The organism is Hyphomicrobiaceae bacterium, from assembly GCA_041397645.1.
Taxonomy (GTDB): domain Bacteria; phylum Pseudomonadota; class Alphaproteobacteria; order Rhizobiales; family Hyphomicrobiaceae; genus Hyphomicrobium_B.
Map to the genome: position 1 here is coordinate 57,306 of JAWKWE010000005.1, position 230,686 is coordinate 287,991.

The 230,686-nt window shown below is 59.3% G+C and carries 201 protein-coding genes, 2 tRNA genes, 1 pseudogene and 1 riboswitch (2 of these 205 only partly in view); of the genes and pseudogenes, 111 read left to right on the forward strand and 93 right to left on the reverse strand.

All coding sequences use genetic code 11. From position 1 onward, the window contains the following. A protein-coding gene (locus tag R3D51_14115) for a magnesium transporter CorA family protein (protein MEZ5900615.1) crosses the window boundary here: on the reverse strand, positions 1 to 569 show its 5' portion. It extends 403 nt beyond the left edge of the window; 569 of the gene's 972 nt are visible here — the first part of the coding sequence; its start codon is at positions 567 to 569; its stop codon lies beyond the left edge, outside the window. Between the two features lie 184 nt (positions 570 to 753). Here R3D51_14115 and R3D51_14120 point away from each other — a divergent pair, with 184 nt between their 5' ends. Further along, positions 754 to 1,071 carry a hypothetical protein gene (locus R3D51_14120; GenBank protein MEZ5900616.1) on the forward strand — a complete coding sequence of 106 codons (318 nt, stop codon included), beginning with the start codon at positions 754 to 756 and terminating at the stop codon, positions 1,069 to 1,071. Positions 1,072 to 1,138: 67 nt separating this feature from the next. On the opposite strand, the gene R3D51_14125 is transcribed toward R3D51_14120, so the two are convergent. Together R3D51_14125 and R3D51_14130 are read right to left on the reverse strand one after the other, a co-directional pair. After that, entirely contained in the window at positions 1,139 to 1,660 is a 522-nt protein-coding gene (locus R3D51_14125; GenBank protein ID MEZ5900617.1) for a polymer-forming cytoskeletal protein, read from the reverse strand. Between the two features lie 199 nt (positions 1,661 to 1,859). Beyond that, entirely contained in the window at positions 1,860 to 2,180 is a 321-nt protein-coding gene (locus R3D51_14130; GenBank protein ID MEZ5900618.1) for a hypothetical protein, read from the reverse strand. A gap of 385 nt (positions 2,181 to 2,565) precedes the next feature. Between R3D51_14130 and R3D51_14135 the strand changes: the two genes are divergently transcribed. The 5 genes from R3D51_14135 (at position 2,566) to R3D51_14155 (ending at position 7,731) form a co-directional block, all read left to right on the forward strand. After that, the gene (locus R3D51_14135; protein ID MEZ5900619.1) at positions 2,566 to 3,828 is read left to right on the forward strand and encodes a PQQ-dependent sugar dehydrogenase; all 1,263 of its coding nucleotides are present in this window, start codon (positions 2,566 to 2,568) and stop codon (positions 3,826 to 3,828) included. Between the two features lie 83 nt (positions 3,829 to 3,911). Next, entirely contained in the window at positions 3,912 to 4,256 is a 345-nt protein-coding gene (locus R3D51_14140) for a cytochrome c (protein ID MEZ5900620.1), read from the forward strand. Positions 4,257 to 4,470: 214 nt separating this feature from the next. Next, complete coding sequence (locus tag R3D51_14145; protein ID MEZ5900621.1) at positions 4,471 to 5,754, forward strand: polysaccharide deacetylase family protein; 1,284 nt, start codon at positions 4,471 to 4,473, stop codon at positions 5,752 to 5,754. Positions 5,755 to 6,490: 736 nt separating this feature from the next. Continuing rightward, positions 6,491 to 7,036, forward strand: a complete 546-nt coding sequence (locus R3D51_14150; GenBank protein MEZ5900622.1) for a hypothetical protein — start codon at positions 6,491 to 6,493, stop codon at positions 7,034 to 7,036. A gap of 473 nt (positions 7,037 to 7,509) precedes the next feature. Further along, positions 7,510 to 7,731 carry a hypothetical protein gene (locus R3D51_14155; protein ID MEZ5900623.1) on the forward strand — a complete coding sequence of 74 codons (222 nt, stop codon included), beginning with the start codon at positions 7,510 to 7,512 and terminating at the stop codon, positions 7,729 to 7,731. 54 nt (positions 7,732 to 7,785) lie between these two features. On the opposite strand, the gene thiC is transcribed toward R3D51_14155, so the two are convergent. From thiC to R3D51_14180, 5 genes are all read right to left on the reverse strand, one after another. Then, on the reverse strand, positions 7,786 to 9,762 hold the full coding sequence (gene thiC / locus R3D51_14160; protein MEZ5900624.1) for a phosphomethylpyrimidine synthase ThiC: 1,977 nt from the start codon (positions 9,760 to 9,762) through the stop codon (positions 7,786 to 7,788). Between the two features lie 48 nt (positions 9,763 to 9,810). Further along, on the reverse strand, positions 9,811 to 10,200 hold the full coding sequence (locus tag R3D51_14165) for a hypothetical protein (GenBank protein ID MEZ5900625.1): 390 nt from the start codon (positions 10,198 to 10,200) through the stop codon (positions 9,811 to 9,813). A 70-nt stretch (positions 10,201 to 10,270) separates the two neighbouring features. Further along, positions 10,271 to 10,382, reverse strand: a riboswitch (TPP riboswitch). Between the two features lie 193 nt (positions 10,383 to 10,575). Further along, complete coding sequence (locus R3D51_14170; protein ID MEZ5900626.1) at positions 10,576 to 10,779, reverse strand: DUF3565 domain-containing protein; 204 nt, start codon at positions 10,777 to 10,779, stop codon at positions 10,576 to 10,578. 420 nt (positions 10,780 to 11,199) lie between these two features. Then, a complete protein-coding gene (locus R3D51_14175; protein MEZ5900627.1) occupies positions 11,200 to 12,021 on the reverse strand; it encodes an aldo/keto reductase in 822 nt (273 codons plus the stop codon). 193 nt (positions 12,022 to 12,214) lie between these two features. Continuing rightward, positions 12,215 to 13,687: a heavy metal sensor histidine kinase gene (locus R3D51_14180; GenBank protein MEZ5900628.1), complete on the reverse strand. Its 1,473-nt coding sequence runs from the start codon at positions 13,685 to 13,687 to the stop codon at positions 12,215 to 12,217. 599 nt (positions 13,688 to 14,286) lie between these two features. Here R3D51_14180 and hemN point away from each other — a divergent pair. Next, the gene (gene hemN / locus R3D51_14185; GenBank protein MEZ5900629.1) at positions 14,287 to 15,624 is read left to right on the forward strand and encodes an oxygen-independent coproporphyrinogen III oxidase; all 1,338 of its coding nucleotides are present in this window, start codon (positions 14,287 to 14,289) and stop codon (positions 15,622 to 15,624) included. A 265-nt stretch (positions 15,625 to 15,889) separates the two neighbouring features. Beyond that, positions 15,890 to 16,354, forward strand: a complete 465-nt coding sequence (locus R3D51_14190; protein ID MEZ5900630.1) for a hypothetical protein — start codon at positions 15,890 to 15,892, stop codon at positions 16,352 to 16,354. Between the two features lie 93 nt (positions 16,355 to 16,447). Here the strand turns inward: R3D51_14190 and R3D51_14195 are convergent, their stop codons facing one another. From R3D51_14195 to R3D51_14220, 6 genes are all read right to left on the reverse strand, one after another. Then, entirely contained in the window at positions 16,448 to 17,167 is a 720-nt protein-coding gene (locus tag R3D51_14195; GenBank protein ID MEZ5900631.1) for an ABC transporter ATP-binding protein, read from the reverse strand. 96 nt (positions 17,168 to 17,263) lie between these two features. Beyond that, entirely contained in the window at positions 17,264 to 18,472 is a 1,209-nt protein-coding gene (locus tag R3D51_14200; protein ID MEZ5900632.1) for an ABC transporter permease, read from the reverse strand. A 227-nt stretch (positions 18,473 to 18,699) separates the two neighbouring features. Continuing rightward, positions 18,700 to 19,467, reverse strand: a complete 768-nt coding sequence (locus R3D51_14205) for a hypothetical protein (GenBank protein ID MEZ5900633.1) — start codon at positions 19,465 to 19,467, stop codon at positions 18,700 to 18,702. Positions 19,468 to 19,620: 153 nt separating this feature from the next. Continuing rightward, positions 19,621 to 20,478, reverse strand: coding sequence for an alpha/beta fold hydrolase (locus R3D51_14210; GenBank protein MEZ5900634.1), 858 nt, complete (start codon positions 20,476 to 20,478; stop codon positions 19,621 to 19,623). A 90-nt stretch (positions 20,479 to 20,568) separates the two neighbouring features. Then, positions 20,569 to 20,988, reverse strand: coding sequence for a hypothetical protein (locus R3D51_14215; protein ID MEZ5900635.1), 420 nt, complete (start codon positions 20,986 to 20,988; stop codon positions 20,569 to 20,571). 31 nt (positions 20,989 to 21,019) lie between these two features. Next, a complete protein-coding gene (locus R3D51_14220) occupies positions 21,020 to 21,292 on the reverse strand; it encodes a hypothetical protein (GenBank protein ID MEZ5900636.1) in 273 nt (90 codons plus the stop codon). A gap of 574 nt (positions 21,293 to 21,866) precedes the next feature. On the opposite strand from R3D51_14220, the gene R3D51_14225 reads away from it, so the two are divergent. The 3 genes from R3D51_14225 (at position 21,867) to R3D51_14235 (ending at position 24,237) form a co-directional block, all read left to right on the forward strand. Then, positions 21,867 to 23,066 (forward strand): CBS domain-containing protein, encoded by a 1,200-nt coding sequence (locus R3D51_14225; protein ID MEZ5900637.1) that lies wholly within the window; start codon positions 21,867 to 21,869, stop codon positions 23,064 to 23,066. Positions 23,067 to 23,206: 140 nt separating this feature from the next. Then, positions 23,207 to 23,515, forward strand: coding sequence for an ETC complex I subunit (locus R3D51_14230; GenBank protein MEZ5900638.1), 309 nt, complete (start codon positions 23,207 to 23,209; stop codon positions 23,513 to 23,515). Positions 23,516 to 23,580: 65 nt separating this feature from the next. Next, the gene (locus tag R3D51_14235; protein ID MEZ5900639.1) at positions 23,581 to 24,237 is read left to right on the forward strand and encodes an ATP-dependent Clp protease proteolytic subunit; all 657 of its coding nucleotides are present in this window, start codon (positions 23,581 to 23,583) and stop codon (positions 24,235 to 24,237) included. Positions 24,238 to 24,316: 79 nt separating this feature from the next. On the opposite strand, the gene R3D51_14240 is transcribed toward R3D51_14235, so the two are convergent. Beyond that, positions 24,317 to 25,966, reverse strand: coding sequence for an OFA family MFS transporter (locus tag R3D51_14240; protein ID MEZ5900640.1), 1,650 nt, complete (start codon positions 25,964 to 25,966; stop codon positions 24,317 to 24,319). A gap of 387 nt (positions 25,967 to 26,353) precedes the next feature. On the opposite strand from R3D51_14240, the gene R3D51_14245 reads away from it, so the two are divergent. Beyond that, positions 26,354 to 27,043 (forward strand): protein-L-isoaspartate(D-aspartate) O-methyltransferase, encoded by a 690-nt coding sequence (locus tag R3D51_14245; protein MEZ5900641.1) that lies wholly within the window; start codon positions 26,354 to 26,356, stop codon positions 27,041 to 27,043. A 146-nt stretch (positions 27,044 to 27,189) separates the two neighbouring features. Next, positions 27,190 to 27,266 (forward strand) — tRNA-Arg (locus R3D51_14250). 362 nt (positions 27,267 to 27,628) lie between these two features. On the opposite strand, the gene R3D51_14255 is transcribed toward R3D51_14250, so the two are convergent. Continuing rightward, on the reverse strand, positions 27,629 to 27,955 hold the full coding sequence (locus R3D51_14255; protein MEZ5900642.1) for a hypothetical protein: 327 nt from the start codon (positions 27,953 to 27,955) through the stop codon (positions 27,629 to 27,631). A 227-nt stretch (positions 27,956 to 28,182) separates the two neighbouring features. After that, the gene (locus R3D51_14260; GenBank protein MEZ5900643.1) at positions 28,183 to 29,181 is read right to left on the reverse strand and encodes a zinc-dependent alcohol dehydrogenase family protein; all 999 of its coding nucleotides are present in this window, start codon (positions 29,179 to 29,181) and stop codon (positions 28,183 to 28,185) included. Positions 29,182 to 29,374: 193 nt separating this feature from the next. On the opposite strand from R3D51_14260, the gene R3D51_14265 reads away from it, so the two are divergent. Both R3D51_14265 and R3D51_14270 read left to right on the forward strand, forming a co-directional pair. Continuing rightward, positions 29,375 to 30,256 (forward strand): alpha/beta hydrolase, encoded by an 882-nt coding sequence (locus R3D51_14265; protein ID MEZ5900644.1) that lies wholly within the window; start codon positions 29,375 to 29,377, stop codon positions 30,254 to 30,256. Positions 30,257 to 30,315: 59 nt separating this feature from the next. Further along, on the forward strand, positions 30,316 to 30,855 hold the full coding sequence (locus R3D51_14270) for a hypothetical protein (GenBank protein MEZ5900645.1): 540 nt from the start codon (positions 30,316 to 30,318) through the stop codon (positions 30,853 to 30,855). A gap of 58 nt (positions 30,856 to 30,913) precedes the next feature. On the opposite strand, the gene R3D51_14275 is transcribed toward R3D51_14270, so the two are convergent. The 7 genes from R3D51_14275 to R3D51_14305 all read right to left on the reverse strand — a co-directional run bounded on the left by R3D51_14275 (position 30,914) and on the right by R3D51_14305 (position 37,291). Beyond that, positions 30,914 to 31,393: a DUF992 domain-containing protein gene (locus tag R3D51_14275; protein ID MEZ5900646.1), complete on the reverse strand. Its 480-nt coding sequence runs from the start codon at positions 31,391 to 31,393 to the stop codon at positions 30,914 to 30,916. 224 nt (positions 31,394 to 31,617) lie between these two features. Continuing rightward, positions 31,618 to 32,088: a CYTH domain-containing protein gene (locus tag R3D51_14280; protein ID MEZ5900647.1), complete on the reverse strand. Its 471-nt coding sequence runs from the start codon at positions 32,086 to 32,088 to the stop codon at positions 31,618 to 31,620. Between the two features lie 145 nt (positions 32,089 to 32,233). After that, positions 32,234 to 33,688, reverse strand: a complete 1,455-nt coding sequence (locus R3D51_14285) for a glycosyltransferase family 39 protein (protein ID MEZ5900648.1) — start codon at positions 33,686 to 33,688, stop codon at positions 32,234 to 32,236. Between the two features lie 74 nt (positions 33,689 to 33,762). Beyond that, positions 33,763 to 34,926, reverse strand: a complete 1,164-nt coding sequence (locus R3D51_14290) for a glycosyltransferase family 2 protein (GenBank protein ID MEZ5900649.1) — start codon at positions 34,924 to 34,926, stop codon at positions 33,763 to 33,765. Continuing rightward, positions 34,923 to 35,738 carry a phosphatase PAP2 family protein gene (locus R3D51_14295; GenBank protein MEZ5900650.1) on the reverse strand — a complete coding sequence of 272 codons (816 nt, stop codon included), beginning with the start codon at positions 35,736 to 35,738 and terminating at the stop codon, positions 34,923 to 34,925. The genes R3D51_14290 and R3D51_14295 overlap by 4 nt, the downstream gene beginning before the upstream one ends. Before the next feature lie 101 nt (positions 35,739 to 35,839). Further along, positions 35,840 to 36,844 (reverse strand): NADP-dependent oxidoreductase, encoded by a 1,005-nt coding sequence (locus tag R3D51_14300; GenBank protein MEZ5900651.1) that lies wholly within the window; start codon positions 36,842 to 36,844, stop codon positions 35,840 to 35,842. Between the two features lie 51 nt (positions 36,845 to 36,895). Continuing rightward, positions 36,896 to 37,291 (reverse strand): DUF930 domain-containing protein, encoded by a 396-nt coding sequence (locus R3D51_14305; protein MEZ5900652.1) that lies wholly within the window; start codon positions 37,289 to 37,291, stop codon positions 36,896 to 36,898. Positions 37,292 to 37,796: 505 nt separating this feature from the next. On the opposite strand from R3D51_14305, the gene R3D51_14310 reads away from it, so the two are divergent. Next, positions 37,797 to 38,945: a L,D-transpeptidase family protein gene (locus R3D51_14310; protein MEZ5900653.1), complete on the forward strand. Its 1,149-nt coding sequence runs from the start codon at positions 37,797 to 37,799 to the stop codon at positions 38,943 to 38,945. A 29-nt stretch (positions 38,946 to 38,974) separates the two neighbouring features. Here the strand turns inward: R3D51_14310 and R3D51_14315 are convergent, their stop codons facing one another. After that, on the reverse strand, positions 38,975 to 40,000 hold the full coding sequence (locus R3D51_14315) for an FAD:protein FMN transferase (protein ID MEZ5900654.1): 1,026 nt from the start codon (positions 39,998 to 40,000) through the stop codon (positions 38,975 to 38,977). After that, positions 39,997 to 42,216, reverse strand: coding sequence for a 4Fe-4S binding protein (locus R3D51_14320; protein ID MEZ5900655.1), 2,220 nt, complete (start codon positions 42,214 to 42,216; stop codon positions 39,997 to 39,999). The genes R3D51_14315 and R3D51_14320 overlap by 4 nt, the downstream gene beginning before the upstream one ends. Positions 42,217 to 42,430: 214 nt before the next feature. Between R3D51_14320 and R3D51_14325 the strand changes: the two genes are divergently transcribed. Continuing rightward, the gene (locus R3D51_14325; protein MEZ5900656.1) at positions 42,431 to 42,865 is read left to right on the forward strand and encodes an NUDIX hydrolase; all 435 of its coding nucleotides are present in this window, start codon (positions 42,431 to 42,433) and stop codon (positions 42,863 to 42,865) included. Between the two features lie 274 nt (positions 42,866 to 43,139). Beyond that, positions 43,140 to 45,320, forward strand: a complete 2,181-nt coding sequence (locus R3D51_14330) for a S8 family serine peptidase (protein MEZ5900657.1) — start codon at positions 43,140 to 43,142, stop codon at positions 45,318 to 45,320. Positions 45,321 to 45,763: 443 nt separating this feature from the next. Here the strand turns inward: R3D51_14330 and R3D51_14335 are convergent, their stop codons facing one another. The 3 genes from R3D51_14335 to metC form a co-directional block, all read right to left on the reverse strand. Next, entirely contained in the window at positions 45,764 to 46,663 is a 900-nt protein-coding gene (locus tag R3D51_14335; GenBank protein ID MEZ5900658.1) for a hypothetical protein, read from the reverse strand. Continuing rightward, positions 46,647 to 47,165, reverse strand: coding sequence for an RNA polymerase sigma factor (locus R3D51_14340; protein MEZ5900659.1), 519 nt, complete (start codon positions 47,163 to 47,165; stop codon positions 46,647 to 46,649). Before R3D51_14340 ends, R3D51_14335 begins: the two co-directional genes overlap by 17 nt. 190 nt (positions 47,166 to 47,355) lie before the next feature. Next, positions 47,356 to 48,543, reverse strand: a complete 1,188-nt coding sequence (metC, locus tag R3D51_14345; protein ID MEZ5900660.1) for a cystathionine beta-lyase — start codon at positions 48,541 to 48,543, stop codon at positions 47,356 to 47,358. Positions 48,544 to 48,755: 212 nt separating this feature from the next. On the opposite strand from metC, the gene R3D51_14350 reads away from it, so the two are divergent. After that, the gene (locus tag R3D51_14350) at positions 48,756 to 49,802 is read left to right on the forward strand and encodes an amino acid ABC transporter substrate-binding protein (protein ID MEZ5900661.1); all 1,047 of its coding nucleotides are present in this window, start codon (positions 48,756 to 48,758) and stop codon (positions 49,800 to 49,802) included. Between the two features lie 70 nt (positions 49,803 to 49,872). Next, positions 49,873 to 50,490 (forward strand): hypothetical protein, encoded by a 618-nt coding sequence (locus R3D51_14355; GenBank protein MEZ5900662.1) that lies wholly within the window; start codon positions 49,873 to 49,875, stop codon positions 50,488 to 50,490. Here R3D51_14355 and R3D51_14360 read toward each other — a convergent pair. Then, a complete protein-coding gene (locus R3D51_14360) occupies positions 50,477 to 51,637 on the reverse strand; it encodes a hypothetical protein (GenBank protein ID MEZ5900663.1) in 1,161 nt (386 codons plus the stop codon). The genes R3D51_14355 and R3D51_14360 overlap by 14 nt on opposite strands. Next, complete coding sequence (locus R3D51_14365; protein MEZ5900664.1) at positions 51,637 to 53,634, reverse strand: VWA domain-containing protein; 1,998 nt, start codon at positions 53,632 to 53,634, stop codon at positions 51,637 to 51,639. The genes R3D51_14360 and R3D51_14365 overlap by 1 nt, the downstream gene beginning before the upstream one ends. 90 nt (positions 53,635 to 53,724) lie before the next feature. On the opposite strand from R3D51_14365, the gene R3D51_14370 reads away from it, so the two are divergent. Both R3D51_14370 and R3D51_14375 read left to right on the forward strand, forming a co-directional pair. Further along, positions 53,725 to 54,300, forward strand: a complete 576-nt coding sequence (locus tag R3D51_14370; protein ID MEZ5900665.1) for a nitroreductase — start codon at positions 53,725 to 53,727, stop codon at positions 54,298 to 54,300. 124 nt (positions 54,301 to 54,424) lie between these two features. Further along, positions 54,425 to 55,108 (forward strand): hypothetical protein, encoded by a 684-nt coding sequence (locus tag R3D51_14375; protein MEZ5900666.1) that lies wholly within the window; start codon positions 54,425 to 54,427, stop codon positions 55,106 to 55,108. A gap of 20 nt (positions 55,109 to 55,128) precedes the next feature. On the opposite strand, the gene R3D51_14380 is transcribed toward R3D51_14375, so the two are convergent. Further along, positions 55,129 to 55,911 carry an NAD kinase gene (locus R3D51_14380; protein MEZ5900667.1) on the reverse strand — a complete coding sequence of 261 codons (783 nt, stop codon included), beginning with the start codon at positions 55,909 to 55,911 and terminating at the stop codon, positions 55,129 to 55,131. A gap of 80 nt (positions 55,912 to 55,991) precedes the next feature. Between R3D51_14380 and cutA the strand changes: the two genes are divergently transcribed. After that, on the forward strand, positions 55,992 to 56,372 hold the full coding sequence (cutA, locus tag R3D51_14385; GenBank protein ID MEZ5900668.1) for a divalent-cation tolerance protein CutA: 381 nt from the start codon (positions 55,992 to 55,994) through the stop codon (positions 56,370 to 56,372). Between the two features lie 85 nt (positions 56,373 to 56,457). Here cutA and R3D51_14390 read toward each other — a convergent pair whose 3' ends face one another. Next, a complete protein-coding gene (locus tag R3D51_14390) occupies positions 56,458 to 57,711 on the reverse strand; it encodes a hypothetical protein (protein MEZ5900669.1) in 1,254 nt (417 codons plus the stop codon). A gap of 836 nt (positions 57,712 to 58,547) precedes the next feature. Between R3D51_14390 and R3D51_14395 the strand changes: the two genes are divergently transcribed. Then, a complete protein-coding gene (locus tag R3D51_14395) occupies positions 58,548 to 59,867 on the forward strand; it encodes a hypothetical protein (protein MEZ5900670.1) in 1,320 nt (439 codons plus the stop codon). 90 nt (positions 59,868 to 59,957) lie between these two features. Here R3D51_14395 and R3D51_14400 read toward each other — a convergent pair whose 3' ends face one another. The 4 genes from R3D51_14400 to R3D51_14415 all read right to left on the reverse strand — a co-directional run bounded on the left by R3D51_14400 (position 59,958) and on the right by R3D51_14415 (position 67,570). Next, positions 59,958 to 61,532 carry a VWA domain-containing protein gene (locus R3D51_14400; protein ID MEZ5900671.1) on the reverse strand — a complete coding sequence of 525 codons (1,575 nt, stop codon included), beginning with the start codon at positions 61,530 to 61,532 and terminating at the stop codon, positions 59,958 to 59,960. A gap of 217 nt (positions 61,533 to 61,749) precedes the next feature. Further along, positions 61,750 to 63,456, reverse strand: coding sequence for a pilus assembly protein (locus R3D51_14405; protein MEZ5900672.1), 1,707 nt, complete (start codon positions 63,454 to 63,456; stop codon positions 61,750 to 61,752). A 287-nt stretch (positions 63,457 to 63,743) separates the two neighbouring features. Continuing rightward, complete coding sequence (locus R3D51_14410) at positions 63,744 to 65,072, reverse strand: TadE/TadG family type IV pilus assembly protein (GenBank protein ID MEZ5900673.1); 1,329 nt, start codon at positions 65,070 to 65,072, stop codon at positions 63,744 to 63,746. A 386-nt stretch (positions 65,073 to 65,458) separates the two neighbouring features. Next, entirely contained in the window at positions 65,459 to 67,570 is a 2,112-nt protein-coding gene (locus R3D51_14415) for a S9 family peptidase (GenBank protein ID MEZ5900674.1), read from the reverse strand. Positions 67,571 to 67,915: 345 nt separating this feature from the next. Here R3D51_14415 and R3D51_14420 point away from each other — a divergent pair, with 345 nt between their 5' ends. Then, on the forward strand, positions 67,916 to 68,329 hold the full coding sequence (locus tag R3D51_14420; GenBank protein ID MEZ5900675.1) for a MucR family transcriptional regulator: 414 nt from the start codon (positions 67,916 to 67,918) through the stop codon (positions 68,327 to 68,329). A gap of 72 nt (positions 68,330 to 68,401) precedes the next feature. On the opposite strand, the gene R3D51_14425 is transcribed toward R3D51_14420, so the two are convergent. After that, on the reverse strand, positions 68,402 to 68,653 hold the full coding sequence (locus tag R3D51_14425; protein ID MEZ5900676.1) for a hypothetical protein: 252 nt from the start codon (positions 68,651 to 68,653) through the stop codon (positions 68,402 to 68,404). Between the two features lie 269 nt (positions 68,654 to 68,922). Between R3D51_14425 and R3D51_14430 the strand changes: the two genes are divergently transcribed. After that, complete coding sequence (locus R3D51_14430) at positions 68,923 to 69,363, forward strand: helix-turn-helix domain-containing protein (GenBank protein MEZ5900677.1); 441 nt, start codon at positions 68,923 to 68,925, stop codon at positions 69,361 to 69,363. Positions 69,364 to 69,367: 4 nt separating this feature from the next. Continuing rightward, a complete protein-coding gene (locus R3D51_14435) occupies positions 69,368 to 69,946 on the forward strand; it encodes a DUF6456 domain-containing protein (GenBank protein MEZ5900678.1) in 579 nt (192 codons plus the stop codon). Between the two features lie 34 nt (positions 69,947 to 69,980). Here R3D51_14435 and R3D51_14440 read toward each other — a convergent pair whose 3' ends face one another. Both R3D51_14440 and R3D51_14445 read right to left on the reverse strand, forming a co-directional pair. Continuing rightward, positions 69,981 to 70,406: a SufE family protein gene (locus R3D51_14440; protein ID MEZ5900679.1), complete on the reverse strand. Its 426-nt coding sequence runs from the start codon at positions 70,404 to 70,406 to the stop codon at positions 69,981 to 69,983. A gap of 147 nt (positions 70,407 to 70,553) precedes the next feature. Then, entirely contained in the window at positions 70,554 to 70,979 is a 426-nt protein-coding gene (locus tag R3D51_14445) for a DUF5330 domain-containing protein (protein ID MEZ5900680.1), read from the reverse strand. 291 nt (positions 70,980 to 71,270) lie between these two features. Here R3D51_14445 and R3D51_14450 point away from each other — a divergent pair, with 291 nt between their 5' ends. The 3 genes from R3D51_14450 (at position 71,271) to R3D51_14460 (ending at position 72,811) form a co-directional block, all read left to right on the forward strand. Beyond that, positions 71,271 to 72,026: a peptidoglycan-binding domain-containing protein gene (locus R3D51_14450; protein ID MEZ5900681.1), complete on the forward strand. Its 756-nt coding sequence runs from the start codon at positions 71,271 to 71,273 to the stop codon at positions 72,024 to 72,026. Positions 72,027 to 72,059: 33 nt separating this feature from the next. Next, a complete protein-coding gene (locus tag R3D51_14455; GenBank protein MEZ5900682.1) occupies positions 72,060 to 72,413 on the forward strand; it encodes a DUF1491 family protein in 354 nt (117 codons plus the stop codon). 206 nt (positions 72,414 to 72,619) lie between these two features. Then, positions 72,620 to 72,811: a hypothetical protein gene (locus tag R3D51_14460; GenBank protein MEZ5900683.1), complete on the forward strand. Its 192-nt coding sequence runs from the start codon at positions 72,620 to 72,622 to the stop codon at positions 72,809 to 72,811. A gap of 114 nt (positions 72,812 to 72,925) precedes the next feature. Here R3D51_14460 and R3D51_14465 read toward each other — a convergent pair whose 3' ends face one another. The 4 genes from R3D51_14465 to R3D51_14480 all read right to left on the reverse strand — a co-directional run bounded on the left by R3D51_14465 (position 72,926) and on the right by R3D51_14480 (position 77,869). After that, positions 72,926 to 74,149, reverse strand: a complete 1,224-nt coding sequence (locus R3D51_14465) for a glycosyltransferase (protein MEZ5900684.1) — start codon at positions 74,147 to 74,149, stop codon at positions 72,926 to 72,928. Positions 74,150 to 74,275: 126 nt separating this feature from the next. Continuing rightward, positions 74,276 to 74,863 (reverse strand): hypothetical protein, encoded by a 588-nt coding sequence (locus R3D51_14470; GenBank protein MEZ5900685.1) that lies wholly within the window; start codon positions 74,861 to 74,863, stop codon positions 74,276 to 74,278. Further along, positions 74,860 to 75,606 (reverse strand): DUF1214 domain-containing protein, encoded by a 747-nt coding sequence (locus R3D51_14475; protein MEZ5900686.1) that lies wholly within the window; start codon positions 75,604 to 75,606, stop codon positions 74,860 to 74,862. The genes R3D51_14470 and R3D51_14475 overlap by 4 nt, the downstream gene beginning before the upstream one ends. Continuing rightward, positions 75,563 to 77,869: a PBP1A family penicillin-binding protein gene (locus R3D51_14480; protein ID MEZ5900687.1), complete on the reverse strand. Its 2,307-nt coding sequence runs from the start codon at positions 77,867 to 77,869 to the stop codon at positions 75,563 to 75,565. The genes R3D51_14475 and R3D51_14480 overlap by 44 nt, the downstream gene beginning before the upstream one ends. Positions 77,870 to 78,129: 260 nt before the next feature. Between R3D51_14480 and R3D51_14485 the strand changes: the two genes are divergently transcribed. From R3D51_14485 to R3D51_14610, 26 genes are all read left to right on the forward strand, one after another. After that, positions 78,130 to 78,585 carry a YcgN family cysteine cluster protein gene (locus tag R3D51_14485; GenBank protein MEZ5900688.1) on the forward strand — a complete coding sequence of 152 codons (456 nt, stop codon included), beginning with the start codon at positions 78,130 to 78,132 and terminating at the stop codon, positions 78,583 to 78,585. A gap of 306 nt (positions 78,586 to 78,891) precedes the next feature. Beyond that, positions 78,892 to 79,284, forward strand: a complete 393-nt coding sequence (locus tag R3D51_14490; protein MEZ5900689.1) for a hypothetical protein — start codon at positions 78,892 to 78,894, stop codon at positions 79,282 to 79,284. Then, entirely contained in the window at positions 79,211 to 80,575 is a 1,365-nt protein-coding gene (locus R3D51_14495; protein ID MEZ5900690.1) for a terminase family protein, read from the forward strand. Before R3D51_14490 ends, R3D51_14495 begins: the two co-directional genes overlap by 74 nt. Positions 80,576 to 80,642: 67 nt before the next feature. Next, positions 80,643 to 81,950, forward strand: coding sequence for a phage portal protein (locus tag R3D51_14500; GenBank protein MEZ5900691.1), 1,308 nt, complete (start codon positions 80,643 to 80,645; stop codon positions 81,948 to 81,950). A 76-nt stretch (positions 81,951 to 82,026) separates the two neighbouring features. Continuing rightward, positions 82,027 to 82,704 (forward strand): HK97 family phage prohead protease, encoded by a 678-nt coding sequence (locus R3D51_14505; protein ID MEZ5900692.1) that lies wholly within the window; start codon positions 82,027 to 82,029, stop codon positions 82,702 to 82,704. A gap of 24 nt (positions 82,705 to 82,728) precedes the next feature. After that, on the forward strand, positions 82,729 to 83,946 hold the full coding sequence (locus R3D51_14510; GenBank protein ID MEZ5900693.1) for a phage major capsid protein: 1,218 nt from the start codon (positions 82,729 to 82,731) through the stop codon (positions 83,944 to 83,946). A gap of 185 nt (positions 83,947 to 84,131) precedes the next feature. Then, on the forward strand, positions 84,132 to 84,707 hold the full coding sequence (locus R3D51_14515) for a head-tail connector protein (GenBank protein MEZ5900694.1): 576 nt from the start codon (positions 84,132 to 84,134) through the stop codon (positions 84,705 to 84,707). Next, positions 84,704 to 85,036: a phage head closure protein gene (locus tag R3D51_14520; GenBank protein MEZ5900695.1), complete on the forward strand. Its 333-nt coding sequence runs from the start codon at positions 84,704 to 84,706 to the stop codon at positions 85,034 to 85,036. The genes R3D51_14515 and R3D51_14520 overlap by 4 nt, the downstream gene beginning before the upstream one ends. A 35-nt stretch (positions 85,037 to 85,071) precedes the next feature. Then, on the forward strand, positions 85,072 to 85,479 hold the full coding sequence (locus tag R3D51_14525) for a DUF3168 domain-containing protein (GenBank protein MEZ5900696.1): 408 nt from the start codon (positions 85,072 to 85,074) through the stop codon (positions 85,477 to 85,479). 94 nt (positions 85,480 to 85,573) lie between these two features. Continuing rightward, the gene (locus tag R3D51_14530) at positions 85,574 to 85,987 is read left to right on the forward strand and encodes a phage major tail protein, TP901-1 family (protein ID MEZ5900697.1); all 414 of its coding nucleotides are present in this window, start codon (positions 85,574 to 85,576) and stop codon (positions 85,985 to 85,987) included. Between the two features lie 39 nt (positions 85,988 to 86,026). Continuing rightward, a complete protein-coding gene (locus R3D51_14535; protein MEZ5900698.1) occupies positions 86,027 to 86,416 on the forward strand; it encodes a gene transfer agent family protein in 390 nt (129 codons plus the stop codon). Next, entirely contained in the window at positions 86,416 to 86,589 is a 174-nt protein-coding gene (locus R3D51_14540; protein MEZ5900699.1) for a phage tail assembly chaperone, read from the forward strand. Before R3D51_14535 ends, R3D51_14540 begins: the two co-directional genes overlap by 1 nt. Before the next feature lie 4 nt (positions 86,590 to 86,593). Then, a complete protein-coding gene (locus tag R3D51_14545; protein MEZ5900700.1) occupies positions 86,594 to 87,217 on the forward strand; it encodes a phage tail tape measure protein in 624 nt (207 codons plus the stop codon). Positions 87,218 to 87,294: 77 nt separating this feature from the next. Beyond that, positions 87,295 to 87,933 carry a DUF2460 domain-containing protein gene (locus R3D51_14550; protein MEZ5900701.1) on the forward strand — a complete coding sequence of 213 codons (639 nt, stop codon included), beginning with the start codon at positions 87,295 to 87,297 and terminating at the stop codon, positions 87,931 to 87,933. After that, complete coding sequence (locus R3D51_14555) at positions 87,930 to 88,799, forward strand: DUF2163 domain-containing protein (protein ID MEZ5900702.1); 870 nt, start codon at positions 87,930 to 87,932, stop codon at positions 88,797 to 88,799. The genes R3D51_14550 and R3D51_14555 overlap by 4 nt, the downstream gene beginning before the upstream one ends. After that, positions 88,796 to 89,233, forward strand: coding sequence for an NlpC/P60 family protein (locus R3D51_14560; GenBank protein MEZ5900703.1), 438 nt, complete (start codon positions 88,796 to 88,798; stop codon positions 89,231 to 89,233). Before R3D51_14555 ends, R3D51_14560 begins: the two co-directional genes overlap by 4 nt. A 3-nt stretch (positions 89,234 to 89,236) precedes the next feature. Then, positions 89,237 to 93,193, forward strand: coding sequence for a glycoside hydrolase/phage tail family protein (locus R3D51_14565; protein MEZ5900704.1), 3,957 nt, complete (start codon positions 89,237 to 89,239; stop codon positions 93,191 to 93,193). A gap of 34 nt (positions 93,194 to 93,227) precedes the next feature. Beyond that, the gene (locus R3D51_14570) at positions 93,228 to 94,652 is read left to right on the forward strand and encodes a TIGR02594 family protein (protein ID MEZ5900705.1); all 1,425 of its coding nucleotides are present in this window, start codon (positions 93,228 to 93,230) and stop codon (positions 94,650 to 94,652) included. Between the two features lie 17 nt (positions 94,653 to 94,669). Further along, entirely contained in the window at positions 94,670 to 95,038 is a 369-nt protein-coding gene (locus R3D51_14575) for a hypothetical protein (protein ID MEZ5900706.1), read from the forward strand. A 99-nt stretch (positions 95,039 to 95,137) separates the two neighbouring features. Beyond that, entirely contained in the window at positions 95,138 to 95,809 is a 672-nt protein-coding gene (locus R3D51_14580) for a response regulator transcription factor (GenBank protein MEZ5900707.1), read from the forward strand. Further along, positions 95,799 to 97,184: a sensor histidine kinase gene (locus R3D51_14585; GenBank protein ID MEZ5900708.1), complete on the forward strand. Its 1,386-nt coding sequence runs from the start codon at positions 95,799 to 95,801 to the stop codon at positions 97,182 to 97,184. The genes R3D51_14580 and R3D51_14585 overlap by 11 nt, the downstream gene beginning before the upstream one ends. Positions 97,185 to 97,381: 197 nt before the next feature. Beyond that, positions 97,382 to 97,852, forward strand: a complete 471-nt coding sequence (locus R3D51_14590; protein MEZ5900709.1) for an RT0821/Lpp0805 family surface protein — start codon at positions 97,382 to 97,384, stop codon at positions 97,850 to 97,852. Between the two features lie 144 nt (positions 97,853 to 97,996). Then, positions 97,997 to 99,175 (forward strand): c-type cytochrome biogenesis protein CcmI, encoded by a 1,179-nt coding sequence (gene ccmI, locus R3D51_14595; protein ID MEZ5900710.1) that lies wholly within the window; start codon positions 97,997 to 97,999, stop codon positions 99,173 to 99,175. 84 nt (positions 99,176 to 99,259) lie between these two features. Continuing rightward, positions 99,260 to 99,721 (forward strand): cytochrome c maturation protein CcmE, encoded by a 462-nt coding sequence (gene ccmE, locus R3D51_14600; protein ID MEZ5900711.1) that lies wholly within the window; start codon positions 99,260 to 99,262, stop codon positions 99,719 to 99,721. A 34-nt stretch (positions 99,722 to 99,755) separates the two neighbouring features. After that, positions 99,756 to 101,738: a heme lyase CcmF/NrfE family subunit gene (locus R3D51_14605; GenBank protein MEZ5900712.1), complete on the forward strand. Its 1,983-nt coding sequence runs from the start codon at positions 99,756 to 99,758 to the stop codon at positions 101,736 to 101,738. Between the two features lie 50 nt (positions 101,739 to 101,788). Next, the gene (locus tag R3D51_14610; GenBank protein ID MEZ5900713.1) at positions 101,789 to 102,259 is read left to right on the forward strand and encodes a cytochrome c-type biogenesis protein; all 471 of its coding nucleotides are present in this window, start codon (positions 101,789 to 101,791) and stop codon (positions 102,257 to 102,259) included. On the opposite strand, the gene R3D51_14615 is transcribed toward R3D51_14610, so the two are convergent. Then, positions 102,256 to 103,260 carry a trypsin-like serine protease gene (locus R3D51_14615; GenBank protein MEZ5900714.1) on the reverse strand — a complete coding sequence of 335 codons (1,005 nt, stop codon included), beginning with the start codon at positions 103,258 to 103,260 and terminating at the stop codon, positions 102,256 to 102,258. The two genes, R3D51_14610 and R3D51_14615, sit on opposite strands and share 4 nt — an antisense overlap. Positions 103,261 to 103,418: 158 nt before the next feature. On the opposite strand from R3D51_14615, the gene R3D51_14620 reads away from it, so the two are divergent. The 7 genes from R3D51_14620 to R3D51_14650 all read left to right on the forward strand — a co-directional run bounded on the left by R3D51_14620 (position 103,419) and on the right by R3D51_14650 (position 112,010). After that, positions 103,419 to 104,987 carry a Do family serine endopeptidase gene (locus tag R3D51_14620; protein ID MEZ5900715.1) on the forward strand — a complete coding sequence of 523 codons (1,569 nt, stop codon included), beginning with the start codon at positions 103,419 to 103,421 and terminating at the stop codon, positions 104,985 to 104,987. Positions 104,988 to 105,142: 155 nt separating this feature from the next. Next, complete coding sequence (locus R3D51_14625; protein ID MEZ5900716.1) at positions 105,143 to 105,823, forward strand: response regulator transcription factor; 681 nt, start codon at positions 105,143 to 105,145, stop codon at positions 105,821 to 105,823. Continuing rightward, positions 105,807 to 107,300, forward strand: a complete 1,494-nt coding sequence (locus R3D51_14630) for a HAMP domain-containing sensor histidine kinase (GenBank protein MEZ5900717.1) — start codon at positions 105,807 to 105,809, stop codon at positions 107,298 to 107,300. Before R3D51_14625 ends, R3D51_14630 begins: the two co-directional genes overlap by 17 nt. After that, the gene (locus R3D51_14635) at positions 107,260 to 110,214 is read left to right on the forward strand and encodes a bifunctional [glutamine synthetase] adenylyltransferase/[glutamine synthetase]-adenylyl-L-tyrosine phosphorylase (protein MEZ5900718.1); all 2,955 of its coding nucleotides are present in this window, start codon (positions 107,260 to 107,262) and stop codon (positions 110,212 to 110,214) included. Before R3D51_14630 ends, R3D51_14635 begins: the two co-directional genes overlap by 41 nt. Positions 110,215 to 110,331: 117 nt before the next feature. Next, positions 110,332 to 110,955, forward strand: a complete 624-nt coding sequence (locus tag R3D51_14640; protein MEZ5900719.1) for a sigma-70 family RNA polymerase sigma factor — start codon at positions 110,332 to 110,334, stop codon at positions 110,953 to 110,955. A gap of 39 nt (positions 110,956 to 110,994) precedes the next feature. Then, positions 110,995 to 111,492: a hypothetical protein gene (locus R3D51_14645; protein ID MEZ5900720.1), complete on the forward strand. Its 498-nt coding sequence runs from the start codon at positions 110,995 to 110,997 to the stop codon at positions 111,490 to 111,492. Then, positions 111,489 to 112,010 (forward strand): periplasmic heavy metal sensor, encoded by a 522-nt coding sequence (locus tag R3D51_14650; protein ID MEZ5900721.1) that lies wholly within the window; start codon positions 111,489 to 111,491, stop codon positions 112,008 to 112,010. The genes R3D51_14645 and R3D51_14650 overlap by 4 nt, the downstream gene beginning before the upstream one ends. 53 nt (positions 112,011 to 112,063) lie before the next feature. On the opposite strand, the gene R3D51_14655 is transcribed toward R3D51_14650, so the two are convergent. The 7 genes from R3D51_14655 to R3D51_14685 all read right to left on the reverse strand — a co-directional run bounded on the left by R3D51_14655 (position 112,064) and on the right by R3D51_14685 (position 120,645). Further along, a complete protein-coding gene (locus R3D51_14655) occupies positions 112,064 to 113,086 on the reverse strand; it encodes a HAMP domain-containing sensor histidine kinase (GenBank protein MEZ5900722.1) in 1,023 nt (340 codons plus the stop codon). Between the two features lie 220 nt (positions 113,087 to 113,306). Continuing rightward, the gene (pepN, locus tag R3D51_14660; protein ID MEZ5900723.1) at positions 113,307 to 115,952 is read right to left on the reverse strand and encodes an aminopeptidase N; all 2,646 of its coding nucleotides are present in this window, start codon (positions 115,950 to 115,952) and stop codon (positions 113,307 to 113,309) included. Positions 115,953 to 116,078: 126 nt separating this feature from the next. Beyond that, entirely contained in the window at positions 116,079 to 117,218 is a 1,140-nt protein-coding gene (gene nspC / locus R3D51_14665; protein ID MEZ5900724.1) for a carboxynorspermidine decarboxylase, read from the reverse strand. Positions 117,219 to 117,333: 115 nt separating this feature from the next. Continuing rightward, on the reverse strand, positions 117,334 to 117,858 hold the full coding sequence (locus R3D51_14670; GenBank protein MEZ5900725.1) for a hypothetical protein: 525 nt from the start codon (positions 117,856 to 117,858) through the stop codon (positions 117,334 to 117,336). Then, a complete protein-coding gene (locus R3D51_14675; protein ID MEZ5900726.1) occupies positions 117,855 to 118,274 on the reverse strand; it encodes a hypothetical protein in 420 nt (139 codons plus the stop codon). The genes R3D51_14670 and R3D51_14675 overlap by 4 nt, the downstream gene beginning before the upstream one ends. Before the next feature lie 11 nt (positions 118,275 to 118,285). Further along, entirely contained in the window at positions 118,286 to 119,380 is a 1,095-nt protein-coding gene (locus R3D51_14680) for an ionic transporter y4hA (protein MEZ5900727.1), read from the reverse strand. A gap of 50 nt (positions 119,381 to 119,430) precedes the next feature. Beyond that, complete coding sequence (locus R3D51_14685) at positions 119,431 to 120,645, reverse strand: saccharopine dehydrogenase family protein (protein ID MEZ5900728.1); 1,215 nt, start codon at positions 120,643 to 120,645, stop codon at positions 119,431 to 119,433. A gap of 261 nt (positions 120,646 to 120,906) precedes the next feature. On the opposite strand from R3D51_14685, the gene R3D51_14690 reads away from it, so the two are divergent. From R3D51_14690 to R3D51_14700, 3 genes are all read left to right on the forward strand, one after another. Continuing rightward, entirely contained in the window at positions 120,907 to 122,295 is a 1,389-nt protein-coding gene (locus R3D51_14690) for an aspartate aminotransferase family protein (GenBank protein ID MEZ5900729.1), read from the forward strand. A gap of 21 nt (positions 122,296 to 122,316) precedes the next feature. Next, positions 122,317 to 123,699 (forward strand): glutamine synthetase family protein, encoded by a 1,383-nt coding sequence (locus tag R3D51_14695; GenBank protein ID MEZ5900730.1) that lies wholly within the window; start codon positions 122,317 to 122,319, stop codon positions 123,697 to 123,699. Between the two features lie 223 nt (positions 123,700 to 123,922). Continuing rightward, on the forward strand, positions 123,923 to 125,863 hold the full coding sequence (locus R3D51_14700) for a malonate decarboxylase subunit alpha (protein ID MEZ5900731.1): 1,941 nt from the start codon (positions 123,923 to 123,925) through the stop codon (positions 125,861 to 125,863). A gap of 121 nt (positions 125,864 to 125,984) precedes the next feature. On the opposite strand, the gene R3D51_14705 is transcribed toward R3D51_14700, so the two are convergent. The 5 genes from R3D51_14705 to R3D51_14725 all read right to left on the reverse strand — a co-directional run bounded on the left by R3D51_14705 (position 125,985) and on the right by R3D51_14725 (position 135,304). Continuing rightward, a complete protein-coding gene (locus R3D51_14705; GenBank protein ID MEZ5900732.1) occupies positions 125,985 to 129,338 on the reverse strand; it encodes a CHRD domain-containing protein in 3,354 nt (1,117 codons plus the stop codon). 377 nt (positions 129,339 to 129,715) lie between these two features. Further along, entirely contained in the window at positions 129,716 to 130,357 is a 642-nt protein-coding gene (locus R3D51_14710; protein MEZ5900733.1) for a DUF1109 domain-containing protein, read from the reverse strand. Continuing rightward, positions 130,354 to 130,902: a sigma-70 family RNA polymerase sigma factor gene (locus tag R3D51_14715; GenBank protein ID MEZ5900734.1), complete on the reverse strand. Its 549-nt coding sequence runs from the start codon at positions 130,900 to 130,902 to the stop codon at positions 130,354 to 130,356. Before R3D51_14715 ends, R3D51_14710 begins: the two co-directional genes overlap by 4 nt. A 221-nt stretch (positions 130,903 to 131,123) precedes the next feature. Further along, on the reverse strand, positions 131,124 to 131,510 hold the full coding sequence (locus R3D51_14720; GenBank protein ID MEZ5900735.1) for a DUF3307 domain-containing protein: 387 nt from the start codon (positions 131,508 to 131,510) through the stop codon (positions 131,124 to 131,126). 278 nt (positions 131,511 to 131,788) lie between these two features. Then, positions 131,789 to 135,304, reverse strand: a complete 3,516-nt coding sequence (locus R3D51_14725) for a hypothetical protein (GenBank protein MEZ5900736.1) — start codon at positions 135,302 to 135,304, stop codon at positions 131,789 to 131,791. A 292-nt stretch (positions 135,305 to 135,596) separates the two neighbouring features. Here R3D51_14725 and R3D51_14730 point away from each other — a divergent pair, with 292 nt between their 5' ends. From R3D51_14730 to R3D51_14740, 3 genes are read left to right on the forward strand one after another with little or no spacing between them, the layout of a single operon-like run. Then, entirely contained in the window at positions 135,597 to 136,172 is a 576-nt protein-coding gene (locus R3D51_14730; GenBank protein MEZ5900737.1) for a sigma-70 family RNA polymerase sigma factor, read from the forward strand. 2 nt (positions 136,173 to 136,174) lie between these two features. After that, positions 136,175 to 136,858 (forward strand): hypothetical protein, encoded by a 684-nt coding sequence (locus R3D51_14735; protein ID MEZ5900738.1) that lies wholly within the window; start codon positions 136,175 to 136,177, stop codon positions 136,856 to 136,858. Positions 136,859 to 136,884: 26 nt separating this feature from the next. Further along, positions 136,885 to 138,492, forward strand: coding sequence for a S8 family serine peptidase (locus tag R3D51_14740; GenBank protein MEZ5900739.1), 1,608 nt, complete (start codon positions 136,885 to 136,887; stop codon positions 138,490 to 138,492). 6 nt (positions 138,493 to 138,498) lie between these two features. Here R3D51_14740 and R3D51_14745 read toward each other — a convergent pair whose 3' ends face one another. The 3 genes from R3D51_14745 to epmA all read right to left on the reverse strand — a co-directional run bounded on the left by R3D51_14745 (position 138,499) and on the right by epmA (position 141,163). Then, the gene (locus tag R3D51_14745) at positions 138,499 to 139,560 is read right to left on the reverse strand and encodes a lysine-2,3-aminomutase-like protein (protein ID MEZ5900740.1); all 1,062 of its coding nucleotides are present in this window, start codon (positions 139,558 to 139,560) and stop codon (positions 138,499 to 138,501) included. After that, a complete protein-coding gene (locus R3D51_14750) occupies positions 139,557 to 140,033 on the reverse strand; it encodes a GFA family protein (protein ID MEZ5900741.1) in 477 nt (158 codons plus the stop codon). Before R3D51_14750 ends, R3D51_14745 begins: the two co-directional genes overlap by 4 nt. Before the next feature lie 68 nt (positions 140,034 to 140,101). Beyond that, positions 140,102 to 141,163 (reverse strand): EF-P lysine aminoacylase EpmA, encoded by a 1,062-nt coding sequence (gene epmA, locus R3D51_14755; GenBank protein ID MEZ5900742.1) that lies wholly within the window; start codon positions 141,161 to 141,163, stop codon positions 140,102 to 140,104. A 158-nt stretch (positions 141,164 to 141,321) separates the two neighbouring features. Between epmA and efp the strand changes: the two genes are divergently transcribed. Continuing rightward, positions 141,322 to 141,891 (forward strand): elongation factor P, encoded by a 570-nt coding sequence (efp, locus tag R3D51_14760; protein MEZ5900743.1) that lies wholly within the window; start codon positions 141,322 to 141,324, stop codon positions 141,889 to 141,891. 207 nt (positions 141,892 to 142,098) lie between these two features. Continuing rightward, entirely contained in the window at positions 142,099 to 143,850 is a 1,752-nt protein-coding gene (locus tag R3D51_14765; protein MEZ5900744.1) for a carbamoyltransferase C-terminal domain-containing protein, read from the forward strand. Positions 143,851 to 143,948: 98 nt separating this feature from the next. On the opposite strand, the gene R3D51_14770 is transcribed toward R3D51_14765, so the two are convergent. The 3 genes from R3D51_14770 to R3D51_14780 all read right to left on the reverse strand — a co-directional run bounded on the left by R3D51_14770 (position 143,949) and on the right by R3D51_14780 (position 147,900). Beyond that, the gene (locus R3D51_14770; GenBank protein ID MEZ5900745.1) at positions 143,949 to 144,221 is read right to left on the reverse strand and encodes a hypothetical protein; all 273 of its coding nucleotides are present in this window, start codon (positions 144,219 to 144,221) and stop codon (positions 143,949 to 143,951) included. A 187-nt stretch (positions 144,222 to 144,408) separates the two neighbouring features. After that, positions 144,409 to 147,243, reverse strand: coding sequence for a DUF2339 domain-containing protein (locus R3D51_14775; protein ID MEZ5900746.1), 2,835 nt, complete (start codon positions 147,241 to 147,243; stop codon positions 144,409 to 144,411). Positions 147,244 to 147,291: 48 nt separating this feature from the next. Beyond that, on the reverse strand, positions 147,292 to 147,900 hold the full coding sequence (locus R3D51_14780) for a hypothetical protein (GenBank protein ID MEZ5900747.1): 609 nt from the start codon (positions 147,898 to 147,900) through the stop codon (positions 147,292 to 147,294). Here R3D51_14780 and R3D51_14785 point away from each other — a divergent pair, their 5' ends adjacent. The 3 genes from R3D51_14785 (at position 147,901) to R3D51_14795 (ending at position 150,814) form a co-directional block, all read left to right on the forward strand. Next, positions 147,901 to 149,340, forward strand: coding sequence for a malonyl-CoA decarboxylase (locus tag R3D51_14785; GenBank protein MEZ5900748.1), 1,440 nt, complete (start codon positions 147,901 to 147,903; stop codon positions 149,338 to 149,340). Positions 149,341 to 149,469: 129 nt separating this feature from the next. Next, a complete protein-coding gene (locus R3D51_14790; GenBank protein ID MEZ5900749.1) occupies positions 149,470 to 150,447 on the forward strand; it encodes a neutral zinc metallopeptidase in 978 nt (325 codons plus the stop codon). A 151-nt stretch (positions 150,448 to 150,598) separates the two neighbouring features. Further along, a complete protein-coding gene (locus tag R3D51_14795; protein ID MEZ5900750.1) occupies positions 150,599 to 150,814 on the forward strand; it encodes a DUF2892 domain-containing protein in 216 nt (71 codons plus the stop codon). A gap of 81 nt (positions 150,815 to 150,895) precedes the next feature. Here the strand turns inward: R3D51_14795 and R3D51_14800 are convergent, their stop codons facing one another. Next, entirely contained in the window at positions 150,896 to 152,023 is a 1,128-nt protein-coding gene (locus tag R3D51_14800; GenBank protein MEZ5900751.1) for a hypothetical protein, read from the reverse strand. A 369-nt stretch (positions 152,024 to 152,392) separates the two neighbouring features. On the opposite strand from R3D51_14800, the gene glmU reads away from it, so the two are divergent. From glmU to R3D51_14820, 4 genes are all read left to right on the forward strand, one after another. Continuing rightward, on the forward strand, positions 152,393 to 153,748 hold the full coding sequence (gene glmU / locus R3D51_14805) for a bifunctional UDP-N-acetylglucosamine diphosphorylase/glucosamine-1-phosphate N-acetyltransferase GlmU (GenBank protein ID MEZ5900752.1): 1,356 nt from the start codon (positions 152,393 to 152,395) through the stop codon (positions 153,746 to 153,748). 180 nt (positions 153,749 to 153,928) lie between these two features. Further along, entirely contained in the window at positions 153,929 to 155,749 is a 1,821-nt protein-coding gene (gene glmS / locus R3D51_14810) for a glutamine--fructose-6-phosphate transaminase (isomerizing) (protein MEZ5900753.1), read from the forward strand. A gap of 129 nt (positions 155,750 to 155,878) precedes the next feature. Beyond that, positions 155,879 to 157,135 carry an SPOR domain-containing protein gene (locus R3D51_14815; protein ID MEZ5900754.1) on the forward strand — a complete coding sequence of 419 codons (1,257 nt, stop codon included), beginning with the start codon at positions 155,879 to 155,881 and terminating at the stop codon, positions 157,133 to 157,135. 40 nt (positions 157,136 to 157,175) lie between these two features. Further along, the gene (locus R3D51_14820) at positions 157,176 to 158,006 is read left to right on the forward strand and encodes a DUF502 domain-containing protein (protein ID MEZ5900755.1); all 831 of its coding nucleotides are present in this window, start codon (positions 157,176 to 157,178) and stop codon (positions 158,004 to 158,006) included. Positions 158,007 to 158,020: 14 nt separating this feature from the next. Here the strand turns inward: R3D51_14820 and R3D51_14825 are convergent, their stop codons facing one another. Beyond that, positions 158,021 to 158,701 carry an HAD family hydrolase gene (locus R3D51_14825; GenBank protein MEZ5900756.1) on the reverse strand — a complete coding sequence of 227 codons (681 nt, stop codon included), beginning with the start codon at positions 158,699 to 158,701 and terminating at the stop codon, positions 158,021 to 158,023. A 167-nt stretch (positions 158,702 to 158,868) separates the two neighbouring features. On the opposite strand from R3D51_14825, the gene R3D51_14830 reads away from it, so the two are divergent. The 9 genes from R3D51_14830 (at position 158,869) to gltX (ending at position 169,312) form a co-directional block, all read left to right on the forward strand. Then, positions 158,869 to 160,314, forward strand: a complete 1,446-nt coding sequence (locus tag R3D51_14830) for an NAD-dependent succinate-semialdehyde dehydrogenase (GenBank protein MEZ5900757.1) — start codon at positions 158,869 to 158,871, stop codon at positions 160,312 to 160,314. A 75-nt stretch (positions 160,315 to 160,389) separates the two neighbouring features. Then, positions 160,390 to 161,115: a ribose-5-phosphate isomerase RpiA gene (gene rpiA, locus R3D51_14835; GenBank protein MEZ5900758.1), complete on the forward strand. Its 726-nt coding sequence runs from the start codon at positions 160,390 to 160,392 to the stop codon at positions 161,113 to 161,115. Positions 161,116 to 161,117: 2 nt separating this feature from the next. Further along, positions 161,118 to 161,633 (forward strand): DUF2059 domain-containing protein, encoded by a 516-nt coding sequence (locus R3D51_14840; protein MEZ5900759.1) that lies wholly within the window; start codon positions 161,118 to 161,120, stop codon positions 161,631 to 161,633. A gap of 39 nt (positions 161,634 to 161,672) precedes the next feature. Then, positions 161,673 to 163,055, forward strand: a complete 1,383-nt coding sequence (gene gor, locus R3D51_14845; GenBank protein ID MEZ5900760.1) for a glutathione-disulfide reductase — start codon at positions 161,673 to 161,675, stop codon at positions 163,053 to 163,055. An 86-nt stretch (positions 163,056 to 163,141) separates the two neighbouring features. Then, entirely contained in the window at positions 163,142 to 163,897 is a 756-nt protein-coding gene (locus tag R3D51_14850) for a glucose 1-dehydrogenase (protein ID MEZ5900761.1), read from the forward strand. Between the two features lie 175 nt (positions 163,898 to 164,072). After that, positions 164,073 to 165,476 carry a 3-deoxy-7-phosphoheptulonate synthase class II gene (locus tag R3D51_14855; protein MEZ5900762.1) on the forward strand — a complete coding sequence of 468 codons (1,404 nt, stop codon included), beginning with the start codon at positions 164,073 to 164,075 and terminating at the stop codon, positions 165,474 to 165,476. A 114-nt stretch (positions 165,477 to 165,590) separates the two neighbouring features. After that, the gene (locus tag R3D51_14860) at positions 165,591 to 166,004 is read left to right on the forward strand and encodes a universal stress protein (protein ID MEZ5900763.1); all 414 of its coding nucleotides are present in this window, start codon (positions 165,591 to 165,593) and stop codon (positions 166,002 to 166,004) included. Between the two features lie 103 nt (positions 166,005 to 166,107). Further along, the gene (locus R3D51_14865) at positions 166,108 to 167,859 is read left to right on the forward strand and encodes an NAD+ synthase (GenBank protein ID MEZ5900764.1); all 1,752 of its coding nucleotides are present in this window, start codon (positions 166,108 to 166,110) and stop codon (positions 167,857 to 167,859) included. Positions 167,860 to 167,941: 82 nt separating this feature from the next. Continuing rightward, the gene (gene gltX / locus R3D51_14870) at positions 167,942 to 169,312 is read left to right on the forward strand and encodes a glutamate--tRNA ligase (protein MEZ5900765.1); all 1,371 of its coding nucleotides are present in this window, start codon (positions 167,942 to 167,944) and stop codon (positions 169,310 to 169,312) included. Positions 169,313 to 169,420: 108 nt separating this feature from the next. Here gltX and R3D51_14875 read toward each other — a convergent pair whose 3' ends face one another. The 7 genes from R3D51_14875 to R3D51_14905 form a co-directional block, all read right to left on the reverse strand. Further along, entirely contained in the window at positions 169,421 to 170,476 is a 1,056-nt protein-coding gene (locus R3D51_14875) for a CoA ester lyase (GenBank protein ID MEZ5900766.1), read from the reverse strand. 229 nt (positions 170,477 to 170,705) lie between these two features. Then, a complete protein-coding gene (locus R3D51_14880) occupies positions 170,706 to 174,131 on the reverse strand; it encodes a DUF1929 domain-containing protein (GenBank protein ID MEZ5900767.1) in 3,426 nt (1,141 codons plus the stop codon). A 253-nt stretch (positions 174,132 to 174,384) separates the two neighbouring features. After that, positions 174,385 to 175,398 carry a polyphosphate kinase 2 gene (gene ppk2 / locus R3D51_14885; protein MEZ5900768.1) on the reverse strand — a complete coding sequence of 338 codons (1,014 nt, stop codon included), beginning with the start codon at positions 175,396 to 175,398 and terminating at the stop codon, positions 174,385 to 174,387. A gap of 119 nt (positions 175,399 to 175,517) precedes the next feature. After that, on the reverse strand, positions 175,518 to 176,000 hold the full coding sequence (locus R3D51_14890; GenBank protein ID MEZ5900769.1) for a hypothetical protein: 483 nt from the start codon (positions 175,998 to 176,000) through the stop codon (positions 175,518 to 175,520). A gap of 190 nt (positions 176,001 to 176,190) precedes the next feature. Then, positions 176,191 to 177,099 (reverse strand): carbon-nitrogen hydrolase family protein, encoded by a 909-nt coding sequence (locus R3D51_14895; protein MEZ5900770.1) that lies wholly within the window; start codon positions 177,097 to 177,099, stop codon positions 176,191 to 176,193. A gap of 61 nt (positions 177,100 to 177,160) precedes the next feature. After that, the gene (locus R3D51_14900) at positions 177,161 to 177,772 is read right to left on the reverse strand and encodes a GNAT family N-acetyltransferase (GenBank protein ID MEZ5900771.1); all 612 of its coding nucleotides are present in this window, start codon (positions 177,770 to 177,772) and stop codon (positions 177,161 to 177,163) included. Continuing rightward, positions 177,772 to 178,221: a ketosteroid isomerase-related protein gene (locus R3D51_14905; GenBank protein MEZ5900772.1), complete on the reverse strand. Its 450-nt coding sequence runs from the start codon at positions 178,219 to 178,221 to the stop codon at positions 177,772 to 177,774. Before R3D51_14905 ends, R3D51_14900 begins: the two co-directional genes overlap by 1 nt. A gap of 764 nt (positions 178,222 to 178,985) precedes the next feature. Here R3D51_14905 and R3D51_14910 point away from each other — a divergent pair. Beyond that, positions 178,986 to 179,438, forward strand: coding sequence for a host attachment family protein (locus R3D51_14910; protein ID MEZ5900773.1), 453 nt, complete (start codon positions 178,986 to 178,988; stop codon positions 179,436 to 179,438). Positions 179,439 to 179,472: 34 nt separating this feature from the next. Here the strand turns inward: R3D51_14910 and R3D51_14915 are convergent, their stop codons facing one another. Then, complete coding sequence (locus R3D51_14915) at positions 179,473 to 179,892, reverse strand: secondary thiamine-phosphate synthase enzyme YjbQ (protein MEZ5900774.1); 420 nt, start codon at positions 179,890 to 179,892, stop codon at positions 179,473 to 179,475. A gap of 79 nt (positions 179,893 to 179,971) precedes the next feature. On the opposite strand from R3D51_14915, the gene greA reads away from it, so the two are divergent. After that, positions 179,972 to 180,442: a transcription elongation factor GreA gene (gene greA / locus R3D51_14920; protein ID MEZ5900775.1), complete on the forward strand. Its 471-nt coding sequence runs from the start codon at positions 179,972 to 179,974 to the stop codon at positions 180,440 to 180,442. Positions 180,443 to 180,479: 37 nt separating this feature from the next. Here greA and R3D51_14925 read toward each other — a convergent pair whose 3' ends face one another. The 6 genes from R3D51_14925 to R3D51_14950 form a co-directional block, all read right to left on the reverse strand. Beyond that, entirely contained in the window at positions 180,480 to 181,274 is a 795-nt protein-coding gene (locus R3D51_14925; protein ID MEZ5900776.1) for an SDR family oxidoreductase, read from the reverse strand. A gap of 156 nt (positions 181,275 to 181,430) precedes the next feature. Further along, positions 181,431 to 181,670, reverse strand: coding sequence for a hypothetical protein (locus R3D51_14930; protein MEZ5900777.1), 240 nt, complete (start codon positions 181,668 to 181,670; stop codon positions 181,431 to 181,433). Next, on the reverse strand, positions 181,670 to 181,876 hold the full coding sequence (locus R3D51_14935) for a hypothetical protein (GenBank protein MEZ5900778.1): 207 nt from the start codon (positions 181,874 to 181,876) through the stop codon (positions 181,670 to 181,672). The genes R3D51_14930 and R3D51_14935 overlap by 1 nt, the downstream gene beginning before the upstream one ends. Continuing rightward, complete coding sequence (locus R3D51_14940) at positions 181,873 to 182,220, reverse strand: DUF3240 family protein (GenBank protein MEZ5900779.1); 348 nt, start codon at positions 182,218 to 182,220, stop codon at positions 181,873 to 181,875. The genes R3D51_14935 and R3D51_14940 overlap by 4 nt, the downstream gene beginning before the upstream one ends. Next, positions 182,151 to 185,309 carry a CusA/CzcA family heavy metal efflux RND transporter gene (locus R3D51_14945; GenBank protein MEZ5900780.1) on the reverse strand — a complete coding sequence of 1,053 codons (3,159 nt, stop codon included), beginning with the start codon at positions 185,307 to 185,309 and terminating at the stop codon, positions 182,151 to 182,153. Before R3D51_14945 ends, R3D51_14940 begins: the two co-directional genes overlap by 70 nt. A gap of 3 nt (positions 185,310 to 185,312) precedes the next feature. Beyond that, positions 185,313 to 186,389 carry an efflux RND transporter periplasmic adaptor subunit gene (locus tag R3D51_14950; protein ID MEZ5900781.1) on the reverse strand — a complete coding sequence of 359 codons (1,077 nt, stop codon included), beginning with the start codon at positions 186,387 to 186,389 and terminating at the stop codon, positions 185,313 to 185,315. A 253-nt stretch (positions 186,390 to 186,642) separates the two neighbouring features. Here R3D51_14950 and R3D51_14955 point away from each other — a divergent pair, with 253 nt between their 5' ends. Genes R3D51_14955 through R3D51_14965 form a run of 3 tightly spaced genes read left to right on the forward strand, consistent with a single transcriptional unit; the run spans position 186,643 to position 189,357 of the window. Continuing rightward, a complete protein-coding gene (locus R3D51_14955) occupies positions 186,643 to 187,296 on the forward strand; it encodes a response regulator transcription factor (GenBank protein ID MEZ5900782.1) in 654 nt (217 codons plus the stop codon). A 4-nt stretch (positions 187,297 to 187,300) separates the two neighbouring features. Continuing rightward, positions 187,301 to 188,668 carry a HAMP domain-containing sensor histidine kinase gene (locus tag R3D51_14960; protein MEZ5900783.1) on the forward strand — a complete coding sequence of 456 codons (1,368 nt, stop codon included), beginning with the start codon at positions 187,301 to 187,303 and terminating at the stop codon, positions 188,666 to 188,668. Positions 188,669 to 188,694: 26 nt separating this feature from the next. Then, complete coding sequence (locus R3D51_14965) at positions 188,695 to 189,357, forward strand: heavy metal response regulator transcription factor (GenBank protein ID MEZ5900784.1); 663 nt, start codon at positions 188,695 to 188,697, stop codon at positions 189,355 to 189,357. A 15-nt stretch (positions 189,358 to 189,372) separates the two neighbouring features. Here the strand turns inward: R3D51_14965 and R3D51_14970 are convergent, their stop codons facing one another. Together R3D51_14970 and R3D51_14975 are read right to left on the reverse strand one after the other, a co-directional pair. Beyond that, a complete protein-coding gene (locus tag R3D51_14970; GenBank protein ID MEZ5900785.1) occupies positions 189,373 to 191,259 on the reverse strand; it encodes a trehalose-6-phosphate synthase in 1,887 nt (628 codons plus the stop codon). A gap of 538 nt (positions 191,260 to 191,797) precedes the next feature. Next, positions 191,798 to 192,889, reverse strand: coding sequence for a carbohydrate kinase family protein (locus R3D51_14975; GenBank protein MEZ5900786.1), 1,092 nt, complete (start codon positions 192,887 to 192,889; stop codon positions 191,798 to 191,800). Between the two features lie 138 nt (positions 192,890 to 193,027). Between R3D51_14975 and otsB the strand changes: the two genes are divergently transcribed. The 4 genes from otsB to R3D51_14995 all read left to right on the forward strand — a co-directional run bounded on the left by otsB (position 193,028) and on the right by R3D51_14995 (position 198,337). Continuing rightward, entirely contained in the window at positions 193,028 to 193,804 is a 777-nt protein-coding gene (gene otsB, locus R3D51_14980) for a trehalose-phosphatase (GenBank protein ID MEZ5900787.1), read from the forward strand. Next, positions 193,801 to 195,585, forward strand: coding sequence for a glycoside hydrolase family 15 protein (locus R3D51_14985; protein MEZ5900788.1), 1,785 nt, complete (start codon positions 193,801 to 193,803; stop codon positions 195,583 to 195,585). Before otsB ends, R3D51_14985 begins: the two co-directional genes overlap by 4 nt. Continuing rightward, positions 195,582 to 196,505 carry an ROK family protein gene (locus R3D51_14990; protein MEZ5900789.1) on the forward strand — a complete coding sequence of 308 codons (924 nt, stop codon included), beginning with the start codon at positions 195,582 to 195,584 and terminating at the stop codon, positions 196,503 to 196,505. Before R3D51_14985 ends, R3D51_14990 begins: the two co-directional genes overlap by 4 nt. 335 nt (positions 196,506 to 196,840) lie before the next feature. Continuing rightward, complete coding sequence (locus tag R3D51_14995) at positions 196,841 to 198,337, forward strand: L,D-transpeptidase (protein ID MEZ5900790.1); 1,497 nt, start codon at positions 196,841 to 196,843, stop codon at positions 198,335 to 198,337. A gap of 25 nt (positions 198,338 to 198,362) precedes the next feature. Here the strand turns inward: R3D51_14995 and R3D51_15000 are convergent. The 4 genes and pseudogenes from R3D51_15000 to R3D51_15015 form a co-directional block, all read right to left on the reverse strand. After that, a pseudogene (locus R3D51_15000) lies at positions 198,363 to 198,949 on the reverse strand (transposase). A 282-nt stretch (positions 198,950 to 199,231) separates the two neighbouring features. Next, positions 199,232 to 199,921, reverse strand: a complete 690-nt coding sequence (locus R3D51_15005; protein ID MEZ5900791.1) for a 2'-5' RNA ligase family protein — start codon at positions 199,919 to 199,921, stop codon at positions 199,232 to 199,234. A gap of 741 nt (positions 199,922 to 200,662) precedes the next feature. Beyond that, positions 200,663 to 200,737: transfer RNA gene (locus tag R3D51_15010), tRNA-Val, on the reverse strand. Positions 200,738 to 200,912: 175 nt separating this feature from the next. Then, a complete protein-coding gene (locus R3D51_15015) occupies positions 200,913 to 201,137 on the reverse strand; it encodes a sulfurtransferase TusA family protein (GenBank protein MEZ5900792.1) in 225 nt (74 codons plus the stop codon). Between the two features lie 405 nt (positions 201,138 to 201,542). On the opposite strand from R3D51_15015, the gene R3D51_15020 reads away from it, so the two are divergent. Continuing rightward, positions 201,543 to 203,909 carry an MMPL family transporter gene (locus R3D51_15020; GenBank protein MEZ5900793.1) on the forward strand — a complete coding sequence of 789 codons (2,367 nt, stop codon included), beginning with the start codon at positions 201,543 to 201,545 and terminating at the stop codon, positions 203,907 to 203,909. A 119-nt stretch (positions 203,910 to 204,028) separates the two neighbouring features. After that, a complete protein-coding gene (locus R3D51_15025) occupies positions 204,029 to 204,406 on the forward strand; it encodes a DsrE/DsrF/DrsH-like family protein (protein ID MEZ5900794.1) in 378 nt (125 codons plus the stop codon). A 31-nt stretch (positions 204,407 to 204,437) separates the two neighbouring features. On the opposite strand, the gene recG is transcribed toward R3D51_15025, so the two are convergent. Next, the gene (gene recG, locus R3D51_15030) at positions 204,438 to 206,552 is read right to left on the reverse strand and encodes an ATP-dependent DNA helicase RecG (protein MEZ5900795.1); all 2,115 of its coding nucleotides are present in this window, start codon (positions 206,550 to 206,552) and stop codon (positions 204,438 to 204,440) included. Between the two features lie 217 nt (positions 206,553 to 206,769). On the opposite strand from recG, the gene R3D51_15035 reads away from it, so the two are divergent. Next, positions 206,770 to 207,057, forward strand: a complete 288-nt coding sequence (locus R3D51_15035; protein ID MEZ5900796.1) for a succinate dehydrogenase assembly factor 2 — start codon at positions 206,770 to 206,772, stop codon at positions 207,055 to 207,057. Positions 207,058 to 207,076: 19 nt separating this feature from the next. Then, a complete protein-coding gene (mfd, locus tag R3D51_15040; GenBank protein ID MEZ5900797.1) occupies positions 207,077 to 210,562 on the forward strand; it encodes a transcription-repair coupling factor in 3,486 nt (1,161 codons plus the stop codon). 38 nt (positions 210,563 to 210,600) lie between these two features. On the opposite strand, the gene R3D51_15045 is transcribed toward mfd, so the two are convergent. The 3 genes from R3D51_15045 to R3D51_15055 form a co-directional block, all read right to left on the reverse strand. Then, on the reverse strand, positions 210,601 to 211,227 hold the full coding sequence (locus R3D51_15045; protein MEZ5900798.1) for a polymer-forming cytoskeletal protein: 627 nt from the start codon (positions 211,225 to 211,227) through the stop codon (positions 210,601 to 210,603). 111 nt (positions 211,228 to 211,338) lie between these two features. Continuing rightward, a complete protein-coding gene (locus tag R3D51_15050) occupies positions 211,339 to 212,883 on the reverse strand; it encodes a class I adenylate-forming enzyme family protein (protein ID MEZ5900799.1) in 1,545 nt (514 codons plus the stop codon). Beyond that, complete coding sequence (locus R3D51_15055; protein ID MEZ5900800.1) at positions 212,880 to 214,586, reverse strand: extracellular solute-binding protein; 1,707 nt, start codon at positions 214,584 to 214,586, stop codon at positions 212,880 to 212,882. The genes R3D51_15050 and R3D51_15055 overlap by 4 nt, the downstream gene beginning before the upstream one ends. Before the next feature lie 417 nt (positions 214,587 to 215,003). On the opposite strand from R3D51_15055, the gene R3D51_15060 reads away from it, so the two are divergent. After that, on the forward strand, positions 215,004 to 215,921 hold the full coding sequence (locus R3D51_15060; GenBank protein MEZ5900801.1) for an invasion associated locus B family protein: 918 nt from the start codon (positions 215,004 to 215,006) through the stop codon (positions 215,919 to 215,921). Between the two features lie 158 nt (positions 215,922 to 216,079). Here the strand turns inward: R3D51_15060 and hspQ are convergent, their stop codons facing one another. Together hspQ and R3D51_15070 are read right to left on the reverse strand one after the other, a co-directional pair. After that, positions 216,080 to 216,409 (reverse strand): heat shock protein HspQ, encoded by a 330-nt coding sequence (gene hspQ / locus R3D51_15065; GenBank protein ID MEZ5900802.1) that lies wholly within the window; start codon positions 216,407 to 216,409, stop codon positions 216,080 to 216,082. A gap of 248 nt (positions 216,410 to 216,657) precedes the next feature. After that, a complete protein-coding gene (locus R3D51_15070) occupies positions 216,658 to 217,839 on the reverse strand; it encodes a DUF2865 domain-containing protein (GenBank protein MEZ5900803.1) in 1,182 nt (393 codons plus the stop codon). A gap of 260 nt (positions 217,840 to 218,099) precedes the next feature. Between R3D51_15070 and cysS the strand changes: the two genes are divergently transcribed. From cysS to R3D51_15095, 5 genes are all read left to right on the forward strand, one after another. Beyond that, complete coding sequence (cysS, locus tag R3D51_15075; GenBank protein ID MEZ5900804.1) at positions 218,100 to 219,482, forward strand: cysteine--tRNA ligase; 1,383 nt, start codon at positions 218,100 to 218,102, stop codon at positions 219,480 to 219,482. A gap of 160 nt (positions 219,483 to 219,642) precedes the next feature. After that, positions 219,643 to 219,915, forward strand: a complete 273-nt coding sequence (locus tag R3D51_15080; protein ID MEZ5900805.1) for a hypothetical protein — start codon at positions 219,643 to 219,645, stop codon at positions 219,913 to 219,915. Beyond that, entirely contained in the window at positions 219,912 to 220,415 is a 504-nt protein-coding gene (locus R3D51_15085) for a GNAT family N-acetyltransferase (GenBank protein ID MEZ5900806.1), read from the forward strand. The genes R3D51_15080 and R3D51_15085 overlap by 4 nt, the downstream gene beginning before the upstream one ends. A gap of 199 nt (positions 220,416 to 220,614) precedes the next feature. Continuing rightward, positions 220,615 to 222,237 carry a citramalate synthase gene (cimA, locus tag R3D51_15090; GenBank protein MEZ5900807.1) on the forward strand — a complete coding sequence of 541 codons (1,623 nt, stop codon included), beginning with the start codon at positions 220,615 to 220,617 and terminating at the stop codon, positions 222,235 to 222,237. A gap of 106 nt (positions 222,238 to 222,343) precedes the next feature. Then, a complete protein-coding gene (locus R3D51_15095) occupies positions 222,344 to 222,889 on the forward strand; it encodes a heme-binding protein (protein ID MEZ5900808.1) in 546 nt (181 codons plus the stop codon). Between the two features lie 64 nt (positions 222,890 to 222,953). On the opposite strand, the gene soxZ is transcribed toward R3D51_15095, so the two are convergent. Both soxZ and soxY read right to left on the reverse strand, forming a co-directional pair. Continuing rightward, complete coding sequence (gene soxZ / locus R3D51_15100) at positions 222,954 to 223,283, reverse strand: thiosulfate oxidation carrier complex protein SoxZ (protein ID MEZ5900809.1); 330 nt, start codon at positions 223,281 to 223,283, stop codon at positions 222,954 to 222,956. Positions 223,284 to 223,298: 15 nt separating this feature from the next. After that, positions 223,299 to 223,799: a thiosulfate oxidation carrier protein SoxY gene (gene soxY, locus R3D51_15105; GenBank protein ID MEZ5900810.1), complete on the reverse strand. Its 501-nt coding sequence runs from the start codon at positions 223,797 to 223,799 to the stop codon at positions 223,299 to 223,301. 189 nt (positions 223,800 to 223,988) lie between these two features. Between soxY and R3D51_15110 the strand changes: the two genes are divergently transcribed. The 5 genes from R3D51_15110 to R3D51_15130 all read left to right on the forward strand — a co-directional run. Next, the gene (locus R3D51_15110) at positions 223,989 to 225,296 is read left to right on the forward strand and encodes an NAD(P)/FAD-dependent oxidoreductase (GenBank protein ID MEZ5900811.1); all 1,308 of its coding nucleotides are present in this window, start codon (positions 223,989 to 223,991) and stop codon (positions 225,294 to 225,296) included. 47 nt (positions 225,297 to 225,343) lie between these two features. Then, positions 225,344 to 226,330: a DnaJ C-terminal domain-containing protein gene (locus tag R3D51_15115; protein MEZ5900812.1), complete on the forward strand. Its 987-nt coding sequence runs from the start codon at positions 225,344 to 225,346 to the stop codon at positions 226,328 to 226,330. After that, positions 226,327 to 226,668, forward strand: a complete 342-nt coding sequence (locus R3D51_15120) for a chaperone modulator CbpM (protein MEZ5900813.1) — start codon at positions 226,327 to 226,329, stop codon at positions 226,666 to 226,668. Before R3D51_15115 ends, R3D51_15120 begins: the two co-directional genes overlap by 4 nt. Positions 226,669 to 226,949: 281 nt before the next feature. Further along, positions 226,950 to 229,454, forward strand: a complete 2,505-nt coding sequence (locus R3D51_15125) for an acyl-CoA dehydrogenase (protein MEZ5900814.1) — start codon at positions 226,950 to 226,952, stop codon at positions 229,452 to 229,454. A gap of 44 nt (positions 229,455 to 229,498) precedes the next feature. Next, positions 229,499 to 230,686 carry the 5' portion of a 3-hydroxyacyl-CoA dehydrogenase NAD-binding domain-containing protein gene (locus tag R3D51_15130; protein ID MEZ5900815.1) on the forward strand. 813 nt of this gene lie beyond the right edge of the window, so 1,188 of the gene's 2,001 nt are visible here — the first part of the coding sequence; its start codon is at positions 229,499 to 229,501; its stop codon lies beyond the right edge, outside the window.

Sequence of the window (230,686 nt, forward strand, 5' to 3'; positions counted from 1 at the left end):
GAACTCATGTGTCCCGATTTGCCGACGGTACGCAGCATCACGTCGAGGCGCCGTCCGCGCGTCTTGCCATCAATCTTCTGCAGGAAGATGTTGGAAGCCAACCCCTCCACTTCGTCCTGAATGCGCTCGATATGGTCGGCCTGACGCTGGACAAGCAGCTCGATCAATCCCATCAGGACCTGAGCGCCTGTCTGGCACGAAGGGTCTCCCCGGCAAGCCTTGTCGGCGAAGATATCGAATGAACGTGGCGTGCTGTAGCGAACGGTGATGAGGCGTTTTCCCGCCAATATGAAGGTGACGTTGGTCAGGACGGGCGCGTCCTGTGCAACCGCCTGCATCAAGAGCGCGGTCATGAAGTGTGCGCTACCCTCGGTATAGAAGCGGTTGGACACTTCGATTTCGCGCATTTCCTCGCGCGTGGGAACGTCGATGAGCAACGCCTTCTCGATCTCAAACTCCTCCTCGACGGTGGGATTAAGCAGGTCGATCCAGATGGTGCTATCGCCGATCGAACCGAGACTGTCGTCTCGTACCAGGCACTTGCCCGCAACATTGAAGACCGTGATCATCGCCCACCTTCCGGATCGAAGTCAGAAGACCGGGTTCTATAACCTTGCTTCCGCATCAACGCGAGACCTGAGAAAAGGTCGCTCGGACCATGGGTCTATTGTAGAGTAGGACGACGGTATGATGCCAACCCTCGCCCGTGCCGTCGGGCAAGCCCGCCGCTGGAACCGCCAAGGAGAAATGCTCATGACATCGTCGCACAAACATTTGGCTGGAGCGGCTACCCTTGCAGGACTAGTTCTCCTCCCGGCGGTCCCTTCGCAAGCGCGGATCGTTTGCAAAGACGGCTTCCAGAACGTGGCCGGAAGCATGATCGCAACGCCTTATTGCCAGGACGATCTGCTTGCCAAAGTTGCTCGAGAGTACGGAATGAAGGCCAGCGCCGCGCGGATCCGGGAGAATCCCAATTACAAGCGAGAGGTGTGTCGTCTCGTTGGGGCCGACATCCGCGTGTCTGAGCACTGCATGAATGACAGCGAGCGCTCTCGCGGCCGAGCATTCTAAGTCCTGCAAAAAATGCCGGGGTAGACCCGGCATTTTATTCTCGAACCGAATTTTGAAAGGTCGTCGCTTAGGAAAGGTCGGGGGTGACTTCACTCGCGTCCCGTGCGCGGCGAACGCTGCCATCGAATTGCGCGCCTTCGGCAATGGCTAGCGTCTGTTTGACGATGTCGCCGTCGACGCGAGATGTGGCGTGCAGGAAGACGGATGCGCCTTTGAGTGCGCCGCGAACCTCACCTTGAACGGCAATGGTGCGGGCGGTGATCGTTCCAGTCACTGCACCGCTTTCGCCTACGGTGACGCTTTCACCGTGTACGTCGCCCTGGATCTGTCCCGCAATGAGCAAGGATCCCTTGGTCTTGAGCACGAGCTGCTGGCCGATGATGGTGATGTCAGGGCCCAGAACCGACGTAGGTGCATCCGGCGCCCGCATGGTGACCTGACCGGGCATGGAGCTGACGGGCGAAGGACTTTGGGACAGCCCCTGCGCGAACGGCGGCGGCGAAGGCTTTACAGACTGAGAAGAGAGCGTGCCGTTGGAACGAGCTAACTCGCCAGCGCGCGGATCTGGCGTCGAGACGCGATTGAACATGTGTAACCCCCAAAAACGCTTGACTTAAAATGTGGCCCGCATCCGGATTTACCAGTAAGAGCACATTATGTCGAAATGTCGAACCCTGTTTATGCAACTAGGTCGGCAAAATGCAGATCGGCCGCGACTGATCTCAGTCGCGGCCGGAACAGACCGGGATAACCCGGCGTGATCGTGCGGTATTGTTGGCGCTAAGACGTCAGCGCGGGATCCACAGATTTACAAACGGTGCGCGGACATAGCGGCCATGACGGTCAACGTGAACGAACGCGAACGGCGCATCGACTACCACCCGGCGACCGGTTTCGACGTGTGTGAAGGGCGCGTCGACATGGCGTTCGTAGTCGCGATCGTGACGATGCTTGTAGCGGCGCGAATGAACCTTGACGACTGCCGACGGGGCGGAAACCCCTTTAGCAGCGGTCGAGAGTGTTGACGCATTGCTGGCCGCGGGAAGTGCCACGACGGTGGCAGCCGCGAACGCCGCTGCGGCAAAACCTCGATAAATCAAACAGATCATTACACTTAGCTCCAATCCTAATTGAACTAGAAGACCGCCATTTACGATGTTTGTGCGGTGCAATGCAAGCGCCCGGATGTCCCGGCTGGATCGCTGACGGATCGGGTTTGGCGTTTCTTACGCAATTCTGGGCCATTAGCTAAGGTGTAAGCTGTGGTTAGAAAAACTGACCGAAACCTCAAAAATTATACTTTGGTGGTATCAGGGTAATACATGTTCGGCACGGTGGGGGGCTAAGAGGGTCTTACGACCTTTGGGTAGGTCCGCCAGGCCCTTCGAGGGGCAAAGCCGGGATACTGCCGGCGCTCAGAGATCTCCCAAGGCAGTCGCGTATCAACTCGACACCAAAACAAAACACAACGAGCTCTAGGGAGATGAAAATCAGATGCTAAAACGCCTCATGATCAGCGTTGCGGCTGCGGCAGTTCTTGCGAGCCCCGCATTGTCGCAATCGACGAACCCTCCGGGGAATCTGGAAAAGCTCGGCGAGTTCAAGAGCACCGGCACCTCAATGGACATTCCGACCATTGAGCAGAAGGGCGACAACGCCAAAGCCATCAACAACATCCTGAAGAAGATCAAGCTTCCTCAGGGCTTCAAGATCTCGCTCTACGCGATCGTTCCGGATGCGCGCGAGATGGCGGTAGGGCCTCAAGGCGTGGTGACGTTCGTCGGCACGCGCAAGAACAAGGTCTACGCGGTGACCGACCGCAATCGCGACCGGGTAGCGGACGAGGTCAAGGAATTTGCCCCGTCAATCAACTTCACAATTCCCAATGGCGTATGCTTCTCGAAAGATGGGTTCCTCTACATCGCCGAGCAGAACCGCGTGCTGCTGTTCCCGGCAGCAGAGTTCTTCTATGAGGGGCCGGACGTCGCTGCATTCAATGTCGTGAAGCAGGGCGAACTCATTCCGCCGGAGGAAGAGAGCTACAACCACACCGCTCGCGTCTGCCGCATTGGGCCCGACAACAAGCTGTACATTACGCTCGGTCAGCCCTTCAACGTTCCGGCAAAGGAAAAGCTGGACCTTTATAATAAGTGGGGCATCGGCGGTATCGTCCGCATGGATCGCGATGGCAAGAACCGCGAGGTCTACGCCACTGGAATCCGCAACAGTGTAGGCATGGACTTCAATCCGAAAGACGGCACGCTTTGGTTCAACGACAATCAGGTCGACGGAATGGGTGATGAAATTCCGCCAGGTGAGCTGAACCACGCGACCGCGGCCGGTCAGAACTTCGGCTTCCCGTGGTATGGCGGCGGCAAGGTCCGCACCAACGAGTACAAAGACAGCGAGCCGCCGGCGGATGCCGTATTCCCGGCTCACGAGTACGACGCTCATGCTGCCGACCTTGGCCTGACGTTCTACACGGGTAAGATGTTCCCCAAGAAGTATCGCGGCGGCATCTTCTCCGCTCAGCACGGCTCGTGGAACCGTACCAACCCTGTCGGCGCCCGCGTCATGTTCACGCCGATCAACGAGGATGGCACCAACGGCGAAACCGAAGTGTTTGCTGAAGGCTGGCTGCTGGACACTGGTGAGTATGCCGGCCGTCCTGTCAGCGTGACGCAGATGGCTGATGGATCGTTGCTTGTTTCCGACGACCTCGTCGGTGCGATCTATCGCATTTCATACGGCAACTAAGCGTAGATCAGTTCGCCGGGCCCCTCGGCAAAGCGATGCGGGCCCGGCGAACACCCCGAAACCGGAACGTTATGGACACATCGATGAAACGCAGAAGCTTTCGCAACCAGATTGTTCTTGCGGCGTCCTTTGTTGCACTGGCCTTTGTTGCTCCCGCTCAAGCGGCGGGTGATCCAGCTGCCGGCAAGAAGAAGGCGTTGATGTGCACGGCATGTCACGGAGCCAACGGCATAGCGACGCTTCCCGAAGCGCCGAATCTCGCGGGGCAGAATGCCACGTACATGATCAAGGCTCTTCATGATTTTAAGACCGGCGAGCGCAAGAACGCGCAGATGTCGGTAGTCGTAGGAACTCTGTCCGATCAGGATATCGCTGATCTCGCAGCCTATTTTGCTTCCTTCAAGATCGTGGTGGAAACGCCCAAGTAGAGCCGAAGCGGCCACAAAGAACGGCGTTCGATCTACCCTCCAAGATTACAGTAATCTTACAAATCCCCTGCGGGACGATCGGATGCACGATTGGCTCGCACTCTTATAAATCAGCGTTTTGATCTGCAGACGGGGTTGCCTTTCCGGTCTGCAGGCACGACAACATGCGACTTACGATTTCGGGGAATCACTACATTTCTGGGAGGACGGGGTTATGAGCGCGCACTCGACGGCGTTCGCCGTTGTTTTGACGGCCGCTTTCTACTCATCGGCTGCGGCGATTGCTGAGACCGCGCCGCCGTGCACCAATCCGAACGCTCTTGGAGTTTCGCGTACCGTTCAGATCGACACCACCGGTGGTCCGGGCTTCGGCTTTGAGCATTATAAGGCCAATGATTTTCTGCAGCCGAAGGAAGTCGTGCTGACCTTCGATGACGGGCCGCAGAAGTATTCGACCGAGGCTGTGCTCGCGGCGCTGGGCGAGGAATGTGTAAAGGCGACATTCTTCTCAGTCGGCAAAATGGCGCTGGGCTATCCCGAAATCATTCGCGAGGTGGCGCACGCCGGTCATACCGTCGGTACGCACACCTGGAGCCACAAGGCGCTGCGCAAACTCAAGACATTCGAAGAAGGTAAGGACGAGATCGAGCGCGGAATATCGGCCGTGCATCGCGCGGTAGGTGGAGACGTTGCGCCGTTCTTCCGCTACCCGACGCTGGTCGATACCAAGGAGTCTCTGGAGTATCTCGGCAAGCGCAACATTGCGATGTTCTCAACCGACATCGACAGTCTCGATTATAAAATCCAAAGTCCTCAGAACATCGTAAAAACGGTGATGACTAAGCTGGAGAAGACCGGCAAGGGCATCATCTTGATGCACGACATCCATCAGAAGACCGCCAAAGCCGTTCCTCTTCTGATCGCGGAACTGAAGAAGGGTGGCTACAAGATCGTTCACATCACGCCGAAGGCTGAGGTGACGACGCTGCCCGAATATGATGCTGCTATCGAGAAAGACGCCAAGGGCTTGCCCCAGGTCGGGCAGGAACGTCCCATCAGCTCCATTGTGAAGACCATCGACGGCGAGGTGCCCGAGGCTGAAAAGGCTGCGCGCGAAGCAGCCTCGCAGGCAAAGGCTGCCACCGCCGAAGCCCCGTCCGCGCCTGCGCCGCCACCCTCCGAGCCGGCTGAAGCTGCGCAACATGAGAATGGTTCCGCGGCCGCCGTGGAGCCTGCATCGGATAATGCCGAGCCTGAAGGGATCGCGACCGAAAACAGCGATGCTGCTGAGGCGGAACCTGCTGAGCCGGCTACGCAGCATGTCGCTCAAGACGCTCCCATGCGGCATCAGACCGGATCGATTGAGGAAACACGAACGGCCGCTGCGCCTGCGGGAGAAGCGTCGTCTGCAGTCGAAGCGCAAGGCGCTGCGCCTCAGCCGGCCAAGACTTGGAGCGCACGAGCTGTGGAAATCTGGCAAATGTGGTTTGGCAAGTAGTCGTCCACAGCCGCTAGCAACTGAGTTTCAACAAGACGCCGGGTCGAAATGCCCGGCGTCTTATCTTTTGGCGGATGACTGTGGATCGCAGAAAGCCTTGCGCGAAGCGCGCATCATCTGGATGCGGTTATGACTAGCAACCGTCCTAAAAGAGAAACGGGTGGCATTGAGCCACCCGTTCCGCTTGAAAGACCGCAGGGTCTTCCGGGTCCGCCGCAAACCTCTAGCGTTGTCAAAATGCATCGCTGCACATCGACCGAAAACTCTAGGTTCATCTCTTCTCGGAATAACATTCCGACGCGAGTAACTGGCGGTTTTATGTGAGAATTCTTACCCCCAGCTGATCCCCCGATCAGCCGTCCCACAAGAAAAAGATTAGAACGGACGATTGTTGACATCCACAACAAAATGCAAATCGCGATTCGATTCGGTTGAGTTGTGGCAATTATGTAGCATGCGCATCTTAGGCGCTTTCTGAATGGGCCGTATTTACTGCGCTCATGGGGTGTTCAGGTGCGAGGCGATACCTTTCCAACGTCGCGGCGCTCAATTTTTCCGAGCGGAGCATCGGCGGGTGGAGGACGGCAAACCTCTCGGTTGACGATGCTATATGGCAACGCTCACACCGTGAACTGATCTGATGCGGTATCCGTCTCCACCCAAGTGTCGTAAAAAACGCGCCGGGGCGGGCACTCATCCCGCAGGTGATAAGGTGGTTTGTTGCGGAGGCGCTTTCATGTCCATTCAGAAGTTTTTGGCGCGCGGGTTCAGCGCCGTTATTCTCGCTCTTGCGGGCATCATGACGTTCACGGCTATTGCAGACGCACACCCTCATAAGCGGTATCGGCGTCACTCGTATAATTCTGCGCGCGACGTTGAAGTTCAGGTGAACATCCATCGTCTTGTTGCACTCGATAAGGGGGATGCTTTCAGCTCAGAGGATTTCTATGCGCGTGTGACGATCGGCGGGCAGGTTTTCAAATCGCAGCCCATTCGTCAGAGCGACGGCATCATTCCGAACTGGCGCTTTGCTGCGATCGTGCCGGCGGGGCGTACAGACGTTAAGATCGAGGTGTTCGACAAAGACATTGCCGAGGACGATCAAATCGACATCAACCGCATCGACCCCAAGCGTGATCTCGATATCGTCGTCAACTCGCGCACGTGCCGAATTGAAGGCATGGCTTCGGCTTATCGCTGCCGCACCGACGTGACGCGGGCTGGCAATGAGCGCAAGCGCGCCGAGATGACGTTCAGCGTGGATGTGAACTATAATCCCTGATCGACTAGGGGATAGGGCCGATATTGGGCCTAATGCCGAGATCTAGCAATCAAACGGCGGGTTCGCGTGTGGCGACCTGCCGTTTTTTGCGTGGACGGTACGCGCGTGTGCGCCTAAGTCCGCTCGAAGAGCAAAGAGGAAGACTAGGTCTCAGAAAGACTGAGACTCAGAAGGGCCGCTCTTGCGAGCGGCCCCCGTGAGACAAAGCATGCCATGCATGAAGCGGATGATGTTGTCCGCCCGCAGGGCTGAATTCGTTAGCCAGTCACCAGAAGGCAAACCGGCGATGAATTCAGCGACCGCGACATCGCAGCCTTGAAAATCCCACTCGACATCGGATCACCTCCTTTCAGTTGTTGACGACAAGGGTATGTTGTCAGAGTTCGTGGCGTTTTCAAGTCCGCACCCGCAAAGATTTCAGACCATTGCACTGAAAGTTTCTGGGGCAAATGACGTCGGACGGAGAACTGGCGATGCGAAGGGCATTGGCCGCTGTGGCCGGACTGTTTGCGGGTTACCTGCTCGGCGCGGGGGCGGGCGCCTTGCTCGTTGATGCGCTTTCCTCCAACACGCATGACAAATCGGTCGAGACCGTCATGACAGCGGCGTTCGTCACGGGGCCGCTCGGCGCTGCTCTGGGAATTGCTGTCGCGCTCTGGATGAGCCGCAGGCCAAGAAACGGCGGCAGAAGCTAACGCTCCGCCGCCGCATGGTACCAATCGTCGATAGAGGCCGTTCTCAGCGTAGGGCTAACCCAACGCCTTGTTGCTTGCATTGACGGCCGCGCGCATCTTTTCATCGGCAGTCAGCGGCTTCGATTCTTGGGCATCCGCCGTCTCAGCCTCGATGTAGAGTTCGCCGCCCATTTTCTTGAACCGGGCGGACATCTCGTCCATGCCAGCCTGCGGATCAATGCTGCCCACTTCTTCTTGCAGCTCCGCGACAGCTTCCCCAACGCGCGCGTTCTGACGGGCCGCGTAGTCGCGCACGTCCTGCGTGATCTTCATGGAGCAGAACTTCGGGCCGCACATCGAGCAGAAGTGTGCAACCTTGTGAGCTTCTTTGGGGAGCGTTTCATCGTGGAACTGGCGCGCAGTGTCCGGGTCCAGCGACAAGTTGAACTGATCCTCCCAGCGGAACTCGAAGCGCGCGCGCGAAACTGCATCATCGCGAAGTTGGGCGGCCGGGTGTCCCTTGGCGAGGTCGGCAGCATGGGCGGCAAGCCGGTAGGTGATCACACCCGCCTTGACGTCGTCGCGATTGGGAAGCCCCAAGTGCTCCTTGGGCGTGACGTAGCAGAGCATTGCGCAGCCGAACCAGCCAATCATTGCCGCACCGATGCCGGACGTGATGTGATCGTAACCCGGCGCAATGTCGGTTGTTAGCGGTCCAAGCGTATAGAAGGGGGCCTCACCGCACTCCTTCAACTGCTTGTCCATATTGATCTTGACCTTGTGCATCGGAACGTGTCCCGGGCCCTCGATCATAACCTGGCAGCCCTTCTTCCATGCGATCTGGGTGAGTTCGCCGAGCGTCTCCAGTTCCGCGAACTGCGCGCGGTCGTTGGCGTCCGCGATGGAGCCGGGGCGCAGACCGTCGCCGAGCGAGAACGACACGTCATACTTGCGCATGATGTCGCAAATCTCTTCGAAGTTCTCGTAGAGGAAGCTTTCCTTGTGGTGAGCGAGGCACCACTTGGCCATGATGGATCCACCACGAGAGACAATGCCCGTCACGCGGTTCGCAGTCAGTGGCACATAGGGCAAGCGCACGCCGGCATGGATGGTGAAGTAATCGACGCCTTGTTCGCACTGTTCGATCAGCGTGTCGCGATAAAGCTCCCACGTCATTTTGACGGGATCGCCTCCGCATTTTTCCAGCGCCTGATAAATCGGAACCGTGCCGATCGGTACGGGGCTATTGCGTAAGATCCACTCGCGGGTGGTGTGGATGTTGCGTCCAGTGGACAGATCCATCACGGTATCGGCGCCCCATCGGATCGCCCACACCATCTTTTCGACTTCCTCCTCCACCGACGAGGTGACGGCCGAGTTGCCGATGTTGGCGTTGATCTTCACAAGGAAGTTGCGGCCGATGATCATCGGCTCAAGTTCTGCATGGTTGATGTTGGCGGGAATGATAGCGCGCCCTCGGGCAATCTCGTCGCGCACGAATTCCGGCGTAATGTGCTCAGGGATCGCCGCGCCGAAGCTTTCACCGTCTGCAATCGCAGCTTTCGCCCGCTCAAGAACGGCCGCGCGGCCCAGGTTTTCGCGATGGGCAACGTAGACCATTTCTTTGGTGATAATTCCGGCCTTCGCAAATTCGTATTGTGTAATCGGCGCGGAGCCGACGCCACGCATGGGCTGCGGTTTGTTGGGGAAGTCACGGGCAGCGTGGGCTCCGGAGACGTTGCCATTGTCTTCAGGCTTGATATCGCGGCCCTTATAGCTCTCAACGCCACCGCGCGCGCTCACCCAGGCTTCGCGCACGCGCGGCAAGCCTTTTTCAACATCGATCTGGATCGCGCTGTCCGTATACGCGCCGGACGGATCATAAACGCGAAACGGCGGCTCGCCGCTTTCTGCAGATAACGCGATCTCGCGGAAGGGAACCCGCACGTCGGCAAAGCCCTCCGGCGCGGAGTACATTTTGCGCGAAGCGGGCAAGGAACCTGTGGTGACCTTAGGAACCATCAGGTCTGTTTTGCGGGTGATCTTGTTCATGGTGCGAAACCTTTGCCGGAAGGAGATTTGTGTGTTTGGGGCGGGGCCTTAGCCGAGCCCATAGCCTTTGATGGTAAAGAAGATGCCGAGCGCCAGCATCGCGAGCGCCGCGCCGGTAACGGCGGCGCGGTTTTCGATAAACTTGCGAGCCAGAATTGCCGATTGATCGGGGATCATCATGCGGACCAGGCCGCCGAGAATGGCGAGCCAGCCGAACGCGGTGACGAAGGAGGGCCAGCCGTTGCCCCAGTCGGGATGCACGCGCACAATCGCAAGACCTGAGATGAACAGCAGCAGGCCAGCAATGAATACAACCGCGTAGTTGTCGGCGATCTGGCCGATCATTGCTTCGAGCGCGGCGCGGTTGGTGAGAATGGCAATAGCGATGGCGATGAGAGCCGGGCCGATGAGGCCGGCTATGAATTCCGAATGGGTCATACGAAGCCTCCAAGGTCGTTCACGGCGCACGCGCGGCGTTTCCAGTAACCGGGCGTGATTTTGGTGCGTGACATCCTAGAAGCTCCGTCCCTATCGCCGGCATGACCCGGATCAGGTTCTAAGGGTGTTCCGGCTCAACTGCCGCGATCTCAGCCGGACGACCGGCTCCCCTCGGAAAATCCTATTTTGGCCTACCCCGGACCTGCCTTCAAGTCATACTGCCGGGGGAGGCGGAAAATGCGTTACCTGCGCCTTGCCGAGGGCTTAAGCCTCAGAACGACGGCGAGCCAACCTCAGATGGGGTGTGGGTGGGGTCACGGCAAGCGGCTCGTTAGCCGTGCCGATATGGCTGAGAGGACAGCACGCGATACCTAACTATTTTGCCGAAGCATTTTCGGCTTCGCAAAGCGGACAGTGGATCGGCTGACCGATCATCGCCTCGCGGCTTGTTTCGTCTATTATCCATCGTCGCTCGATAAAGGGCGGCTTGTGACGCATGTGTTGGCGATGGCCGCATTGCAACAGCGCGACCCAGTATCCATCCTCGTCTTGTTTGAAGCCCGTGATAGTGCTTTGCATGGGTGCATCATGCCACCGAGGACAGCCAAGACAAGGGCGTGTCCTCGACGAACAACCGCCCGTCTCGTAATCGCGAGACGGGCGGCAGCTTCTTCTCCCTAGACTAGGCTTTCTGCCTTTGAACTCAAACTGACGAATTCAAGCTGAGACTCTGTGTGGAACAGGAAGGCGTAATTCATCCTTCAGGCTCAGCTCACAACTTGGATCTTCCAGCCGGGCAACGCGGTAAATGGCCGACGGAGATTTGGCGCAGAGGTCCTGGCTGCGCGCGTTGGCGCTATACTCGAACGCTTTAGATGTTTTGCTATCTGCTTCGAGGCGCATGAACGGTCTCTCCCTTGCCGAGACGGTTGTCCTCCCCTCCACGTAGAACGCGATAGGGGACCATTCATTCCCTCAAAATGAAAAATTGCTTGTGCCTCAGCCGACTGCCGAGGCAATGCGTTCGCGCAGAGCTGCATCCGGCATGGAACCCATCGCCGCTTTGACGTTGTCGGCCATATGTGAGGGCTTCGAGGTGCCGGGGATTGCGCACGTGACGGCGGGATGCGCAAGGATGAACTTGAGCAGAAGCTGGGCCCAACTCGTTGCCCCGATCTGGGCGGCAAAATCTGGAAGCGGCTTTCCCTTTAGTCGCCGGAGTGCGCCACCACCGCCAAAGGGGCGATTGACGAGTACGGCGATGCCCTTGTCGGTTGCCAGCGGGAGGAGAACTTTCTCGGCGGCACGGTCGTCAACCGCATAGTTGAGTTGGACGAAGTCGAGCTTTTCAGAACGCAGGACGGCAGCTAGATCGTCGAACGCGCTGGGCGTGTAGTGAGTGACGCCGATGTAGCGCACCCTCCCGTCTGCCTTCCAGCCGCGCAGAGTATCGAGGTGGGTCTTGTAGTCGACGAGATTGTGGACCTGCATGAGGTCGATGGTCTTGCCGGTCTTCATCAACTGCATCGACCGTTCCATCTGGGCGATACCGTCGGCGCGTCCGCGTGTCCACACCTTGGTTGCGATGAACGTCTTGTCCCGCGCGTTGGCCGCAGCGATGAGATCGCCGGCGACGCCTTCCGCACGTCCGTACATGGGGGATGAGTCAACGACGGAGCCGCCTGCGTTCCAGAGTGTCTCAAGGACTTCGCTAAGGGGTGCGCGCGATGCTTTGTCGGTGCCGACGTCAAAAACCTGCCAAGTCCCAAGACCAATGGCCGGAAGTTGTTCTCCGCTGGACGGGATCGTGCGTTTCAACATTTTGTCCTCGGTATTTGCAAGTGCGGAAACGGATCCCAATCGACAAGCGAGAATGCCTAGGGTCATGCGCACGAAGGCAGCGCGAGTCAGGCCATTTGGATCGTTTCGCGTTGGCTTGGAGGCATGATTGGAGTTTTCAAGACGGGGGCGCATTGCGTTAAAGTCCTCGGCTTGCGCGTCCAGATGCGACGTTTCAATCCGATAAGATAGTGTCGCGGGTTGGAAACGCCAAGGTCATGCGCGTTCCGAGTCGGGGCGTGCTGTCCACTCTAATCTGCCCGCCATGCAGCTTCATAATACTTTTAGTGATTGCCAATCCCAGTCCGAGACGGCTCTCTTGCTCCATCACCTCATCGCCACGGTAGAATCGATCGAAGATCCGGTCCTTCGTTTCAGGTGTGATGCCGCTGCCCGTATCGGCGATGTGAATGAGAACTTCGTCATGTGTCCCTTCGCAGGAAATGGTGACGGTGCCGTCGGGCGGCGTATGCCGGATCGCATTGGAAACGAGATTGGCAAGGGCCTGTTTGAACAACTCGCGATCTGCTCGCACGTTGCAACAACCAGGAGAAACTTTGATCCCGAGATTGACGCCAGCAGCGCGAGCGTCATCTTCATAAAACGCGGCGACCACTGCAACTTGATCTGAAATGCTCAGCCGCTCCGGGCTGATGCGGGCTTGAAGATTGTCGGCACGTGCAAGGAACAGAAGTCCGTTGAGGAGACTTGTCAGGCGCTCGCATTCGGCCCCGTTGGCGAGAACGACCTCGCGCAGTTCATCCTCGGTTTCCGCGCGTGCGAGCGCAATCTCGTTGTTGAGGCGCAGACGATTGATCGGGGTGCGCATCTCATGAGCGATTGTGTCTGCGTAATGTTTTAAATCTTCCCAGGCGGCTTCCAGACGGTCCAGCATCAGATTGAATTGCTGCGCCAGGTGATGAAGCTCGAGTGGGAGATTTTCGAGCGACATGCGTTTGCCGATTGTTTCGACATCGATCGCCTTCGCAGCAGATGTAATGCGTTCGAGTGGCCGGAGTTCTCGTTTGACGACAAACCAGGACAACGCGGCGACAAGCGGAAAGGCGCCGCCGATCACGCTAAACAGGATGCGTTGGAAAACCGCGAGCACGTGTTCGTCGAGCGTGGTGTCAGTCGCAACCTGCAACGTCGCGAACGTCTTGCTGGTCTCCCCACCGATGCGCACGCGACTGCTTACAACGCGAAACGTTTCGCCGCTCTTCGTAATGACGGTGTTACGGAGCGGTACGTGCAGCGGCGTTGTCTCTTCTGTCGTTGGAAATTTGTCGGCAGGAAGCCGGCTTGCCATGCCTGTCGTTTCCTGAGCTGCGGCCTCAATAGGGGCGATAACCCGAATGAAGATTTGCCGTGGACCTTGGTTATCCTCGTTGATCTCGTGGGCGAGATTGCCGTCATTGAGGACGGGCGCTTCAAGGATGTCGGTGATATCAGCCGAGCGTTTGTCGATTACCTGATCATCTGCGCTGTCGAGAGCCGATACAGTCGCCGCGTAGAGAATGGCGCTCGCGGCGATAACCAACAGAAACGCGGTGGAAAAGAACGCGCCCACGAGGCGGGTCGATAGAGCGGCTTGAGGTGGAGGTGGCGGCTCCGGAGCCGAGACATTCTTCACTTTAAGAGCCGACATGATTAGCTTTCGCCGAGGAGGAAGTTTCCGCCCGTTGGAATTGCCGGTGGAAGCTCACCACGCGGTCATCGCTGAGGCCATCAGGGCGATCAGCGGGACCAAGACTAGCCCACTGCTGAATTCCCGCAATGAGAGCCGCGATGAGAGGAAAGGGCAGGGTGGTCGTTTTTTGCCAAAGTGGTGAACGGAACGCCTAAAGCGACCGGCTGCATCGGATGAGATGCCGCCGCTTCGTCAGCCGAGTAGACGGACGGCGCTGTTCAGATCGGCCGTCGCGCCCAGGGGTGCGAGTTCGCATGTCGTGGCCTAGGCTTCAGGCCGTAGGCTGCTCGGCCGGAGCCAGAAAGCGATCGTCGCGGCGTGACGCTCGCCCAAAACGCGCAGTACTCTCACTACAGCGTGCGCTTCCGGTTCCGGGGAGGCGCCAACTCCTAAGCCTCTAAAAATGAATATTTTTATTGATGACGGACGTCGCTCAGTGACAATTCGTCATGACGTTGAGGCGGTCAATCTTTGATCAATATCAAACTACGGGGACCCCGGTTGGGGCATGTCTGGTCTATATGAACCAACAAGCCATCAAGGCGAGGAATTCCGGCATGCTTCCCGACCTGATCAAGCGCTATTCAGCGCCTGTCCCGCGCTACACGAGCTATCCTACCGCGCCGCATTTTTCCCCTGCGGTCGGAGCCCAGATCTACGAATCTTGGCTGCGCGCGCTCCCTTCCGGGTCCAAGCTTTCGCTCTATCTCCATTTTCCGTTCTGCCATCAGCTGTGCTGGTACTGTGGCTGCAACACGAAGGCGATCCGCCGCTACGAGCCGGTCGAAACCTACGTCGCGGCCCTGCTGAAGGAGATCGCCCGGATCAGCAGCCTGCTCGGCGCACAGCATCGGGTTACTCACATCCATTGGGGCGGTGGCTCGCCCAACATCCTCTCACCGGAAGACATCGCCCAAGTCGGCACCGCGTTACGCACCGCTTTCGACATTGCGCCTGATGCCGAATATGCCGTGGAAATCGACCCGCGCTCTCTAAGCGATGAACAGGTCGCCGCATTCGCCGCTATCGGCGTCAACCGTGTTTCGCTTGGTGTGCAAGATTTCGAAGATCAAGTTCAGGCCGCGATCAACCGCATCCAAAGTTTCGAGGACACCAAACAAGCCGTAGATATGTTCCGCGCTCATGGCGTGCGGTCGGTTAATCTCGATCTGGTCTACGGTCTACCGCATCAGACCCGGCAGAGCGTGCAAAAGACCATTCTCAAGGCATTGTCACTCGAGCCGGATCGCATCGCGATCTTCGGATACGCTCATCTGCCTGCGCGGCTGAAGCATCAGCGGCTTATCGATGAAAAAGCTCTGCCCGGCATCATGGAACGGTTCGGACAATCGCGTCGGCTCCAGCGTATTCTGCTTGCTGCCGGTTACAAGGCTGTCGGTCTCGACCATTATGCCAAGCCGACCGACAAGTTGGCCGATGAGGACATCCGACGTAATTTCCAAGGATACACAACTGACGCCAGCGATGCGCTGATTGGCCTAGGCGCGTCGGCGATTGGGCACTTGTCGCAGGGCTACGTTCAAAACGCAACTGCAGCCGGTGCCTATCAGTCTCTCATCAATGAAGGGGGATTGGCGGCGGTGAAGGGTGTGCAGCTGAGCCACGATGACCGGGCACGCGCTGCTGTCATCGAGCGGCTGATGTGCGGCTTCAATTTGTCGAAGACAGAATTGCGCGCGCAGTTTGGCGCTGCCGCCGAGCCGGTGATTGCGGACGCGGAACTGTTGATCGAAGCCGATCAGGACGGGCTCGTGAAAGCAACTGACGACGGCTTCGAAGTGACGGAGCTTGGCAAACCGTTCGTTCGCACGATCTGCGCCGCGTTCGATGCCTATCTTGGGCAGAGCAAGGCGCAACACGCGCTCGCTGTCTGATTTTTGGCTTCGAATTTTCATGACGGCTTCGCGCGAGCACGGATTTGAATCCGTGTGCCGATTGTGGTTGGTGATGAAGTTTGCATCGTCGATCCTGATACTTATGAGATCGTCGACATCATCGTCCTCGCCTAAAGCGTCTACGAGTCGTTAGCAGCGAAACCGGCAGTGCATTTCCGCGCTGCCGGTTTTATGCGCTCCTACAAGGTGGAACCCCAACTTAGAATTCGCGTTTTCCAAGCGTAGCTTTTGCGTAAGGAATTTTATGCGCACTTTACTAAACATGAATGCCGACACGGAATTAGCACTTGGCGCGCGAAGGGCAGCCTGCGCATTCGGCGCGGCCGGTATGATTGCTTTTGGAATTATTGCGCCGCAGTCAGCGAGCGGGGGAACGGTACCCGATCCGCCGTCGCCGACCATCCCGCGTCCGCCGCAAAATCCCATTCCGCCACCTTCTCCTCCGGTACCAAATCCTCCGCGCGTGATGCCGTTGGCGGGGGGTGTTCTTGCACAATCCGAAACACCCAAAGCGCCCGAACCTCGCGGCAACCCAACGAGCGAAGATAAAAGCTTGAGCGAGAAGCTCAACGAGAACGAGGGGGTGCTCAAACCTCCGCGCATTGGCGATAGCGAGATCGTCGAGCCGCTTCCGGACGCCAATGCCAAAATCAAAATTATTCCGCCTCCAGGTGAGCCGGGAGGCGATCCTAGTGTCCAGCCGAAGTGATGTGAGTGCATCACCGCTTGGCTATCATAGCGAGGGGCCGGCAATGCGTTTGCATAGCCAGCCCCGGAGAAGCCGTTTGAAGATCTGCGTGCCTCAATGAGCGTCGGGATTGTGCACCGTGGAGGCGCCGTCAGTCTTGGGTCGCTCCGAGCTAGAAATCCGGCCGTCGTCGATGCGTATGATCCGGTCGGCGTATTTCAAAGTACGGTGGTCGTGGGTCACGGCAAGCACCGCGCGATTGGTGTCCTGGGCGACCTGAGCGAGCAATTCCATAACGGCCTCGCCGTTCTTGGCATCGAGTGCGGCGGTCGGCTCGTCTGCGAGGATCACCGACGGCGCGCCGGCCAGAGAACGTGCGATCGCAACGCGCTGCTTTTCGCCGCCCGACATCTTGGAAGGGGCTGCGTCGATACGATGGCCGAGCCCAACCTGATGCAGGGCCTCCTCTGCGAGGTCGTAGGCTTCGGGCCCGCGAATGTCACGCAGATCGAGCGCCAGCATCACGTTTTCAACCGCGGTCAACGTCGGGACCAGATTGTAGCCCTGAAACACGAAGCCAACGTGGCGGCGGCGCAGGTCCGCCAGATCTTCCTTGCTCATGCCGGTGGTGGAGTGGCCAGCGATCGTCAGATCTCCGTCGGTGGGCGAGAGGATGCAGCCAAGGATCGACAGCAGCGTTGTCTTGCCAGATCCCGACGGTCCCATCATCAAGGTCAGCTCGCCGGCCTGAAGATCGAGATCGACGCCCTTGAGCACCTTGACTTGGTTGGGGGCTTCGCCGAGCACTTTCACGATACCGCGGGCTTCGACCATGATCGGGATGTCTTCGGCTTTGGCGTTCATGATGCTGCTCTGCTTGCTGGTGTAAATTGAATTTTCTGATGCGAACATTTCGAAATCTTCCCTTGCTTATCGGCTGAAGACGACGGCCGGGTCAATCCGGACGACCTTGATGATGGCGGAGATGGCCGCGATCACACACATTCCAACGGTCACGATGCACAGTCCGGCGGCGAGCTCAGGGGTCATGATGACATTGAGCTTGGTGTCCTGGGCGGCTTGGATCACGCCCAATGCCAGGCCGATACCGAGCAGGTAGCCGATGATGCCGGAGAGGACAGCCTGCATCAGGATGACTTTGACGATGTAGCTTGCGCCTGCACCCAGAGCACGCAGCGTGGCGAACTCGTTGATGTGATCCTTGGTGGAGGCGTAAAGCGTCTGTGCCACGATCACGATGCCGACGATGAGGCCTAGCATTGCGCCGGCGATGAGGGCAGCGCCAGCACCTGTCTGGAACAGCCAGTAGGCTTGGCTGCGCTTCTTGAACTCATCCTGGGTCAGAACCTCGGCATCGGGCAGGCGAGCCTCGATATCGGCGCGCACGGTCTCCAGATCGGCGTCGTCAGCCAGCGTCACGCGCTCATAGGTCGCCTGATCTTGGTTGGCGCCGGTGAGGCGGCGAGCCTGCTCGATGGAAGCGAACACATAAGGCAGCGTCGTGAACGAGCGGATGCGCTTGGTGGTGGCTGTGATGTCGACCGCGATGCCGTTGATCTCCGCACGATCGCCGAGGGCGTGGATGCCAAGATCGGGGAAGTAGCTCTGGTCGATCGCAACCGTGTTCGGGGCTTCCAGAGCGTCACGGCTGCCTTCGACGATGTTCCAGGGCAGGGGATATGAGCTATCCGCGCCGGTGCCGACGAGAAGGATCGCGGTGGTGCCGCCCTTGGGCTTACGCCAGCGGGCGAAGCTCACGACCATGTCCTCGGCGTTGGCAACGCCAGGGGTCGACAGGATCATGTGGCGCTCGCGGCCGCTCAGAAGGGAAGGATCGTCGTAGCTCTTGGTGCCAAGCGGCACGACCCACAGGTCGGCGGGGGCGGCGTCGATGATCGCGGAGATCTTGCGCTCGGAGCCGAGGTAAATGCCGGTCTGGATGGCAACCAGAACTACCGAGAACACGATACCGACGATCGTCACGAAGAAGCTCAGGCGATCATGAAACAGGTTGCGATATGCGAGTTTGACGACCATGGGCATGGCGCTCTTGGCCTTGCGCTTGGTGCTGGTGGATTTGGCGGGGATTGCGGCGGCCGCCTTGAGTGCGAGTTCCATGACTTGTCTCCTCCTAAAAAGTCCGGGACCGTGTGTCCTGTGTCGCGTTATGCGCTCTGGAGGTTCAGGCGGCAGTTCCCTGGGGGACAGGGAGGCGGAGGGCTGAAAAAAATGCAGGGGGAGGGGAGCGCGGGCGGTCGTCCGGAAAGAACCGGCGTGTGCACAAACGAAACAGGCCCGGAGCGAAGCACCGGGCCTGTTTTCTTGAACTAGGGTAGTACCTTAGCTTAGTTGCAGGGTACCGTGATCATTCCGGCAATCGCTGCTGAGAACCGGCGGCAGATCTTTCCAGCAACCTCGGCGACTGATGTGCTCTCGGCTGTATCCGAAGGCTGGGTGTCCTCGGCCGTGTCCGTTTTGTCCGTGGTTGCAGTTTCGGCATTAGTCACCGTTCCGGTATCCTCCGTGGCTTCAACAACGGGCAGCACCACAACTTCGGTCTTGTCCTCGGCTTCGGTGCCGGGGCCGGTGTTAACCGTACCAGCGTCGGCCGAGTTGGTGCGAACCGGAGCCGGCGTTGACTGGGTGCCGGTAAACTTGGATTTTTCCAACGGGCTTTCAGGCACGTAGATCACGGGCGCATCCGTGGTCACCGTCTTGTCCGTGAGTTTTGCCGTCTGCACCATCTTGACCTTGCGCGCCGCGCGTTCCGCCAGTTCGAGTTTTTGACGGCGGGCTTCGGCGACGGCGCGTGCGGCAGCAATTTCGCGAGCCTTTTTGGCTTCCGCGATGGCCTGAGCCTTAGCCGCCGCCCGGGCGAGTTCGATTTTGCGGGCCCGCGCCAGCTCGCGCTGCTTATTTGCGTGATATGACCGGGTTTCAGCGTAGCCGCGGTTCTTCATGGTGCCGCCGGGACCGGAACTCAGGTTCGGATGGGCCACGAAGCTGCCAAGCGGGCCACCAAATTGAAGGCGAACACCACCGGCATCGGCTGCGCTGGGTACCGCGATGGCGGCGACGAAAAGGGCTGCGAGGGTGTTGATCGTCTTGGACATTGTCGTCTCCTGGGCATTGGGGTGGTATTTTGCCGGTCCTTGTCCGGCGTCGTTGATGGGAGAGTGCATCAGCGGGGTTTCTGCCGCTGTTCCGCCCGTGACAGCTCTGGTCAAATCCGGGGATTTCGACTAATTGACTGATTTTTAGTTGTTTTATGCAATGGCGCGGGCCCTATCGAGAGTTTCGACGACGGCTTTGGCTGGATCGGCCATTACTGCGAGACGAGACGCGAACCGGTCGATCGCCTCAACGACGAGGTGGCGCTGCCGGTCGACGGTGACGATGTGATAGCTGTCGTCGAGCACCTTGAGCTCGACTTCGCCTGCGAGGCGGTCGCGCAGGTAGGTCGCGTTGGAGAGGCCCGCATAGTCGTCCTCCAGCGGGTGGACGATAAGCGAGGGCTGTCGGACGTAGGGAACCAGGGTCTGAACGGCATCCGACAGGCGGCGGTGCTCAAACACCATCTCGCCGGGCGTTACCGGGTGGCCAGCTTCCGAATTGCCTTTTGCGGCGCGCATCTTCTGGATGAATTCGCGGATTTTCGGGTCCTTGATGCCGTGCGGCGCATGATGTGGAAAGCGGAATAGCTTGGCGAACCAGCGATGGCGCACCAGTCGGAAGAGACGCGCGTACCAGGGGATCATCCAGCCGTTGAGCCACAGCGTCGGCGCCAGCAGGGCGGTCGCATGGACTTTTCCGGGGTTCTTGGCGGCAAGCATGAGTGCAAGCACGGCGCCCGTCGAAAGGCCGCCGGCGATGACCACATCGCACTCCTTGTGAAGCTCATCGAGGGCTTCCTCGGCGCTGCGGTACCAATCCGACCAAGAAGTGGCTTTGACTTCGGCTTCGCTGCCGCAATGACCGGCAAGCTGGGGAGCGTGGACGGTGTAGCCAGCGCGTGCGAGGCCATTGGCGACGAAACGCATTTCCACCGGAGTTCCGCATAGACGGTGCATCAGAAGGATGCCGATTTTGCCGCCCTTGATCTTGAAGCCAACTTCGCTCGCCATTGTCTGTCCCCCGATGGTATTGATTTCCGATGGTTGAGGGTTAATCCCGCTGCCCATCTTGGGCAGTTCCCTGCGGGACAGGCGGTTGGCTCAGGCCGCCAGCGCGTGCATGGGTGCCAGCGTCGGGTTGTTATGCGTGGCGGGCGCAGAGCTGAGAGCGAGCACGAAGCGTTGCGCCTTAAAGCCGTAAGCAACGTTGAGGCGCTGGCCGGCTGCCTCGTGGGCAGCGCGTGCAATCAGCTTGAAACCGTTGTTCAAAAAGAGCTGCTTGAGGCGGCGCGCCGCAAATACCTCGAGCAGTGCGCGAAAGCGCAGCGCTACCGCCAGGCGGAGTTGCGGGGCATCAGCGAAGTGCTCCCACACAACCGTTTCAATTTCGCGGATGGCCGTTTCGTTCATGCCGTTGAGCAGGGCCAAACCCTGGCCCTTGGCGACGGCCGCGCGCAGGGGAACAAGAATATCCTCAAGCGCAACGGCCGGGATGTCGGCGGTATCGATCTGATGGCTCATTTCTGCGAACTCCCGAGTGCGATGGTTAAGGTCATGCGGCCAAGCGCAGCTCGAAGCCCGACTGAGGCTCAGTTTGAAACACCAAGGTGGAAACCGGGCCGGCAAATACGGACCAGGGCGATCCGGCTAGCACGATGATTTCCTTCGGCGAGCGGCCATCGAGAACGAAATCGACTTCCTCGCCGGCAAGCTGGAAGCGGGTGTTCACGATGTCCCGGCGCACAAAGCGGTATTTGCGGCCGTCTTCGGCTTTGATGATCCCGACGCCAATATCGCGGCGGAAGGTTTCGATTTGACCCTGCATGGCTTCTCTCCTTCGAATTCGTTTTGATTTGGGGCTCTGCGGAGCGGCGTCTCATTTGCTCCGTCGCCGTATCCTTGAGGGAGGTTCAAAAGCCGCGCTGTCACGCCGGGCACACAGGAGGTCGCACGTGCCTTGGCGGAGAGTTGAAGAGCTCTTACGACGGATCGTGTTGCGATGCGGAATCAGCAGTTGCGGGATTGCGCGCGAGAAGCCAGCGACCATAGGCCGCTCGCCATATGCGTTTAAGACGCCTTGATGAGCGCACTATCAGCGATCAATCTCAGTCACCGGAATGAACGGGTGATCCAGTGTCTCTGAGAGGCTCGGCACGCGAATGTGCAAGGCTTTCTCGCTAGGATCGGATCGACGATGAAATTGCAGGGGCGATGATGTGCCGCTGGCGGCTCACGTTCAGGATCAAATTGCTGCCAGTTCCATCCAAGAAGATCAGCGAGAAAAGTCAGGGGGCGATCTGCGAATTGCTGCTTTGAATTCCGCATCACAAGCGCGCGGGCAAGGTTGCCATTACGCAGATCTCAGTAATTGAGAGCAAATGAGGGTTGGACTTTCTTCAATGATGGTATCGCGCCTCATCGTGAGGCTTGAGGGCGGACTCGTCCTGACTGCAGATACGTATCGCCGCGCCACCAACGAGGCGTTGGCCGAGGCTGGCTTTGCGCACGTCATCGGAGAAGAAGCGTTTGCGCGTGCGTTCGGACATGACGTCACCAAGGAGCGCTTTCTCAAATACGCAACCTCGCGCCTCTATCCGCGCAAGCAAACGGCGGATTTGCGTACGCTTTTCGAGGTGACGCATAAGCATTTGCGCCAGATCGCATGCGACATACTGGAAGCCGAGCGGCTTACAACGACGCCCGGCGCCATTGAGCTGATCGAAGCGGTCAGCAGGCAGGGCGGAGAAATTGTCGTTTTGACGCGATTACCCGTCGCACTTGCGCGTAAGGTATTGCAAACCGCTACGGGAAAAGAAGTCGCCGAACACTGCGCGCGTCTCATTAGAGAGGACACGAGCGGTCCCGTTGCCGCCATGATGGAAGCCGTATCAGGGGCCGATGGCCGCATCCTGGTGATAGACACCTGCGCCGAAGGGCTTGCCGCGGCTCAGGCCGTTGGCGTGCCCGCTATCGCCGTGCTTGGCCACAGCGAACTCGACAATGGAATTTTTGGAGCGCGCACCGTTGTCGACAGCCTGTTGGAAATAGCTGACGAAGCACCACAGGATCAGCCGGGACTTGAACAGAACCAGAAGTTACTTGCGGGAATTGAAGCCCTCTTCATTCACGATGCCGTTTGGAGCGCCAAGAAGCGTAACGCCGGGATGAAAGTCATCGACATTCTAAAAGAGAAGGGCGATGTCGTGAAGTCGGTCAACCCGACCGATACTGTGCAGTTTCTGTCGCGCAGGCTATTCCAAGAGAAGGTCGGCGCGATGGTGGTGATCTCGCACACGGGCGCGGTGGAGGGTATTGTCTCCGAACGCGATTTTACCCGCGGCCTTGCCGAGTACGGACCAAGCCTGCTCGCCATGCCTGTGTCCAATATCATGACCAGGGCGGTGATTAGCTGCGCGCCGCAGGACACCCTCCAGACGGTTGCCCAGATCATGACAAGGCGGCGTATCCGTCATCTGCCTGTATCCGATGGCGTCAAGCTCATCGGACTCATCAGCATCGGCGACGTTCTGAACCACCGCCTCGAAGAGGTGCAGCGAGAGGCTAACGTGTTGCGCGACAATACGATCGAGATCCGCTAACGACCGTCCATATGCACTTGGAGCCAGGAAAATAGGCGCGCCGCCGCGCGCCATTGACAGGACATGCCGACACCTCATACCCAAGGGAAGCTGGCGCTCGTTGCGAGCGCAGAACGGGCGGACGTGGTTTTGAGGCACTCATGACAAAAGTACGCATCTACAAGCCGGCCAAGTCAGCAATGCAGTCAGGCCAGGCGAACACCGAGTTCTGGCATCTGGAATTTGAGCCCGAGGACAAGCGCACGCCTGATCCGCTCATGGGCTGGTCGGGATCGGGCGATACGCGCGCGCAGGTGAAGCTCACCTTCGATAGCAAGGAAGAGGCGATTGCCTACGCCACCCACAATGGCTTGGCCTATACGGTGGTCGAGCCAAATCCACGCGCGTTTGTAAAAAAATCCTACGGCGACAACTTCAAGTTCGGCCGCATCGGAAGCTGGACGCACTAACGCCGCGTCACTGTCGGCCTGGCAGTTCTCCTTGAAACCGTCGATGTGAAAGATATCTATCGTTCATGCCTTCCCGATCTCTCAATCGCATTCTGTGGGGCATTGCCCTGTTGGCGATCGTGTTTTTCGGGTTTAAAGCGCGTGACACGCTGGATGCTATTTTCATCGGTGTCGGCACGTTGGATGTGCGCGCGGATCCCAGCGAGGACACCGTATATTTGACGTGGCGCGGTCGGATCGCGGCGCCGATGGAGGCGCGCCTCAGGGAGGCGTTTGCACGCTACAATTCTGCGCGCACATTTGTTTTGGCGCTCGCATCGCCGGGTGGCTCCATCGATCAGGGCGCACGTGTCGTTGCGCTCTTGCGCCAGATCCGCGAGACGCATCAGCTTGAGACCGTTGTCGAAGCAGGCAAGCCATGCGCGTCCATGTGCGTTCCGGTTTATTTGCAAGGCACGCGGCGCACGGCTGCGGCCAGCGCACGATTCATGTTCCACGAAGTCAGCTTCAGGGAGGAGGTCTCAAATGACGAGGTCAACGTCCCGGAGTCTGCAAAGAGTTCCGAGACGGATCGGCTGTTCGCCAGGTTTTTCGTGCCGGCCGGTGTTTCTCAGACGTGGATTGACAAAGTGCGTGCCGAGATGACGGGCGGAAATGATATCTGGCTGACGGGCCGCGAACTGGTCGATCAGAATTCCGGCGTGGTGCAGAGCGTATTTTAGGATTCCAAAAGAAAAGGAGGATGGCAGTCTCCATCCTCCTTCTCGCTTTTCGCTAATTGCTTGCCAGACAGGGCGTTGCTTATCCAAACAGCGCCGCCGCCTTACCGAGCGTGTTCCACACGCCCCAAAGGAACGGAATGCCGACGCAGAGCCAGGCGATCAAGACTGGTATGGAGAAACCTCCAAAGCCGATCCCGTGCGAACCCGCAGGTGCCATGTGAGAGGTCTTTTCGGCTTGCAGTTTGGCCACTTCTTCCTCCGACATCATCCACTTTTCAGACACAGGCCGGATGAGCGCATTGGCGATGAAACCGATGAGCAGAAAGCCGCACAGAATGTACATCGTGCGGTCATAGACCTGCGCGCGCGGGATACCGGCCGCGATCTGAGCATCGCGGATGTAGCCGATGACGAGAGGACCAAGCACGCCTGCAGTCGACCAAGCCGTTAGCAGACGGCCATGGATGGCGCCGACGAATTGCGTGCCGAACATATCGGCCAGATACGCCGGAACGGTTGCGAAGCCACCGCCATACATCGTCAAGATGATGCAGAAGGCTGCAACGAACAGAGCGATAGACCCAATGTGCGCCAGCGTTGGCGCAATACCATAGAGCGCGATGCCCAGCACGAAGAAGCAGAAGTAAGTCATCTTGCGTCCGATGTGGTCGGACAGCGAGGCCCACAGGAAGCGACCGCCTGAGTTGAACAGTGACAGCAGGCTTACGAAGCCGCCGGCGATGCCCGCGATTGCGGTGCGCTGCATATCGTCAAGCGCGGAGAACTTGATATCGGGGAGGCCAATCAGGCGTCCGGCAAAGATTTCCTGCAGCATGGGTGATGCCATCGCGAGGACACCAATGCCTGCCGACACGTTCATGCAAAGCACGATCCAGATCAGCCAGAATTGCGGGGTCTTGTGAGCGTCGTCGAGATGAACGTTGCCCGTGGTGATCATGGCATGGGCTTTGTCGTGCGGAGGCTCCCAACCATCGGGCTTCCAGTTGTCCGGAGGAACGCGGTAGCCGAAGGCGCCTCCCAACATGAAGACGATGTAGATGATGCCGATTACGGCCATGGCCTGCCAGACGCCGACCGAGGTGTCGCTCTTGAAATGGTTCATGAGCAGGATGGCCAGCGGCGAACCAATCATCGCGCCGCCGCCAAAGCCCATGATGGCCATGCCGGTCGCCATACCGCGTCGGTCGGGAAACCATTTGATGAGGGTCGAGACCGGAGAAATGTAGCCCAATCCGAGGCCAATGCCGCCAATGATGCCAAGGCCAAGCCACAGCAGCCAAAGTTGGTGGATCTGCACCGCGAGAGCCGAAAGGATGAAGCCGCCGCCCCAGCACAGCGCCGCGACAACACCGGCCTTTCGCGGGCCAGCGCGCTCAAGCCAGCCACCGAACATCGCCGCCGAAAGACCCAGGAAGACAATACCTAAAGTGAAAGTTACGAGAAGGTCGCTAACCCGCCAATCGCAGGTGGTTGTCGTGAGTGCCTCGATCATCGTCATGTCCGGGCACGCGATCGGCTTGCTCACTCCGAGCGCCTGGGAAAGCGGCAGCCAGAAGACGCTCAAGCCGTAGCTCATGCCAATACACAGGTGGATCGCAAGCGCCGCCGGCGGAACCAACCAGCGATTGAAGCCGGCTTTCGCGATAATGCGTTCCCGGTCGAGTATGCCTGGCGATGATGCGTCGACTGCCGGATTTGCGGCGCCCATGAGAGTCTCCCCCTGAGTTCTCGTTCTGCGGTGAATTCTCGTTTTCAGTTGGAGCAGTTGGACTTTCGTCCAACGCTCAAAGTTCATTTGCCATGCCCCGGCCGTGACAATCAATCAAGGAAAAGGAAAAAAATGCACGTTGAGCTGCAGAGACTTCGCCGCGCTGCAAAATATTAGCCGCGTAGTTTAGACTGCGGTGCGAAGCTTCAGACCACATGTAGATCGGTTAGACAGTTTTGCGCGCCGCAACATTACGGCGTTTGCTATATTGGCGGTTTGTCGTGGCGAGAGCCGCGGGAGTGACTGCCAGTTCAGCGCGATCTGAGTTGTGCTGGCGTTGCGCGAGCATAACGTTTGCACAAGGGATTCGCGATCGAAGGTAGGTCGATGACCGGTAGGCAGAAAGAGCGCGAGCGCATGGTGCGGATACAGATCGCGGGGCGCGGTGTGACGGACGCGCGCGTGCTGTCAGCCATGCGATCGGTTGAGCGGGGAAACTTTGTGCCGGCCCATGAGGCCGACCTCGCTTATGCAGACCGTCCATTGCCGATCGGTGCGGGCCAGACGATCTCGCAGCCCTATGTCGTCGCCTTGATGGTCGAGGTCATGCAACTTGAAGGCGGCGAGAAGGTGCTTGAGGTCGGTGCGGGCTCGGGATACGCGGCGGCTGTTCTTTCGCGCATCGCGCATGAGGTCTTCGCCATCGAACGTATCGAGTCATTAGCGGCGATGGCGAAGGCCAACCTTGCTCGCGGCGGATATGGCAATGTCCACGTCAGACATTCCGATGGTACGAGAGGCTGGCCTGAGGAGGCTCCCTTCGATGCCATTCTGGTTTCAGCTGGGGCGCCTGCTCTGCCGGATGCGCTCAAGGGACAACTTACAATCGGTGGACGCCTGGTCATCCCCGTTGGAGATGAACCGCACCGGCAGACGCTCATCCGGCTGACGCGCACTGGACCCGAGGCGTACTTGCAGGAGAACCTAGGCGAAGTGCGATTTGTGCCGCTGATCGGTGCGCAGGGCTGGAGCGATGCCGCCGAGAACCCGCCCGATAAAGCAAACGAGGGAGACTGAGGCGCGCCGGGCTGACCGATCAGATTGCGATCGTGCGCCACAAGCGGCAATATATTTGCATTATTTCAAGGTTCTGTGGGCGATCCACGGTGACGGGCCCGGCGGCTTTGACGGGCACGCGCAAACCGTGTAGCCAACCCTGGCAAGCGCCCGTAGCTCAGCTGGATAGAGCACTCGCCTTCTAAGCGAGTGGTCGCAGGTTCGAATCCTGCCGGGCGCGCCAGTCTTCCTCGCCTGTTACACGAAGAACTTCTCGGCGCACACACTGCAGAGGTGCCTTTGAAATTCGCTTTCCGTTGTGAGCGGTGGTTCTTTATCGGAGTAGGATATCCCGTCGGGGGTTGCTCTGTAGGTAGCGATGGTCTGGTCGTTGAACATTGACTAGCAGCTGATTGCCATCGAGTGACGAGTTCAGCAAACTTAGGTAGGCCGAGCTGTGGTGTGCGCTGTCCAGCGCCGTATGAGCCGCGAAAATCCAACTTTCGTGAAATTCCTTCTGAGCACGTCGGCTCTCGATCGCGAGACTAATCCCTTCTGAAAGCCAGCTCATTGCGCCTCCTAAGTTTTCCTTGCCGTGGCGCCACGTCAGATAACGCAGCCCCAGCAGTATGCATCATGCCGGGGCGAGTAGAACGAGTCGCTATTGTTTGCGGCAGCAAACTCCCGATCCTGTACGTATACCCAGGGGCGATCCTCGCTCATGTCGACTACGACATTCCCGGCTTGCTTGTTCGTGATTTTGGCGAGACTGCGATTGCTCCAAGCGTCGTATGCGAGGTGCTCGGAGGGTGCGCAGCCGAACAGCGTGAGCTTGGGGCGAAGGATCCTGAGGTACTCTCTGTCTCCGCCCGAGTCGCGGCCGTGGTGCGGTGCGATCAATAATTTCGACACGTCAGCGAGGGCAATGTCCACAATCCAGCTTCGCCATCGCGCTAATTGCGAAAAGTCGCGAGAGGTACAAGGGTAAAGGCTGCGGCAGCCCTACAAATCAATTTTACTGACATCGGAATAATCTCCAAGCTCAATTCTGTGGCTGCCGTCTAACAGCGCGCCGTTTTATGGCTTGTAATTACTCATTCCAGGCCCAGTGAACAAGCATGGTCGCAAGTGTTGTCCGGACGATTTCGATCGAGAGTAAGCTATTGCGCCGCTTCTTGCGGCTGAAGCACGAGAGCCCCGGAGACTTTGCCGGAACGCAAGCGATCGAGGGCGATGTTTGCTTGCTCCAGCGGCATCGCTTCGACGTGCATCTTGATCGGAGTATGGGCCGCGATATTCAGGAAGTCGATTGCGTCCTGCCGCGTCAGGTTGGCGACCGACTGCACGCGCCGTTCGCCCCACAGAATGGAATAGGGCATTGCCGGAATTTCGCTCATGTGAATCCCGCCCAGCACGACGGTCCCACCCTTTTCGGTTGCTCTTAGCGCAAGCGGCACAAGGTGACCGACTGCGGCGAAGATGATCGCGGCTTCGAGCGGCTCCGGCGGCATCTCGTCCGAGCCGCCGGCCCAACGCACGCCAAGGGCGCGCGCGAATGCTTGCGCCGTCAGATCTCCAGGGCGCGTGAAAGCGTAGATCTCTCGTCCCTGATGAATGGCAACCTGGGCGATGATGTGGGCGGCGGCCCCGAAGCCGTAAATCCCGATTCGTTTCGCTTCGCCTGCGAACTTGAGCGAGCGATAGCCGATGAGACCCGCGCACAACAGCGGTGCGGCTTCGATATCTGACAACGGTGTCGTGAGCGGAAAACAATATCGCGCGTCCGCGATTGTATATTGCGCATAGCCGCCATCGAGCGTGTAGCCGGTAAACTGGGCGTGGTCGCAAAGGTTCTCGCGATGGCTCATGCAGAAGTGGCAGCTTCGACAGGTGCTGCCAAGCCAGGGAATTCCGACACGTTGCCCCTTCGAAGGGCTATCGACGCCTGGTCCTAATCCTTCCACGTAACCGACGATCTCGTGTCCTGGTATTACGGGGAGCTTCGGATTTTCGAGTTCGCCGTCAATAAGATGGAGGTCGGTCCGGCAGACCCCGCATGCGGAGACCTTTACTAGAACTTGTCCCTCTTGTGGTACGGGACGGGGCTGGTTGAGAAGCTGCAGCGGTAGGCCGGGCCGTTCGAATACCATTGCTATCATGCGCGACCCTTGACTTGAGAGTTTGAGCCCGGACAATTCCAGTAGCTATTTGTAAGCCCGTTCACGTTGATCTGAAAACCGGCATAGGATGCTTGGTGAGGACCACAATTTAGCTTGGGTCGATGGGGCTCTTGCGCGGTCTGCAAGGCTTATGTGATCCTGGGTATTGTTTGTATTGATTGCCTGAGACCGCATGGTTTGGTTGCCAAAAGAGGTCTGGTCGGGTCGCAAGCTTGACGGCTTTGCGCCGGGTTTTGCCGCCGACGCGGCGCTCCGTCTTTTTTGTACGCCGATCCTTTCGCAGTGGCGTCATCCCGATCAACGCGTGCTTGCCGAGCGCGCACGCTATTATCTGCGCAATGCCATTTCGAAACGCGTCGCGACGCCTGTCGGTGACGTCGCGACATATCGATTGAACCCGGACGGAGAGTCGCGGGGCAGCATCCTGCTCGTGCATGGCTGGACGAGCGAAGCCTCTTTCATGACCGCGCTTGCCGAAGCGATCCGCAGAGCAGGCTTCACAGCTCTTCTTGTCGACCTTCCCGCGCACGGACTGAGCGCGGGACGGAACACTAATTTGATGCAATGCGCAGCCTCGATCGTCGCGATTGGTGATGCGCTCGGACCGTTCGACGCGATCGTGTCGCATTCATTCGGCAGCATGACAGCACTCGTAGCTTTGGAAGGTGCGCCGCCGATGCCAGGGGTCTTGAAGCGTATCAAGGGGCTCGTTCTGATCGCAAGCCCCGACAAACTGAGCGACATCACGCGCAGTTTTGCGGACCATTGGCGGCTGTCGGCAACGGGGCTGCGCGGTCTGGAACAGCGGCTTGAACGTATAGGCCGTCGGCCGATTAGCCGTTTTGCGGTGTCGCGGCTTTTGACGGTCTGCGATCTGCCGGTGCTGCTCGTCCACGCGCGCGACGACGCGGATGTGCCGTTCAGCACGTCTGAGAATATCGCTTCGCAGTATGCGCGAGCGGAATTGGCGCCCTACGACGGGCTGGGTCATCGCAACGTGTTGTTTGCCTCGCAGGTCGCTCGAAGAGTGGTGGCTTATCTGCGCAATCTCTAGGAGGGCTGTTGTTCGCCAGATCGCAAGGGTGGCTGCTGGATCGTGTTGGAGGATGAGGGATGCGAAAAGCGATGCTTGCCTGTGTGTCGCTCGCGTTGGCGCTCGTGGTGCCGATACTGGCGGTGGCTCAGGTTGAACCGACCAAAGGCTCCCAGGCCCCCAGGTTATCGGTCGAAACACGCCGTTCGGATACAAGCATAACTCTAAGCCAAGTGGGATCGGCCGTTCTTGTCGACATCAAATGCCCGTCAGGCATCGACCGAGGCACGCTCACGCGCAGGGAAGCGCACTGGCCGGAGGAGATCCGTGTGCGGCTTCATCTGTCTGGGCTTGAGTCCTTCAGCGTAGGTAATGGCTTGATGGAGATGAATTGGTTTGTCTCCAACAGTGCCGAGCATCGGACGACGCAGTCGGTCAAAACAAAAGATGGCACGACGAAATTGAAATCCGGCGATCGGCAATGGTCGCAGGTGATGGTCAAACAGAGGTCTGAAAAAGGATCTGCTGCGGTAGACTACCTCGACATCGTGCTGCCGAAGACGCTTGTTGAAACAAATCCCGAGAGCCTGTCGCTCGCGTGGGTCGATTTCTACCGCTGAAGGAAGAGCGGATAGCTGCGCAACTTCCGCAGCCATCCGCAAAATTCAAAGTAGAGCCTTACTGCTCTTGCAGTTTGAGACCGGCAACGCCGACGGCGAGATTGACGCCAGTCTGGCCTTGGACGCTCAGCGGCTGAAGAACGACGGACTTGTTGTTGCCGCCAACCAGGACTTTGGCGCCAGCGCCAAGACCGAGCGATGCATCAGCCGCTGCGCCAACGAAGTTTCCACGAAGCGCTTCACCTGGAAGCGAAGTCGTCGAGCCGAGCACGGTCCAGATCATCACGCTTTTGCCGGTGACACCAATGTCGAGACCGATATTCGTGATCGTTCCCTTGAGCTTTCGTGCCGGGCCGTTGCCGGCAGGGTTATAGGTACAATCCAAGGTCTCCTTGGAACCTAAGATAAGTCCGACTTTGCCCTTGCCTTTGCACGTCAAAGTTCCAGCTTTGACCTTGGCTGTCTCAGCAGAAATAGAAGGCGTTGCCAGGGCCGCAACAAGCAGTGCAGAAGCGATCAGCGGGAACTTGGCAGGCATGCGCGGCAGGAAGCCAAAGCGACTTGGGCTACTCATAAGGTTTCAGTCCTCTAGAAATGTCTTCTGAAATTCGAAAAAGCGCAAAATGCTACCCGAGCATTGCTGCGACTTTTTTTTTTAGTCTGCGGACGGCTCTCGCCGGGGCTTTGATCCGAAGCAAGTCTTAGCCCGAAGCGATTGCAAATGCCATCCGGCGATCATTACGCCGCAGGTACAAATGCTTGTCAGCCCCAATCTCGAAACGGCTTTTTCGCCAAGGATGCGTTGAAATATTGGGGATCGTCAGTGACTTCACGACCGACCCAAGCCGGTTTGGCAAACTTTTGTTGAGGATCGTTTAGCTCGATCTCGGCAATGACGAGACCGATATTGTCGCCGGTGAATTCATCTATCTCCCAGAGATTACCTTCGTGAGAAATGCGATAGCGGCGTTTTTCGACGATGCTGCCCGTGCGCAGCTCCAGAATTTCGCGCGCTTCATCCGCCGGAATTGCGTAATCGAACTCGGCGCGTGATATTCCCGCCTGTGCTGACTTTATCGTCAGATATGCGGGGCCCGCTTCGTCAATACGCACTCGCACGCTCGCACGTCCGTCATTGTGAATGTAAGCTTGGCGTAGGATCGAGGCCGGGCTGGCGCATTGGCGCCAATCATCACCAAGTACCAGGAATTTGCGTTCGATCTCCAGTCCCATGGCCTACTCCCGTTTATGCCGTTCCACATCGTTTGCCCTGCCCGTTGATATGGGCCGCGAACTTGACAGAGAGCCGATTGAATGGCGTGCCGTGTTGTCCCAGCTCGACGGATAAGGATGCCAGTGCGCTAGTTCGTTGTGGCCACTACTGGGGCGGTGCTTCGGGTAGATCCGTATGGGGCGGAAGGGAATCGCCATCGCAGACCGGCCTGGGCGATTTTGCCAGATATACGGCATATCGCGCGCCCTGGAGCGTTCCGTCATCGCGTGTGATATTTGCGAGGTGCCTCGCGTCTGCGAAACAAGACTCCACGAGGCGCTCATCGGCTCGCCGTTCCAGTTCGACATAAAGCGTGGGGCTTCTATAGGTCTTATCGGAGAGGCGAGGCAGGTGAGCATGACGGATGCGGTCGTTGAGCTGAGCAACAGGAACTGCGCCACGAAATGCGAACGCAAGTTGTGCCGTTGTGGCATAGCTCGAAGTTGAAATCCATTGGGCGTTGCTGCCCGACGCAAGATGCCTGAGCGAGGCGGTGAACACCGGCCATCCGCGCATTTGACCGCTTGGATCCTTTCGCAGGGAGACGAGAGGCACAACGGCATGCACGTAGATCGCTGCAGTTGAAAAAAGGCCGACAAAAATTGCCGTCCAAGCGGTGGCTCTGCGAAACCGCTGAGAGATGCGGGATAGCCCAAGTGCGGCGCAGATTGCGAACTCGGGATAGAGCGGTGCCATCCAGTTAGCCTGCACGCGTGCATGAAGGGTGTGTGCCGTGAAATAAATAAGCAGCGGGGCGATTGCTGCAACAAGCAGGACATCCGCGCTGTCGCGCTGACGGATGGCGCGCATACACGTATCCACCAATCCGATGAGCGACAGCAAGGCAATTAGCGGACTGGCAAGCGCGAAGTATCCACCCCACATCTCGATGGGATGGAAAAATCCCATTTCTCTGCCCGATCCGACGCGGCCGAATTGTTTGGCGAATGAAGCCCAATCGTGCTGCCAGTTCCAGATCAGCACGGGGGCGGAGATTGCCAATGCGATTGCGCCGCCAATCCACAACTGCGGCGACCATAGCCACCGGCGGTTCTGTGGCACCGCGAGAACCCAAATCAGGATCGTGGCACCGGCAAAGAGGTTTGTGTATTTGGATAGAAGCCCGCCGCCAGCAAGCGCGCCGATCACCAGCCAAATGTTTGCGTTGTCAGTGCGCTTCAACTCCGCGAGCGCCAGGATGAGAAGTGTGTAGAACGCCACAGAAGGCACGTCTGGCGTTATAATGACGCCGCCCACGCCCAGCAGCGGCATGGCGAGAAAAAACCAGCTGGCGCAAATGGCGACGTTGCGATTGTAAAGTAGGGTCGCCGTGCGCCAGACGACGAGCACGCCAAGCGCTAATAGGAAAGGTGCGAGCAGACGAACTCCGAGCGCGGTGTCGCCAGCGATCGCGCGTCCTAACGCAATCAGCCACGCCACCATCGGTGGATGGTCGAGATAAGACAGCGACGGCGCGAGCGACCATAGACGATAGTAGGCTTCGTCCTCCGTCAGATGTAGCGTCGCGGCAAGTGCAAGATGCACACCCACCAAGGCCATGACGCACCAGATCAAAATCCGGTGGGTGTGACTGCACGGATCGGATGGGAAGGGCGTGTTTGAGAGCGTCAAGACTAAGCCCGCACTGCGCGCCAGGTCACAACCGATGTCATGGCATAGTTGAATACCGCTGCCATTAACGCGCCAGCGACGCCCGCCAGCAACCAGTCGGGATCTTGGGCGTAAATCAATTTGGCAACGCCGACGTTGGCAAGCGTCCCGACGCTACATACCACAATGAAGGAGAGGAAACCTTTTAGGGCTTGAAGTCCGCGTAATCTACGGTCGGCGTAGGTGAGCACGTTGTTGAGAAGGAAGTTCGACGACATCGCCACGTAGGAGGCGCCAAGCTGCGCATAGTCGAAAGGAAGGTGCGCTGCCGAAAGGAGAGCTTTCAAGGCGAGAACGTGAACGCCAAGACCGCTTGCGCCAACGAGAGCAAACATCAAAAAACGGGGTGAGACCGTATCCCGCGTCGCCTTGGAAACGACAAGCGCGGCGAAATCGGCCACGACCAACTCGTTGAGCTTGGAGTCGCCGGCTAGACGCGGGCGGAAAGTGTAGGGAATTTCCGTAATTCGCAAGCTGCGTGGAGTTGAGGCCAGAATATCGAGCAGAATCTTGAATCCGCCGTTGGAAAGTTTGGGAGCGACTTCCTCAAACAAGTCGCGGCGAAGCATGAAGAAGCCGCTCATCGGATCGCTGATTTCAGTCTTCAAAACAAGCTTGGAAAGCCAAGTCGCGGCTTTGCTTCCCCACAGACGCAGCGAGTTGAAGCCGCCTGCTGTGGACCCGCCCGCTTCGTAGCGAGTCGCCACCGCAACATCGGCTCCAGACTTCAGGGCCTGCAACATGCAAGAAAGCAGCGCTTCGTCATGCTGGAGATCACAATCCATGACGGCGACATAAGGGGCGGACGTTGAAAGAACGCCTTCGCTCACCGCGCCGGCCAATCCACGCCGGCCAATTCTGCGGATTGCACGGATGCGCGGATCTTCGTGCGCCAGTTTGCGCGCGACTTCGACCGTTCCGTCTGGGCTATCGTCGTCTACGAAAATGACTTCGTAGGAAATGCCTGCGAGCGCGGGCGACAGCGCGGCCAGCAGCAGCGAGACGTTTTCGGCCTCGCAAAAAGTCGGAACGACAACAGCAAGCTCGGGTGCAGGAAACGCCGTTGGCCGAAGAGCGGCTGTACTCGGAGTTCTTTGGCGTATGGGTAGCGCGATCTGAAGCGTCATGCAGAGCCTTCAGCTTTTCGCTCCAGTACACCCGGGTGGATTGTTTCAAAGAAGCTGTAGGTGAGGGCTGCGGTCAACGCCATGGCTATCCCGGCGAAGACTACGTCAGACAAGAAGTGCCCGCCCTGTGCCATTCGAATGAGGCCAGCAAGCGCACCGGCTGAAATTCCCATGCCAAGCAGGGGGAACCAGTAGCCCGTGAAAATGAATGCCGCGGCGAAAAAGATGATGTACATCGAGGAGGCTTCTCCCGCGACGAACGAGCAATTTCTGTGGCATTCGCGCGAAGGCATAAGCGCGGGCGTGAAGTTTTTTGTGCCCCCGAACTCTACGATTTCGCGCGGTCGCGCGCGTCCCCATTCGTCCTTGAGGGCAAGATTGGTCACGACGCCGGGTCCAACCGCAAGGCACGTCACCAGGAACAAATGTTGCGCGCTGCTAAGTCCGCGAAGCTTGCGGCCTTCTTTATGCGTGTAGACAAATCCGGCGAGGGCCGCCATGCACGAAAGCACATAGATCAGCTTGAAAATGTCGCGCAACGCTTCGATGAGGGGAGTGTTTCCAACAAAGGAAAGATCGGAGCGATAGAAGGCTTGAGCGACTGAAATGTCGATCGACGGCAGGAACGTAAAAAGGGCACCTGCGCAGCAAAGGGCGAGACACGCCCAATAGCGAAGTTTGTGCGCCAGCTGTCCGGCTGTCAAAACTCTATCCGTCACTGGAACGCCCCCGCTCGTGTAGTTTGGAGCGTCACCTTCCTTGCTGCTGCTTACCAGCGCATTACGGATATCCGCAAACTCGTTGCTTGCCATGGCCCGTCCCCCGTCGATGGCTGTAAGGGAAATTGGCCCAGCTTCATGACGTCGGCGCGTCGCTTTTTTTGCAGATTTATGAAACGCGGGTTGCGTCAGCTTCAAACTTCGAGCACGAGCTTTCCGAAATTGCCGCTGGTGAAGAGCAGATTGAGAACGTCGGGATAAGCGTCGATGCCACCGGACCGCACGTCTTCGCGTAATTTGATCTTACCGGCCTTGAGCCATGTGCCAAGCGCTTGCATCGCCACCGGGATTCTCTCTGCCCAATCGAATATGATGAGACCGCGCATGGTGAGCCGTTGCGTCAGTATTACACGGATATTCTTAGGCCCATCGGGAAGCTTGGTTGCTGTGTAAGCGGATATCAAGCCGCATACAGGAATGCGGCCAAAGGTATTCATTTGCAGCAACACGGTATCGAGAATTTCACCGCCAACATTCTCGAAATAGACGTCGATACCTTCGGGAGCAGCGGCTTTGAGGTCTTTTGCGAGCGCGCCGCCTTTGTAATCGACGCAGGCATCGAACCCCAATTCCTCCACGACGTATTTGCACTTTTCCGGCCCACCGGCGATGCCGACCGCGCGACATCCTTTCAGTTTGGCAATCTGGCCGACGAGAGATCCAACTGCACCCGAGGCCGCCGATACGACGACAGTTTCGCCTGCCTTGGGCTGACCCACTTCGAGCAGGCCAAAATATGCCGTCCATCCCGGCATGCCGAGGCCACCGATCCATGTTTGGAGGGGAGCCAGGGAGGTATCGACTTTTATGACACCCTTGCCATCGCTGATGGCGTATTGCTGTACGCCAAGCAGACCTTGGACGGCGTCGCCGATCTTGAAGTTCGGATTGTTCGAGGCGTCCACGATACCGGCGGCGTAAGCGCGCATAACGGCCCCGAGCTGAACAGGAGCGACATAGCTTTTGCCTTCGTTCATCCAGCCGCGCATCGCTGGATCGAGCGAGATGTAAGAAACCTTTACTCTGAACTGATTTGGTCCGGGCTCTGACAGAGGCTCATCGACGAACTCGAAGCAATCGCGTGCAACCAAGCCAGGTGGCGGACGCTTGACGAGCTTGCAGATCCGGTTCGTTGCCATGGCAATTTCCTTCTCAATGGGCGCAGCGGTGCCACGGGCGCGTCGAGCAGTTCACCAAAGCCCGAGGTCCTCCCACTTGTCTGCGGGAATTTCAGAACCCACTTCATAATCGAAGGTTGTTGCCTTCAACAGATCCTTCGTCACCTCGCAGGTGAAGCTGAGAGCAAACCAGCGCTCTTTGGAGCGTACCGCGGCGCCTTTCGCGGTCAGGACTTCGCCGTTGAGCTGGGCTGGTGAAAGGATGCTGCTTTTCATGCGATCTGCCCTGGGCAGGCGCTTGTCACGTCGCATGCGTTCCAGCCCCTTCACGATGCAGGCTTGGCGTGCGCGTTCCTCCGGAGGCAGCTTCATCAGCGAGTCGCTAAGCGCATCGGCGCTGCTGTGGGAGGAATTGAGGCTGAGAGACAGTATGACGAGGCAGGCGAGTGCGAAGGAAGATAGGCGCATGGGGCATTCCAGGTTGACGCAGGTCCGGTCGAGAGACCGGCCAATGTCTAATGAGCAAAAAAGCGGCACCAGCACGGCGGACGATAATTGAGTCGGCCTGAGAGCCGATCCACGTGCTTGTATAGGTACACACAATGCCCGTTCGACAGGATGAGCGCGATCAAGGTGCGCGATCACAACCTATTGGTACAGTGAGCACATCCCAATTGGGCGGGGTTTGCGTGCGCGCCTGAGTATAACGCACGCGCGAAGGAGCTGAGCTTTTGTTCGCGCTCTTTAAGAAGCGGTTCGCCTACGGTACAAGAGTTGATGCAACCTGGGGATGCCCGGTTTGCGCCAATATGGCTGTTTAGCCTGTGGTTGAAATCGGGGTTGTTTGGCTCGGAACCGCCAAACGAATCGGCCATGCTTGAGCGTGATCGCAAGTGGTCACGAAGCGAGGGTGGGCGATTTGCAAACGTACGCGGATATGGACCCGGTTCTAGGTCCGATCATTAGGAGGATTATGGGGGCGAGGGACCTCCATGGTTTGATTGCCCTAGGCGTGGCCGCAGCTCTGGCCAGCGCAGCTTTAGTGCGCGTGCTCGACGACCACGGTTTTATTTCTTCCGCCTCATCGCCGGCGGCGCCAGCCGCCGTTGCTGTCTCCATCATCGCCAAAACCTCGATCACGACCGTAACCGGTTCGTTGCCAGACACAGATGAAGATCTGTTGCAGGTTTCGTATCAGCCTGCCGACCGGTTCGATTATGTCCAGCACAAGGAATTGCTCTGGCAGGGATTGACTGGCGACGATCAAGCCGGACAGGACATTGCCGGCCTGGAAGAGGGCCTCGAAGGAGAGACGTCGGAATCTGAGAACCCGGATTTCTGGTCCACCCAGACAAAAACGGCGCCTGCTTCGAAGGATCTCGACGCTGCTCAGGTTGCGCGCTTGGCGCCGACGCCCAACGAACATCTCCCGTGGCATCATTCTGCGGCGCGGACGACGGAACCCACGACCACGTATACGCTTCAGCAGCGCCTCGGCGAGATCTCACCCGCTGCCAAACAACGGCTAACGGAAAAGTTCGCCGCGGCGAAAGTTGCGTGGCCTCCTTCTGAAATTGCACTCGTCGCGGTCAAGGACGAAAAGAGCATTGAGATGTTCTCGCGCTCGGGTGGCGGCGAGTGGGCCTTCGTGAATCGCTACAAGGTTCTCGCTGCGAGTGGAAACAGCGGACCCAAGCTCAAGCGCGGCGACAAGCAGGTGCCGGAGGGAATCTACAATATTTCGTTCCTTAATCCGAACAGCCGCTATCATGTCTCGATGCGGGTCAGTTATCCCAATGCGTTCGACCGCAAAATGGCTTCGCTCGATGGGCGCAAGGACCTCGGCGGCGACATCATGATTCATGGCAAGAACGTCTCGGTCGGCTGCCTCGCGATTGGCGATGAGGCCGCCGAAGAGCTGTTCGTACTGGCATCGGAAGTCGGTTTGTCGAAGATAAAGGTCATCATCGCGCCAACGGATCTGCGCGATCATCAGGTCGCCGAACATGCGGCCGACGAACCTTCCTGGCTGCCCAAGCTCTACGCTGAGATCAAATTGGCGATGGAACCATTCAAGGCGCCACCTAAGAGCACAGGTCTGTTGTCGTTCTTCGGGAACTGATTGCGCCTAGGCGCACGTCGGGCTAAGGCCTAAACCAGCGGGAAATGGCTGGTTGAAAATCTCTCGCCCGTTTTGGTGACGATCAACGCTTCGACGCCTTCCAGTCTGGCAGTAAGCGCGAGGCTCTTTTCCGGTCCCATCACCATCATCGCGGTTGCCAGTCCGTCGGCCATCGCTCCGGACGGCGCCAGCACACTAACCGACGACGTGCGCGGCGGCGAACGCAGCGTGGCGGGGTCGATGATATGATGTTGTGAGTAATCTGCGCTCCACACCGTTGCGTAGTCGCCCGACGTCGCCAGGATTCCGGAGGCGGGTCGCGATAGCCCTAAGAAATTCCCCGGCGAGCGCGGATCGGCAATCGCCGCTGTCCAGGGATCCTTGCCGTCGCGCTTTCCGGTGATGCCAATCTCGCCGGTGTCGACAAAAGCGTTTTCTATCCCAGCAGCGCGGAGCGCACCGAGGCATCGTTCTGTCGCGTAGCCTTGCGCGATGCCATTCAGCGTTAGCGCCATTCCGGGCTTGCCCAGGCGCACGCGGGCGCCATCGATTTCTATATGCTGCCAGCCTATCAGTCGGCGGACTGCTGCTAATTCGTCGTCGAAAGGCGTGCGCCCTTCAGAGAACGCCTTGGCGTATATGGCCCAAAGCGGCTGGACGGTCGGGTCGAACGCGCCATCGGTCAGTTGAGCGATATGACGAGCGTGCGTAAGCATGTTCAGCAACGCTTCTGGTGCATCGTCGATTTCGCCGTTGGCGTTGAGACGGCTCAGAGCACTTTGCGGTCTGAACAGGCTTGCCGCGTGCTCGATGGCGACAACCTCGTTCCAGGCAGCATTGAGCGCAGATTCCAGGACGCCTGAATCTTTATGGGCAGCCTTGAGCACGACCTTGGTGCCAAACGCAATGCCGTCGCGTTGCGCGTTCTTGAGGTTCGATATGCCGGGCGCAAACACGCCGTTGGCCGCTGCACCGCTTGCTATCAGCGCACCGCCAAGCAGACCGCCAGAAATCAGCACCTGTCGGCGCGACCGAACGGAAGGCAACTTCGTCATACGACGCTCTCCTGCTTGCGAATATGTCGGACCGGGACACGCGCGGCCTGATCTTTGAGCCCGGCCGGAACAGTCATCGTGCGGCCTCTAGCGGCGAGAACCTGTGGTACGCAGGTTTTGGCGTCGTTATAGATAGCGACACAATCCAAACACTGGAAACACTCGTCGTAACGCACTTGTCCCGATGGCTGGATGCTGCCGTAGCGGCAGCGCTTAGCGCACAACTGACACGGCGTACCGCACTCGGTACGGCGCGCGATCCAATCGAGAGCGCGCACGCGCCCGAGCAGGGCCAGTGCTGCACCGAGCGGACAGACATACAAACAGTAACCTTTGAAGACGAAGGCGCTCAGCGCGAGAAGTCCGAGCGCATAGAGAACATAGGGAAGTGCGCGGTCAAAGCCCAACGTTATCGCTGTCTTGAAGGGCTCCGCCTCGGCGAGCTTTTCAGCAAGTGGGGTCGACACGAAAGCCATGCCGATTATCGCAGCCAGCACGACATACTTTACGAGCCTTAACTTGCGATCGATCGAGGCTGGTATTGAGATCTGACGCACGCCGAGCGCACGCGCGGCATTACCCACGAGCTCCTGGAAGGCGCCGAACGGGCACAGCCAGCCGCAGAATGTGCCGCGACCGAACAGCGCCAGCGTTATCAGTACGAAGCTCCATAACAACAGCGACACCGGATCGAAGAGCAGGAACCCGAAGTCACCTTTCTCCTTGGCCGCGTTGATGACGGCAAGAATATTATGAATGGAGAGCTGACCTTGCGCCCACCAGCCGATCCCGGCCAACGTGACGGCCAGGAACGCCATTCGGAAAAGCCCGAACGCGCGTGCATTGGTCGTCAGCCGGCGCATATTCGAAAGGGCAAGCGTCAGCAAAATTATAGCGCATGCAGCAAGCGCGATCTTGAAGCGTTGCTCCTTCCAGACGGCGCGCCATCCCTCAAGTGCGATCTCGGGGGCGGAAAAGAACTCTTTCGGGGCGTTTAGCGTCGTGGAGAAGTCTTTGGTTTCACGTCGTGGGTAGATCTCGGTATTCTGTCGTGTGACCCGCATGGAAAGTTGCCAGGGGCGCGCTGGTGCGAACCCGGTTTCGGGGATTACCTTCAGCATTGTCCAGGTCATCCCAGAAGGAAGCGCATCAGAGGCAACGACATCGGCGGAGGCTGCATCGCTGATGTTGATGGGAAGCTGGTCCTGAGTGATGGAAATGAAAGCGGGTATCGCTGTTGCCCGCTGCTCAGCGCCGCGAAAACCGTAGTGGCCACGGCTCGCGACCAGGATTGCGTGGTCTCCAGGTGCGAGCGTGCTCATCAAATGCTCGTAGGCTGCCTTGCCCAGCAGTCCTCGTCCGATAGCAGGAATATTGAGATAGGCTGCCCACACTTCGGTGGCTTCCGCTTTAGGCTGGGCTCCCGCGATCTCGTCAGAATCCTTCGGGAACGCTGGTCCGAAGGACTTTTCAATGTCAGAAGTGTTGAACGTGTTTTTGACCAAGTAACCCTTCGCAACCAGCGTTGCCGGATCGAGGGTTTCTCCGTCATCGGGTTTGAGAACGAGGGGGGCTGCGGAATCGGCCGTGCTCATCCCGAGTTTCGCGCGGGCAACCTTGAGCGCAGCCGAAAGCACAGACTCGTTCATGATGCGCACCGATACGGTCGCGCGTGAAATGCCATCGATCGTGACGGTGCCGGGGATCGCTTGTCCGGCGGTGTGCGCCGGCGCTAGCTTGATGTTCTGCTTTACCGAAAGCCCGCGATATTGCTTGGCGAAGTCAACGAGAGAATCTTCACCCACCCCGTGTTGGAAGATCGGCTCCTTATGGGAGATCACATTGACGCCGAGAAAGCTTCCATCCGGCGCGATCGCAATCAGCAGATTTGGAGGCGTCCCTGCGTATCCCGCGATAGGGGCGAGATCGATTGCTTCAAAGACGTAGCCCAGAAGCTCATCAGACGCAGGGATCGCGTGGCGAAACAGCGGCCAAATGGGAAGATCAGGGTCACGCTCGCCGATCAGATAGGGCTCAGGATAGAACTTAGCGATCTGATCGCGGGTCAGTTCGCCCGCACTCAGCGCGAAAGTCTGCGTGAACACCGCAGCGATAACGAAAGGTGCCAGCAAGAAGGCCGTTCGCACGACCTCCAGCCATCGGAAATGCTCGCGTCGACATTCGGAACGGGCATCGAGTTGCCGTCCAATCTTCATCACAGATCCCTTGTCGTGTGTGGAAGCCCCGTTTTGCTTCGCGCCGTAGACAACGCACAGCCATAGGAACTGGTGTGGCCCATCGAACCCGGCCTGTCTATCAGACTTCCGGCTTTCTGATGCTAAGTCCCGCTGAACAATTATTGTAATTACGGCTGTGTAAGACGCGCAAACAGGGTTGTGGGTCGCTGCGTTGCACAATAGATCTATCAGCATGGACATCGTTAAGCAGGTTGCCGCTCTACCAGTTCGGACCTCCCAAGAGGGTGCCGTTGAGGTGCTGTTGGTGACGTCTCGTGAAACTAGGCGATGGGTTCTGCCGAAGGGCTGGCCCTCCAAGCGGCTGAAGGACAAGGACGCAGCCGCTCGCGAAGCCAAGCAGGAAGCGGGGGCGACAGGCAAGATTGCGTCCAAACCGATCGGCACCTACCGCTATCGCAAAGTCGAAGGCGCCACGTGGCGGCTCGTTGAGGTCAGCGTTTACGTCTTAAAGGTAAAAAACGAACTCAAGCGCTGGCGCGAGCAGGAGCAGAGGGAGCGCCAATGGTTCCCCGCGTCTGTGGCCGCCCGACGTGTGCGCGAACCCAAACTTCGGTTGCTTCTGAAGAGTCTGACAGGAGAGCCTGCGACAACGCTGCGGGCCAAGTGATTGCCTGCCGCGAAATAGGCGCTTGTCCACAAGCCGACCAAACTGAACACCTGCTGCCAATTCCGCAAGATGTCTTGTGCTCATTTTGGCCTTATGAGGCAGCGTCTTTTCGCTGGCCGAATTGTGGCCATTTGGGGATTAACAAGCACAAAATCCGCCTAAAAACGGACATTTAGCGACTAGGAGACTCGTCGTTCCATGCTAAAGATTCTGCGCGGGGTTGATATTGCTTGGGAGAGGTTGTCGCGGGGGATTTATGCGACGGCGTGGGGGCATGCGAATTACGGTTGCGCGCGGCGCGAGCTTTAGGGCTCGTGGCAGGTGGCGCGCGTCCTATGCCGTTCTGGTTGCGGCAGGCCTTTTCGTATGCGCGGACATTGCTGCATTTCGTGTGATCTCACCCTTGCTTGTCTCTCCAGCACGTGCAGGAGACGACGATGACCGGCGAGAGCGTCTTCAGCGGCTGCGCGAAGCTATGGAAGAGCGTCGCCAGCGTGCTGAGGACCGCCGTCAACGCGCAATGGAACGTCAGGCGCAGCGGGACGAACGTGCCAAGGCGGCAGCGGAACGCGCTCAGGCAGCGGCCGAACGGGCACAGGCGGCCGCAGATCGCAGCGCGCAACAGCGATCAGACGACAGTTCATCGCGGCAGGTGCAGTCGAAAGACGATAATTCGTCACGCGAGGATACGCGCCAAGATACGTCTTCGTCTTCCAACAGTAAAAAGGACGATGACAAAAAGGACGATGACAAAAAAGACGGCGACGACAAAGCCGACAAAAGCGATGACAAGGATGGGCGCAGCTCTCCAGCCAGGGCAATCGCTGACGTCGATGACGATAGCGAACCAGCGACTCTCGTGGAGTGGTTTGACAGGCTGACGAAGCCGAAGAACGCCGGCGGGCATCGCAATCCGGATAGGGAAGCAAAGCCCGCGCCGGCGAAGTCTTGGGCGACAACGACCTCTTCCATCAAGAAGGGAGCGAAGAACAGCGCCGACGATGTCAAACCGGCTCAGGCCGTCGCTGAACCTGCGAGCAAAAGCCAGTCTGAGAAAGTCGCGGCCGCGCCCGCGCAAAAGGCGGCTTCGAAAGCTAAGAGCGTTACACAGGTCGGCTCGGCGCCCGATGGAGCCCCTCGGCGCGGAATGGTCGATTTCGAGTTACTTCAAATGGGTGCGTTCAAGCAGCACGAGATCATGGCTTCTGGACTTGATCAGCAGGCTTCGGAACGCGCACGCGCACTAGGCTTTCAGACCACGGCTCGGATCTTTGCGCCCGGCGACTCCGCGCCCGTTCAGCGCCTCGTTCTTCCCAAGGGCATGAGCGAGAAGGCAGCTGTTGCATTGCTGGAGAAGGAAATTCCGGCGGGACACTTCGGCCCTAATCATATCTACCGAATTAAGCCTGCTGCCGACGCGCAAGGCCGAAGCTATCGGGTAAACGTTGGGGCCAAGAAACCTGAGGGTGAGGATGACTGCGTCGGCGACAAATGCTTTGCGCGTGAACTGATCCATTGGAAGAGAGAGCTCAAGACCTGCGCGCGAAGCGTGCGTGTCGGCATCATCGACACTTCATTTGACACCGCGCATCCAGCCTTCGCTGGCAGGAATATGGCATCGGCAAGTTTCCGTGGCGGTTCCAGCACGGCAGCCAGTGGCGATTGGCACGGAACAGCCGTCCTTTCGGTTCTTGCAGGTTCCAGTGAAAGCGAAACACCTGGGCTTGTTCCCGATGCGGAGTTCCTGTTAGCCAGTACATTCGGGTCTGACAGTGATGGACAGATTTCTGCCGACGCCGTCTCAGTGTTGCGGGCTCTCGCATGGCTCGACTCTCGCAACGTCGATCTGGTCAATATGAGCTTCTCCGGACCGGCCAATCCTCAGATTGAAACTGCGATCGCGGCGATGTCTGCTAAGGGCGTCATTTTCGTCGCCGCAGCAGGCAACCGCGGAGCCAACGGGCCGCCCAGCTATCCGGCCGCCTATCCTCAGGTGATCGCCGTTACCGCCATCAGCAAGGATATGCGCAGCTATCGACACGCGAACCGCGGCGACTACGTCGACGTGGCTGCCCCCGGCGTCAATATCTGGACGGCATTGCCCAATGCCCGCGAAGGTTATCGCACCGGCACGTCGTTTGCCGCGCCGTTCGTGACCGGGCTGTTGGCTGCGATGCCTGCGGCACGCAAGAACACGCGCACGAAAGAGGACGTGCTTTCGCGCATTTCGATGCAAGACCTGGGACCTCCGGGACGAGACCCAACCTATGGCGAAGGTCTGCCCCTTGCACCGGCGAGCTGCAATGAGATCGGCGGGGTGGCAAGTCTTCCTTGGACAGATGAAGCCCGCCGCATGGCTGTCGGAGCTTCCAGCAACGAGCTCTCAAGCTTCGAGCCGGCCGCTCTACCCGATACGTCGGGGGCTGCGATGTCTGCATTCGGGTTTTCGCAATAGACATTGCTGGTCGGCTGTAGGCCGCCGATTGACAGCTTCACTCAGTCTAGCCCTCTTCATCCCTAGAGAAGCGCCGCATTCTTTAGAGAAGGGCCGCGTGTGCGGAACCTATGCACGTTCAGCGCTACAAAAAGGAAAGCCCACCGCGCAGCCAGTTCCGGAAAGCGGGGTGCCGGACTGACGAGCGCGATGGGCCTCATGCCTCTCAGCGAACGCGTGTGCGCCGCCAGGAGATTGACCGGCATTTGCGATTGCTCGTTGCGGGTCGAGCGTTCTCGCTAATGACAGCCAATGTATGCTGGGTACGACGGACATGGTTCCCAAAACTGCGATCAAATAAACAAGCCGTGTGGACCGAAAACGCTTATTCCAAGCACGAGGAGCGCCGCTTCAGCGGCAAGCGTGGCTAATAAATTATGTCCGCCGCCGCGACGTTCCCCAGCCTATGGCTTCCCCTTGTCGTTCCACCCATCTGCAATCAATTTTGCTTCGTCTTTGCCTGAGAGCGCATCGCCTTGGATGCTGCGATCGATAGCACCCTCAAGGGCTGCGAATTCCGGAGCACCGGCCGGTGTGAATTCGCCCTCAGAAGATTTCTCACTGGCGTTGCTTTCTGAACTCGCGCTCTTGGCAGCGAGATCGACGGGCTCGGCAGCATGGAACGCGACGCTCCAACGCCCATCTGGAGTCCGGCATGCGTAACCAGCATATGCCGCTTTCGCAGCCCGTGTGAGGGTATACTGGCGGCAGATCCGGTCGTCTTCATCGCGGAACGTCAAAACTGGCGTCACCTTCACAAGGCCCTGCTCGTAGGGATTGTTGGAAGGGATAGTGTCGAGCGCGGTACGCAGCGCGCCGCTTGCGAAAACGGTATCGCCGTCGAGCGCGACCACGCCATCCGAGCCAAGTCCTTGCGGGCTGGTTGCCGGAAGAGAGGCATGTCCGGCGAGCCAGCCCGCTCCCGCGATTACAGCAACAGTTGCGGCCAACGCGGCTGCACTGGCAAAGTTTGGAAATTCGGGCAGCAACAGATCGCGGATGCGATCCATCAGGGAAGGGCCTAAAGCGCGCGATCCGATCTGGCCTTCGCGGCTCTGGCTCGTTTGCGATGCCTGCGTTCCCACCGGCGTGCTCAGCACGGTGCCGATCAGCCGGTCGGGAACGGGCGAGGTGAGGGCCTCGCAAAACATCCCAGCAAGCACGTCGCGCGTCACGACGTAGGGTGACAATCGCGCCTGTTCAGCCGGATTAGCTTCGAGGATGGCTGCGACCCGCTGCATCTCTGCTTCATCGAGCGCACCGTCGGCATAGGCCATCAGCAATTCGTCAGGAAGTCTTTCCAAGGCGCGCTCCCGAGTTTGCGGCGGCCAAGGCCGGATTTGTTTCCATCAAGGCGTTGGCAATCGCCTGACGCGCACGAGACAGCCTGCTCATCACTGTGCCGATCGGCAGCTGCAAGGTCTCAGCGGCCTCCTTGTAGGAAAGCCCGTCGATGCACACGAGCGCGACGAGAACCTGCTGATCGCGCGGCAGGCGGTCCATCTCCTTGAAAACCGATGCCAAGGTCAGCCGGTTCTCAACAACCGTACGGCCGTCGCTTCCTGAAATTTCGGCGATGTCTTCCAGGTCAGCGCGCTCACCGCGCACCTTGGCTGCACGTTTTGAATCGAACCAGATGTTCTGTGCGATCCTGTACATCCAACTGTCCAATCTCGTACCCGGCTGCCACTGATCCGCTCGCGCCAGCGCGCGCTCGCACGTGTCCTGCACCAGGTCGTCGGCCTGTTCCAAATTCCTCGTGAGCGCGTACGCAAACCTGCGTAAGCGGGGCAGAAATTCGATCATTTGGGATCGAATGTTCTCCGTCACGAGCTTTCCTTTTCTCAAGTCGGGATGAGAACGCGCTGGCGCGTACTTTATTCCGCCACATTTCAAAAGTGGCTACGAGCGCAGTTATGTTGCTCAAATAGCACGAATACGCCGGATTGCCATGCAACCCGCCGTACAGGCCCTCTCCTAGGACAATACGCCAAGTTTAAGCGGCTGCGTTGAGGCGGTCAAAGCCGCGGGCAAGATCAGCTTTCAGATCTTCAAGATCGTCAAGCCCGATATGGATGCGCAGGGCCGGACCTTCGGCTTTCCACTTGGTCGCGGTGCGGTAGGAGCGCGGATCAAAGGGAAGGATCAGGCTTTCATATCCGCCCCAGGAATAGCCCATGCCGAACAGCTCAAGGTCGTCGACAAAGGCTGCCAGCGCTTTCTGCGATGCGGGTTTTAGAACGAAACTGAATAAGCCCGAGGCGCCCGTATAGTCGCGCTTCCACAATTGATGACCTGCGTCCGTTTCTAGTCCGGGATGCAATACGCGCGCGACTTCCGCACGCCCGGCAAGCCAATGGGCCATATCGAGCCCTGCCTGCATATGATGGCGCAAGCGCAGATCAAGCGTACGCAGACCGCGAAGAGCCAGATATGCTTCCTCCGATCCAATGCTGAGGCCGAGATCTTCCTTGGCTTGTTCGAGTTCCTTGGCGACGCGCGCATTACCCGTTGCGACGCCAAGATTACCGTCGGCATGTCCGACGATGTATTTCGTTGCGGCTTCGATGCTCACGTCGGCGCCAAGCGCAAGTGGCTTGCAATACAGTGGCGTCGCCCAAGTGTTGTCGACCAACACGTACAGTCCGCGCGCGTGCGCGGCTTCTGCGATCGCAGGGAGATCCTGCATTTCGAATGTTTGAGAGCCTGGGCTTTCAACAAAGACCAGCCGCGTCTTGTCGGTGAAAAGATCCTTGATGTGCGCGCCAATCGCAGGATCGTAGTAGATCGTTTTTACACCTAGACGTTTCAGCATACTGTCACAGAAGGCGCGGGTCGGCTGATAAACCGTGTCTACCATCAGTATTTCATCGCCCGACCTCACAAAGGCCAGCAGCGCCGCGGCCACGGCGGTGAGGCCGCTGGGGGCAAGAAACGTGAAAGTGCCGCCCGTCAGAGCATTGAAAGCGTCTTCCAGTGCTTTTGTAGTAGGCGTTGCGCGCCGCCCGTAGGTGTAAGGTTGGGTGCGGGATTTCAGCGCCTCCAACGTAGGAAAGAGGACGGTGGACCCCCGGAACACGGGGGTATTCACAAAGCCGTATTGAGCGGAGGGATTGCGTCCCAAATGGACGACGTCGGTGGCGGCATTTCGTCCTCGCCCCGTCGGGTCGTTCTTTTTGCTCATGGGTCCTCGCGAGCCGGCTTGGAAAATCGCCCTGTGACGCATCTTGACGCTCTGGTCAAGGCTTGACCTTCCAGCCTCGCTGGAGAACTGTGCTGGCGTTCAAATGGGCACCCGTCCCCTTCGTGGCGCATTTCGCCCGGGAGGTCGCGTGTTGGCACACCAGGTATGCTGCGCCGGGCCGGCTTGGTGATGCCCGGAGAAGCTTGGAAGTTATGGCGATTGCAAGAACGTTGAAGTGTTGGCTGTGCGCCGTTGTCATAGTAGGCGGTAGCCTTGCTCTCGGTTTGCGAACCGCAGACGCAGCAACCTCGACGACGCTCGACGCGGTGAAAGCGCGCGGGTACATCAATTGCGGTGTGGGAGAGAACTCTCCAGGCTTTTCGCAAGTCGACTCCCGCGGTCGCTGGAGCGGGCTCGAAGTTGAGTTCTGCTCCGCCCTCGCTGCAGCTGTCTTCGGCAACAAATCGAGTGTGAAGTTTCGCGCTCTGCAGACATCCGATCGCTTCAAGGCTCTGCAGGAGGGCGAAGTAGATGTGATGCTGCGCGGGACGTCGTGGACGCTGTCGCGCGATTCAGACCTCGGCGCACATTTCACTGCCGTTCTGTTCTACGACGGCCAGGGCTTTCTGGTGCCCCGCAGCCATGCGGTGTCCAGCGTTCTGGAATTGTCTGGTGCATCGATCTGCGTGCTTCCTGGCGGCGCTGGCGAGCGTGCCGTTGCTGAATTCTTCACCCGCACCAAGATGCGCTATCAGCTCATCACTTCACCGCGTTGGGAAGATCTTGTGCAGGCCTATGTCTCGGGCGGCTGCACGGTACTAACCGGAGACGTCTCGCTGCTGGCCCATGAGCGTAGCAAGCTGGCCTCGCCCGACGATCATAGCCTTCTGCCGGAAGAGATCAGCAAGGAGCCGATTGGACCCTATGTGCGCGCAGGCGACGAGGCATGGTTCACTATCGTGCGCTGGACTGTAATGGCTCTCATTGCAGGCGAAGAAATGGGACTGACCTCATCCAATGTTTCCAGCATGGAGAGTTCCAGTTTCGTGGACGTACGCCGCTTTCTTGGGCAGGAGGCAAACCTGGGTCAACCGCTAGGACTGGCGCGAGATTGGGCAGAGCAGGTTGTGCGCCAGGTTGGCAACTATTCGGAGATCTTCGAGAGAACATTCGGCAAGGCAACGCCATTGCGCCTTGAGCGGGGCCTCAACAATTTGTGGATGAAGGGCGGATTAATGTACGCGGCTCCGTTCCGATGAGGGAAGCTCTCTTGCGAGTCTAAGGAACGCTCGAATCGCGGCCGCGCGTTGGAGGAGGCCCAGTTTATCCGTGTTTGATGTCGCATCGCCCGAGCAGTTGCTTCGTTATACAATTCTTGCTCTGCCAGCTCTGGGACTCCTCGTGCTCCTATTTCTGCTCCAGTCCAGATACCAGCAGCGCCACGATGCGCAGGAGCAGGAATCTACCAGTTCTCCTGAAATTCCACCTCGCGATCAGTACGGCATAGTTTCCACACAGGCATTGGCTCCGGGCGCGACCACGGGCGCTTCGTCAGGTCTGCAGGTGTACGCCGGTGAGACGGTTGCGGAGCTTGAGGAGCGGCTTGCGGTGGCAGAGCGCGGTGGTGAGCCACTGCTGGTCGCGACGACCTACCTGGCACTGGGACGCGCGCACATGGCCAACGGCGAGGAAACAGAGGGTTTGAACGCTCTGCGCTCTGCTGCGGGCCTCGCCGCGCTACACAAGGCGGCTGAGCTTCATGCCGAATGCCGTCTGGATCTTGCCGAGGCTGCCTACGCAGCGGGCGATCCAACCAGTGCGTGCGAGCACTGGCAGATGGCGCGGATGGCCTTTCTCGATGCAGATATGCGCTCCGAAGGCGACAAGATAGATCGCCGGATGCGCGCCAACGGTTGTCCCACCGATTGGATTCTTACTGACTTTTGAATTCGATCTGCGGAAGCGGCGCTTCGGAAGCTTGCGTTGCGCCGTTGGGATCGCCACTTTGCGTCACGACCTCCACGCTCACCATCTCGCCGTCCTTGACAGTGAACTCGCGCTGGTAGACGCGCCCGCCCGATTTCGCCAGCACCTTGTAGTCCCCCGGTGCGAGCACGTGCGTCGGCAATGCGCCCACGCTCTCTTTGACGTTTTCACCGCTTAACGTCTGGATCGTCCAGTGTGTGTCGGGCAGGGCTTCGCCACCGGGATGGTTCACCAGTTTGAATGCCGCCTTGGCAGCTTGATGGATGACGGCTGCTTCCGTCAACTTTCCGGCTTCAACCGTGACATCCGCTTCGACCTTGGCGTTGGCGTCGCCATAAGTCGAGACGATGTGATAGATGCCTGCGTTGAGGCGAATGATGAGGCCCGGCTTGGCGTTGCTCATGACTTCGCCGCGGTTCCCGATCTGGTCGCGATCGTCTGAAATAATGGCGTAGGTGACGCTGCCTTCTGGCGCGGGCTTGCCGGAGACACTGGCATTAACACGCAGGCCGCCCGCGTTGAGCACGAACTTCTCGGTCGTGGAACTTCCTGCTTTGACGGAAATCTTGCGGGTCAGGTTGGCACGGCCGAACGCAGCATTGATCGTATAGTCGCCCGGTTGCAGTTTGAGCTGCGGTGTCGCCTCTCGCTTTTCAGTGATCAGCTTGGCCTTTGTGTGGGTCGCAGTTTGGAATACGCGCCACACGACGCCCTCGTCGATCTGTTGACCATCTGCGGTCAGGAGAGCGACAAGGCGTACGTCGCCGTTGCCTGTATTGGCGGAGTCCGAATTGCGCTCGATAACCGTCGTGTTGGCGGGTTTTGCTGCGGGCGCCTTGGATTTTGGCTTGGCCGGAACGGTCTTTTTGACATCGACGCCGGTCGACCAATTGTCGTCCTGAGCCAGAATGATGACGTCACTTCTCGGGCCTGCATTAGCTTGATTGCCAAACGCGGCCAGAGTCGATAGCGCCGACACAGACAGCAGAAAGAAATGCATGCTTGCGCGCGCGCATAAATTGCGCATCAGCCGTATTGGCGCGAACGACGTGCGTTGCCACGAGCCGGCGCGTTCCAGACGTTGGGCGCTATCGATGGTCTTACGCATCAGCTGCCCCCAAGCTCAATCGTTCTTTTCTCGCCAGCCGCGATATCGAACGCCGCTTCCAGCGCACTTTCGCGTGTTTCGAGGCGAACGCTATAGCGGCCTGGATTTAACAACACGGTCGGCGCTCCAGATGTTCCATGCCAGATCGCGCGTCCCGTTGCATCGCGGACTTCCCAGAACGTATCGAAGCCCGCAGTCGCGATCGATGGTGCGCGCAGCGTGGCCTCGCCGGCCTCGACGTTGACGACGATGTTGGCGGGCTTTCCTGCTTCGATTGTGATGTCTTGTTGTGCGCTGGCTGCATTGTGCTCCAAAATTGCCCACACGCGGTAGTGACCCGCATTAAACAGCCCTTCGAATGTCGGTTCATTGATGTGGGCTATCTCGTGGGCATCTTTTCCGAGAGTTTCGATGCGGTAGGCGAACTGCGTTCCGGCAGGTGCGGGGCCGCCGAAAACCTGCGCTGATAATTTGAGCGTAGCCGCAGGCAGCACGAGGCTCTTGTTGAGATCATCGCCCGCGCTCAACGCGATACGCTCGCGAAACTCCGCGTATCCCGAGCGTGCGACGACGTAGTACGTGCCAGCAGGCAGGGTGAAGCTTGGATTAGGCGCGCGCGAGCGGCGAACTTCGCGGCGTCCATCTGGGCTATCAGGGTCGTCTTCCAGAATCGAGAAGCTGATGTCCTGAATGGGAGCGCCGTTGGCCTGGGTCATGGCCAACAAAGACAGACGGCCAGACTTCATGTCGATAGCCATCGTGGTCTCTTGGCCTTCTGACAGCGCAACTTCCTCATCCTTGCTGATCTGCTGATCGGAGATCGTGACGATGTATTTCGCCGGGGGCACGAGCGCGTCGATCTCATCCAGTCTGCCGATCAAAGCGGTTTCGCCGGTTGCGGCGTCGCGGACGGTCACGAGGGGTGCGCTTTGCGCAGATTTGGTCTTGGCCCCCTTGCTCTTGACGGCAAGCCGCGCCGCCTTCAGCGCAAGCGCGATGGTCGTGGGTGCATGATCCTCGACGTGGGCAGGTGCGCTCGCCTTCATGCCCTCCATCTCAGCCTCAACGATATAATCACCGGGCTTCACATTTTCCGCGATGCCGGGCGCGTTGGTTTCGGCGACGAGTTTGCCGGTGTCCTTTTCGATAACCCGCCAATAGGCCGCGCTTGCCATCGGCTTTCCGCCTTCGGCGAGTGCGAGCGTGGCGCGCAGGGCTGCTTGGGGAAGTTCCGGTGCCGCAGGTGCAGCAACTTCCGGTGTCGCCGACGGTAGCGCGCCACCGCCGAGCGCACGTTGCGCAACCTCGCTGACAGCTGCGGTCAAGGCAACGGGATCTTGCGCATCGAAGAATTCGCCGCCCGTTGCCTTTGCGATGCATTGGAGCGCGCTCTGTGAAGCAGGGGGCACCGCGATAGAGATGATGTCGATGGGTACCCCAGGGACTTGTCTGGCAAACTCGTCAGCGGCAGCACAGGCGTCCTGGCGACAGTTGTCGACACCGTCGTTGACGATCACAACAGATGCCGGACGGTCCTTGCCGACCGCTTCGGCGGCCGTGCGGATGGCCTGCGCAATAGGGCCCTTGCCGCGCGGACTGAGTTTGTCGAGCGCGCCCGTCACGTCTTCGCGCGAGGAGCCGAGCGGGGCGATGACCTCCACGTCCGAGCAGTCGCCACGTCGGCGGTGTCCGAAAGACTCAAGGCCTATTCGTGCCGCATTGGCGCCGGGCGCCACCAAGGGTTTGATGAGGTCGCGTACGACGTCGATCTTGGCCCGCTTTTCATTGGGGGCGTCGAAGCGCGCCCACATTGAGCCCGAGCCATCGATCAGAAACAGAACCGAGCGTTGGCCGTTTGCCGCAGCGGGGGCGGCACCGCTCTCAGGTGGTTGTCCTTGGGCGGGCTGCGGCTCCTGGGCGCAGACGCTTTCCGGGTAAACCCCAACCCAAAGGAACGCGCCCCAAAATAGCAGTGCCAGGACTGATCGCATCGTCATCTGCTCAATTGATCCCCCAAAATGCAGCGCCATTGTAACAGCTTCGCAATTGCGTTAGCGAGGGGGGATGTCACATCCACCGGAAAGACCATGGATCATCCGATTTTGTCATTTCTGGCCAGCCGCCGTTCGGTCAAGCCAGACAAGCTGTTAGCGCCCGGTCCGACGCAGGCGCAACTTGAGCAGATTCTCACAGTCGCAACGCGCGTTCCCGATCACAAGAAATTGGCGCCGTGGCGGTTTATCGCCTTCGAAGGCGATGCGCGGGCCGCGATCGGTGAGGTCTTCGCAAAGGCTTGCGAGACGGAGGAAAAAGAACCGCCAAGCCACGTTCGACTGGACATGGAACGCGCCCGGTTCATGCGTGCGCCCTTCGTGCTGGGTGTAATCTCGCAAATCAAACCGCGCCCCGGCGCCCCAGAGTGGGAGCAGATCCTGTCTGCGGGGGCTTTGTGCTTCAACGTGTGCGTGGCCGCCAACGCGATGGGTTTTGGCACGTCATGGATTACGGAATGGGTTGCTTACAGCCCGATCGTCCGCTCCGCTCTGCAACTCAAAGACAATGAGCGGGTCGCAGGCTTCATCCATATCGGCACGCCCTCCGAAAAGCCCGAAGAGCGCGAGCGGCCGGATGCGATGTCCTTGTTGACACGCTGGAACGGATAACAGCGAACCGCCAACCCGTTAAGGCGACGTTCATCACCTTGGGTGCATATTAGACCAATGTACGCCCCTGCTTGGGTGCTTGAGTATCTGGTTCGTTTCCTCGTGTCGGTTACGGAGTGGCATCTTGAGTACTCTCTGGGACGTTCCCCAATACCTCATCATGGCCTTCTCGCTGGCCTTTCACGGTCCAGTCGAGAAGGCCAGTCGGGTTTCCCTCCACACAAGCGCACCGCATCGTTCGACCGCAACTGCCGGTTCCAGTGAGCTGCTCGACGAGAGCGCATGGTTGCGCGCGGTAAAGACCGCCTCGCCTTCATCAGACATCCTGGCGCTTTATGGAGCGCGTATTTTTCAGACCTCGTCAGGGCGCTACTATGTGGCGACGCAAGGCGAACGCTCAGAAATTCTGGCGCTCAGGGACAACGAGGAGGTTGCGGCTCGCGTGATGGCGGCCGCAACGCTTCGATTGAGGAGCAAACTTGTCGCGCTGACGGGCCGGTCTCCGACACCCGGTGCTTTGCTCGTGGCTCATGTTGCGGGTATCAAAACATCCATCGCTTATATGCACACTCTGGCGCGAGACGCCTCCATGCGAGCCGGGACGGTGATGCCGGCGCTTGCCCCGATGCTGCGCGGGAATAGAACGATGACGCTTGCGGCGCTCGACGAACGACTGCGGGAGGTCTTGGACCCGCACATGAAGGAGAATGCCGCCGAGTTCGCGCAAGTCCAGATGACCAAGCCCTTGAAGGGCAGTCTGGCGCCCAAAGAACGCACAACGTCGTCGCGAATGGCGATTGCCGACTGAAGGCTGGGTTCCTCTGATCGTCAGAAGCGGAACTGTTCCGCCAGCACGCGCTCTTCGAGCCCGTGGTCGGGATCGAACATCATGAAAAGTTCGACGTTGCGCGCCTTTTCGATCTCGACCTTGACGACGTGACGAATTTCAAAGTGGTCGGCAACCGCGCTGACGGGCCGCTTTTCAGGCTCCATGACGGTGACGGTGATGCGCGCCTTGTTGGGAATGAGAGCGCCGCGCCATCGCCGCGGGCGAAACGGGCTTATCGGCGTCAATGCAAGCAGCGGCGTATTGATCGGCAAAATGGGGCCATGAGCGGAGAGGTTGTATGCTGTTGATCCCGCCGGTGTCGCAACCAGCACGCCGTCGCAAATCAGTTCAGCCAAACGTTCCTTGCCGTCGATGCAGATCCTGAGCTTGGCAGCCTGATAGCGTTCGCGAAACAGCGACACCTCGTTGATCGCAAGTCCCTTGTGCGCCTTGCCTGCCGCATCATACGCGATCATCACCAGCGGATGGATGCGAGTGATCTCGGCTGCTGCCAGACGCTCGTGCAGGGCGTCTTCACGGTATTCGTTCATAAGAAAGCCGACCGAGCCACGGTTCATGCCGTAGATGGGGATTTTGTCGTTGATGTAGCGATGGAGCGTTTGAAGCATCAATCCGTCGCCACCGAGCGCCACGATGGCCTGGGCTTCCCGTGGCTCCACCGCACCATAAAGCGCGCGCAGCTTGTCGCGGGCCTCGATGGCTTCCGGCACATCGCTGGAGACGAACGCGATCTTGTCGAAACGGCCCTTGGACTTTGCCATGATGCGCTGGTGCTTTTTTGCTCGTTTGGAAGGCGCAGGACCGCAAGGATCCAGGCGCCAAGTCAGGGAGGCTCGCTCAAGTGGACGAAAACGACAAGCCCTCAGCCAGCAACGCGATTAAGGGACGTGTCGCCCCTCAGTCTGAAGCGGTGCTGGTTTACACCACCTTTCCAACACTGCAGGTCGCTGAAAGTGCAGGGCGCTCGCTGATCACCGGGAGATTAGCTGGGTGCATCAACATATTGCCCGCAATGGTCTCCCTCTATCTTTGGGAGGGGAAACTGGAGCGGGCCGACGAGGTCGTTCTGATCGCAAAGACGGCATCCGACAGGGCGGACGCCTGCATGGCGGCGATCGTTGCCGCGCACCCCTACGAAACTCCAGCCGTACTCGCCCTCCCGGTTGCTGCCGGAAACGCGGCATACCTCGACTGGATCGTTAGCGGAACGCGGGTCGGTTAGACTGCGGCCTTCTAGGGAGGCAGGGCTTGCACGCTCAAACTTTCATCAAGCGCCAAGCGTGCACGAAAGGCCGGCTCTTTTACCGTCAGAAAATGCCACCCATGGCTTGCTGCATGATGAAGGCGGGGGAGCCACGACGCGATCCTCTGTGGCGGCCGTTGCCAGCATAGTACGAGTACTTGCTCGATTTGGCCTTCTTCGCCGCGGCGGCTGTTGCCTTGCTTCGCTTGGCAGACTTTGAATACTTCGACTTGCTTGTTGCACGCTTCGAAGGCTGCGCTGGTTCGTAGATCTCGTCAGGCTCAGCGTATGTGCGCTGTGTATTGTGCGTCGGGGCGGCGCTCTCCGACCCGTTATCCAGCTCACTTTCCAAAGTTACAAGCCGCACTCGGCCCGGCGGAGGCGTGATGGTGGCGGATGCTGGAGGCTGTGTCGCGTCATAGTCGCGGGGACCGCCGACGCCCATCATACCTTCCGGTCGACTGACGCGGCGACGCGAGGAGCCATCGTCGTTGAGCCATGGCAGCCGCTCGGTGGCCTGAGCGACGACCTGCTTCTCAGAGGATTTCCCTGCAGTGCGTGCTGTAGCTGCACGCGCTGTAATCAGCTTAGGTCCAGAGACCAGGACCGGGGCTTTTGCGACGGTCACATCAGGCCGCCGGCGCGTATCCGGAGACCAGGCCGTCCTGCTACTAGCATCGTTGGATGTTGCAACAACTCTTTGCGAGGGGCGTTCACTTCGCGAGGCTAAGATCGCATTTGGCAGGCAGCGTCCGTCGCTGGAGAGTGTCTGGGTCGACGGGCATTGTACGCCACAGGCTGTTGCCGAATGTCCCTGTACAAGCGTCAGCAAAATGTAATCCGGAGCGTCATAGGGCAGCGTTGCGTTGACGCGATCCATGAAAGCGCGCATGGCGCGTTTGGTCGATTGCGTCCAGCCTCCGTTGATCTCGCCGCTGTAGCAGCCGACACGCTTCAGCTCGACTTGGAGATCGCGAGCGAGTTGTGCTCGGGTCTCGCGGTCGCCGGGCTTGGAGGAGGTGATACGGCCCTGCCCGGACCGGTTGGTGACGATAGCGCTCCAGGTCACGGAAGGCTTGTTGACGGCGCCCGTCTCAAGACGCATGGCAGCCGGGGCTGCAATGGCCAGATGACGTCCTGCATAGAGGCTCCCGCCCTGAGCAGCCGCCAGTTCTACTTGATCGGAGCGATCTGGAGCGGCTGAGATGCGGGTCATCTCCCGCAACGCCTGCTCTCCGTCAAAAGGAGGGGGGAGGAACGTGTAAACTCCGAGGACCAAGCCGGAAAAGATGAGGAACAGTCCGCTGATACGCTGCATGTGAAACTCTCCTCCTCACCACTCTAACGCTCGTCCACCGGCCGCCGGTTCCCTGGCGTGACTTGTGCTGTTTTTGATTATTAGCCGGCGCTCCACACGCCTTGAATTACAACGGCTTAGCGCAGGTGAATGACGACAGGAAGACGTTATCGCTCAGGATGCACCATATAGTTACCCCTGGTAAATCAGAAACTCTTATACACAACCCAAGTTTGGTATCAGCGCCGCTACAATCGGGTAAATGAACGCTGTATATTTTTTGGTTCTGAGGGCGCCGAAAAATTTGTGACGCTAGCGCGACGGGGGCGTGTCAGATGTGTATAAGATCGTCCTCGGGTTGGGGATTATGAGTCGATAACCAGTGGGCGGCGGGTACGCCCGGCCCTCGTTAAAGCGAGCGCCTCCAAGGGCCGATCGCGGCTTTGATGTCACACCTAGCTCTATGATTCTCTTAACAATTCGTTACGAATCGCGTAGCCGTAGAGGCTGAGGGGACTTGTATTGCGTCTATTGAAGCGAAGCCTTGCGCATTGGCTCAGTGCTTTTCCACAAGCGGGATCGAGCGGCGATAACCGTCTGGGATAACCTGGGGAAATCGTGTGTAAGGCAAGCTCTCAAGCGTAGCTGACAGGGTGCTATGTCGGGCGTCTGCCGCTGCCATGGGGATGGCATCGGAGCTCACGGACGGATCGATCAAGTACACCGTATGGTTGCGCTCGTATCTGCGTGTTGTTGAGAGCCCTGGTCCGATCCTCCCCTCGGGGTGGACCACAAGAGGGAAATGGCCGGTCGCCCAGTAGGAGCGTTCGATGCGGCCTCTCAGATGGAGAGGGACTATGAGGCACCTCCTAGGTGTTCTGGGGGTTCTCGCTGCGGGCGTGCTACTTGCCGTCTCGGCAGCGATGAACTGGCGATTTGGGTTCAGTCTCGGGCGAACCGAGCTGGATGGCCAGATCTACGGCGCGGCATCCGCCGCAGCGGACTGTTTGAAAGCGCTAATTCCGTTTTTCTTCTTCGCCGCGATACGAAATCGAATGTGGTCCCAAGCTGGGGCTTCGGCAATCGTGTGGGTGGTCGTAACCGCTTACTCGATGACAAGTGCGCTCGGGCACGCCGCGTTGAACCGGTTCGATACGACCGGCCAGCGTGCGCAGGCAGCTCAGGTCTATCAGGATCTGCGCGACGAGCTGAAGCGCGCCGAAGAGCAAGCCGGCTGGATTCCGCAGCATCGTCCGTATGAGACGGTGCAGAGCGCGATCGATGGGCTCAAAACGCAGAAGGCCTGGAAGTGGTCGGAAGGTTGCACGAAAATTTCGGGCAAGACCACGCGCGGCCTCTGTGAAGAGTACCACGCGCTCAATGCAGAGCTTGCTTCGGCATCCGAGGCCCAATCTGCCAACGAGCGCATCGCCCAGATGAAGGGCAAGCTCGCAGGCATGTCGGGTTCGACGGCTCTGTCGGAAGCTGATCCGCAAGCCAGGGTGCTTGCCGATCTTGCTGGTGCGTTCATTCCAGGCGTGAGCATTGAACGAGTACAGATGGCGATGACGATTTTCATCGCGATGCTGCTCGAGATTGGCTCTGGCTTCGGCATGTACGTCGCATTCAGCCAGTGGCGTATTCAAGACGCCTATGCCCCGTCCGCGCCGCGTCTGCGTCGCGAGATTGAGGATGACACTGTTGCGGCAGCAGTGGCCGCGCCGGCTCTCAATGCCGTCGCTGTAGACAAGCCGCGTTCCGGTGCAAATGATAATAGGAGCATCGAAAAGACGGCCGAACGTCCAGCTATAGAAGCGCGGACGACGGAAGCGAAAGTGATCGAGGCCAATGCCGAGATCAAAGTGGAAAGCAAGTCGGCGCCGTCCAGGTTGGTTGCGCCAGAAACTGACGTTCAACGTTTCTACAAGGAGAGCATCGAGGTCCAGGACGGATCGAGTGTTACCGCTACTCAACTGTATGAGGACTACTGCTCGTGGTGCGAAACCAAGAGCAAAGAACCTCTGGCCTTGCCGAGCTTCGGACGCGAGTTCGCAGATCTCGGCGTAAAGAAGGAGCGGATTGCAGGTAGAGTTCGGTACATCGGTATTTCTTTGAAATCCGACACTGGATACGAGGAGGCTATGAAAACGCCTACCTACCAAGTCGATGCAGCCTAAGAGCTGCTAACGTAAAGGGCCCCGGATGGGGCCCTTTTTATTTGAGAAATGCGTAAGGCCCGCAACTATGATGCGGGCCTTTTTGCTTGCCTACTTCGCAACGAAAAGCTGAGCGAGCTGCATGGCTATGTCGCGGAAGGACTGCTTGAGCTGGTCCGCGTTCAAAGCCTCATAGAAGTGCGAAAGGTCGCTGCCGCATGTTTGGAGCGTATTGATCGCCCGCGCCTTGTCGCTGGAAGACAAAGAGTCGAGGTCAAAGCCGACCGTGTAGACCTCGACGCCGGCTGCCTTCATGTTCGAACAGATTTGCTTTGCATTGTTCGACACAAAGTTAGGGTTCTGGTCTTTCCAGCCGCGATAGGCATTGTAAGCGCCATCCGTCATCAAGACCGCGATCTTGCGAAGCTTCGGCGGGTTTGAGCCCGACGATACCGTATCGGAATAGGATCCAGGTGCACTCGTGCCTGAGAAGATCGAAGACCAGTTGGGTGAGAGCGTGTACCAGGCCCATGCCGTACCGAGCGCTCCCGATGTCGCGCCATAGCCAACCAGGCTCTGGATATGCTGCAGCAGTGCATCCTTATCGCTGGTCAGCGGGATCACTGTGTTATGCTGGTCCACATCCCAGCACGTTGCGCCCCAGTTGTTATAGTTCCATTGGTCGGTAGGATCATTTTTGGTCTTGCCGGTACCCGATCCGCTGGCAACGGGCGTATCGGAGCTGTCCCAGCTTAGCGGCCTGCGGCCGCCATCGTGTGCATTCAGCCAACTGTTGGAGCCGGGTGCGGCATCGGTAAACTCGTCGGGCCCGGTCCGGTCGGTGATGCACGGAACCAGATCCCAGTTGACGTAGTGATTGACTGAATAGCCGGAACACGAGGATGTGCCGTTGGTTTCGCTTGTTGCGCCCGCGGTCCAAGTGCAGTTGGCATCCTTGCGCCACCCCGTCCACTTCGGATCGAGATTTGTGAGTTTCTTCATCAAAGTATCGGCGTCGGAACTGAGCGGCTCGCCGACGACCATGCGGGTCGAGAACGGAACCAGCGAGATCCGCGCAGCCGATGGGCTGTTTGATCCCGATTTGAGAAGGATTTTGACGAGATCGGAAGCCGCCGACTTGAGCGCATCAAGCTTGGTGCCAGTCGTGCATGGCCCGCTGCCGTTGTTGCACATGGAGCCGGTGACATCGAGCATGATGGAGATTTCAAGGTCGCTGCCGCCCGATGAAGATCCTCCGCCAATCGAGAAGCCGACCTTGGCGTTGGCGTCAACTTCGAGGGCCCGATAGTTGATCAATCCCAGGAACGGGGTTTTGATTTTGCCCCATGCGCTGCCTTCCATTGCGGTGCCGTTGTCGACGATCGCGATTTTGATTTTGGGATCTAGAATGCCGAGCCTCGTCGTGGCTGTTTCGGCAAACAACTTTTCACCGACAGCAATGGCGTCTTGCTCGTTTTGTGAAGTTTGCAGGCTTTTGGCGGCAGCCAGCAGCGCGCTATCGAGTGCGTCTACGGTGCGGCTGTTTGCATTGCTCCAGCGGCCATAGTCCACTGCGACACCGATGAAGGAGAATAGGACGATGGCAATCGCTGCAAACAGCAGCGATACGGAGCCGTTTCCGTCGTTTCGAAATAGCCGAAGGGTTTTTGTTGGCTGCGCGGGCATTTCTTTCGGTCCTGAAACAATCTTACCCTCGCTAAATATCAAGCTGCCAATTTTCGGCACGCTAACGAGGTCGTTAAAACTCGAAAGAAGCGGCCGTGTGAGAGGGTATCTGCTTTGGATGGTAACAATACCTTGAAAGGGGCTATGGGTTATTGGGTGCAAAAGAATTCGGGCGAGCCACCAGGGCCCGCCCGATCTTTCTTTGTATTCTGGAAGCTCAGTCCTTCAGCTTCAGGTGCGACACCGTAGAAGAGTTGCCCACGATGCCATCGCCGATGGTTGCGAAGACTTGGCGCAGAGCATTGCTGTCATAGGGGAAGTAGTAGTGGTTTTCCCCGCTTGAGCACTGCGAAAGCATCTGCTTGGTGTTGCCTTCCGCCGAGCCGTCACCTGGCGTTGCCGACGTCGAGAAGCCGAAGCCGATGGTGTACACAGTGACACCGGCCGCCTTCATGTTCTCGCAAAGGGCCAGAGCCTGAGTGCGAGAGTCGACGTTGGAATACTGGGTGTTGTACTCGCCGTCCGTCATGATGATCGCGACCTTGCGCGTTCCAGTGTCGGTGTAGTCGGCAGGCTTGGAGGATGCCGGCACTACGCCCGACCATTTGGGCGAGAGCATGTACCAGGCCCAGGCATGACCCAGGTGCCCCGGGGTGGCGCCGCCGACAGTCGCGTTGTCGAAGAAGTCTTCGAGCGTCGACTTCGAGGAGGTCAGCGGGATCACTGCGGGAAGCTCACGGCCGGCCACGTAGCACTTGCCATCGGACGAGTAGTTGAGCTTGTTGGTCCGACCAGAAGAGCTCTGGTTATAAGGACCGACATACTGTCCCATGCCCGGGGCGTCGTCAGTGTAACGCGTCGAAGAGTCGGTACGCTCGGTCACACAAGTCACGAGCTTGCCGGATTGGTCGGCGACGTCAGAGCACTCGCTGTTGCGGTACGGCAGGATCCAGCGGTTCTCACTGTGGTAGTAGTACTGCCAGTAGCCGTTATTGCTGCGGCCATGGTAGCGCCACACCTTGCTGTACCAGTTGTAGGCGTAGATTGCGCCGGGCGTGTAGTAGCTCGCGAGTTCGCCGACGACGTAGTCATAGCGCCCGTAAGTCTCGTACTCGTTGCCAGCGGTGCAGTACTGGTTGCTGTAGGTTGAGCCCGAGCCTGACGTTGCGCCGAACTGGCTGCCCGCCGGTTGGTTGCTGCCGTAGTAGCCTGAGTAGGAACCGGAGAATGGGCCTTGCCTGGTTTGAGACAGGTTATCGCCAGCCGAATAAGCACCCGTATCAGGAAGACCCGTCACTTCGGACGCTAGGTCGCCAGCGTTCACGTAGTCAGCCATTGGAGCAACGGCCACGCGGACGTTGTCATTGTCGCCGGTAGGATAGAGGATATCGAGCAGGTCCTGTGCCGCCGTCTTCAGACCGCTGATCTTGGTCTGACCATTGCGGGTGGAGCCCATTGAACCGGTGAGATCGATCATCATGCTGACCTCGACCTTCTGTCCGGTGCCCTGTTCGGCCTGCACCGTCGACTTGCCATTTGCTTCCATGTAGGGGATGGCGACAAACTGTCCAAACGGCGTGCGAACGTCGGCCTTGGCCTTAGCCGTCATCAAGCCATCTTCACCGATGGTGAAGACCGGCTTCACTTCGCTCTTGAGCGACGCTTCCTTGAAGTTCGCCTTGAAGAAGGCCGCGGCGATGTCTTGGCGCTCGGAAGTCGTCAGGGACGGATCCTTCATGGCGGCAAGGATGGCACCGTCGAGCGACGCCTGCATGCGCTCCTGAACCTTAATGACGCGCGAATAGTCGACGGCCAGCGCCATCAAGCCGATGATCGGTACGATCAGCAAGCCGAACAGGACCCCGACCGAGCCGTCCTCGTTCTTCATTATTCGCGCGATGCCGCTCAAATTGCGGGGTCTCATTGCCCACTCCTCGTGATACCGCTAGCGGTCCACTCCGCTCAGCATGCACGAGGTTGTGACGCATCTCCTCCTAGAGGGACGTTACGTATAAAGATCGAATTTTAAGATATGGCGGTTTCGGCGCGTTTGAATGTGCACAAGGCAAAGCCGCGATGAAGATTGCCGCACGATTTGAAATGAAAACTGCAAAAAAATGTGCTGAAAAAATTCAGAAAGAAGAAACGAGGCACGCCAACTGGTCGTGAATGACGTGCCTCGTCCAAGTGGGAGTGAGCTGGTCTTATCTCTTATTTCATAAGCCAGCCTTCGGTGCTGCTCATCTTGGCTTCGGTGATCAGGATCGGATCCGAATAGCCGTAGGGGGTCCATACGAACGGCGAGACAACGCCAGACAGAGACTTGAGCTTCACTTGGTTGGCGGTCAGCGCGACATTGAAGACCGGCCACTGGGACAAAGACTCGAGGGTGATATCGATGCTGGGCAGATACACCACACCGGTCCAGCTCTGCTTGTTCACCGACGAGATGGTCAGGCTGTAGTTGTTGCCGCGGTTGGAGCTCTCAAAGAACAAAAGTCCTTTGGTAACGCCTGACGACGGCGCCTTCAGCACGCTGTTTTCGTACGCGGTATAAGATCCGAAATTTGATTTGTTGTCGGCAAGATAAAACGTAATGCCCGCGCTTCCGTCGAGTTTGCCGGAAAGTTTCAGGTTGCCATTCTTGTTGTTGCCATTGCCGCTGGCAATCACATAAATGCCTGGCGAGAAGGTTGCGTTCTTGAATTCGGTCGCGCCGCAATATGTTCCCGGCTGTACAGCACCGCTCCATGTCTTGTTGGTGTTCGCGTTGGTGCAGCTTCCGGTCTGAACCTCACGGCTGACTTCGCTAATAGCCTTTTGGAAAGGGTTGCCGACAACCTGCGCGTTCTCAGTGACTGTGTGGGGTTCGTCTGCGATGTACAGACCGCCAGCGCTGTAGGTGGAATTTACGGTCGCGTAGCCTTTGACCAGGATACGCTTGAATTTCACGTTCGAAGACGAGACTTCATACATCGCCGCCGAGTTGTGGTTGGAGCGCACGCGCACCTGGCAGTTATGAGCGTCGATGCCGGAGTTGCTGTCCATCCAAAACGTCTTCGAGCCCGACTGGTCGAGAACCTCAAAGCAAGGTGCGCTGCTTTCAGTATCTGTATCTGAAGCGGTCGAACCATCGGGCTTGGCGAGCGCCGTTACCTCAACGGTGACTTTCTGCGCGCCGGCGAGGGCGGCGGTCGGTGTCTTGATGTCGACGATGGCGGACCCTGCAATGTTGCCGTCGTCCGTGCGGGTGAAGTTGGCCTGAGCATCGCCGATGATCTTCTTCAAATTGGCTTTGAAGTAGGTCTGAGCCACGGCGGCCTGATCCTCTGGTGCAACGTTGCGCGCCGCGAGGACTGCGGCGTCGATGGCATTCTGCATAGCGTCGCGCGCATTGAGCGTACGAGAAAATTCGATGGCCATGCCCACCATCGCGAACATTGGAACGGCCAGCAGGGCAAACATCACGCCCGTCGAGCCTTCTTCATTCTTCCTGATTGATTTCCTGGGCGCGCGGCGCTTGTCCAGACAATTGATCATATTTAGCTCCCAAACTCTTTAACGGTCCACTCCGTCGAGCTTGGGACTTTTATGACAGCGGAAACACGCAAAGCTCTTACGCGCGATCTGCAAATTTTATCTAATTCGGCTTTGAGGATGACAGCGAATTGTCTTGGTAAATTTGCGATTTACGGATTGCGGAAAGGGTGAGGAAAAATTCCCGTATTAATATTCCCGTTTCCTCCGGGATATATTCCTCATGGAATTAAATAGAGCCATTTGCATTCCAGTAACGACATTCAACCCAATTGACGCAAGGATTTCCATTTGGGTGTGCTTGCGGAAGCGATTTGTTGAAAAAATGATAGCGGCCCCATGCGGACATGGGACACACGCTAGCTGTTCTTTAGCAATTGAAGCGCCGCTCAGGCGAGGCCGGTAATACTTAGAGCGAAGGCATACGTCAGGGCGGTATCCTTCAGGGCTTCGTATCGTCCCGAAGCGCCGCCGTGGCCTGCTCCCATATTGGTCTTTAAAAGGATCAAATTGTCCGACGAGGAGTTAACCCGCAGCTTTGCCACCCACTTGGCCGGCTCCCAATATGTGACGCGCGGATCCGTTAACCCGGCGACGGCAAGAATGTGCGGATACGGATGGTGCGCTACATTCTCATAAGGCGAATATGCCCGGATGGCGGCGAATTCTTCTGCGCTGGTAATGGGATTTCCCCATTCGGGCCATTCAGGCGGCGTCAGAGGGAGGTCTTTGTCGAGCATCGTATTCAGGACGTCGACGAAAGGCACCTCGGCTATGATGCCGAGAAACAGGTCTGGCGCCATGTTGGCAACCGCGCCCATCAACATGCCGCCTGCCGAACCGCCTTGCGCAACGATCCGGCCGCGGCGCGTGAAACCCTGCGCGACCAGATATTCTCCTGCCGCGATGAAGTCGGTGAACGTGTTGACCTTGTGCTTCATCTTGCCGGCTGTGTACCAGCGGTAGCCCTTATCCTTGCCGCCCCGGATGTGGGCGATGGCGTAGATAAAGCCGCGATCGACAAGCGACAGTCGGCCGGTCGAGAAGGCGGCGGGCATAGAGATACCGTAGGCGCCATAGCCATAGAGCAAGACAGGTGCGCTGCCGTCGAGCGGAGTATCCTTCTTGTATAGAAGCGTGATCGGTACGCTCTCGCCGTCGGGCGCCGTCGCGAACAAGCGGCGCGTGACGTAATCCTGCGGATTGTGACCGCTGGGGACCTCCTGGCGTTTGCGCAAGGTGCGCGCGCGCGTTTCCATGTCGTAGTCGTAGGTTTCAGCAGGGGTCGTCATCGAGGAGTAAACAAAACGTAAATTCGTCGTGGCGTACTCGTAGCCATCCGACATTCCGAGCGCGTAGGCCTCTTCGTCGAATTCGATGGCGTGCTCAGCTCCGTCTTCGAAGCGGGTAATGACGATGCGGGGAAGACCATCCTCCCGCTCTAGGCGCGACATATGCCGGGCATAGACGTTGACGTCGATGATGAGGCGTCCAGGCTTGTGGGGGACGATTTCGCGCCAAGAGTCCATGCCGGGAGAGGTAACGGGTGTCTCGACAACGCGAAAATCCTCAGCACCTTGCGAGTTGGTCGTGATGATCAGGCGGTCGCCATTGTGCTCGACGACGTATTGGTGGCCCTTCGAGCGCGGCGCGACCAACCGTGGTTTTGCCTTGGGATCGGTAGCGTCGAGAATGTAGACCTCGCTCGTTTCATGGTCGTGCACGTCGATCGTAATGAAGCGTTGAGACTGCGTTGCTGATACGCCGACGTAAAAGCCGATATCCTTTTCCTCGTAAATGAGCACGTCGTCGCTGGCGGGTGTACCGAGGATGTGCCGGTAGACGTACAAAGGGCGATGGTTGGCATCGACGCGGACGTAATAGATCGTCCTGCTGTCGTCACCCCAGACCAGCGCTCCGCGGGTGTCGGGAATTGCGTCGGCCAGGGTCTGTCCACTAGCGAGGTCTTTGACGCGAATGGTGTAGAGCTCAGATCCCTTATCGTCACAGGCGTACGCCAGCAGCTTATGGTCCGGAGAGTGGCTCGCGCCGCCGAGATCCCAATAGGTCTTGCCGGCGGCTTCGGCGTTGCCATCCAGCAGAACGGTTGCGGTGTCGACGTCACCGCCGCGGGGGATGCGGCAGATCTGAGCGTACTGTCCGCCTTTGACATAACGAGGGAAGTACTCCCAGGGCCCATCGGGCGTTGGAACCTGTCGGTCGTCCTCCTTGAGGCGTGCCTTCATTTCCGCAAACAGTTTCTCCTGAAGCGCGCTCGTGTCTGCGAGCTTGTCACGCATGTAGGCATTTTCAGCTTCGAGGTACGCGCGGATCTCGGGATCAAGTAGCGTAGGATTGCGCATCACCTCTTGCCAGTTGGGCGCGCGCAGCCATGCGTAGTCGTCCACAAGCTCAACGCCATGGTGTGTCGAGCGCACGGCGCGGCGCGGCGCGAGTGGTGTCGAGTGGACGGAGAGGGCGGCAACGGAGGTGTCGGTCATCTGAGACTTTCAATTGGTGGAGAGGGAGGTCGAGGGGCAAAAGTCCATCGTTGCGGCCCTCGGGTCAATGTAATGAGTGTCGCTGGAGCAACTTGCGCATTCTGATGCTAATCTGAAAGCACAGATCAAGAATTCATCAAATTTGGTCATCGGGAAGTCTTCCCGTTGACAATCTATCTGCAGCAATCCAGAGATTTATTGGCTCAGACGGCTGGCTGACGCAAAGAACAGTTTGCTGTCTAGCTAAACAACTTTAGGATAGTTCAAGTCAGGCGCTAGGAATGGGCCTGAACACTGTTAAGATTTCCGGCCGAAAGCGGCGGCGACCTTCATTCAGGTATGAAAATGCAAGACGAGCAGGACGGGGCGGGAAGCACCGATTTGGTTGCTATCACAGCCAACATCGTGGCCGCCTACGTTAGCAAGAACGCCATTTCATCATCAGAGCTGCCGAACTTGATCGCGGATACCCACGCGGCGCTGAGCCGTGCCGCTGGACGTCAGGCGCCATTGGAGCGCGAGGATGGAAAGCCCAAGATTGGCGTCAAGAAGTCGGTCATGCCCGACTACATCATCTGTCTGGAAGACGGCAAAAAGTTCAAATCCCTTAAGCGGCACCTGCGTACGCACTACAACATGTCACCGGAGGAATACCGGGAGAAGTGGGGCCTGCCGCACGACTATCCGATGGTTGCGCCGAACTATGCCCGCGCGCGTTCGGACCTCGCTAAGAAAATGGGTCTGGGAACTCGCAAGTAGCGCATCGATGCTTTTGCGGAACCTGAAGCGTGGAAGTGACCGCTCATTGCCGTTGCGCTGCGCTTGAACGATCTAATTGCTAATCTCTTCCAAATCGCCAGTTGGTGATGCGCTCTTCTTTTGAAGTTGCTCGAAGGCTTGGCGTTCCCACTTGTAGTGGCGTGCCAGCGCGGCGTGCCGTGCAAGGTCGTAGGTCCAATGTCCAGCACGCGCGCGCCGCCGCTCCTCGCGTAGTGCGCGTGAAAGAAAGTGCATGACGTTGCGCCGGCCCTTTAACGAAAGATCCTCCAGCTCGCGCGGCCAAAGCGGTAGCAGTCGCTGCAACTCGGCCCTCCGCGCTGTTTCGGGCAGGAGACTGATATCCGAGGCAGAATGAGCGGATACGGATGAATGGTTGTGCATGCCCGCCAGAATCGCCGGGCTTGAGCAGGCGAGGATAACTTCCCCGCCACGGTATCGACACCGCACGTCGAATAGAAAAAATTGCGTAATACTTATCCCCGCCATTCACGCTTGAAATAGCTTTCAATCCTGTGCGCGTGAGCTTCGCGCTAGCATTGGCAAATTGGAATTACGAGTTGCGGGGCGTTCTCATGTTCAACAAGACGATTGAGGTTTCCAATTTTTCTGAGGGTGCAAACTGCGCAGCTGTTAGGCGCACGCCAGAACCAGCGGCGGGCGTGTTTAATGATGCACAGTTTCAGTCTTCACGGAAGGTGATCGAGTTTGCGGTCACGCGGGTGTTTGACGTCGAGCAGGCGCAGCTCGCCGCCTTCAGTCGTGGCGTTGCTCGCGCCGCCCATGCCCGACAGGTTGCCATGTATCTCGCTCACGTCGCTTGCCGCATTTCGCTGACGGACGTCGGGCGCATGTTCGGGCGTGATCGCACGACGGTGGCGCATGCATGTGCGGTAATCGAAGACGAACGTGATGATCCCATCTTCGACCGCGCACTCGATCTTCTGGAATGGGCGGTTCCAATCATGGCGTCTCGCACAAGCACGCCGATGACGAGCCAACGGTCCGAGGGTTAATTCCATGAATGAAAGACGCGCTGTGCGTTCGCCTGGGCGGAACGCCAAGGTCTCACACGCTCGCGCTCCGCGCATCAACACGCAGGAAAGTCCGCTGGCGTGGCTTGCTGGTCGCAAGGACAAGAATGGTCGCGCTCTGATCTCTCGTGAGGAGTTCGAGGCGGGAGAACGGCTGCGGCGTGATTATCACTTCGCGTTGCTTGCGCAAAAGGTGACCGCAAGCTGGTCGGCAGTCTCGTGCGGTTCGGGTTCGCGCCGGTCAGCGCCTGGCATGGGCGTTGATCTGGCAGACAACGTGATTGCCGCCCGCGAGCGCGTTAATCGTGCGTTGCTTGCTGTCGGCCCGGAACTTGCGGGCGTGTTGATCGATGTGTGCTGCTATCTGAAGGGGCTTGAAAGCCTGGAGAAGGCATCCGGTTGGCCGCAACGCTCCGGCAAGATCGTGCTGCAGATCGCGCTGCAATCCTTGGCGCGTCACTACGGATTGAGCGGGCACGCCGTTGTCCAGTCTTCAGGGCCTGCGCGCGTCAATCACTGGGGCGCACCCGATTATCGTCCGACCGTCGAAGGAGCGGAGGGGTGAGAAGTCTGTTATCTCGGGAGCGTGCAGGAGAGGCTTAGGCTGCCGCGATTTCGCCGGCATCTGCGCGGATGCGCTGGATCATGGAGGCAAGGCCATTGGAACGCTGTTGCGTCAGGTGCTCCTTCAGTCCCAGCTTTGCGAAGATGGCCTGGGTATCGGTGGCGAGAATCTCAGAAGCGGTTTTTCCCTCGTAGATCGAAAACAGGATGGCGATGAGCCCCTGCACGATCATGGCGTCGCTGGCGCCCTGCATCTCTAATTTGTCGCTACCGCTGCCACCCACCGGAATGCGTTTGGTTGCGAGCCAAACCTGGCTCGCGCAACCGCGCACCTTGTTGGCGTCGGTGCGCAGTTCATCAGGCAAAGGGGGGAGTTCGCGGCCGAGTTCGATCACGTAGCGATAGCGATCCTCCCAATCTTCCAGCAGTTCGAAGTCAGAGAGGATGTCGGCAATAGCCATGGATTGCGTGCGCCTCTTGTTAGCAGCTCCCCGCGGTTGCGGATTGCCCTCACATAAGACACTTAGGCGCCAACGACGGTGCGGTGCAAGAGTAGGCTGGTCGGTGAGGGGACCTCAGGGTGAAGCCGGCAGCGTCCAATGCCAGCCTCAGGTGCCGCCTCGCACGACCAGCCGTCCGGTTGCCTTCGGGTGCGGCGATTGCGCACCTCCACGCCAGTTGGGTTCGAGATCTCCTGGCTTGAGCGTTCCCGTTTCAATCCCTGAGCCCTGGAACTGGCTGGCGTAGGAGCCAGAAGCATTCTTGCGTGATGCGTTGTCGCCAGCGGAAGCGGCTGCCGCGATCTGTTCGCTGATGGTGTCGTATGCGAGCTCGGCGGCGAACTGCGCCTTCTTCTTGAAGCTTCCCCATAGCGTGCCAGCCTGCTCGCACGTCTCTGCGTTGCGGTCGCAGAACGTGACAGTCCAGTGCGCCGCCAAGGCCGCACGGTTATACAGCATCTCCTGCTGCTCGCTGTCGGAAGGCAATAGCGCCACGCCCACCGCGACGATGATGCCTAATCTCAAAAGTCCCATCGCTGAAAACTCCCAGCGGTCCAAATCCCGGGGCGGATATGGCCGAACGCGAGACGAATAATACTGACCTTCAAAGTAAGGTTAGCAAACATACCTCAAGAAAGCGCATGAACGAGGGATGCAATTCGATGTGTAATTGAAGCAGTTTGTCCTCAAATTTGCGTAAAATTTTAGACATCGGCGCGCACGCTTCACTTTGCGCTTAACGTTTCCTAACCGGTTAATGTCCTCTTAACGCCTGCACCCGATACTCAGGGTCAGTGTCATTGTTAGTTTGTGAGAAGGTGGGCGATGTCTGCCCTGACCATGTCGCGCGAGACGCGTATCTGTGTGGCGGCGTTCGTGATGCTGACCACTGGGCTGACGTTCAATCTGATCTTCTTTCAGGGGCGTCGCCTGCCGAGCCCGTTCGAGACCGCCGCCATTGCGCCAAGCGGCTTCAACGCTTCGATCAATGATGCGCGCGTATCCAACCAGGTCGCCGAAGCATCTACACCTCAAGCGCAAATCGCCGCCGCCCGTCCGACCATTGAGGTGCCTGGCGCGTTTGCGGCCAGCGAACGGCCTCTACCGATAGCAAGCGCGCCTGCGCCGAGCATGTCGCGCGTCGAGTTGGTGAAAGCGGTCCAGCGCGCTCTTGTTGTGCGGGGCTATGAGCCCGGCGAGGCAGATGGCATCATGGGATTGATGTCGCGCGCCGCCATCATGGCCTATGAATCCGACAGCGGTCTCAGTCTCACCGGCGCTCCCAGCGAAGATCTCTTGCGACGGCTGCAGGGAACGACGCCGGCTCCGGTTCCCGCGCGCAGAGGACCCCCACCGGTCAAGACGCTGGAAGCGGCAACGATCATCCGTAACGTAGGCCAGTCGCTGGCCGCCCTTGGATACCCCGTTGCCAAGAATGAGACCTCGATGAGCGCTGAGCTGGTGCGCGCAATCCGCGACTACGAGGCCTCCCAAAAGATGCCGGAAACCGGCCGTATCTCGGCGGCGCTCGTCGCGCGACTGTCGCGCGCGGCGCGGGGCCGGGTTTCGCAAGCGCGCTAAATCGCGCTAAAGCGGACGGCTCAGGGGGCCAACATGCGTCTTAAAGCCGAAATCTGGGTCAAAGCCTATTTGCGACGTTGCGCGACCCACGGCGCGATGGGCGTCGTGGTGCGCCACGGCGATGACGATGCGGGGGCCATCTACATCAAAGTTCTCAGGGGCGATGGCTTGTGCGCGCTGTTTGGCCCCGCGCCCGCTGGACTGGCCGGAGCCGATTTCGACAGGCGCTGGGTCGCTCTGGCGAAGGGAGCGTTCATGTCGGAAGACGAGGCGCGTGGGATGATCGAGCGCGAAGCCCGCATCGATTCCGACTTATGGCTGATCGAGATCGAGGACCGTGAGGGGAACCACTACCTGGGCGACGATCTTCTCGTCATGAAAGAGTGAAGCGTGTGATCTCCCGGCGTTAACGCTCCGTTAAGTCCAGGTTGCTTCAAACTATGTCGGTGCGCCGATTCTCGGCATCTCCGGCGCACGCACTCTTCGGACGCGGTTGTGAGGGTAAGTAGAGCGTCGAGCAGGGTGCATCGGATAGCCGTCGAGGATGCCAGAGGGTGCGAGGGTCAAGGCCCTTGCGAACATGAGAGCAGGCCATGGCAACCATCCTGGAATTCCGCCCCGAGCGGACGAAGCAACGCGCAGCACACGCGCGTCGTCTACCGCTCGGTTGTGAAATCGTTCCTTTTCCCGGCGTTCGCTACGAATACAGCGTGCAAGCAGCCGACGTCGCGCCGAAGGGTCGGCGCAAGGCGGTGCGCAAGCGGGATAAGATCGATCTCAAGTAACCGATCGTTTTCAAGGCGAGGCTGTGAGCGCAAAGTGGGCGAAGGGCCTTCCATTGCGAGCCGCACTCGGGCTCGCTCGCGCGTCGTCAGCGCGATAGAAATGCGGCCGCGCCGCTAGCGCGCCGTTTCCACGAATGCCAATTGGGCCGGCAAGCATTGGGTACGCAAATCGTAGCGTTCCACAATGGTGCGCCGTGCCGCCTCGCGCAGACCGACGAAGTCTTCCGGTTTGCTCAAAGCCGCGATCATCGCCCGGCTCCATCCATCGACATCGAAAAAGTCGACAAGCTGGCCGTTGACGCCGTCGCTGATCACTTCCTCCACGGGCGGCGTGCGTGAGCCGATGACAAGGGCGCCCGCGCTCATCGCTTCCAGCATCGACCACGACAAGACGAAGGGATAGGTCAGGTAGGCGTGCACGCGGGTTACCTTCATCAGGTCGATGAAGGTGCGATAGGGGATCTTGCCGGTGAAGTGAACCCGCGACATGTCGAGCCTGTCGCCGACCTCATCCAGAATGATCTGTTTCCAGCTTTTGCCATCAGGAGGTGGATTGCTGTAGCTGTGTCCGTCGCCGCCCACGATCACGGCGCGCGCGTTGGGCCGCGCGTCGAGCACCGCGGGCAGTGCGCGCATGAAAATATGAAGGCCGCGAGCTGGCTCCAGATTGCGATTGATGAAGGTGAGGATTTCGTCGCCCGCCTTGGCAGTGTGTGAGGTGTCTGGAATTTGAATGCTGGCGGCGTTGTCCGGGGAGGCAAACGCGGTGTCGATGCCTTCATGGATGACGCTGATGCGATCTTGCAGAAAGGCAGGGTGTGAGCGCGCCTGCCATTGGGTCGGCGTCAGGATCTTGTCCGCTTCGACGCTGGCCATCACGAGATGAGCACTTCCCGCCGTGCGCATGATGCGGTTCGCCGTCGATGCTGTCGAGAACTCCGGATCGAAGCCGAAGGTCGGATCGTCGGGGCCGTAGTAAAATTCGCCGTAGAGAAGATGGCGTGCGTCGGGCCACACGGTGTGCAAGAACAGCGTTTCTCCCCAGCCAGGCGTGCCGAACACGACATCGGGAACGAAGTTATGCCTGTCACGCAGTTCGAGCGCCACAGCGGCGACGGCCTCGCCGCGGCGGGTCATCTGCGCGTAGGTTTCCGCCAAGCGGAAGTCGGCAGCTTCGAAGCGCCGTTCGCGCCATGTGTACTTCACGGCGGGAAGTGAAATCGTGTTCGGATTTGTGGTGGGCGTGAGGCCGACGACGGTATGTCCGCGCTCGATGAGCGCCGGTGCGAGGTTTTTGAATTGGCCCGGAAAGTTGTTGTGAACGAAGAGAATGCGCATGCTTGTGTGTCCGGCTGGTGTCCGACGCTCGCAACTGAACGGAAAATTCTTGAAACCCGCGCGGCCTTTCGAACTACTCCGATGATGTAGGCTGCCGGCAGCGTAACAAGGCGCGGCGAGGAAACGCTAGCGAAGCGACTTTGGTGCGCACGTCGCCTTGGTCAGTCCGGCCTGAGCTATCGCAGAATACGACAAGCCCTTATCGGGTGCCCGCACGACGACGAGGCCTCGGCGTACCGGCACTGTGAGCGGCGCCTCGGCGGTGCTCATTTTGCCCCGCGCTTCCGGTGTCAGTCCCATAAAGCGATCGTCGCCCGGAACGAGTGTGAGCGCGATATCGGTCACGCGCCCGACTGGAGCTGCGGCGAAATAGGCCGACGTTCCATCGCGGTCGAAGACGCCGATGGTCCAGCCGTGATCGGGCAGCTCGGCAGAAACCGAAACCGGTCCGTTGGTCGTGTCGAACCTGCACAAGGCGTAGAGTGCGTCGGTGCTCATGAAGGGCAGCACCTGTTGCCCTGGACGGATCGGCGGCAGGATCGTCATGGTGTTGGCCGGAAGCTGGCTCGCTAACAGTTTATAGGCCGAACGCGAGGTGTCGTTCATTGCGCGTAGCGTGGTCACGATGTGAACGGCGCCGGCGACGCACAGCAGGATCGCGACAAAGTGCGCGGTGAACAGGCGTGATTGAGAAGAAGGCGCCGCCATGCTCATGAGCAATTCTCCCGGCGAATTTCCGGCAGCATCTTGTAGCGCTCTGCGCGTTCCTCTTCCGAAAATCCTGTCGCCGGGTCGAGCAGGCTGAACACGATGACAAGACGTCCCGCGCCGCCGGTCGGAAGCCAGTTGCCCGGACGTGCATCGCGTCCCAGCGTGATGATGTAAGAGCCGTCGGGATTGGCAGCGACGGTGTCGCTGGTGAATGCGTAACGATCTGCGTCGTTCGAGATGAGCTGGCCTCGGCTGTCGAAGACACTCAACGACCACCACAGTCCGTGAGCATAGGGACCTTCGAGCACGTAATCGCACGAGGAGTGAAGGTAGGCGCCTTCGGCATCTGAATTTGCCTCGTAGGTGCCGGCGGAATCCGACGACAACCTGAGCGCGCTGCTACGGGCGAAGTGCGCCCGCGTGTAGGGATCGGCGCTGCTTCTTCCCGCGCCCTTCCAATGTACCCACGGCCCATAATTGATGGTGGAGAGCGCCGAGCCATGATTGATCATGTAGCGTGCGGACAGCACACCGAATGCTACGGCGATAGTGACCGCAGCCGTCGTTAGCAGGAGACGGAAGAAGGTTCTTCCAATCTGCTTCAGCCCGTCGCCGAGCGCACGCGGCAGGCGCGGCACCTTCATGCGCGGTGCACGGCGCGGCGCTTCGCTCTCAACCGTCTCGGCGGTTTCGCTGGAGATCTCATCGAGCGCCACGGCCAGCTCCTTCGCGTGGGCTTTCTGCATTGCCAGCGGCGGTGCGCGTCGAGCCGGTGGCGATCGGCGCACCAGCCGGTGCTGTGCGGTCTGCACGTTTGCCAGGTGTTGGCGCGCCTGGAGCGGATGGCGTGCCAGGCGTCGCCGGATTGTCGGGCGCGGGTTCAGGCAGGCCGCCAGCCTTACGCAGGGCCTGTGCAAGCTTCTTCAGCGCCTCCCGAGTTTTATCGGGTAGCAGCTTGGAGCTACGCGCATCGGCGTCCGGTTGGACTATGCCTGCTTCGATCTGAGACTGTTTGAGGGCCGCAAGCCGCGCCTGCTCGGCCACCTGCACGGGATGCGGTTGCAAACCCGGGATGGTCGGGATGTTCATGTCGGTGTGCGCGACGGCCATGACGTTATGCCAGATTGGAGCCGCTTGATGACCACCGGTGACATGGCCCATGGGCCGGTTGTCGTCGTTGCCGATCCAAACGACGCCGACGTACTTACCCGTGAAGCCGACGAACCACGCATCCTTCGGACCGGTACTCGTTCCGGTCTTGCCGGCAACGTTCGTGAAATCCAATGCCGCAGCCTTGCCGGTGCCCTCCTCGACGACGCGGTAGAGCATCTGGTTCATCTGTTCGGCGACTTGGGGGCGGACAACCTGCGGCGCGGGCGGCTCGTCGCGTTCACGTGAGTATAGCAAATCGCCCCTGGAGGTCGTTATGTCGAGGATGCCATAGGGCTTGGCGAGCTTGCCGTCGTTGGCGAAGGTGGCAATGCCGCCTGCGTGCTCGATCAGCGTCATGCCGCCGTCGCCGAGCGCCATCGAACAGGTTTTCTTCACGCCTGTGATGCCGAGCCGTCGGGTCATGTCGATGACCTTCTCGCGGCCAACAGCGAAGGAGAGTTCTGCGGCAACGGTGTTGAGGGAGCGTGCCAGTGCGTTCCAAAGCGGAATGCGGGCGCCCGAACCGTGGCTGCCGCCGTAGTTCTGCGGATGCCAGTTGCCGCACGAGCGCGAAGCGTCTCGCACGGGCGTCTGCGGGCGATAGCCGTTTTCGAGCGCGGTCGCGTAAACGTAGACCTTGAACGATGAGCCGGGCTGACGGCGTGCTTTGGTGGCGCGGTTGAACTGGCTGTCTCCGTAATCAAGGCCGCCGACGATGGCGCGCACAGCGCCGTCCGTTTCGGTGACGACTATGGCGCCCGAGCTGTAACGCAGCGCGCGGCCTTCCTTTGCGACAGCGCTCTTGAGGGCCTCTTCTGCCTTGCGCTGGAGCGACAGATCAACAGTGGTGCGCGCGGTCAACACATACTGACCCTTGCCCTGAGCAAGACGTTGCACTTCATCGAACGCCCAGTCGAGGAACCAATCCGGACTGGTGGAGTTCGTGTGGTCGATGACGCGCGCGGGGTTCATACGCGCGTTGTGAACCTGCCCGGAGGTATAGAAGCCTGCTTCCACGAGATTATCGAGCACCTCGTTGGTGCGCGCGCGCGATGCTGGCAGGTTGACGTGTGGCGCGTATTTGGTCGGCGCTTTGAACAGACCAGCCAGCATCGCCGCTTCGGCCATGGTGATGTCACGCACCGATTTGCCGAAGTAGTACTGCGAAGCCGCTTCGACGCCCACTGCGCCGCCGCCCATGTAGGCGCGGTCGAAGTAGAGCTTCAGGATCTGTTGTTTGGTGAAGCGGCTCTCAAGGAGGAATGAGAGAAACAGCTCCTTGATCTTGCGCTGGAAGGAGCGCTCGGACGACAGAAACAGGTTCTTGGCGAGCTGCTGCGTCAGCGTAGAGCCGCCCTGCACGACGTCGTTGGCCTGGATGTTAGTCATGAGCGCGCGAAAAGTGCCGGCGACGTCGATGCCATAATGTTCGAAGAAGCGGCGGTCTTCGGTCGCGAGGGTCGCCTTGATCAGATAGTCCGGAATCTCGCTGAGCGGCACCGCATCGTTGTGCAAAATTCCGCGCTTGCCGATTTCGTTGCCGTTGGCATCGAGGAACTTCACGGCAAATTGCCCGGTCTGGAATTTGCTCTCGTCAAATTCCATGAGGGCAGGAAGCGCCAGCGCATACATGGCGATGAACCCGCCAGTAGCCATGGTGACGCCCTCGGACAGGAACTCGTTGAGAAGCCGCCGCCAGCCGGTCAGCTGAAAGCGTGCAAAGAAGCTCGATCCCGCGTTCCAGCCATCCTTGATGGTGGCCCAGGTTTCAACCAGCACCGAATTGATCTTGGAGTCGAGCCCCAGCCAATCGATGATCCGGTCGCGCCCGCCTCGCTTATGGAACCAGTCGTTCAAAGCGTTTATCTGCCTATTCGCGCCGTCTGCCTGTTTCGTGTTAGGCTCGCGGCCGTTTTGCTGGGCTCAAGCGTGTGTTTGTCAGCCAGCGCGGACCCACGCAGCCCCCTGCGCCTTCAATTTTGCTTTTGCCCTATACGCGCCGCCTTTGTCACGTGCGCCGTTCGCGCTAAGAAGGTTTTTCCTAGCGAATCTGAAGACGACCAAATTGTGATTATTTGAAGCCGTGGGCAAGCCTTACGGCAGGAAGAGCACCCGAATTGACCCGTACGCCACAGCCGTTCTGGAAAACGAAGACTTTGGAGCAGATGAGCCGTGAGGAGTGGGAATCGCTCTGTGACGGTTGCGGGCGGTGCTGCCTTGTTAAATTGGAGGATGAGGAAGACGGTCAGATCCACCTGACACGTCTGTCCTGCCGGCTGCTGCATGTGCGCTCGTGCCGGTGCTCGCGCTACGAAGAGCGTTTTTCGCTGATGCCGGATTGCATAGAGATTACGAGAGAAAAAATCGCCAAGATCACATGGCTTCCGGTGTCTTGCGGATATCGCCGCATCCAAGAGGGGCGTGATCTGGCGTGGTGGCACCCGCTCGTTTCGGGTGATCCGGAAACCGTGCATCAGGCCGGAATTTCGGTGCGCAGCTTCGCTATGAGCGAAGCGCGCGTGAAGGAAGTGAACTACGCCCGCTACATCATCGACGATTTCGAGCCCGCGTGAGTTGGCTAAGGCCGAGGATAGGATGGGGCGGGCGAGCAATTTATCCCCGCGGGATGCTGCTGCGGTACACTGGAGAATTTTGCAGTATATTCTGAAATTAATATGTGAAATCAATATGATAGATCGAAATTGGCATTGACAGCGTAACGGTCTTGAGGCATAGTTCGACTATACCTCGCAATGTGTTTGATGATCAGCCTCGCTCTCAAAGCGAATAGCTTTTCAAAAGCTTCTGATCTGACAAGCATACCGCCTGCCAGATCAGGCGGCGTGGCGGAAATACCAACAACCTGTGAGATCAGCACCATGGCGGACCCTACCGGCTCGGCTCGCGCGGGCGCACGCAAAGGTGTGTCCAAGGGCCCGGCCCGGGCGAAGGCCAAAGGCGCGTCCAAGCGCTCGGCGGTTCGCCCGAAGGACCTCGTGCGCCGGATCTACAACACAATCGACAAGGAGCTGACCAAACTCGAAGGTCACAAGGGCGCTTCGAGCCAGGATCGCGAGCGCGCCTCGCGGGCCCTGTCGCAAATGGTGAGCAGTCTAGAGAAAGCTGTGGAGATGCAACGCGAACTGACCAAGCAGACGACGACCACCATCAAGGGCCGCGATAAGGAGGCGCTGAAACATGCGGAAGAATTGCGCCGCGAGATTGCGGACCGCCTTGAGCGCCTCCATCGCAAGCGGACAGCTGCAAAGTGACCTCGCTGAACTGAGCGCCAGAGAGCTTCAATTCCTTCGCTACGATTGGCAGCTTTGGGCGCGCGATGATCAGTTGGAGCCGTTAGATGAGCTGCGCGCGGAAGGGCAAGCCCAGGAGGCGTCGCCGCTCTGGCGGGTGTGGATGCTTCTGGGGGGGCGCGGATCCGGCAAGACGCGGGCTGGTGCAGAATGGGTCCGTGCGAAAGCCTGCGATCCTGAAAGCGGCCACGAAGCTCGCATCGCCCTGGTGGGCAAAACGATTGGCGACGTGCGCAGCGTGATGATCGAAGGCGTGTCCGGCCTGCTGGCCATTCATCCCGCGCATGAGCGGCCCGCTCTGGAGATTTCGAAAAAGCAACTGACGTGGCCGAGTGGTGCGATTGCGCAGATGTTTGCCGCCGACGAAGCAGAGGGCCTGCGTGGACCGCAATTCACGCACGCTTGGTGCGATGAGTTGGCCAAGTGGCATCGCGGCGAGCGTGCGTGGGACATGCTGCAGTTCGCGCTGCGGGTCGGCCAGGCGCCACAAGCTGTGGTGACGACGACGCCGAAGCCGCTTCGGTTCTTGAAAAAGATCATGGAGGATACCGCAACCGTGACGGTCAGACTTGCGACCACCGACAACGCGAGCAACCTCGCGCCTGCTTTTTTGGCAGAGATGAACCGTCGATATGCAGGCTCTGCGCTGGGCCGCCAGGAGTTGCAAGGCGAGATTGTAGAAGACGCCGAATATGCGCTGTGGCGACGGCACTGGATCGAGGAAACCCGCATGGCGCACGCCCCCGAGTTGGTGCGCGTGGTCGTGGCGCTCGATCCTCCGGTGACGTCTACGCGTGCGTCCGACGCTTGCGGAATTGTGGTTGCAGGGCTCGGCGAGGATAAGCGCGCCTATGTGCTTGCAGATCGTTCGCTGCAGGGACGCGAGCCCAACGTGTGGGCCAAGGCTGCCATCGCCGCCTATGACGAGTTCGGCGCCGACGCACTCATCGCCGAAGTCAATCAGGGCGGTGATCTGGTGGCCGGCGTGCTTCAGCAGTTCCGCGCCGGTGTGCCCGTGCGCAAAGTGTACGCAACGCGCGGCAAATATCTGCGCGCCGAGCCTGTTGCCGCCCTCTACGCGGAAGGACGCGTTGTGCATATCGGTCGCTTGGAACGGCTTGAAGATCAGATGTGTGCGTTCGGGCCTGACGGCAAAGTCGATGGCCGCAGCCCCGATCGGGTCGATGCATTGGTGTGGGCGCTGACCGAGCTGATGCTGTCTGGCGGCTCGCCGAGGATGCGAATGCTGTGATCGGGTTCTTCGGCTTTCCCAAGGGGAGCGAGGACTCGAAGGCGATTTAGACCAGAGGACAACTGAAATGATGCTTGTACCCGACGCCCTGCGGCGCTGGATGGTTGGCCGCGCACTGTCATCGTTGGGGGCTTCTGCGGTTTTGGCGGGCAGTGAGAGCGCGTCTGCCGAAGCGAAAGCTTCACGCGCCAATGGGCTGGTCGCGATTGAGTCTCTTGGCGAGCCGGTCTGGAGCCCACGCGATTATGGTGCCTTTGCGCGTGAAGGCTTCATGCAGAATGCAATCGTGTATCGCTGCGTGCGTATGATTTCGGAAGCGGCGGCCTCAATTCCTCTGCTACTCTATCGTGGTAACGAAGAGATCGAGCGTCATCCTTTGCTCGATCTCATGCGTAGCCCCAGCTACGACCACACCGGGCAGGATTTTCTGGAAAGCTGGTACGGCATTCTGCTGGTTGCAGGCAACGCCTACGTCGAAGCAGTTGCAGTAGGAGGTGAGGTCCGCGAACTGCATATTCTGCGACCCGACCGGATGAAAGTGGTTCCTGGGCCGGACGGCTGGCCTGAAGGCTATGAGTACTGCGTCAGTGGTCAAACAGTGCGCTTCACCGACGAAGTTGTGCCCGGAGTGAGGCCGATCCTGCATACGCGGCTTTTTCATCCCGCCAACGATCATTATGGCTTGAGCCCGATCGAAGCTGCCGCGACCGCGATCGACATTCACAATCAGGCCTCCAGATGGAACAAGGCGCTGCTCGACAATTCGGCGAGGCCATCGGGCGCTCTGGTTTACGCAGCCGCTAACGGCTCAATGACGGCCGAGCAATTCGAGCGACTGAAGCGCGAGCTTGAGAATTCTTATCAAGGCGCAATGCATGCGGGCCGCCCGCTCTTGCTTGAAGGCGGGCTGGACTGGAAGCCATTGTCGCTCAGTCCCAGGGATATGGACTTCATCGCGGCGAAGAACAACGCCGCCCGTGAAATTGCACTCGCTCTTGGCGTACCGCCTATGCTGCTCGGCATTCCGGGCGACAACACATATTCGAACTACGCAGAAGCTCAGCGGGCGTTCTGGCGGCAAACCGTGCTGCCTCTCGTCAATCGAATGACTCGGGCGTTCTCTCTGTGGCTGGCCCCGTCTGATGTCGGCATCGGGCCTCAAGGTGGCGATTTGGTTCGGCCGCTTGGGAATGAAGGGGTGTCGCTGGAGCTGAAACCAGACCTTGACCAGGTCGAGGCATTCAATCCCGAACGCGATGCCCTGTGGGCGCGGCTGCAGGCGGTGTCCTTCCTGACCGAAGATGAGAAGCGGATCGCCGCTGGTTACGGTCCGCTGAAGGAGACAGATACAGAAAGCGCGAACGGGCCCAGGTGAGGCTTTTCCAGCCCGACAAATTCCAAGCAAACAATTGACCAACGGAGCGAACATGAGTGCGCGCGCCCACTTCCTCATGCCTGCAAGCGCGGACGTGAGCGAACCAGCCAGGCTGGAGACGAAGGAGATCCTGGAAGATGGCACCTTCGAGGGCTACGCCAGTCTTTTCGACGCCGAGGATATGGGCCGTGACGTGGTGATGCGCGGGGCTTTCTCTGAAAGCCTGCGTGCCAAGGGCGCATCGGGGATCAAGATGCTGTTCCAGCACGATCCGTCGGAACCCATCGGCGTGTGGGAAGAGATAAGGGAAGACGCGAAAGGGCTTTATGTGCGCGGCCGTCTGATGACGGCGGTTGCAAAGGCGCGCGAGGTATTGAGCTTGATGCGGGCAGGCGCGCTCGACGGCCTTTCGATTGGCTTCAAGGCGCAGCGCACCCAACGCGATGCGCGCACCGGCGTGCGCCGGATACTGAAACTCGATTTGTGGGAAATCTCCGTCGTCACCTTCCCGATGCTGCCGAGTGCACGGGTCGCAACCGTAAAAATGCCGCCGCTGGTGCGCGGCAGCGTGACGACACGGGACTTCGAGCGGTGGCTTACGCGGGACGCTGGGCTGACGCGCAGCGAGGCGCGCGCGCTTGCGCGTGGCGGCCTTAAAGAGCTGAAGACGCTGCGAGAGGCGCGCCTTTTGCTGGACGATGATCCGCATTTCGCCGCCCGCGTGCGGGCCGCGGCGCGGATGCTGAAACAGTAGTCAGACCTCAAAGGAAAATTGGACATGGATACGACCTCCCTTGAAACCAAGGGCGTGGGCGGGGAAGCCGCGCGCGCCATCGACGAATTCATGGAGGCTTTCGAAGCCTTCAAGGAAACCAATGACGCACGCCTTGCTGAAATCGAACAGCGTGGCGCCGCAGATGGCGTGCGCGAGGAAAAGCTGGCGCGCATAGAGGCAACGCTCGACACGCTCTCGCGCAAGGCGCAGCGTCCGCAACTCGGCGCGTCGTCCGTGCAGGCTGGCGATGTCGCGCACAAGACTGCATTTGATGCCTATGTGCGCAAGGGCGATGCCGCGCGCCTCGTCAAGCTGGAGGAAAAGGCGCTTTCCGTCGGCTCAGGCCAGGACGGCGGCTATCTGGTTCCCTCTGAAACGGAAGCGGCCGTCAACCGCCTGCTGAAGGCGATCTCGCCGATCCGTTCGATTGCGGGCATCCGCACGGTTTCGGGTTCGGTCTACAAACGCCCCTTCGCAACGACGGGTGCGGACTCGGGCTGGGTCGCTGAAACGGCGGCGCGGCCCCAGACCAATACGCCCGTGCTCGCCGAACTTTCATTCCCGACCATGGAGCTTTACGCCATGCCGGCAGCGAGCGCGTCGCTGCTCGACGACGCTATTGTGAATATCGACGAATGGCTGGCAGAGGAAGTTCGCATTGCCTTTGCCGATCAGGAAGGCGAGGCTTTCGTCAATGGTGATGGCGTCAACAAGCCCAAAGGCTTCCTCACGTACACTACGGTCGATAACGCTTCGTGGTCGTGGGGCAACCTAGGCTACGTGGCAACCGGCGTTTCTGGCGACTTCCCGGCTTCGGACGCAGGCGACAAGCTGCTCGATCTGATCTACGCGGCTAAGGCGCCATATCGCGCCAACGCACACTTCGTGATGAACCGCTCCACTCAGGCCGCTATTCGCAAGATGAAGGACGGCCAGGGCAATTACCTGTGGCAGCCGTCGAACGCACCTGGAGAACTGCCCTCGCTGATGGGCTACGGCGTGGTCGAGTGTGAGGACATGCCGAACATCGCCGCCAACTCTTTGTCGATCGCGTTCGGCGACTTCTCGCGCGGCTACCTCGTCGTTGATCGCGCCGGAATCCGCGTTTTGCGCGATCCATTCTCGGCCAAGCCCTACGTGCTGTTCTACACGACCAAGCGCGTGGGCGGCGGCGTGCAGGACTTCGACGCGATCAAGTTCATGAAGTTCGGCGTCAGCTGAGGCAGCGCTTCCACTGGTGTCTTGAGGGCCGGCGTTCGGATGGGCGCCGGCCCTTTGCCGTTGCAGACAACTCATTCCTCGCAGGTTCTCCTCCCGCCTGCGGGGCGTCTGGCGGCGGGGTCGCGCCACCCCGGCGATCCCGCCGCCGATTTTCACGCGCATGGGAACTTTCAAAGGATTTTGCGATGGCACTCGTGATGACGAGCGCGCCCGCTTCCGAGCCGGTGACGGTGGAGGAGGTGAAGGCGCATTTGCGTGTGGATGGCGCGGCGGAAGACGTGCTCATCGGCAGTCTCATTCTCACGTCGAGGCTGCATATAGAAGCCGCGCTTGCACTCGCCTTGATCGATCAGAGCTGGACGTTGCAGCTCGATCGTTGGCCACGCGGTGGCGAAGTCGAAATTCCCATGTCGCCCCTCAATGCGATTACAAGCGTGCGTGTAAAGGGAGCGGACGGAAACTCGATCACAGTTCCCCAGACCAGTTATCTGGTTGACCTTGCATCAAAGCCGCCGCGACTGGTTTGGAACTCGACCACCCGGCCCGATCCTGGCGTGCCCGCGATGGGCATAGAGATCGCTTTCGAAGCTGGCTTCGGTCCCAATCCCGCGCATGTGCCAGCCCCTATCAAACACGCGCTGCTGCTGTTGATTGCGCATTGGTACGAACACCGCGAGGCCATCGACGTCGGCTCCGGCTCGGCACGCATTCCCGAAGCGGTTTCGGATCTGATCGCGCCGTTCAGGAAGATCCGTCTATGACAACACAGATCGAAGCTGGCGATTTGCGTCATCGCGTCTCCCTCGAACGCCCCGTGCGAAGCAGTGACGGCGGCGGCGGATTTTCCATCACGTGGGTTCGGATTGCGGAGGTCTGGGCCGCTGTGTGGCCACGGAGCTTGGATGAAAGCCTCTCGCTCGATCGCGTAGCAGGCCGCGCCACGCACGATGTCTGGATGCGCCATCGCACGGACCTGAAGCCTGAAATGCGCCTGCGCCTTGGTTCGCGCACGTTCGATGTCCGTGGAGTTCTCGACGTTGAAGAGCGCGGGCGATGGCTCAAATGTGTCGTGGAGGAGCGCGACCTCTGAGATCGCGCGAAATCAGTCGGTATGGAGGTTATGAGATGTCGAGTGCAGGATTTGCGCTTCAACAGGCGCTTCATGCCCGTTTGACCAATGATCCGAACGTGGTTGCGCTTCTGGGCGGCCCGCGCGTCTATGATGACGTGCCTGATCGCGCGCAGTTTCCCTACGTCACCATCGGGCAGACGACGGAGCGGGACTGGTCGACGGGAAGCGACAACGGCAGTGAGCATACGCTGACGTTGCATGTTTGGTCGCGCGCCGCCGGTCGCCGGGAAGCGAAGGCCGTCATCTCCGCTGCCCGCACCGCGCTGCACGACGCTTCACTCGTGCTCGACGGTCATCGCCTCATCAACCTGCGGCACGAATTCTCCGACGCACGCCGCGATCCTGACGGCGAGACGTTTCATGGCACCGCGCGCTTTCGCGCTGTGACCGAACCGCTTTGAGTTTCTCCGGCGTCAGTCGGGTGAACGGTAAGCCCTTTTCCCGCATCTGCGGGGAGGGGCGTTGGTTTGTTACGCACAATAGAAAGATCGCATTATGGCAGCACAGAAAGGCAAGGACCTTCTTCTGAAGGTCGATAGCACGGGGACTGGATCGTTCACGACCGTCGCCGGTTTGCGCTCGCGAAGCATCGCGTTCAACGCGGAAAGCGTAGAAATCACCCACGCGGAAAGTGCCGGCCAGTGGCGCGAACTGCTGGAAGGTGGCGGTGTGAAATCCGCGCGGGTGACCGGATCGGGCGTCTTCAAGGACGCAAGCTCGGATGCGTTGATACGTTCCTACGTGTTCAACGGGACGATCCGAAATTGGCAGATAGCCGTGCCGGACTTCGGGATCATCGAGGGACCTTTCCATATCTCGTCTTTCGAGCTGTCGGGGCGTCACGACAATGAGGTGGCGTTCGATGTGGCGCTGGAGAGCGCGGGCGAACTTGTCTTCACCGCGATCTAAATTAGTGCGCAGCGTTGCAAGCGAGAAGGGAGAGGCCTCATGGCAAATAAATATCGCGGCGAGATCGCAGCTTATCTCGACGGCACGCAACATCGCCTAGTGCTTACGCTCAACGCGCTTGCGGAGCTGGAGGCGGCTTTCGGTGACGATGACATGGTGGCGCTCGCGGAGCGTTTCGACAGCGGGCGGCTGAAGGCGAACGACTGCATGCGCATCATCGGAGCCGGCTTGCGCGGCGCTGGCTATGCGATCACGGACGCGGAAGTTGGAAACATGCAGGCTGATAGCGGTGCAGCCGGGTTCGTCTCCATCGTCGCCAGACTATTATCGGCGACATTTGCGGGCGATAGCGAGCCTCCCACGAGCAACGACGCGAGCGGCAGGCAGGCAACGGGGCAAACCCCTGGCCCTTTCCCTGGGACGACGTGATGGCACTCGGCCTCGGCGTACTCGGCCTTCCGCCTGACACGTTCTGGACGATGACGCCCCGCGAACTCGATGCAATGCTGCGCGGTCGTTTCGGCGACGGCGCGAGCAGGCAGGCGCTGTCGCGCCATGAGCTTGCAAATCTGATGCAGCAGTTCCCCGACGACGGAGTGTGAAGCCATGAGCAGCGGCGATACGACGGGTTCAAGCGGTACGTTCTCCAGCATGGGCGACCTTGCGATTTCGGCAGCGCTGGCTACGGATCAAACACGCGCGCTGCGGCTTGAAATCGATGCCGCAGACCGAGCTGGCAGGCGCTTTTCAAGCTCGCTGCTTGGCGCGTTCGAGGGGCTCGCCTTCAAAGGCAAGAGTCTTGGCGACACCTTCAAGTCGCTGGCGTTGAGCCTCTCGCAGGTGGTTCTGAAGGCTGCGTTCGCGCCAATTCAGGCAGGTATCGGATCTCTCGTTTCCGGCGCGCTCAAAGGGGGATTGGGATTTGCAAAGGGTGGGGCGTTTCAGCGCGGCAATGTCGTGCCATTTGCGTCGGGTGGCGTGATCTCCAGCCCCATCACGTTTCCGCTGGCAGGTGGTCTCACCGGACTTGCCGGTGAGCGCGGTGCGGAAGCCATTCTTCCACTCACCCGCGGACGCGATGGAAAGCTCGGCGTCGCTGCCTCGGGAGCAAGCACGCCGTCCATCACGGTGAATATTTCGACGCCCGATGCGGAGAGCTTTCGCAAATCGGAGACGCAGGTCGCCGCGATGATTGCTCGGGCAGCCGCATTGGGCCAACGCAATCTGTGACCCGCTGCTCTGAAGTGTGAAGCGACGGGTGCTTGAAGCCCCCTCGCAGCGAATGGATCGAAATAAGCAGGCTAGATATGAGCTTTCACGAAGTTCGCTTTCCCACCGCTATTTCGCGCAACGCGCAGGGCGGACCGGAGAGGCGCACCGACATCGTCGTGCTCGGATCCGGGTACGAGGAACGCAACAGTCGCTGGGCAGATAGCAGGCGCAACTACAACGCGGGCTACGGTATCAAGTCGACGGACGATCTGCATGCCGTCATAGCATTTTTCGAAGAGCGTCGCGGCCGCCTGCATGGCTTTCGCTGGCGCGATCATGCCGATTGGAAATCATGCGGTCCGCAAGGCGAGCCGAGCGCGTTCGATCAGGAGATTGGCATCGGCGACGGCGTGGCAGCGACGTTTCAGCTGACCAAGCAATACGGCGCGACGTTCGCACCCTATCAGCGCCTCATCAAGAAGCCGGTGCAGGGCAGTGTCCTCGTCGCGGTCTCAGGCGCTGTGAAAGCGCAAGGAACGCAATTCGTCGTTGACGACACCACGGGCGTGGTGACGTTCCTCCCCGGTTCGCTTCCTGCGGCAGGGGACAGCGTGACGGCCGGGTTCGTCTTCGATGTGCCGGTCCGCTTCGATACCGATAAGCTTGAGATCAACTTATCGGGCTTTGCTTCCGGCGCCATTCCCAACATTCCCATCGTTGAGGTGCGGCTGTGAAGGATCTAACCCCAGGCCTGCAGGCTCATCTCGATAGCGGCACGACGACACTATGCTGGTGCTGGCGGCTGACGCGCAACGATGGCACGGTGCAGGGCTTTACCGACCACGATCGCGCCTTGAGCTTCGACAGCACGACGTTTGAAGCCTCGTCTGGCTTTACTGCCAGCGAGATTACAGATGCTCTTGGGTTGTCGGTCGACAACCTCGAAGTGACCGGGGCGCTTAGCTCGGCTTCTCTGAGTGAAGACGACCTCGCGGCGGGCCGTTACGATGATGCACGTGTCGAGATCTTTCGGGTCAATTGGAAAAATCCCGATGAGCGCGTGGTCATGCGAACCGGCAGTCTGGGTGAGGTGCGCCGCGCCGGTAATAGCTTCACGGCGGAGGTGCGCGGCCTTGCCCACTATCTTCAACAACCCAAAGGGCGGCTGTTTCAATATACCTGCGATGCCGATCTTGGCGACGCGCGGTGCGGGGTAGATCTTGATACACCAACCTTCAAAGCGATAGGCACGATAAGCACGGTGTTGTCGGCACGCAAATTCCATCTCACCGGGCTCGATGGCTATGAGAGCGGATTTTTCGCGCGAGGGCTTGCGCGTTTTTCAGGCGGTGCGTCGGATGGTTTGGCAATAGAGATCAAAAGCCACGTCAAATCGGCAGGCATCGTGAGCTTGGAGTTGTGGAGCGAGGCGTCTGGTCCGCCCAACGTCGGCGACGCCATCATAGTGACGGCGGGCTGCGACAAGCGCATCGAGACTTGTGCCACGCGCTTCGCCAATGCCGTCAACTTCCGCGGCTTTCCGGATATGCCGGGGAACGATTTTCTTACCCGCATCGCCAGTAGGCGGGCAGCGTCATGAGCACGTCGGTGAGTTCGGGGCGCATTGTTGCGTCAGCGCGCAGCTGGATTGGGACGCCATACCATCACCAGGCCTGTCTCAAGGGTGTCGGAGTCGATTGCCTGGGGCTGGTCCGAGGCGTATGGCGCGAGATCTATGGATGCGATGCCGAAACGCCGCCTGCCTATTCGCCTGATTGGGCCGAGGCCGATCAGACAGAGCGGATGTTGGCTGCGGCGCGGCGTCATCTCATTGAAGTCGACGCCGGCGCGCAATTGCCCGGCGATGTCGTGATCTTTCGGCTGAAACGCGGCGTCGTCGCCAAACATGCGGCGATCCTCTCGGGCCCTGGCATCATGATCCACGCCATGGAAGGCGTACCTGTCAGCGAAGTGGTGATGTCATCATGGTGGCAACGGCGGGTCGCCGCCGTCTTTAGATTTCCAGGAGCATGACACATGGCGACCCTTGCACTCGCAGCCGTTGGCGCTGCGGCTGGTAGCGCGCTGCTGCCTACCGGAATTGGAATTCTCGGTGTAACGTTGTCCGGCGCCACGCTAGGCAGCCAGATCGGCGCACTGGCGGGATCGTTCATCGACAACGCGCTGTTTGGGAGTTCTGGCGCAAGCCGCGCCGTTGAGGGCCCAAGGCTCAGCAATTTGCAAATTACAGCCTCGACCGAGGGGGCCAACATTCCGCGCTTGTACGGTCGCGCGCGTCTGGGCGGTCAAGTGATCTGGGCGCAAGATTTTGAAGAGGAGATCGTAACCAGCACTCAGTCATCGGGTGCAGGTAAGGGCGTTGGTGGCGGCAGCGCCGGCACCAAAGTTACCGAGTATCGCTACTATGCGAGCTTCGCCGTTGCGCTTTGTGAAGGCCCCATCACACGCATCGGACGCGTTTGGGCCGACGGTCAAGAGATCGATTTATCGAGTATGACCTGGCGGCTCTACACGGGCACGCAAACTCAGCAGCCCGACGGCCTGATCTCAGCAAGTCTTGGCGCGCCATACGCGCCGGCATTTCGTGGGGTTGCCTACATCGTGTTTCAGAAGCTGGCGTTGGCGGAGTTTGGAAACCGCGTGCCTCAGTTCTCCTTCGAGGTCTATCGCGGTGTTGCGGGCGGTGAGCAAGACATTCGCGGCGTTGTGATCATTCCGGGCTCAGGCGAGTTTGTCTATGCCACGGAGCCGGTGGAAAAGCGCGTGCTCGAAGGCGTCTCTGAAGCCGTCAACGTCCATATGCGCCAAGCGGCGACCGATTGGGAAGCAGGCATCGATCAGCTTCAGGCTACGCTGCCCAATGCAGAGTCGGCGTCATTGGTCGTGAGTTGGTTCGGGACCGATCTGCGTGCCAACGCATGTCAGATCGTGCCTGGCGTGGAAGATGGAAGCACGCAGACCGGACCATTGCAGTGGTCGGTCGCTGGTGTATCGCGTGCGAACGCCTATCAAGTTTCTTTGAAAGACGGACGACCTGCCTATGGCGGGACGCCATCCGATGAAACGGTGATCGCAGCAATCCGCGATCTGGCCGCGCGCGGGTTCGCCGTAACGTTGACGCCTTTCGTGATGATGGATGTTCCCGAAGGCAATGGCTTGCCAGATCCATATGGCGGATTGGAGCAGGCGGCTTATCCCTGGCGGGGACGCATCACCTGTCATCCGGCACCGGACGTAGCTGGATCGCCGGATAAGACTGCGGCCGCCGCCACTCAGATTGCCGCTTTCGTCGGAACTGCGGCGCCGTCGAACTTCTCTCTATCGGGAGACACGGTCGTTTACTCCGGACCTAACGAATGGTCCTACCGGCGCATGGTGTTGCATCAGGCTTATCTCGCCAAGGCGGCTGGCGGCGTCAGCGCCTTTCTCATTGGCACGGAGCTGCGCGGATTGACCTGGGTGCGCTCAGGGCCTGGTCTGTATCCATTTGTCGATGCACTTACGAGCATAGCTCAGGATGTGAAGACGATCCTCGGGCCCGGCGTGAAGGTGTCCTATGCCGCCGATTGGTCGGAATATTTCGGGCATCAGCCCGCCGATGGCAGTCATGATGTCTATTTCCACCTCGATCCATTGTGGGCCTCGCCCGCGATCGATGCGATCGGCGTCGATGTGTACTGGCCTCTGTCCGACTGGCGCGACGGGCGTGACCACGCCGACTACGTTGCGGGCTATCGTTCGATCTACGATCTGGAGTATCTGAAGTCGAATGTGCAGGGTGGTGAAGGGTATGATTGGTACTATGCCTCCCAAGCGGATCGCGACGCACAAACGCGCGCACCGATCAACGACGCCTTGGGAAAGCCGTGGATTTATCGCTACAAGGACGTGAAGTCCTGGTGGCTCAACCCGCACTTCAATCGTCCTGGCGGTATCGAGAGTTCGACGCCGACCGCGTGGGTGCCACAGTCCAAACCGTTCTGGTTCATGGAGGTTGGCTGTCCTGCCGTCGATAAGGGCGCCAATCAGCCCAATGTGTTCGTCGACCCTAAGAGTTCGGAGAGCGAATACCCCTATTATTCGCGGCGCACGCGCGATGACTTCATGCAGAGGCGTTTTCTGCAGGCCTTTATCGAGGCTTTCGATTGGACGAAGGACGGCTATATCGCCGGCGCCAATCCCGTTTCGACGGTGAGCGGCGCGCGCATGGTCGATGTCGCACGCACGCATATCTATTGTTGGGATGCGCGGCCCTATCCTGCATTTCCCCAGCAACGCGACATCTGGGGTGACGGCGACAATTGGCAGTTCGGACATTGGTTGAATGGCCGTCTCGCCAGCGCACCGCTCTCCGAACTCGTGCAGCAGATGCTGGCCGACTATGAGTTCGAGGCCTTCGAGGTCGGCGGTTTATTTGGTGTCGTGCCAGGATACGTCATTGACCGTATCATGGCGGCGCGCGATGCCCTCCAGCCGTTGGAGTTGGGATACTTCTTCGACAGCATAGAGAGCGCAGGCAAGATCCACTTTCGACATCGTGCAGGCGAAGCAGCCGTTGCAGAGCTCGATGTCGATGAACTCGTCGAGACCCGACCAGGCGCGGGCTTGCTTTCTCTGACGCGCGGTCAGGAAACGGAATTGCCGGCAACCGCGAAGCTGCGCTTTATCTCGGCGGAACAGGACTATCAGCAGGCAGTCGCCGAAGCGCGTCGGCTGTCTAGCGCGAGTGGACGGACGGCGCAAGCCGATCTTGCGATCGTTCTCGATGCGCCACTTGCAGGACAGATTGCCGAGACGTGGCTGTTTGAAACGTGGGCCGCGCGCGAGCGCGCAAGCTTCGTTCTTCCCCCAAGCGCGCTTAGTGTCGAGCCCGGCGATCTGGTGCGATTGACGAAAGACGGTCGCGAACGTCTCGTGCGCGTGACTGAAATTACGGAGGGTAATGCCCGTTCCGTAACGGCGCTCGCAGCGGACCCGGACGTCTATGGCGCGGTTCTGGTTTCTGACCGGCCCGCGCGCGCTACGATACCGGTACAGATAGGATCGCCTACTCTCGCCTTTCTCGATCTGCCCTTGCTCACCGCGACGCAAGAGGAAGCGGACGGGTTTGTGGCGTCGGTACAGATCCCATGGCCTGGCGGCGTTTCGTTGTATGCCTCAGCTCAAACGACGGGCTTTGCCCTCAAGGCGCTGATCAGCGCGCCCGCCACTATGGGGCGCACGCTTTCGACGCTGGCAGGCGGACCAGAGGGCCGGATTGATTGGGCGAACCGCATCACTGTTCGGCTTTCGCACGGTGCGCTGACATCGGCCGATCTGGTCAGTGTACTCGGTGGCGTCAATACCGTAGCCATCGAAACATCGCCTGGGGCTTGGGAAGTTGTTCAATTTCTCAATGCCACACTGGTGGGGGCCTCGACCTACGAACTCAGCGGTCTGTTGCGTGGCCAGGCGGGAACAGGCGAGGCGATTGCTGCCCTGCTGGACGCAGGCTCGCGCTTCGTGCTGCTGGACGGCGCCGTGCATAGTGCGGGAATTGGCTATGATCAGATTGGCCTTCCCTACAACTGGCGCTACGGGCCTTCCAATCGCGGCATCGGTGATGCGTCCTATAATACCGAGGTCCATGCGTTTGCGGGTGCTGGATTGCGACCCTACGCGCCCGTGCATATTCGTGGTGCGCGGTCCGTGGGCGGCGATTTGACCGTGACTTGGGTGCGTCGCACGCGCTCTGGTGGTGACAACTGGGACGCAGTTGATGTCCCGCTTTCAGAAGAGAATGAAAGCTACGAGGTCGATATTCTCTTTGGATCGATCGTCAAACGCACGATCGCCGTTTCGTCTCCGAGCGTCCTCTACAGCGCGGCTCAACAGATTGCTGACTTCGGCAGTGTGCAGGCGTCCGTGAGCCTACGCGTGAGCCAGATGAGCGCGCGTTATGGCCGCGGCAGCGCAGGCACCGCGATCCTCTGATTGCAATCTTCTTCAAACGCGAAGTGGAAACACGATGGAACAGCCTGCGTGGATGGCTGCGGCCTGGGCGGAGTATGGCGTGCGCGAAACACCAGGTGCCGGCAACACGCCGAGCGTGCTCGCGTACTACAAAGAAGCGGGTCGCGCCGATATCAAGCAGGACGCGGTTGCCTGGTGTGCGGCCTTCACCGGCGCAATGCTGGCACGCGCCGGAATGAAAGGGACCGGATCTCTGCTTGCCCGCTCCTATCTTGATTGGGGTACGACGCTGGAGGCAGGTCGTATCGGAGCGGTGGCCGTATTGAGCCGGGGAGCTGATCCTGGCGCCGGCCATGTCGGATTTGTCGTTGGCCGGAACCACAAAAGCCTGTTTCTGCTGGGCGGAAATCAGGACGACAGCGTTTCAGTCGCACCTTTCGATGCAGGCCGATTACTTGGATATCGTTGGCCGAACGAGGTGCTCGGAGAGGGAGCTTTCCCAACATCGCCAGCGGATCTCCCATCAGCCTCGCACGATGCCGCGACTGAGACGATCTTTGCCGCCGCTCTTGCGCATGTCCTCGAAATGGAAGGTGGCTTTTCAAACGATCCCTATGATCCGGGCGGTCCCACCAATCGCGGCATCACCTTGGAAGTATTTGCGCGCTATCGCGGGGTAGCACTGGAGACATCATCGCGTGCGGGGCTCATTGAAGAGCTGAAGCGGATATCCGATGACGCTGTCGCAGAGATCTATCGCACGCGGTATTGGCAGCCGGGATGTTGTGGGATATTGCCGCCGCCGCTCGCGCTGTTCCACTTTGATGCTTGCGTCAATCACGGCGTTGCAGGAGCGGCGCGACTGCTTCAACGGGCTGTCGATGTAGATGTCGATGGAGAGATTGGTCCGCGCACGCTGGCAGCTGTCGGCGCGCGCCAGCCTCTCGCGGTTGTCGCCGCATACGCGGATCTGCGCCGCCAACGCTACCGCGCTCTGCCGCACTTCTGGCGCTTCGGCCGGGGCTGGCTTGCGCGGGTCGATGCGGGTGAAGCGCAAGCCGCCAGACTCGCAAGTTCCACCAATCTGCCAAGTGCGACCAGCGCGTCCGCAGAACAGTCCGCCGCGCCGCTGCCAAATCGTGCGGCGGCTGAGCCTTCAAACCCAATTTCAGGCAAAGGAGAACGAACCATGGAACCGATCACCTATCCCGACACGTCAGACAATCAATCGTCCGCCAAGTGGTGGGGGCACTCCAAGACAATTTGGGGGGCGATGATTACGGCGGTGGCAACTCTTGCTCCCGTGTTGGGCCCTCTCGTTGGGATCGACCTGTCCGGCGATGTCGTACGCCAGATTGGCGAGCAGGGGGCGAGTGCTATTCAAGCCGTCATGGCGCTTATTGGCACGTTGCTCACGATCTACGGACGTGTCACGGCCGTCAGCCAACTGTCACGTCGTGATCTCAGTCTGAAACTTTAGGCTCGTCGGAGCCGTTCATGCCGGGTTCAGCAGTAGTGCGTTTTACTTTGGGGATGAATAATATTCTTCGACGGATTATCGGCGCTGGCGCCTGCGCCGGAGCAGGGGCGCTGTTGCTCCTTTCAGCGTCGGATTCGACGCTGGCTGGCGATGAACGCTGCTTATCTGACTGGGGGGCGGCCGGGTCGATCGTGCGCGAACATGGTTTGCGCACCGTTGAGCAATTGGCCGAAGACAAGAAAGATCGCGGCGTGGGCCGGATTGTGCAGGTAAAACTGTGCCTGGCGGGCGTTCGCTACGTCTATCGCCTGGTTGTGCGCGATCCGTCCGGTTCGCTGAAAAACATGGAGGTGGACGCAAAGCCGTCTGCCGCGCCGGCCAAGTGATCCCCGGAAAAATTGCCGGAAATAAAGGGACCCTAGAAATTCTCGGTGCAGTGCCATTATAAGGAACGCCGATACATCAATAGCAATGGGCCATGAACCGTGCGCGCACTCGTCGTAGAGGATGACAAGGATCTCAATCGTCAGCTCGTCACTGCCATGGGCGATGCGGGCTTTGCCGTGGATACCGCCTTTGATGGCGAGGAGGGTTACTTCCTCGGCGATACCGAGCCCTACGATGTCGTGATCCTCGATATCGGCTTACCCAAGATGGACGGTATTTCGATCCTGGAGCAATGGCGGAGATCGGATCGCAACATGCCGGTGATTATTCTGACCGCGCGTGACCGGTGGAGCGACAAGGTCACCGGAATGGATGCTGGTGCCGACGACTACCTCGCCAAGCCGTTCCATATGGAGGAGTTGCTGGCGCGGGTGCGCGCGCAGGTGCGGCGTGCCTCGGGCCATGCCAAATCTGAAATCGAGTGCGGCCCGCTGCGCCTTGATACCAAATCGGCGCGTGTGACCTTCGAGGGCCAGCAGGTCAAATTGACATCCCACGAATTTAGACTGCTTGCCTATCTCATGCACCATAACGGTCGTGTCGTGTCGCGCACGGAGCTGGTCGAGCATCTCTACGATCAGGACTTCGACAGAGATAGCAACACTATCGAGGTGTTCATCGGTCGGTTGCGCAAGAAAATTCCAGGCGACATCATCCAGACCGTTCGCGGCCTAGGCTATCGGTTGAGCCAGGACGGCGATGCGGCGTAACTCGCTCGCCTTCCGATTGTTTGCGACTTCGGTTGCGTGGACGCTGCTGGTGCTGCCGCTGGCGGGCTATCTGATCTACAATCTTTATCGCAACGACGTGCAGACGTCGTTTGACATCCAGCTGAAAAAGCTGCTGACCGTGCTGACGCTCGACAGCATGAATACGAACGGCGATGAGCCTGTTCGTCCAAACAACCAATATGAGCCGCTGTTTGAAGTGACGCATTCTGGTTGGTATTGGCAAATTCAGCCGATAGATGGTGCTCCCGGACGGCGACTTGTCTCGCCCTCGCTTGCGAGTGAAGTTCTCCCCTCTCCCTATCAGAAGAAGTTTCCGACCGACGATACCGGCACGCGGTGGTCAAACGTTCCAGGGCCTGGCGGTCAGTCGATCCGAACGTTAGAGGTGATCGACTCGCCCGGGCACGATCCCGACAAGACGAAATATTCAATCATTGTTGCCGGTCCGCTGGATTGGCTCGACTCGACCGTGGCAAAGTTCCGCAATCGTCTCACGACTGCTCTGGCTTTGGTCGGTCTGGGGCTGCTCGGAGTGACGCTTGTTCAAGTTCGTTTCGGCTTGCTGCCGTTACGTCGGATTGAAAAGGGGCTTGCGCTGATCCGGTCGGGTGACGCCCAGAAACTTGCCGGCCGCTTGCCTGCCGAAATCGAGCCGCTGCAGAGCGAGCTTAACGCGCTGATACAATCCAACATGGATGTCGTGGAGCGTGCGCGCACGCAGGTCGGAAATCTGGCACATGCCCTGAAGACGCCGCTTGCCGTCATCACAAACGAGGCGCGCGAGGATAAAGGCGCGTTTGCTTCGAAGGTTGCCGAACAGGCCGGAATAATGCGCGAGCAGGTGTCCCACTATCTCGACCGTGCCAGGATGGCGGCCAGCGCGGGCACGCTGGGGCGAGTGACGCCCGTTGAGCCGACGGCGGAACCTCTCGTGCGCGCTTTGGAACGCATCAACCGCGACAAGGGCGTTACGATCAGCATGACTGTAGCTCCTGGCGCGAAGTTTCAGGGAGAAAAGCACGATCTTGAGGAGATGCTTGGCAATCTGCTCGACAACGCCTGCAAGTGGTCGGGCAAGCGCGTCTATCTCACCGTCACCGTGGCGGCGTCCGCCGAGCCGGGACAATCGGGCCGTCGGCTGAAGGTGGCTGTCGAGGACGATGGTCCAGGCGTGTCGCCGGAGCAGCGGGCCAAAATCGGCAAACGCGGGATGAGGCTCGATGAGAGCAAGCCGGGCACGGGCCTAGGACTTTCGATCGTCGGCGATCTAGCAACATCCTACCGTGGCTCTATGCGGCTCGATGCATCCGAGCACGGCGGCCTTTTGGTGGTTCTCGACCTTCCAGCGGCCTGATGTGTTGAAATATTGCGTTTTTTCGGGTTCGGCGGGTGAGGCTGGTGCGCCGCACGAAGCACCTTTCCCCATAAACGCCCGAATCGGGAAGTGAAACCGCCTTGCCGCTTGCACAATCTGAGGTTAGCGGTCTGAAAACGGGGGCTATCCGCGAGGGCCAGACTACGCTCGCGGCAGGGATTTTCACGAGGTGCGCTATGCGCTTTTCGCGCTTTGCTTTGCTGGCTGCATTTGCTGCGGCACTTGCCGGATGCGGCCCTAATGGACCCAACAAGTCCGATACGGGCCTTGTGCTTGGCGGTGTGGCCGGTGGCATTGTCGGCAATCAGATCGGAAAAGGACGTGGCAATGTGCTGGCCACGGTGGCGGGCGCTGTGGTCGGCGGCATCATTGGCAGCGAGATCGGCCGTAACATGGACCAGCGCGACCGTGAGCTTGCGCAGGCCGCTGAATACGACGCCTTGGAACGCGGTAATTCCGGCGTTCCACGTAAGTGGAACAATCCAGATAATGGCCGCTATGGCGAAGTCGTGCCGAGCAAACCATACAAACGTGGCGGCGAAGATTGCCGCGACTTCACGCACACGGTCTATATTGACGGCAAGCCGGAGCAGATGCGTGGCACTGCCTGCCGCAGCCCGGATGGAACCTGGCAGAACGTCGGTTAATTTCGCAAGTGTCATTACAGCCTGCCAAGTCAACCAGCGGCGGGACAATTTTCCGCGACACAAGCGTCTTTTCGCTGACGCATCACTTGCACTTCCAGGGGTAGGTGCCTATTGGCTTCATCCGAGCCGATTGGGATTGCCTGAATGATTTTCTGGATTTTGGTGGCGGCACTTTCAGCCCTGGTGACCTTCTGGATCACGAGGCCGCTTTTGCGTGCGGCACCTCCTGCGGCTGCTTCCAACGCTGCGGATGTTGCTGTCTATAAAGATCAGTTGGCAGAGATCGAGGCGGACCTCGCCCGTGGGCAGTTGAGCGAGGCGGAAGCGGAGTCGGCGCGCGCGGAGGTCTCACGCAGGCTCATCCGCTTGCCAGATATCGACGAGCCCGCGAAGTCTGAATCGACAAGCCAAGAGCGCTCTTCGTATCGTACCATCTATACGATCGCCACGGTCGCCGTTCCGGTTTTTGCTCTTGTGATTTATCTTGCCTACGGTACACCCGGAATGCCCGGCGCGCCGCTGGCCGAGCGCTTGGCAACCGCACCCGATAAAGCGACGCCAGCCGATCTAGTCGCCAAAGTGGAAGCGCGTCTGCGCGCCGCGCCTAATGATGGCAAGGGCTGGGATGTCATCGCGCCAGTGTACGCGTCGCTGGGGCGCTTTGACGACGCGGTTGAAGCCTACGCCAACGCCATTCGCCTTCTAGGCGAAACGCCCAAACGTCTGGAGGGCATGGCCATCGCGGATATTCGCGGAGCCAATGGTATCGTTTCCAAGAAGGCGCGCGCCGCGCTTGAAAGAGCCAAAGAGCTTGCTCCTGACAGTACTGAGCCGCGACTTTGGCTTGCCTACGCGAAAGAGCAGGACGGCGACATCGCTGGCGCGATTGCGGATTACAAAGCCTTGCTCGCCAAGGCGCCTGAGGATGCCGCATGGCGGGCACCCGTTACTGAGCGGCTAAAGCAATTGGAGGCGCAGGCATCCGGCTCATCCGGCAAACCGGCCGCGCAAGCCGACACGTCGCCGACGGCCTCTGGAGACGGCAAGGCAAGTTCGGGGAGCCAGCCTGAAAGTGCGGTCGCCGCCCTGCCGGCCGAGCAACGCGCCATGATCGATCAGATGGTCGCGCGCTTGGCAGGAAGGCTGAAGGAGAACGGCAACGATCTCGAAGGCTGGTTGAAGCTAATGCGTGCCCTCAAGGTGCTAGGTCGCGACGCCGAGGCCACGACGGCGCTATCGGATGCGCGCAAGCAATTTGCCGGAGACAGCAAGGCGTTGGAAGCGATCGATGGCCTTGCAAAATCGCTGGGACTGGGGTCCTGACGCTTTGTTAAGTTTGAAGCGTTAGCGCGCCGGCACATATATATTCGAGGCGTCATTTAATGACGCTCAAGAAGAGGTAAAGGGATGACACGCAAACAGCGGCGAGGCGTCATAATCGGAACAGGCGTCGCCATTTTAAGCGTCGCGGCCATTCTCGTGCTGTTTGCTTTGAAGGATTCAATCGTCTTCTTTCATACGCCGAGTGATCTTGTCGAAGAGCATGTTAAGCCCGGACAGCGCATCCGGCTCGGCGGGCTGGTGGCCTCTGGATCGGTGAAGCGGGGCGAGGGCACGCATGTGACTTTCACGGTGACCGACACGTTGAAGGATGTTCCGGTGACGTATAATGGCGTGCTTCCTGATCTGTTCCGCGAAGGGCAGGGCGTCGTCGCGGAAGGTGCGCTCGATGACAAGGGTATTTTTACGGCCGATAGCGTGCTCGCCAAGCACGACGAGAATTACATGCCCAAGGAGGTTGCAGACTCCTTGAAGGCGAAAGGCGTGAAGCTTGGCGAGGGGGCGAGCCACCCTTCGGCCCAAAACTGAGCTCAATGGCAAAGCAGAAGCGAGAGATGCCGATATGATCGTAGAGCTTGGACATTTCGCATTGGTTCTGGCGCTCGTCGTTGCCGGCGTGCAGATGATCGTTCCTGCTTTGGGCGCGTCTCGACGCGATCAGCGCTTGATGAACGTCGCCGAACCGGCGGCCCTGGCGCAACTTCTGCTTCTTATATTGGCCTTTGCGGCGTTGGTGCACGCCTACGTGGTATCCGATTTCTCGGTCCAAAATGTTGCCGCCAATTCGCATTCGACGAAGCCGCTCATCTATAAGATTTCCGGCGTGTGGGGAAATCATGAAGGCTCGATGCTGCTATGGGTCTTGATCCTCGCGCTGTTTGGTGCTGCCGTAGCCGCGTTCGGCAATAATCTCCCGCCCACTCTCAAGGCGCACGTGCTTGCAGTGCAGGCCTCGATCGCGCTTGCCTTCTTGTTGTTTCTCGTTACGACGTCTGACCCCTTCATGCGAGTTTATCCGCCGCCTGCCGATGGCAACGGATTGAACCCGATCCTGCAGGATCCAGCGCTCGCGTTTCATCCACCTTTCCTTTATACAGGCTACGTCGGTTTCTCGATTGCCTTCTCGTTTGCCATTGCCGCATTGATCGAGGGCAGGATTGATGCCGCATGGGCGCGCTGGGTGCGTCCCTGGACCCTTGCCGCCTGGATGTTTCTGACGATCGGCATCGCCATGGGATCGTGGTGGGCCTACTACGAGCTGGGCTGGGGCGGCTGGTGGTTCTGGGATCCGGTCGAGAACGCTTCGTTCATGCCGTGGCTCGCAGGTACGGCACTGCTCCACTCTGCACTTGTCATGGAGAAACGCGAAGGTTTGAAAGTTTGGACGGTGCTGTTGGCCATCCTGACGTTCTCGCTTTCGCTGATGGGTACTTTCATCGTGCGTTCGGGTGTTCTCACCTCGGTCCACGCTTTCGCTGTCGATCCCAAACGCGGTGTTTTCATTCTCGCCATTCTGATGCTGTTCACTGGCGGCGGATTGGCGCTATTTGCGCTGCGAGCGAAGGAGTTGCGACAGGGCGGTCTGTTCTCCCCCATCAGCCGCGAAGGCGCTTTGGTATTGAACAACGTGCTGCTGGTAACGGCAGCTGCGACGGTGTTCGTCGGAACGCTTTATCCTTTGGCGCTTGAAGGCCTGACAGGGGACAAGATATCTGTCGGCGCGCCGTTCTTTAACATGACGTTCGTGCCGCTCATGGTGCCGCTTCTCTTGGTATTGCCGATTGGTGCGGTTCTTCCCTGGAAGCGAGGCGATCTTTTCGGCGCTATGCAGCGCCTGTGGCTTGCGGCCCTGGCGGCGGTTATCGCAGCCATAGCGACGTTTGCGTTGTCGGGTGCCAAGGCGTCGCTCGCACCATTTGGAATTGCGATCGGTGTTTGGGTGATGGTCGGCGCCATTTGTGAATGGCTTCTGCGAACCAAATTCTTCGAGGCAAGTCGGGAAGAATTTGTGCGGCGCGCGCGCAACCTGCCGCGGTCTGCGTACGGGACGCTGTTGGCCCATTTCGGCGTCGGCATGATGGTAGTTGGGATTGTGGCGACGAGCGCCTATCGCGAGGAACATGTCCTCGTGATGAAGCCGGGAGATAAGATCGAAGTAGCTGGATATGATGTCACTTTCAAAGAATCGTCTCGTGACCTCGGCCCCAATTATCGCGAAGAACTCGCAATCTTCACCGTCATGCGTGGCGGTGAGTTTGTGACGCAGTTGGCACCGGCCAAACGGATCTACGATATGCCGCCGCAGCCGACCACGGAAGCAGGAATTCACAATTCGTGGCGCGGTGATCTCTACATCGTCATCGGAGACCAGCAGCTCGAAGGAGGCGGTTACGCGGTGCGCCTCTACTTCAACCCCCTTGTGCGGTTTATTTGGATCGGTGCGCTGATCATGTTCCTTGGCGGCGCAGCCTCGCTATCCGATCGCCGCCTGCGGATTGGCGCGCCGATCCGCGGGAGTTCGAACAAGGGAGCGGTGGCTGCATGAAGGTGCGCCTGTACCATGCTACTCGCACCGTGCGATCGGCGTTGTTCGCGATGTTCGCCGTGGCGATTGGATTAGCGGGCTCGCTTCCCGCTGATGCAGTTCAACCCGACGAGATACTTTCCGATCCCGCGCTGGAGGCGCGTGCGCGGGCAATCTCGTCAGAGTTGCGCTGCCTTGTGTGTCAGAACCAATCAATCGACGACAGCAACGCGCCATTGGCTCGAGATCTGCGCCTTCTGGTTCGCGAACGGCTCAAGGCAAACGATACCGACCAACAAGTGCGCGACTACATCGTGGCGCGCTATGGTGATTTTGTTCTGCTGAAACCGCCGTTCAACGCAGAAACGTTGGTCCTGTGGCTGACACCACTTCTCGTACTGCTCGGGGGGATCTGGTTGGCGCGCCGCGCGACGTTCAAGTCGACGGAGAACGCCGCTGCCGCGCCCGCCGGAGCGCCGCTGAGTGCGCAGGAAATGGCCCGCCTAGAACAAATCCTGAAGAAAGAAGGCGAAGAAGCCTAGGGACGTGGTGTCTGCTGTCCTACAGCGACGGTCGCAGCAAACGCATCGACGGCCTTGCGGAACTGCGAGACCGGCACCGCCGTGTTGGCGATCGCTTCGCTTGTCGGTTCATCCGAGTGAGCCGTTGAACTGAGGTTCGTGCTCGGCGGCGAAATAACGTAAGTGCCCACATTGATGCCGACGACTTCGGGCCCGGCCGCTCCATCGCGCAGCATAGGCGAGCCAGACGAGCCAAGTCCTGTGTCGCAGGTATGCAGGAGGATCGCATTCGCGTTTGCGAAGTCCAGGGCGATCGTCTCAGCCCGCACTTGAGGAAAGCTCCGCGACATAGCGCACGGCGCCCCTACCACAAGGTGGTCAGCTGCGAGGTCGCGATGCATTGCGACTTGATAGATGTTCCCCTTTGCCGCCTGAGCCTCGATGTCTTTGCGCGATAACGCGCTCATCGCCAGTCCGCCAGCTGTGCAGACTGGCTTTGACAGTCGGGCCACGGCCCAATCGCGTTCCGCCGCGATCGGCGGCCGGATGCGCAGTCCAGTCGTGCCCGCGCGAATAGAGCGTCGTACTTCCTTGCGTGTAGACCCCAGTAGCGGGGATGAGCGAAGCTGCATGTTCTCTCCCCCGACGTTGAACGTCACTCGCGAAAGGTCGGGCCCTTGCTGTTCTTGTGTACCAAGCAGGCAGTGACTGGCGGTCGCGATGGTGTCAGGGGCGACACAGAATGCCGTGCAGAAATTCGAGCGTCCAATCGAGAGGACACCGATCTTGTCACTCAAGCTCCGGGCGCGGGATGCAGGCAAATCGCGACGGTCGTCGGTGCCGAATACGGCGACAGGCTGTATTTGCGTTTCCGCTTTGGAATGCGCTACCGGCCAAGTCGGACCTGCGGCGGCAGCGCTTGTGACACTGCAAAGGTTCGCGGCGGCCATGAGACAACTGAGGGTCGCGTTCCAGAATGAAGCGGGATTGACCGGCTTTGGGAATATTTGGCGTTGCAGCATGGCGGAAGGGGCCTTTCTGCCGACACTCGAAAGGCAATCCGAGGGCCTGACATTACCAACTGTTAAGGACGCCGAAATGCTGCGGTAATCCGAACTCCAGTAACTCCGCTTGTTAAGGCAGGAATTGCCCCTTTTTGAGATGAGCAGGAGGTTCTTGGATGCTCGACACTCCACGTATCGCGGCCTTGGATGACACACGGGGAGCAAAAGGCGGGCCAAAGCGCTTGCGCCGTGCGCCTATCGCCCTCTCGGTTCTAGCGGCTATGGTTACGGCTGGCATTTTCTGGAGCGGCGCCGACGTTCCGCGCGCCCATGCAGAGGCCAATGCGGCTGCGACGATCGACACGCCTTACGGCCGTGCGCCGCTTTCATTTGCGGACCTCGTGGACAAGGTAAAACCGTCGGTCGTTTCGATTTCGGTGGTCAATGATGGTGGCGCGGCGAAAGTCGCCGAGCGCGGCAAAGGGTTCGCTATCCCTGAATTGCCCGAAGACCACCCACTTCACGACTTCTTCAAGAATTTGCCCAAGGAGTTCGGTCAGGGCGAAGGCGGCGCACCGCGCGCGCATCCCGTGCAAGCGCAGGGTTCGGGCTTCGTCGTATCCGAAGACGGATTCGTCGTGACGAATAATCACGTTATCGACGGCGCTACCAAGATTCAGGTGCAGTTCGATCTTGGTGAGAAATATGATGCCAAGTTGGTCGGTACCGATCAGCGCACGGACATTGCGCTCCTGAAAATCGAGAACGCAAAGACGACGTTCCCCGCTGTGAAACTTTCAAAGAAGCAGCCGCGCGTTGGTGACTGGGCCTTGGCTGTTGGCAATCCCTTCGGCCTCGGTGGCACAGTGACTGCGGGCATCGTGTCAGCTCTGGCGCGTGACATTGGCTCTGGCCCGTACGACTACCTTCAGATTGACGCGGCCGTGAACCGCGGCAATTCGGGTGGTCCTACTTTCAACCTCGATGGCGAAGTCATTGGCGTCAACACCGCGATCTACAGCCCGTCTGGTGGGAACGTGGGTATTGCATTCGCGGTGCCAGCCAACACGGTCAGCGACGTTGTTGAGCAGCTGAAGAAGGGCGGATCGGTAAGCCGCGGTTGGCTCGGTGTGAAGATCCAGAACGTCGATGACGACACTGCGGCCAGCCTTGGCCTGACGGAAGCACGAGGCGCGCTGGTCAGCGAAGTAACAGCGGGTGGTCCTGCGGCTTCTGCCGGCATCAAGACACAGGATGCCATCCTTCAGATCAATGCGGACAAGATCGCCGACAGCCGCGACCTTGCTCGTAAGATTGCAGAGTTCTCTCCCGATACGACGGTCGACGTCAAAGTCTGGCGTGGCAACGAAGAGAAGTTGATCAAGGTCAAGCTGGGTCTCTTCCCCAATTCGACCGACCCGATGAAGCCCGTCGAGGAGGAAAAGCCCGCTAAGTCGTCGCTCGACTTGAGCCAGCTCGGAGTGACCCTGATGCCCGCGCGTTCGGGCGATGAACAGGGCGTGGTGATCGCAGAGGTTGATCCGTCTTCGGACGCGGCCGAAAAGGGCCTCAAGCCCGGCGACATCATCCTGGAGATCTCCGGCGATACGGTTGCCGACCCGAAAGACGTGGTATCCGGCGTCAAGAAGGCCCAGGAACTGAAGCGCTCCGCCGTGCTGCTGCACGTCAAGTCGGGGGATCAGAAACGGCTCGTGGCGGTCCTGCTCAAGGACAAAAAGGGTTAAGGAACTACGAGCAATAGATGTCATCCGGGGCGGCCGGCTCAGTTCCTGCGGTAAGTGTCCTCGCAGAAATTGACCGGCCGCCTCGACGTTTTGCAAACGGAAGATTACATTGCAACGGCAGTAATCCAATGATGAGACAAGGCAGCTACGACAACATGCGCGTTCTTGTGATCGAAGACGACCGTGAGACGGCGCAGTTTCTGCAGAAGTCGCTCAAGGAAAATGGTCATACGGCAGATCTTGCCGGCGACGGAGAGAGCGGGCTTTCGCTTGCTGAAGAAGGGAACTACGACGTTCTCATCGTCGACAGGATGCTGCCGCGACTCGATGGGCTTTCCATCATCAAATCTCTGCGCACCAAAGGCAACCGGACACCTGCGCTGATCTTGTCGGCGCTCGGCGAAGTCGATGATCGCGTCAAGGGGCTGCGCGCAGGCGGCGACGACTATCTGACGAAGCCGTACGCTTATTCGGAGCTGCTTGCGCGTGTCGAGGCACTAGGCCGCCGGGCGGTTCCGGAAGAGCAGCAGACGCGCTACGTCGTTGGCGATCTTGTGCTCGACCGTCTGTCTCATCGTGTCACGCGCAACGGCGAGCAGATCCTGCTCCAACCGCGAGAATACCGGCTGCTTGAGTATCTCATGCAGCATGCCGGACAGGTCGTGACGCGCACGATGCTTCTTGAACACGTGTGGGATTATCACTTCGATCCGCAAACGAACGTGATCGACGTGCATATCTCGCGGCTAAGAGCCAAGATCGACAAGAGCTTTGACAAGCCCTTGCTGCATACTGTGCGCGGGGCAGGATATACGATCCGTGACGGACCTCTTTGAGCGGCTTGCCAAGGTCTTCAGGGCCAGCGTATTCCGTCTTGTTGCGACGGCGGTTGCGCTGTTCGTGCTTATCGCTGCGGCTCTGGCAGGCTTGCTGTTCTGGCAATCCAACAACGTTCTGACGGAGCAGGTTCTCGTCGGCGTGAAGGCGGAAGCGGAAATCATGCGCCGCGAAGCTGCCAAAGGCGAAGACGCGCTGTTGGCAGCGGTCGCTGCTGTTTCCCACCCTGAAGGCCCAGGGCTCTACTTCCTAGCTGACGCTGACGGCAACAAGCTCGCGGGCAATCTTAATCGGTTGCCGCCTGAATTTGCTTCTAGCCCGCAAGGCGGCGTGTTTGTGTACGCCCGCGATCATGATGCTAGCGCGCCGGGCCGACTTGCTGTCGCTATCCCCGTCCATGTAGGCAGCGGACTAAGTCTATTCGTCGGTCGAGATATCGAAGATCAGCGCCGTTATGCCGACAGCGTGCGTCATGTATTTCTCATCGGGTTCGGTGCGCTGTCGATCCTCGGACTTCTTGGAGGCCTTGCGGTCAGCCGTTTCATTCTCGACCGGATGGACGAGATCAGCCACACCGCCCGTTCAATCATGGAGGGGGACTTGGCGCGACGCATTCCGGTGCAAGGCACCGGCGGCGAGCTTGACCGGCTATCTCAGAACCTCAACGAAATGCTCGACAGGATCGAGGGGCTGATGCGCAGCCTTCGCGAGGTCTCCGACAATATCGCTCACGATCTCAAAACACCTCTCAACAGGCTGCGCAACGCAGCCGAAGCGGCGTTGATGGATGCGCGCGGCGAGGAGGCGTATCGCGAGGGGCTTGAGAAGACCATCGAGAAGGCGGACGAGCTTCTAAAGACCTTCAACGCGCTTCTATTGATTGCACGGCTTGAAGCAGCACCGCTACAGGACAGCCTGGAGGAGTTCGATCTGTCGCGTGTGGTTGAGGACGTCGCGGAACTCTACATCCCTGCCGCCGAAGAGAGCGGATTTGTTTTGAGTGTCGAGGTCGGCGGTGGTCCGATCATCCGCGCCAACCGCCAGCTTATCGGGCAGACCGTAGCCAACCTCATCGATAATGCCATCAAGTACTCTCGCATGTCTGGCCCTGGCAGCGCGATTACTGTGCGTGCCGGCCCGCTCCCACAGGGCGGTGCCATAATCTCCGTCAGCGATCGAGGCCCGGGGATTCCAGCCAAGGACCGCGAGCGCGTGTTGCGCCGGTTCGTCCGCCTGGAGGAGAGCAGAACGCAACCTGGCACGGGGCTTGGTCTTTCATTGGTTGCGGCGGTGGCGCGGCTCCACGGCGGAGAACTGTCGCTTGAGGACAATGAACCAGGACTTCGTGCCGTTCTACGCTTGCCTGAACGTGTCGTTATCGGCCAAGAACGATGTGTGACCGGTGACGAGGTACTGACGGAAGGCGAAGCCAAGGATGGGGCACGAGAAGCAGGCGCTATGGGAGCGTATCACTGAGACGCCGTTTGCGCCTGAGGGTGGAAACGGGTGGCAGCGCCTGTCCGAGTTTCAGGCCGAAGTAGGGTCCACGGATCGGAGCGAATTGTTCCGTCTGCTCGACAAGCCCAAGGTTCGCGGTCTTTTCGCTGGAATTTTCGAAAGCTCTCCGTACCTTTCCACGCTCATCACGCAGAACCCTGCGCGCGTCGAGCGCCTTCTCAGCACAGTGCCCGAAGCTGAATGGGTCCGTCTTTGCTATGCGCTCCAGGCCAGCATGGCTCTGGCGAGCGACGCAGGAACCGCCAAGAAGACATTGCGCGTCTATAAGAATGAGATTGCTCTGCTGACGGCGCTTGCCGATCTTGGAGGCGTGTGGCCGGTGATGACGGTCACGGATGTTCTTTCTCGCGCTGCGGACGCAACGGTCGCCTCGTCAGTCCGCTATCTTTTCTCTCGGGCTTGCGAGGGCGGCAAATGGCGCTCCCCTGATCCCACTCGGGCTGAGGTCGGCTCCGGTTACTTCATTCTTGCGATGGGCAAGCAGGGTGCATACGAACTGAACTATTCCAGCGACATCGACCTGATCGTCTTTTTCGATCGAGAACGCTCCAGGCTGGTTGGAGATGGCGATCTTCAATCCTTCTTAGTACGACTGACGCGCGATCTCGTGTCGTTGATGGAGGAACGCACACCTGATGGCTATGTCTTCCGCACAGATTTGCGTTTGAGGCCCGACGCCGGGGCAACGCAGGTGGTGCTGTCTACGGTCGCGGCACATGGCTATTACGAAACGGTGGGACAGAATTGGGAGCGCGCGGCCATGATCAAGGCCCGCGTGTGCAGCGGAGACATTGAGGCCGGCGAGATCTTTCTGGATGAATTGAAGCCGTTTGTTTGGCGCAAGTATCTCGATTATGCGGCGATTGCGGACGTGCACGCCATGAAACGCCAGATCCATGCTCACAAGGGCATCGGGGAGATCTCCATTCTCGGGCAGAACATCAAGCTCGGGCGCGGCGGAATCCGCGAGGTGGAATTCTTCGTGCAGACACAGCAGCTGATTGCGGGCGGACGCCAGAATGATCTGCGCGTTCGCGATACACTCGGCGCTCTTCATGCTCTGCAACAGCGCGGATGGGTGCAGGTCAACGTCGCAGCCGACATGGAGAAAGCCTATCTGTATTTGCGGCGGCTTGAGCACAGGTTGCAAATGGTCGCTGATGAGCAGACGCAGGAAATGCCATCCACACAACAGGGCCTGGAGCAGATCGCACATTTCTGCGGGCATGCGGATACAGCGTCGTTCTCCGAGGAATTACGTACTGTTCTTAAAACGGTCGAACGGCATTATGCAGGTTTGTTTGAGGATGCGCCCGAGCTGACCAGCGCCGGGACCAACATGGTCTTTGCGGGAGCTACGGACGATCCGAAGACGATCGAAGAACTCAAGAAGCTGGGCTACTCACAGCCTGAGCAAGTGCTCGCCATCGTGCGCGGCTGGCATCATGGGCGCACGCCCTCGGTACGCTCACCGCGCGCGCGCGAACGGCTGACGGAAGTTCAGCCGCTGTTGATCGCCGCCTTGGCCGATACGGTGGAGCCGGACGCGGCCATCGCCAGCTTCGATCGCTTTCTGGCTGAGCTGCCATCCGGCGTTCAGTTGTTCTCGCTCTTGAAGGCCAATCCTTCGCTGATACGGCTGATCGCCGATATTATGGGAACGACACCGCGCCTGTCGCGGATCTTGTCGACACGCCGGCGTCTGCTCGACGCGGTGCTCGATCCACAAGCGCTCCAGTCTGCGACGGATCGCGAAGAGATAGATCGAATTCTGCAATCGGAATTTGCCGAAGCCCGCCGTATGGCGGAGGGTGATCCTATGCAGGACATTCTGGATTGCGCGCGTGTCATAGGTGGCGAGCAGGGGTTCCTCATTGGCGTGCGGATTTTGACGGGCAGTATTTCCGCCGATGAGGCGGGTGCCGCTTACGCACTGGTCGCGGAGCGAATGGTTGCGGCTCTACTCGCCGAGGTCTGTCAGGAACTTGAGCGTGAGCATGGCAAGGTTCCCGGCGGTGGCGCCGCTGTGATCGCGATGGGCAAACTCGGCGGGCGCGAGATGACCGCATCGTCCGACATCGATCTCATTCTTGTCTACGACTATGAGGAAGGTGCCGCGCAGTCGGATGGACCAAGGCCGTTAGCACCGAGCCACTACTATACGCGTGTGACGCAGCGCCTGATTACGGCTCTATCCGCACCGACTGCCGAGGGTACGCTCTACGAGGTGGATATGCGGCTGCGTCCATCCGGCCAGAAGGGCCCCGTCGCGACGAAGCTTTCCGGCTTCGTCTCCTACCAGATCTCGGAGGCGTGGACCTGGGAGCACATGGCGATGACGCGGGCACGGGTGATCGCTGGCGATGCTGATGTCGTCAATCGCGTGCAGGAGGCAATTCTCGAAGTGCTGAAGGCGCCCAGGGACCGCGAAAAGGTTGCCACTGATGTACGCGAGATGCGCGAGCGGATCGCTTCGGAGAAGGGTACTGACAAGATTTGGAACTTGAAGCAGGTGCGCGGTGGGCTCGTCGATCTCGAGTTTATTGCCCAGTATCTGCAACTCGTTGGTGCCGCCAAACACCCCGAAATCCTCGATCAAAACACGCTAATTGCCCTGGACAAGCTCTCGCGCGCGGGTGCGTTGAGCACTGCCGATGCTGCGGACCTCATCAGCTCCGGCCGGTTGTTGCACGACTTGACCCAGATCGTCCGGCTGAGCCTGGATCAGGCGTTCGATCCCAAGAATGCTCCAGCAGGACTAAAGGCGCTGCTGGCCAGGGCGGTCGAAAAGCCCGACTTCGAGGCGGTCGAAAACGACCTTAAATCCGCGCTGGACAAGGTGAAATCGGCTTTTGATCGGCTTGTCGTATAACGGCGCGACGGATGTTGCGAATTTCTGCGTTAGATCGGACAGGAACGTGAAGATGGTAGCCGGTTGGGTGAGATGGGCGGCGGGCTGCTTTGTGAGGCACTTCAGGATTGAAGAGGCATGCCGAGGGCACAAGTGGCAGCGGTCGTCAGCGAGGGGGAGGAGGCTTTGGGGCTAGTTGCGGTGGCAGCTGGCGCCGATGAGGCTGACCTCGTCAAGCGCCTCGCGAGCGGTGACAAGACTGCGTTCGGCACGCTGGTCGAGCGGCACCTGTCGGGCATTTCGGCGGTTGCGCGGCGGATGCTTCGCGACGACGCCGAAGCCGAGGACGTGGCGCAGGAGGCGTTCTTGCGCCTGTGGCGGTCGGGTGCCTCACTCGAGATCGGACCTGCCGGCGTGCGACCGTGGCTTCGCCGGGTGGTGTCGAACCTGTGCATTGACCGGCTGCGCGGCGCGGGCCGCCAGACGGTGACGGATGAGGTTCCAGAGCAGGTGGAGGAAGCCGATCAGCTCGCCAGCATGGAGCGTCGTGAGCTGAGCGGGCGGGTCGATCGGGCACTTAAGGCGCTACCCGAACGCCAACGGCTCGCGCTGACGTTGTTCCACTTCGAGGGCATGAGCCAGAGCGAGGTGGCAGCGGAGATGGAAATTACGGATGAGGCTGTTGAATCGCTTCTGGCGCGCGGGCGCCGCGCGCTTCGCACTACGCTGAAGGACGAATGGACGGCTTTGAACAACGAATGAGTGGCGATTGGTGATGCTGCTTGCGGGACGGTGAAGACGATGACGAACAACAACAAGACTGGAATGGACTTGCTTCAAGATGTGCTGGATGCCTATGGCGGCGACCGGACACGATGGCCCGCGCACGTTCGTGTTGAGCTTTCGCAGCTTTTGTTGGGTTCTGCCGAAGCGAGGCAGCAGCTTGCCGAGGCGCAGGCTCTCGATCGGCTTCTCGATTTGGCTCCAGCTGTTCCCAACGCACGCATCGATGCGCTTGCCGAGCGGATCATGGCGCAGGCGATCACTTCGCCTCGCGTGGTTGCGATTGGCCGTAAGCCTGCCAGCAAGCCTGTCACGTCACATTGGGGGTTGTTTGGGAGCGGCATAGCGGCTCTCGCTGCATCCCTGGTGATGGGAATAGCGGTTGGCCAGAGTTCAGCCATTGCCCCCACAGTGAGTGAAATTGCCGATGCTGCAGGCCTAAGTTCGAGCGCGGATACTCAACAGTTTGCCCAATTCGATGATGCCGATGTGGCGGTTTACGAGGACGCGCTATGAGCAACGACATAGAGAATGTGACCAGCAGCACGCCTGCGCGTAAGCCGCGCTGGCTTTATGGTGCGCTGATCGCTTCGCTAGGGCTCAACTTGCTTGTGCTCGGCGGGGCGGCCGGGGCCTTTTGGAAGCACCGGCATGGACACCACGAGCGCGGATTGATGAGTTTTGTGCGTGATCTCCCGCCAGACCGGCAGGCGCCTTTGCGCGATCTCATCACTTCGGAACGGGCTAAGTTGAAGCCAATCCGGGATGACATTCGCAAGGCGTGGAGCGATAGCAACGAAGTTCTTGGCACCGAGCCCTTCGACAAGGAGAAGATGAAGGCTGCCATGGCTCAAGTTGGCGAACAGGAGGCGCGACTTCGGTCCGCTATCTCCGACGCGATTGTGGAGGCGGCTTCGCAGTTGACGCCCGAGGAGCGACAGACCTTCAAGGCTTGGCGCGAGCGCGCCAAGGAGCGCCGTCATAAAAGATGGCGCCGCGATTCCGATGATGATGATGATGGCGACAAGCGTTGAAGCCTACGGCTGCGCACGGACCTTCGAGCCTTAGAGGCCCAATGCGCAGCCCCTCATGCGGCGAAGAAATCGCGTTGGCTGGCGCGCGGCAAGATGGCAGTCGCCGACCAGAAGTCTTCCGAAGAGTTTTCCTCAAGGCGGCCTTGAGACAGCTGAATGAGGGTGCGGGCCAATACGAGGTCGAAGCTCTCCAGGTTTGCCGCCGACTTCGGTCGTGCGCCTGCGACATGCAGTGAAATTTTGACCTCATCGCCGCAGCAATAGGAACGCACGCAAACGTCTGCGCCTGGCGCTGCATTCTCGATGGCATGCGACATCAAATTGATCAGGACCTGGCGCAGGGTCTGTGCCTCAGCCATAACCTCGGGCGTATCGATGACGTCAAGAGCAAGATCGAGGTTCAGCATCTGCGTCTCGGCCTGATGAAACGCCAGCATGTCCGAGATTGCCTTCCCGACGCAGGCGCTGCTTTGATCGACATTGGTATTTGAGCGCGTAAGCAGGTGGGTGATTGCCAAGGCATCTTCAGCCGACTTTAATAAACTACGGCCGCTGGCATGGATGGATCGTGCGTAGTCGCAATATTGCGAGGAGCCGAGCGGGCCGAAGACCTCAGCGCTCATCAATTCCGAAAAGCCGATGACCGCATTGAGGGGCGTACGCAACTCGTGACTCATGCGCTGCGTGAGCTTGCCCCAGTGCGCAGAGTCGATCTGGCGTGCGCTGCTCTCTGCGGTTCCAGACAACTCCGCCAACGTCGTCTGCGACCGCCGCACGCGTTGGGCATTCGCGTGCGGCACGGACGGAATTGAGGGAGACACAGCTGGAGACTTGACTTTTTGAATTTGGTTCAACTCGGCATCGAGATTTAGGTTGCCCGCGATGAGGGCAAGACCGGCGCCGGCCACGAAGAGGGCGCTTGCAAGGATTTGCGGATCGACATGCGGCGCGAGGAGACCGCCGGAACTCAGCAGGGCGGCGCAAGCAACAGCAAGACCTCGCCACATCTCACCTTTTCCGAGCCATATCAGTCCATTAGCGACCACGTTCTGGCACGAGGCCATCGATGGTGCCAAGATATGGCTCTCCCGTTGACTGGCGGACGTAGTCCCGGCCATTCCCAAAGCCCCTTCCGGATTATCTGCTTTCTGCGCCCCCGCGCGTGGGGGTAGCTGCCCCCCTGATTCGTGAGAATCACATTGGCCGATTTGGCAGCGTCGTGTCGAGGGAGATTAAATGCGAAAAAGTGATTCTGTTCGAATTGTGACAGGTTAATACACTTGCTGTCGCAACGATTTACGCCTCCAGCATGCGCAACACGATCTCGCTGACGTCGCGTGAAATCTGCTCGCTGGCGGCAACGGATTTGAGAGCGTCCTCCGCCATGGCGCGTCTATTGGGTTCGAGCGCCTTGGTGCTGCGGAACGAGGCGAGCAGGCGGGCTGCGATCTGCGGATTGACCGCGTCGATCTCAAGAACCTTTTTCGCTACGAAGCGATAGCCTTCGCCGTCAGGCCGGTTGAATTGCAGCGGATTGCCCATCGCGAACGTGCCAATCAAAGCGCGCACCTTGTTTGGCGTCGTGAGCTTGAACAGCGGGTGGCTGACGAGCGTGCGCACATCGTCGAGCGCGCGCGGCAGCGAAGATTGCGCTTGGGCTGAAAACCAGGTGTCGATGACGAGATGATCCTGCTTCCAGCGATCGTAGAAATGCGCCAGTGCCTTAGGGCGCGCGTCAACATCATGATGGGACAGCAGGTTCAAGGCGTGTGCGCTGTCGGTCATGTTGGTGGCGGAGAAGAAATGTTTCTCAAGCCGCTCCAAATCCTCCGGTGCGCCATGCGCAGTCATAAGCGTAAGCGCTGCGTTTCGCAGGGCGCGACGTCCCGCGCTCTTTGCGTCAGGCGAGAATGCTGGTTGCGATCCTGCCTGCGCATACACCTGCATCAGGAGATCGCGCAGCGCGCCTGATGCTGCGCGCGCGAAAGCGCGATGGGATTTATCGATAGCGCATGGATCGACGTTGATGCGCTTCTCACGCGCAATGTCGGACGGAGTTGGAAGTTTCAACAACTCGGCCTTGTAAGCGTCTTCCAATCCCGAATCCGACAACGCCGCCGCGAGTGCCTTTGCATAGGATGCGGCTGCCGTGTCTATGCTTTCTGGTTTATCGAGGCCAAGCATGATAGCGCGGGTCGCGAAGGCATTGGCGGATTGCCAGCGGTTGAACAAGTCGATGTCGTGCGTCATGAGGAACGCAAGTTCGGCGTCCGAAAGCTCGATAGTCAGGTTGACCGGAGCGGAGAACCCGCGCAGCAGCGAGGGTACGGGGCGAGCTGGAATATTTGTAAAGCGGAACGTCTGTGCCCGTTCTGTGATGGCCACGACGCCATCGTCGATGTTCGTCCCGTCGGCGAGCTGTAGCGGGATGTCGTGGCCATTGGCGCCGAGCAGGCCAAGCCGCAATGGAATGTAGAGTGGCTCTTTCTGAGGTTGCCCCGGCGTGGGCGAAAGGCTCTGGTTGACGGTCAATTCGGCCGTCTTGGACGCCGCATCGAAATCGAGCTTGCAGACCAGCTCAGGTGTTCCTGCTTGCGAGTACCAGCGGGAGAATTGCGCAAGGCTATGTCCGCTCGAATCTTCAAAACACCGGATGAAGTCTTCGATGGTGGCCGCATCGCCGTCATGGCGCTTGAAATAGAGATCCATGCCGGCGCGAAACGCGTCGCGCCCCAGGATGGTCTCTATCATTCGCACCAGCTCGGCGCCTTTTTCGTAGACGGTGGGCGTGTAAAAGTTGTTGATCTCGATGTAGCTGTCGGGGCGCACCGGATGCGCCAGCGGACCTTGATCCTCTGGAAACTGAAGCGCGCGCAGTTGGCGCACGTCGGCAATGCGTTGCACGGTGCGCGAGCGTTCGTCACCGGAAAATTCCTGATCGCGATAGACGGTCAGCCCCTCTTTCAAGCACAGCTGGAACCAGTCGCGGCAGGTGATGCGATTGCCGGTCCAGTTGTGGAAATATTCGTGAGCGACAACACTCTCAATGGCTTCGTAGCTGGCGTCGGTTGCGGTGTCCGACGAGGCCAGGATGAGCCTATCGTTGAAGATGTTAAGCCCCTTGTTCTCCATCGCTCCCATGTTGAAATCCGACACGGCGACGATATTGAACACGTCGAGATCGTATTCCCGCCCGAAGCGTTTTTCATCCCAAGCGAAGGAACGCTTGAGGGCATCCATGGCCCAGTGCGCCCGCTCCTCCTTGCCGTGTTCGACATAGATGCGCAGATCGACTTCCCGCTTCGACTTGGTGGTGAATGTGGATGCGATGGAAGAAAGATCGCCGCCAACCACGGCGAACAAGTAGCAGGGCTTGGGATGGGGATCTTTCCAGACCGTGTAGTGGCGGTCTCCGCCGGCCAGCGTGCCGCGTTCCAGAGGATTGCCGTTGGCAAGCAGCACCGGACACTCGCTGGCATCTGCTTCCAGGCGCACGGAGTAGACCGAAAGTACGTCGGGCCGGTCGAGAAAATACGTGATCCGGCGAAACCCTTCAGCTTCGCACTGTGAGCAGTAGACGCCGCGCGAGCGATAGATACCCTGCAGTGCGGTGTTGGCGTCGGGATTGATGTACGTTGTCAGTTCCAGCGTGAATGGATCTTTCGGCGCAGCCTTCACCGTCAATCCCTTTTCATCGACGATGTAGCTTTCCGCGTGCAACTCTTTGCCACCAAGCGCAATGCGCGACAGCTCCAGATGTTCTCCGTCCAGACGTAGCGGTACGTCCGCACTTTCTGCTGTCGGATTACGCCGCAACGAAAGGCGCGCATCGACCCGCGTTCTGGTCGGATGCAGCGCGATCGTGAGGTCGACCTTGTCGATAAGAAAATCCGGCGGGCGGTAGTCTTTGAGGAGAATTGGACGTGGCGTGTCGGTCTTCATGGGGCTCTCAATGCGCGCTGGACTAGCGCGAAAAAACGCTCCAGCTGGCAGCTTAGTTGCGCACCGCTGGGATCGTTGCAATTCACGGGGCCGGACGGGCATCTTTGCGCGGCTTTGCGCCAAAGCTCAACCCAGACGGCGGCGAAACTCCTCGTAGCCGAATTCTCGGATGATGCGAAGCGCGCCGTCTTGGCCCTTCACGGCCAGTGCGGGCAGGGGCACGCCATTGAATGTGTTATTCTTTACAAACGAATACTGCATCATGTCAGTGAAGACGATGTTGTCGCCGGGCTTCAATGGTTTCGAGAACGAGTATTCGCCGATGATGTCGCCGGTCATACAGGTTTTGCCGCCCAGAATGTAGTCGTGCCCCAAAACGCCGGGTTTGTCGGCGCCGATAATGGTGGGAGTATACGGGACTTCCAGCACGTCCGGCATATGAGTGGAGGCCGAGGCGTCAAGGATCGCGATGTCCTTTTCGTTATGGTGTATCGCGAGGACGCAGCCCACGAGATAGCCGGTGTCGACGACCAATCCTGCGCCGGGCTCGAGATAAACGTCGACGTCGAACTGGTCCTTGAATGCCTTGATGGCAGCTATGAGCGCGCCGACGTCGTAACCGGGCTTATTGATGAAATGGCCGCCGCCGAAGTTCACCGCTTTGACCTGCCGGATATAAGGCGCAAACTCGCGCGCAACATGTGCGATGAGCCCCACAGAGCCCTCGTGGGTGGCTTCGCAAAGCGCATGGGCGTGAAGCACGTCGATCTCGCTCCAAGGCGCATCTGCAAGAGTGTCGCGCGTGGCGCCGAAACGTGAATAAGGCGCACAAGGATTGTAAAGATCGCCGCCCAGTGTCGCGAGCGAGTATCCTGGATTGATCCGAAGCCCGATGGAGGAGCCCGCAGCCTTCAACAGCGGCAGGTATTCTCGGATCTGCGCAGGCGAGTTGAAGTAGATGTGGTGGGCAAGCTTTGTGAGCCGCGCTACCTCGCCCGGCATGTAGGCGGGGGAATAGCAATGCACTTCCTTGCCGAAATCCTCCGCGCCAAGCCGCGCCTCGAATTCGCCCGATGCCGTCGTGCCGTCGAGGGTTTCCCGCATCATCGCAAAGGCGGCCGGCAACGCGAAAGCCTTGGTCGCGAGAAGAATCTTGCAACCGGTCTCGCGCTTGATGCGCGCTGCGGTGGCGAGATTACGCGCCAGCAGCGCTTCATCCAGCACATAGACAGGCGTTGCGATGTCGGGAGGCAGGGAGAAAGTCATGGCCACCTTGGGTCTCGTGGATGTTTTTTGGCACCCAAGGCGGGTGCGCGCTGTATATGGCATTGGTTCGGTCAGGCCGCTAGTGCCAGCCCGATGCTATTAGGTCCCAAGCGCCCTATTGAGCGATCTCGACTTGGAATTGCCGGGTCATCAACTCGCCGCTGGCAAGGCGCGCGGTGACGGAGAAAGTGTCTGTGCCGGTCGAACCCGCCCGGGCTGTGTAGTAAACGCCTGTCCCTTTCGCCTTGGTGCCGATACAGGTTCCCTGTGCCGACGCAGCGATGGTCGTCGCTTGTCCCGTGCGGAAGGTGACATCGCCCTTGAGCGGCGGATTTGTCACGCTGACCTGAGGAGCGGGAAGCTCCGCGCAATTTTGATCGACCCCGGCAAAAATAAAGACACGGCCCGGCCGGCCGGGGACGACGGGGGCCGTGCGTATGGTGGGATCCGAAGCTGGGGGTCCTGCCAGCGACGGCAGAGCGGGCGGGCCGCTACGTTGCCCCTGCGGCTCTGCAACCTCGGGAGCCTGGGCTGTGGCGGCGGTGGGCTGCTGCGCTGAGCACGCGCTAACGAGTGCAGCAACAGTCAAAATTGTGAAGAATTGAGAGATCCAGGAGGCCATACCCACGTGTCCCGTCATGCATTTCCTTCCGAGGGCCAGCGATAGCAGAACGTGAGATAGAACAGTGCGAGATAAATTGCCAGGAAAGCTATTCCGCCCAGTAGCGCCGCCGCTTCGTACAAGGTGAGGCCGTGAAGCCACTCAGGCGCCTGGTTTCCAAAGCCGGGGATACCCGTGGCCGTGTCCGGGAGCTTGCTCCAGGCTCGCTCAGTGCCCAGCAGAAGCTCGTGCAGACCGAACGTCAGCGCGCCCATGAAGGCCAAGCCGAACGAAAGAAGCGTGAAGGCGAGTAAACGCAGGGAAAAGGGCGCGTTCTTCAAGAATAGCCAGAGGCCGGCGATGTAGCCCGATACCATACCGAACGAGACGGAGAATACTGATACGACGAGCCCGGTGAGGTCGTTGCGAATATTCAGGATATCAGCTTCTGTCATTGCTCTGGGCTCTAAGGCACGGCGGCCAGAAACAGGAAGACGGCGAAGATAACGAGGTGTACCGCGCCTTGTAGAATAGTCGTGCGTCCTGTCGCTAGGGTCACAGTGCCAATAAACAGCGACAGAATGAGCAAAACCATCTGCGAAGCATGCAGGCCCAGCGTGAGGGATTTATCAAGCGCAACCGAGACCGCACCCACAACAGGAATGGTCAGCCCAATCGTTGCCATTGCGGATCCAAGCGCGAGGTTGAGGCTGGTTTGCAGTTGATTGGCGATTGCGGCGCGCACGGCGGCCATACCTTCAGGCAACAAGACAATTGCTGCGATCACGACGCCGACGAAGGATTGGGGCAAGCCAGCCGAATTTATGGCCGCTTCCAACGTCGGCGATAGGGCCTTTGCCAGCAGGACAACCGCAATCAAAGCTACGATGAGAAAGAAAAAGCTGAGAGCGGCGATCGTGTCGGAGGGCGGCGGCGCACTGGCGCCTTCGCCGGTTTCGGTAAGAAAATAATATCTGTGCCGGACCGTTTGTACGAACAGGAAGACGCCATAGAGCGTGATCGACACCAAGCTGACGAAGATGAGCTGCGATGTCGCGTAAGTCGGACCCGACGTCGCCATCGTATAATTTGGCATAACCAGTGTGATCGTGGCCAATGTACCCAGTACGCTTAGCGCAATGGACGCAGCACTTGTCTGAAAGCTCTGCTCCAGGTAACGCGCGCCGCCCACGACAAGGCACAATCCGATGATGCCGTTCAGCACGATCATAATCGTCGCAAAAACGGTATCTCGTGCCAGTTCGTCACTAGCGGTAGTTGCCCCGATCATAACGGAAACGATCAGGGCGACTTCGATGACGGTGACGGCAATGGCAAGCACGATGGAGCCAAGTGGCTCTCCGACTTTCAACGCGACTATTTCAGCGTGATGGACGGCGGCGAACACTGAGGCACCCAGCAGAAGTGCTCCCAACGTGAGGATTGCCGGATGGTGGGGCAGTATTCCCCCTATCATCGAAACGACGAGGGCGCAGGCCGCTACAGGTGCGGCCCACGCCCAAATCGAAATCCTAGCTGTGGCGTGCCCTGATCCTGCCATCCAACATCCGTCTTGCTAAAACAATAACGTAGGCTGGGCTCTGGCGTCGATCAAGTCTCTACCTCGAACAGATCCTTCTGGTCCTTCTTCTTGATCTGTCTGACGTGCCAGGGAAGCCCTTGGCGTGCCAGTTCCTCAAGGAATGGCTTTGGCGGGAGCTGTTCGACGTTGAATACGCCTTTGCCCTTCCAGTGCCCCTTGAACATCATCATAGCGCCGACAACAGGAGGCACGCCGGTCGTGTACGATACGGCCTGAGCCCCAACTTCCTTGTTGGTCTCTGCATGGTCGCAGACGTTCCAGATCATGTAGCGGACCTTCTCGTCATCCTTGTGACCTTTGATGACGACGCCGATCGAGGTCTTGCCGGAATAGTTCTCCGCCAGCGAGGACGGCTCGGGCAGCAAGCTCTTCAGGAACTCCATCGGGATGACCGGGTTGCCTTTGTACATGACGGGATCGATCCGCGTCATGCCGACGTTCTGGAGAACCTCCAGATGCTTGATGTAATTGTCCGAGAACGTCATCCAGAAGCGGATCTGCTCTAGCCCCTTGATGTTTTCAACGAGGCTCTCTTCTTCCTCGTGATAGATGAGGTAGGATTTCACTTCGCCGACTTCGGGATAATCGACCATCGTGGAGATCGACAGCGGATCGATTTCGATCCACTCGCCCTTCTTCCAATACTTGCCGCGCTGGGTGACTTCGCGCAGATTTATCTCTGGATTGAAATTGGTTGCGAAGGCTTTGCCGTGGCTGCCCGCGTTGCAGTCGATGATGTCGATGGTCTTAATATCGTCGAACAGTTCTTCTTGAGCGTAGGCGCAGAAGATATTGGTGACGCCGGGATCGAAGCCGCAGCCCAGGACAGCCATCAAGCCCTTTGCCTTGAACTTATCGTGATACGGCCACTGATATTTGTAGGTGAACTTTGCTTCGTCGCGCGGCTCGTAGTTCGCTGTGTCCATGTAATGGACGCCCGCCTCCAGGCAGGCATCCATAATTGGCAGATCCTGGTAGGGCAGCGCCATGTTGATCACCAGGTCCGGCTTAACCTTCTTGAGCAGCGCAACCGTCTCCTCGACGTTGTCGGCATCTACCTGGGAGATCTCAATGGGCGTAGTGCATTCGGCCTGAACCTTCTTGCAGCTTTCCAGCCGGCGAGACGCTAGATGGATATTTTTGAAAACATCGCGGTTCATCGCACACTTCTTGGCGACAACCGAACCGGCGGCCCCGGCCCCGATGATCAAAACGCTTTTCAATTCAAGCTCCTAACGCAGAAGGTGAGAGTAGGGGAGATGCAAGTAGCTGCAACTTGGTTCTAGGCAAGCGCAAATCGCCAGATAGGGCAAGGGTCTGTCACGTTCAATGGAAATGACAGCGCACGCCAATTTTAGCTTAGGAAGATAGTGGACCAGAGTTCAAGTCTCGGGAAGCGTCCGCGGCTACGTCTCAATAGACGAAGGTTCCGGCGTTGGAATACAATACTAAACCCTCCTTTTATCGTGCAGGTTCTTTCGGTCATGATGGCGTCTACCCCGGCGATCCCCACCAGCCGTATCACGTCGATGCTGCAAAGCGAGCGTGAGAGTTTCGAACATCGCAATCCGCGCTCCGCGAAGCTCTACCAGCGGTCCGCCGACCATTGGCTGCGCGGTGTGCCGATGCACTGGATGGTTGATTGGGGTACGCCCTTTCCGCTGTTTGTCGAAAGCGCACAAGGCGTGTCGATGACCGACGTCGACGGTCATTCATACGTCGATTTTTGTCTTGGGGATACCGGAGCCATGTTCGGTCACAGTCCGCCGGCCATCGCGGAGGCTGTCGCACGGCAAGCGACGCGCGGCTTGACCACCATGCTTCCAGGGCCTGACGTCGCCATTGTCGGCGAGCTTTTGGCTCAGCGCTTCAAGCTGCCATATTGGCAGGTCACGGCAACCGCTTCCGATGCCAACCGGTCAGTGATCCGCTGGGCGCGCGCAGCAACCGGCCGAACCAAAATTCTCGTTATGCAAGGCTGCTATCATGGCGCCGTCGACGACACGTTCGTAACGCTCGAGAATGGTCGGCCACGCAATCGTCCCGGTTTGGTCGGCGAAGTGCGCGACGTGACGCGGACAACCGTCGTCGTCGAGTTCAACGATATCCCGGCGTTGGAAGCGGCGCTTGCTGGTGGCGATGTCGCCTTGGTGTTGGCTGAACCGGTTATGACAAACTGCGGCATGGTACTACCTGACGAGGGATATCATGACGCCCTTCGGGATCTGACGCGCAAGTACGGCACGCTGCTGTGTATCGACGAAACACATACGATTAGCTCCGGGCCCGGCGGCTACACGGCGACCCACGGACTTGATCCCGACTTTTTCGTACTTGGCAAACCGATTGCCGGAGGTGTACCGGCGGCCATTTATGGCTGGAGCGCGCAAGTTGACGAGCGCATAAAAGATTACCTCGCCCGTCGGGAGGCGGGCTACTCGGGAATTGGGACGACTTTGTCGGGCAACGCGCTTCAGCTTGCGTGCATGAGAGTTGTCTTGGAAGAGATCCTGACGGATGTCGTCTACAGTGCGGTTATGCCGCTCGCTGAAATGCTCGAAGCCGGATTGCGCGCTCTCATTGCCCATCACAAACTTCCCTGGAGCGTCGTTCGAGTCGGTCTGCGCGCCGAGATCGTCGCCGCGCCGCAATTGCCGCGCAATGGAACGCAGGCGCTGCTGTTTGCCCACAGCGAAGTAGAGCACGCTTTACATCTGTATTGCCTCAACCGCGGCGTGGTCATTACGCCGTTCCACAACATGATGCTGGTCTGTCCGCAGACAAGAGCAGAGCATGTATCGCGATTGCTCGACGTGCTTGATGAAGGCATGAGCGCGTTGTCGGGGTGCTCAGTTGCACGCACTTCAAGCTGAAAACAAACAATCAGGCTCCTCATGATAAAGCCACCTTGCAAGGATGCTCTCGCCAGCGAAGCTCAGGCGTTCCTCGATGCGAATCCCGACATCGAGCAGTTCGCGATGCTCTACACCGATCTTCCCGGCGCGCAGCGCGGCAAGTTGCTGACTCGAGGGGAATTGCTCGCTGCCTATAAGAGCGGGCGTTGTTTGCCCGGCTCGGTCATGTCGATGGACATCACGGGCCGGGATGTGGAGGAGACAGGGCTGGTGTGGGGCGATGGCGACGCCGACCGGCTGGTCTGGCCGGTGCCGGGCACGCTGGTGCGCACCCCTTGGGCCGCCGCGCCGCAAGCGCAGTATCTCGGATCATATTTCGAGCTTGATGGAGAAGCCTGCCTCGCCGAACCGCGCCACGCGCTCAAGCGCGTCATCGCGAAACTCGCCGAGTTGAACCTTACGCCGGTCGCCGCGGTTGAGCTTGAGTTCTATCTGCTTGACCGTGCCAGCTCGCTTGCGGGCCGTCCCCGTCCACCCGCCGCGCTGGTTGGAGGCGCCGAGCCCAAGCACTGGCAGGCCTACTTCATGCCCGACATCGACGATTTTGCGCCTTTTTTCGCCGATCTTTATGCGGCGACGAAAGCGCAAGGCGTTCCGGCCGAGGCGTTGATCTCGGAGTATTCGCCAGGTCAGATGGAGATCGGACTGCGTCATCATGATGATGCGTTGCGTGCGTGCGACGAAGCGATGATGTTCAAGCGCACCGTCAAGGGCGTTGCCGACAAGCATGGCCTCATGGCGACTTTCATGGCCAAACCCTATTCGCAGTACTCAGGCTCGGGCATGCATTTGCATGTGTCGCTTGCGGGGCCCGATGGCAAGAATGCGTTTGCTTCGGATGAGGACGCCAACGAGCTGTTGCGGTTTGCGATAGGGGGTATGCAGGCGACCATGGCGGACGCCATGGCGATCTTCGCGCCGAATGCCAATTCCTATCGCCGCTTCCGCAAGTCCTCTTATGCCCCCATCGCGCCTAACTGGGGCATCAACAATCGCACGGTGTCCTTGCGCGTGCCAGCCACGTCGGGCGCTGCTCGTCATGTTGAGCACCGTGCATCGGGCGCGGATGCCAATCCCTATCTCGCGCTCGCATGTGTGCTCGCCGGGATGCACTACGGCATCGTCAACCGGATCGATCCGGGCCCACCAATCACCGGCAACGGCTACGAACAGCCACCGGCTAGTGCTATTCCGGTCAATTGGTTTGCAGCATTGGAGAAGATGCGCAGTTCCGAGTTCATGAAGACATACTTCGGCGCGCGTTTCGTGGAGATCTTCACGACGATCAAGGAAGTCGAAGCGGACCGTTTCTTCGCAGAGCCTCAGCCGCTCGATTTTGATTTCTATTTACGCACGGTTTGACGGCCGCGGGCGGGTTCCACAGCAGGGTAAATTACGCAGGATAGGCCACCATTACCCACCCGAGTAGGGCACTATGACTACCCATCGGGGCCTTGCGTGATTTTCGCACGAAAACTACCCTTCTCCTCATAAAGTAGGAGAACGATTGCCCCGAAGGTGGCCGTCCGTTCCGGCCCTAAGGCCGACGGCTCTCCCCTTACGCAGGCAACGCAAGGGAGAGCCCATGTCCATGAAAAATAAGGTCATTACCGCCGATCAGGCCATTGCGCTAATCAAGGACGGTGATGTCGTTTGCACGACAGGGTTCGTGCAGAGCTGTATCCCGGAGGCACTCCATGCGGCTCTCGAAAAGCGTTTCGTCGAGACCAAAGCCCCCAAGGGGCTGACCCTGATCATGTGTGCTGGTGCGGGTGATAGCAAAGGGCTCGGCACCGGCCGCCTCCACCACGAAGGTCTGCTCAGCCGCGTGATCGCCGCCAATTTCGGCCGGATGCCGAAGGTGGCGAAGGCCGCTCAAGAAAATAAGATCCAGGGTTACAATCTCCCGCAGGGCATTATTTCCAAACTCTACCGCTCCTGTGCCTCCGGTTCGCCGGGCCTTTTTTCGAAGGTCGGATTGCATACCTACGTCGACCCGCGTCTGGGCGGCGGCAAGGTCAACGAGGTGACGACTGAGGACATCGTCAAGCGCGTCGAGGTCGATGGCGAGGAGTGGCTGTTTTACAAAGCCACGCCAATCGACGTGGCCCTCATTCGTGCGACCAGCGCCGATCCATCGGGTAACCTGTCGTTGGAAAAGGAAGCGTTGACGCTCGATAGCTTGGCTCAGGCCATGGCAGCTCACAACAACGGTGGCATTGTCATCGCGCAGGTCGAGCGGATCGTCGAGCAGGGTTCGCTCAAACCCAAGGACGTCAAGGTTCCCGGTATTCTGGTCGATTGCGTCGTTGTCGCCGACGATCCTGTGATGCACCGTATGAACTACGGCGTAATGTATGATCCGGCTCTCTCTGGCGAAATTCGCGTGCCGGTCGATGCGATGCCGAAGATGGAGCTTGCCGAACGCAAAATCATCGCACGCCGCGCCGCTTTCGAGCTACCGCTGAATGGCGCAATCAATCTCGGAGTAGGGGCGCCCGATGGCGTTGCGGCGATTGCAGCCGAAGAGAAGGTGACGCCCTTCCTCACCATGACGACGGAAGCGGGCGCGGTTGGCGGCGTGCTGGCAGGCGGTTCGAGCTTTGGTTCGTCGGCGAACGCACATTCGATCCTCGACCAGAACCAGATGTTCGACTTCTATCACGGCGGGGGATTGGATCTGACATGCCTTGGCGTGGCCGAGGTCGATGAGGAAGGCAATGTCAATACCTCGCGCTTCGGCGGCCGGCTGAACGGTTGCGGCGGCTTCATCGATATTTCCCAGAACTCACGCGCGGTTGTCTTTGCCGGGACATTCACCGCAGGTGGACTGAAAGTCGAAGTCTCCTATGGCAAGCTGAAGATTATCGAGGAGGGAAGGGCGCGCAAGTTCGTCAAAAAAGTCGAGCAGATAACCTTTTCGGGCAAGTACGCCGCCTCCAAGTCGCAACCGGTCATCTATGTGACTGAACGCTGTGTGTTCCAGCTTACGCCGGGCGGCCTCGAACTCATCGAAGTGGCGCCTGGCATCAACATCGAAAAGCACATTCTGCCCCACATGGATTTCGTGCCCATCATCCACAAACCGATCCCGATGGATCGCCGGATTTTCATCGATGAGCCGATGGAGTTGATGAGCGAGCTCTTGAACCTGAAACTCTCCGAGCGGGTTTCCTACGACAGCGACCGCAACATCCTGTTCGTGAACCTCGAAGGCTGGAGCGTGCGCAAGAAGACCGACATCGACGATCTGCGAAAAATCCTGGTGGACGCGCGGATGCGTGCCGGTCGCCGCGTCAACGCCGTCGTCAACCACGACGGCTGCCGTATCGCCGATGATCTCTACGACGATTATGCCGAGATGATCGAATACATGCTGGAGAACCACTACGTCTCCACAACCCGCTACACCACGAGTGCTTTCATGCGTCTCAAGATGAAGGAGGCATTGTCGCGGCGAGGGCTGCAGCCGCACATCTACGAACGCCCGGAAGAGGCCCATGCCGAGCTGGAGAAGGCCGGCTGAATTACACCCTGATCCAATCTGCCGGATTCCCGAGACCGGCGAGCAGGAAACGCAAAGAGCATAAAAGAAAGAGGCGCAAGGAATGTCCTTGCGCCTCTTTCGGTTTCGACTGGTCCGTCAATTAGATGACGAAGAAGTCATTGGCGGTCAGGTTCGCCTTGTTGTTGATCACGGCGAAGACCACTGCACCACCGGCTGCGTTGCCGTTAGCGTCGTAAGTGAGCTCACCCGTCGTGCGATTGTAGATGATGCGGTCGTTGGCATCGTGCGCGGCGGTTCCGACATAGAATGTCGAAGCCTGCAGCGTACCCGTCGCGATCTGCGAGAAGACCGAGTGGTCGAGACGGATCGTGTCGTCGGTCGGGTTGAAGTCGAGGATGACGTCTTTGTTCGTGTTCGCATTGAGCGAGGTATCGAACAGGAAGCTATCCTTGCCTTGGCCGCCGACGAGAGTGTCGTTGCCGAATTTGCCGCCGATGACGTTGTCCTTGCCGTTACCCTGGACGCGCTGACCGAGGTTGTTGCCAAACAGGTTCATCGCGATGTTGGGCGTGCCGGCCTGCAGGACTTCGATCGCTAAGTTGTTGGCCAGCGTGTAGTTGACGGTGGCGCGAACCGTGTCGGTGCCCGACGTGTCGACGATAACGTCAGCCTGGGAGTCGACATAATAGATGTCGTTGCCAGCGCCGCCGATCATCGTGTCGTTGCCCGTCCAGCCGTTGAGAACGTTGGCGCCGGCGTTGCCCGTGATGGTATTGTCGAGGGCGTTGCCGACCAGCGTCAGGGCAGTCGTGCCGCTGGCGTTGGCGGTTTCCAGGTTCTCGATGTTAGCGCGCGAGACCATGTTCAACGTGTTGTTGATCGAGGTCCGGATGGTGTCGACGCCGGTCGTATCAACGACGTAGTCGCCTGCGGAGTCGACGTAGTAGGTGTCGTTGCCAGCACCGCCGTACATCTGGTCGCCGGCGGCGCCGCCGTTCAGAACGTCGTTGCCGTCTTCACCGAACAGACGATCGACGCTGTTGCCGCCGTTGAGGGCGTCATTGCCAAGACCACCGTAAAGGTCGTCACGGCCAGCGGTGCCGTTGATCGTATCGTTCGAGACTGTCGTATCGAAGATGAAGTTCGATGCCGACAGGTCAGAAAGCTGCGTATTCTGCAGCGTCATGATGTTGAAGCTGTCGTTGGTCCACTTCTGCAACATCACGCTCGAACCACCGTTACGTGCGATGGTCTGGATCGTCTCGAACGAGCTGATGCCAAGGCCGGCGACCGAGATCTTGTCGGCGCTGCCTGCAGCGGCCGCCAGCTGACCACGGATGTCGCCGGGGCTGTTGTACTGCGTGGTGGCAACTTCAAGGTATTTGTCGCCTGCCACGAGAGCTGCAACGTCGCCGGCAGTGAGACCGTTACCGGTGTTCCAGACGTCGACCTTGCTGGTGAAGCCAGGCTTATCCTTGGCGTTCGCCGAGGTCAGAACGTCGTGGCTGAGCGTGCCGTTGACGTTGTCTGCGCCTTCGTACACACCAAAACCGGTGACAGTGTTGTTGTTGGAGTTAGCCGAGTTCCAGTCAAGGCCGGTGGAGTCGATCTTGATGAAGACGCGGTTCTGAGCCAGGTTGATGCGCAGTTCGGCATCACCAGTTGCGGTGCTGCCCGACGGCGTGACAACGCCAGCTTCAGTCAGGCTGGCACGCACATAGGTGTTGCCGAAGTCGGTTACGATATCGCGGCCGAGGCCGTCGAATACGAATACGTCGTCGCCTGCGCCACCCGTCATCGTGTCGTTGCCAGCGCCGCCCGTGATCACGTTAGCGCCGTCGTTGCCGAACAACTTGTTGTTGGCGCCGTTGCCGGTCGCATCGGCGTCACCCGTTCCCGTGAGAACAAGATCTTCGATGCCCGAGTAGTCGGCAAGGTTGCGAGAGATCGAGGATTCGATCGTATCGCGGACGCCGCCCGTGTCGTTGACGATATCGTGGCCAGCACCGAGCACGTAGGTGTCGCTGCCGTCAAGACCGTTCAACGTGTCGACAACGCCGTCGTCGCCGTTCGAGCCGCCGTCAAGACGGTTGGCACCGTTGTTGCCCGTGATCGTGTTCACGGCCGTGCTGCCGGTGAGGTTGATCGAAGCCACGCCAATGTCGCTGGTCGTGCGGAGGTTCTCAATAGACTCCGAGCCAGAGAGAGCAAAGCTGCCCTTGGACACGAGTACGGTATCATTGCCTTCGCCAGCGAACTCAACGACTACATCGCCTGTGTCGTCAACCGTGTAGGTGTCGTCGCCAAGGCCGCCGATCACGGTGTCGGCGCCGACCTTGCCGTCAAGGCTGTTGTTGAGATCGTTGCCGGTGAGGACGTTGTCGAGGTTGTTGCCCTTGCCGTCCGTGGCGCTGCCCATAAGGGTCAGGTTCTCGATCGTCGTGGTGATGCCGAGGTCGCGGTTGGCATAAGAGATGATCGTGTCGTTGCCGCTGGTATCCGAGATGGCGTCGGAAACGCCAGCCGTGCCGGCTGCCTCGATGACGATATATGTGTCGTCGCCGGCACCGCCGTTGAGGCTGTCATTGACGCCGTCAAAGCCGCCGAACAGGACGTTGTTGTTGGAGTCGCCGAGCAGGATGTCGCTGAACATCGAGCCATTGACGTTGGCCACACCGGTCAAGGTCTGGTGATAGGTGTCACCCGTACGCGGATCGATGAAGGTAGCCGAATTGTTCGAGAGGTCGAGGGTGACCTTGCCCGTGGCATACTGATAATCGACGGTGTCGAAGCCAGAGCCGGTGATGACATCGTTGCCCAGGCCCGCGTCGATGGTTGCGCCTGCCTGCTGCACGGTCACCGCATCATCGCCTGAGGTCAGCGCGGCAAAGAGCAGGTCGAAGTTGGCGCCCTGGCCATAGGTGAGCTCAGCGAACGTTACGCTGGGAGACGAGCTCGAGTAATCGATCGTCTTTGGCGTGCCGTAGGAAACGCCCGTCGAGGTCAACATCTCAACGGAGTAGATGTCGCCGCTTGCAAACGGCTTGTCGGCATAGAGCTGGTCGCCGGTGAGTTGAAGGTAGCCAACGATCAAACCGCCGTCGAGCACGGGAATGGTGATCACGCTACCAGGCGTCGTTTCGAAAGCATTCGCGATATCGAACGTATCGAAAGTCACGCCAAGCGCAGCAATGTCGCTGGCAGTGCCAATCGAGTGCTGCAGGAACTGAGTGACGTCCGCAGCCGCTTGCGTCTGGCGCGCAGCCTGTGTGCCGCTGTCGCCGCCACCGATTTCGATGGTCTGAACGACGCCGACAATGTTGACGTATTCCAGGGACTCGACCGTGCCGGTCAAGACGCCCGTCGTCGGGTTGTAGGAAAGTCCGGTACCGTTGATGCGAACGGTGTCGCCAATAACGCTACCTTCGACATTAAACTCGATCAACGTTGCGGTGTTGGTCGTCGGTGTCGAAGCGTCAAATGCCCAAGCCATAGTATCTCCCTCGAAGTCCGGTAATTGGGAGCGCGAATTGCGCAGTCCCTACGCAGCCAAAGAAATCCGCTCCGAAAACGCCACTACGCCACCGAAGCCCACGATGCCAAACTAGAGACCATTTGTTCTTAAGCAGTAAACGGAATGCCCGTGTTTGAAGATATTTCGTTTCCAGCTGTGCCGTGGTTGGGCAGATCTAAAACTGAACGCTTCAATTCGTATCTAATCTCTGCGTTGCGCGAGCCGCGAGCGGTTGCGACGGGGGGCAAGAAACTTCAGAAATGTTCCGAAAAACAAAGAATGCGACGCACGCACATGCGTGGTCGCATTCAAGATTTACCGAGTCTTAAGAGAAGGACCGCCTACGAGCGAAGTCGCTACCACTTCAAAAAGCGTCGTCCGATCAGCGCGCCGATGGCCGCCACAACAGAGATGCCGATTGGGTACCAGATGCTCACGAAAAGGGGGCTGTCGTCGGAGCAGTGGGTTGCGTACAGAGTTGCCCCTACGCCAGCAGCAAGCAGACCTCCGGCCAAGCCGGCAAGGGTTGGATTGGCCGGCGCCCCCTGGCGTAGCGCATAGAAAATGGCAATGAACGGCGCCATTGACAGAAGGGGGATAAAGCACATGCAGACCAGCCAATTCGATCCGCGGGCATAAACCAGCCAATGGTCGGCAGGCAGCACATTCAACTCGACGATGACACCAATGGCCAATGCGGCGAGAGGGATGGCGAACGCCCAAGCCAATGTGCCGCCACCGGGCTCGGGACGTGCAAGTCGCAGCGTCAGAATGTAAGCGCAGGCCGCAATCGCGATTGTAAAGAAGAGCTTAAAATCAAAGCGCGGGGAATTTGCCAGCACCCATGCGAAGTCCGGTCTAGGTCCCATCGCGCCGGAAAAAATCAATGCACCCGCGAGTATGCCGAAGCAAAGCGCCAGCGTGATCGTTTGCCCAATCGGCCGCTTCACACTCGCATTGTCGGCCACGACGGCCCGAATAAGCTCATCGGTCTTCATGGGGTCTGCTTCTCTTGGTAAGCATCCGACAGCGATTTCAAACTGCGGTGCAGTTGCACCCGAACGGCGACCTCACTCATGCCGAGCCGTTCGGCAACATCGCGCGCGCTGTGTCCGTCAATGGCGATTGACTTGACGATGTCGCGTGCCTTGCCGTTCAGTCCGTCCAGAACCCGGTTGGCGTCGTAGGCGTTTATGGCGTCCTCTTGGCCCGGTGCCTCCAGAACGTCGAGCAGACCCTCGATCGGCACCTCCGTGCGTCGGCCGCGGCGGCGGATCTCATCGATCATCTTGTTGCGCGTGATGGCGACGATCCACGGCCCAATGGGCTTGGTCTGGTCCCAGGTATGCCGCTTCATGTGTATTGCCAAAATGACCTCTTGGACGACATCCTCGGCGTCCGAGCCTGCTATTTCCGTCGAGCCGAAGCCGCGCCGGACCATGGCCCGAAGCGATCGGGACACATCGGTGAGAAAGCGCTGATAGGCGCCATTATCTCCCATCATGGCCGCCCGCATGAGTTGCGACCATTCACTGTCACGCATGCGTTTGGTCAACCCGGTGTGCCTTTCGTTTTCATGTTCGTCCGGCGGGGCCTGTTTGTTACGTGTGACAAATTGGTGAATCTCATCCAATGCGCAGAGCACACTCGAACGGGGTAGCGACGGCCTTGGGTACACTCTATTCCGCTTATCACGGCTGGACGTGGGCAATCCAGTAGGCCCGGCGGCCCACTGGTCAGGAGGGAGGTCGGATCGAGGTCTAATCACGAAGAAGCTGTTACAACCCCAAGAATAGCTACGTAGGTCAGGCCGTGGAGGAGTTGGTCGAGACCGAGCGCCCACCAAAATGGCGTGTCGTGGGATGACCAGCCGCTGCGCTTTACCGTCTGATCCTTCAGCCAGTCCAGATGATAATGCACGATGAACTCACCCGCCAAAATGGCGCCAGCCAGTCCGAGACCGATGGAGGGAAAGAGCAAAAATACGGGCGCCGTCAGCAGCACGTGGGTCAGGCAATGAGTAAAGCCTCCCAGGGCGCCGTAGGTACCTTTGGTTTGCCGCTGATAGCTGGTTTGCAAAAGGAAATCGGCCACCGCGTGCTTGACGAGAAGGTAGGCCATGGCAGCGAGAATTAAGTGCGCTTGGCTCAACGTCTGTGTCCCGCTGTCATCGTTTTGGTTCCAAGGCGGCTCGATTGCACGCCAGCCTCCCATCGGCGGAGGCGAGAAGTACGCAAGGCCACCCCTGCCTGATGGGGAATGTCCTAGGTACCGCAACTTCAACAAAGATAGACCTGTTGGTACCGGCTAGGCTGTTCCCTAGGGAACACCATGAGCCCACGCGACCCAAATGCCGCAGCGGCGGGCTGAGCTTTCGCCCAACCCGCGCCTCTTCGGACCGCTCGTCAGGTTGTGCCTCAGCACCCTGATCAGCGCAACTGCATCTTGCGTCCGGCGCCGGGGACTTTGAACCCGCCCCCGCGATCTCCCCCTTTGCCGGGAAGCTTGAAGCCGGGAATCTTGATCTTCGGCGTGATGATGATCTTTGGCAGGTTATCCAGCTTCGGCTTTGTCGTGCGACGCGGTGGATCCTTTTTCGAGGGCTTCTCCGGCTTCACCTTCTTTTCGGGCTTTGGCTGCCTGACCTTGATGCGCACGCACCGCTTGCCGACCCTGTGCATCCCGTCCGGACAAGCTTTGGCAGGAGGCGTCACCTTGGGCGGTTGTGTTTGAGGCTCGTCGTCACGGTCAGGCATGCACCCGCGCCGCGTGCGATGTTTACCGGGCGGGCATTCAACCTTGTCGGGGACGCAGATGCGGCCAACGCGATGTTTGCCTTCTGGACAATGCGGGCGTGGGGAACCTCCCGACGGCGTATCATCACGATTATCCTGTTCGCAACGATTGAGCTTCCTGTTCCAAGTGCTGCCCTTGGCGCATGTGGTATCGAGCGGCAGGCAGCGGCGTGCGACACGGCTGTATCGCGTACCCTCCGGGCACTCCCGGATCTCTTCGCACCGGTGCTTGCGCCAATCGTACCTCTCGCCGTCTTTGCACGGTGGCCTTACGGGCAGACAGGTGTGCGTGGTGGCGTTCCAACGGGTTGCCGGCGGGCACGTCTGTCCTACGGGGATACAGCGATCCGTGCGCGACGAGGTGACCGTGCCGAACGGACAGCATGATCCGTCGTCTCGGCGACGCTCGCGGTCGGGGCAGACGGGATCGCGCGTCACGCAACGGTCGCGCTTGCTGTCATATGTCGTCCCACGCGGGCAGCATGTACCGTCGTCACGTCGGCGCGCGGGATCGAAGCAATGCGGGCTCACAGGCACGCAGCGATCAAGGTCGTCATTCCAACGGCGACCCTTCGCACAGGGACAGGTGCTCCCCACCCGCAAAATGCGACCGTCCGGGCAACGCGGAATTGGAGGAGGGATCAAGGTCTGGGGCGGCTCACGCGATTCCTGCTTCTTGGGCGAGATCGCGGGAACATGCACCCACACGCAGCTCGGATTACCGTCGCCCGCGCCAAACCCCGGTGGCAGCGGCCCCGGCGGCAACAGCATAGGATCAAGCGCGCCAAAGCAGTTTTCCGCCCAATAGCCGCCCGGAGCCGGCATCGTGACTTCGACCCAGTGGATGTGGGTCTCTCCGGGCATTAGAGAAAGATGCGTCTTGCACGTGAAGGGGAGCTGGTTGGTGTCTCCGGCATCGCACGCGATGGGAGGATTGACGCTGGTTACGGGAGCGCCGGACACGGCACCTGAGACGAACATCGCATCGGCGAGCAGAACATCACCGTCGAACGGCATCATTCCCGCATTCGAGATGCTCAGACCAAACTTGCACGGCTGGCCAGGCATGCAGATGCCTGGGCCGAACTTTTCAACCACGATACCCGCGCCACCTTCTGCGCATGCCATGAAATTTCCAGCGGGATGCTTGAGCGACGCGCAGTTGCGGATGCCGAAGTTTCCTTCGAGAACCAAGTCGTGCGTATCCACCCACACCACGATCTCGATGGAGTCTCCTGGAGCAAGCAAAGCCGCGGGAATAATGCAGGCGAATTCACCGTCAGGCGCACTCGCGCACATGATCTCGGGAATGGGAACCTCGAAATCGCCGATAGGAACGAGGGCGCCGGCGTCGGGACCAGCCAGGATGCGTGTGACGTCGGTGATCTTGAAATCTTCTTCCGCCGGTTCGTCTGAAATGTTGCGCACTTCGATCACGCAACGGATCTTTGCGCCTGCAGGACCTTCCAGGCAGTGCTTTTCGATGATGATACCGGGGTCGTCTTCGGGAGGATCGATGCCGATCACTTCCTCTGTAACCAAGGGCGCCCCGCTTTCGCGCGTTTTATAATCGCATGGTGCGAGAATGGCGACGTCACCGATATGTCCATAAGCCTGCGCGTCCTCGTAGCGGCCGTCGTAATCGACAAACCAGCTCTCATAGGGCGGCTCGTTTTCCGGGCGAACACGCGATTTGTACACGCCCTGGAGACCATGCACGATCCGCGCGCCACCCGTCGACACGCGCACGACGTCCTCGCCTTCGCGCAGGTGTTCGCCCGTGGTCCACATCGTCTGACGACATTGGCCGTAATCGATGTTGCCGTTCTTGTCGTAGCCGTACCCGAGCGCAACGCCGCCTTGGGTGCTGCGATAGGCATCCGCAAGGCCTACGGCATATTCCTCGGGCGTTTCGGCCCAGCGGCCCGCGGCTTCATCCCACTGATATCGCAGCACGCGCGCATTATTTGGCGCTGCAAACGCCGCGTAGTCGTAGCTGCCAGAAGGCATGCCGCGTTGGGCGAGATACATCATGCCCGCGCCATCGAACGTGATGTCGGAGATCTGCGTGCCAGCCGGAACGTCTGAAGGTTCCAGCTCGATGCGCGCATCGGTGCCGAAGTCGCCGTCATCATCAATGCTGACCGACCAGACAGCGGGACCTTCGGCCAGTGCGTAATAAAGTCGTGCGTTGCTGACCGCCACGCCGAAGACGCGGCGACGCTCGTCGGCAAAGCCCCAAGTCGCGGAATCCTCCGTGTCGAACGACGGACTTGCGATATCCATCCGGCGAGAGGCGTCATATGCGACAGCGTCGAGTCCCTGGCGTGTGCGCCCCTGCGTCCCGTGGTCGAAGACGCCGCGCGCGGTGCCGTCGAGCGCGAAGCGATGGATGAGGCCGGTTTCAAGGTCTGAAACAAAGAGCTGTTCCGACTTCGGGTCGTAGGCGATGTTGCCAAGACCTGGGCCGGCATTGTCGCTATCGTCAAATCGCACATTTGCAAAGAGGGTGACCGCCCCGCTGCGGCCATCGATCTTGTAGATGGAGGCCGGCGTTCCGCCCTTGCCAAATTGCCCCTCCATCCATTGCGCGCCCGGCGCACCGGTCAGTAACCGGTCGAAGTCGCCATCTTTGTTGGGGGCAGCAATCTGCAATCCGAATAACGACGTGGCTGCGACGTAGACATTGGGAGGCACATCGCCTTTGGGTGCATCCATGGTCACGCCAAACACCTGTCCGATGTCGCGCGCATGGACGGCAAAGCGTTCCGGCGCGTTGGCGAGCTGCCCCCTCGGTGCGGTGCCAAGGGTTGAGAGATCGAAAATTGTGAGCGTCTTGCCGTTCGGATCGATGAAGGTACGGTCGAGAGGATGGACGTCCTCAGGCACGGGCTCCCGGGTCACGACGCCGCCGAACGCCGTCACGGCGGCATCGCCCCGTTTGATGATGGCGTCTTGCGCCGAGGCGGCGTTTCCGAATGCAAAAACAAGAGCGCAAACTGAAAGTAGCGTACGCAACACAACGGCCTTGATGATTGGCCTCACTATATGATCGCGCTCCATCTTGGTCCCGTTTGCGATTGTCCGGGGGCTCACACAACGTCGGTGCAGCGGCATGTTGTGCGTCAGCGTATCATCGAACATCGTCATTCTCCAATTGTCCTGAGCGGATTAGCAAACCGTGATCCGGGTCCGCGCACCCGGTTGGTCGCTGCTCCGCTTAGACAGGTTCAAAGAATAATGGCGATGAGGCTGGCGGGGATACGTTTGCTGGGGCGATTTCTCTCCCCGCGCCCTGGCAAGCTTGGATCTTCTCTGGCAAATTCAGCGCAACAATCATGCGAGAGCCGATCGGTCCGTCCGTGCTACAAAATAAGTTAATACGGATTTGAACCTTTTGGCGGCAATCGCGACCAAAGCAGCAAGAGTGGCGGAAGAGCCCATGACACTTGGCGAACACGGCTCCGATGATCGAGCCCTGATCCGGCAGATTGCAGTAGGCGACGCCAAGGCGCTCGAAAGGCTGTTCACTCGAAACCAGACGCGCGTATTCCGCTATTTGATGCGGATCGTGCGCAACGAGGCGATTGCGGAGGAACTCTTGAACGAGGTTTTTCTCGGCGCATGGAATGGAGCCAGCCGCTATGAGGGCCGCTCCGAGCCGTCCACATGGCTGTTGTCCATAGCGCACAACAAGGCCGTCAGCGCCTTGCGCAAGAAGCGTGAGGTGTCGGGCTATGACGAGGAAACCGCCGGGCAGATCCCCGATGAGGACGATACGCCCGAGGTTGTCTCCCAGAAACTCGACAAAGGCGCCGCGATAAAGTCGGCGATGAATGCGCTGTCGGCCGAACACCGGGAAATCCTCGACCTCGTCTACTATCAGGAACAGTCCATCGCAGAGGCTGCGGAAATTCTGCAGATACCAGAAGCGACGGTGAAGACTCGCATGTTCTACGCCCGCAAGAAGCTGGGAGAGATCCTGAAGGCCCGCGGCGTCGACAGAGGATGGCCATGAACATGAGCGAAGAAACCGAAATTCTGTCTAAGGCCGATGAGTTCGCTGCCCTTCTGCCGTGGTACGTCACGGGGAAGATCTCGGCCGCGGACCGCGCGAAGGTCGAAGCTTATCTTGCCGCTGATCCGCAAGCGCGCGCGCAGCTCGCTGTGGCACGCGAAGAAGCCGACGTTATCTTCACAGCGGATTCCTCAATCGAGGTACCTCACGCAGCGCTCGACAAGTTGCTGGCGAGCGTTGCCGCCAGCCCGAGTGCGCGTCTCCGTAGTGCGGGCAGCTCCATCATGGAGCGGTTCGGATCGTTCCTCGCCAGTCTTGCGCCACGGCAGCTTGCCTATTCGACATTGGCGGCCGCGCTATGCGTCGCTCTGATCGCAGGGGCCACCGGTATGCGTTTTGGATCGACACCGGCCGGTTATGAGGTCGCGACTGGCCCTTCAAGCGGCACGCAACAGACCGGCACTTTTGCGCTTGTCAGTTTCCAGCCTGCTGTACCGGCGGCGACGCTGTCTGCGTTCATGGCAGAAAACAAGTTTGCGATCGTGGACGGCCCGCGCGCAGGCGGAATGTATCGCTTGCGAATTTCCGACACCGTGTTGAGCAAGGACGAGTCCGAGGCGGCGCTTGGGAAATTGAAGGCGCGTAGCGATTTGTTTTCGTTCGCGTCGGCCGCGCCCGCCAAGTAAGTAGCCTGTTTTAGACGAGGCATGTCATGCTACGTGCAATGCGAATTCGGATTATTCCGACCGTAATCCTGGCAGCGATGTTGGCGCTCCCGATGACTGCTGCTCAAGCGGCAGCCGGGCGCGACACGCCAACGCCCAACAGCACTGCCGATGGAGCGCCAAATTCCACAAATCCAGCCGACGGTGCCGACGTCCCAGATCGCGGGCCGAAGGATAAGCCGGAGCGGCCGCCTCAGACCGGTGACGTTCCACCCGGCGGGCGGGGTCCAGGCGTGGGTGAGTTGCCGCCCGCCGTCGTCATACTCGATCTGTTGCGTCGACTGCCTACTTGGCCGCCGCGCGGTTCCAACGATACGGGCGACCGACCGCAGGATGATGGTCCGACAGAGCCGCCTTCCCGCGACGGCGGCACGCGGCCTGATGGACCTCGTGTCACGCCTCCTAGACCGCCCCGCGTCGTGGTCGTCGCTCCCGGCGTTCCGTTCGTGCCCAAGCCGCAGCCGCGCGGCGCCGGTGCGCCGCCTGTCGTGACCGGAGCAACAGGGCCTGACGCGCTGGATAGGGAAGTCATCGTCACGCTGCAGCCCGGTGCGGATGATGCAATGGTGTTTGCGCTCGCGCAGGATTTTGGTCTCGATGGACAGACGCTTTACAACTCCGCTTTGCTTGGAACGCGGGTTGTGCGCTTTCGCATTCTTGACCAGCGCACGGTCGCGGATGTCGTCCAGCAATTATCGGGCGATGCACGCGTTGAGATAGCCGCACCCCATTATGTCTATACGGCCAGCCAGGGTGCGGCGAAGCCTCTCCCCGTTCCTCAATATGCGCCGCAGAAGCTACGCCTTTCAGAAGCGCACGAATTGGCACAAGGCAAGCGCGTGAAGATCGCAGTGATCGACACAGCGGTTGACGCCGCTCATCCTGTTTTTGGCGGCGCGCGCATCGCGACGTTCGACGCGCTAGGCGGTGGCAAGGGGACGCCTGAAGCGCACGGTACGGCGATTGCGGGAATTCTTGGTGCCCGCGCACAAATGGAAGGTGTGGCGCCCGCCGCAGACGTTCTGAGCATTCGGGCCTTCACCGCGCAAGGTCAGGCGTCGGCACGTTCCTACACGCTTGCAATTCTCAAAGGGTTGGATTGGGCTGCGCTCAACGGTGCGCGCGTCATCAATATGAGTTTCGCGGGGCCTGCCGATCCGGTGCTTGAAAAGGCGATTGCTGCGGCAGATGCGCAAGGCATCGTTTTGGTTGCCGCAGCGGGCAATGGCGGCCCTAACGCAAAGCCCGCCTATCCGGCGGCGTACGACCAGGTGTTAGCCGTTACGGCGACGGACGATCGGGATGATCTTTACAAGGATGCCAATCGCGGATCCTACGTTGCGATCGCGGCACCCGGGGTCGACATCGTTGCCGCCGCGCCTGGTGGCGCCTATGATGTTTCGTCGGGCACGTCGCTGGCCGCAGCACACATCTCCGGGATTGCGGCGTTGTTGCTGGAACGCAATCCAGCATTGTCGCGCAAGGACGTGATGGAGGCGTTGAGCGAAAGCGCTCACAAGGTGGAAGGAGACGCGGCGAAGGACACGGGTGCCGGTGTGGCAGACGCGGCCGGTGCTGTCGGAGCCGTCCACTGAAGGCCTTCAGCCGCTCTGCGCATCGCGATCGTGATAGACGTGCAAAACCCCGCTCGGATCGCGCACGCTGAAACGGCCGTCTCCCAGATCCGTCACGTTGGCTTCGATTTCGACCTTGCCGTGCCCGCCCGGGATATCGAGAACGTAGGTTGGAAGCGCGATGCCGGAAAGTCGTGTGCGCAGCGCGTTCATCAGGGCTTTGCCTTCTGAGATGCCGGTTCGCAAATGCGCGGTGCCCGGCGCCAGGTCGCCGTGATGCAGGTAATAGGGTTTGACGCCGTTTGAGACCAGCGTGCGCATGAGCGTTTCGAGCGTGTCGACGTGGTCGTTGATGCCCTTGAGCAGGACTGTCTGACTTAGGAGCCCAAACCCTGCGCCTTCCAAGCGCGCGATTGCCTCACGCGATTGCGGCGTCAGCTCCGTTGAGTGGTTCGTGTGGATTGCAACCACGATGCGTTTGCCTCGGGTGCGCATTGCCGCGATCAGTTCCGGCGTGATGCGGCCTGGATCGACGACCGGCACCCGCGTATGCCAGCGCACGATCTTGACGTGTGCGATATCTGCGAGCGCGTCAGTCACTTGTGCTATGCGCCGAGGTGACAACATCAGCGGGTCGCCGCCGGTGACGATCACCTCCCAGATTTGTGGATTGTCCACGACGTAGGCGAGCGCGCGCTCAAACTCCTCACCCGAGAGCGCATGCCCCAGGTTCGGACCGACCATCTCGCGGCGAAAGCAAAAGCGGCAGTAGACGGGGCAGATGTGCGCGAGCTTTAACAGCACGCGGTCGTTATAGCGATGAACAATGCCCGGCACCGGCGAGTGGGGGTGGTCGCCGATAGGGTCTTCGCGCTCTTGGGGTAGGGTTTTGAGTTCGCGGACGTCGGGCACGAACTGACGCGCAATCGGATCGGCGGGATCGTGCCGATTGATGAGATCTGCCATTGTGGGCGTGATCGCGATGGCGTAGCGCGCACCAACCGCGGCAATGTCTTCGCTGCCTTCGGCTGTGATCAAACCCGCCTCGACGAGATCTTCCGCTGACCGCAACGTGCGCGCAACCGTCATCGTGGGGGCCATTCCTTCGTGTCATGGTCGGGATGCTGGTGCGACACGATCTTGTCCAGAAATGGCGCGGCTTCGATGTCTTCCAAGGTGTGCCGGGTGGGCAGCGTCGGGATCTTGTCGGTGTAGGGCAGTTTACCTTCGATGCCGAACTGGATGACGGGCACGACGTGTTCTGGATGATCGAAGGCGCCGATTGCGAGCGCCACGCCATCGGGAGCCTCGTAGGTCAGAGGGGTGCCGCACTTGTCGCAAAACCCGCGCGCGACGAAGTTTGAAGATCTAAAATGCGCCGGCGTTCCGCGCGTCCACGTCAAAGTCGCGCCCTTGGTAGAAACAAGCGGCGCGTAAAATGCGCCGAACGCCTTTTGGCACATCCTGCAATGGCACACAGACGCATCGCCAAGCTCGCCCTCGACGCGAAAGCGGATGGCGCCGCATTGGCAGCCGCCGGTTTGAACGTGATGATCGCTCATGGGTCCATTCTCTCAATCTTCCCGCAAGTTGTCGTTTGGTCGCGAAATGCGGCAGCTGTATCGGGCCCTTACTTGCCGAGGTCGGGCATAGGTGTCCAGAGGACTTGATCGATGTGCATCGCCCCAGCCGCCAACATGACGAGCCGGTCAAAACCGAGTGCACAGCCAGATGCGGGCGGCATATGGGCAAGAGCGGCCAGGAAATCTTCGTCGATCGGATAGCGTTCGCCGTATATCGCTTCCTTGTCGTCCATCCAGCTTTCGAACCTGCGGCGTTGTTCGGCGGCGTCCGTCAACTCTCCAAAGCCGTTGGCGAGTTCGACGCCACAAACATAAAGCTCGAAGCGTTCGGCAATGTTGGCATGTGCAGGATGAGGCCGGGCAAGTGCGGCCTCCTGAACCGGGTATTCGCATAAGATCTCAGGACGGAACTTGCCAAGCTCAGGCTCGATTGCTTCGATCAGCACTTTGGAGAAGATGTCCGACCACGTGTCGTCATCGGAAACCCGATAGCCGCGCTGCTCGGCGAATGCAGCGAGAGCGCCGCGATCGACACCTGCACCGTGCACGGTATGTTCCAAGGGAATGCCGGCATAGCGATCGAAGGCGTCGTAGACGCTGAGCCAGTCATACGGCTTCATCACATCGCAGGCGCGAGACCGCCAAGACCATTGCGCGCGACCCGTCTGGGCGGCGGCAACTTGTAGGATCTGTGCGCAGTCCTCCCACAGCCCTTCGTAGGATGCGCCTGTCCGGTACCATTCGAGCATGGTGAACTCTGGTGCATGTAGTGCGCTACGCTCGCGATTGCGGAAGGCGGGTGCAAAGGCAAAAATCTTGTCCTCGCCTGCCGCCAGCAGCTTCTTCATGGCGAACTCGGGCGAGGTGTGCAGGTAGAGGTCACGGCGGGTTAGATCGCTTCCGACCAACTCGGTTTTGAAGGCGTGCAGATGGGGCTCGTTGCCCGGCGAGACCTGCAGGCAGCCCGGTTCGACCTCGGTAAAGCCCTGTGCCTCAAACCAGGCCCGGATGGCGCTTTTGATCCTCCCGCGGGCAGCCAGAAAGGGCCGGCGGTCGGCGTGGCGGCCCCGGTCCCACCAGGCGGAGGGGCCATTTTCTCGTTTAATCATCGATATTTTGCTGCCGCTTGGGTTGCTGGGCTTTGGCCGCACTTGGCCTTCTCGTGCGAAGCAGGTATGAAGCCCGCAGAATTCCATTCCATCCCGGTGCCGTCCAGGGCCAAAGTCAGGCCCAGCACGCCCATTAGCTAATGAACGGAGTCCACCTCGTGGTGAAGGTTATCGCAAGCTCGGTCCGCAAAGGCAACGTCCTGGACCTCGATGGCAAGCTGGCTGTCGTCATGCACGCCGAGAATATCCATCCAGGCAAGGGTACGCCCGTCACGCATCTGGAAATGCGTCGCATCGCCGATGGCGTGAAGGTCACGGAGCGCTACCGCACCACCGATCAGGTCGAACGCGCCTATCTCGACGAGAAGGACTTTAACTACCTTTACGATGACGAGATGGGTTACAACTTCATGCAGCCTGAGACCTTCGATCAGATCACCATCCCGAAGGACGTGGTCGGCGATCAGGCGCAGTGGTTGCAGGAAGGCATGACGTGCCTTGTGTCGATGCATGAAGGCGTACCGATTGCAATCGAATTGCCCGCGCGTGTTACGCTGGAGATCGTCGAAGCCGACCCGGTCGTGAAGGGACAAACAGCATCGTCGTCTTACAAGCCTGCAAAACTTTCCAATGGTGCGCGCATCATGGTGCCCCCGCACATCGGTGCCGGCACGCGCGTCGTCATCATGACGGCCGATGGGTCCTACGTTGAGCGCGCCAAGGATTAAGTGCGCAATTCGCCTTTAGGGTTTGATACTTTCGAAGGGGGCTGCGGGTTATATCGCGGCCCCTTTTTGAACTCCGCACCTGCTTTTTTACTTTAGTGCAAAATGTCGAACCATTAACAGAGCGGCCATGGCACAAGCGAACGTTGATTGTGCGCGCGAGCTTGCAAGACGGTTTGGCGTGATGATCCGGTTAAGGATACGACACACGTGAATATACTCGGACTGGTTTATACATCCCATGACTCAGGCCTGGCGCTACTCAGCGACGGAAAACCCAGTCTCATTCTGGAAGAAGAGCGCTTCAACCGCATCAAGCACACACTGAAATATCCGCGCTTGGCGCTGAACGTGTTGTTCGGCCCAGATGGAACGATGAACCTGGATGACGTTGATGTCATCACTTGCCCATGGGACATGAAGCGCATTCGTTATGCGCTGCTTTCCGCTGTGTTTGCCGACATGCCCGCCAGCCTCAATCTGCTGCGTTCTGAGGCCCATCGCACGCATACCGTCGGCCTGCTCAATGTGCCGAACCGCTTGAAGCTGGGGCTGTGGCATCAGTTCGGTCTGCGCAAACTACCTCCCGTCGTGCAGGTGGGGCACCACGAAAGCCACGCCGCGATCTATTTCGTCTCTCCGTTTGAGGAAGCAACCGTTCTTGTCGCTGACGGCTATGGCGATGATGGCGCAACCAGTGCTTGGACCGGGCGTGGCAATCGCCTAAATCGGCAGTGGTCAGATCCGATGTTCGATAGTCTCGGTATGCTTTACACCTGTGTGTCCGAGCACTTGGGCTTTCCGTCCTTCCAGGAGGGCACCGTCATGGCGCTCGCCGCTATGGGCGGCCCGACCTACAAGGACAAGTTCAAGGAGATGGTGCGGCTGCTGCCGCAGGGTCGCATCCAGATCAACAAGGAGCTGATCAATTATCCGACCCACGGCCTCATCGAGCCCTTCAAGCCGAGGTTTTACGAATTGTTCGGACCGCGGCGCAAACCGAATGAGCCGCTCACAGCTCACCATCACGATATCGCCTGGGCTTTGCAGCATTGGACGGAAGAAGCCTTGCTGCACATGGCGCGCGAACTCTACCGCGTCAACAAGAGCAAGAATCTCGTGATCTCGGGTGGCGTTGCACTGAACTGCGTCGCGAACGCGCGCCTCTTGCACGACACCGACTTCGAAAGGGTATGGGTGCCGCCGGTCGCTTCCGATACCGGGGTGTGCTTCGGTTCGGCGCTCTATCACTGGCACCAGACGCTGGGCAAGCCGCGCGAGTTCGAACTGACACATGCTTTCTACGGCAAGGCCTATTCCGATGATGAGATCGTCAAGGCGCTGAACGAAGCAGGTCTTCAATATGAGCGCATGGAAGAAGGTGCGTTGCTCAAGCGCGTTGCACAAGACCTCGCGGATATGAAGATCGTTGGATGGTTCCAGGGCCGCGCCGAGATCGGACCGCGCGCTCTGGGCAACCGCTCCATCCTGTCGTCGGCGACGACGAACAAGATGAAGGACCTCATCAATGCGCGCATCAAGCACCGTGAGGCGTTCCGTCCTTTTGCGCCCGTCGTGCTTATCGAGAAGCTGGAGGAGTACTTTGAATATCATCACCCCGATCCGTTCATGACGGTCGCGCCGATGATCCGCAAAGATAAGGTCGCGCAGATTCCGGCCGCCGCCCACGTTGATGGGACCGGACGTATCCAGACCATCGATCGCAAGGCCAATCCGCGCTATTATGGTGTGATCGAGGAGTACGAAAAGCTGACCGGAATTCCGGTGATCTTGAACACGAGCTTCAACCGGCAAGAGCCCGTTGTGAACGCGCCAGCCGAGGCAATCTCATGTTACCTGCGGACGGACATGGATCGACTGGTGCTTGGAGACTTTTATATCTCAGACCGCAACGAAGCTGCGATCGCGCGCGCGTTTGAAAAATTCAAGAAGGTCGCGTGAATTTGGTGAATTGAATGTGCTGCAAAACGAAAAGGCCGCGGATTTGCCGCGGCCTTTTCGTCATCAATTCTCTGCGGGGCGTCTGGGCTCAGAAGGCCTCAATCCTCGCAACGATCCTCGTACTTGTCGCAAGCCCACTCCTGGCCATCATCGCATTTATCCATCAGGCGGGCACAGTAATTGCGACCCTGACGCGCACGATCGTTGGCACGCGCTGCTCCCGAAATAATCGCCATGGTGGCGAGACCTGCAGCGACGCCGATAGCAACATTGCGTCCAGTGTGCTTGCCAGCGAGGGCCTCCGAATGGAACGACGTCATAGCCATGGCAAAGGCGAAAAGCGCCATCGTTGCAATCGAGAACATTTTCATGTCGAGCATCCTATACAAGCATTAAATTTTTCAGGCGGATAATCCGTGCTGGGCACACATGATATCTGCGTAACGTCAACACGCAAAGTGGACGGGTGAAACATTAACAGCCACGATCCAATTGACCACTAACCAAATGCTCTTGTGGTTGCTATTTTCTCACGACGGATCATTTTTCGGGATGTCTTCAGCTTTGGCTGGATTCTTCAGGCTTGTTGAAGATCAACCTCTGGTACACGAGGCCGATGCCGATGAGCACCGCGCCCAGGCAAATGAACGAAAGCGCTCGCCACAGTCCGCCTATCCCGGCCAAATCGTACAGCGTCACCTTCAGCGCAGCTAAGGTTACCAAGACTGCAGACGCAATTCGCGCCTCCAGCGACGAACGCCACAAGCCGTAGGCAAGGAGAACGATTCCGAGCATCAACCATGCGACGGACATCGCCCAGCTCTCAGGATCCGACGTGTTGAGCCATTGTGCGATGCGTGAGCCGTGGAATGCATGGCGCGTTTCCAGCGTCACATAGAGAAAAATCAAACCGACAGCGAGCACGCCAGCAGCGCGCGTATACCACAGAGGGCGGAAATTTCGCGCGTGCCGCGCAACGTAAAGGGCGCATAAGCCCGGAAGTAGATAAGCAGGCAACAACGTCGAGATGATCGTGCGCCCGCCAATTTCATCACCCGTGAAGTAGGGGTTAGCACCTACCAGCAGTCCGAACATTGCAATCGCGATGGCGACAGCGCCGAGCACCATCGAGGCAATATCGAAAACCGGATTGCGCTTGGCGAAATTCATGCGTGCCAGTCCCAATGACATGAGCATGGCGACGAGCGCTGTTAATCCGGCTTCGACATGCCCAACCGCGGGTTGCAAAATGTCGCCGTCGTTAAGGAAGTGTCTTATTTCAAAAAATGCCAGCAAGGCTGTGAAGGACACCGCCAGGCTGTCGCAGATGCGTACCGCCGTTGTCTGCTCGCTGCTGCGTTCCAATAGCCGGGCGGACTGCCAGAATGCTAGCGCGGGAACGCCATAGCCAAGTAGCAGCCAGTTAAAGAGCGGTGTGGCGCCAACTCCTTCACGTCCCATGATGTGCGGATCCCACGCAAGACGCGCCGCGATGATGGCACCCAAAGCGGTGACCACGTGCCGCAAAAGAGGAAGCCCGCGAAGCGACGCTACATAGGCTGTCCCCAGGGCTGTGAGCGCAAGGGCGACGGTGAGATAGCCGCGCGACAGGCTCGCGGCCATCGCAAATCCCAAAGCGCCAATTGCGGCAGCGGCGAACGCGCCGGCGGCGAAATGATATGCGGGAACGGAGTTGTCGCGATCAGCCTTGTCAAACTGCGACGCGATCACGGCGTAGACCGCCGCAAGCGATGTGCCTCCGAGTGCAAACGCAATCGAGGTGTCGAATTGCGTGACGCGCAGATACGCTAGGATGAGTGCAAGTAAAGGCGAGAGTGTTGCAGCGGCGGCGTAGATCGCCGTCGTCGGGACCGGGAGCAGCGGACCACGCCAGATACGATATCCCGCAATACCGGCGGGCAATAACGTCCACCATGCGGATGCAGCGAGGTAGTTCGATACGTTATCGGGCAGGCGCAGCAAGCGCGCAGCATAGGGTGCAAGCAATGTGCGATCAGGCGGCATGTAAAGTCCGGGCCACATCGACAGAGCAACGAGCGCCGTCAGTCCCGCCAACGCGACGGCAACGGCGGCAGGCGGCGATAGCCATCCGGTAAAAGTCAAGATTGCGATGGCAAGGATAAGAGTGGGGCTCCACTGCCACGATGAGAAAGGTACGACCGTCAGATAGGCGACGATGAGAACCGTCACTACCGCCAGCGCACCCAACGCAGCCAAATCCGTTTTGGCTTCACGGTCGCGTTGTCCCACATGCGGTTCATACGCGAAGAAGAACGCAACCAGCGCCGACTGCGCCAGTACGTGGGCCATTGTCGCAGTGGTATTGGGGTCGTCGCTTGTCGCGCCGAAGGCAAGTCCAAGCATCATGCCGAGCCCCCACGCTGCCGCGCCCACGAGCGTGCAGACCGCAAGCCATAGCCATCCGCGCGTGCGCGAAAGGACGTACGCCGCTGCCGCCACAACAGCAAAGTAGATTGCCAGTGGCCAGAAGCTCGGAGAGTCAGAGGATACGAGCGCAGGAGCTGCGAATGCGCCGACGAGGCCGAGACCGGCGAGTGCGGGCCCGTGCAGGGCCGATGCGAGCATGGTGAGAATGCCTGTGGCACCCAACAGCACAAATGCAGCTGCGGGGCCGATGAAGCCGTAGAGCGCGTGCGCCGCGTAGATCGTTCCAAAGGCGACGATGGTTCCAGCCGCTGTGAGCACACTCGGAATATGCGCTGGTGGTATTGCGTCTGTTGGAAGCGTCCACTTGAAGTCGTGGCGGCGCATCCATTCCGCCCCGCCGATCAAAGTAGCGGCCAGGAGCGCGCCCAAGAAAATGCGCACGCCGGGACCGATGAGTCCGGCCTCGATAGAATAGCGCACGAGAAAGAGCCCGCCGAGTGCAAGTGCCGCACCGCCGGCCCAGACGGCCCATCGCGTGCCGACGACTTCCTCGAAGCTCCCGCGCGTAGGTGGCTGGGGTGTTTCCGCGCCGCTCCCGGCAGCCGATTTTTGTCCGCCCGTAACGGCAGGCACGCTTGCAGCCGGCCCGACTGGAACTGGCAATGGTTGTGGACGGCTCGGACTTGTCTGCACCGGTTCGGGTTTTCCCGGCGTGGCGGGTTGTTCTTGAAGCTCCGGTTCTTTTGGCGCTGGGCTCGTGCGCGGCGTGGGTTGTGCTTCGGTCTCGGACGCGGAGCTGGGTGTCGGTTCGCTCCTGCCTCCGAGTGGCGCACGCCGGTTTGTAAGGTCGTCGCGCAAACCGTCGATCGCACGCTCCATATAGTCGAGGCGCGTAGCAAGTTTATTGATGCGGTTGCGAGCCCGGAGCGACATCACGAATGCCGCGATCAGCAGTAGTGAACTTATGAAGCCGCCAAGCAGCATGCGATGCGATCCTGATGTGCGCTCGCCACCCTGGCGGCCGCCAGCCGCTTATGCGTCGATCGCTTTCTTTACCTCGAAGACTTCCATGATGCGGCAGCCCCGGTGCGGGCCGTCGACCACGAAGGTCCACTTTCCTTCCGTGAACGTGTCACACATCTTTACGCCTTTTACGAGGATCCAGTGGCCTTCTTTGCCCTTATGAATGGCCAGGATGTAATAGGACCAGGCGTTGCGCGGCTTTTGCATCCACGTCCACAGGGTCGGACGCTCTTTGCGCGCCTTGTTGAGGTGGGTTTCCTTCAGCACCATCCGGTAGCCGAAATGCGCCAGTGCAGCCTCTACCTCGTCGGAGTAGGTGCCACGGACGACAGGCTTGCGGCCCGCAGGGATATCCCGGCCAGCCCGGATCACGTCCTCGATCTTGGAAATGCCGTATCCGGTGATCGCGGACAGCACATAGGGCCCGCAAAAGGCAACCCGGCCGGTGTCATTGGTGACCGTATTAAGGCTAGAGGCCGGCCGCCCGGCGCTTACGGGGTCGTCCATGGTGAAAGCACCCTTGCGCGAAACGATGATGAGACCGACATGCTGATAGGCTATCGTTAGCGAAACGTTAACGCGCAGCCCTAAACCCGTGTGATTTCGGAGGTCCGGCATTTGAACGTTTCATTCCTTCAGGAAATGATGAACACGCTTGCCGAACAGAGCCGGGCGCTTCTGCCCAAGTCGCTGTTTGGCTCCGAAGACGAGGACAATATCGAGGCGCTGTCGCGTGCGTTGATATCAGGGCGGGGCGAGGCGTCGGGCGTTGCCATCGCTCGCCAGCTTCTCAACCGGCTGAAATCCGCCACGCCGGAAGAGCGCAAGCACTTCTACACCTATCTCGCGGAGGAGCTGCAACCCGATCAGGCTCAAGTCCGGGCGGCGGCGGAGGCCTATCTGGCGCACTCAGGTCCCGAAACACTCCGGGCGCTACATCAGGCAACGGTAAGCCCGAGACGCGAGTTCTTCCGCCGATTGAACTTGGCGCCCGGCGCTACCGCCGAACTCGTCGCCTTGCGACATGAGATGTTGCGTTTACGCAAATCGGAGCCCGCCGTTTCGATCATCGATGCGGATCTGGAACGGCTGCTTCAGACTTGGTTCAATCGCGGCTTTCTGGTCCTGCGCCGCATCGACTGGCAGACGCCAGCGGCTATCCTGGAAAAAATCATCGCGTATGAGGCCGTTCACGAGATCAAGGGCTGGGATGATCTGCGCCGCCGATTGGATCCCATGGATAGGCGCTGCTTTGCCTTCTTCCATCCCTCGCTGGTGGATGAGCCGCTGATCTTTGTCGAGGTCGCGCTTGCAAGCGAAGTGCCCGACGCCATCGAGCCATTGCTCGAAGCGCGCCGCGGGCCTGCCGATGTGGAACCGACGACCGCCGTCTTCTATTCGATCTCCAACTGCCAGGATGGTCTTAAGGGGATTTCGTTCGGCAATTTCCTGCTCAAGCAGGTGGTGGAGGAACTCGTGCGCGAGCTTCCCTCGCTCAAGACATTCGTGACGTTGTCGCCCGTTCCCCACTTTGCCCGCTGGCTTGACCGAGCGATTGCGAGCGGAGATGCAAAGCTCGTTTCGCCGCAGGACCGCGAGATCCTAGCCGTTTTGCGCGATCCGCGCTGGACGGAAGTGGCGCGCGAATTGGGGCCGCAGGCCGCCCCTCTAAGAACCGTGCTATTGCAACTCGCAGCGCATTATTTCCTGCTGGCAAAGTCCAGCGATCAGCGTCCGGTCGATCCGGTTGCGCGCTTCCACCTAGGCAATGGCGCGCGGCTTGAGCGGATCAATTGGCTCGCGGATACTTCCGAGAAGGGCCTGCGCGAGGCCCACGGCCTCATGGTCAACTATCGTTACGAGTTATCGGAGATCGAGAAAAACCATGAAGCTTATGCTGCCGACGGCACGGTTGCCGCCGCGCGCGCCGTTCGGGCCTTGCTGAAGGCGCCAGCGAAGCAGAAAACGGCTGCCTCCGGCGATCGGGAGCCGGTTGCCGCTGCCGAAGGAACGCTGGCCATTACGGCCCGCAAAAGCAAGGATTTGCTCCGCCGGTGAGCCGGCAAAAAGTTGGCGTCGGCGCGATATCTGAGCAGAGACTTGTTTTGCCGTTTCTGGCATGCACTATGCTCGAAACTATCGATCACCTGGCGGTACTGCCGCCTGAATGAATGACAGAGGCCCGCTATGCGTTACGGCGACGATGATAGGCAAAGCACGAACGTTGAGGATCGCCGGGGCGAAGGTGGCTTTGGCGGGGGCCGTGGCATACGAATTCCGATCGGTGGCGGGGGCGGATTCAGCCTGACCACGCTGCTGATCATCGGCGCCATCATGTTGTTCATGGGTATCAACCCGCTCGATATTCTGCTTGGGCCGCAAGGCGGCGGTGGCGGCGGCAAGATCGAGATGCCGCAACTGCCACACTCGGAGACGCAATCGCCTTCGGGCCGCACGCAGGTCGACATTCCCGGGCTTCCCGGCGAAGGCAAGACGACCACAGCAACCGGGCCGGAGAGCGAGGACCAGATGAAGGTCTTCATCTCGCGCGTCCTCGCCGACACAGAGGATGTGTGGACGCGCGTATTCAAGAGCTTTGGTCAGACTTATCGGGATCCGCCGCTGGTGCTGTTCTCCGGCTATACGCGCACCGCGTGCGGCGCGGGCCAAGCCGCGATGGGTCCGTTCTATTGTCCGCTGGACCAGAAGGTCTACATCGACCTAGCTTTCTATGAGCAGATGAAACGTCAATTCAACGCGGGCGGCGACTTCGCGCAGGCCTATGTCATTGCCCATGAGGTTGGCCATCACGTTCAGTACCTGCTTGGCATTGCCGAGCGTGTTCAGGAACTGAAGGGCCGCGTCGATGAACGCACGGCCAACCAGATTCAGGTCCGCATGGAGTTGCAGGCTGATTGCCTTGCTGGCGTTTGGGCGAACCTCAACGACCAGATGAAGAACAGGCTGCAGCCGGGCGATGTCGAGGAGGCTCTCAACGCGGCGACCCAGATCGGCGATGACATGATTCAACGCAAGATGACGGGACGTGTGGTACCCGACGCTTTCACGCACGGAACCTCCAAGCAGCGCGTTCGCTGGTTCACACAGGGGTTGCGCGAGGGACGTATGGAAGTTTGCGACACTTTCAATGCCACCGACCTTTGAGGGCGGATGAGACGGGCGACGCAATTGGTTGAGGCTTGATCGCGGTCAGCTTGCGCTGACCGCGATTGGCTTAAATATCGCCAATGGCGCTGGTGAGGTTTTGTGAGATCAGCGTAAGCCCTACGGAATAGACGTACGTCAGGAGGCGGCGATGACCACAAACATGTCCAATCTCGACCGCGGAGCACGCCTTATCGTTGGAGCCATACTTATTGCGTTGGCTCTGGGGTTGCACGATCCCGCCAACTTGCCAGCTTCAAAGATGTGGTGGGGCTGGATCGGCGTCATTCCTATCGTGACGGCTTTGGTCGGATGGTGCCCACTGTACCGCGTCTTTGGCTTTAGTACCTGTAAAAGGGCGGACTAAGCCGCGCGCGAACGCACCAACGCTTTGCCTGCACTGGTGCGAGTTAAGAGGCGTATCCGCACCCCTCCAACCTTTCAGAATTCACAGTGCGGCGCCGATGTAGTTGGCCACCGTGCACGGCACGTTCTGAGCAATCAACGACTTGCACAAGCGTTGCGCCTCAGCCGTCGATTTTAGCGGGCCAGCGATCAGGTCGTAGGTCGGATTGGACATGTCGCCTCGGGCCACGTAGCGCGGCCGGAGTCCATTCAAGCTGTCGCGGTGGCGGTCTGCCAATAAGCTCCAGCTTAGACGCAACGAGTCGAGCGACGCGCCGGACGAGATCTGAACGCCAATGCCGGCGCCGGCCGTTTTTACTTCAGTCGCGCCGAAATCCACCGGATCGCTGGAAACATCCGCGACAGTGGACTTCCAGGATTTCGCTTGTGCTTCCTTGGCTGGAGCTTCCTTCGCTGGCGGGGCGGATTTGGCAGTCTTGATGGGCTTGGCGTCCTGCGTCACGCTTCCGGTTTCCAGGCTGCTCTCGGGAGGTGCATTCACGAGCTTAGGCTGCTGCGGCGATCCGGCTTGCTTGCCGGTTGAGGCATGTGTTTCGGGTGTTAGAACGGCTTTTGGCGCGGTGACGGCGCGCTGGCCCTGGTTGCCGTCGGGTTGCGGCTCGGAAGTGTCGAGAGCTGCACCCGACGAATGCGCAAGGCGGTCCTGCAGCGCTACCAGTTGAGCGCTGAGGGCTTTTGTCTGTTCGGCTGAGGTCGCAACTTCGGTCTTCACCTTCGCGATCTCAAGCTGCACCTGGGCCATGCTCTCCTTTAGGCCGCTGACGTCGCTGACGAGCCGGGCGGCAGCGCGCTGCCCCTGGCTGGATTGCGGATCGGTGATGTACGCGGAGGTCGGAGAGAGATCATCAATCAACGCAGGTTCTACCAGCATGATCCCCATGTAGGCTGCGGCCACCAAACCGAGCATCGACCACAACACGACCTTGGGCGTGAACAAGGGCCGCTTGGACAAGGGCACGCCAGATCCTTGCGCGAGAGCCCCTTGAGCGCCCGAACCGGGCAGGTTGGTCGGCGAGAAGTCTGCAAGTGAGGGTGCTGGCGACAAAGCGGGCTGTTGGGGCGGCAAAGGGCGGTGTCCGCCACTGGCGCCGGGAGCGGGCGGAGGCATCGCATGGCGAGGACCTGGGCGGGCTGAGGGCGTCACGGTCATAAAAAGCTATCCTGTAATCGTGTAGCAAAGATCAGCCCGCCTGAAATGCAATGGCCGTGCGGGTCGGCAAAATGGGCATGCACGTGATTCGCAACTGAAATTGATGGTGACGAAGGGTTCGCCGGGCGGCAACGCTCCGGCGCGGAACTGGCAAGCGAACCTGTGGATGACGGCGTCGTGGTCACGGCCCAAATGCCTGATCGAGCCCATTTTGTGCCGATCGGCGGTAAATCCCCGCCGTTGCGTCATCAGTGTTAAAGACCCTCTCCCCTTGCCCAAGGTGGGCCCGCAAGGCTATGCGTGCACGCCGGGAACCCGCCGGCTCTGGACCGCGCTGGCGCGGGCGCAACCCCGATATCAGGATTGCCGATGACTGCCTCTCCGCTTCTCACGATCGTACTGGCTGCCGGCAAGGGCACCCGCATGAAGTCGGCGATGCCAAAGGTGCTGCACAAAGTGGCCGGCCGGAGCATGCTGGGCCACGTTCTAGCCGTCGCGCAGTCGTCGAGAAGCGACCAGATCGCCGTTGTCATAGGCCCGGGCATGGATGCGGTGGAGAAGGCCGCGAAGGCAGATGCGCCGCAATCACAGATCTATATTCAACCGGTTCAACAGGGTACCGCCGACGCAGTGCTGGCGGCGCGCGAGGCGCTTGATGCGCATGGCGGCGACGTGATCGTGCTGTACGCCGACACGCCACTGATCCGCGAGCAGACCATTGCGCGACTTCGCGAGCGTTTGGATATGGGCGCTGCCGTCGCGGTACTTGGCTTTCGATCACACAATCCCGCCGAATACGGCCGCTTGATTACAGGCACCAAGGACGAGCTGATTGCCATTCGCGAGTACAAGGATGCGAATGCGACCGAGCGCGCCATTGATTTGTGCAACTCGGGCGTGATCGCTTTTCGTGTGCCTAAACTATCAAGTTTGCTAGGGCGCATAGGCACCGCAAATGCCAAAGGGGAGTATTATCTGACCGATGCGGTTGAGCTCGCCCGCGCAGACGGTCTTTCGGCCGCCGTTGTGGAGTGTGAGGAGGAAGAGGTGTTGGGCGTCAACGCCCGCGATCACCTTGCGCACGCCGAAGCAATCTGGCAGCGCCGCCGTCGCAACGAGCTAATGCAGGAGGGCGTCACCATGATTGCGCCCGACACAGTATTCTTGTCGCACGACACCCAGATCGCCCGCGACGTGATCGTCGAGCCTAACGTCTTTTTCGGGCTCGGCGTCTCGGTTGCGGAAGGCGCCGAGATCAAATCCAATTGCTATCTCGAAGGTGCGAGTGTGGGGGCGCGTGCCCGCATCGGACCGTTCGCACGGCTGCGTCCGGGCGCAAAACTCGCCGAGGATGTCCACGTTGGAAACTTCGTCGAGATAAAGAATGTGGCGATGGGGCCAGGCGCTAAGGCTAATCATCTCGCCTATCTCGGCGACGGCAGCGTTGGGGCTAAGGCCAACGTCGGGGCGGGCACCATTTTCTGCAATTATGACGGTTTCAATAAGACCCGCACCGAGATCGGCGATGGCGCGTTCATAGGCTCGAACTCATCGCTCGTGGCGCCAGTCAAGATCGGCGCAGGAGCTTACGTGGGGTCGGGCAGCGTCATCACCAAGGACGTGTCGGCGGGCAGTCTTGCTTTGGAGAGGGGTACCCAGGAAGAGCGGCCCGGTTGGGCTGAGAAATTCCGCACGATGATGGGGCGCCGTAAGGCCAAATCTTAACTGAGCACGCATTTTGCAAGGCTCGGTTCCGTAGTTATTGATAAGATTTTGTTGGGCGTCAGACGCGTCATCCTGAAACATTCTGTGAGTTGAGCAACACGTTAACCTCGCTACCCTCGTTACGACGAGTCGGGGGCACGGGGCCGGCTTTCACAAATCAACGCATAAGGGTTTGACCGCATGTGTGGGATCGTTGGCATTCTTGGTAAGTCGGCTGTCGCGACCGATCTGGTCGATGCGCTTCGCAGATTGGAATACCGCGGCTATGACTCCGCCGGGATCGCGACCGTGGAATCCGGCCACCTTGAGCGCCGCCGTGCAGAGGGCAAACTCAAAAATCTAGAAAAGCGGTTGCTGACGGAGCCGCTCGAAGGCCGCACCGGCATCGGGCATACCCGGTGGGCAACGCATGGGCGCCCGACTGAGCGCAACGCCCATCCCCACATGACGCCGCAAGTATCGGTCGTGCATAACGGTATCATCGAGAACTTCCGAGAGCTGCGCGCTGATCTGGAGAAGAAGGGGCACGTCTTCGATACCGACACCGATACGGAGGCCGTCGTTCATCTCATCTCCCATTACATGCAAGAGGGCCTAGAGCCGGTCGAGGCCGTGCGGTTTGCCCTCGGCGAGCTTCAGGGCGCCTTCGCGCTTGGCATCATCTTCGCGGGTTACGATGATCTCATGATTGCGGCCCGCCAGGGTTCTCCCCTCGCCATCGGTCATGGCTCGGGAGAAATGTATTTGGGCAGCGATGCCATCGCGCTTGCGCCTTTTACCGATGCAATCACCTATCTCGATGAGGGTGACTGGGCCGTGATGCACCGCTCCGGCGTTGAGATATTTGACCGCTCCGGCAATCACGTCGAACGTCCGATGGTGAAGTCCGTCGCCAGCTCGCTGCTGGTCGACAAGGGCAACCATCGGCACTTCATGGCGAAGGAAATTCACGAGCAGCCCGAAGTCATCTCGCACACGCTCGCCAACTACATCGATATGGCGGCAGGAGAAGTCCGCTTCCCCGATCTTGGAATCGATTTGGCGAAGATTTCCCGCGTGACGATCTCTGCTTGCGGCACCGCCTACTACGCGGGGCTGGTTGGCAAGTACTGGATCGAACAACTGGCGCGGGTTCCTGTCGAGATCGATATAGCGTCCGAGCTGCGTTATCGCGAAGCGCCGTTGCCCGAGGATGGTCTTGCCGTCTTCGTTTCGCAGTCCGGCGAGACCGCCGATACCCTTGCCACGCTGCGCTATTGCAAGGCGGGCGGCCAGCGGATCGCCTCGATCGTCAATGTGCGCACGTCGACGATTGCGCGCGAATCCCACGCGCCGCTTCCCACCTTGGCTGGTCCTGAAATCGGTGTCGCGTCCACCAAGGCCTTCACCTGCCAGCTTTCAGTCCTTGCCTGCCTGGCCATTGCGCTTGGCCGCGCCCGCGGCTCCATCACCAGCGAAAAGGAGCAGGAGATCGTCCAGGCGCTGATGGAAGTTCCGCGCCACATCTCTTCCATCATTCGCAACGAGCAGCAGTTCGTAGAGATCGCACAGGAGCTTTCGAAGGCGCGTGACGTGCTCTACCTGGGTCGTGGCACGTCCTACGCCATCGCTCTTGAGGGTGCGCTGAAGCTCAAGGAAATCTCGTACATCCACGCTGAAGGATATGCTGCAGGCGAGCTTAAGCATGGCCCCATAGCGCTCATCGATGAGAATGTTCCCGTCATTGTAGTCGCGCCCGACGATGCGCTGTTCGAGAAAACGGTTTCGAATATGCAGGAGGTTGCGGCCCGTGGTGGCCGTATTATTCTGATTTCAGACGCGTCAGAGGAAAAGGTTTCCTGTAAATTGGCCGCGCATATCCAAATGCCTCACGCCGCCAGTTTCACCAGCCCGCTTCTATATGCTGTGCCCACACAGCTGCTTGCGTACCATACGGCCGTGGTTATGGGCACCGACGTGGATCAGCCGCGGAACCTAGCGAAATCCGTTACAGTGGAATAGCGGGGAAAAGGCGGATACTCCAAGGCCCTAGATTTGCCTCCTTGACGCGCATGTTCTAGTTTCTCCGCAGTAATGCGGGGTAGTTAGGCGTTCAGGAAAACGACGGCTTTCGGGGGAAGGATCCGGTTTATGAGCATTCTGACGCGAAACGCGCCGGTTGTGACGGTTGCGGCGTTCGCGATGTTGTGCCTGGTTGTGCCAAGTCACGACGCATTCGCTGCTTCCAAGAAGTCGCCTCAGGCCGCCGATGCCGCGGCTGAGGCTAAGAAATCTTATGAAGGCGGCGTCAAAGCCTACCAGACCGGGCGCTTCCAGAACGCCGTCGATCAACTCAGCTCTGCGTTGCGCGGCGGTGGCTTGAGCAACGCTCAGATGGCGCGCGGCCTCTACTACCGTGGTCTCTCCTATAAGAGACTCGACAAGCCAGGCTTGGCGATATCGGATCTCACTAGCGCGCTGTGGCTCAAGAACGGCTTGAGCGACGATGAGCGCAAGATGGCTACCGCCGAGCGCGCCGAAGCCTACAAGTCCGCTGGACTGGGTGATGGCAATAGTGGCGCCGAGCACGTTGCTAGATCGGACCCGAAAACCGAAACTCCTGCTCCTGCAGCAGCACCCGTTGCCGCGGCCGCGCCAGCGGCGGCAAGTGCGCCTGCTGCGGCCTCGACGTCTGCCTCCACCGCCCCGCAGAGTTCCGGTGGCGGCGTACCTCAGCCTTTGTCGATGGGCGCGGAAACGGCCGCAGTCGCCCCGCCGCCCAACACCCAGCGTCAAGCGTCGCCGCCCGGAGTGGCAGCCTTCGAACAGTCTGCAGTCGGGACCGGGAGCACCTCGACTTCGGCCGGTGCTGCTGCGAGCTCGACAGGCATCGGCACCTTCTTTTCCAACCTGTTCTCGGGCGGCTCTAGCAGTATGCCGGCCACCCCGGCAGCCGAAGCTTCGGGCGTGACGACCGCTTCGACGTCTCAGGCCATGCCTCAGTCGTCGAGCTGGGCTAACGGCGCTCCCGTGGCCGCAGGGGCACCTCCGGCTACCCCTAAGGCGACCAAGACGGCGGCGGCTGAGCCGGTTCCTGCGCCCGTTCCGGCGGCAGCACCCGCATCGACCAAGAATGCCTCCAAGTCCAAAACATCGAGCGGAAAGTACAAGCTCCACATCGCAGCGTTGCGGTCTCGGGCGGCGGCGGAAGCTCTGGCCCAGAAGCTGATGCAGGAGCATGCTAATGACCTCCACGATCGTCAGGCGTCGGTGGACGAGGCGGTGATCGGCTCGATGGGGACCTTCTATCGCGTGCGGGTCGGTTCATATAAGACTGCCGAAGAGCCGAGAGGGCTTTGCAACACGCTGCGCAATAGTGGATATGATTGCCTCGTCGTAAGCAACTGAGGCGTACCGCATCAAGCGGTGCGCTCACCGGGACCGGATAATGAGCGCGCAGCCTCCGAAGTCACCAAAGTCCGCCGAGCGCGACCGGAGCGAGGCTCAGCTGACTGCGGGGCTCAAACGGCTCGCGCGCGACGACAGGTCTTCCGGCTGGCATCTTGGTGCGCGTCTTCGCAACGCATTTTTGACCGGGTTGCTGATCGTCGGCCCGGTGACGATCACGCTCTACATCATGTGGTGGTTGATCAACCTCGTGGATGCGTGGATCAAGCCGCTGCTGCCCACGCACTACAACCCGGACACCTACCTGCCGTTTCCGATGCCGGGCATTGGTCTTCTGGTCGCAATTCTTGGCCTGACGATCATCGGCGCACTGGCGGCAAATCTGTTAGGGCGCTCGCTGGTCTCTACCGGCGAACTGATGCTGGGCCAGATGCCGATCGTGCGGAATGTCTATTCCGCCATCAAGCAGATCTTCGAAAGCGTCATCACCAGTGCCGGACCCAACCAGAGCTTTCAGAAGGTCGGGCTTATTGAGTTTCCGTCCAAGGGCCTTTGGTCGTTGGTGTTCGTGACCGGCGAGACGACCGGCGAGATCGTCGACGCAAAGCCGGGTGGCGAAGGCGATCTTCTCACAGTCTTCATGCCGACCGGCATTGTGCCGCCGACCGGGTTTATTTGTTTTGTGCCCCGCCGCGACGTGCTGCTGTTGAGCATGTCCGCTGAGGAAGCAGCCAAGGTGATCCTGTCTGCGGGTATCGTGATGCCCGATCCCGCCGCAAAGCTGAAAGACCTTTCAGCCAAGGAAGTTTCGGGCCATCGCGCCGCGCGCATGTTCAATTGGACGGGATCGGAAAAGCCCAAGAAGGATTGAGTGCTGAGACGCGCTCAAATTGCGTGGCGCGCCTGCAGATTTGCGATTGCGCCCGCGAGTTCGTCATAGTGCGAGATGATGACGTCGGGCGAGAATCGCTGAACCGGCTCCACGCTGTATCCGAAATCAACGGCAACGACCGGCACGCGCGCCGCCTTTGCGGTCGCGATGTCGGTTTCGCTGTCACCGATCATGATGGCGCGGCGGGCATCGCCGTGCGCAAGATCGATGGTGCCGGTGAGATGGCGCGGATCAGGCTTGCATGCTTCCAGAGTATCGCGCCCGGTCAAGGCAGAGAAATGCCGCGTCATGTCGAGCGCGTCGAGGAGCAGGCGTGAGTGCGATTCAATTTTGTTCGTACATACCGCAAGCCGGGCGCCTTGCGCCGAGAACGCCTCAAGCGCCGTGATGATGCCGGGATAGGGACGGCTTTTTACGGCGATGTTCGCCGCATAATACTTGAGGAACACCTCGAACAGATCTCGCAGTTCATCGTCGGGCACGCTGCGCCCGTGAGCGGCGAGTGCACCGCGGATCATGGCGAGCGCGCCATGGCCGACGAAGTAGAGAATTTCCTTTTCATCGACCGCGGGCAGGTCGAAGCGCTCCAGAATGTGATTGGTGGCCGCCGCAAGGTCTGGCGCGGTGTCAACTAGTGTGCCGTCGAGATCGAATACGAGCGTCCAGCCTTGCATCTTAGCGTTAACTCCTTTGCGTGCTGCGACGCCCCTATAGGCTAATGCGGGCCGGCTTTCCAGGGCCTGTCTTGCATGGCACAGGCCGGAGGCTTAGATGTGTCCCTGCGTGTGCCGATGCACGCGCTTCAAGGATTGCTCAAGCCTCAAGAAAGTTCGTCGCAGGCATGGATAAGAAAGTCATCACGCTGTTGAAGTCGCAGGCCTACATCGACGGCGCATGGATCGGCGCGCCGGGTTTTGCGGTTGTTGACAAGGCGACGGGCGAGGAGATCGCGCGCGTTCCCGATCTTGGCGCGGAAGATGCGCGGGTTGCGATCGGCGCAGCGCATCGGGCTTTCATGCCGTGGTCGAAAATGCTCGCCAAGGAGCGCGCCGCGATCCTGCGGCGCTGGTATGAGCTGATCCTCGACCATGCTGATGAGTTGGCGTTGTTGCTCACCAAGGAGCAAGGCAAGCCGCTCACCGAGGCCAAGGGAGAGGTCGTTTACGGTGCAGGCTTTGTCGAGTTCAATGCCGAGCAGGCCAAACGCATTTATGGCGAGATGATTCCGACGCATAAGCCGGATGCGCGCGTCATGGTGACGAAGCACCCAGTGGGCGTGGTCGCGGCCATCACTCCGTGGAATTTTCCTGTCGCCATGATCACCCGGAAAGTGACGCCGGCCCTCGCTGCCGGATGCACAATCGTCGTGAAGCCTGCGGAAGATACCCCGCTGTGTGCCCTGGCTCTGGCTGCGCTCGCCGAAAAAGCGGGTGTGCCCAAAGGAGTGTTCAATGTTCTGACTTGTAAGCATCCTCGTGCGGTTGGAGAGGTGCTGAGCACAGATCCGCGCGTTCGCATGATCACGTTCACCGGCTCGACTGAAGTCGGCAAGATCCTCACGGCGCAAGCTGCGGGCACTGTGAAGAAGGTTGGGTTGGAGTTAGGCGGCAACGCACCGCTCATTGTGTTTGACGATGCTGACATCGCCAAGGCGGTCGCGGGCGCCATGGCGTCGAAATTCCGCAATGCTGGTCAGACGTGCGTGTGTGCGAACCGCATCCTGGTGCAGGCGGGCGTGTTCGACACCTTTGTCAACGCCCTAGTTGCCGAGGTTGGCAAGCTCAAGGTCGGCGTCGGCACAGAGTCGGGCGTCTCTCAGGGCCCGCTCATCAACGCCGACGCGATCGAGAAGGTGGAGGCACATCTTGCCGATGCCACGTCCAAGGGCGCGAACATTGTCGAAGGCGGCAAGCGCCATATGCTCGGCGGAACCTTCTTCGAGCCGACCGTCGTGACCGGAATTGATCGTTCCATGCGCATGTGGAACGAAGAAACGTTTGGCCCGGTCGCCGGGATAACGCGCTTTGAGAGCGAGGAGGAGGCCGTCGAGCTTGCTAACTCTACGCCTTTCGGCTTAGCGGCCTACGTTTTCACGCGCGATCTCGCTCGCACCTTCCACATGAGCGATGCGTTGGACTTCGGTATTGTCGGGATTAACGAAGGTCTGACATCGACAGAAGTCGCTCCCTTCGGCGGTGTAAAGGAAAGCGGTCTTGGCCGCGAAGGCTCGCATCACGGCGTGGAAGAATTCGTTGAAATGAAATACACCCTCATAGGCGGGCTCTGAGCGGTTACACGCTGCGGAGCATCATCACACTGCATCGATCCGGCGCATGCGCTGGCCAAGGCTAGGAAGGCTCTCGTGAGCACGGAAGATCTCAAGCGGCAGGCGGCGGCCCAAGCCCTCGAACTCGTCACATCGGGCATGAAGCTCGGACTTGGCACCGGCTCAACGGCGAAGATCTTCGTCGATATGCTGGGCGAGAAGGTGAAGGCGGGTGGCTTTGACGTTCTGTGTGTGCCGACGTCGGAGGCAACGCGCCAGCAGGCGGAAGCTCTTGGCATTCCGCTTTCCACGCTCGACGACACGCCTTACCTCGACATGACAGTCGATGGCGCCGACGAGATGGACGAAGCCTTGCGTCTGATTAAGGGCGGCGGTGGTGCTTTGTTGCGCGAAAAGATCGTTGCGGCGTCGTCGGCGCGTCTTGTGATCATCGCTGACAACTCCAAGATGGTCGAAACGCTGGGCCGCTTCCCGCTTCCGATCGAGGTCGTGCCATTCGGCTTGACGGCGACACGCAACCTCGTGGCAAGTCTCGCTGCGGATGCTGGCTGTTCGGGCAAGATCAACCTGCGGATGACGGCGCAGGACACGCCTTTCGTCACAGATAACGGTAACTACATTCTGGATTGCTCATTTGGTGAGATCACCGATCCCGAGACGCTGGACGACGCCTTGAAACTCATTCCCGGTGTTGTCGAGAGTGGATTGTTTCTCGGCCTTGCCGATCTCGGCATCGTAGGTACTCCGGAAGGCGTCACGGTGATTACGAATGCCGAGTTGGACTTCGAAGAGGAGATGTAGTCATGGCGCTGCATAAATACGCGTTTGGTCTCTTGGCAACGTTGTTCGCCGGCTTTGTACTCGCTGCGAATGGCGCTGTTTGCGCGCAGGAGCAGCCGGCGGCAGTGGGCAGTGCCGAAATGGCGGAACGCACTGCGGCTGCACGCGATCTCATGGAAGCCATGGGCGTTACCAAACAGCTCGACGGCATGATTGCAGCCATGAGCCAGGGATTTGCCCAAGGCGCTAAGGCCGATGAGAGCGAGAAGGGCAAAAAAATGTCGGCCGAGTTCGATGCGTTGATGCAGAAGTTTCTCGGCTACAAAGACGAGATGATGAACGATTTTGCGGTGCTCTACGCTGAGAATTTCACCGCGGCCGAGATGAAGGAAGTTGCGCAGTTTTATCGCTCGGGCACAGGGGCCAAGTTCGTCGCCGCGATGCCGGGTTTGATGGAGAAGGGCGCAAAGATCGGCATGAAATACAGCCAGCGGCTCCAGCAGGACGCTGTAGATGCGGCCGCCAAAGCCAAGAAATAGAGCTGTGCCGATGAGCGGATTGTCGACATTGGAGGGGCGATGAGCCGAAGCTATGACCTGTTCGTGATCGGTGCAGGCTCCGGCGGGGTCAGGGCCGCACGCATCGCGGCCGGTCATGGTGCGCGGGTCGCCATCGCCGAGGAGGATCGCTTTGGTGGGACGTGCGTGATCCGCGGATGCGTGCCCAAGAAGCTCCTCGTATATGCCAGCCGGTTTCGCGAAGACTTTGAGGATTCGGCAGGCTTCGGTTGGAACTGCGGGGAACCTCGGTTCGATTGGGCGCGACTGATTTCGGCCAAGGATCTGGAGATCGGGCGGTTGGAAGGAATTTATCGCGGCGTACTCGATCGTAGCGGCGTCGAGGTGTTTGCGGAGCGCGCGGTGGTTGCCGGTGCCAACACTGTTCGCCTCGTGCACTCAGGCGAAACGATCATGGCCGGCAAAATTTTGATAGCCACAGGTGGACGCCCATTCGTGGATCGCAGCCTTAAGGGGGCAGAACACGTCATCACTTCGAACGAAGCGTTCCACCTGGAACAACTACCTGCGAGCGTGATGATTGCGGGAGGCGGCTACATAGCTGTGGAGTTCGCAAGCATATTTGCCGGACTGGGGTCCAAGGTCACGCTGGTCTACCGCGGCGGAAAAATCTTGCGCGGCTTCGACGAAGATTTGCGCGATGGTCTGACCGAGATCTTCCACAAGCGCGGCATTGAAATTGTAACGAACGCCACCATCGCCAAAGTCGAGCCTGGTCCCGATAACTTGCGACGAGCGACGTTGAGCAATGGAATGCAAATCGAAGTTGCCCAGGTGATGATGGCAACGGGCCGCGCGCCCAACACCGCAGGACTTGGCCTTGAGGATGTCGGTGTCGTGTTGTCGGCGTCGGGCGCCATCGAGGTCAACGACGAAGCGGCGTCGTCCGTGCCGTCGATCTACGCGGTCGGCGATGTGACTGACCGTGTCAATCTCACACCCGTGGCGATCCGCGAAGGACATGCTTTCGCAGACCGCGTGTTTGGTCCGAAGGGCTGGAATGTCCATTACGAGAATATTCCGACCGGCGTTTTCACAACGCCGGAAATAGGGACTGTCGGGTTGTCGGAAACCCAGGCTCGGACCAAGCTTAACGCCGTCGATATCTACAAGTCGAGCTTTCGGCCGATGCGCAACATCTTGGCCGGACGCGATCAGCGAACTCTGATGAAGCTCGTTGTGGATGCCAAGACGCTGGAGGTTGTGGGCCTGCACGTGCTGGGGCCGGATGCGGCTGAGATCGTGCAGATGGCGGCCATCGCCATGAACATGGGCGCCACCAAAGCCGATTTCGACCGGACCATGGCACTTCATCCAAGCGCCTCGGAAGAATTGGTTACAATGCGCGACAAATGGGTGCCTGCGAAGTCTGTGGCTGGCTGATCGCCATGGCGGGTTGACTTGTCTGCTTGCGCTGGGGGGCTCGTCGCCCTAGGACAGCCCACGAGAGATTTCGCAGGAAACGTATGATGAGCAGACTTGCCGGAAAAATTGCAGTTGTAACGGGGGCGGGCATCGGGATAGGCGCAGCCATCGCCGAACGCTTCGCGCGAGAAGGCGCTTTCGTCTACGTTACCGACATTAATGGTGAAACGGCAGCAGAGACAGTCGCCCGCATCAGATCTGCTGGCGGCAAGGCGGAGTCGATGGTCGTTGACGTTTCCAAGGGACAGGACGTCAACGCTCTGGTGCGTCGTATCGATACCGAGCAAGGCCGCGCCGACGTGCTCGTCAACAACGCGGGCATTCTGGTGCGTGGCGAGGTGCGCAATCTGACCGACGCGGAATGGACGACATTGCGCGAGGTGAATATCGACGGCGTGCTGCGGCTGTCGCGCGATGCGCTCGCGGTCCTGCGCAAGTCGCCAGCCGGCTCCATCATCAACATCTCGTCGATTATGGCGAACCGTGGCTTGCGGCCACTCGCCGCCTACACGGCAACCAAAGGTGCGGTCACGGCTTTGACGAAAGGGCTCGCGGTAGAGTACGCGCCGTTCAAGGTTCGCGTTAACGCCATTTCGCCCGGATACATCGAGACCGCCATTACCGACCGCATGTTGCGGCTGCCGCAGGCTCGTAATTTCCTGATCAACAAGACGCCCATGGGAAGGCTCGGTAATCCTGAGGACTTGACCGGAGCGGCGGTGTTTTTTGCTTCCGATGACAGCCTCTACTGCACCGGTTCGGATCTGCTCGTTGATGGCGGCATGGCGGCCGGACTCTAAAACTGTGACGAGCCATATGACCGTGGTGCGAGTGGTGGCGGATTTTGCTGTTGCAACTCATATGCATTGCGGTGCTGGCGCCCGCAGGAGTAATCTCTTATAAGCCCCGCTCAAGATGCAAGATTTGCCCATAGCGGACCCGGGCCGGGGCTGCGTTGATTGGAGTTTGAGAACTATGGCAGGCCTCAAGACTGGTGAGAAATGGTCGCCGGCGAGCTGGAGACAGCTTCCCATCGTGCAGGTGCCGGACTATCCGGACGCCCAGGTGCTGGCGGACGTAGAGGCCAAGCTTGCAACCTTTCCTCCGCTGGTCTTTGCAGGCGAAGCCCGCGATCTAAAGCGCCAGCTTGGCGACATCGCGAACGGCCAGGGCTTCCTTCTGCAAGGCGGAGACTGCGCCGAGAGCTTCCTTGAGCATCGCGCCGACAATATCCGCGACTTCTTCCGCGTATTCCTGCAGATGGCGGTCGTTTTGACTTACGCTGGCGGCCAGCCTGTCGTAAAGGTCGGCCGCATCGCCGGGCAGTTCGCCAAGCCGCGCTCGTCGTCCGTCGAGAAGAAGGACGGCGTGGAACTCCCAAGCTACCGCGGGGACATCATCAACGGCGCTGAGTTCACGTCTCAGGCGCGCATTCCCGATCCGCAGCGCCAGCTTGAGGCTTACCGCCAGTCTGCGGCAACGCTTAACCTGATCCGCGCGTTTGCAAATGGCGGCTATGCCGATTTGGAGCGCGTGCACCAGTGGAACATGGGCTTCGTCAAGGATAGCCCTCAAGGGCACCGCTACGAGGAATTGGCGGCGCGCATCGAAGAGACCCTGAGCTTCATGCGTGCGTGCGGGATCACGTCGTTGAATACGCCGCAGCTGCGCGCCACTAGCTTCTATACAAGCCATGAGGCGTTATTGCTGGGCTACGAGCAGGCGTTGACGCGCAAGGATTCCACCAGCGGCGATTGGTACGCCACCTCCGGCCACATGATCTGGATTGGCGACCGTACACGTCAGCCCGATCATGCGCATGTGGAGTATGCGCGCGGCATCAAGAACCCGATCGGCCTTAAGTGCGGTCCTTCGCTGGAAACCGACGGCCTGCTGCGTTTGATCGACATTCTCAATCCGTCGAACGAGCCTGGGCGGTTGACGCTGATCTGCAGGTTCGGACACGACAAGGTCGAGGCGCATCTGCCCAAGCTGATCCGTGCTGTCCAGAAGGCCGGCAAGTCGGTCGTATGGTCGTGCGATCCCATGCACGGCAATACGATTTCAGCCGTGACCGGATACAAGACACGGCCATTCGATCGCATCCTGCGCGAGAGCCTGTCGTTCTTCGAGGTTCATCGTGCGGAAGGTACCCACGCGGGCGGCATTCACGTCGAGATGACGGGCCAAAACGTTACCGAGTGCACGGGCGGTGCGACGGCAATTTCCGAACAGGATCTTTCGGACCGCTACCACACCCATTGTGACCCGCGTCTCAACGCCGACCAGGCGCTGGAGCTTGCCTTCTTAGTAGCCGAGCAGCTCAAAAAGGAACGCAACAACGAGCCGCGCGCCGAGCCGAAAACGCTGATTGCCTGAAGATTACGCAAACTGCGACAATTCGGCAGTCCGGTTCTTGACCTAGAACAAGGCTGGTCGGAGTTGGTCTGCGCACTGTTCCTCTCAAGAATGTTTAAATCTTGGGAGGATACAATGGGACACAGAATTCTCTGCGCGATCGATGGCACCGATCACTCGCATCGGGCCCTGGATATGGCCGCCGAAATGGCGGCCAAGCTCGGTGCAGGGCTGACGATTTGTTCGGTTAATGTTGTCATGGGTAGTGGCCGCGGCCCGCTTATCTCGGCAAAGCCCGATGCCGAGGTTGAGGCCCTTCTCAAGACTGCCGCCGCAGCCGCAGAAAAGGCCGGCGTGAAGGACGTGAAATGGTCGCTTTTGCGCAGTCGTGAGGCTGCAACCGGTGTCGTGATGTACGCCGAAGACGGCAAGTACGACATCATCGTCACCGGCACGGGCGACAAGCAGGGGCTGTCGCGGTTGGTTTTGGGCTCGGTTGCCGCCGACATCGCCAGCCGCGCGCATTGCTCTGTCATGGTCGCCCGGTAGGACGTGACGGCTCGGCCAACCTGATTGCCAGGTAAGCTGAAATTCACCGGCGGGCTGAAAACGACACGTAGACGAGTTACGGCGCGCTCCTTAGAACAGCGCCATGACACAGTCCGCCGTCCATTCGCTGAAGATCGCGCTTGCGCAGCTCAATCCCGTCGTCGGGGACATCTCCGGCAACGCCCGAAAGGCGCTCGATGCCCATGCCAAAGCCAAATCGCTCGGGGCGGACCTAATCGTCTTCCCTGAGCTTTTTCTCAACGGCTACCCTCCTGAAGACCTTGTTCTCAAGCCTGCCTTTCAAGACGCGACGCGCATGGCGCTGGAGAAACTGGCCTCGGACGTGGCCGATGGCCCGGCGGTGCTTATCGGGACGATCTGGCGCGAGGATGGCAAACTGTATAACGCCGTCGCGCTTCTGGATGGCGGCAAAGTCGCAGCCGTGCGTCTCAAGTTCGATTTGCCGAACTATGGCGTGTTCGACGAGAAGCGCGTGTTCGTGCAAGGTCCGATGCCGGGACCGATCAATGTGCGTGGCGTGCGTATCGGCGTTCCCATCTGCGAGGACATCTGGGGCGAGGAAGTCGTCGAGACGCTTGCCGAAACCGGAGCGGAATTTCTCATCTCTCCCAATGGCTCGCCATTCGACTGGCCGAAGCCCGACATCCGCATGAACGTGGCGGTTGCGCGCGTGACGGAGAGCCGTCTGCCGCTTGCTTATGTCAATCAGGTGGGCGGCCAGGACGAACTGGTGTTTGACGGGGCATCGTTCGTGCTCAACGCCGACCGCAGCCTTGCGGTGCAGATGCCCGCATGGCGGGAGGAGATCGCGCTGACCCATTGGACCAAATCGAGCGAGGGATGGCGCTGCGCGCGTGGCGAGGTAGTTGCGATCGCCGAAGGGGTCGCCTCTGCGTACCATGCCTGCATGATCGGACTACGCGATTACGTCGGAAAGAACGGCTTTCCCGGTGTGGTACTTGGGCTTTCGGGCGGTATCGACAGCGCCCTTGTCGCGGCAATTGCCGTCGATGCGTTGGGGCCGGACAAGGTGCACGCGGTCATGCTGCCATCCAAGTTCACCTCCGACGAGAGCCTCACTGATGCGGCCGGTTGCGCCAAGGCGCTTGGGATCCGTTACGACAAGGTGGCCATCGAGCCCGCCGTCGCTGCGCTCACCTGGAGTTTGAAAGATCTGTTTGAGGGAAAGGAACCGGGCGTCACGGAGGAAAACCTGCAAAGCCGCGTGCGTGGGACGATCCTGATGGCGATCTCAAACAAGTTTGGCGACATGGTCGTCACCACCGGCAATAAGAGCGAAATGTCGGTGGGTTATGCGACGCTCTATGGCGACATGAACGGCGGCTACAATCCGATCAAGGATCTTTACAAGCTGGAGGTCTATGCCCTCGCACGCTGGCGAAATGCGCATGTCCCGGCAGGTGGGCTGGGACCGTCAGGCATAGTGATACCGGAGCGGATCATCACCAAGGCGCCGACGGCGGAGTTGCGCGCCAATCAGACCGATCAGGACAGTCTGCCGCCGTACGAGCAACTCGACGACATTTTGCGCTGCCTTATCGAGCAGGAGATGCCGCTGCGCGACGTGGTGGCCCGCGGGCACGATCCTGAGACGGTGCGCAAGGTGGAACGCCTTCTCAATCTGGCCGAATACAAGCGTCGGCAAGCCGCGCCAGGTGTGAAGATTTCATCGCGCAACTTTGGCAGGGATCGCCGCTATCCGATCACGAACAGGTTTCGTGAGACGCTGGAAGAGGGGCCATCAAAGGCGGCCGCGGCGGCAGAGAAGAGACATTTGGTACAACCCTCCGCCGATGGCGGCGGCGAAGGATGAGGGTCGGGCTCAGCGTGACCCAGTTTCCTCGCATCCCAAACCCCTTTAGGGTGCCGCCGAAATCGCCAAGACCGAGCAACATATGAAACCTATTCTTCGCTTCGCGCCGAGCCCCACAGGCCGTCTTCACATCGGCAACGTGCGCACCGCCACACTGAATTGGCTGTATGCGCGCAAGCACGGCGGTCAGTTCATTCTGCGCCTTGACGACACGGATCTCGAGCGCTCGACGGCGGAATTCGCCCAAGGCATTCGCGACGATCTGACGTGGCTAGGCCTGACTTGGGGCGTGGAGGAGCGGCAGTCGGACCGCACGGCGTTCTACGATGCGGCGGCCGATCAGCTGAGAGCTCGAGGGTTTCTTTACCCGTGTTACGAGACCGAGGACGAACTCAGCCGCAAGCGCAACCGTCAGCGTGCGCTGGGCAAGCCGCCAATCTACGACCGCACCGGCCTGCGCTTGTCTCAGGAAGAGCGTGCCGCACTCGAAGCCGAGGGCCGCAAACCGCATTGGCGCTTTCGATTGCCCAATACGGCAGCAGGCCAGGGGTTGTTGCCCCAGCCGACGATCGTCAATTGGAACGATCTCATTCGGGGCGATCAGATTGTCGATGTCGGCTCTTTGTCCGATCCCGTTCTCATACGCGCCGATGGCAGCTACCTCTATACGTTCACTAGCGTGGTGGATGACATCGCCTTTGGAATTACGCATGTCATTCGCGGCGAGGATCATGTCACCAATACCGGCGTGCAAATGACCATCTTCGAAGCGCTCGATAGTTCCCCACCCGCCTTCGGTCACCACAGTCTTCTTATCGGCGCTGACGGCAATGCGTTGTCGAAGCGCTTGGGCGCGCTCTCGGTGCAGAGTTTTCGCGACGCAGGTTTGGAGCCCATGGCGGTTCTCAGTCATGCGGCGCTGGTTGGCTCCTCGGATGCGATCGAGCCGATCCGCACGCGCGATGAACTCGCTGAAAATCTCGACTTGGGCAAGATCTCAACGGCGCCAGGGCGCTTCGACCTTGAGGAGTTGAAGGGGCTTAACGCCAAACTGCTTCACAAGCTGCCCTATGAGGATGTCGCCGAGAGGCTTGAAGCCATGGGCATCACAGGTGGTGAAGCATTCTGGGATGCAGTACGCGGCAACGTCACGGTCCTGGCGGACGCTAAAGGCTGGTGGCAGGTCGTGGCAGGCGAAATCTCTCCGGTCATAGAGGACGCCACGTTTCTCTCGCGCGCCGCAGAGGTCTTGCCGGCCGAACCGTGGACGCATGATACGTGGGGGCTTTGGACGAACGCCATCAAAGCCGCGACAGGAGCGAAAGGCCGCGCGCTCTTTCACCCCTTGCGCCTCGCGTTGACAGGCAGCGACCAAGGGCCGGAGCTCAAGCTGCTTCTTGTGCTGATGGATCGCGAGCGCGTGCTGTCGCGGCTCAAGGGTGAAGCTGCCTGACGATCCTTTCGTTGCAGTCGCCCTATTTCAGTTGCGAAATGCGGGTGGCGAGAGGTTTCTCGCCACCCGCATTTATTTGTTGGGCTCGTCGCGCTTTACTGCGCAGTCTCACAGACCGTACTGCGCTGCGCGCTCGGGATCTTTCGACGCAACGATCTTGGCGAGATCGACGATGACTTTGGCCTGTTTCCAGGTGGCATCGTCTTGCATTTTGCCGTCGATCATCACAGCACCGGTGCCGTCGGGCATAGCTTCAAGGATGCGCTTCGCAAACAGCACTTCGCTCGCGTCGGGTGAGAACACGCGCTTGGCGATCTCGATCTGCGAGGGATGAAGTGACCATGCTCCAAGGCAGCCTTGCAGGAACGCGTTGCGGAACTGTGCTTCGCAAGCGGCGCTGTCGGCGAAATCTCCGAACGGGCCGTAGAAAGGCTTGAGGCCGTAGGCGAGGCAGGCATCGACCATCTTGCCGACGGTGTAGTGCCACAAGTCCTGCTGATAGAACGTGCGTGGTGCAGCTTTGTCTTCGCCGGGATCGGCCAGTACGCCGTAGCCTGGATGCCCGCCACCGACGCGCGTGGTTTTCATGCCGCGCGACGCTGCAAGATCTGCAGGTCCAAGGCTCATGCCGTGCATTCGCGGAGAAGCGGCTGCAATCGCCTCCACGTTATTGACGCCTTCTGCGGTCTCGAGAATGGCGTGGATGAGAATGGGCCGCGAGATCTTGTGTTTGGCCTCCAGCTGGGCCAGCAGCTGATCGAGATAGTGGATATCCCAGGGGCCTTCGACCTTGGGCAGCATGATCACGTCGACCTTATCGCCGGCATTGGCGACGATCTCGGTCACATCGTCGAGCATCCATGGCGAGTTCAGACAATTGATGCGCGTCCATAGCCCGGTCGAGCCAAAGTCGAATTCTTGCGCCATGGAGATAAAGCCCTTGCGCGCCGCCTCCTTCTCGCCGACAGCGATAGCATCCTCAAGATTGCCGAGGACGACATCGACCTGCTTGATAGTGTCCTTGAGCTTGGCACGGATTTTTTCATTGTGAGGCGGGATGAAATGGATCATCCGTTCCAGCCGCACCGGGAGTTGGCGATAGGGCTCTGGAGCACCGATGGCGAGGGGAGCGAAGTGCTTGGCGGGCGTGCGTGTCGTGGCCATCCGGCAGGTGTCCTTCCGCTGACGATTACAGGTGAGTTTCCGGCACCATAAGAGGCAGCCAGGGGGTGTCAATTGGCGAAGGTTGCCGCATGGGCAACAAACAGCCTTCTATTGGGGCCGCGAAGGGCCATGCCTAGATGGGGTCATCATACAATAAGGGTGCGCCGGTTTTCTTCCGGCGCACCCTTATGAGTCAGGGCATCTTGTAGTTTAGGCAGGATCAGGGTGCTTAGACCAGGATCGCGTCCACCGAAGCAAATCGAACCTGCTGCAGATTTGACAGTCCGCCGGTCGCACCCGTGACCCCGAAGTGGACGAGGTTTGATGAACCGAAATAGGCCGCTGCGATGTCCTCGGTGAGCGTGCCGGCTGCAGCACCGTCGAAGGTGTAGGACAGGGTATGCGTCGTTGCATTCCAACTCATTTCTACCGCGTGCCAGCGGCCATCTTCGATATTGCCAAGATTGTGTGCAGCGGTGATCCCACGCTGAGCCAAGGCTGCGTCGGTATCAAAGAAGTTGGTGTGATCAGCCCCGATGTCGCCGAACAGAGCTCCGTTGTTATAAGTGTCGAACTCGATGGCAAGACCGTTCTTGATACCGCCGGCACCAAAATTGGCACCGCCGTTGCCGATTGCATCGCTACCGCGGGCGTCATTGTGCAGAACAAAAGCGATGCCGTCAGAGCCGAACCAGTCCTTGTTGCCCAAGAACACGTCGAACTTGATGTCGAAATCGTGCGTAATATCGATGCGGGATTCTGACATGATGCCGCCCGCTTGCTTGGCTTTGTCGGGTGTGAGCTGAACAGCACCACCTGTCCGGTTGTAGCCAGCCGAACCGATCATGTTGAATGCCGGTGCGCCGTGCATGTGAGTGGTATCATCATGATTGACTGTAAGAGGCTCGAACGTGCCTGTGACCTCGTTCAGGCGGACTTCCTGTAGATTGGTTGCGCCTCCGGTCGAAGCGGTAAAGCCGAAGTACGCCAAGTTAGAGCCGCCCAGGAATGCCGTGGCGAGGTCTTTCTGGATTGTCCCGACAGTGCGTCCGTCAATACTGTAGCTCAGAGTCTTGGTGTCGGCATCCCAGGTTACGTTGATCTTGTGCCAGAAGCCATCCTCGACCTCGCCAAGCCAGCCAGGTTTCGTAACGAAGCGGGCTGCCCCTTTGGCGTCGGTGTCAACGAGCTGCATATGGTCTGCTGCGATATCACCGGCTCGCGCGCCGTTGTTGTACGTGTCGATTTCCAGAGCGAGACCGTTACGGATCCCTTCGGCGCCCAAAGAATTGCCCTTGTCTCCGAGCGCGCGCGATTGTACCGGATCGTTGTGGATGACGAAGGACATTCCGTCGCCGCCGTTAGCACGCGTGCCAAGGTAGACATCGAAATCAAATGCGAAATCGTGCGACACGTCGATTTGCATGTCGCTCATCGCACCGCCGAGTTGCTTGGTCGCGTCAGAGGTGAGCATGACAATGTTTGTATTGGAGTCATAGCGCGCACCGCCCGAAAGCGTAATGAGGTCGGCCATCTCCGCAACATCAAAGGTCGTGTGGGTCATGGTGCCCATTGACCCCATGCTGTGGTGGCTGGGGACATGGGAGTCGACGTAGGCGACGTCGCTATTGTAAATGCGGACCTGCTGAGCATTGCCCACCGCGCCGGATGCGGCCGTGAAGCCGAAATAGGCATGGTTTGCGCCGCCGAAATACTGTGCTGCAAGATCTCGCTGGAGTGTTCCCATAACCTGCCCATCGACCGTGTAGCTCAAGGTTTTGGTCGTGGCGTCCCAACTGATTTGGACATTGTGCCATTTGCCGTCTTCAATATTGCCCAGGCTGGTCACAGTGCCGATCTGGCGTTGGTTGAGGGCCGCATCGGTGTCGAAGAAGCCGGTATGATCTGCCCCAATGTCGCGGAACTTCTGTCCCTCGTTCGACACATCGAACTCGATGCCAATACCGTTGGTTATTCCGTAGGCGCCCAGATGCGCGCCGTTTCCACCAATGGCGTCGCCCTTGATGGGGTCGTGCTGGAGCACGAAGGCAATGCCGCCTGTTCCGGCCTCTTTAGCTCCAAAGCGGAAGCCGGCGTTGATCGTGAAATCCTGGCTGAGATCGAGTGCCGAATTTGACATGACGTCGCCGGTCTGGTTCGGTGCGTTGCCAGTCAAGGTGAAAATATTGGTCGCATTGTTGAACCACGCGCTACCGTTCAGAGTCACGAACGTATCAGCCTGAGATACGAACATCTCACCGCCGGGTTCGACGTTAATGATCGAAGCAACAGACGGCGTTCCTTTGTTATTGAAAGCAAACAGCATCCAGTACCCGGGCGCCAGCACGTTTGCGTTGTCAGGAGGATTGACATGGAGCAAGCCGTCGGAACCAACGGTGAAATCCAAGTTGATGATCCGGCTGTCGGAGTTGGTCGAATGCGTCGTGCTACCGTTCTTCACAAGGGTGAGTTTTGTGATCGAGGATGGATTGTCAACGCTGACGGTAAAGTCCTGGCGTTGCTCGACCTTGTCGGGCGCATCGAGGATTACGGGGCGGGTTGCGGCTGAGCCATCTGCGTTAAAGAGATAGTCGGGCCTGTAGATCTCGCCATTGAGATTCGTGAGGGGACCTGGTGCGCCACCGCCGAGTGATAGCACAGTTGCGTCGGGCAGCAGGAGCGTCGAAGAGTGATAGAGGCGGGGGACAGTGGCGGAATCACCGTACGTCCAGGCCTGTGTGTCAGGATGCCAGAGCGCGACCTCATACGTGATGCCCTGGAGCTTATTGTTGACCGCGCTGCCGCCCGACACCATCACCGTGCCGTCGGCGAGCAGGATCATGTTTGACCAAGAATGACCGCCGCGCGGTGCTGCTACCTGCGTGAATTTTGGCTGTGCGCCGCTGATGTCTACAATCCAGGTGCTGTTGTTGTTGCCGAGTGTGAGGATTTTATCCTCAGCAAACATTACACCGGCGGCATCCGTAAATTTCTTGAAGGGCATCGCCGTCGTCGAGAGGATACGCCCGTCGCCAGACGGATCAATCGTGACGACCGTGCTGGCTTTTCCCGTAGGGGAATAAGTCAGAGCAACAACGCGCCCATCGCTGGCGAGCCAAGCCTGCGGATAAAACCAACCTTCCGCAAACAGCTTTGTGGTGGCGCCATTCAGGGTGTCCCAACCTACGCCAGGTGTGTAGATCTCGGGCGTAGCGACGCCTTTGAGATCACCGTCTCGGCCACCGAGCGCCAAAATCTTACCATTGGAGAGCGTGATCTCGGTCGGATACCAGCGTGCGTAGGACAAATCGCCGGTTGGAGACGGCATGAGCGAATTGGTGGTGTAGTCGAACGAATTGGTGTCGGCCACGCCGCCGTTGATGGTGCCGAGAGGCCTTGTGTCGCCACCGGCAATTAGAATTTCTCCCGTTTCCGGAACGATAATAGCCGCCGAGCAGAACAGATCGGTATGGACCGTGTGTTCGAGAGTGAGATGCGTATTGGTGACAGGATCCCACACATCGAAGATGTGCATGCCCCCTTGTTTCCCGAGCTGGTTCGTTCCGAAACTCAGAACGCGTCCATCGGGAGTGAGAATAGATTGAATGCCGATGACCGGCCAATTGAAAACGTCACTCCAAACTCCGATACCCATATCAAAACGCCTCACGTTGACTGTGGCGACGCGAGGCTGTGCCGTTCAGCTCCGCTGCCGTCTCAAATCCGCACACTTGTGCGGGTCTCGGAGAGGTCAGGGCACGAAGCGTGCAAGAACTTGGGAGTACGGCCGAAATGGCCTGCACCCCTGCAATCAGAGTTAATATTTACGGTAAAGAGGCGTGATCGCCCTAGTTGCGCTGAGCGTGATCAGATATCAGAGCAAATGGTGCACATCCGTGCGGGCAAAGTTACCTTTTATGAGACCCGCGACGTTTCTCGGGATGAAGCGTTTTTCCCAAAATGGACTCGTCGCGCCCAATGACGTGGCTCGTCGAACCAACGATCAGCGGATCAGGGCCGGTCACGATCTTGGAGTTCTTTCTCGGATAGCTGAGGCTGCTCAGAAAGTGCTGCATGCAGCCTAATCTTGCGCGCTTCTTATCGTCGGACTTCACGATTGTCCAAGGCGCGTCGGCAGTGTCCGTATAGAAGAACATCGCTTCCTTGGCTTCCGTATAGTCGTCCCATTTGTCGAGGGACGCTTTGTCGATGGGCGACAACTTCCATTGTTTGAGAGGATCGTGCTCGCGCGATTTGAAGCGCCGCAGCTGTTCTTCCCGCGTGACGGAGAACCAGTACTTAAACAGGCGAGTACCGGTGCGTACGAGCATTCGCTCAAGCTCGGGGCATTGCCGCATGAATTCCAGATAGTCATTGGGAGAGCAAAATCCCATTACACGTTCCACACCGGCACGATTGTACCAGGATCGGTCAAAGAAAACGATTTCGCCTCCGGCGGGAAGATTTTCTATATAGCGCTGGAAATACCACTGCGTTTTCTCGCGCTCAGTCGGTTTTTCAAGTGCAACAACACGCGCGCCGCGTGGATTGAGATGTTCCATGAAGCGCTTAATGGTGCCGCCTTTTCCCGCTGCATCTCGGCCCTCAAACAGAACGATGATCCGCTCGCCACTATCCTTCACCCAGCTCTGCGCCTTTAAAAGTTCGACTTGGAGATCTTCCATCGCCGCTTCGTAGACCTTGGCCGACATGCGGGAATGGTAGGGATATTCTCCCGATTCAAATGCATGCCGAATGGCATCGGGGTCATGACGCATGCGCGCTGGCGTCATAGTCGGCTCGAGAGCAGGATTTGCTTCGGCCGCCGGCGGGGCTGAAGTGTTCGCAATAGTCCCTGATCCGGAGGGCGGCTGCGTCTCTAGCGGCTGGTCCGCGCCGTTGGTTTTCTCCGTTTCGTCCATGACCATCGCCCTCACTCTTCCTGATCTTCGTCGGTATCTTAGACAGAATGTGACGATCAGATGAAGGAGAAGGATTGATTTAGGTCAATGGAATGGAGTCGGTATTGGGCTGAGTCGTCTCATTCCTCGTCGCGTGGCGACCTTTTGCTCGCCAGAATTTTTAGCGCATCATCGATATCGACCGCTCCGCAACCTTGAGAGTTCAGCAGGTCGTTTAAAGTCTCGGCACGACGGCGCGCGCGATCTAGAAGTTCTTGTTTGTTCTTCAGGACCTCTGAAGTGTACGACTGTCCTGTCATATTCTTGAATACGCCCAGCAGGCTGTGAGGTGGACCATTTTGGTCTTTCTTGATCGCTTCCTGCAGCTTGCCGAGTTCGGCGACACGATTGTCCATCGCTTTCTTCAACCCTTCGCAACTTGCAGGTTGTTCGTGGACTTGGGTCTTGCTGGTCCAGGCATCTTTTGCTTCAGACCCATGACGCGGCGCGGCTTGGGTTGCGGATGTGCACAGCAAAAGTGCAAGACATGAAGCAGCAAGATCCGCAAACCACGAACGCCCAGCATCGCTGGGCGCGACGGCTTTCAGTGGAGGCTTCGACATCTGAACCCTCAGCGCGTACGGAATTTAGCATCCCAATCGTTGCGATTAGTGCACCGGATCCTGCCGGCGGGGTCTCAAACGTGTGAGCGGCACAGGATCCGTCGCGGTTTTCCTAAGTTGTCATCTGGTTGGGAAAGAGGCGGCCGCGGGGCGGTAGAATTACAACACCTTGGCGTTCGAGCCAATCGGTTCAATCCAGTTGTACCCGTTCAACCGAAACGGCGGAAGCCGGCGCGCCTGGCTGCAGAGCCCAATCGTGAACGTTGCGCATTTCTCCGGTTTCTCGCACGCGCTTCAGGCGGGACATATCGATTTCACCAGCAACCCAGGCGGGTTCATTCAGTCTGCCCTCGGCGATGACGCCGGTGTCCGATACGCCATGTTCGGACGGCACGAAGATGCCTGCTGCTCCATTATTGAAGTCAACTGCCGGAGACCAAGGCGCATCGCCCACGGTCGGGCTCTGAATTGTTGCGATGGTGTTTTCCAAGGCGCGTGCCATGCACCCGGTGCGCACTCGATGATACCCGGAAATGCGTTCGGTACATGAAGGCACCAGCACGGCGCCCGCACCAGCCTGCGCCATGGCGTTGACGAGTAGTGGGAATTCGCTGTCGTAGCAGATAGCAATTCCGAAGATGCCGATTGACGTTTTGAAGATCCGAACGGGACCGCCGGCGGAAATTCCCCAGTCGCGCTCGAATGGGGTCATGATCAATTTTTCCTGCACGCCGACACTGCCGCGTGGCGTGACAAGCTGCGCCGCATTGACAAAACGGCCGTCGGCTTTGAGCACGGGCCCAGAACCGACCAGGATATGCACGCCGAATTTGCGCGCGAGATCGACATGGAGCGCAACGCGGGCATCCGCCAGTTCTGCAACCTTATGCAGCGTAGCCTGCAGGTCGCCGTAGATGTCGGGACCGAAGGCCGCCGTTTGCTCGATGGCCGCATACTCAGGGAAGATCAAAAGCGTTGCACCCGTTGCCGCTCCGGTTTCGACCCAGGAGGCGATCTTCTCCTCCCACTCTGCCAATGTCTTGGGCTCGCCAATGGGATATTGGGCTGCTGCAACTTTCAGCGTTATGTTTTCGGGCATCGGATGCAACCTGGTCTTTTCAGTGCGTGCAAGTGTCAATTGTTGATGATGGCGCGAGCGACTAAAGCGCTTTCATCCAGAACTGCATACGGTGGACCGTCTCTTCGTTCTGATCGACGTCCTTCCAATTGTACGTGGCGAGGAGCCCTTCCACGGGTGCATAGCCTCGCTTTGTCCAGAAGCCGTCGAGCGGAAGGTAGTCTTTCGGCTTCAGCGGATGATCGTGGGGGCGCACGACGCGGCAGAATGTCGAATGCGTAAAACCACCAAGTTTGCGGGCTTGCGCCTCACGATGATCGAAGAACGCGTGGCCGAGACCGAAGCCGCGGTGGGATGTCAGCAATACGCTTTCACCGCAATAGAAAATCTTCGAGATGTCGTAGCCGGCCTTTTTGAAGGGCTCTCCGAACTCGTCAGCGTGCTCAATCATCGGCGCCCCAGTCGAAGCGCCGACGATCGTGTCGCCATCGCGGGCGACGACACAGACCGCGCCCTTTGCAGCGGCGAACTTGGCCAGGTACTCCTCCTCGTAGGCGAGCGTGCCATCGTACAGGTAGGGCCAGTCGCGGAATACCACGATCCTGAGCCGCGCCAGATCAGGCAGTACTGCCTTGATCGCCTCGCCTGTGAGGCTGTCAACGCTGATATTCTTGGCTTCGGGCTTCGTTGACATCAGGCAACCTGGGCGAGCCAGTCAGTCAGATTGTAGTAGGTGGTGACGCGCGCGATTTTTCCATCGCGGATCGCGAAGAATGTACCCGCCGGTAACACGTACTTCTGTCCGTTGGCAGGCGGCAGACCTTCATCGGTGTTCTTATAAATGCCGTGCACGTTGAACTCTGCGGACGCACGCGAGGCGTCTTTCGACACCATCACGACGATGTCCTTCAGCTCTTCCTTGTAGTTGTGCGTCATGCGGGCATTGAAGGCGCGGAACTTGTCCTTGCCCTGGCGACGCTCACCCTGGTTGATGTCGTGGATGACATCCTCGGTCAGGTACTTCAGCATCCCGTCGGTGTCGCCCCGGTTGAACGCGGCGTAATAGTCGCGGATCAGCGCGGCGGCTTCAGCGCGCGCAGCGCTCTCTGCCGGGGTCTCAGGCGTGACTTCTGTCGGTTTCATGTGGCGTCTCCTTCACGGTATTGCGTGTGTGATTAGCAGGTTAGGGCCTTCGTACAAGGCCCGCCTGGGCTGCAATCCTGCGGCGGGTGAACGCGGGCCGGGATCCTGGGCAGGCTCCTCCTACCCGAAGCGGTGATAAAGCGGCGGTTCGAGACCGCTGATAGCTCGGTGCAGCGTGCATCTTAAGCGCGAAACCGCGCGGATGCCAAAGATCGCCTCCCTGTTCGTGACCTGCATTTACCGTGAGGAACTAGCCTCGGCAACCGGACGTAAGTTGCTAGCCGAGCTTGAGCACAGTGCACGCATGATTGCGGCAGGCGATGCTGCTGGTCGGGGTCGGTGGACCGATAGCAATCGGGATCAATGTGCTCGATCCTGGCGGATTCCATACCGCGCATATTTCTCCGCACTCCGTCGTAAGCGGAACGCTTTGCCTGTCTGTCCCAAGGTCGCGAGCGCGATTAAGTTTGAAATCCACGGCCTGCACTGATGATGGCGACCCCGCCTCGTAAGTCGCGTGCCGCCTTGGAAAACCGGATTTTCGTTCAGATGGCGCCGAAACCTGGAACTCTTCTATTGTGGGAAAGCGTCCCGCGCCACGAAGTACCGGTGAATCATGGTGGCAGCGAGCGCATTTCGATAGGTTTCAACTACCACTGCGGTTGATGCGCTGCGGCATTTGACTGCGCACAATGTTGACAATGCGTTCGTCCGGCATATCTGAGCAGCTGGACATCAAGGATCAACGGTTGCGAGGTGCTGCCATGAAGCGTTTGAAGACTGGCGATTGGGTTGTGGTTGCGGACGGTGCACGCGGACTTGTACTCGTCAATACGGGCACAGCGTTGGAGCCGGAGCTGAGCACGGTGCGGACCTATGGCCAGGACAACCCCAAAACCAGCGAGCTTGGCCGCGACAAGCCAACACGCACTTTCGAATCCGTCGGCACCCGCAGATCGGCTGCTGAGGTTCCCGATCTCCATCAGCGAGCAGAAGACCGCTTCGTGGGGGAGATCATTGCCGAGCTCACAAAGGACGCAAGTGACAAGGCTTTCGACAAGGTTGTGATTGTTGCTCCGCCTGTTGCGCTTGGAGAAATGCGCAAGGTCGCTTCCGAAGGTCTAGCCGCCAAGGTATCTGCCTGGATTGACAAGGATCTGACCAAGGAGCCGATCACTTCAATCACCAAAACGGTTGTGCGCGAGCTGGAAGGCTGAGCCTTTTGCGTTCGTTCGAGCTGCAATTGCGCGCTTACTCGCCGCAGGCATGCAGAACCAGCTGCCGGCTGTGAGGGGCCGCGCGGTGTTCAAAAAGGTAGAGCCCCTGCCATGTTCCCAGCATCATTTGCCCGCGTGACAAGGGTATGGTTAGCGTCGATTGCGTCAGCGCCGCTTTTACGTGCGCGGGCATATCGTCGGGCCCTTCGCAGGTGTGAATAAAAAGACGATCTCCATCGGGAACCAGCCGCTTGAAAAAGGCAGTGAGATCGCGCTGGACATCAGGGTCAGCATTCTCCTGAATGACAAGCGATGCGGAGGTGTGCCGACAGAAAACGTGAAGCAGCCCGCATGAGATACTGCTGTTTGCTACAAACCGAGCGGCGTCTAGTGTGAATTCGTAAAGCCCCGCTCCGCGCGTGGCGATTGAAAGTATATCTTGCTGTTGGCGCATCGCTTGCCATCCGTGATGTGGTCGTCTCGTGCGCCAGCTTAGAGCCTGAGGGCATTTAACCGTCAAGGAAGGAGCAGGTTTGAGTCGAGCTTTTGTCAGGGACGATGATGGTGGTGAGGGCAGTGAGGACTTGCCCGACCGTTTGATCTCGTCTCACCGCAATTTGGTGACGGAGTCAGGACTAGCCATGATTGAGGCGGAGCTGGAAGCGCTGGGCGTCGCCTATGCTCAGGCGCAAGGTGCCGCCGACAGAATTGGATTGCAAAAGATTGCGCGCGAGATGCGCTATTGGACAGCGCGGCGCGCTTCGGCTGAGGTTCAGAGCGCGCCGCCCAAGGACGGGATTGTCCATTTCGGCTCTCGCGTCACCATTCTGCGCGACGACGGCCGCCGAGCAACCTATCGAATCGTGGGCGAAGATGAAGCAAACCCGGCCAAAGGGTCGCTTTCCTATGTGTCCCCGTTGTCCCAAGCATTAATGGGCCGGCGTGTCGGCGACGAAGTGACCGCAGGTCAGGGAACTGCTGAGATCGAGGCGATCGGCCAATAGGGTTCAATGCCTGTCAGCCGATCGCGATCGTAGACACCTACAAGATGGAGCGTACGACGCCGCCATCAACTCGCAACGAAGCGCCATTGGTGGCGGATGCTTCTTTCGAGCACACATAGACTACCATGTTGGCCACTTCCTCCACCGTCGCGAAGCGCTGAATGAGAGAGGAGGGGCGGTGAGTCTGTACGAAATTGCTCGCCATTTCGTCGGCGCTTATCCCGGCCTGCTTGGCAAGCGCCTCCAGGAAGCCCTCAACGCCGTCTGAGCGGGTTGGACCGGGCAGCACGGAATTCACCGTGACGTTCGAACCAGCCGACAGTTCCGCCAAGCCGCGTGAGATCGCCAGCTCTGCCGTCTTTGTGAAGCCATAGTGAATGAACTCTTTTGGAATCTGTACGGCCGATTCAGAGGAGATGAAAACAATGCGCCCCCAGTTGCGCTTCAACATGTCCGGCATCAGAGCGCGCGAGAGGCGGATGCCTGAAAGAACGTTCGTCTCGAAGTAATGGGTCCAGTCAGTGTCTGGAATTTCGAAAAAGTCCTTAGGCTCGAAAGTGGCAGCGTTGTTGACGAGAATGTCGATGTCGCCTTTGCCGGCGATGATGGCCTCGCATCCTTCTGCTGTCGAAACGTCACCAGCGGCGGCGACGAATTTGCCACCCGGCACCTCCGTCTGTAGTCGCTTGATTGAGGCGGCAACCTTTTCCGGCTTGCGACCGTTGATGAGGACTTTGGCGCCTGCGCCCGCCAGACCTTTGGCGATGGCAAAGCCGATACCGCCAGTAGAGCCCGTGACCAGCGCGGTCTTTCCGCTGAGATCGATTTTCATTCGCTACTCTCGTTGATGCCAGTTAGTTCAATAATCTTGGAATATGGTGGCGGGTTTGAAGTCTGGCAAGTTCAACTGATTGGCAAGCCTGTGCGAAGTCAGAGGGTAAGCCATCGGGCGAAGTTTTTCAGGAAGTCGTCAGGACCTTGGCCCTCTTCAATCGGTGATTTGTTCTTGTTTGCGGCCGCGTGTGCGGCGGGTGCTGGACCGCTCGTCGGCAAACGCATCCTGCTGTCCGAAGTTTGCCCGCCGTGTGCAGTGCCCCTTGGCGCATCGGCCAAATCCGACCATCGAAGAAGCCGACGGGGCTTTCTTCGTGCCATGAGCGTTTGCCAAAGCGGGGACGCAACACGCAGCAGCGGTTGCCAGAACCATCATAACGGCGAATTTTTTCATTACACATTCTCCTTCTTGTCTTTCGGATTGTTCTTTTTCGCAGGCGGCGCAGGGCGCTGACCGAGCAAACGGGTTGCGACGCTTGAGGGAGGACCGTCTTGGCGTAGCGTCCAAACGACGAGTGCCCAAAGCGCAGCCGACAGCAGCGCCGGCCACACCAGCGTCAGAAGGCTGTTCACGCTGAAGGCCATGGAGGCGAGGCTCATGAGGCTTGCCCCCCCACGACTTCAAAGGGACGCTGGACGAGGCGGCCGCAGGCAATCACGGGCTCGATCCAGTAGGCGATATGCGCGACGGGCAGGCGCGTGCGAATCTGCTCCAGCAGAGTGTCGGCCGTATCGCGCTTCACGACGGCGACCAGAACATTGCGTTCCACCCGGCCGCGCACTTTCTCGCTCGAAGTCGCATTGGCGAAGCCGAAGCCGTGACCTTGCGCGCAGAACGTTGTGAAGCCTGCGATGGGAGGGTGCTGGTCCGTCATCAGTTCGACGACGCTATCGCCGATGTCTGGCGGGTAGACGAGGGTGAGTTTGCAAATGGGCTGATCCATTCGGGTCTCCCGAGTTGTTGGGTTTTTGCGTCCCGTCCCAGCCCGAAGCGGCGGAACAGGATCGGCAGAAGAATGAGCGTGAGAGCGGTTGAAGTGACGAGGCCGCCAATGACGACGATGGCGAGCGGCTTTTGAATCTCAGAACCAGGCCCGCTCGCGAAAAGCAGCGGAACGAGTCCGAAGGCGGCGATGCTCGCGGTCATCATCACAGGACGCAGGCGGCGGATCGATCCTTCCAGCACGACTTGCGCGACCGGTATGCCGTTGGCGACGAGGTGATTGAAGTGGCTGACGAGAACGAGGCCGTTGAGAACGGCAATGCCCAGCAGCGCTATGAAGCCCACGGATGCAGGCACGGACAGATATGCGCCCGACATCCAGAGCGACAGCACACCACCGACGAGCGCAAACGGGACGTTGGCAAGAATGAGCAGCGATTGGCGCATCGAGCGCAGCGTGGCGAAGAGGACGCCGAAGATCAGCAGAGTGGCGATGGGCACAACGATCGACAGTCGCGTTGCAGCCCTGCGCTGGTTCTCGAACTGCCCGCCCCACACGAGCCGATAGCCGGCGGGCAGCGGTACCTGGGCTTCGACCGCGCGCTGTGCATCCTCAACGAAGCCGACGAGATCGCGGCCGTTGACATAAGCCTGCACAATCGCAAACCGTGAAGCGTTCTCGCGCTCGATCTTTACCGGTCCTGCGACGCGCGACACCTTGGCGATGTCGTCGACGCGGACAAGGCCGCCATCTCCCGTGGCGAGCTGGGTCTGGGCAAACAGCCCAGGCGACTGGCGAACATCGTCGCCGCCGCGGATCACGATGTTTGTGCGACGGCCCGGTTCGGAGACAAGGCCGGCCGGCATACCTTCGAGTAGGGCACGCAGATTATCCTGCAGGTGCGTGACGGTGAGCCCGGTACGGCCGGTGGTGAGCCGGTTGATGTCGATCTGCATGTAATCGACGGTGTCGTTGGCAACCGTCGAGACTTCGGCGGCTCCAGGCACTTTGCTCAAGACGCTCTGGATTTTCCCAGAGAGGTCCGACAGCGTTGCCAGATCGGGTCCGAAAATCTTGATAGCAAGGTCGCCGCGCGCGCCGGTCAGCATCTCGGCGGTGCGCATTTCAATCGGCTGGGTAAACGCGAACTCGACGCCCTTGATGTCTGCCATGGCTTCGCGCAGACGTTCGATCAACCAGTCCTTGTCCGGAACCCGCCACTGCGATTTGGGTTTAAGCACCAAGAAGGTGTCGGTCTCGTTGGGCCCCATCGGATCGAGGCCAAGCTCGTCAGAACCTACACGTGCAACGATGCGCTCGACCTCCGGAACGCGCTCTTTCAGCGCGCGTTGGATCATGAGGTCGCCATCGATACTGGCCTTGAGGCTGACGGAAGGCAGCTTGGTGATCTGCATGATCACAGAGCCTTCATCCATGGTGGGCATGAAAGCCTTGCCGATAGCGCCGTAGGCAACCACCACGGCCGCAATACCACCGGCGGCAATCAGATAGACAGGTAGAGGAAAGGCAAGGCACGCGCTCAAGAGCGCCCGGTAGCCACGCGTAAGAATACGCATGAGGAGCGGCTCTCCATGCGCGCCGGTGCTCAACATGAAGGACGAGAGGACAGGGATCAGCGTCAGCGACAACAGCAGCGAACCGCTGAGCGCAAAAATGATCGTGAGTGCCACCGGGCCGAATAGCTTTCCTTCCAGCCCCTGCAGAGACAGCAAAGGAAGAAAGACCAAGCAGATGATGAGAATGCCCGAAGCAACCGGAACGGCAACCTCGCTCGCGGCACGATAGATATGGTGCAGCAAGGGGATGTTGTCGCCACCGTGTTGCAGCCGTTCGACGGCGTTTTCGACGACGACGACAGCGGCATCGACGATGAGGCCGATGGCGATCGCAAGTCCGCCAAGGCTCATCAAGTTCGCAGACATGCCGAACACCTTCATCATCACGAAGGTGAGCAGGGCTGCAAACGGCAGCGTGATCGCGACCACGACCGCGGCGCGCAAATTCCCAAGAAACGCCAGCAAGAGCAGGATCACGAGCCCCGTCGCTTCGAGCAGGGCCTTTGTCACGGAGCCTACGGCGCTCTGGATGAGATCAGAACGATCGTAGAAAACTTCGAGTTTGACGCCGTCAGGCAAGCTCGGCTTCAGTTCGTCAAGGCGCTCGCGCACCGACTTCACGATGGCGGAAGCATCTGAGCCGCGCAGCGACAGCACAAGACCTTCCACGGCCTCGCCCTTGCCGTCCTTGGTAACGGCGCCGTACCGCGTCAGGCTGCCGATGCGGACCTGGGCCACATCTTCAACTCGCAGCACACGCCCGTCCTGGCTCTTGAGAACGATCTGCTTGAGATCTTCGGGAGTTTGAATTGCTCCGGCGGCGCGCACGACGAGCGCTTTCTCGCCCTCGCTGAGCCGGCCCGCGCCGTCGTTACGGTTGTTTTCCTCGATAGCTTTAAGCAGGTCGTCGACGCCGAGTCCTGCAGCGGCCAGGGCGGCACCGTCAGGCGTTACCTCGAAGGTGCGAACCATGCCGCCGAGTGCGTTGACGTCGGCGACGCCGGGAATGGTGCGCAGCGCGGGACGAATAGTCCAGTCGAGCAGGCTGCGGCGTTGCTCCAACGACAGATCGCCGCCTTCGATTGTGAACATGAACACGTCAGACAGGGGCGTGGAAACAGGAGCCAGTCCACCAGTCACAGTGGACGGGAGATCGCCGCGCACACCAGCCAGTCGCTCAGCCACTTGCTGGCGCGCCCAATAGATGTCTGTGCCGTCTTCGAAATCGAGCGTGATGTCGGCGACGGCATACTTGGCGGCCGAGCGCAAAATAGTCTGCCGTGGAATGCCAAGCAGTTCCATTTCCAACGGGGTGATGACGCGGGTCTCAACCTCCTCGGGCGTCATGCCAGGCGCCTTCAGAATCATCTTCACCTGAACGGGAGAGATATTGGGGAACGCATCAATGGGAATTGTCTTGAACGCCCACCCGCCAAGCGCAGCAAGTCCTGCTGCGAGGATCAGCATAAAGACACGCTGTGTCAGCGAGAATGCGATGAGGCCCCGAAGCATGGCTTACTGGTCCGACAGGAGCTGTTCGAGTTCGGGGAGCCCGCTGGCAGCGACCTGCGCATCAAGCGGAACATTGCCGACGATCGTGGCGCTAGACTGCGAGCGCCCGTTCACCTTGACAGGGATGAGGTTGAAACCTGCGCCGTCGCGAACAAACACGCCATCGCGTTCGTTGATGCGCGCAACCGCCGTCGAGGGAATGGCGAGACTGCCGGTTTCAGCTTGTTGCACCAGGCTCACTGTCACCATCTGGCCCGGCAGGAGACCCGACTGCGCAGGGACAGTTGCCAACAGCTTAGCTGAGCGGGTCATCTTATCGAGCGATCCGCCGACCGAGACGACCTGACCGTCAGGGCCATCGACGATGTGAACTTTGTCTCCCTTGCGAATGCGCATGACCAGCGACGCCGGGACTTGCACTTCGATCCAAAGATCGTTGCTCGTGTCGAGCGTCACCGCAGCGTTCAGTTGGTCGATCTTGTCGCCCGGCATGACGTCGTTGGAAACAATGCGGCCATCGGCTGGGGCGGGAAGCGTATAGCTTCCGCCTTCGCCAGCGACGATGCCGCCCATAGTGAGAAGGCGTGCGTGCTGTTCGATGACGGCTTTGATCTTAGCGACTTGGGCTTCGGCCTCGTCGGCCATCGTCGGATTCTGGATATTCTTATCGGCAAGCGACCGCCGCCGGCGCGCGGTGGCTTCCGCCATCTGCAACTCGGCTTCCGCCTGTGCCTTGGCGCTTATGGCGTCGAGCAGCTCGCGGCTCGAAATGGTGACCAGGGGATCGCCCTTGCGGACCATTTGGCCTGGAAGCGCGTAAACCTGAAGCACCGTTCCACCGAATGGCGCCGCGGCGACGATGCGTGCGTTGTGGGCCGGAACGACCGTTCCGGGAAGCGTCGTCAGGGGTTGTTCGTCGGTGGGCTGGACGGGCGCAACTTTGATCTCCATCCGCGCGACCTGCTGGTCGGTAAGGTCGATGCGCTTGATTGCCTCGGACGCCCGCGCCGATGCCGACACGATCAGAGCGGTAAGAACGAGCCCGGTTGAAATTGCGTGGCCCGACGATGGCGATGACATGGTGAAACTCCAGGTGCGTTTGCGCGTGCGAAAGCACCTGGGTGGCCGAGCTGAAAATAACCTGAACTGAACCTGCGGATTGCCTGAAGGCCCCCGACAGAACTGCATTTTTAAGGATCTGCGCGGTCCTGCCGCACAGGCAAAGCACAATAGACGAAAACCATCGCGCAGGGTTTCAGGTCGATTTCAGCTTCGTCATGTTATGAAGCGGTCCGAGATGCAAATCCATGCATCGGAGCCAGCGAGAACAAACATTCGTATTCTGCTTATCGAGGACGACAACGACATCGCCCAGCGGCTGTTAGCCGGATTGGTGGGAACGGGATTCGTCGTCGAACGCGCCGATAACGGCGCCGACGGATATGCAATGGGGACGGAAGAAAGCTATGACGCCATCATTCTCGATCTTGGCCTTCCCCAGCTTCAAGGCTTGGATGTTCTGCGGCGCTGGCGGGCGGGGACGTGCAGCACACCTGTGCTCATTCTGACGGCGCGTGGATCCTGGGCTGAAAAGGTCGAAGGATTGAATGCCGGTGCCGATGACTATATTACCAAGCCGTTCCATGTTCCGGAGGTTGCTGCGCGCTTGAAGGCGTTGATCCGCAGATCATCCGGATTGGCATCTCCCGTTGTGTCTCATCGTGGCGTAGCGCTCGATACCGGTGCCGGAACGGTGTCGCTCAACGGAATTCCTGTCGAGATGACAGCGAAAGAGTTGAAGATGCTCAATTACTTCATGCATCGTATCGGTCGTGTGGTATCGCAAAGCGAGCTGGCCGAGCACCTTTATGCGCTCGATGAGGCGCGCGAGTCGAACACGATAGAGGTCTACGTCAGTCGATTGAGACGCAAGCTGGGTGCTGACATCATCAAGACCATTCGCGGTCTCGGCTATCGGATGGACTAGCACCATGTTTGGCAAACTGAGTCTTCGTAACCGATTGATTGCAGTGTCGACGGCCTGGATAATTTTCGGCGTGGTCGTCGCATGGTTCGTGCTGTCTGCCGTGTTTCAGCAGCATGTTCGCAAGCAGTTCGAGGATGAGCTATTTGTGCACATCGAGGAACTGGAGCGTCTGTCTGATATTCATGGCGATAAGGTCTCGCTGTTTCATAACCTCAGCGATCCTCGCTATGAGGTTCTGCGCTCTGGCTACTATTGGGAAATTCAGAAGGGCGGCCAAGTCCTGGCGCGGTCGCCCTCCATGGTCGCGGGTAAGCTGGTAACGCCGCCCGATAAGCCGACGGATAGTGGCATCCATCTGCACGTGATCCCCGGGCCGACCGGCACGATGCTCGCGGCGGAGCAGTTGCACTGGCCAACGCCGAACGACACGCCGGTTCAATATATTATCGGCACGGATGAGCGCCATATCGAAGAGGTGATCAGCAGCTTCAATCACACGCTCTCGTGGGCGTTGTCGGGCTTTGGCATTTCGATGGTGGCGGCGGCGGGTCTGTTGATAGCCTACGCTATGCAGCCAATGAATGAGCTTCACTCATCGCTGCTGCGGGTCCGCTCGGGAGATGCGAAGTCACTTGAAGGCAAGTTTCCGGTCGAGGTTCAGCCGGTGGTCGATGACCTCAACGGCATGTTGAGTTCGACTTCTGATCTCGTTCAGCGAGCACGTGCGCAAGCCGGTAATATAGCTCACAGCTTGAAGACACCGCTCGCCATCCTGACTGACGAAGCCTATCGCATAGCCGACCAGGGTCTGACCGCAAGTTCAGCGACGATCCTGGAACAGTGCCGCAAGATGCAATCCCACATCGACTATCAAACCACACGCGCCCGTGTGGTCGCGAATCGGCTAGCGCCAGGTACGTGGGCAGACGCGCGCGAGAACGTCGAAGAAGTCTTCAACGCGATGCGGCGGCTACATAAGGGCCGCAGTATTGAATTTCGCAATGAGGTCCCTGAGGGGATCAGGCTTTCATGTGACAGACAAGATCTGCATGAGATTCTGGCCAATTTGATCGACAACGCGGCAAAGCATGCCAAGACCACGGTTCTGTTGCGATGCAAGGAAGTTGAACCTCCATCCAATATAGAGCTGTGCGTCGAGGACGATGGTCCCGGTCTTCCGCCAGAAGCTTACGAGGTCGTTTTTAACATTGGGGAGCGATGGGATACTCAAGTCAGCGGATCTGGCCTAGGTTTGGCGATCGCGCGGGATCTGGCGCAACTTTACAGCGGAGATATTTCGCTGGAGACGTCGAAGTTAGGCGGGCTTGCCGCCGTTCTGACGCTTCCACGCCCGATGGTATCGAAGTTATAGTCATATGACGGACCGTGGATGATCAAATGAAGTTACTTGTGATCGAGGACGACCCAAAGACATCGCTTCTGATGCAAAAGGGTTTGACGGCTGAAGGCTTCAGCGTCGACGTCTGCCGCGACGGCGAGCAAGGACTGGAGACCGCGCTCGCTCATAATTACGATTTGATCGTGCTCGATGTCATGCTGCCTAGGATGGACGGTTGGTCCGTCATATCGCGATTGCGAGAGCGCGATACCAGGATGCCGGTTCTCATGGTGACGGCGCGGGATGCGGTCGATCAGCGTGTCTACGGGCTGTCGCTGGGTGCGGACGACTACATCGTGAAGCCGTTTGCATTTACAGAGCTGGTCGCTCGCATTCGTACGGTTCTGCGTCGCGCACCCGCCGCGGGCGACGTGCTTCAATTTGAAGATCTGCGTGTCGATATCGCGCGCCACAAGGCGCAGCGCGCAGATCAACAACTCGATTTATCGAACAAAGAAATGCTTCTACTGGCACTCCTGCTGCGACGGCGTGGAGAAATCCTGACACGTTCCTTCATAGCAGAGCAAATCTGGGACATGAAGGGCGACGGTGACAGTAATGTCGTCGACGTCAATATTCGCCGTATTCGGGCGAAAGTGGACGATCCCCATCCGAGGAAGCTGATACAGACAGTGCGCGGCAGGGGGTACGTTCTACGTTGATCTTTGGACGACGGCTCAATGTAGCGGCCGATCTGTTCCGGTAGCACGGGCGCGGGCTTCAGCAATCTCGACGATCCGCTGTTTCTTGCGCATCTTGCTGGCGTCACGCAGCATCTGTCCGGCCCAGCGGTATACATTTCGGGTGCGGACTTGCTCGCGCATCAACCTCATGCGTTCGCTTTGCTCCGCTTCCGGCATAGTCAGAGCCTCGTTGAGGGCCTCGCCCATGGAAAGCGCATCATAGGGGTTGATGATCAGTGCTTCTGGCAGTTCGCGGGATGCGCCAGCAAAGCTGGATAATAGCAGGACGCCGAGTTCGTCGTCGCGGGCGGCGATGAACTCCTTGGCGACGAGGTTCATGCCATCGTGAAGACTGGATACAATGCAAGCATCCGCTGCCCGGAATAGCTCAAAGACTTCGCTTGGTGCGTGATGGCGGATGATGAGGGTTATAGGCGGCGTTTTCGTTTGCGGATATTTTGCATTGATCTCTTCTGCGACGCGGATCGCCTCCTCTTGAAGTCCCTTATAGGTGGGCAGCTTGCTGCGCGTAGGAGCAGCGGCCTGCACTAGAGTGAAATTGCCGATCCACTCAGGATGAAGCTGCAGCATGTTGTCGACGGCCCGCATGCGGTCGAGGACGCCCTTGGTGTAGTCGAACCGCTCGATACCCACGGCAATGCGGCAGTCCGGAGGCAAGCCGAGGCGTTCGCGAACCATACGTCGGCACGTTGGAACGCCCTTTTGATCCTTGAGAGCCGCTGGTGGCCAGGCGATTGAAATGGGATAGGGCCGGACGAAAGTTTCGTGGCCCTTCAGCGTTACAGATTCTTCTTCGCGATCGATGCGACTCTCGATGAACCGATCGACCGTTTCTAAGAAGTTGTTGCAATGGAACTGGGTGTGGAAGCCGACGATCGTGCTGCCTAGTAGCCCGTGAATAACCTCCTCCTTCCAAGGGAATATGCCGAATGTCTCCGAGTTCGGCCACGGAATATGCCAGAAGGTGATGATCGTCGCGTCAGGCAGGCGCTCGCGCAGCATCCGAGGCAGAAGCGCGAAGTGATAATCCTGAACCAGAACGATCGGGCTAGCCGTCTTGGCCTCCGCGACAACCGCGTTGGCAAAACGTTCGTTGATGTCTTGATAAGCGCGCCAGTCTGACTCACGAAACACCGGACGCGTGAAGGCGATATGGCACAAAGGCCAAAGACCTTCGTTCGCCAATCCGTAGTAGTAGCCGTCTTGCTCTGCGTCCGACACCCAGACGCGGCGCAACGTGTATTCTGGCGAGTCCGGAGGAACACTCAGCCGGTCGCGATAGTCCACAGTTTCGCGATCGGCTGTGCCGCTGCCGTGCGCGATCCAGGTTCCGCCGCATGCACGCATCACCGGTTCCAACGCCGAGACCAAACCGCTGGCCGGGGTTTGAACCTCGATGCCATTTTCTGTGTGATTATGGATGTAGGGTTCTCGATTGGCCACCACCATCACCTCGACACCAGGGAGCTGCGTTTCGAGAATTTGGCGTAGCGTGTCCTTGCTCCATTCGACGTTCTCTGTCTCAGGCTGCGTGCGCCCGACGCGCATCTGCCGCAAGGCTTGGCGAAGATCGCTGTCGAGAACCGCAAGGCCAACTGGGGGCGCTTGCCCGTTTTGTCCCGGGGTCGTGACCGCCTTTTTGAACGTCTGGAGCCAATGGCGGATCATGAACATCACGACGGCGATCGCCAGTATACCGCTCGCCAACACGATGCCACCTAGCAGCAGCGACAAGTATTTCCGCGCTTCAGCGCCGCGTCGCAGAGCAAACGTAAGATCGTTGACGATGACGAGATGCCCGGCCATCTCGCGCGATGCTATCGGGAATGAAGCCGTTAGTGTTTCGCGATTGTTCAACATTACCGAGGCAAAAGTGGGGGTTACGCCGCGTGCAATGTTTTCGCATTCTAGGGACGTGGGCATTAGTTTGGTTGCGAATTTGGGTGGGCCGTCGGCGCTACAGAATGCTATGGCCAAGATCCGCGGATCAGATGCAATGCGCTCGAATAGCGACTGAATTCTCGTTCCTTCCCCGTTTGCCAACAGTTCGGTCAGGGGATCTTGGAGCGAATTGAAGATGAGGGAGGATCTCATCTCGACGTCTCGACGGGACCAGTCGTCAACCAAAGATGAGAGAAGGGGAGTGAGGAAAAGAGACGACAAAAGTGCTATCAGTGCAGCGATCAAACCATATTTGACGATCGTTCTGGTAGGCTCTGCGCGAATTCCAGCAGGCCAATTTGGAAAGTATTTGATGCTTGAAAGTCTCATATGTTCTGCAGCGTCCGTTAGGCGCCCATGCTGGGCCACGCGCTTTTCAGGGTCAAACTATTTATCCGTGTATAATGACCTAAGTCGCGGCAGGTTTTTTGCGTGTCTTCGTTTGCGTCGAAGCACCTCAGTTGATCTCATGCCACCGCTCGATGAGGCTTTGGAGCCCCTGACAAACAACGTGCTTTTCGAGTTCGGGTTGCCTCAAAAGTCCCGATTGCGAATCAGCCGCAGTAACCACGCTCGCAGCGTTAATGGTCGCGGCTTGCAATGCGTGCTCGAAATCGCCGCTGCATGCAAATAGTCCGGAGAACGTCGAAACAAACGCATCTCCTGCTCCTGCGGTACTTGCTACGGGAGCTTCGACAGGTGGACAAAATAGCGTTTCGCTCTTGAGGCCAACGTATGCGCCGTGACGACCATCGGTTAACAATATGGTACGCGCACCAAGGTCGCGAAGGCCAGCGATTAGCGCACGCGCGACATCGCTGCGTGAGCAGTCCGGCCTCTCAGCGGCTGCCAACCCTGCCGCTGCAATTCTTCTCAGAGTTGCGTTCTCGTTGCCGGCCAATTCGGCAACGGCTTGGCGCACGAACGTTTCCGCTTCGAGCCGATTGATGGCGAGGATGTCTATGTCTGGAAGCGCCTTCCAAAGATCGACAAAGCGCGAAGTGATCTGACGTATGCCGGGGTTGACAGACAACCTTGCCGTTTTGGGTCGGTAGCGGATGATCTCAGGTAAAATATCGGCGGACTTTCCGCTTAACGTCGATACATAGACGAGATCCACATCAAATGTCGAGGGCTTCAAGTCGTGCGCGCGCAGCAACGTATTGGCGCCCCGGAATGTGAAGATGGCCGCGTTACGATCGTGCGCGGAAATGATTGCGGAAGCGCCCGTCGGGGCTTCATCTGTCGACAACAGCGCATCGGCGGAGATGTTTTCGCTGACGAGTTTCTGACGCACCAGATCGGCACGTGGATCGGTTCCGAGTTTGGCCAGAATTGACGTATTGAAACCAAGCCGCGATAACGACACAGCAGCGTTGAGCGCGCCCCCGCCGCAATGTGTCGAAATGCTGGATGCCTCGGTCTTGCTTCCTTGTTCAAGGAGCAGGAAGGTCTTGCCAGCATTGCTCATGCTAATGCGTTCTATCAAGTCATCCTCGACGATGGCGATCGTATCGACCATCGCGCCGCCTATGGTTAGTGCTTTCACCGGGGCTTGCCTTCTTGCCGTTGAGGTGGTCTTTTGGGGCATCTTAGCGCGTTGTGGCCGGTGAGCCGAAGTCTTTCGCCCGGCCCGCCACAGCAAATCTCTAAGGTTCCATAGAACAGGTCGATTAAAGGCTAAGAAGTGACGTCAATTCAAAAGCCCGCACACCGTCCTGCCCCGACCCTCAATGATCTTTCCGGGTATGCCTTGTTCCTCGATATTGATGGAACGCTCGCGGACATTGTTGCCACCCCGTCCCAGGCGCGCGTGCCACGAGAAGCGGTCACCGCAATAGAGGTTCTGGCTCATCATCTCGATGGGGCCGTTGCTTTGATTTCGGGCAGGCATCTGGACGACATTGATGCCATGACGGGGCTGCAGAAGATTTCAGCTGCTGGTATTCACGGCGCACAAATGCGCACGATGCAGGGGTTCAGTGCGCATGATAGAACGATCGCAGATCGCATTGCGAGCGTTCAAAGCGTTCTGGAAGCACGGGTAGGAGCGATGGCAGGCGTGCTCATTGAGCGAAAGCCGCTGTCGGTTGCCGTGCATTATCGGGCATGTCCGCAAAACGAAAGCGCAATCGTGAGCATCGCGCGGGAGATCGTTGCTGGCCACGCTGCGTTGAAATACATCATCGGAAAATGCGTGGTGGAAATTCTGCCGGCGGTTGCCAATAAAGGCGCCGCAATCGCGCACTTCATGCGACTTGAACCATTTAATGGCCGCATCCCTCTGTTTGCCGGTGACGACGTGACGGACGAGGATGGGTTTGATCTCGTCAATTCGATGAATGGCGTATCGATCAAAATTGGCGATGGACCTTCGCGCGCTGTTTTCGGCTTTGAAACGGCGGCGGAGTTTCGTCAATGGCTCGTCCAGAAATCCGGGCAAAGTGAAGGGGCGGGAAATTGAATACGCTTGATCTTGGGTTGGTTGGCAACTGCAACGTCGCAGCGCTTATCGATAAGCGTGCGAACATTGTTTGGTATTGCCTGCCACGCATTGATGGCGATCCGGTCTTTCACAGCCTCCTAGGCTGTTCGCCTGAACGACATGGAGATGGCACTTTTTCCATCGAGGTGGACGGCTTTACGCAGAGCGACCAAGCTTATATCGAAAACACCGCCATACTTCGCACCGTGCTTCACAGCAACGAGGGCGCGGTGGAGATTATTGATTTTGCCCCGCGGTATGAGTCGCGCGGGCGCGCCTATCGCCCCCAGACACTTGTCCGTCAGATCCGGCCACTATCGGGCACGCCGCGTATCCGGATCAAATTGCGCCCCGGGTTCGAATATGGCGCCGTCAATCCGGTTCTCACGTACGGCTCGAACCACATCCGCTTCGTGGGGCCCAGGTTCACGCTGCGACTGACGACCGACGCACCCATCGATTACGTGCTCAATACGACCGCCTTCAACCTGCATGAGCCGCTCAATCTCGTTCTAGGCCCTGATGAGACCTTGAACGATTCCGTTTCGAGTTTCGCAGGTTCAGAGTTTGAACAGACAGAACGCTATTGGCGAGGGTGGTCGCACCGGCTTGCCATTCCGTTTGAATGGCAGGAAGCGGTCATTCGCGCGGCCATTACCTTGAAGCTTTGTACTTACGAACCAACTGGAGCAATCGTCGCCGCCGTAACTACGTCCATCCCCGAGGCGCCTAACAGCGGGCGTAACTGGGACTACCGATTTTGCTGGATTCGTGATGCGTATTTCGTCGTGCGCGCGCTCAACAGTCTTTCCGCCGTTCGCACCATGGAGAACTATTTTCGCTGGCTTATGAACGTCGTCTCGACAGCGGATGGTGGGCATATCCAGCCTGTCTACGGCGTGGGGCTTGAGCGCAAGCTCACCGAACATCTGGTGCCATCGCTGCCTGGTTATCGCGGCATGGGACCAGTGCGGGCCGGCAACCAGGCATATGAGCATTTCCAGCACGACTCCTACGGCAACGTCGTGCTCGGCGCCGCCCAGGCTTTCCTCGATTGCAGACTTCTCAGCAAGCCGGGACCGGGGGAATTTGAACTTCTGGAGCGCACGGGGATGACGGCAATCCAGCTCTATGATCAGCCCGATGCGGGAATGTGGGAACTACGCTATTCGGCAAAGGTGCATACGACATCAAGCCTGATGTGTTGGGCAGCCTGCGACCGGCTAGCGCGTATCGCACGCCACTTGGGGCGTACCGATCGTGTTGCGTTCTGGCAGGAAAAGGCCGACGTGATCAAGGCGGCCATTCTGAAGCATGCCTGGTCGGACAAGCGCCAGTCGTTCGTGGATTCCTTCGGTGGCGACAAGCTCGACGCGGGCGTGTTGCTGATGGCAGAGGTCAACTTCATCGACGCGCGAGATCCCCGTTTCCTTGCCACGCTTGATGCAACCGAGAAGACCTTGGGCCGATCGGCCTTCATGATGCGCTATGAGGCGCCCGACGATTTCGGTCCCCCCGATACGGCGTTCAATATTTGCGCCTTCTGGCGTGTGACGGCACTTACGCGCGCAGGTCGCAAGGACGAGGCACGCGAATATTTCGAGGCCCTGCTATCCAACCGCAATCATCTCGGCCTGATGTCGGAGGATATTAAGCCTGAGACTGGAGAAGCTTGGGGTAACTTCCCGCAGACCTACTCGATGGTCGGCATCATCAACGCAGCACGGCTTTTGTCCTCCTCATGGGATGATGCCATATGACCGGCTGGCGGATCGTGTGCGACGCGGGCGGCACCAATCTGAGGTGCGCGCGTTCTCACGGACCGTCGCAGTTGAGCGATGCGCAGGTGATCGCCTCGGAGGAAAGAACAGGCATCGCCGATGTGTTGATGTCGTACGCATCTCGGTTTCCCGACGCGGAAAATCTACAAGGCGCAGCCATCGCGGCCGCCGGTCCCATAGAGGACGGCTGTGTGCGTCTGACCAATCGCGACATGGTCATTGACCGCGCGCATGTGAGCCGCGCGCTCGGTGGCAAACCAGTTGCACTGCTCAACGATCTCGAAGCGGCGGCCTTGGCGCTGCCCGCGCTCAAAGAGAGCGAGATGGATGGGCTCATAGCACGCGCAAATCCACTCAATGGGCCTCGCCTTGTCATCAATGTCGGTACCGGCTTCGGAGGGGCACTTCTGGTTCGAACGCGTGCGGGCTGGCATGCTGTTGCCTGTGAACCTGGACATATGACGTTAGCCCTGCCTGCTTCTGAGGCGGCGAATCTCAGCGATCCGGTTTCGGTCGAGGATGTGATTTCAGGCCTGACGCTCAGCGATAAAGTGCGTCGGCAGCGGCTATGGTCGTTCGCCGGAAAATTCCCTTCCACGCAGGTGGGCGATCTATTCGCGGTTTGCGAGACAGACGAGAGTGCAGATAGCTTCGTCCTCGCGTTCAGCAGGCTTCTTGGCCAAGTGTGCGGGGATCTCGTTTTGGCGTGCGGCGCGTGGGGCGGTGTGCACCTGTGCGGCAGCGTTGCTTCCGCCTGGTCGCGCGCTGGCGGCATCAGGGCCTTTCAAGGCGCCTTCGAGAGTAAGGGGCCGATGACGTCTCGCATGCAGCGAGTAGACGTAAATTTGATCACCGCGAAGACCCCGGTCCTGACAGGGCTTTGTCAGGTCCCATTGTGAAGCAAACGCCATTGCCAACGGGAGTACGCGTGGGGCTGACGAGACTTCATGCAACTCGGCGAGCTTTACGGCTCTCGGCGAAAGCGTGCAGCCGTCATGAAAACGCCGTCAAAAAGGATACGCATCGTGTTCCGGTCAGCACATCGCGATGTCGGCGGCTTCGACCCAAAAATCAGAGATCGCGAGAATTTCTGGCTCGGCCCCCCTGAGTGTTAAAAAGAACACATCAAAAGCAGGTACCGCTAACGTGACATTAACTATGCAACTTGAAACTTGATTGATGGCGTCGGAGGCTGGCATCAATCGGGAGGTGTTTCTTGTCAGTTTGGTTGAGTATGGCGGAAGTTAGGAATCGTCGTTGGAAGCTTGCCACGATTGTGGCGATTGCGGCCCTTGTGGGACTTGCCGCGCTGAGCGCCGACGCTAGTGCAAAGTCGGCCCGTTCCGCTGAGGAGGCGGTGGCGCCGCGCGACGCTGGCGAACCGATCATGGCGATCGTGTCCATCAAATCCCAACAGATCACGTTTTACGACGACAACGGTTGGATTTTGAAAGCGCCGGTATCAACTGGCGTCAAGGGCCGCGAAACGCCCGCCGGCGTCTTTGCCATCCTCCAGAAGAACGCCGACCACCGCTCGAACCTTTATGACGATGCCCGCATGCCGCATATGCAGCGCCTCACCTGGAACGGTATCGCGCTGCATGGCGGACCACTTCCGGGGTATGCCGCGTCCCACGGCTGCGTGCGAATGCCATACGGTTTCGCCGAGGCTCTGTTCGACAGGACGCGGATAGGAATGCGGGTAATTATTTCCCCCAACGACTCTGAACCCGTCGAGTTTTCCCACCCGGCACTTCTGGTGCCGAATGCTGAGGCCCTCGCTGCTGCGCCGGAGCGTGCCGAGAGGCTCGGGCTCGAGGCTGCCGAGGCAGCCAAGGCCGCCGACGTTTCAAAGAAATCTGCTGCGAAAGCGGCACGCGATGCGGCAAAGGCCAAGGCGGCGTTGAGCAAGTTGGAACGCAACAAGTCTGCGGCGGACGCCGAGCTCGCGCGCGCCGAAAAGGCCCTTGCCGTCGCAAAAAGCGACCAAGCCAAGATGCGTGCCGAGGAGCGCAAGCTCAAAGCCGCCACCAAGGCCGCCGACGCGACGGCGAAACTCGATGCAGCAAAATCCGATGTGCAGTCTAAGCTCGAAGCCGCGGCCCAAGCACAGGCCGCCGCCAAGGAGGCGGCGAACAGGAAGCCCGAAATCGAGAAAGCGTCAACAGAGGCAAAGCTCGCGCTTGAGCCGGTCTCGATCTACATCAGCCGTGCAACTCAAAAGCTTTATGTGCGGCGGAACACGCGCAAGCCGTGGCCGGACGGAGGCGATGTCTACGACGCGACGATTGAGGTCCCTGTCACGATCCGCGATGCCGATATGCCGATCGGCACCCATGTGTTCACGGCGATGGCGGCCGAAGGCGCGGGGCTTCGCTGGACTGCAGTCTCGATTGATGACGGCGATGACGCTAGGCACGCGCTCGACCGCATCGCCATCCCTAAAGACGTGCTGGACCGCATAGGACCGACCGCTCTGCCGCGATCCTCGATCATCATCTCGGACGAGCCTCTGAGCCGCGAGACGAACTATCGGACCGAGTTTGTTGCCGTGCTGAATAATCAGCCCCAGGGAGGCTTCAAGACACGTCGGCCGACGCCCCCCGCTCCTCCTGTCAGCAGGCCTTGGGATGGCGGCGGTGGCTTCTTCAGCTTCTTCGATCAGCCGCGCCCTCCGTCCGACAACCGCCGTCGTCGAACCAGACAGGTGCAGTCAGACTGGTTCTGGTAGAGCCAGCGCGCTGCGCTTGGCTGCTATCGCGGACTTCATCGGCGATGCGGTTCCAGACCCGCTTCGGCTTTGACTTGCGGTCTTCGAGTGCATCGAAGCCGCCGCTCGCATAGCGATCGAGCCAAGCGTAGAAGGTCGTCTTGGGAATGCCGATCTTGTCGAGGGTTCGTCTGACCGGCAGGTGCGAGGCCTCGACGGTCCTGATGATCTCAAGCTTCTCGGATGCGGGATACCTCATTCGGCATCCTCCCCATCCGCGATCACGCTTTTTTTGAGCAGGCGGTTCTCGAGAGTGACCTCGGCCAAGGCCTCTTTGAGCTGACGCGCCTCGGTTCGGAGCATCTTGACCTCATCGGAGGTTGCCTCCCGGGCGGTATCGCCGGTGAGCCGCTTCTTGCCGGCTTCGAGGAACTCCTTCGACCAGCGATAATAGAGGTTCTGGGCAATACCTTCCTTGCGGCAGAGTTCGGCGATGCTGTCCTCGCCCCTCAGGCCTTCAAGGACGATGCGGATCTTCTCCTCGGCCTAGAACTGCCTCCGGGTCGCTCGCCGGATATCCCTGACCGTTTCCTCCGCGTTCTGCGGAGCCTGCTGCTTGCCATGTTGTCTCATCGGGTCCCTCTCTGGGGTTACGATGAGCCGCAAAATCTCTCTTATGCAATCAGCTCATTCTGTCCGGTAGGTCCTGACGGCGAACACTGAGCGAGTGCAACATCGCCCCGTTACTGTGTGAGTGACTTCGGTCAGTTCCTGACGTTTCGAGCTTGAACACGACTTGGAGCCGGAAGTGCCGTAGCGACCGCCGCTGATAAGTCGTGCCAGGGCATGCGATCGTCAGCCACTCTACTTAATGAAGTGCCGCTTCAGACACCGGCCTTAGTCAGTACAGGACCGTCAATCCCCGATCCGCTTGGCGGCCGTCCCAAAATTACCGAGCTTGTAGACGGTGAGCTTGTCGACGCCGAACTCGAAAGGCTCAAATGGTTCTTTCTCTCGTGCCTGGACCCACTCAAGGGGAGCGGTTCCCGTCGTTACGTGCGGGTTAAACTTCTTGCCCGCCTGGCTCTCCGGAAATGACTCGACATACTTAAAGAGGACGGGGTCGAATGGCGTCCCAGTGGGGTCGGGTACAAAGGCTTCCTGGCCACCTCCCGACTTGCGGAACGGAGCCATTGCTTGGATCACCTTTGCCTGTAGAGCTACGATCTCGCTCGACGGCTCGATTGTGATCCCCTGAAGTCCAATCTTCCCGCTCGGTATGTGGTAAAGCCCGTTTGCGGTCAGCTTCAACTTGCTGAGGTCTTCTGACGCTGCAAGTGACTTAATCGTTGCCAGCGATGCATCGAGGTCCTTTTCGGCGACGTATTGTTGCAACAGCGTTATGTGAGGCCGATGCGTCTCATCAAGCGCGAAGCCTTCTGGCATCTGTTCGCGCAGACGTTTGTTCCAATCCTCCGCCGCAGCCAGCATTTTTTGGTCGGGCTCAAGGAGAACGTCTATCGCGACGAGCTTATCCTGAGCGATTGCTGGATGCGCCAGAGACACTAGCGCTGCAAGGGCGGCCCCTTTAAAAATGGCTTTCATACTAGCGTTTCCAAATTGCACGGATGGAACAAGCTGAATTGTTATCAGCAGACCTTCTGCGGCGGTTCACGATAGCCGCCATCAAGGTGGTCATCAACGCCAATTGCCGCAGTTGGCCCACCTCGCCGACCAGAACGGAGACGGACCCGAGGGGTAAGCTGCCATTGATGCTGAACGGCCCTCAAGGTGAACGTGTTGCTGTGCACAACGTGATCAGCTGCACGCCCTGCAAATTTGCATCGTGAGTGTTGAGCCTCGGCACTGAGTCAGCTGTGGGTCAGACTCTGCCGTCCGAGCTATGTTTGCGTGACGACTGCTCTACCCTTAGCAGCAGAACTGACGCGCCTGTTTGACAGCTAAACCCTCACGAGCAGACGCACGGACTAAATGGCCAAACGACCGAGATGGGCCAAAAATCAGACATCGATGGCAACGGTTTCTTCAGCTTCTTCCATCAGCCGAGCCCCCACGTCCAACAACCGCCATCAGCGCGGCCATACCAAGCAGGTGGAATCGGACCAGTTCTGATAAAGGCAGAACGCCGACGATTGGCTTCCCGGCTGCATCGCGGTGATGTTCTCCGTAGGGTGCAGGATTGCAACTTTCGTGATGCTGTTGCCACGAGGTGGCCGCGTCATCCATCGCGACACTTTGGTGCTTCCCATGTGCTTCCCAGCCCTATGCTGAAAGCAGGTGCTCGATTGAAGCGATTGACTAGGGCGTTGATTTCCGCATTGGAGATGGTGGGCGGTACAGGGATTGAACCTGTGACCCCACGCGTGTGAAGCGTGTGCTCTACCGCTGAGCTAACCGCCCGTCATCGGGACGCCCTTATGGGAGGGCGCGCGGCGGGCTGTCAAGTCTGCTCGGGTGTCACATCGCCCTGGCAGCGCCGTGGAGGGCTAACGGTCTGTTGGACACAAAGCACTTGTCCCGGTGGGGAGAGCTGGCCCGCAAGTCGGGTTCGGCGGGCTGCATAAGGTCCGTTGGATCAGGCCCTTTGAATGAGAAAGTGGAAGGTGCCCTCTTGCTCGCGCGTGCCGATCAGGGTGTGGCCCGTGGCCTTGCAAAATGCCACGAAATCCCTCGGGGCCGCCGGATCCGTCGCCAGAATTTCAAGCACCATTCCTTGGGCCATGTCCGCCAGGGCTTTCTTGGCTTTCAATATCGGAATTGGGCAGGTCAGCCCTGATGTATCGAGAGTGCGGTCGGCCACTGTGTGCTCTTCATCCCCAGGTCATTGGCGCTTGCGCGTCATCATGAGTAAGCGAAGGAGCCAACGCTCTCAACCCCTTATGATCTTATAGGGTGCTGCGTGCTACCTGGGGCGGGTTGCGCGGGCCGGGCTCAAGTGCAACGGTCGGTGGAATGGCGCGATTCTGGCCCCTTCGCCGCTCGTTGCGGCGAACCCTATGGGCTAAAAGTCGTGCCCGTCGCCGTGGAGGATGACGCTTAAGCGCAGGTTGTCTTGCATTTTTTGAAGACTACCGATCCATGCCCTGAGGTGACGCAAGAAAAGGTGGGTAGCGAGGGGCTTTCGCCGGACGCCGGCTGAAGCACCTGTCGAAACGATGCCTCGGTCGGGGCTACAGCGGGGGTGGGGCCAGAAGCCGAAATGGAGATGCCGCAGCATCCGAAGGAGGAGCGCCGCTCCTTTTTGTTGTCTTTCGGCATCGACAAGCTCGGGCTTGTGGCGCTGAAGGCGCCCTACGTCTCTGCGATCCTAATTCTGATGCTCACGGTGCTGGCAGTGCTCGGCGTGATGCGGCTCAAGGTAGATGACAGCCTTTCGGAGCTGTTTCGCACCAACACGGAAGAATTCCGTCGCTACGAGGAAATCGACCATCGTTTCCCTTCCAGCGAGTACGACGTGCTTGTCGTTGTGGAAGGCAAGAACCTTCTGACCCGCGAAGGGCTTGAGACGTTTTCGAACGCAACCATGGAGCTGCAACTCGTTGACGGTGTCGGCGGGCTGGTCTCGATGCTGTCTGCACGCGACAAACCTGATGAGACAGGTTATGCGCCGCCGATCGTGCCTGACGAATTGCCGGAGGGAGAGGGTTTCGACAGGATCGTTTCGCAGCTGAGGGGCAACGACATCGTCAAGGGCAAGTTTTTGTCCGATGACGGCCAGCTTGCGCTCATTGTACTAGCGCTCGATCGAAAGGTCGTGACCGAGCAGACGCCGAAGGTGGTGATCGGCAACATTAAAGAGGCGGCCGAGAGGGAATTGGGCACCGCCGGTCTGTCCGCCAAACTGACCGGCGCGCCGGTGATGCAGCTTGAGATCCGCAACGCGGTGGAGCGCGACCGGCTCGTCTACAACGGGCTGGGCTTTTTGGCCGGCTTCGTCATGGCGTACCTGTTCTTCAGGCGTCTGTCGCTCACGATCATCGCAGTTCTCGGACCTACAATCGCTATCCTTTGGACGTTGGGTGTTCTTGGCGGATTGGACTTCCGCCTCAACCTATTCATCAACGTCATCACACCCTTGATCCTAGTCTCGGGCTTTTCCGATTCCATGCATCTGGTGTTCGCAATACGGCGTGAGATCATGGCCGGAACCGACAGGCTCGAAGCGGCGCGTATGGCCGTGCGCGAAGTGGCGCCCGCTTGCTTGCTGACTGCCATGAACGCTGCACTGGCGCTTGCATCGTTCTCGTTGGCGGAATCCGCGCTGATCCGCACCTTCGGCCTCGCGTCGCTGCTGGCAATTGCCATATCCTACATTGCAGTCGCCGTCGTCGTGCCGACACTCGCAGCCTTGCTGATCGCCAAGGAGACCGGTCCCCCGATCGAACATCCGGAAGATACCGGCGGCGGCATCGGCTGGCTTTATCGAATTACGACCGCCATCGTGGGACACGTCATTCGCTATCCCATCGTCTACACGCTGGCCGGTCTCATTGCTGTCGTGTCAACGGGGTGGGCCTACTCGCAGCTGGTGCCGATGTATCGCCTCGCCGATCAGGTTCCCGACAAGGAACAGGCGCTGGACGCCACGGGTCGCCTCGATCAGAAACTGACGGGAGCCAATCCTGTCCACGTCATGATCAGTTGGGGCAACGAGACCGGTAAGGGCACTGCGAAGGCCAATCTTTACGATCAGCAGACGCTCGCGGTCATTGCCGATGCGCACGCGGTCGTCGAAGAGAAAGCCGGACTTGGCAATACGTGGTCGCTCGACAGCCTGCGGCGCTGGCTGCGCGATGCGGGCGACGACAGCATCGAGACCGTGAAGAGATACGTGGGCTTGCTTCCTAAGCATCTTGTGCGGCGGTTCATATCGGTGGAGGAGAACGCGGTTCTGGTGACGGCGCGTCTGCCCGATGTCGATGCCAGTCAGATCCTCCCCGTGGTCGAAAATCTCGATCACCAACTTGAGAAGGTCCGCACCGCCCATCCTGGCTATGACATCATCGTGACCGGCTTGCCTGCCATCGCGGCGCGCAACTCAGCTCGCCTTATCGACGAGTTGAACTGGGGCTTGGTGGGAGACATGTTCGTCATCTTCATCTTCCTCGGCTTCGTGTTGCGGTCGGTGCTACCGGGAGTAACCAGCGTTCTGCCGTCGCTGTTTCCGATTTTCGCAACAGGCTCGCTGTTGTGGCTTGCTGGTGAGGGATTGCAGTTTGCGTCCATCATCGCGATCACCGTTGCCTTCGCGCTCGCGATTGACTCTACAATTCACTTCCTCAATCGCTTCCGCCTTGAGGAGGATAGGCTAGGCGGAGGGTCGGGCAGCGAGGTCGAGGCGCTGAGACATACGGTGCATCACATCGGCCCGGCCGTAGTGTTGACCACGATCGTTCTTGCGCTGGGCCTGGGTGTCACGATGCTGTCCGACCTGCCGTCGCTGCGCCGCTTCGGTCAGCTGACAGCGGTTTGTCTGGGATCGTCGCTGATCGGGCAGTTGGTCATCCTGCCTGCTTCCATTGCGCTCTATCGCAGGTATTTTCCGCGTAGCCCGGACAGGGTGCGGCGTTAACGCCTGAGCAGGGCAATAGCCTTTCGCATCACGCCGGAACTACGGGCGCTTTCACACGTCTTGAGCCGTTCGCGGCGAAGCGCTAGCATCGCGCGCCTTCGAACCCCACAGGAGCCTCCATGGCCAAAAAGCTGATCGTCATTATGGCCAATACGGATCCGCGTAATACAGAAGAGCTCGGCGCGCCGATCTTTCAAGCCTCGGTCGCGGCGGCGATGGGCTATGAGGTGGAAGTCATATGCACCGCATCGGCGACGCGGCTGATGCGCAAAGGCGTGGCGAGCGAACTGAAGCAGCGGACCGATGCGTCAAAGTCGATTTACGATTTCATCAAAGATGCACATGCCGCCGGTGTGAAGTTCTACTGCTGCTCGCCGGGACTGGATCTGTTCGACATGCACAAGGAAGATCTTATTCCCGAGTGCAACGGCATCGTCGGTGCCGCGCATTTCATCGAAGACATCATGACGGGCGAGAGCAAGGTGCTTACGTACTAAGCACCCTATCTGAGCCGATTAGGGACAGAACTCAAGCCGCGCGGAACAGTCGTGCGGCTTCATCGCATTCAAACAGATAAAGCAATGTTCGGAGCGCCTGACCGCGCGGCGATACGAGGTCGGGATCGTTGGACAGGACCAGTCGCGCATCGTCGCGCGCTGCCGCAAGCAACGTCTCGAAGCCCGGCACCTCTGCAACCCGGAAGCCCGGCATGCCGCTTTGGCGCGAGCCCAGCATTTCACCGCCGCCGCGTAGCTCCAGATCCTTCTCGGCTATGAGGAAGCCATCTTCCGTCTTTTCCATCATCTCAAGGCGAGCTTTCGCCGTTTCGCCTAGCGGTTCTTTGTAGAGCAACATGCAAAAGCTTTCGCGTGCGCCACGCCCCACCCGCCCTCGCAACTGATGAAGCTGCGCCAAGCCGAAACGCTCCGCGTGTTCGATCACCATGATATTGGCATTGGGGACATTGACGCCGACTTCTATCACGGTGGTCGCGACCAGGATCTTGAGTTTGTCGGTGGCAAATGCCGCCATGGTCTCATCCTTGTCGGCGGCTGCCATGGCGCCGTGCAGAAGACCGACGGTATTGCCGAAGATCTGTTTGAGATGAGCATGGCGTTCTTCGGCGGCCGCAAGCTCTGAGGTGTCGGACGTTTCGATCAATGGGCAGACCCAATAGACCTGAGCGCCTTCCGCCAACTGTACGCGCAGCCGGTCGATCAGACGCTCCATTGAATCGATGGGAATGGCCTTTGTAACGACAGGTTTGCGCCCTGCGGGCTTTTCGGTGAGACGCGAGACGTCGAGATCCCCGTAGTGCGTCATGAGCAGCGTGCGCGGAATCGGAGTTGCCGTCATAACTAGGACGTTGGTCGCACCGCCTGCGCCCTTCGCCTGGAGTGCGAGGCGCTGATGCACACCAAAGCGATGTTGCTCGTCGATGACGGCAAACGCGAGATCCTTGAAGACGACGTCGGATTGAAAAAGCGCATGTGTGCCAATTAGGATGTCGATATCTCCCGCGGCGAGGTGTTTCAGCGTTTCCTCGCGGCCCTTTCCCTTTTCTCTCCCGGTCAACAAACCGATGCGCAACCCGGCGGCTTCGGCAAGCGGCGCAATCGTTTCAAGGTGCTGACGTGCAAGGACTTCGGTGGGAGCCATCAAAGCAGACTGTGCGCCGGTTTCAACGGCGATTGCCATGCTCATCAGCGCCACGGCGGTTTTGCCGGATCCGACATCGCCCTGCAGCAGACGCAGCATACGGTGGGGCGCGGCCAGATCTTCCGCGATTTCCTTTAGCGCGTTGACTTGTGAATTTGTCAGCTTGAACGGCAACGCGGCTGCGATCCGCTTTCTAATGTGCCCATCACCCTTAACGGAGCGTCCAGGCTGCGCCTTCATATTGAGGCGTACCAATCCGAGCGCCAATTGCCCAGCCAGCAACTCGTCATAGGCCAAACGCTGGCGCGGCAACGATGCAGGTGAAATGTCACCAGGCTCTTGCGGCTTGTGCAGCAGGGTCAGCGCGTCGGTGAATCCCATCCATCCGCGAGCCTGCAGCCATCCCTTGTCCTGCCACTCGGGCAATTCTGGCACACGCTCGACGGCTTGCCGTGAGGCTTTCTGCAGCACCTTGCCGGACAATCCGGCGGTGAGCGGGTAGACAGGCTCCAGCATCGGCATATCGCTGCGCGCTTCCGGCGCGACGATGTAGTCGGGGTGGGACATCTGCATTGTTTCGCCGTAGCGCTCGATGCGTCCCGATACGTAGCGGATCTCGCCGACCGGCAACTGGCGCTCGATGAATTTGTGCTCGGCGTGGAAGAACACGAGATCGAGACGTGCGGAGTCGTCCTCGCACGTGACCTTGTAGGGCACCTTGTGATTGCCGCGCGGGGGTGCCTTGTGTTTCAGCACCCGTACCTTAAGGGTCACAATGGTTCCAGGGACCGCATCGCGCACCAGCGGTTCCGCCCTGCGATCGATAACGCCGGTCGGCAGATGCCAGAGCAGATCGAGAACGCGGGGCTCGACGGCCTGTGGTGGTAGCTCCAGGCACTTCTTAAGGAGCTGGACGGTGCGCGGGCCGATGCCGCTCAGGGTCAAAGCCGAAGAAAACAGCGGATTGAGCGCGGAAGGACGCATGAAAAAGCTTACCGTCCAGGGTTTGAGCGGCCGATGCCCGGCGCGCGTTCGATCGCGGCAAAATGCGTCGTCATGGCGAGAGCTTGCTGTTCTCATTTGCGGAATCTGCCGGTGGCGCTATACCACTGCAGCAGGGGCGCAAAAGTGACCGCTCGCACGGGTCCAGTCAAGCTTGACACTGGAGCCGTTCCACCGCTGCGGCGGACAACAATTGAATATGCAGAAACAGGACATGACGGACGACGTCGTCACGCGCCGGCGCCGCGCACTCTATAGGGCCATGCACCGAGGCACCAAGGAGATGGATCATCTCGTTGGGCGCTATGCCGATGTGCATCTCGGCGATATGACGGGTGACGAGTTGGCTGAATTCGAACGCTTCCTGGCACTGCCCGATCCCTTATTACAGGGCTGGTTTTTCAGCGCTGAGCAGGTTGGCTCGCCGGAGTTTGAGGGTCTTGTGAGGAAGATGCGCCGCTTTCACGGTCTTGAGGACCGGTCGTGAAGCGGTTGTGGGCAAAGTTATGAGCAAGGAAAGCGGCGCGCGCACAATAGCCTCGGGCGTACCGGAAGGCTTGGACGCCAGGGTCATTGCCGATCTTGGGCTAACTGCTGGGCGCCAGGGCGGACCTAAGCTTCACATCCACATTGCTCGCGACGACCGTCGCATGGATCAATTGGAAGCGGGGCTGGCGTTCTTTGCGCCGGAGCTCAAGGTAATTTCGTTCCCCGCCTGGGATACCGTCCCTTACGACCGCGTGAGCCCAAATGCGGAGCTGGTTGCCAAGCGGATTATGGCGCTAGGTCGTCTTGTCATCGGCTCGCTCAAGGAACCCGCCGTCATCGTCACGAGCGTCAACGCGGTGCTCCAACGCCTGCCGCCGCGCGCGTTCGTGCGTGGGGCTTTCAAGCCGATTGCACCGGGGCAGCGGCTGGACATGGGAGAGCTTCAGCGCCGTTTGGAGCAATACGGCTTTCAGCGTTCGAGCACGGTCATGGAGCCGGGCGAATATGCGGTGCGCGGCGGCATCGTGGATCTGTTTCCACCCGGCCGCATCAATCCTATCCGTCTCGACTTCTTTGGCGATACGCTGGAGAGCATCAAGGCGTTTGACGCGCAAACGCAGCGCTCCACGAAGCCGGTTCAAAAGTTTGCGCTGATGCCGGTTTCCGAAGTTGCATTCGGCGAAAGCGCGACGGCCTTGTTTCGCACCCGCTACGTGGAGTTGTTCGGCGGCGCGACGGGCGACGATCCGCTCTATGAGGCCGTTAGCAGCGGACGGCGTTATCAGGGCCAGGAACATTGGCTTTCGTTTTTCCATCCGACGTTGGAGACGATATTCGACTATGCGCCGAACGCTAACGTCAGTTTCGACCATATGGCCGACGAAGCGATCGAACAGCGGTTTCGCCAGATTCAGGAGCACTACGAGGCACGGGTCGACAGTCTGGAAGGGCAGCGCTTTGGCGCGCCACCGTACAAGCCGGTTCCACCAGACCGAATGTTTCTCGATGGCAAGGATTGGGCTCATGCCCTTGCGACCCGTGACATCACGCGGCTAACGCCGTTTGAAGATCCGGCCGCCTCAAATGTTTACGGCATGCACGGCCGCGGGGGGCGGACGTTCGCGGCCGAGCGGGCTGATCCTGACGGCAATCTGTTTGATGCTGTCGTTCGCCATATTGCGCACCTTCACGCCAGCCAGCGCCGCGTAATTCTTGCCGCCTGGACGCCGGGTGCACGCGAGCGTTTGCTATCGCTGCTGCACGATCATGGCTTGAAAGACACCGCCAAGGTGGAGAATTTCACGGAAGTTTTGGCATTGAGGCCGGGCCACACGGCATTTGCTGTGCTGGGTCTGGAACAGGGCTTCGAAACGCCAGACTTTGCTGTCATCGCTGAGCAAGACATCCTTGGCGATCGCCTAGTGCGCCAGAGAAAGCGCCAACGCAAGGCTGCCGACGTTTTGACCGAAGCGACGAGCCTGTCGATCGGTGATCTCGTGGTGCACGCCGATCACGGTATCGGACGTTTTGCGGGGCTGCAGATCATCACCGCACTTGGCGCGCCGCATGATTGTCTTGAGTTGCATTATGCGGGCGGCGATAAGCTGTTCCTGCCGGTCGAGAACATTGAGTTGCTCACGCGCTATGGCGCGGACGAGGGCGACGGACAACTCGACAAGCTAGGCGGCGTTGCTTGGCAGTCGCGCAAGGCGCGGTTGAAGAAGCGGCTGCGCGAGATCGCCAACGAGTTGATCAAGATCGCGGCCTTGAGGCAATTGCGCGAAGCGCCGGTACTGCAGGCGCCCGTTGGCGCGCTCGATGAATTCGTGGCCCGTTTCCCTTACGAGGAGACCGAGGATCAGGCGGCAAGTATTGACTCCGTCATCGAGGATTTGGGCGCCGGCAAACCCATGGACCGGCTGGTGTGCGGCGATGTGGGTTTTGGCAAGACGGAAGTTGCTCTGCGCGCCGCATTCGTCGCCGCCATGAATGGTTTGCAGGTTGCGGTTGTCGTACCGACGACGTTGCTTGCACGTCAGCACTTCCGCACCTTCTCGGACCGGTTCAAGGGCCTGCCCATTACAGTCGCGCAAGCCTCGCGGATGGTCGGACCAAAGGAACTTTCTGAGGTCAAAGCGGGTGTCAAATCCGGTAGCGTCGATATTGTCGTTGGAACGCACGCTCTGCTTGGAAAGCAGATAGAGTTCGCACGATTGGGGCTGCTCATCATCGACGAGGAGCAGCACTTTGGAGTCAATCACAAGGAACGTTTGAAGAAGATGCGTGAGGACGTTCACGTCCTCACCCTATCGGCGACACCGATCCCGCGTACGCTGCAACTGGCGTTGACGGGTGTCCGGGAGCTGTCACTCATTACGACGCCGCCCGTGGACCGCCTTGCCGTGCGCACCTTTATATCGCCGTTCGATCCGGTCATCTTGAAGGAAGCGCTGCGGCGCGAACGCTTCCGTGGCGGACAAACATTCTATGTTGCGCCTCGCATCTCCGACCTGGATGACGTAGCCGAATTTCTGCGCGAGACGGTGCCAGACCTGACGTTCGCACGCGCCACCGGGCAGATGACGCCAACCGAACTGGAAGACGTCATGACCGCGTTCTACGAGGGCAAGTACGACATTCTGTTGTCCACGGCCATCGTGGAGTCCGGACTCGATGTGCCGAACGCCAACACATTGATCGTGCATCGCGCCGATATGTTCGGTTTGGCGCAGCTTTACCAGTTGCGGGGCCGTGTCGGTCGCTCCAAGACGCGCGCCTATGCCTATTTCACGACACCGCCCGGCCAGAAGCTGACGGAGGGTGCGGAAAAGCGTCTGAAGGTTCTTCAGTCGCTCGATACGCTGGGCGCTGGGTTCTCGCTCGCATCGCACGATCTCGATATTCGCGGCGCGGGCAATCTGCTTGGAGAGGAGCAGTCGGGACATATCAGAGAAGTTGGCTTCGAGCTCTATCAGTCGATGCTGGAGGAAGCCGTCGCTGCCATGAAGGGCGGGGACTTGGAGGAGGCTGCCGACAAGTGGAGCCCGGAAATCCAGCTCGGAATGTCGATCCTCATTCCGGAGACCTATGTAACGGATCTTCAATTGCGGCTTGGGCTCTATCGCCGTCTGGCCGGACTGGAGAAGCGCACCGACATTGACGCCTTTGCCGCCGAGTTGGTGGACAGGTTCGGCGAGATGCCGGAAGAGGTCGGCCATCTGCTCGACGTCATGGAGGTCAAGGGTCTTTGCCGTGCGGCGGGCATCGCCAAGGTTGACGCTGGGTCAAAGGGCGCTGTCATTACGCTTTATCGGAACACCTTTGCCAACCCTGAAGGCCTCATCCAGCTTGTGCAGGCTTCTCGCGGCTCGTTGAAGGTCATGCCCGATCAGCGGCTCGTGCAAAAGGCTGACTGGGATTTGCCAGAAGCGCGTCTGAAGGGTGTGCGTGCGCTCGTGCAGCAGTTTGCCGACCTTGCCAACAAAGCCAAGAAGGCAGCCTGAACTATCGCGGGACTATGGTGGGCCCGGGGCGTGAGAACTTAAGCGCCGCGCGCAGTACCGTTCGCCACGCGCGCGGTATTGAGCATGTTGTAAAGAGTGCTCGATGGTTTGGCACTCGCCTGCGATACTTTGTTGGCGTCGCGGAAAAGCTCTGTCACGCTCTTTTCCGCAACAGTGGCGAGAGCGGCCGTACGTCTCACCGGCACGATTGTCGCTTTAGCCTCATCTTCTGAGCGACGCAAAGTTCCCCTGACTTGAGCGCCTTCTTCCGCCCCAAAACTCTCTTGGAAGATGTCGCAATCAACGACAGCGGTCTTCTCCAAAAATATGCGCCTGGTACGGATAGTGCCGCGCACGCAACCGCGCACAACGACGTCCTGCGCCTCAATCGTGCCTTCGACGCGGGCGCCTTTGTCGATGATCAGCATTCGGCAGCGCAGATTTCCGTCGACACGACCCTTCACAAGAATGTCGCCATCGCTTTCCAGCTCGCCACGCATGGTCAGCCATTCGTTGATAATCGAATAGGCATCCTTGGGGGCATCGGCTTTGCCAACTTCATCGACCTTGTGCGATGTAACGACTTGCGTGGGGGCACTCGCTGCAGGGGCCGCGGGCTTCGGTGCGAGATCGAAAGCGGTCTCGTTCTTCCAGGCTGTGAACATGACTTGGCTCGAATGGATTTTGCGCTGAACGCCTATCCGCATAGCCTAATGGGACGATCGTGAAGAATGCTTTAAGTCGTCTGCGTCGTCAGGTGCTAGAACTGATGCCGATCAGACCGCTGGCACATGTGCCCGCATCGCACACAACGCGTTGCGCTTGATTTTGCCGTTGGCGGTGCGTGGCAACGCATCTACGAATTCGACTTCGCGCGGGCACTTATATCCCGCGAGGTGGACGGCGGCGAACGCCTTGACAGTGTCGGCGTCAAGAGTCGCGCCCGGCTTAATGACGATGAAGGCCCCGATGACGGAAACGTCGGCGCGCACTTGGACCTCGGTGCAAGCGACTTCCGCCACCCCTGGACATAAAGCTAACGCGGCTTCCACCTCTTGCGGAGAAACGCGGTAGCCGAGCGCCTTCATGATGTCGTTGGCGCGGCCGGTGTGGGTGACGTAGCCATCTTGATCCATGATGCCGAGGTCGCCACCGAGAAACCACTCGCCGCGAAACACTTCCGCTTCCTCGTCGGGCCTCTTCCAGTAGCCGAGCATGAGGCCGGGGTCGGAACAATGAACCGCAATGAGGCCTTCCTGGCCGGCAGGCAAAGGCGTTTCGCCTTCGTCGACTGGGAGTATCGCGATCCGTCGCCCGGATTGCGGTTTTCCCGCTGTGCCGGGCCGTCGCGGGACGCGAGGACTGGTGGAGATGTAGGTCGAGATCTCGCTCATCCCGAGCGCTTCGTAGAGTTCAAGTCCGGTGCGCTCGCGCCAAGCGTCAAACAGATCTTCGGGAGGTTTCTCCCCGGCAATCAGGGCATGGCGTAGGTGGCCAAGATCGATGTGGCCCGGTGGCGCATACTTGAGGATCTGACGGATCAGGCTTGGAACCGCGGCAAACAGCGTGGCGCGTGTCTGGCGTATTAGCCTGGGCCACACCTCCGGACGCTTCTCGCCGTCAAAAATGATTGACGTTGCGCCATTGGCCCAGGGGTCGATGAGGCCCGTGCCCAAAGTGTAGGTCCAGTTGAAGGCGCCGGCATGGAGCATTCGGTCATCGCGCGTGATGGCATACCAGCTCTGGTAGGTCGGCGAGCGTCCCGGGCCGACGCGGTGTGCATGGACCACGCCTTTAGGGCGCGCGGTAGTGCCCGATGTGTAGAGCAAATAGGCCGGATCGTTGGCAGCGGTTTTGGCATAGGCGGCGCGTCTTTCAAAGTGCATCATCGCGCGCACTTCTTCTTCGCCGAGCACCTGAATATCTTTGGGAATGTCCCCGCGTGGAAGGTGCGGCGCAAGCGCAACCCCATTGGCCTCGCAATCCGACAGCAGGAAGGAAGCTTCCTCCGCGGTCAGCTGGCTGGAGGCTGGCACGGCGACAATTCCAGCAGCGATGGCGCCCAGGAATAAGATTGGAAACGTGCTGGTATTGTCGAGCCGGATGAGGAGCCTCTGGCCTTGCTTTAAGCCGGCATCCTGCAAGCCAGCAGCAACGCGCAATACGCAGTCTTCAAGTTCTGCGAACGTCCATCTCTCATGCGGCTCGCCGGTTGCGGCATCGCGAACGACGACAAGAGCGTCCTTGTCGGGCGTCTGGGCAACCGCATTGGCCAGGCAGTATTGGGCTAGATTGAGTTGGGCCGGATAAGCGATGGTCATTTTTTTTCTTCTATCCACCAGGTATCGAGCGCATAGCCGAATAGCGGTGTCTTGTCTGGATGCTTAAGGCGGGCCCAGTGGGCGACCCACTGATTGGGAACATAGAACATCGGAACGACGTAGTCGCCAGACAGAAGCACGCGGTCGAGGGAGCGCACGGACGAAACGAACGTGTCTTCACTTTCGGCTGCCAGGAGTGCCGCGATCATGGCATCGACCGCGTCGTTCTGCACTCCCGCGTAGTTCCAGGTCGCAGGCGCGATCGCATTGGCTGAGGACCAGCGGAAGAGCTGCTCATTTCCCGGAGACAGGGAGGACGCCCAAGTGGTCTGGATCATATCGTAGTCGTAGGCGTTCAAGCGGCGCTGATATTGCGCGCTGTCGATCACGCGCACGCGCGCGTTGATTCCGAGGGGCGCGAGACTTCGCGCATAGGCCGACAGGAGGGTTTCCTGGACCTGGTTGTGTGCAAGGATTTCAAAGCGCAGAGGCTTGCCCGTCGCTTTGTCCACCAGCTTGCCGCCCTGCAGTTCATAGCCCGCCTCCTTCAGCAGGTCGAAGGCGAGGCGCTGGTTGGCCCGGTTCTGGCCGGATCCATCGCTTTCGGCGAACTTGTAAGTGCCGGCCATGATTTCCGGTTTCACCCGTGCTTCGTAGGGTGCGAGCAGTGATCTTTCAGTCGCGTCGGCGGGCTTGCCTGCACTCGAAAGGTAAGATCTCTCGAAGTAGCTCTCCGTTCGCTTATAGAGGCCATTGTAAAGCGTGCGATTGATCCACTCGAAGTCAAACAGCATTATGAGCGCCTGCCGTACCTTCGGGTTCTTGAAAACATCGCGGCGCGTGTTGAAGGCCAGCGCCGTCATGCCCGCAGGCAAGCCGATGTCGAAGGCCGCCTTGATAATCCGGCCATCGCGCACGGCTGCAAATTCATAGCTGCCTGCCCAGTTGGAAGGATCTTCCTCCAGCCTCAAGTCGATCAAGCCGCTCTTGAAGGCTTCGAACATCGCGGTGGATTCTCGGTAGTAATCGAATTGGATCTCATCGAAGTTGAAGCGGCCTCGGCTGACAGGTTCGTCCTTGGCCCAATAGTCGGAATCGCGCGTGTAGGTGAGTGAGCGGCCAGGATCGATCTTCGTGATGGTATAGGGACCTGACCCGACCAGCGGCGTCATGGTCGTCTGCTCGAAAGTATCAGGGTTCGTCGCAGCCTTTGAGAAGACGGGCATCAGTCCCAGGATGAGGGGCAACTCGCGATCGCTGGCGTCGGCGAACGTGAAGCGGACCTGGGTATCGGAGAGCCGCTCTGCCGAGACGACCTTGGCGAAATAGGTACGGTGGTTCAACCTGCCTTTGGTTTTCAACATCTCGAACGAAAACAACACATCATCGACGGTGACAGGCGAGCGATCGGAAAACCGCGCCTTGGGGTTCATGGCGAAAACCACGCTCTTGCGGTCATCGGCGATGTCGATGCTCTCTGCGAGTAGACCGTGAAGGGTGAATGGCTCGTCGAGGTCGCGGGCCATGAGCGTCTCAATGCTGAATTCGCGCACACCGGCGGCCTGCTCGCCCTTGATGATGAGGGGATTGACGCTGTCAAAACTTCCCAGGTTGCCCAGTCTGATCCGTCCGCCCTTTGGCGCGTCCGGGTTCACGTAGGGCAAATGATCAAAGCCCGCCGCAAGTTTGGGTGTGCCGTGCATCGCGACAGAGGTCCGGGGCTCGGCGCACAGCGGTCCGCAAGTACTAAAAAACGCGATTAGAGTTAATGTGAGCCGCCGCATATTGATCGTCCGTAGCGGGTAGGCGGGTCGTATTTTCACAATTAAATCCTGCACCTGTGCCGTTTGCGGGAAGCGGCGTGGAAATGTTCCTACTTTACACTCCGCGACCTTCGTCAGTCTGTCGCAGTTGCCCGATTGTCACGAATCCCGCTCACGACTCATATCCTCCCCGATCTTGATTTACGGACGTCACGGGATTGCCGCAATCCGAGCCTTACTGCCCAAGCTTGAAGGCGTCTTGAAGGCGCTGGGCCCGTGCCGAGAGTCTCATGGCGGGTTGAGAGGGGTTGAGGCGGAATTGTAGTCCGGCTCGTAAGCACAAGGAATTTTGACTTCATGACAAACGCTGTTTTGCGCATCGGGGGGGCTTTGGCCCTTGCAGCACTTGTTTCAACGTCACCGACCCTTGCCCAAGATCAGAAGGCGGCGCCCGCTGCCAAGCCGGCGGCGACCAAGCCTGCCGCAAAGCCCGCGGCCAAGCCTGCGACGGCTGCCGCCAAGCCGTCAACAAAGGCTGGCGCGACGGTTGGCGGTCCAGAAGCCGCTGCTGCTGCCGAGGGTAACAAGAGCGCCTGGGTGAAGCTCTGTGAGAAGGCTCCGCTGGTCAAGAAGGATAAGGACGGCAAAGAAGTTAAGGAAGAAAAGAACCTCTGCCTGACCCACCATGAGCGTCTCGACGGCAATACCGGCATGGTTCTCGTCTCCGCCGCGATCCGTGAGGTCGAAGGCCAGGAGAAGAAGTCTCTGATGGTAATGGTGCCGCTGGGCATGGCTATTCCGCCAGGTATCCGCGCTGCGGTCTACACGAAGGAGCAGTGGGGCGCTGTTTCCAAGAACGAAAAAGTTGACGACAAACTGCTTAAGCCCGTCGAGCTGAAGTTCTCGCTCTGCCATCCGGCAGGCTGCACTGCAGAAACTGAAGCCACTGCCGATATCATCGAACAGATGAAGACCGGTGGCGGCATGATGGTCGTCGCGATGAACGCGAATGCTCAGCCGATCGGCTTCCCTGTTCCGCTTGATGGCTTCTCCGACGCTTACGCCGGCCCTCCCATCGACAACAAGGCATACGCCGATGCTCGCAGCCAGCTGATGAAGCAGATCCGCGAGCGTCAGGCTCAGCTTGCAGACCAGTATCGTAAGGATCAGGAAGAGAAGGCGGCTGCGATGCGCAATCTGCCGGGCGCAAACACGACCGGCGGTGACGCTCCTGCAACGACGGGTTCCACCGCTAAGCCCGCTGCCAAGAAGTAGTCACGTCCCCGGACGACTTTAACCGCCCCAGCTCGCGCCGGGGCGGTTTTTTATTGGCTTCAATCCTTCAGGCTGGGGAACGCGAGTACGGCGCGCACTTATTGCAGTTGGCTCAATTGCTGTTGGCGAGGTGGCGCTCCTGACGGCCAGTCGACCGTCTAATGGGCCTTCTCGCGCGTCCGATAGCGTCCCTCAGCGTCACGGATGAATTGGTCGGGAATATCAGGGTGGCGTAAGGGCTCGGCAGATTCGTCGGGCAGGAGGTTTTGCTCCGAAACGTAGGCGACGTATACCGTCTCCGAGTTCTCAGCATAGATATGATAATAGGGCTGATCCTTGCGCGGCCTGATCTCGGCAGGAATGGCCAACCACCATTCCTCCGTGTTGGCAAAAACGGGGTCGATGTCGAAGATCAGTCCACGGAACGGAAAGAAGCGGTGGCGCACGACATCGCCGACCGAGAATTTTGCTTGTTTAATCGCCGGCATCTGCTGTTGGCACACTGAATCTAAGAACGCCCAAGCTGAAAAGTATATGTTGCGAAGCCGTTGAAAGGCAATTCACTCATCCGGTGCGGCTGCAAGAGGTCGCATCCGTCCCGTCTCAGCTTAGGCGGGGCGGCTGCGTAAACCCTACACGCCGCGGCGAGATGGCCGGTGAATGCTGGGGTTCTGAAGGCGTTAGACCGGTGCGAATGGGCAAGGCTGGCCGGGTATGGAGCGGGCGAATGCCGTCGTCAATCGCCCTCCGATGGGGGAATGGACTGTGCTTCCCAGCCTGAGGACTGCGCACCCTCCTGGTTCGAGGGGGGCGCTGCTGGGGGCGGTGCAGCCGTAGTTGAGCCGGTGGTAATCGGCTGGGACTTTCCGGTTTCGGCCTTCTGATCGGCCGCCGTCGTGGTCGGGACGAACTCGGCTTCCTTGCACGAGCAACCGTTAACGTATTCCTTGCGATAGCGAAATGCCGACTTCAGCTTCGTGTAGGGGTCGCTGGTTTGGAGCGCAACAGCCTGATCCATGGTGCCGCCGGGATTACGGTAGTAATAGAGCTGCGCGGGCGCGGCGCACTTCGACGAGCAAACCTCCGCATCCTGCGCAAAGTGGCTCGGCAGCGTGGAGAAGCTAACTGGAAAATAGTAGCCGTCGCACAGACGCACGCAGACCGTTCGATAGGTTTCTCCCGTTGAGCCATAGGGCGTCCAGTTGTTGGTGCTGATCTCGCCTTCCTCGCTCCACATACCGCTGTTGTCGCGGCGGCGTGCCTGGTCGGCGTAATTGGCGCCGCAATTGTTGCGGGCAAGCTCGCGGATAATGTCGTCCTGATAGCTGCGGCCGGAGGCCAGATCTTGACGCTGGGCTTCAAGCTCCGCCAGACGGCGTTTTGAAACCTCGACCTGCTTGGCGAGCTCCTTACACTGGGGCGTGTTGCGGAACGAGCGGGTGAATAGGAACGTCTCGTAACAATTGGCGTCAAGTTTGCTGGCGCCGACATTGAAGGCCCGATCGACCTGATTGCGCTCAGCCTCGACCTGCGCAAGCGCATCACGCGACTGGCTGCCCTTCTGGCCTTCTTGAACGAGGCGCTGCTCGAGCTGGAGACAAATCGGGTTCCTTGTCGCCCAATTGGTTCCATCGGGCCCTGGTTGAGGCTGGGCCTGGGGCGCTGGAGCAGGCGGCGGCTGGCGATAGACTGGCTCACGCGGAACTGGACGGGCCGGCTCATCGTTGCCACCGAAAGGCCACCAGCTTTGCGCATGGGCAGGCGCAAGCGCACCTGCGAGCGCTACGATGCCAATCGCCAGCGAACCTACGACGCCAAGGCCGACGGGAGCGGCGCGACGGCGCAGGGTCACATGCCCGCGCCGGATCATGCCCGGCTTCCCATCATCTTGCGGCGATTGCAGTTCGTTGGCGCTCAAATGGCGTCCTCCAGATGCGGCAACAAAGGCTCGTCCCAAGGCTTTGGGAGATCCCCCGCTTCACAAACAGACTTAGAGTGCAGCCAATAGGGGGTCAATGAGGAGCAAATGCGGCTTTTGGCGTTTTTCCAGTGCCTTGAGCGCCTTGACGCGGCAGGAATTGGCAGCCGATAAGGCCCGTTGCGGATTTGGCGGCGCCGAGGTGATGTAAGGCGGCGGCATACGTCCATGCGGATTTCAAACAACGTCCGAGGTTGCCCGTGGTTTTGAGGCTCTACAACACGTTGACGCGCCAGAAGGGTGAGTTCCGGCCCATCGATCCCGATAACGTGCGCATGTACGTCTGCGGTCCTACCGTTTACGACTACGCCCACATCGGAAACGCGCGCCCTGTGATCGTGTTTGACGTGCTGTTCCGTCTGTTGCGACACATCTACGGCCCCGAACACGTTACCTACGTGCGCAACATCACCGACGTGGACGACAAGATCAACGCGCGGGCGGCCGAGCGCTATCCCGATCTTGCCCCTGAAATCGCCATCCGAAAATTGACCGAGGAGACGGCGGCGCAATTCCACAAGGACATCGCCGCTCTTGGTGTGCTCCCGCCGACCGTTGAACCGCGCGCGACCGAGCACATCATCGAAATGGTCGAGCTGTGCGACGCACTGGTGAAGAACGGCCATGCGTATGTCGCTGCCGACCATGTGCTGTTTGATGTTTCCTCCATGCCAGACTACGGCCGACTGTCGAACCGCTCGCTGGAGGAGATGGAGGCAGGCGCACGGGTCGAGGTGGCTCCCTACAAGAAAGGCCCGATGGACTTCGTGCTGTGGAAGCCGTCGAAGCCCGGCGAACCGGCGTGGCCTTCACCGGCAGGTATCAAGGTGCCGGGGCGTCCCGGCTGGCACATCGAATGCTCGGCGATGTCTTGGAAGCACTTGGGCAAGGTGTTCGATATTCACGGCGGCGGCATCGACCTGACCTTCCCGCACCATGAAAACGAAATCGCACAGTCGCGCTGCGCGCACGGCACGCACGTGATGGCAAACGTGTGGATGCACAACGGCTTCCTGCAGGTGGAAGGCGAGAAGATGTCCAAGTCGCTCGGCAACTTCATCACTATTCATGAGTTGCTTGGAGACGGATGGCCCGGAGAGGTGCTGCGCTTGAACATGCTGCGCACGCACTATCGTCAGCCTATCGACTGGACCAAGAAGGGCCTGGAAGAGAGTGCCCGTATCCTTGATGTCTGGAAACCTGCAATCGACGCAAGCACTGACACGGTTCCCGCCCCCTCTGTGATTGAAGTCTTGAGCGATGACCTCAATACACCCGCCGCGATTGCAGAGCTTCACAAGTTGGCCAATGCAGGGGGATCGACGCTCGGCGATACGCTGCGCTTCCTTGGGTTTTCTGGGGAAACGTTACGCGCAAAGGCCGAAAAGCAGGCGGAAGTCGCGGGCGCTATGGCCGACCGCGTGGCCCCGCTGATCGCAGCACGTCTCGACGCGCGCAAGCGCAAGGACTTTGCCGAAAGTGACCGTATTCGCGATGAACTTGCCGCCATGGGCGTCGCGCTGAAGGATTCGAAGGACCCCAAGACCGGCGAGATCGTCACGACATGGGAGGTTGCGCGGTGAGGTCTGCCTGCGCCCTCCCATTGTCATCCTCGGCCTTGTGCCGAGGATCCATTCATCGACTTACTTCCAGCGTCAGCTCTTGTGGCCTGATGGATCCCAGGGACACGCCCTGGGATGACAGTTATGGCGGTGAGATCGAGGCTACCTGGGAGGTTGCTCGGTGAGTAGTGCGTCGCTTGCTGTCGTTGCAAAGGCAATGATACTTGCCGCCGCGGGCTACTACTTAGGATTGATCCTCGTTGGCGCGAATGTCGGCGCAAAGTACGCGCGTGAGGAGGCATTAAATGAGCCGGATTTGCCAAGAAAAATGGTTTGGGCCGCCGCCGCTTTGACATGGTTCCTGCATTTGCTTTCCGGAGCTATCGTAGTGCTGTTCATATGCTTTGCGGTTTGGTGGCTTGATGTGAGTTCTTGGGGTGACATTTGGCAATGACAGACTATCCCCTTCGCCCGTTTCTACCCGCCGACACCATGGCGTTGCGTGATCTGTTCGCTCAATCGATCGAGGAGTTGACGCAGGACGACTACGACGAGGATCAGCGGCTCGCTTGGATTTCGCTCGCCGAGGATGCCGCCGCATTCGGCAGGAGGCTTGCGGGCGCCACGACGCTCGTCATTCATGTCGAAGGTGAATACCTCGGATTTGCTTCGCTGAAGGACAACAAGGTGCTGGACATGCTGTACGTCCATCCCCACCACGCAGGTGAGGGTGTGGCGACCGCCCTGTGCGACGCCCTCGAAAAGATCGCGGCGGCGCGCGGGGCCGAGGCCATTGCCACCGATGCGAGCGAGACGGCGATCTTATTTTTCGAGGGTCGCGGCTATGCGCCGGTGCGGCGAAACTCGGTTCCGGTCGGAGACTTATGGCTGACCAACACGACCATGACCAAGCCCCTCAAGGCGCAAGATGCACCCAAGTCCAAGGCGCACTGAAAAGAAACGCTAGTAAAATTGCGACACGTTGCCCGGAAATCGGTGAAATTTACGCCTTGAGCCGTCCGGCGTGTTAACGCAAAGCCCGTAAAATAGTCGCGTCCCCTCTGGGCCGGACGGAAGAGCGCAACCCGCGTATCCGGCAGCCCATCCTGGCGATGGGACGTGCCGCTCAAAGAAAAGTAGTTTCGAGACCGCTATGTCGAAGGACCGCCTCTACCTGTTCGATACAACTCTGCGCGACGGTGCGCAGACTACGGGGGTCGATTTCTCGATTGCCGACAAGCGGCGCATTATCACCGTGCTTGACGATCTGGGTCTCGATTACATCGAGGGCGGCTATCCGGGGTCCAATCCTACGGACACCGAACTGTTCTCGCAGGCGCCCAAACTCCAGTCGGCGCGGTTCACCGCCTTTGGCATGACCAAGCGGGCAGGGCGATCCGTCTCCAACGATCCTGGCTTGCAGGCAACGTTGCAGGCCAAGTCGGACAGCATCTGTCTCGTCGCCAAGTCGTGGGATTATCACGTGCGCGTGGCGCTAGGCATTTCCAACGAGGAAAACCTCGAAAGCGTCGCGCAATCGGTTGAGGCCATTCGCGAGACGCAGCGCGAGGCAATGATCGACTGCGAGCATTTCTTCGACGGCTACAAGGGCAATCGCGACTACGCGCTGGCTGTTGCCAAGACGGCATACGAAGCAGGCGCGCGCTGGATCGTTCTGTGCGACACCAACGGTGGCACGCTGCCTCACGAGGTGGAACGCATCGTTACCGATGTGACCAGGCACGTGCCGGGTGCGAACCTGGGCATCCACACTCATAACGATACCGAGAACGCCGTCGCCAACACATTGATGGCGGTACGCGCTGGATGCCGTCAGATCCAGGGAACGTTGAACGGTCTTGGAGAGCGTTGCGGCAACGCCAACATGACCTCCATCATCCCGACGTTGCTGCTGAAGAGCGAATTCGCGGACGCTTTCGAAACGCGCGTCACGCCTGAGCGCCTGCGCGTGCTAACTCATGCAAGCCGGGTCCTGGACGAAATTCTCAATGCCGCGCCCAATCGCCATGCGCCTTATGTCGGCGAAAGCGCGTTCGCGACAAAAGCGGGAATTCACGCGTCGGCGTTGCTCAAGGATCCGCAAACCTATGAGCACGTCGCCCCCGAAAGCGTCGGCAACGAGCGCCGCATCCTTGTGTCCAAACAGGGCGGGCGCTCCTCCATCCTATCGTCACTCGATAAACTCGGCATCACAGCCGACAAGGACGATCCAAAGATCGCCGCACTTCTGGAAGAAGTGCGGTTGCGCGAAGATCAAGGCTATGCCTACGAAGCGGCCGAGGCCTCCTTCGAGCTGCTTGCCCGGCGGATGCTGGAGACGGTGCCGCGCTACTTCTCGGTAGAAAATTTCCGAGTCATGGTTGAGCGCCGTCACAACGCGGTCGGCAAGCTCGTGACGGTTTCCGAGGCCACCGTGAAGGTCTCGATTGCTGGCGAAAGCCAGCCACTGTGGTCGGTGGGCGAGGGTAATGGCCCGGTCAATGCGCTCGATACGGCATTGCGCCGCGATCTGGGCCGATACCAGAAGCACATCGAAAATGTGGAGTTGGTCGACTATAAAGTTCGCATCCTGACGCAGACGGGCGCGCACGGCACGCAGGCGGTGACCCGCGTTCTGGTGGAAAGCCACGACACGGAAACAGGCGAGCGTTGGACGACGGTCGGTGTATCGCCCAACATCATCGATGCGAGTTTCGAGGCGCTGCTGGACTCGATCAATTTCAAGCTCCTGAAGGACAAGGCCGAGGTGGTCTGAACTTGCGCGCCTGCGAGATGCGGCATCCGTCGCGCGAACTATGGGCACCTCTGCCGGGACGGGTTAAGGTCTGCTGGTCTTTTGGTGAACTTTGGGAGTAGGAACGATGACCACCCTCCGCCTAGGCAGCGCGCTCGCGGCGGTCGCAGCGGCGGCCATGATCAGTCCGGCATTCGCAGTGGATGAGCAGCCGGCTGCAACGCCTTATCCGTTGGACGCCATTCCTGAGAAGCTGCCATTCGCAGAACCCTATGGGCTGCCGATCTCCGTCACGACTGCACAGCGCTTGCTGCAGGAAGCCGTTTCGGAGGCGACGAAACACGGTTGGCCGTTGAGTATTGCCGTTGTCGATAGCGGTGGAACGCTGGTCGCATTCCTGCGCATGGATAGCGCCAATCTGGCGTCGGCAGACATTGCCATCGCCAAGGCCGTTTCGGCTGTGAAATTCCGCAGACCCACGAAGGTTTTCGAAGAGGCCATTCAGAAAAAATCGTTCAACTACCTGACGACTTTGCCAAGTGTCGTCGCCTCGCGCGGTGGTATTCCGCTGCTGGACAAGGGCGCCGTTGTCGGAGCCATCGGATGTTCAGGTGGAACAGGCTCTCAAGACGAGGCCGTCTGCGCGGCTGCGGTGGCCAGTTTGTCTCGCTGAGGCTCTTTCTCGCTGACAGTCTTTCACCCACACAGCCTTTCAGGCAGAGAGAGGCTGGCTGTCTTCAAACAACATTTAGCGGCGCGGTTTCGATCAGGGTCGTGCCTTCGTCATCTGTCCAGGCAAACTCGAACGTTCCGGGCCCGGGCACCTTCAAAGAAAATGCGATGAAGGGATTGGCGGAAATTCCAGGCCCCAGCTCGGCGCGGAAGACTTCCTGATCGGCATACTTGGCGACGAAGCTGTTGATGATATCGCGCGGGATCGGCTTGCCTTCACGGTCTTTGCGATTACCCGTTTCCATCACGTGAGTGACAAGCGTGCGCACCTCGATGATCTCGCCAGCGCGTGCGCTCTCGGGGATCTTTATCCGCGGCTTGGTTGCTGGCGCCATGCAATGCTCCTCAGATCAGCTCGAACATCCGCCGATAGTAACCTTTACGGTCGAGCTGCCGACGGCCAACGTGCCATTCGACAGGACTGCTAACGCGATGACATCCTGTGTCTTGGCGAGACGCATCCGGCTTTGCACCTTAGCGATGCCATTTAGGGGCGACAGGTGAAAGCTGGCGACGCGGGCCACGGGATTGGCGGTCGACAGCAGATGGATGGTCTTAACGTAGTCTTCCGGGGTCATCGGGCTGTCGACCGTGATCGTCACAGGCACGAAGTTGCCGTTCTCGGCAATTTCAGGAAGCTCAAGGGTCACCTTGCCTTCGAGCGGTGTTCCGCCAGCCGTAAGCATGGCGTAAGCTTCTTCGAAGATCTTGCTGCGCTCCATCGCCTGTGGCGCTGCGTCCTGTGCAGCAGCGAGCAGCGGATGCAGAAACATGGCTGCACCGCCCGTGATCAGCAGGCTTCTACGATTCAGGACGCTGATCGTTAGGTGCACTTTAGCGTTCGTCGTCATGCGAGATTTGCGCCGACCTCCCCGTTTGGCCGCCAACCTGCTTTATCTGCCTTATAGAACATAAGTTTGCGTTGTCTCTAGTTACAAAGGATTTATTTCCTGACAAAATAGAGGCACGAGGCGGTCCATTGCTTGCGGCTGCCTACGCACCAAAAAACAAATCCAGGGAGCGAGGGTTTCGAGATGAGCATGAACCGCAGGGAATTCGCCGCGGGTGCGGGTTTAATCGTGCTTTCGGCGGGTCTCGCACGACCCGCACTTGCGCAGGGCGCAGCGAAAGTCGTGATCATCGGCGGTGGTCCGGGTGGCGCGACCGTCGCCAATCAGATCAAGACGGCTGACCCTGGAATTGACGTGACGCTGATTGAGCCGAAGGAAGCATACACAACGTGCTTCTATTCGAACCTGTTTATCGGCGGCTTCCGTTCGTTCGAATCCATCACGCACAACTATGACGGCCTCGTCCGTCGCGGCATCCGCGTGGTGCACGATACCGCAACGGGTATCGACACGGCGGGCAAGACCGTGAGCCTGTCGAAGGGATCGAAGCTTCCCTACGATCGGCTTGTGATCGCGCCGGGCATCGACATCAAGTACGACAGCATCGAAGGATACTCGAAAGAAGCGGCAGAGATCATGCCGCACGCTTGGCAAGCGGGACCTCAGACGGTCCTGCTGAAAGAGAAACTTTTGAGCATGAGCGATGGTGGCGTTGTCGTAATGGCCATACCCGGCAATCCCTATCGCTGCCCACCCGGACCTTATGAGCGCGCGTGCATGATCGCGCACCTCCTTAAGACGCGAAAACCGAAGTCGAAGCTCATCTTGTTCGACGCGAAGAAGACGTTTTCAAAGCAGGGTGTGTTCGAGGAGGCATTCGCCGAATACTACAAGGGCATCATCGAGGTGAATCTCACCAATGAGATCGACGATTATGCGGTCGTGAAAGTCGATCCATCGACCGGCGATGTGACGACCAAATCTGGCCGGACGGAACGCGCCGCGGTCGCCAACATCATTCCCGCTCAAAAGGCTGGTAGCATCGCGCAGATCGCAGGCTGCACCGAAGGCGATTGGTGCACGATCAATGCCGAGAACTTCTCATCTGCCAAGGTGAAGGATGTTTACGTCCTGGGAGACGCGGCTATCGCCACCGATATGCCCAAGTCAGCCTATGCGGCTTCAAGCCAAGGGGCGGTGGTCGCGGCAGACATCGTTGCGGACCTGACGAGCAAGCCACGCACGTCGGGCAAGTATCGTAACACCTGCTGGTCGATGCTGGCGCCTGAGAACAGCGCCAAGATTGGCGCGGACTACACGGCGGGCATGAAGGACGGCAAACCGCATCTTGATCCGCACGATTCATTCGTGTCGAAGCCCGGAGAGAGTGCGGAGCTTCGCCGCGAGACCTATAACGAGAGCGCAGCGTGGTATGAGAGCTTCACAAACACGTTGTTTGCGAAGGACGTGCAGGCAACAGCAGGCAAGGCCCAATAGGGCCTTGTTCGCCGGTGTAACGTCGCGCCGCGTTTCAAGGATGGGCCATGGAGTACAAGGACTATTATAAAATTTTGGGTGTCGAGCGCGACGCGACCCAAGACGACATTAAACGCGCGTTTCGAAAGCTGGCTCGCAAATACCATCCCGACGTGAACAAGGAGGAAGGTGCGGAGGCCAAGTTCAAGGAGGTCGGCGAGGCCAACGACGTCCTGTCTGATCCCGAGAAGCGGGCCGCCTACGATCAGCTTGGCAAAGACTGGCAGGCGGGACAGGAATTCCGTCCGCCGCCGGGATGGGATGCGGGCTTTGAGTATTCGGGCGCATCCTCCGGTCCGAGTGACGCCGACGTTAGCGATTTCTTCGAAAGTCTGTTTGGCCGCTCCCGTCGCGCTGGAGGGATGGGGGCAGGTAGTGGAGGCGCGTGGCAGTCGCACGGCGCGCCGCACGAATTCCACGCCCGGGGCGAAGACCGTCACGCCAAAGTGCTCATAGACTTGCGCGACAGCTTTTCGGGTGCGACGCGACAGATCTCATTGCGGGTGCCGGAACTCGATGCCGAAGGGCATGTGTCGGTTCGCGACCGCACCTTGAACGTGCGGATCCCGAAGGGTGTGGTCGAAGGTCAGCATATCCGGTTGAAGGGGCAGGGCGGACCAGGGCAGGGGCGGCTTCCCGCCGGCGATCTCTATCTCGAAGTTCAGTTCAAGCCAGATGCAGTCTATCGTCCCGATGGCAAAAACCTCTATGTCGAGCTTCCGGTTGCTCCCTGGGAAGCAGCTTTGGGAGGAAGCGTGAAGATGCCGACGCCCTCCGGTGACATTATGTTGAAGATACCGGCTGGTTCGTCGCCAGGGCGCGAGCTGCGCGTCAAGGGCCGAGGCATTCCTGCTTCAGAGCCTGGCGATCTTTACGCAGTGCTGAAGCTCGTGTTGCCACCTGCAAGCGATCCCGATGCAAAGACAGCATACGAGACTTTCGCCAAAGGCTTTTCCACGTTCGATCCACGCGCAAAGTTTGGAGGTGCGTCGTGAGCAAAGAGAAAGACATGCACACCGCGCAATCGGAAATTGCCGAGAGCGGCGCCGTCTGTACGCTGGAAGAAATCTGCATCGCGTGTCAGGTGGAAGAAGGCTGGGTGACAGCGCTCGTGGCACATGGCGTGATCGACCCGATTTCGGGACGGGGCAAAACCGGTCAGCGGTTTGCAGCGGCGAGCATCATGCGAGTTGCCAAAGCCAAAAGGCTGGAGCGCGACTTGAGCCTCAACACGCCGGGTGTGGCGCTCGTTCTCGATCTTCTTGACGAGATCGAGCGGTTGCGGAACCGACTGCGCGCACTGCCCACGGGGGCCGCGACCTCCGACGAGTGATCGGCGCCAGCCCGCAATCATCCCACCTGACATGGGCGTTCGCTTTGGCACGCCGGAAAAACGTGATTAGATGAGGCGCGATCCGTCATTCCCGATCGGGCGAAAGGGAATGGAGGCTGCATTTCTCTTGACCTATACGTCAACTTTACGTATAGGTCAACAACATGTGTGCGGGTTTGGGTGCGCGCGCCGGAAGGCGCAGGTCATGGTAGCGTCGTGGCTGGAATGACCGATCCCGAGCAACTGAAGTCGATACCAGGGCCGATTGTGGGAGGCGCACGATGGCAGCGGTAGTTTTCCTTCTAATTTTGCTTGGTATTTTCCTGGCGTTGGGAATGCGGCGCTCCCCTATGTGGTTATGGGCCGTGGCCGTCGGCGGCCTTACGTTGTTATGGCAGTCGGGGTTGTTGGCTGGTGATCTTCATTGGCCCGACCCTGGGTTGCTCGGCTCCCTTGCCTGGATCCCTACCATTGTCCTCGGACTATTGAGCGTTCCAGCCGTTCGGCGCGCGGCAGTCGTCGAGCCCGCCTACGGCATGGTGCGCGGCATCCTTCCCAAGGTATCTGATACTGAGGCCCAGGCGCTTGAGGCGGGCACGGTCGGTTTCGATGCCGAACTGTTCTCCGGAACGCCCGACTGGAACAAGCTGCAGGCAATTCCGGCAATACAACTCTCCACCGAAGAGCAGGCGTTCCTCGACGGTCCGACCGAAGAGCTTTGCAGGATGATCGACGACTGGCAGGTGCGCCATGCCAATCGTGAGATCCCCGAAGCCATTTGGGACTTCGTGAAGCAGAACGGCTTTTTAGGTATGCTCATTTCCAAAGAGCATGGCGGTCTTGGATTTTCAGCTCAGGCGCAGTCTCTCATTCTTGGCAAGATCGCTTCGCGTTCGCCCGACGTCGTCACCATCGTCATGGTCCCGAACTCGCTAGGGCCCGGCGAACTGATCGAGAAATATGGTACGGACGCGCAGAAACATCATTTCCTGCCGCGCCTCGCCAAAGGACTGGAAGTGCCCTGCTTCTCGCTAACGGGCCCAACCTCGGGCTCCGATGCCGCGACCATGCGGGACATCGGCTACGTGACTAAAGGCATCTATGACGGCAAGGAAACCCTTGGCATCCGTCTGTCGTGGGACAAGCGCTACATCACGCTCGGCCCTAAGGCGACGTTGGTCGGTCTGGCGTTTCGGTTATTCGATCCCGACAACCTGCTCGACAAAGGTGAGGACGTTGGCATCACGCTGGCTTTAATCCCGGCCGACCACCCTGGCGTCAATATCGGGCGACGGCATCTGCCTTCAGGTGCGGCGTTTCCCAATGGCCCTAATTGGGGCAAAGATGTTTTCATCCCGATCGATTGGGTCATCGGTGGGGAGAAAATGGTTGGCGCAGGTTGGCGCATGTTGATGGAGTGCTTATCGGCGGGCCGAGCGATCTCGCTGCCGTCGTCGGCGACATCCGGCGCCAAGATGATGCTCCGTGTGACGAGCGCCTATGCGCGCATCCGCAAGCAGTTTGGCCTGCCGGTGTCGCGCATGGAGGGCGTGGAGGAACCGCTGGTTCGCATCGTCGAAACGGCCTACGTGAACGAGGCCGCGCGCGCCATGACGGCCGCGATGGTGTCACGCGGCGAGAAGCCTTCCGTCATTTCGGCCTTGATGAAGTACCAGACGACGGAAAAGCTGCGCCGCGCCGTCAATGACGCCATGGACATTCACGGCGGGCGCGCAATTTGCGATGGCCCCTCCAATTATCTCCAGTCCGCGTACCAGATGGTGCCTGTCGGCATAACTGTCGAGGGCGCCAACATCCTCACCCGAACGCTCATAACGTTCGCGCAAGGTGCGCTGCGCTCGCACCCTTATCTCTACAAGGAAGTGCAATCGGCACAGGATACAGATAAGAAGCGCGGGCTCGACACGTTCTACGATGCCTTGAGCGGGCACGTCGCCTTCTCCCTGTCGAATGCAACCGGCGCGTTCTTCCACAATCTGACGGGTGGTGCGTTGGCATCCAGCCCCGACAACGTGCAGCTGATGTCGCAATGGTACCGCCAGCTTGCCCGTGCCTCGCGCTCGTTTGCGTTCGTGGCCGATCTTACCGTGGCGCTGCTGGGCGGCGGCTTGAAGACCAAGCAAAAGATCACAGGGCGCATGGCGGACGCGCTCTCCGAGCTATACATGCTGTCGGCTGTTCTGAAGCGTTATGAGGACGACGGCCGCCCGCAAGGTGACCACGCCATCGTCGAATTGGCAGCGATGAACGCGCTTTATCGCTTCCAGGAGGCCATGGCTGGAGTCATCGACAACTTCCCCGTTACGTCCGCCCGTCCGTTGATGCGTCTCGTAGTCTTCCCGCTCGGCAAACGCTATAAGCCTGCGCCAGACACATTAGCGCGCAAGGTGGCACGCCACGCGTTGGAGCCCGGCGAAGCGCGTGATCGCCTAACCCGCCATATCTTTGTATCGAAGAGCGTCGACGACCCAACAGGTCTGTTGGAAGTAACGCTGGAGAAAGTCATCGCCGCCGAGCCTGCCGAGAAAAAGCTCGAAAAGGCTATCCGCAATGGCATAGTCCGCCGGTATCACGGCATCGACTGGTTTGCAGACGCGGCTGAGAAAGGCGTGATTACCCAAGCCGAGGCCGCCCAGCTTAAGGAGGTGGAAGGACTCGTTGCCCGTGTAATCGCCGTCGATCATTTCGATCCGGCGGAACTGAAACCCAATTACGTTGATTTGGGGCACAACACCCGTGGGTCCAAATCTCTGGCGGCGGAATAGAAAACACGCCGCGATAGTAGTGTACGCAAGGATCCGAGGCAGGCATGGCTGACACGACATCGGAACTCAAAGACTGGCGCTTCTCCGTCGATGGAGAGGGTATTGCCTGGGCGATTTTCGACCGCGAAGGCGAAAGCGCCAATTCGATGGGCCGCCGCCCGATCGAAGAGCTCTCTGCAATCGTAGAGCGCGTCGAGGCGGATGCGCGGGCGGGCCGCGTGAAGGGCCTCGTTATCATGTCGGGCAAGGAGCGAAGCTTCGTCGTCGGCGCCGACATTCGCGAGTTCGAGAGCTTTGAAACCGAGGCGCAGGTGATCGCCGCGCTCAAACCTGTCAACGCCATGCTGGATCGCATAGAGCACCTGCCGGTACCGGTGGTCGCGGCTATTCATGGCGTATGCGTCGGCGGCGGTCTGGAGCTCATTCTGGCGTGCCACTACCGAATTGCCACCCGCGATGACGGCACCCGCGTCGGCTTCCCGGAAGTGAAGCTCGGTATCTTCCCCGGCTTCAACGGTACCGCCCGCTCCATCAAGCAGGTCGGCCCGATGGCGGCCATGCAAAACATGCTGACGGGCGCCATGATCCGCGCGTCCACGGCAAAGGCGCTGGGCTTCATCGATCAGCTTGTCAATTCGCCTGGAGAGCTGCGCTGGGCGGCCCGTAAAGCGGTCTTGCAGAACCGCAAGTCGAAGCCAGCGGGCCTGACAAGCGTGCTGATGACCAAGCAGCCAGCCCGGGGCCTGCTTGCCAAAAAGATGCGCGAGGAGACCGCCAAGAAGGTTCGCGAGGATCACTATCCAGCGCCTTTCCGTCTCATCGATCTTTTTGAAAAGTACGGCGGCAACCTTGATGCCATGAAGCTCGCCGAGACGACGGCGTTCGCACCCCTCATGGTGTCGGATACGTCGCGCAATCTGCGTCGCGTGTTCCGCTTGACCGAACTGTTGAAGAACCAGGCGCCGCTCAAGCTGGCGTGGAAGCCGCAGCGTGTTCACGTGATCGGTGCGGGCACGATGGGCGCTGATATTGCAGGTGTGTGCGTGGCAGCGGGCATGGAAGTAACGCTGCAAGACATTTCGCCAGAGCAGCTCGAAAAGGGCATGAAGGCGCAAGGGCGTCTGTTCGGCAAAAAGTTCAAGACCAAGGCTCAGAAGGATGCGGCCAAGGCCCGCTTTATCGCCGACCCTGAAGGCAAAGGGATCGGCCGTGCCGACGTGATTATCGAGGCC

Coding starts and splice junctions, on each gene's coding strand:
- R3D51_14300 (MEZ5900651.1), bottom strand. CDS start 36,844: ATGGCAACGAACCGGATCTGCAAGCTCGTCAAGCGTCCGCCACCTGGC.
- R3D51_14240 (MEZ5900640.1), bottom strand. CDS start 25,966: ATGGGCGCCGCAAATCCGGCAGTCGACGCATCATCGCCAGGCATACTC.
- thiC (MEZ5900624.1), bottom strand. CDS start 9,762: ATGAACAAGATCACCCGCAAAACAGACCTGATGGTTCCTAAGGTCACC.
- R3D51_14635 (MEZ5900718.1), top strand. CDS start 107,260: ATGGGGCACGAGAAGCAGGCGCTATGGGAGCGTATCACTGAGACGCCG.
- ccmI (MEZ5900710.1), top strand. CDS start 97,997: ATGATTTTCTGGATTTTGGTGGCGGCACTTTCAGCCCTGGTGACCTTC.
- R3D51_14895 (MEZ5900770.1), bottom strand. CDS start 177,099: ATGCCCGAAAACATAACGCTGAAAGTTGCAGCAGCCCAATATCCCATT.
- R3D51_15020 (MEZ5900793.1), top strand. CDS start 201,543: ATGCCGCAGCATCCGAAGGAGGAGCGCCGCTCCTTTTTGTTGTCTTTC.
- R3D51_14970 (MEZ5900785.1), bottom strand. CDS start 191,259: ATGTTGAACAATCGCGAAACACTAACGGCTTCATTCCCGATAGCATCG.
- R3D51_14330 (MEZ5900657.1), top strand. CDS start 43,140: ATGCGAATTACGGTTGCGCGCGGCGCGAGCTTTAGGGCTCGTGGCAGG.
- R3D51_14340 (MEZ5900659.1), bottom strand. CDS start 47,165: ATGATCGAATTTCTGCCCCGCTTACGCAGGTTTGCGTACGCGCTCACG.
- R3D51_14840 (MEZ5900759.1), top strand. CDS start 161,118: ATGGCGCTGCATAAATACGCGTTTGGTCTCTTGGCAACGTTGTTCGCC.
- R3D51_14800 (MEZ5900751.1), bottom strand. CDS start 152,023: ATGACCGTGACGCCCTCAGCCCGCCCAGGTCCTCGCCATGCGATGCCT.
- R3D51_14875 (MEZ5900766.1), bottom strand. CDS start 170,476: ATGGCCACGACACGCACGCCCGCCAAGCACTTCGCTCCCCTCGCCATC.
- R3D51_15085 (MEZ5900806.1), top strand. CDS start 219,912: ATGACAGACTATCCCCTTCGCCCGTTTCTACCCGCCGACACCATGGCG.
- R3D51_14450 (MEZ5900681.1), top strand. CDS start 71,271: ATGTCTGCCCTGACCATGTCGCGCGAGACGCGTATCTGTGTGGCGGCG.
- R3D51_14405 (MEZ5900672.1), bottom strand. CDS start 63,456: ATGAGACCCCGCAATTTGAGCGGCATCGCGCGAATAATGAAGAACGAG.
- R3D51_14855 (MEZ5900762.1), top strand. CDS start 164,073: ATGGCAGGCCTCAAGACTGGTGAGAAATGGTCGCCGGCGAGCTGGAGA.
- R3D51_14420 (MEZ5900675.1), top strand. CDS start 67,916: ATGCAAGACGAGCAGGACGGGGCGGGAAGCACCGATTTGGTTGCTATC.
- cimA (MEZ5900807.1), top strand. CDS start 220,615: ATGTCGAAGGACCGCCTCTACCTGTTCGATACAACTCTGCGCGACGGT.
- R3D51_15125 (MEZ5900814.1), top strand. CDS start 226,950: ATGGCAGCGGTAGTTTTCCTTCTAATTTTGCTTGGTATTTTCCTGGCG.
- R3D51_14325 (MEZ5900656.1), top strand. CDS start 42,431: ATGGACATCGTTAAGCAGGTTGCCGCTCTACCAGTTCGGACCTCCCAA.
- R3D51_14820 (MEZ5900755.1), top strand. CDS start 157,176: ATGAGCGCGCAGCCTCCGAAGTCACCAAAGTCCGCCGAGCGCGACCGG.
- soxZ (MEZ5900809.1), bottom strand. CDS start 223,283: ATGGCGCCAGCAACCAAGCCGCGGATAAAGATCCCCGAGAGCGCACGC.
- R3D51_14750 (MEZ5900741.1), bottom strand. CDS start 140,033: ATGAGCGATCATCACGTTCAAACCGGCGGCTGCCAATGCGGCGCCATC.
- R3D51_14615 (MEZ5900714.1), bottom strand. CDS start 103,260: ATGCTGCAACGCCAAATATTCCCAAAGCCGGTCAATCCCGCTTCATTC.
- R3D51_14305 (MEZ5900652.1), bottom strand. CDS start 37,291: ATGCGCCTATCTTCCTTCGCACTCGCCTGCCTCGTCATACTGTCTCTC.
- R3D51_14705 (MEZ5900732.1), bottom strand. CDS start 129,338: ATGGCTTGGGCATTTGACGCTTCGACACCGACGACCAACACCGCAACG.
- R3D51_14195 (MEZ5900631.1), bottom strand. CDS start 17,167: ATGGTCGAAGCCCGCGGTATCGTGAAAGTGCTCGGCGAAGCCCCCAAC.
- R3D51_14700 (MEZ5900731.1), top strand. CDS start 123,923: ATGTCCATGAAAAATAAGGTCATTACCGCCGATCAGGCCATTGCGCTA.
- R3D51_14200 (MEZ5900632.1), bottom strand. CDS start 18,472: ATGGAACTCGCACTCAAGGCGGCCGCCGCAATCCCCGCCAAATCCACC.
- R3D51_14695 (MEZ5900730.1), top strand. CDS start 122,317: ATGATAAAGCCACCTTGCAAGGATGCTCTCGCCAGCGAAGCTCAGGCG.
- R3D51_15110 (MEZ5900811.1), top strand. CDS start 223,989: ATGAACCGCAGGGAATTCGCCGCGGGTGCGGGTTTAATCGTGCTTTCG.
- R3D51_14515 (MEZ5900694.1), top strand. CDS start 84,132: ATGGCACTCGTGATGACGAGCGCGCCCGCTTCCGAGCCGGTGACGGTG.
- R3D51_14915 (MEZ5900774.1), bottom strand. CDS start 179,892: ATGCGCCAACAGCAAGATATACTTTCAATCGCCACGCGCGGAGCGGGG.
- R3D51_14370 (MEZ5900665.1), top strand. CDS start 53,725: ATGGATCATCCGATTTTGTCATTTCTGGCCAGCCGCCGTTCGGTCAAG.
- R3D51_14950 (MEZ5900781.1), bottom strand. CDS start 186,389: ATGTCATCGCCATCGTCGGGCCACGCAATTTCAACCGGGCTCGTTCTT.
- R3D51_14475 (MEZ5900686.1), bottom strand. CDS start 75,606: ATGCAGAAAGCCCACGCGAAGGAGCTGGCCGTGGCGCTCGATGAGATC.
- R3D51_14540 (MEZ5900699.1), top strand. CDS start 86,416: ATGGCACTCGGCCTCGGCGTACTCGGCCTTCCGCCTGACACGTTCTGG.
- nspC (MEZ5900724.1), bottom strand. CDS start 117,218: ATGACTTTCTCCCTGCCTCCCGACATCGCAACGCCTGTCTATGTGCTG.
- R3D51_14235 (MEZ5900639.1), top strand. CDS start 23,581: ATGCCTTCCCGATCTCTCAATCGCATTCTGTGGGGCATTGCCCTGTTG.
- R3D51_14365 (MEZ5900664.1), bottom strand. CDS start 53,634: ATGACGATGCGATCAGTCCTGGCACTGCTATTTTGGGGCGCGTTCCTT.
- R3D51_14315 (MEZ5900654.1), bottom strand. CDS start 40,000: ATGACGAAGTTGCCTTCCGTTCGGTCGCGCCGACAGGTGCTGATTTCT.
- epmA (MEZ5900742.1), bottom strand. CDS start 141,163: ATGATTAAACGAGAAAATGGCCCCTCCGCCTGGTGGGACCGGGGCCGC.
- R3D51_14380 (MEZ5900667.1), bottom strand. CDS start 55,911: ATGGCAAAGTCCAAGGGCCGTTTCGACAAGATCGCGTTCGTCTCCAGC.
- R3D51_14745 (MEZ5900740.1), bottom strand. CDS start 139,560: ATGACGGTTGCGCGCACGTTGCGGTCAGCGGAAGATCTCGTCGAGGCG.
- R3D51_14390 (MEZ5900669.1), bottom strand. CDS start 57,711: ATGCAGCGTATCAGCGGACTGTTCCTCATCTTTTCCGGCTTGGTCCTC.
- R3D51_14880 (MEZ5900767.1), bottom strand. CDS start 174,131: ATGGGTATCGGAGTTTGGAGTGACGTTTTCAATTGGCCGGTCATCGGC.
- R3D51_14145 (MEZ5900621.1), top strand. CDS start 4,471: ATGAGCGCGCACTCGACGGCGTTCGCCGTTGTTTTGACGGCCGCTTTC.
- R3D51_14715 (MEZ5900734.1), bottom strand. CDS start 130,902: ATGCGTGACAGTGAATGGTCGCAACTCATGCGGGCGGCCATGATGGGA.
- gltX (MEZ5900765.1), top strand. CDS start 167,942: ATGAAACCTATTCTTCGCTTCGCGCCGAGCCCCACAGGCCGTCTTCAC.
- R3D51_14775 (MEZ5900746.1), bottom strand. CDS start 147,243: ATGCTGCTTGGCGGCTTCATAAGTTCACTACTGCTGATCGCGGCATTC.
- R3D51_14945 (MEZ5900780.1), bottom strand. CDS start 185,309: ATGCTTCGGGGCCTCATCGCATTCTCGCTGACACAGCGTGTCTTTATG.
- R3D51_14560 (MEZ5900703.1), top strand. CDS start 88,796: ATGAGCACGTCGGTGAGTTCGGGGCGCATTGTTGCGTCAGCGCGCAGC.
- R3D51_14505 (MEZ5900692.1), top strand. CDS start 82,027: ATGCCTGCAAGCGCGGACGTGAGCGAACCAGCCAGGCTGGAGACGAAG.
- R3D51_14225 (MEZ5900637.1), top strand. CDS start 21,867: ATGATGGTATCGCGCCTCATCGTGAGGCTTGAGGGCGGACTCGTCCTG.
- R3D51_14495 (MEZ5900690.1), top strand. CDS start 79,211: ATGCGGAAGAATTGCGCCGCGAGATTGCGGACCGCCTTGAGCGCCTCC.
- R3D51_14295 (MEZ5900650.1), bottom strand. CDS start 35,738: ATGGCAAGCAACGAGTTTGCGGATATCCGTAATGCGCTGGTAAGCAGC.
- R3D51_14680 (MEZ5900727.1), bottom strand. CDS start 119,380: ATGGCAGGATCAGGGCACGCCACAGCTAGGATTTCGATTTGGGCGTGG.
- glmS (MEZ5900753.1), top strand. CDS start 153,929: ATGTGTGGGATCGTTGGCATTCTTGGTAAGTCGGCTGTCGCGACCGAT.
- R3D51_14310 (MEZ5900653.1), top strand. CDS start 37,797: ATGGGGGCGAGGGACCTCCATGGTTTGATTGCCCTAGGCGTGGCCGCA.
- R3D51_14780 (MEZ5900747.1), bottom strand. CDS start 147,900: ATGCCGGACCTCCGAAATCACACGGGTTTAGGGCTGCGCGTTAACGTT.
- R3D51_14155 (MEZ5900623.1), top strand. CDS start 7,510: ATGCGAAGGGCATTGGCCGCTGTGGCCGGACTGTTTGCGGGTTACCTG.
- R3D51_14640 (MEZ5900719.1), top strand. CDS start 110,332: ATGCCGAGGGCACAAGTGGCAGCGGTCGTCAGCGAGGGGGAGGAGGCT.
- R3D51_14175 (MEZ5900627.1), bottom strand. CDS start 12,021: ATGTTGAAACGCACGATCCCGTCCAGCGGAGAACAACTTCCGGCCATT.
- R3D51_14940 (MEZ5900779.1), bottom strand. CDS start 182,220: ATGGATCAGCCCATTTGCAAACTCACCCTCGTCTACCCGCCAGACATC.
- R3D51_14790 (MEZ5900749.1), top strand. CDS start 149,470: ATGCGTTACGGCGACGATGATAGGCAAAGCACGAACGTTGAGGATCGC.
- R3D51_14890 (MEZ5900769.1), bottom strand. CDS start 176,000: ATGTCGAAGCCTCCACTGAAAGCCGTCGCGCCCAGCGATGCTGGGCGT.
- R3D51_14900 (MEZ5900771.1), bottom strand. CDS start 177,772: ATGTCAACGAAGCCCGAAGCCAAGAATATCAGCGTTGACAGCCTCACA.
- R3D51_14125 (MEZ5900617.1), bottom strand. CDS start 1,660: ATGTTCAATCGCGTCTCGACGCCAGATCCGCGCGCTGGCGAGTTAGCT.
- R3D51_14140 (MEZ5900620.1), top strand. CDS start 3,912: ATGAAACGCAGAAGCTTTCGCAACCAGATTGTTCTTGCGGCGTCCTTT.
- R3D51_14490 (MEZ5900689.1), top strand. CDS start 78,892: ATGGCGGACCCTACCGGCTCGGCTCGCGCGGGCGCACGCAAAGGTGTG.
- R3D51_15055 (MEZ5900800.1), bottom strand. CDS start 214,586: ATGCACGGCACACCCAAACTTGCGGCGGGCTTTGATCATTTGCCCTAC.
- R3D51_14130 (MEZ5900618.1), bottom strand. CDS start 2,180: ATGATCTGTTTGATTTATCGAGGTTTTGCCGCAGCGGCGTTCGCGGCT.
- R3D51_14270 (MEZ5900645.1), top strand. CDS start 30,316: ATGCGAAAAGCGATGCTTGCCTGTGTGTCGCTCGCGTTGGCGCTCGTG.
- gor (MEZ5900760.1), top strand. CDS start 161,673: ATGAGCCGAAGCTATGACCTGTTCGTGATCGGTGCAGGCTCCGGCGGG.
- R3D51_14165 (MEZ5900625.1), bottom strand. CDS start 10,200: ATGACCCATTCGGAATTCATAGCCGGCCTCATCGGCCCGGCTCTCATC.
- R3D51_14865 (MEZ5900764.1), top strand. CDS start 166,108: ATGACACAGTCCGCCGTCCATTCGCTGAAGATCGCGCTTGCGCAGCTC.
- R3D51_14460 (MEZ5900683.1), top strand. CDS start 72,620: ATGGCAACCATCCTGGAATTCCGCCCCGAGCGGACGAAGCAACGCGCA.
- R3D51_15115 (MEZ5900812.1), top strand. CDS start 225,344: ATGGAGTACAAGGACTATTATAAAATTTTGGGTGTCGAGCGCGACGCG.
- R3D51_15095 (MEZ5900808.1), top strand. CDS start 222,344: ATGACCACCCTCCGCCTAGGCAGCGCGCTCGCGGCGGTCGCAGCGGCG.
- R3D51_14400 (MEZ5900671.1), bottom strand. CDS start 61,532: ATGCCCGCGCAGCCAACAAAAACCCTTCGGCTATTTCGAAACGACGGA.
- R3D51_14575 (MEZ5900706.1), top strand. CDS start 94,670: ATGCCGGGTTCAGCAGTAGTGCGTTTTACTTTGGGGATGAATAATATT.
- R3D51_15025 (MEZ5900794.1), top strand. CDS start 204,029: ATGGCCAAAAAGCTGATCGTCATTATGGCCAATACGGATCCGCGTAAT.
- ccmE (MEZ5900711.1), top strand. CDS start 99,260: ATGACACGCAAACAGCGGCGAGGCGTCATAATCGGAACAGGCGTCGCC.
- R3D51_14180 (MEZ5900628.1), bottom strand. CDS start 13,687: ATGTCGGCTCTTAAAGTGAAGAATGTCTCGGCTCCGGAGCCGCCACCT.
- R3D51_14120 (MEZ5900616.1), top strand. CDS start 754: ATGACATCGTCGCACAAACATTTGGCTGGAGCGGCTACCCTTGCAGGA.
- R3D51_14280 (MEZ5900647.1), bottom strand. CDS start 32,088: ATGGGACTGGAGATCGAACGCAAATTCCTGGTACTTGGTGATGATTGG.
- R3D51_14990 (MEZ5900789.1), top strand. CDS start 195,582: ATGACCGGCTGGCGGATCGTGTGCGACGCGGGCGGCACCAATCTGAGG.
- R3D51_14625 (MEZ5900716.1), top strand. CDS start 105,143: ATGCGCGTTCTTGTGATCGAAGACGACCGTGAGACGGCGCAGTTTCTG.
- R3D51_14465 (MEZ5900684.1), bottom strand. CDS start 74,149: ATGCGCATTCTCTTCGTTCACAACAACTTTCCGGGCCAATTCAAAAAC.
- R3D51_14815 (MEZ5900754.1), top strand. CDS start 155,879: ATGAGCATTCTGACGCGAAACGCGCCGGTTGTGACGGTTGCGGCGTTC.
- R3D51_14730 (MEZ5900737.1), top strand. CDS start 135,597: ATGACACTTGGCGAACACGGCTCCGATGATCGAGCCCTGATCCGGCAG.
- R3D51_14830 (MEZ5900757.1), top strand. CDS start 158,869: ATGGATAAGAAAGTCATCACGCTGTTGAAGTCGCAGGCCTACATCGAC.
- pepN (MEZ5900723.1), bottom strand. CDS start 115,952: ATGAAGACCGACACGCCACGTCCAATTCTCCTCAAAGACTACCGCCCG.
- R3D51_14650 (MEZ5900721.1), top strand. CDS start 111,489: ATGAGCAACGACATAGAGAATGTGACCAGCAGCACGCCTGCGCGTAAG.
- R3D51_14545 (MEZ5900700.1), top strand. CDS start 86,594: ATGAGCAGCGGCGATACGACGGGTTCAAGCGGTACGTTCTCCAGCATG.
- R3D51_14320 (MEZ5900655.1), bottom strand. CDS start 42,216: ATGAAGATTGGACGGCAACTCGATGCCCGTTCCGAATGTCGACGCGAG.
- R3D51_14570 (MEZ5900705.1), top strand. CDS start 93,228: ATGGAACAGCCTGCGTGGATGGCTGCGGCCTGGGCGGAGTATGGCGTG.
- R3D51_14645 (MEZ5900720.1), top strand. CDS start 110,995: ATGACGAACAACAACAAGACTGGAATGGACTTGCTTCAAGATGTGCTG.
- R3D51_14510 (MEZ5900693.1), top strand. CDS start 82,729: ATGGATACGACCTCCCTTGAAACCAAGGGCGTGGGCGGGGAAGCCGCG.
- recG (MEZ5900795.1), bottom strand. CDS start 206,552: ATGCGTCCTTCCGCGCTCAATCCGCTGTTTTCTTCGGCTTTGACCCTG.
- R3D51_14735 (MEZ5900738.1), top strand. CDS start 136,175: ATGAGCGAAGAAACCGAAATTCTGTCTAAGGCCGATGAGTTCGCTGCC.
- R3D51_14690 (MEZ5900729.1), top strand. CDS start 120,907: ATGATGGCGTCTACCCCGGCGATCCCCACCAGCCGTATCACGTCGATG.
- R3D51_14360 (MEZ5900663.1), bottom strand. CDS start 51,637: ATGCGTAAGACCATCGATAGCGCCCAACGTCTGGAACGCGCCGGCTCG.
- R3D51_14210 (MEZ5900634.1), bottom strand. CDS start 20,478: ATGGCGAGCGAAGTTGGCTTCAAGATCAAGGGCGGCAAAATCGGCATC.
- R3D51_14245 (MEZ5900641.1), top strand. CDS start 26,354: ATGACCGGTAGGCAGAAAGAGCGCGAGCGCATGGTGCGGATACAGATC.
- R3D51_14435 (MEZ5900678.1), top strand. CDS start 69,368: ATGAATGAAAGACGCGCTGTGCGTTCGCCTGGGCGGAACGCCAAGGTC.
- R3D51_14610 (MEZ5900713.1), top strand. CDS start 101,789: ATGTTCGCCGTGGCGATTGGATTAGCGGGCTCGCTTCCCGCTGATGCA.
- R3D51_14965 (MEZ5900784.1), top strand. CDS start 188,695: ATGAAGTTACTTGTGATCGAGGACGACCCAAAGACATCGCTTCTGATG.
- R3D51_14710 (MEZ5900733.1), bottom strand. CDS start 130,357: ATGAAGACCGATGAGCTTATTCGGGCCGTCGTGGCCGACAATGCGAGT.
- R3D51_14220 (MEZ5900636.1), bottom strand. CDS start 21,292: ATGCAGGGTCAAATCGAAACCTTCCGCCGCGATATTGGCGTCGGGATC.
- R3D51_14455 (MEZ5900682.1), top strand. CDS start 72,060: ATGCGTCTTAAAGCCGAAATCTGGGTCAAAGCCTATTTGCGACGTTGC.
- R3D51_14530 (MEZ5900697.1), top strand. CDS start 85,574: ATGGCAGCACAGAAAGGCAAGGACCTTCTTCTGAAGGTCGATAGCACG.
- R3D51_14535 (MEZ5900698.1), top strand. CDS start 86,027: ATGGCAAATAAATATCGCGGCGAGATCGCAGCTTATCTCGACGGCACG.
- R3D51_15045 (MEZ5900798.1), bottom strand. CDS start 211,227: ATGTTCACAGCCTGGAAGAACGAGACCGCTTTCGATCTCGCACCGAAG.
- R3D51_14740 (MEZ5900739.1), top strand. CDS start 136,885: ATGCTACGTGCAATGCGAATTCGGATTATTCCGACCGTAATCCTGGCA.
- R3D51_14285 (MEZ5900648.1), bottom strand. CDS start 33,688: ATGGCCTTGGTGGGTGTGCATCTTGCACTTGCCGCGACGCTACATCTG.
- R3D51_14590 (MEZ5900709.1), top strand. CDS start 97,382: ATGCGCTTTTCGCGCTTTGCTTTGCTGGCTGCATTTGCTGCGGCACTT.
- R3D51_14500 (MEZ5900691.1), top strand. CDS start 80,643: ATGATGCTTGTACCCGACGCCCTGCGGCGCTGGATGGTTGGCCGCGCA.
- R3D51_14860 (MEZ5900763.1), top strand. CDS start 165,591: ATGGGACACAGAATTCTCTGCGCGATCGATGGCACCGATCACTCGCAT.
- glmU (MEZ5900752.1), top strand. CDS start 152,393: ATGACTGCCTCTCCGCTTCTCACGATCGTACTGGCTGCCGGCAAGGGC.
- R3D51_14230 (MEZ5900638.1), top strand. CDS start 23,207: ATGACAAAAGTACGCATCTACAAGCCGGCCAAGTCAGCAATGCAGTCA.
- mfd (MEZ5900797.1), top strand. CDS start 207,077: ATGAGCAAGGAAAGCGGCGCGCGCACAATAGCCTCGGGCGTACCGGAA.
- R3D51_14215 (MEZ5900635.1), bottom strand. CDS start 20,988: ATGAGCCATCAGATCGATACCGCCGACATCCCGGCCGTTGCGCTTGAG.
- R3D51_14995 (MEZ5900790.1), top strand. CDS start 196,841: ATGGCGGAAGTTAGGAATCGTCGTTGGAAGCTTGCCACGATTGTGGCG.
- R3D51_14170 (MEZ5900626.1), bottom strand. CDS start 10,779: ATGCAAAGCACTATCACGGGCTTCAAACAAGACGAGGATGGATACTGG.
- R3D51_14265 (MEZ5900644.1), top strand. CDS start 29,375: ATGGTTTGGTTGCCAAAAGAGGTCTGGTCGGGTCGCAAGCTTGACGGC.
- R3D51_14605 (MEZ5900712.1), top strand. CDS start 99,756: ATGATCGTAGAGCTTGGACATTTCGCATTGGTTCTGGCGCTCGTCGTT.
- R3D51_14410 (MEZ5900673.1), bottom strand. CDS start 65,072: ATGATCAATTGTCTGGACAAGCGCCGCGCGCCCAGGAAATCAATCAGG.
- R3D51_14190 (MEZ5900630.1), top strand. CDS start 15,890: ATGCGCACTTTACTAAACATGAATGCCGACACGGAATTAGCACTTGGC.
- R3D51_14725 (MEZ5900736.1), bottom strand. CDS start 135,304: ATGACGATGTTCGATGATACGCTGACGCACAACATGCCGCTGCACCGA.
- R3D51_14290 (MEZ5900649.1), bottom strand. CDS start 34,926: ATGACGCTTCAGATCGCGCTACCCATACGCCAAAGAACTCCGAGTACA.
- R3D51_15050 (MEZ5900799.1), bottom strand. CDS start 212,883: ATGACCATCGCTTATCCGGCCCAACTCAATCTAGCCCAATACTGCCTG.
- R3D51_14525 (MEZ5900696.1), top strand. CDS start 85,072: ATGTCGAGTGCAGGATTTGCGCTTCAACAGGCGCTTCATGCCCGTTTG.
- R3D51_14770 (MEZ5900745.1), bottom strand. CDS start 144,221: ATGAAAATGTTCTCGATTGCAACGATGGCGCTTTTCGCCTTTGCCATG.
- R3D51_14930 (MEZ5900777.1), bottom strand. CDS start 181,670: ATGAAAAAATTCGCCGTTATGATGGTTCTGGCAACCGCTGCTGCGTGT.
- R3D51_14205 (MEZ5900633.1), bottom strand. CDS start 19,467: ATGTCCAAGACGATCAACACCCTCGCAGCCCTTTTCGTCGCCGCCATC.
- R3D51_14415 (MEZ5900674.1), bottom strand. CDS start 67,570: ATGACCGACACCTCCGTTGCCGCCCTCTCCGTCCACTCGACACCACTC.
- R3D51_14905 (MEZ5900772.1), bottom strand. CDS start 178,221: ATGAAACCGACAGAAGTCACGCCTGAGACCCCGGCAGAGAGCGCTGCG.
- soxY (MEZ5900810.1), bottom strand. CDS start 223,799: ATGACGACGAACGCTAAAGTGCACCTAACGATCAGCGTCCTGAATCGT.
- R3D51_14260 (MEZ5900643.1), bottom strand. CDS start 29,181: ATGATAGCAATGGTATTCGAACGGCCCGGCCTACCGCTGCAGCTTCTC.
- hspQ (MEZ5900802.1), bottom strand. CDS start 216,409: ATGCCGGCGATTAAACAAGCAAAATTCTCGGTCGGCGATGTCGTGCGC.
- R3D51_14445 (MEZ5900680.1), bottom strand. CDS start 70,979: ATGGGACTTTTGAGATTAGGCATCATCGTCGCGGTGGGCGTGGCGCTA.
- R3D51_14150 (MEZ5900622.1), top strand. CDS start 6,491: ATGTCCATTCAGAAGTTTTTGGCGCGCGGGTTCAGCGCCGTTATTCTC.
- R3D51_14620 (MEZ5900715.1), top strand. CDS start 103,419: ATGCTCGACACTCCACGTATCGCGGCCTTGGATGACACACGGGGAGCA.
- R3D51_14470 (MEZ5900685.1), bottom strand. CDS start 74,863: ATGAGCATGGCGGCGCCTTCTTCTCAATCACGCCTGTTCACCGCGCAC.
- R3D51_14350 (MEZ5900661.1), top strand. CDS start 48,756: ATGGCGATTGCAAGAACGTTGAAGTGTTGGCTGTGCGCCGTTGTCATA.
- R3D51_14135 (MEZ5900619.1), top strand. CDS start 2,566: ATGCTAAAACGCCTCATGATCAGCGTTGCGGCTGCGGCAGTTCTTGCG.
- R3D51_14565 (MEZ5900704.1), top strand. CDS start 89,237: ATGGCGACCCTTGCACTCGCAGCCGTTGGCGCTGCGGCTGGTAGCGCG.
- R3D51_14670 (MEZ5900725.1), bottom strand. CDS start 117,858: ATGACGGGACACGTGGGTATGGCCTCCTGGATCTCTCAATTCTTCACA.
- metC (MEZ5900660.1), bottom strand. CDS start 48,543: ATGAGCAAAAAGAACGACCCGACGGGGCGAGGACGAAATGCCGCCACC.
- R3D51_15060 (MEZ5900801.1), top strand. CDS start 215,004: ATGACAAACGCTGTTTTGCGCATCGGGGGGGCTTTGGCCCTTGCAGCA.
- R3D51_14550 (MEZ5900701.1), top strand. CDS start 87,295: ATGAGCTTTCACGAAGTTCGCTTTCCCACCGCTATTTCGCGCAACGCG.
- R3D51_14910 (MEZ5900773.1), top strand. CDS start 178,986: ATGAAGCGTTTGAAGACTGGCGATTGGGTTGTGGTTGCGGACGGTGCA.
- R3D51_14935 (MEZ5900778.1), bottom strand. CDS start 181,876: ATGAGCCTCGCCTCCATGGCCTTCAGCGTGAACAGCCTTCTGACGCTG.
- R3D51_14675 (MEZ5900726.1), bottom strand. CDS start 118,274: ATGACAGAAGCTGATATCCTGAATATTCGCAACGACCTCACCGGGCTC.
- R3D51_14585 (MEZ5900708.1), top strand. CDS start 95,799: ATGCGGCGTAACTCGCTCGCCTTCCGATTGTTTGCGACTTCGGTTGCG.
- R3D51_14850 (MEZ5900761.1), top strand. CDS start 163,142: ATGAGCAGACTTGCCGGAAAAATTGCAGTTGTAACGGGGGCGGGCATC.
- R3D51_14825 (MEZ5900756.1), bottom strand. CDS start 158,701: ATGCAAGGCTGGACGCTCGTATTCGATCTCGACGGCACACTAGTTGAC.
- hemN (MEZ5900629.1), top strand. CDS start 14,287: ATGCTTCCCGACCTGATCAAGCGCTATTCAGCGCCTGTCCCGCGCTAC.
- R3D51_14430 (MEZ5900677.1), top strand. CDS start 68,923: ATGTTCAACAAGACGATTGAGGTTTCCAATTTTTCTGAGGGTGCAAAC.
- R3D51_14395 (MEZ5900670.1), top strand. CDS start 58,548: ATGAGGCACCTCCTAGGTGTTCTGGGGGTTCTCGCTGCGGGCGTGCTA.
- R3D51_15005 (MEZ5900791.1), bottom strand. CDS start 199,921: ATGAAAGCCATTTTTAAAGGGGCCGCCCTTGCAGCGCTAGTGTCTCTG.
- R3D51_14925 (MEZ5900776.1), bottom strand. CDS start 181,274: ATGAAAATCGATCTCAGCGGAAAGACCGCGCTGGTCACGGGCTCTACT.
- R3D51_15035 (MEZ5900796.1), top strand. CDS start 206,770: ATGCAGAAACAGGACATGACGGACGACGTCGTCACGCGCCGGCGCCGC.
- R3D51_14440 (MEZ5900679.1), bottom strand. CDS start 70,406: ATGGCTATTGCCGACATCCTCTCTGACTTCGAACTGCTGGAAGATTGG.
- ppk2 (MEZ5900768.1), bottom strand. CDS start 175,398: ATGGACGAAACGGAGAAAACCAACGGCGCGGACCAGCCGCTAGAGACG.
- R3D51_14275 (MEZ5900646.1), bottom strand. CDS start 31,393: ATGCCTGCCAAGTTCCCGCTGATCGCTTCTGCACTGCTTGTTGCGGCC.
- R3D51_14795 (MEZ5900750.1), top strand. CDS start 150,599: ATGACCACAAACATGTCCAATCTCGACCGCGGAGCACGCCTTATCGTT.
- R3D51_14520 (MEZ5900695.1), top strand. CDS start 84,704: ATGACAACACAGATCGAAGCTGGCGATTTGCGTCATCGCGTCTCCCTC.
- R3D51_14960 (MEZ5900783.1), top strand. CDS start 187,301: ATGTTTGGCAAACTGAGTCTTCGTAACCGATTGATTGCAGTGTCGACG.